Genomic DNA, 230686 nt, shown 5'->3' with positions numbered 1-230686 from the left:
ACAAAAAAGCCCAGGAAATCCTGACCTCCCTTGTGACCCGTCTGGCTTCAAAATACGAGATCAAAGAAGAAGATATTCTCATACTTTCATCTTAATTTTTTTGGAACCGACTTTTTAGGCTCCGGTCCCAGGAGCGTAAAGAGGAGAAATGAATGTTTCGCAAAATTACGAAAATAACCGCGATTTTGTTGGTGCTAGGGGTTACCGCCCTATTAACTCAAGGCTGCCATCATAAATGGATGTCTCATGAGAAAAGAGCCAATTATATCGTCAAAAAACTTAAGTCCGAATTGGATTTAACAGAGACACAGGCAGCAGCCCTTGATAAAATTAAAGAGGACGTGCTTGCAAAACGTAAAGAGCTAAAGTTGGGCGGACACTTTCTTCCTAAGGAAGCAGTAGAAGAACTTCGTGCAGATAAATTGAATCCTGAAAAGTGGAACAAACTGGGCGAAGAAAGAGAGAAAAAGATAGCAGCTCTTAGAGTATATTTCACCAAAAAGGCAGTGGAATTCCACGCAGTATTAACTCCCGAACAAAGAGGGAAACTGGCGGATCTAATCCTTAAGTTCCAGAGTAAATTCGATAAGGAAGACGAGGATTAATTTCCAAAGTCTTTCGGAGGTAAAATGGGAGAGGCAGAATTTTCCCGCTTCGTAGAAGAAACCAGGGAGATCGTCTTAGCGGCGATCTCCCGTTACTTGTATGAACGCTTTGCATATGCGATAGACGATGTCGCACAGGAAACATATCTTCGCGCTTATAAGGCATTACAAAAAGGTCAATTCAGAGGAGACTCAAAACTGACTACTTGGTTATATACGATCGCCAGGAATGAATCCATTCGTATGAATGAAAATCTGGTAAGAGAGGAAACCAAGGCGGAGAAGGCTGGAAAAAGATCGGAAGAAGATTCCAGAACTTTCGCTTTTGATAAAGAACTTCCAGAGGATAGAGAAGATCTTCCTACATGGGAAAAAGCAAAACTTTGGATCGGTAATCTACCGGAAGCGTATAGAAGTGTGATTCAATATTATCTTTCTGGATATTCTGAAAAAGAGATCGCCGAAGTCCTGGGAGTTCCAGCTGGAACAGTAAAGTCCAGGGCGGCTAGAGGAAAAGAAATGTTGCGAAGAATGCAGAACTCCGAAAAAAGAGAAGGAGGAGAAGTATGGGGAAAATATTAAAAGATTGTCTACCAATGAAGGAAGAGATCGAAAAAAGAAAATCAGATCCGAACTGGTCTAAAAATTTAGCTTCTTGTGTGATCGACAGATACATAAAAGAAGAAAGTTCTAAAAAACTAGTTCAGTTTCCGATCAGAAATGTATTAGCGGTAGCGGCCGCACTCCTCTTGGGCATTTCTATCGGCTGGTATTCTTTTGCCGGACAAATCAACACAGAAGATGAATATTATCTTGGTGTTTCTTCCATTTTAGAAGGCGAATCTTACCTCTCCACTCTGGAAGAATAGATAGATCGGCCTGAATTTTTGGGTCCGTTATTCTCTCCCTAAAACAAATCTCCCGGAATCAAAATTCCGGGAGATTTCCCGATGAATCCAAAAAAAATCACAAGCATAGTAAACATTCTACTACACGTAGCTCCTATATTCCCCCAGGAGGAGAATGTTTATGAAAAATCTATCACTTACAGTTCTGGATGGTTACCTAACTGCGGACCCGGACTTAAAGAAGACTCAGGCTGGAAAGTCTGTCACAAATTTTACAGTGGCAGTGAACCATAATTATAAAAGAACAGAAGGAGAAGAGTCCGAGGTCTCGTATGTCGACGTGGAAGTTTGGGAAAGGCTCGCTGAAAATTGTTCTGAGTATCTTAAAAAAGGAAAAAAGGTAACAGTAGTCGGACATTTAAAGCAGGATAGATGGAAAAATCAAGAAGGCCAGTCCCGTTCTAAGGTCAAAGTAATAGCAGACGAGGTCCGATTCGACAGCTTCGGAGATAGAAAAGAAAAAGAAGCGGCGTAATATCCTCAATGGGTCGAGGCCTTGAGAGGATTTCCAAGGTCTCACCTTTCTTGACGGTTTGGGTCGGTCCTTGGTTTATGTAGGAAAAGAATGCTTACTATTATTTGGGCCGGGGGGCAACCCGGAAAAATTTCGGAATTAAGAAGAATGACCCAAGAAGAATGGGAATATCTTCGCCAGGATCTTCCGACTAACGTCAAAACTTTTATAGACTGCGACGAAGATACAATCCTAATTTCTCATCCTGATTTTGCGGAAAAGGAATTGGTAGAGATCACCAATATTAACGGGCTAAAATTTTCAGACGGCCTGATACCAGTAATTACTAAAGATGAGAAAGGCCTCTTTTTGATGCAGGCATTCTCCAATCCCGAAAGTCTAGGACTCAGTCTTAAGGAATCCCTTGGAATTTATTTCAGCAGATCTAGGAACCAGCTTTGGAGAAAGGGAGATACTTCCGGACATATCCAAAAACTGAGAAGGATCTTAGCCCCTCAAGATGGAAGTTTTGTTGTGTACGAAGTGGAACAGGAAGGTGCAGCCTGTCACGAAGGGTATTACTCCTGTTTTTTCAGAGAGCAAGATAGAGCTGGGAATAAAAACTTAGTCCCGGAGATTCCTTTTTTAGGGAAGTAGAGGTTCCGTAAAAAGGAATTTTCGCCGATAGAAATACGAGGCAGATGCGGTTATGATTTTTAAAAATACATTTGTGAGAAGATCCATTGTTTTATTAGGCATACTTGTCCTTTTGGGAATTATAGCCTTCTTTGTTGTGGATGATATCAAAGGAGGAGCAGTAGGTGCTGGCCAAGTAAAAGTGGACATCATCGTAGAGCCAGGCGATTCTCCTTCCGAAGTTACTGAAAATCTTTCCAAGAACGGATTATTAAAATCTTCTAAATATTTTCTTTTTCTAATTAAGGCAACCAGGTCTGCAGGAAAGATTAAAGCAGGTCTTTATGAGATCAATGACGGGATGGATTCACGTAAGATCCTACAAGTGATCACCGAAGGAAAAGTAAAACTAGTCACTTTTACAGTTCCGGAAGGGTATAATAATCGGCAGATCGGTGACTTATTAGTTAAGAAAAACTTAATTAAGACCAGAGCCGAATTTTTGAATGCGGCTTCCGGAACAGAATTATTAAGAGAGTTCAAGATCCCTGCAAATAATGCAGAAGGTTATCTGTTCCCGGAGACCTACAGTGTTCCGGTGAACTTTCCAGTGGATAAGATCGCAAGAATGATGATCAAAAGATTTTATGTTAGATTGGAGAAGGTTCCGGGTGCAAAGGAATTAGACCCTAAAAAATTGCATGAGATCGTTGTGCTTGCTTCTGTAGTAGAAAGAGAAGCCAAAAAAAATGAAGAAAGACCTTTGATGGCCGGTGTATTCTTGAATCGCTTAAAGCAAGATATACCTTTGGAGTCTTGTGCTACGATACAGTATCTTTTTGATAAACCTCATCCGCGTATTTTTGAAAAAGATCTGAAGATAGTTTCTCCCTATAATACATATATGAATAAAGGATATCCGCCTGGTCCGATTTCTAATCCAGGACAACCTTCTTTAGAAGCGGCACTTATGCCTACTAAGACTGAGTATTTATTCTTCTTATTAAAACCGGACGGATTTCATTACTTCTCTAAAAGTTTTAAAGAACATGCCGAAGCTAAGAAAAAGTATATCGACGTTCTTTACGAATAGAGGAGTGCAATCATGAGTTCCCCCGTAGAAGAAATCGTTTCGGTAACAGAACAATTAAAAGAGGTCCAGAAAGCTCTGGATCTTTTTAAGGAAAAGCAGCAGAAAAGAGAATCTGCGAGTGATGCTGCAATTGAGTTCGTAGAAAAGGCGAGTTTGGTTTTGGATCGGGCAGAAAAAAAAGAGATCCTTCTGACTGATGACCAAAAGAGAAGGATCAGGAATAATTTATTAAAGATTAGATCCTCTTTGGTTCGTAATCAATAGTAGAATTAAATGCGTCTCTAATAATTTCCCTGCTTTTTTAGAACTTTACATTTAACTCATAACATTCAATTTTTCGCTATGAAAAATATATTTTTAGTGTTGTTGCTAACGGCTAACGTTGCATGCGCCACTGCCACTATCGTTACTGATACTGTAGACGGTAAAACTGATAAGGTAATCGAGCGAATTAATAGGGGCGAGAATTTGGAGTCCAATAACTGCGGAACTCCATTATATCACGCTGCAAAAGCTGGAAACAAGGAACTTGTTCAACTTCTCCTGCAAAAAGGAGCAAATCCAAATTCAAGATCTTCAGAATGTATCATGTCCAATGATTCAGGCGTGATTAAAAAAGTGGGAGATAGAACACCTTTAATTGGTGCGAATGGAAAAGAAATTGCGGATATATTATTAAAAGCCGGAGCGAACATAAATCAGGTCGCTTATTATATAGCGTCTAAAAACTCTCAAGATGAAGATTTGAGTTACGGACTTCCAATTTCTCCATTATTTTCTGCGATCCTTTCTGGTGACTATGGTTTAGCTGAATTTTACTTAAACAAGGGAGCAAAGGTAAATTTATATTTAATAGATGGCGAAAATTTATTTTTAAAATTTCTAAATGAATTATCCAAAACTGATCAAAGAGCAAAAGTTTTAAAGGATAAGTTAATTGCCAAAGGAGCTAAAAGTTTAGATATCTCTGCTGAAGCCCAAAAGAGGATCGAAAAGATAAAGTTATCCGGAACTTTTCATTTGATTGATAACTCTACGACCAAGTTCCCATTGAATATCATCGAAGGTCTTGATCGAGATCCTACTCAATTTGGTTTTTTGACCTACGATAGTGTGGACGGGATATCACATCACGCGGTGGAGTATAACGTTAGTGGAACCCAGCAGAATTTTCATGAATGGCAGATCATAAAAATGATCTCTTTTCGTAATAAAAAATAAAGATTAAGAAATATTCTTTAATTGCATGAAAATGCCGAAATACATTATGGTTTTCGTAATTTAGGTTTAAGAGGTTTTATGAATAAATTGAAATTTTGTATTCTACTGTTGATTACGGTAGGATGTTCGAGTTTTGCAGTTGTTGATCCAGCTAAGAATATTAATGAGCAAGTTCCTCAGGGCAAAACATTGTATTTCTTTAAAGCTAATTTCGATGTGACTCCTGCGAGTATCAATAGCGTGACCTTGAATAATTTCGATCTTACACATAGTCAGATTAGTGGTCATACGATCGAATTGGGAGCAGGTTCTGCAGAAAAGCCGGGGGTTATATCTGCGTGTTATCTGGTTGCCGGTGATGATGTTATTTACGCACTTAATTCAGCGGATATTAATGCTTCAAATGGAAATTTCTCAGTAAAACTTCAAGGTGAGACAATATTCAATCTTATGACAGGCGGTTCTAAAAATCCGATCTTTGGGGGAACTCTTTCTTACACAAATGGAAAATTATCCACATCCGATAATGGTTTCGAAGAATGTAAAAAAGAAATTTCTGCAAAATATCCGAGTTTAAGTGCTAATATTGCAAAATCTGAAGAACTTTCGAAAATTTTCAAAAAAATTAGAGAAGAAAATATTAAGAAGAGAAACGCTAAGAAATAAATCGATTTAAACGTAAAAAAGGAAAAGGCGGATGGAAGAATATTTTAGTTTTCCATTGCCTTCTTCCCTGATTCTGTCTCATTTCTTCCCGAGACTTGGGTTCAAAAACTTAAATGACAGGCCGAAACGGCCCCAGGTTATAGTATTTTGAGTAATATTTCCCAATATCGGTAGGCACAAATGATGGCAACGAAAGCTCCGACGGACTCTTCGGCGGCAAAACAGGCTTTAAGCAAGTCTTCAGCGATAATCGAACAAGTAACCAAGGCCTTAGCGGCTAAATGTAGTTCCAATGGAAAAGTTTCCGTTTCCAAAATGGACCAAAACCAATTCGTACAATACCAAATCGCTTGGTTGACCTCCGAACAAAAGATCGCAGAAAACTTTATTGATTATGCTTGGAACGATTCTCTTGGAACAGGCGAGCTTGAAAAATTGATGGCTCAGGTTTTCGCTGCAGAAGCTGTTTCTCATATCCGTAGTGAATTCAGTTCCAGAGCTTCCGAATACGGTATCTCTACCCAAGAACTAGTTTCGAAATTATTCGATGACGCAACTAACAAGTTTTTAGAAGAATCCAGTGCGATTGAAAATTATAATCATATCGCTGACCTGATCGCTTCTTCAGGAAGTTTCGGAGCTTATGGTCTAAGTGAAGACCACGAAATGTTCCGCCAAACATTCAAACAGTTCGCGGAAGAAGTGGTAGCTCCTAAAGCTGAACATGTTCACCGCCATGATGATATCGTTCCTGAAGAAATCATCCAAGGTTTAAGAGACATGGGATGTTTCGGTCTTTGTATTCCTGAAACTTACGGTGGATTACAACCGAACGATAAGCCGGACAATATCTCGATGCTTGTCGTAACAGAAGAACTTTCCAGAGGATCTTTAGGGATCGCAGGATCGTTGATCACTCGTCCAGAAATCCTTTCTAAAGCTTTATTAAAAGGTGGAACAGTCGCTCAAAAAGAGAAGTGGCTTCCACTGATCGCTTCCGGAGAGAAGATGGGCGGCATCATGGTAACTGAGCCTAATTACGGTTCAGACGTTGCCGGAGTTTCCGTAACCGCTAAAAAAGTGGACGGAGGCTGGTCTATTAACGGTGTAAAAACTTGGTGTACTTTTGCAGGATATGCAAACCTTCTTCTTATACTTGTAAGAACAGAAAGTGATCCTGAGTTGAAACACAAAGGTCTTTCCATCGTACTTGCGGAGAAACCAAGCTTCACAGGTCATGAGTTCGACTATAAACAAGACGGCGGTGGTAGAATTTCCGGTAAAGCGATCGGAACCATCGGATATCGCGGTATGCACTCTTTCGAAGTTTCTTTCGAGGACTATTTCGTCCCTGAAGAAAACCTGATCGGTGGAGAGGCTGGAAGAGGCAAAGGATTCTATTTCCAAATGGAAGGTTTCGCAGGTGGAAGGATCCAAACTGCAGCTCGTGCAAACGGAGTAATGCAAGCGGCTTTAGAGGCAGGTCTTCGTTACGCTCAAGAGAGACAAGTTTTCCAAAAACCTATCTTCGATTATAACCTAACTAAGTATAAGATCGCTCGTATGGCGATGATCGTTCAGGCTTCCCGCCAGTTTACTAATACTGTAGCAAAACTTTTGGATAACCACCAAGGCCAAATGGAAGCAACTTTGATCAAATTCTATGCTTCTAAAGTTGCTGAATGGGTAACAAGAGAAGCTATGCAGATTCACGGTGGAATGGGTTACGCGGAAGAGTATGCGGTTTCTCGTTACTTCGTAGATGCTCGAGTATTCTCCATCTTCGAAGGTGCGGAAGAAGTAATGGCACTTAGAGTAATTGCGAAATCTCTAATGGACCAATACTCAGCTTAAGTTTCTTCTCAAAATCTGAAGAATAAAAAAAAGGAAGTCGAAAGACTTCCTTTTTTTTATGAGCGGAACTTCTTCTTGTCCGCGGCCCGTCATAGCGATATCGAACAAACTTTTTTGAGTAGTTTAGCTAGCGAGCTGTTCTACGAAAGCCAGAATATCAGAATTATCCCTTTCTAAGAACTCAAGAGTTCTTTCGACTAGATGATCCAAATAATAGCTTGGATTATGATAATCTCTTAAGAATGATTTTACTTGTTCTATTTTTTCTTCAGGGATCCTATCTTCCAAAACGATTTGCGCTAATGCATAGATTCCAAAGGCTGATTTGAATGGATCGTTTAGAGAAGAAATGGAAATAATCTCATCAATATCAATTTCTTTGAATGTAGGGATTAGATCTCCTATGAGTTCCAGAGCGCCTGTCGGAATAGTCCTGTCCAAGGACTTTACGTAATTGATAAATAATCTATATGATTGAGAATCTCCAATCCGAGAAAGCATATGAAAGATCCCGGAAAGAAGTCTTTTATGAAATCCCCAGGATAATCTGCCCGAATCAGCCTCTCTGATTGCTTGGTATAAAAAGCTCCAAACCAGCTTGTCCCCAGACCTTGCTCTTTCGGACAATTGATCCAACCAAAGATCGAAGTTTGGGTTCTCTGATTCCTTTTTCAGGAAATCCATCAGTTCGGAGGGAGTTTGTACAGAAGGAAGTGTAAGGGCAATTTTCGACATAAGTAGAGGATACTCTCTTTTAAAATCGGTTTCCAGTCTTTTTATAAGACGTCAGTTTTTTATTTTTTTAAGTCCCTTACTAAGGGAATAGTTCTGTCTCATTAAAACCTGATAGGTTTTAATGAGACCAAGAATTTATTGATGTTCTACTTGGCTGACGTCTCTAACAGCCCCGGTATGTGCGGATGTTGTCATTGCAGCGTAAGCTCTAAGAGCAGTGGAAACTGTTCTTTTTCTGGACTTAGGTTTCCAAGCGTCCTTTCCTCTATCGTTCATTTTATCTCTACGATCTGAAAGTTCTGCGTCGCTCACTCTTAAATGAATGGATCTGTCAGGGATATCTATCTCTATGATATCACCTTCTTCTACAAGACCGATAATCCCGCCTGCTGCTGCTTCTGGAGAAACGTGGCCAATCGAAAGCCCGGAAGTTCCTCCGGAAAATCTTCCATCAGTTAGAAGTGCGCATGCTTTTCCTAAACCTTTAGATTTCAAATAAGAAGTAGGGTATAACATTTCCTGCATTCCTGGGCCACCTTTTGGACCTTCATAGCGGATCACAACTACGTCACCTTCTACAACTTCGTTGCCAAGGATTTTGGCCACAGCTTCTTCTTGGCTTTCCATGACTCTTGCTTTGCCTTTGAATTTCCAAATAGACTCGTCTACACCAGCTGTTTTAACAATACAACCTTCTGGAGCAATGTTTCCATAAAGAACTGCAAGTCCTCCATCTTGGGAGTATGCATGTTCTACATCTCGGATACATCCGTTTGCTCTATCTAAATCTAGTTCAGGCCAACGTTTGTCTTGGGAGAATGCTTCTGTTGTTGGAACTCCACCAGGTGCTGCTGAGAATAATGCATATGCTTTTGAGTTTGCATTCTGACGAACGATATCCCATTCTTCCAATGCTTTTCCTAAGGTAGCAGAATGAACAGTAGGCACATCTCTATGAATAAGACCTGCTCGATCCAATTCTGAAAGAATACCGATAACTCCACCGGCTCTATGAACATCTTCCATATGATATTTTTGAGTAGCAGGGGCAACCTTGCAAACACAAGGAACCCTTCTCGAAATTAGATCAATATCATGCATTTTAAAATTAATCCCAGCTTCGTGTGCAGCTGCGAGAATATGCAGAACTGTATTCGTGGATCCTCCCATCGCAACATCTAATGCCATTGCATTTTGAAACGCTTCGTGAGTTGCAATGTTTCTAGGAAGAACAGATTCATCATCTTGTTCATAATACCTTTTTGCAAGATCTACGATCAATCTTCCTGCGGTTAAGAATAGCTGTTTTCTGTCTGCATGTGTAGCTAACGTGGATCCGTTTCCAGGAAGAGAAAGTCCTAATGCTTCTGTAAGACAGTTCATTGAGTTTGCAGTGAACATTCCGGAACAAGATCCGCAGGTTGGACAAGCAGAACGTTCTATTTGCTCTACAAGTTCGTCGGAAACATTTTGGTTAGCTGCTTCTACCATTGCGTCCACTAAATCCAATTTACGAATGTCTCCATTCCAATTTACTTTTCCTGCTTCCATTGGTCCGCCGGACACGAAAACGGTTGGAATGTTTAAACGCAACGCTGCCATGAGCATGCCTGGTGTAATCTTATCACAATTAGATATACAAATAAGTGCATCCGCAGTATGAGCGTTGACCATGTATTCAACTGAGTCGGCGATCAGGTCGCGACTTGGCAAAGAATATAACATTCCGCCATGCCCCATGGCGATACCGTCATCCACTGCGATTGTATTAAATTCTTTTGCGACGGCCCCTGCCTTCTCCACTTCTCTTGCGACCATTTGTCCTAGGTCTTTTAAATGAACATGTCCAGGAACGAACTGAGTAAATGAGTTTGCAATTGCGATGATCGGTTTTCCGAAATCACCTTCTTTCATACCGGTGGCTCTCCAGAGTGCTCTGGCTCCGGCCATATTGCGTCCGTGGGTGGAAGTACGAGATCTTAACTGAGGCATATTGAATGCTCCCTGGTATAAGTTTAGACGTCGAGTTTTTTCCTAGAGAAGAAACGAACTTGGAATGGGTACACTTTTTGCTATTTAAGTCCAGAGATGGAATCAAAAGAAGAATTCAGTCGAACCCTGGGACCTTGGTTACTCTGGGGTTTAGGAGTCGGATACGTAATTTCAGGCATGTATTTCGGTTGGAACCTGGGTCTACCAGTGGGTGGAACCTTGGGTTTGGGAATTGCCACCTTACTGATCATTCTGCTATATGTTTGTTTTTCTTTTAGCTATACGGAACTCGCATGTATGATCCCCAAAGCGGGAGGAGCGTTCGACTATGGTAGAGAAGCTCTTGGAAATGCCTGGGCATACATCGTTGGCACAGCTCAGTTAATAGAATTTTTATTTGCACCTCCTGCAATTGCCGCAGCAATTGGAGCCTACTTCTCCCTGTTCTTGCCAGGAGTTGATCCGATTTGGATCGCAATAGTTGCCTACTTGCTCTTTACAAGTTTGAATATATTGGGAGTAAAATTTGCAGCTTCATTCGAGTTCGGAATTACTATATTAGCAGTTTTTGAATTACTTTTGTTTTCAGGACTTACGCTTCCTAGTTTTTCTTGGGAGAAGTTTTCCTCTAATCCATTGCCTAATGGTTGGACCGGCGCCCTATCTTCCTTACCATTTGCTGTTTGGTTTTTTCTGGCGATAGAAGGAGTTGCAAATGTCGCAGAAGAAACTAAAGATCCCCAAAAGAATATACTGATTGGATTCGGATCTGCATTAGCTACCTTAGTCTTACTTTGTGTGCTCGTATTTTTTTCCTCCATTGGAGTAGGCGGATGGGAGATGATCGTGTATCCGGAACCTGGTGCCTCTGCTTCTGATTATCCTTTGCCTCTTGCATTACGAAAATTATATGGAGAAAGCGGCTGGGCATTCCATCTTTTGATCACCATAGGATTATTCGGGCTGATCGCTTCTTTTCATGGAATTATTTTAGCAGGGGGAAGAGCCAGTTTTGAATTTGGAAGAGCGAACTTTCTTCCTAAATTTTTCGGCAAGATCCATCCAAAGTTTAAAACTCCTGCTAATGCATTGATTGCAAATACCGCATTCGGGATTGCAGCATTATGCACAGGAAAAACGTCAGAGCTGATCACATTATCCGCATTCGGAGCTTTGCTTTTATACTTTTGTTCTATGATCAGTTTTTTCGTGCTTCGAAAAAAACAGCCAGATCGAGAAAGGCCGTTTTTGGTTCCAGGTGGGAGAATTCTGCCGTCCATCGCTCTTGTACTATCTGCAATCGTTTTAGGAGTTTGCGCTTGGCAACATCCAATTTTATTCGGGATATTCGTTTTGATCCTAGGAAGCGGATTGGTCTGGGCCAGGACTTCTATTTTTGCAAAATAGAAAGGCAATTTTCTTGATTTGGCATTTTTCGGAATTAGAGTTAGTCGGATCAAAGATCCTGAATGAGATTTATAGGGAATCAATATGGGTTATAAAACCGTTCTTGGTAGGAAGTCCTATGTATTTCCTGACTTAAAAACTTTGATGGCAAAGGCGAGTCCGCTTCGCTCTGGAGATCAGTTAGCTGGGATTGCTGCTTCTACTCAGGAAGAAAGAGTGGCTGCCCAAATGGCTTTGGCAGATCTACATCTATCAGAATTTTTGAATATAGAATTGATCCCCGGAGAAAAAGACGAGGTCACTCGATTGATTTTCGATTCTCATAACAGGTCTGCATTTTCTAAAATTTCCTCCTTCACCGTAGGAGAATTTCGCGACTTTCTTTTAAGGGAAGATACCGACTCGGAACTGATCTCAGAGATACGGGACGGGCTTACTCCTGAAATGGCTGCTGCTGTTTCTAAATTAATGTCCAACCAGGATCTAATCTTGGTTTCTAAAAAATCTCCTGTGGTGACCAAGTTCCGGAACACGATCGGACTTCCGGGTCGATTGTCTGCACGCTTGCAGCCAAATCATCCTACAGATGACCCTAAAGGAATTGCGGCCAGTATATTGGATGGACTTCTATTGGGAAGTGGGGATGCAGTAATAGGGATTAATCCCGCGACGGATAATGTTCCTACAGTAATTGCACTTCTTCAGATGTTGGATTCTATCATCCAAAAATATTCTATTCCCACTCAATCTTGTATACTTTGCCATGTAACAACTTCTATGAAAGCAATGGAAGAAGGTGCTCCACTAGATTTAGTATTTCAATCCATCGGTGGGAGTGAGGCTTTGAATAAAAGTTTCGGTGTGAACTTAAGTATTTTAGAAGAATCCAGACAGATGGCTTTGGAGTTAAAAAGGGGAACTGTCGGAAATAATGTAATGTATTTCGAAACGGGGCAAGGCAGTGGATTGTCTGCAGGAGCTCATTACGGAGTGGATCAACAAACTTTGGAAGCAAGAGCTTATGCAGTGGCAAAAAAATTCGATCCGCTACTTGTGAATACAGTGGTTGGTTTTATTGGACCCGAATATCTATATAATGGAAAACAAATATTGAGAGCGGGATTGGAAGATCATTTTTGTGGAAAACTTTTGGGTCTTCCTATGGGCGTTGATGTATGTTATACAAATCATGCGGATGCAGATCAGGATGATATGGATACATTGCTTACATTGCTTGGAGCTGCAGGATGTAATTATATAATGGGAGTTCCTGGTGCAGATGATGTGATGCTGTCCTACCAAAGTACATCTTTCCATGATGCATTATATCTGCGTCAAATTTTTGGACTAAGACCCGCGCCCGAATTCGAGAGCTGGCTTTTGGAAAGAGGATTATTCGAATCTACAAAACAATTTCTACCTAAAGAAAATCAGAACAGAGCTTTACTCGAAGAAATTTTAGAGGAAAAGGCCAGATGAATCCAAAAGAGTTTTGGAAAAGTTTAACTTCTGCCAGGATAGGTATTGGAAGATCTGGAGGCTCCATCCCCACTTCAGAATTATTAAAATTTAGATTAGACCATGCAAGAGCAAGAGATGCAGTCTTAGTAGAGCCTGATTTTGATACGCTTAATACCGGACTCGAAAAAATTTTCCAACGATTAGGGATAGAAATTGTTGGAGTAGAAAGTTTGGCAAAAAGCAGAGAAGAATATTTACTGAGACCAGATTTGGGCCGTCGGATCTCGGAACCTTCTCGGTCTAGATTGGAATCTAAAAAAGGAAAGTATGATCTTGTATTAATCGGAGTAGACGGACTTTCTGCAAAGGCGATCGATTCTAATTTGGTACCATTCTTAAAAGTTTTGGTTCCTATCTTATCCGAACAAAAATATAAGATTGCACCTTTCGTTTTAGGAAAGTTAGGAAGGGTTGCAATCGGAGATGAGGTGGGCGAAATTTTAGGAGCAAAGGCAGTTGTATTGCTCATAGGAGAGCGGCCAGGACTTACATCTGCAGATAGTTTAGGGATGTATCTTACCTTTGATCCTAAGTTAGGCAAAACAGATGAGAGCCGAAATTGTATCTCGAATATACGTCCAGATGGCTTAGATTTCCATAAGGCATCCTTAAAAACCGCTTATTTACTTTCTGAATCTCTCAAACGGGGTATTTCTGGCGTGGATCTAAAAGATGAAATGACTCCGGACTTTTTAGAAAATTCGATAAATCTTTCGAATATTACAAATTCGGCTTGAATCCTTATCCTCAAAGGAATAGATTTTATGCAATGAACTAAGTCTTGGAGGATTTATATCCTTCTCGATAGGCGAAAAGGGAAAAGATGTATAAGAATAATATTGAATTCATCATTAATTCTACCAACAAAGACGAGCCAATCTACGGTATTCTTGCTTTGGTTAGTGATACTTTGGAATCCATGAAAGCAGATGTAGCTTCCCAAAGAGTGGATGAAGAACAGAAGAAAGCATTCCGTTCCGCTATGAAAGATATGATCTCTGGTTTGATTAAATTGAACGGGATCGTAGAAGGAATGGGGCAGAAGGTTAGATAAGCTTCTAACTGAGCTTCTTTTTAAAAATTATATTTTAGTTCTGCAAAATATTCAGTATTAGAAGCGGATATTCCCATCGCTCGAGTCTCATAAACTTGGCTATTTGGTTTTATTCTAAAATTAAAATGAACTTTGGATGAAAGTTTATCGTTATCACCAGAAAAGAAAATAGCATCTAATAAACTGACTGCCCAGAGTGCAGCTAATGCTCCCCAGATGTTTCCTCTTTCTATCTTAGCATCGTCCAAATTTTCTTTAGAATGATCTGCTTTCATAATATTATACAAAAATTGAGGCTCATCTAATCTGAATGGAATATAGGGATACGAATTGGCATTAAGTGTTCCCGTTATATATCTACTTTCCACTCTATTTTTATCCAACTGATAATCTCTTCTTTCTGTTCTGATTTGATCATCCTGGTAAATTCCTGCAGCGAGCAAAGAAACTCCTAGGGTAAGAAATGTTATTCCTTTATAAGATTCTTCAGCATAGATTTGTCCCCAACCCGGAAATACTAAACAGCGAGATGCTCTCGAATACCAACTTGTCTTTTTTGGGCTGAATCTTATTGGTTCTCCCGAATAAGTTCCTTCATTCCAAGACGAAGCCATTATACTGGAAGTAACTCCATCAGTTAAAAGTAAAAGTCCTAAAATAGCCTCCCCTAATATTGTATCTTGCGCATTTTGAGAAGAGCCGGTAGCATAAGTGTTTCCTTGGAAAGCGCCTCCATGTAAACCTTCTCTGGAAGAAAGAGAGATCAAATTTGCGGCAGCAGCTACCTCTAAAACTGTAAATGTTCCTGCTCCCCAATAATTTCCCGTTCTATATAGTCCTGAGTATCCTGGGATCAATCCTAAGAAAAAGTTAGATGTCGGAGAAATTTTATCTTCTTCTGCTCTGGGTGTGAATATATTTCCTTTTTCAGATAATTGTTCCACACGATTTCGCTCTTGGATCTCTTCTAAAACGTTAGGAACTCTTTTAGTCCATTGGACTTGTTGCACTTTTAGTAGCTTCCAGGTTCCCTTGGGTAAAAATATTGTCTTTCCATTCTCTAAACTTAGCTCTAGATACTCAGGGCCAATCTTTGCTTTTACGTTTTCTATTTTTTCTTCGGATTTTAAATAAACAGTATCTGCTTGTATGTTGGAATGAGCTGAAATATGGACTATTATGACGACTATGAATAAGTTCTTTATATTCATTAAATGAGCTAATCCTTACCTAAAAACAACCGGATCCCCTTAGCAATCGTCTGCAAGGTTCTCGCCATCAAACCTTCTAATTTGGTTTGAAGGAATAATTCCATAATCAATTTCCTGAGAGCCAGATCGAAAGGAAGATTAAATTCATTCCAGTCTACTCCGAAACGGAAAGGATAAGTTTCGGATTCTTCTTCTTCTCCTAAGCCGGTATGCAATAGGGTTCCTTCGAAGTCTGTATGATGCTCGTCAATGTGTCTAAATTCTAAAGTAAGGTGGACTTGCTTTTTGAATAACGGTAGGGGAATAATTTCGAGTCCGGCAAGTTCCCCCCAAGTAATTCCACTTAATGTAAGATAACCTCTGTCTCCACCTTTGAGTGTTCCTGTTCTGAGTAAACCTTCTCTGCCTAATCTACAAGAACCAATTCTGCTTCTAAAAAGAATTTCTAATGGAGAACCTGCGTCCAAGACTCCGTTTTCTATTTTGATGTCTCTGATCTGTATATTAAATACTGGAGTTAAGGTTTTGTCTTCTATGTCTATGCTGGAATGGGAAACCTTCTCCAATTTGAATTGGATCCTTCCTCTTTTGGGGAGGTATTCTATCTTCTTCCTGGATTCTACTCTGTTTGTGTAATCCATATGGAAGGAGCGTACGTTTACTCCTCTGAATATTAATTTTCCTTTAAATAGATTAGAGAATGAAATCCTAAAATGTACAAAACTTCCTTTTGCATGTATTATATCTGTTCCTAGTTCTCCTGGGAAGAACACTATAAAATGTCTGGCCCAGACCCAAAGACCTGGAAGTATAATTCCTGGGGTTAGCCAACGAAACTTGAATAGTCTAAAGGATATTATATTTACTAGAAGTTGCAGGAAAGGCCCACTAAGCAGGAACTGCAGGCCTATATAGCCGAATAATAGTAATAGGATCGGAAAAGGCATGAGAAGGAAAGCGACTAGAAGTTCACTCTTCGTCGCCGTCCGTATATTTATTATCTATGTTTTTCTTATCCATCGAAGAAATTTCCAGCTCCTTCGCCAGATCTTCTAAAAATTCTTTTTCTCTATCTGTGAATTTGCCATCGCTGGTCACAATGCATACAGCATCTTCATAGAAGTTTACTGCTAAGACAGGATTACCTTCCGCAAAGTCAGTGATCATTTTAACTGGTAGAGGAGATTCGAATACTTCGGATAATTCTTCTATGATCTCAGCTTTTTGATCTTGGTGATGATCGAAGATACAATCTTTATCGAACATAGCTTTTACCATCTGTCCGACTAGATTTCCTTCTTTTCTATGAAAGACTCCGTCTGCATGACAAGAATAAGACCAAAGACTGACTAGTACCTTGGCGTAATTCATCTTGAGTTGAAAAATCTCAGTTTCTCTATCCAGACTTTTCTGAAACTTTTCGTAAAACTCATGACCTGGTAGGACTTTGCTAGCCAAGGATGAAACCCTTTCCATTTTTAATGCCTTCCCTTTAAGGGTGTTCCCGTTTTTCCGATGTATTTTAACCCAACCTGCGGTTTTGCAATGAAAATCCATGTTGATTTTGGGGGAATTTTTCTCAACTTGACTATGTGAGTTCCGAATCAAAACGAAAGATCCTCGTTACTTCCGCTTTGCCTTACGCGAATGGTCCTATCCATTTAGGCCATGTTTTGGAAGCGATCCAGACTGATATTTATGTTCGTTATCAAAAATCTTTAGGCAACGAGTGTTATTTTTTCTGTGCGGACGATACGCACGGCACTCCCATCATGCTTGCCGCAAGAAAAGAAGGGATCACCCCAGAAGAATTGATAGACCGTGTAAGAACGGAACATTACCGGGATCTCTCCGGCTTTTTAGTAGAATACGATAATTATTATACCACTAACTCGGAAGAAAATCGAATCCTTTCCGAGGAAATTTATCTTTCTTTAAAAGGAAAAGGTCATATCGCAGAAAGAGAGATTGAACAGGCTTATTGTGATACTGATAAGATGTTCCTTCCTGATCGTTTTATTAAAGGAACTTGTCCGAATTGCGGAACCCAGGATCAGTATGGAGATAGCTGCGAGAATTGTGGAGCTACATATTCCCCTAAAGATCTAAAAGATTCTCATTGTTCCTTATGTGGTAATCCTCCCGTTAGTCGAAATTCTAAACATATTTTCTTCAAATTGGGAGATTTCGAGAAATATCTTTCCAAATGGGTCGAAAACGATTCACATGTTGCGGAAGGTGTTCGCAAAAAACTGAAAGAATGGTTCGAGGCAGGACTTCAGGATTGGGATATTTCTCGTGACGGACCTTATTTTGGTTTTAAGATCCCAGGTGAGACAGAAAAATATTTTTATGTCTGGCTGGATGCTCCTATCGGCTACATGGCTTCTACTTTAAATTATTTTAAAGGGGATCGTAACAAATTCGATTCCTTCTGGAAAGATGAGAAGACTGAGATTTCCCATTTTATCGGAAAAGATATATTATATTTTCATACTTTATTCTGGCCCGCTACTTTAGAAGGAGGCGGATATCGTTCTCCTACTCAAGTCCATGTTCACGGTTTTATCACTGTAAACGGTGAGAAGATGTCCAAGTCCAGGGATACCTTTATTAAAGCCGAAGGTTATCTCAAACATTTAGATCCGGAACATCTTCGCTTTTATTTAGCGGGAAAACTCGGACCAGGAATGGATGATCTTGACCTTTCTTTCGATGATTATTCCGCCAAAGTGAATTCTGATTTTGTGGGTAATTTCGTGAACCTGGTTTCCAGGGTTGCCACTTCTATATTAGATAAACTTGATAGAACTTTGGGATCTCTGGATACTGAAGGGAAGAAGGTTCTGGACGAACTAAGAAGTTCGGAATCTAAGATCCGAGAATGGTATGAAACCCGAAATTACACCAGAGTAATGAAAGAATGTTCTCGCTTGGGCGATATTGCGAACAAGTATGTGAACGATCTTGCTCCTTGGATCCAAATCAAATCGGATGCGGAGGCAGCTCGTAAAACCGTAACTGTTGCATTAAACGCTGCGAGAATTCTTTCTATTTATTTATATCCTGTGCTTCCTAAATCAGGGGAGAAGGTTTATAAAATTTTAGGCTTAAACAAAAAGCCTGAGTTCGCGGATCTTTCTTCCGATCTGGAAAAAACAAAAGTATCTGCTTATGAAATGATCACCAAACGTGTAGAGGAAAAATCGATTCAAACCATGTTAGAAGAAAACACTTTGGAAACTAAATCCGCTCAACCTGCAACTATTGCTGCTGCTCCTAAAACAGAAGGAGTTTTAGAAATTTCTATCGAGGATCTAACTAAAGTAGATCTTAGAGTTGGCAAAATTATAGAAGCAGGTCCTGTAGAAGGTGCCGACAAACTTGTCCAAGTAAAATTGGATCTGGGTCCTCTTGGAACTAAGAATGTTTTTGCAGGTATTAAAGCTTCTTATCAGCCTCAGGATCTTCTTGGATTGACTATTGTTGCAGTCGCTAACTTGAAACCAAGAAAGATGAAGTTCGGAGTTTCAGAAGCTATGCTTTTGGCTTCGGGAGAAGGCGAGAGTCTCAGCCTTTTTGTGCCTCATAGAGGTGCTAACCCTGGCGATAAATTGAAATAAACTCAGTCTAACTGCTAGTAGGAACTGACCTTGCCTTTAGAATTAGATATCTCCTATAGTTTTCAAAGGCTTTTGGAAAAAAGTAGGGCGGTCTCAGGCCGCTTGGTTGCTCGCCAGCTTACATTCATCATAGATTCTTTTTTAAGGACTAGGTTTGAAAAGTCGTCCGGTATTTTAAAAAAAGGGGAAGAGGTAACAGTAATTGCTTTAGGCGGTTACGGACGTATGGAAATGGCCCCTCATTCGGATGTGGATATATTATATTTACATAATGGAGTTCCGGATTCTAAACTTTCAGAGATCATTTCTTCCATTAATACTTATCTTTACGATTCCGGAAAAGAAGTAGGACATACTTGCAGAACTATTAAGGAATCATTTCGTTATTTGGATGATATGTCCAGCTTTCATGCTGTTCTAGATAGTCGATTCTTAACTGGTTCCAAGGAATTATTCAAAAAATACCAAGAAGAGTTTTTGGCAAAACTTCCTCCTAAGTTTGCAGCTAGATATAACCAAGCGAAAGAGGATCAGCTTTCGGAAAGGTTTCTAAGAGAAGGGCGACCTATTCTTCTTTCGGAACCGAATTTAAAAACAGATCTCTGCGGTTTAAGAGATATTCAGTATTTATATTGGACCGAAAAATCCAGGAGTCCAATCCGTTCTCTTGGAGGACTTGCGGTTCTTCCTGTTTTCCAAAGCGGAGAAGTCCAAGCATTAGAAGAAGCTTATGATTTTTTGATGCGAGTCAGAACTGCACTTCATATTCTTACAGGTAGAAAACATGATCGTTTGGATCTGAATCTGCAACCTGAAGTGGCGGAGTATCTTGGCTTTGGTAAAAAAGAAGAGATGCAAACCATAGAGAAGTTTATGAATACTCTCTATAGCCATCAAAAGAATATATTTTTTATAGTTCGTGTTTACTTGGATTCTTTATTGGCGGCTCAGAAAAAAGGAGAAGCCCAGAATTTCGACTACGAAGGTATTCGCTTCTTAAAGATAGGGAATACGATCTTTCCGCCGAGCGAGGGAAATCTTTTCGCGGATCCTCATACATTATACAAAGATATTTTGCTTATATTCAGAATGATCCAGGAAACGGGTTTCGAGGTTTCCGGTGGTTTGCTGAGCGAGATCAGATTTGCTTCTCACTTTTTGGATGATGACTTCAGATATTCTGCGGAAGTGAACGGTGGGTTTATCAGTATTCTGCAGAACAAAAAAGACAGAGGAAGAATACTGAAACTAATGCATGAATGCCAGGTCCTTGGTGAACTTCTTCCTGAGTTTGGCGCATGTACAAATTTTCCTTTGTTCAGTTATCATCATGAGTTCACTGTGGACGAGCATACTCTTCTTATTCTTCATGAATTGGATCGTTTGGACAAGGGAGAGTTCGAAGACAGAGAAATTTTAGAAGTTTATGGAGAATGTGAGAAGACCGAAATTTTGGCTTTAGCAATTCTTCTGCATGATGCTGGAAAAGTAAAAGAAGGGGACCATTCAGAATACGGTGCAGAACTTGCAGTTTCTGTAGGCTCTCGTTTGGGTTTATCTGAAGAAGATACTGATCTATTTCGTTTCTTAGTAGAAAAACATATTCTGATGTCGGAACTTTCTTCCAAAAGAGATATTTCGGATAAAAAACTTATACGTAATTTTGCAAGAACCGTTTCTAATCCGGAGAGATTGAAACTTTTATACATTCTAACTATCATTGATACCAAGTCGGTAGGCACAAATGTTCTTACGAATTGGAAAAAGGCCATCTTAAACGAACTTTATAAAAACTCTATAGACTTCTTCAGAAATAAAAGAACTGATGCGGAAGATCCTTATGGAGAAGAGGAAAGAATTTCTCTTTCTAAAGATCTTGTAACCTATTTGACCGAAAAAGAAGGGCAAGATCCTAAAATTTCTAAAACGATTGCTTCCTTTGCATATTCTGTTATCCCTGAAAGTTTTTTAAAAACCGTTTCAAACCGAAAAATATTAAAATATTTTAAATCGATTACTTCTCTTAGCCAAGATGCGAACTCAGTCCTTCTCTTGGATTCAGAACAAGATCCTGCTTTTGTAACGGTGGAAGTGGTAAGCCGTAATATACCTGAAATCTTATTAGACTTATGCTGTTCTGTTTCTTCAGAGGGTCTGAGTTTAGTCGGGATGCAAAGTTATACATTTGAAGAATTCCAGATCCACATTCTTCAAGTAACGGATCCACAAGGTAGTGGCAATATTTCTTCAGAAAAACTTTCCAGAATGGAAGGTAAACTTAGATTAATGGCCTCCGGAGAATTACAAAGAGATAGTATTGCTTTTGAAAGGACAGAATGGAATCCACGTAAGACGATACCGGAAAGTATCATCAATCGTTCTGTTCGTTTTTCAAACGAAGATATTACGGATACTACCATCATGGAAGTCAGAATGCCGGATATGGTTGGTTTAGTGTATAGGATCTTAAGAAAAGTATTCGATTTTGGTTTAAAAGTTTCTCATTTAAGGGTCTCAACTTCCGCAGATTATGCTTATGACTCATTCTATCTCCAGACTAAGGACGGGGAACAGGTCAAAGATGCAGAATTGTTAAAATCTCTGGAAGATAAGATCTTAAGAATACAGCCAGTGGAAAGGATGACAGGGGAACTCGTTTTTTGAAAATGGTCCCCAGTATGGATTCGGGTAGTCGTTCCACAGTCACTTCTAAAAGAAAAAAAGAAACCACGACATCGGCTCGGCTGAGTAAAAAGCCTAGCCAATCTCGCAAGACCAAAAAGGTAGATGCGGATTGGTGGAAGAACGCAGTTGTTTATCAGATCTATCCTAGAAGTTTTAACGATGCTAATGACGATGGCATCGGCGATCTAGAAGGTATCATCCAAAAGTTAGATTATCTGAATGATGGGACTCCAAATTCTCTCGGCATTGATGCCATCTGGCTTTCTCCTATTTATCCTTCTCCTATGTATGATTTCGGATACGATATTTCGGATTACGAAAGTATCGATCCTGTATTCGGAAATTTGGATACATTCAAACGTTTATTAAAAGAAGCTCATAAACGTAAGATCAGGATCATCATGGACCTGGTTGCAAATCATACCTCTCATCAACATCCTTGGTTTTTAGAATCTAAATCTTCCAAAGACAATCCTAAGCGAGATTGGTATATTTGGAAAGATCCTGTTAACGGAAAACCTCCGAATAATTGGATGGGAACGTTTGGCGGAAGAGCGTGGACCTTAGATAAAACTACAGATCAGTATTATTATCATTCTTTCTTAGTGGAACAACCTGACTTAAATTGGAGAAATCCGGAAGTTAAAAAAGCAATCTTCTCCATGGTCAAGAACTGGTTGGATCTTGGAGTGGATGGATTTCGTCTGGATGTTGTGAATCTTTTTGTCAAGGATTCAGAGTTAAGAAGTAATCCTCGTAAAAGATGGATCGCGAGACCTTTCGACCAACAAAATCATATCTATGATCGTGATCGTCCTGAGATGCACGATATCCTAAAGGACCTCAGAAAACTTTTGGATTCGTACGGAGATAGAATGTCCGTAGGTGAAGTGATGATGGAGCCTCCCGGTACAAGTGCACTTCCTGCTTCTTATTACGGTGCGAAAGGTGATGAACTTCATCTCGCATTTAACTTTGCTTTCTTTTATACTCCGTGGAAGGCCGAAAAATTCAGGGACGTAATCAAGGAATGGGAGAAGTATCTCCGAGACAAGGGCTGGCCGAATTATACATTAAGTAATCATGATTTCCGTAGACATATCACCAGATATTCTAAAGGAAAAGAGACGACAGCAAGAGCCAAAATCGCAGCCCTAATGCTCTTAACCCTAAGAGGAACTCCATTCTTATATTATGGAGAAGAGCTCGGGATGATGGACGAAAGAGTCCCCAAAAATCGCATCCAAGATCCGGTCGGAATTAGATATTGGCCGGTGTATCCAAGCAGAGACAATTGTAGACTTCCTATGTGTTGGTCCGGAGATGTGAACGGCGGATTCAGCAAAGGAGAACCTTGGCTTCCAGTTTTTTCCAGATACGAATCTGTAAACGTAGAGACTCAATCCAGATCTATTGAAAGTTTATTAAATTTTTATAAAAAACTAATATGGCTTAGAAAAGGTAATGATATCCTGAAAAAAGGAACTCTTGCCTTGGATTATGATTCTCCTCCAGGTGTTCTGCAATATACCAGAGAGTTCGAAAAGAAAAAATGTCTGATCATTTTGAACTTTGAGAATGAATCCAAAAAGATAGTAGCAAACGCGAATCGTACCGCTCAGATACTCATCTCTACTCATAGAAAACCTGAGAAGATGGAGATCCCAGTAGTATTCGAGATAGCACCTTATGAAGGATTGGTTTTAGAATATTAAGAAAAACCTGTTTTTCTGGTTCTATAACCTTTGCTATACTTTTTCTTCCAAACAAACGATGTTCGATGCATAGTGTTCTGAACTAAAAAGTTCTGGCGGTCGAGTTGTATTCGCTTATGATAGTGGTATTCAGGTCGCCGTTCTTTAAAAGGAAATATTATGAATCATCCATTACGTTTAGCCGAGAACCCAGGTTTATCTTCTTATGACTTAACCGGTTATAAAGGAAATAGGGGCAAAAACTTTTACGAAGAGGATAAGATCCTACAGAGAGTAATAGAACGATACTCTTCCGATTACAAACCGGACCATAAAAAAGCAATGTTGGCCCATCTCAGCGGTTACGGGGAATTGGTCGGCGGTATCTTAGACGAACTTACTGAAGCTTCTCATAAAGAAGGTAAATATGGAGACGTTATCAAATACGATAGAACCGGAAACCGTATAGATCATATTGCTTATTCTCACGAACAAAAACTTTCTAGAAAGATCTCTTATGATTATGGAATTGTTAATTTAGATTTTCATGATGAATGGAAGTTTCCTTTTACAGATCTTCACAGGCAGGCTTTAACTTATCTTGCCAACCAAAATGGAGAAGGTGGAGTAACCTGTCCTTTAGCAATGACAGAAGGTATGATCCGAGTTCTTCAGGGAATTGGAACGGATGAACAAAAAAAGAAATATCTTCCTTTAGTAGCAGGAAAGGGTTCCTTCTCTCATTTTATGGCGGGACAATATGTTACCGAAAGAGTGGGTGGAAGTAATGTCGGGGCAAATCGTACAGTAGCTCGTAAGGGCGAAGACGGAAAATGGATCTTAAATGGAGAAAAATGGTTCTGTTCCAATCCGGGGGATCTTTGGGTCACAACGGCTAAGATAGAAGATACAGAAACAGTAGGATTATTCCTGGTCCCTAGGATCAAAGACAATGGAGAATTGAACGGACACCATATCTTAAGAAAAAAAGATATTATAGGTTCAAAAGGAAAACTTACCGTAGAGATCGTATACGAAGACCTGGAAGCTGAGGCTTTAGGAAGACCAGCTCACGGGATCGCAAACCTGATTCGTTACGTGATCCGAACTTCACGAGTCCATGTGGGTCTTGCTGCATCTGGAATGTCCAGAAGAGCATTTATGGAAGCAAGAGAATATTCCAGATATCGAACAGCTTATGGAAAGAAGATCCAGGATTTTCCTGCATATTCCAGAGAACTCGCGGAGATGAGGATTTTGTATGCTGCTCTGGTGATGCCGATTTTCCGCGGGATTGATTGGACCCAAAAAGGGATTTTAGCAGAGCAAATCTCAACTCCTTTGATGAAATATAGATCTTCTTCGCTTTCTTCTCAGATCACTCATAGGGCGATCATGGCTTTGGGTGGTTCCGGAATTATCGGTGATTACACTTGTTTGCCTAGACTTCATAATGATTGTATTATCAATGAAACCTGGGAAGGAACTCATTTGATCATCACGGATCACGCACTTGGTGCTATGAATCGTGCTAAGATCAGAGATTCTTTCGTTTCAGAACTAAAGAAAAATTTTGACTCTGCTAAAAAATACCCTGAGTTAAAGGCTGCCGCAGAATTAGGAGAAAATCTTTTATTGGACTGGAATAAGAATATAGAAGAGAAACCTAGGGAATGGAAGGAAACATACAGAGTTGATCTTTCCGACCAGGCTTACGGTGCGCTTGTACTTTCTGAATTTTTGGAGCAGGCAGTTTTTGATAGAACATCAGGTTCTAAAAAATCTAAATTCGATTCTTTTGCTAAAGGATTTGGAGCCTTCTTATTTAGGACTCTTCCTAAAACCTTTGGGGATTATGATTCTTTCCGTTTGGATCAGGAAGAAGTAGACGAGATTGTGAATTGGTAATTGCGACAGTGATACGCAAGACGCGAAGCGGTCACGGCCGATCTATAATATATTAAGGATATTTAATTGGATATGCCGAGACCGAAGCGAACGCGTAGTCTGGAGTAGCACGGTCCGAGCGAAGCGAGTGAGTCGCCCCAAACGCTTGTCGGATCGTGTGTAAAAAGTTAAGCCAATTTAGGGGCAAAAACTTTCTCCATCTGTGCCTGTGGAATTGCTCCCACCACTTTCTCAGCGATCTCTCCGCCTTTGAATAACATCAGAGTCGGAATAGATTGAACTCCGTATTGTTGAGCCAATTCAGGTTTTTCATCTATATTGACTTTTACTACGGTGACTTGCCCAGGGTGAGCTTGTGCAAATTTTTCCAGCTCAGGGGCTACCATTTTACAAGGACCGCACCATTCGGCCCAGAAATCTACTAGGATGGGTTTATCATGTGTTTTGAGAAGTTCGTTGAATGAACCAGGCATTGTGTTTTCCATACAGAGATTAGACTCATTCTAAATTGGATGGGAAGCCGTTTTTAGAAGTTTGGAAAATTTTTCGAAAAACTTTTATAGTCCGCGAGCAATGCGACTATCCTAGTAAATTTCTAAGAGCAGCTTCTAGATTCGGATATCTGAATTTATAGCCCAGTTCTTGGAGCCTTTTTGGCACCACTCTTTGGCCATGAGTTGCCACGATGGCACCTTCGCCTAATGCAAGTGAGAGTGCAAAAGTAGGAACTCTTGCGAACGAAGGGCGTCCTAAAGTTTTTGCAAGAACCTTGGAGAACTGCTCATTGGAAAGAGGTTCAGGAGATACAAGATTGAATGCTCCTTTCGCTTCTTCTTTTCTGATCAGAAACATGATTGCTGAAAGTTGGTCTTCGATATGGATCCAAGACAGTATTTGGTTTCCACTTCCGATCGGGCCGCCTGCAAATAATTTAAATGCGGGAAGCATTGTTGCGAGTGCTCCACCTTCTGTGGTTAGAACAACTCCAGTTCTTAAGAGGACGGTTCGGATACCTGCTTTTTCTGCTTCGAGTGCTTCTTCTTCCCAGTCTTTGCATAGGCTGCCTAACTCATCGTCTGAAGCAGGACTATCTTCGTCGAATGGTGGAGTTCCTGCATCATAAGATCCATAGATCCCGATTGCAGAAGAGTTGAAGAATGTTTTGGGCGCGAACTCTCCCATGGATACAAGTCTTGCTACAAGGTCTCTCGTAAAGTCTACACGAGAAGAACGGATCCTTTGTTTATATTCTGGCGTCCATCGAACTCCTGCGATTGGTTCACCGGCTAAGTTAATTAGAACGTTTACTCCTTCCAAATCTGCTCGAGTGGGAAGTGAGCCTATCCTAACGTCCCATTCTGAAATTCTTTGGAGTCTGGGCGGCAATTTTCCACTTCTGCTGAAAATTCGGACTCTATGTCCTTCTGCCTTCAAGCGGATCGCCAACATGGATCCTATGAGTCCCGTGCCGCCGGTAATTCCAATAAGCATTTCGCGAACCGCCTTTTGAGAAATTTCTTTCCGGGATCATGATTCGAAATCGGTTTTCTTTCGACAAGAAGAAAGGAAATCCTTCTTGATTCCGGGTTAGGAAATCGACATACTTGAATGAGTGGATTTTTTAAAATTGAACGCCGTTTCAAAAATTTGGGCAGCAGTTTTCGTTGCCGGACTAGTTTTTTCCAATTATTATCTGTATTCTACCACGAATTCCAAGTTAGAATCCTATAAATCGGAACCTCCTTTTTTACGATTCGATTTCACAGATTCTTATCTAGTAGATCGTTCTTCTCAAGCGCCGTATTTAGCAGATGGAAATTTAGATACTGAGTGGAGAAAGTTAAAACCTTCTTCCATGAAAATGGATTTCGATCTGGAGTTAAGACTTTCACATCGCCTCAAGTCTGGGATTTATGTGCCTACAAATTGGAAAGGTCTGAAAGTGATCGCTTGTTCTAGGAATACTCCCCCTCTTTCTCTCAAAGTTTTAGACAGAGAAGCAATCAATGTGGATAAGGAATCTAGGCTTCCAGATGACACGGAATATAGTTCTATTGTTTTGGATTTTTCAGGATCTGAAATTGCTACGATCTATCTGAAGAAGGACGCGGGTCCTGTTCCCCAAAAGGAATATCCGAATGGAATTTGGATTTGGGCCGTGCAAGGTACTTTTGAAAAAATCGGGCCTGATTCTTGTATTAAAGATATCCAACTCTTCGAATAATTTTTTCAGCTATTTGAATGAATTTTTCTAAAACCGACAGAATTGATTTACCTGAATACAAAGCTGACGACCGGGAAAGTTTGTTTATTTTTCTTTCTATTGCGGTTTTCAGCGTTTCAGTTTTTGAAGAAGTTCGGGCCTTATTTGTAGTTCCTGTTCTGCTCTTTCTGTTTCTGCTTATCGGTTTTCAGTTTAAATGGAAATCCTTATTATATTTAAATATCCCGTTATTCGTATTAACTTTTATTAATATATTTCCTTATGCCAAAAACCTTTGGCCTGGGACATTGATTCTTGCCTTATTTTTCTACTTCTTCGCCTTTTTGAAAATTCGTAAAGCTGGGCTATTAAGATGGTGGGCAAAAGGTGAAATTTCTAAACAAGTTTTAGGACTTTCTGTTCTATTTATATTTTCTGCAAGTATTGCTTTGTTCCTTTGGTTTTATCTTTTGGATCCTGATATAAGTGATATCAAAGAGAATTTTCCAAAAGGAGATATTCCAGTCTTGATTGCGGCAGGTATAGGTTTTGCGATTATAAATGCTATTGCAGAAGAATTTTTATTTAGAGGGATCTTATTCGAGGCATTAATGACCGCGAGGTTTTCACTTTTTTGGGCCCTCGCTGTCCAGGCCCTAAGTTTTGGGATCTTACATTTGTATGGGTTCCCGAGAGGTTGGGTGGGTGTAGTACTCGCTGGGATTTACGGTTTAATGACTGGGCTTATTCGGATCTTGAGTAAGGGAATTTATTATCCGGTGTTAGTGCATTTCTTTGCGGATATCACAATAGCTGGGATTGTAATGTTTTTTGCAAAGTAGAACGTTAGTATGTGATATGTGATAAGGAATCTTGCCATTTAGAAATTTATTAGTTGCTAAAAGCAACTAATTGCAATAATATCCCGTTATGAAAGGTTATGTAGATTCTATTCGCGAATTCAATAGGTATTATACTAATGCATTAGGATTACTGAATAATCATTTTTTGGATAGCGAATACTCTTTAACCGAAGCGAGATTATTGTACGAGATCGGACATTCGAAAGAGACTACCGCAGTTCAATTGGTACGTTTACTAAATTTGGATAAAGGCTATTTAAGTCGAACTATTCAACAATTTGAAAAGAAGAAGATACTAAAGAGAACTCCTAATTCAGAGGATTCTCGTATCCTTCATTTGGAACTTACTAAAAAAGGAAAGGATGTCTTAAACAAATTGATTCTTGCTTCTAATTCACAAATTTCGGGTTTAATAGAAGATTGTTCAGATCTTGGTAAGAAAGAACTGGTTTCTTCTATGAATTCAGTAAGAAGAGTGCTCTCAAAAGCAATTTCTCCGGTGATCTATCGAGAAGCAAAGTTGGGAGATTTGGGTTACATGATCCATAGACAAGCAGTCTTGTACCGAGATGAATATAAGTTTAACGATTCATTCGAAGAATATTTGATATATGGAATGTCTGAATATTTAAAACGAAAAACTGAATTTGATAAGGTATGGATCGCAGAATCAAATGGAAAGATCGCGGGAGCGATTGCAATTGTTCATTCCGAAAAAAGACTTTCTCAGATTCGTTGGTTCTATACCGAACCTGAATTTAGAAATTTGGGAATTGGAAAAAAATTACTTACACTTGCAGTTGATTATGCAAAGTCCCAAAACGTTTCCATTTTTCTTTGGACTTTGAATAATTTGGATGCAGCGAGAAATTTATATAAACATTTCGGCTTTGTACTTTCCGAATCTAAGCAAAATCAAATTTGGAAAAAAGGTTTAATAGAAGAGAGATGGGATTTGAAGAGAAAACTGGGGTGAACGACGGGGCTTGCCGTTATGCAGTCTCGCGTCTGCTCGACTTGGCTCCACGGCATCTTTTGCACTTGCTTCGCCGTCCTGGCTCGCAGGGCGTTTACGACGCTCTCTAAGGATCGCTGCAAACGCTTTCGTGCAAAAGCTTCAAGCCAATAGTATTATATTAGTTGATTTTGTTGTTTGGGATTTGGAGAGAAAACTGGGGTGAACGACGGGGCTTGAACCCGCGACAGCCAGAACCACAATCTGGAGCTCTACCAACTGAGCTACGTCCACCATATTTGGTGACCCGAGAGGGATTCGAACCCCCGACCCACTGCTTAGAAGGCAGTTGCTCTATCCAACTGAGCTACCGAGTCTCTTTGAGAAAGAGGAATTCGGGATGACAGGATTTGAACCTGCGACCCTCTGTACCCAAAACAGATGCGCTACCACTGCGCTACATCCCGGATCGAAGTCCATGATTTCGCGGAAGGGCGAGGTGTCAAGTCGCTTGTCTATTTGTTTGAGATAGTTTTTTCAAGTGTTCTAAAATGATATCTTCGGTTGGAGCTTTGGTAATTGCTTTTTCGAAGGCTTTTCTGGCTTCTTCTGGTTTTCCCAATTTGGAAAGTAGAACTCCGAAAGAATCCAAATAGGCTGGATTATCCGGATCCAATTGTAATGCACGTTTGATGTTTTCCATCGCCAGTTTTAATTCTTCCGGATTCGGTTCTTTTCCCTCCAAAAGTAGATAGGCCACCGAATTTAGGCTGTTTTTTTGCTCCGGTCTTAGGCGTAAAATTCTTAGATGAGTTTCTATTGCGGCTTTCGTATCCCCTGATTTCTCTAAAGCGGAAGCTTTTAGCGAAAGGAGAATGATATCATCCAAAGAAAGTTTGAGACGTTCTTCTGTTTTAGCCAGAGCAGTTTTATAATCTCCAGTCCGGATTAGAGAATAGATCATCATTCTGAATGAGTTGTCTCTTTCTGAGAATTTTGGGAATTCTTCTAAAAGTTCTTCGATTACTGAAACGCACTTTTTGTGGTTTCCAGTTCTAGAACAACATATTGCAAAATTATAAAGTAATTCTGGATCTTTTCCAGTTTCGGAAATTTCCCGATCAATCAAGGTGAGCGCGATCGTATAATTCTCTTTTAGAATTTCAGTGAAAATTCTTCTTTTGGCTGGGATTTTTCTAGAAGTTTTCTTTTCCATTTACTTCGATTTAACCCGGATCTTTTTTCTAAATTCCTCCAATTCAATTGGAGAAGTTTGATCTAAACTTAAAGGTGTGATTGGTATTTTCCCACGGAAGAATATATCGAAATCAGTACCTTCTTCAGGAACATGTCCTAGGTCTGAGCCTCCTAAGAAAAAGTCTGAGATTCCTCCTATGATTGGCTTGGCCTCGTAAGTATCCACATAGGTCCTTCTGCCCAACTTTGCCACTTCAATAGAAGAAAGTGAGTTTTCGAATTTTTCGGGAATATTAATATTATAAACTATTCCGGAAATAAATTCATCTATCCATGAATTCAGAACCTCATGGACCAATTCTGCTTCTTTGATATAATCGTAATTCTTGTTCCAGTTCCCAGAACTGACCGCCACACTTTTTCTATTATGAATGGCGCCATGCCTTGCTGCTCCCACCGTTCCGGAGTAATGAACATCATGCCCCATATTGACTCCTCGGTTGATTCCAGAGAGCACCAAATCAATTTTAGGGAAGATGTTTCCGTGAAGTCCGATATTCACACAGTCCACTGGGAATCCATCTACTATATAATGGTTCTCATTCACTCTTTCCACTCTTAAGGAATCATGAATGCTCAGCGCCATCGAAGTTGCGGATCGTTCTTTTAGGGGAGCGATCAAATAAGTATTATGTTCTTTTCCTAGAACTTTTTCCAAAGCAAGGATCCCATTGGAAGAGATACCGTCGTCGTTGGTGATTAGAATATTCATATTATGTAATTTACGGAAGAGAAGGATTAAACGATGTGATCATCGAAGAATACATTGCCAAAGGAAGAAAGAATGTTACTATAAACGTGGTAATGTTGATGCGAATGGAATCCCTAAATTTCAGGTCATAAATATAAGAAGTTCCACGAATTAAAACCGCTATAAACAATCCGTAATGGATAGAATATAAAGTAATTACTCCGAAACCGCCTTTTACTCCTAACTGAGCTAGAAGAATGGCCCAGGCAGCGTTAGAAATGAAAAGAGAAAGAGAAAGATTTACAAATCTAAAAGTGATATTCGCGTTTCCCTTTTTTCCTCTGGACTGAGCAAGTCCGTCCACTATGAATGCAATTGCATAAGGCAAAAGCATGAAGAATAATAAATGAGTTAATGCTGCTATTAGGAATTGTCCGAAACTTCTGCCAGTAAATGGGGGAGTGATGAATACATAACCGGCCCCTGTACTTACTGCTGCAAGCCCCAGGACAAAACCGCCTACTAGTTTGAGCGGATAAGTTCCCCAAGAAGAAATTACATTCTCTACTCGAAATGGTTCGAATAGTACTGCATCTAAAAGATCTATAAATCTGTTGAATAATTCTTTCAACACAGGATTACCATGCCATCGAATGAGGATATAAAACTAAAACAGGAGAACGTTTGAGTTCTTGTAGGAATGCTTTTTCTCCGCTGAAAAATCCTCCTGACTTCGCTTGCATCAGTTGGAAAAATCTTTCCCAAGGATTTACTTCTTCTTCGAATAAAGGGAGAGTTCCATCGTAATTACAAAGTTTGGAAAGTTCTGCTAACGCTTCTCTTCTGCCACCGATATCATCTACCAGTTTGTTTCGGAATGCGTCTTGTCCGGAATAAATCCTTCCTTCTGCCAGAGCCTCTACAAATTTTACGGTTTGATTTCTTCCTTTGGCGACATCTTCTATGAATTCTTCGTAAGTATCGGAGAGCATTTTTTGGATCATTGCATCCTCTTCCGGAGTATTATCACGGAATAGAGAAAGAGAGTCCTTATACTTTCCTTCTTTGAAAGTGCGGACTTTTACTCCGTATCTTTCTAAAAGCCCTTTGATATTTGGTGCGATTGCGATCACTCCGATCGACCCAGTCAAAGTTCCACCCAACGCGAAAATTTTATCTGCAGCAGAGGCTATATAATATCCACCGGAAGCAGCGATATCCTTCATGGACACCACGACCTTCTTGTTCTTATCTTTTCTGAGATACATTAACTCTTTATAGATCTCTTGGGAAGCACCGACGGACCCACCTGGGGAGTTGATCTCTACTAAGATACCTACGATATTGGAATCATCTTCGATCGCTCTAAGTTGTTCCAAAATGGTTTGGGCTCCTGCAGAATCATAGCTGGAATGACCGGAGTGGATTTCTCCTTCTATCTTGATCAGAGCTGCTCCCAGCCTTTCGGTTCCGAATCCGGAACCAGCATCAACTCTAGTTAGTTTGGAAGAAGAAACGTTGGATACTAAATTAATAAGTCCTACGAATAAGGATAGAATGGTGACTACAAAGGTGACTGCTAATGCGATACGATTTCGGTCCACAATTAGAGTGGATCTTGGTACCGATCCGCTGTCAATGAAATAGCGAGCTTCGGTTTTACGAAGAGTAGTGGCTCGTTTCTCTTGACGAGGGGATAAGTTTAATATGTGTATTAATATAGGTATGGGAATGTGAATTTTTTCCGGATTTTAACATTAGTTTCGTTTTTTGTTTTAGCTCTACTTTCTGAGGGTTGTCTGACTTTCGGTTTCAGGTTTGGACAAGTAAATATTATTAAAGATGATATTAAGAATACTCATATCGTAAAAATGAAGCTAATGCTTAAATCAAAGGAGAATGTTTTAGATTATTTTGGAGCGTTATCTTCTTATCATTACTACTTTTATTTCGATTTTACCAGGGAACTTGGTCCAAACGATAAGATCCTTCTTACTTCTGTTAGATTTGTGTATCATGGAAGCCCGAGCGATCCGGCTATCGAAAAAACAGGTTTCTTGAAAATAGGAGAGAAGGTAGTCCCACTTGTGATCGGAAATTCTGCAAACCAGTTAGTTACAAATACTTCCGTTACTACTACAACATCTACCAACTTTGCAAATACTGGCTCCGACAACACAAATGCGATCATGAATGCGAAAGGTGGATTTGTTGATTTCACCAAAGTGCAACCTTCTGGTTCAGGAAGAGGAAATACTCAGACTAGAACTTCCATCAGTTCTCATACGAGTAAAGATCAGACTGGAATGTTTTTGCTAAGAAGAGAAGATGAACAAGCAATCTTGGAAGGAAAACCTTTTAGTATTCGTTTGTATTTGGGAGCTTATCCTTTGACATTCAGTTTCGATGAAGAAAATTCAAAACATCTTGAAAACTTTCTACTTGCTCGACCTGGAATGGAGAAGAAGAAATAAAGTTTACTTTTCGTTCAATAAAAATTTATTAAATCTATTATTGGAGAAACAATTGTTCAGAAAATTATCAATATTACTTTTATTCGCTATATTGGTTGGTTGTACTACTTACGGAAAAGTAATCATTATAAAGGATGATTTTAAAAAATCCCATATAGTCACAATGAAAATGAGACAGATCTCTGAAGAGGGGATCGGAGGTACTTGGGTAAAATACATTACTATTTTTGATTTTTCTAGGGAGATTGGTGAAGCAAAAACAAATTCAACAGTAGCAAGATTTACAGTTATCGCAGCTGAAGATAGTTACCCTTTGGAAAGGAGTGGCTTCTTTAGAATCGGATCTAAGGACTCGACCTTGGTTTTAGGAAACCTCGATGCACGTTCTGTGACAACTTATAATACTAATGTGACGACAACTACGACTACAAAGAATAATTCTTCTGGTCTTTCTAATTCTACTAGCTCTTTTGGAAGAGGTCAATCGGCAGAAACTAAGACTTCCACTAGTACTAGTAGTTCTACTCATAAGGAACTTACTGGTACATTTTTGTTAACGAAAGAACAAGAAGTGGAGTTGCTGGATTCTAAATACTTTGCAATTAGACTTTATTCAGGTGCTTTGCCCATCACTATTCCATTTATAGATAAAGACCTAGAGGCTCTAAAACAATTTCTGAGAGCAAAACCTGGAATTGAACAAGAATGATGTTTTTCTATATTACTAGTTCCGAATGAAGTGTAAATGTCAATATGCCGCTTAGGAAGTAACGTTATCCAAAATGAGAGAACGTACCTAATTCAATTTATTATCGTAATTTTCAAAAATACTCTCTTGACCTGTCGCAAATTTACAAGTGATTGGACTCTATATATAAATTGGAGAATCAACTTGTATAAGAGAATATCCATATTGTCCATTTTGTTATCCGTTATGACTGGATGTATGTTCGGTACGGTAAGGATTAAAAAAGACAATTTTAAAAATACTCATACTGTAAACTTGAAATTAAAACTTAAGGCAGAGGAATCATTCCCAGGTGTTCTGATCGATACATTTCTAACGAAATACATTGTTGAGTTTGATTTTACTCGCGAATTAGGTAAGGAAACATTAGTTCCGACCGTTACGAGAGTCAAGGTTCACGCAACGACTATGAATAATCCGATTGAGCGTAGTGGTTTTCTCAAAATCGGAGAAAAAACTTCTCCTTTAGCTTTTGGAAATGTTTCTGCACAAACAGTAACTACTGTTACATCTAGCACTTCTTCTTCGGCGAATAATACAGGTTTTTCTACCGGTAATACAGGTGCTTCTAGTGCCGGTGGAGCAAAAACCAGCGTGAGCACTCATGCGAGCACTGCAGTATTTCTTAACGCTACTTTTCTTATGAAAAAGGAAGATGAGGAAGCGATACTAAAATCCAACGGGTTCTCTATTCGTTTATACTCAGGCTCAGAACCTATCACCATCCCGATTGTAGAAGCCGACCTGGAAAAATTCAAAGAATATCTGAACGCAAAACCGGAAGCCGGAAATTAAACCTACCTAACGCGGGACGACATTATCAGTCGGTTCCGCATTCTCTTAATATTTTAAAGCACTTCGCTTATTAATTTCTTGCCTAAGAGCATTTTAATTCGTCTCCTAAGATATCTTTTAGGATGAAAGAGGCTTTTATGGAATTTACGATTCGGCCGATCGCAAAGGTCTCAAACTCAAGATCAGAGATCCAGGATGACTACTGGGCGGAAATTGTTTCAGAGATCGAGTTGGAAGATAATATTCCAGCTGAGTCTCTAGATGGGATCGATACATTCTCTCATTTGGAGATCATATATATTTTTCATAAAGCAGTAGGATCTGAACCTGTGTTGGGAAGTGAACATCCTAGAGAAAATAAAAGATGGCCTAAGGTTGGAATTTTTGCCCAAAGAAAGAAAAATCGCCCGAATCATATCGGTTCTACAATTGTAGAACTTTTGAGAAGGGATGGCAAAAAACTTTTGGTCAAATATTTAGATGCAATTGATGGAACTCCGGTGGTAGATATCAAGCCTGTAATGAGGGAATTCCTGCCTATGTCTGGGATCTCTCAACCGGATTGGTCCAAAGAGTTGATGATAAATTATTGGGAATGATTCCCTCGAATTCGATTGACTATACATTAATTTCTCTTAGGTTTTTCGGCCATGGTTTCCATTAGTCGAAAAACATTTTTAAAATACAGTATTAGTTTCGGTGTCTTTCTTTCAACTTCTCAAGTTTTGCAATATTGTAAGAGTTCTTCGAAGGAAAGATATGATTATGAAAGAAAGAATCCATTCGATCCTGAATTTCTTTCCGAAAGTGTTTCTCCGATTTTAAAGGCGATTCGTATTGGGATTACCGCTCCCAATCCTCATAATGTTCAACCCTGGAAATTCAAAATTATAAATGATCTTTCTGCATATTTGTATGTAGATGAGAAACGTTTATTAAAAGATACAGATCCGACCTTTCGGCAAATTCATATCGGCCAAGGCACTTTTCTGGAAAACTTAAGTTTAGGTACTCAGGTTCTTGGATATTCTGCAGAAGTTTCTCTTTTTCCAGACGGAAAATATACGATCGCAGACATAGGCAAGAAACCGATCGCTAAAATCGTTTTGAACAAACAGGATGATCTGATCAAAAATCCTTTATCAGAATTTATTTCTGAAAGAGTAACTCGAAGAAGTGTTTATGAAGGAGAAGATCTAACTCAGGAAGATTTTGAAAAGATCCACAGAGATTCTGCGGTTTTATATTCCGAATTAAAATTTGTTGAGAAAGTAGGTTCGGAGAATTTAAGAAAACAATTAGTAGCTGCGATGCAAATGGAAACAGATACTTATAATACATATGAAGAATCTAGGATCTGGTTCCGTTACAACGACGAAGAGATCGGAAAATTTAAAGACGGACTTTCTTTGAGAGCAAACGGGATTTCCGGTTTGAAATATTATTTTGCTCGAAATTTTTTCTTAAAACATGGTGCGGAAAGTTGGCATTCTTCTGAAAATAAAAAAGCGGGAATGGATATGTTTGCGTCTATGGTGGAAAGTTCAAAAGGATTTATTTTTTTGAAAACGGATCATAACAACGTTATCGATTGGGTCCAATCAGGAAGAGATTATCTACGTTTACATTTGGCTGCGACTAAAAACGGATTTTCTCTTCATCCGATGAGTCAGATATTACAAGAATATCCTGAAATGGATCTCATAAGGAGTGAATTTGAATCTTCCTTAAAACCGGGAGAAAAAATTCAGATGTTGGTTCGTTTGGGAAGAAGTGACTATCATTACTATAGCCCGAGAAGAGACCCGAAAGAGTTTGTCTTGTAATTCGATACAAATAATAACTAAACCCATCTTTGAATGAAAAAGTGGTCACCTTTTTATATTCATCTGAAAATTTGGAATATAATAACGCATTGGCTCTAAAGGAATTTTTGTCAAAATAAATGAATATACTCAAGAAAATTCTATTCTGGTTCGGAGACCTTCTATTTTTACTCATTCCGTTATGCATCATCCTTGCAGAATCGGGGACTTGCACTAAAGGTGACGACAGTATTTATCTTCTATTTACTCAGGCTTCTTTTATAGTTTCCGTATTTTGCCTTTTCTTAATATGGTTCGGGATTCCTGCTGGAGGTTTAGTAGGGCAGGCTCTCGTCGCTTTTCCATTTCTTATCTGTCTGTATTTTTATGTAGCTTATATCCCTGTTTATTTCGTATATTCTACATTACAAAATCAAGATTTATGCGTAGTGATTGATTCCGATCTTACTTTGTATAATACTACGGTTGTGGTCCAAAATGAGGCAATAAGTCTGTTTTCTCGATCCTACGCTATATTGATGTTATTGCCTGTTTTAAGCAGTTTTTTGCCAGTTTATAAATATTGGAAATCTGGGTCCTTATCTAAAAAAGAAAAGAAATAGCGGATTTTATTTCTCGGAAAGTTAACGAAATTTAGCCGGAATTTTTTCAAATTTCTCACGAAGAGAAGGAAGATTCCTTGTGTATTTTCTCGTCAAACAGTGATAACACTAATTTTCCTTTGGAGAAAAGAATGAATCGCAATCCCTTATGGGGCCTTCTAGCAAGTACGCTAGTCTCCAGCGCTATTTTCGCTCAAACTTCGCCGAGTACGACAACTGCTCCGAAATCTACCACACCTAAGACAGAAACTAGTAAGCCGTCCGGAACAGAAAGAGAATCGTCTTCCGGAGAAAAACCTGATTTATACATCAACTCTCAATCATCTTTCGAATTTAACTCTAAGGATGAAGGCTCCACTGTAGATTATATTGAATACAAGATCGGATCTGGAGATTATACTAAATATGTTTCTTCTATCACATTGGTTAGAGAAGGTCTGACTAAGATTACTTACAGAGCGGTGGATAAAGCGGGAAATAAAGAACCAGAAAAACATTTTAACGTTCTTGTGGATAATACACCTCCTTCTACCAAAATTACTCCAAATGCAGCACTTGTAGTTCACGAAAATACAAACTATGCAACTAAAGCTTTAACTTATTCTATTACTGCTCAAGATAATTTGGCCGGAGTTCAAGATATCAAGATTTCTATCAATGGTTCTGAATCTAAAGTGTACGATGGCAGGCCGATACAGTTAGAAAAAGCTGGAGTAAATACTATTAAGTTTTCTGCAACTGATAAGTCTGGAAATACTTCAACCGATTCGGTTTTGGCAGTAACTGTGGATCAAGAGAAGCCGTTGGTTGAACTTTTTGGTTCAGCACTTGTGACCGTAAAAGATAAAATTTTTGTAAAAAGTGGAAATGCATTCACTATTAAGGCCTCCGATACATTATCCGGAATTAAACAGATATTTTACAAATTAGATTCAGGCGAATGGAAATCCTATGCTGATCCTGTTTCTGTAGAAGCGCAAGGGAATCACACGATTGAGGCTAAATCGGTGGACTCAGTAGGTAACGAAAGTGAAGTGAAGCGGATCACTTTTATCGTAGATACCACTCCGCCTGAAACTAAGATCCAAAAAGTGGATAATAAACCAAGCGCTCCTGCTCCGGCGGCTAAACCTGCAAGTTCGGCTGCTACACCAAGCACAGAAAATTAGAATTCACCAGCAAAAAAGGGATCCGGTAATAATACGGGTCCCTCTGCTTTTCTTTTTTATCCGTACAAATGCGGATATTTATAATAATCTAATAAACTATTTTTCTTGAAATTCGGATCCTGTCTTTTGCCAATCCGGTTTTATCGCATTCACTTTAATCTTAAACTCTGCTTGGTTTCCAACTCTATCTGAAGTGTAAACCGTCAGCGTGTGAATTCCAGTATTGAATCCAATTGGAGAATGATAAGGTTGAATGGCACCATTTCCAATCTTGTACTCCAATTTGGAAAGTCCAGATCCCGTACCAGGATCTTCGCATCGAATTGAAATGAGTCCGTTTTCTTTTAGATAATAAATACCGTCTTCTCTGAGTTTGCCTTCTGTTGGAGCGAAAACGCATGCAGGATGTTTTGCATCTATCAACAACGGAATTTCTGATTGGATATAATTTCCTGCTTTGTCGTTTGCTTCCCAACGAAGAATAGAAAGCCCGTCAATACCTAAGGAAGAAATTTTAATGGGTTTTTTGGATTCCTCACCTGAAAGAGTAAGATTCACTTCCGCTCCGCTTCCATCTCTAGCTGCAAGATTGATTGTGATCTCTTCCATACCGGAACCTTCTTCAGTAACTTGTAATGTAAGTTCTGCTCCGGATTTAATCTCTATTAACCCAGATTGTCCTTTTTTTTCTCCAATCAAGCGAACTTGGGGAGCGGTTGTATCTTTAAGATACTTTGTCTTTTTAGGTACTTCTTTATTTCCTAAGATATCTTCTGAATAAAATTCCACCTCATTCCAGCCCTCTTGGGAAAGAGAAATGGAGCCATCATATCTCTGCCATTCTCCTCCATTCACTCTATAATATGTAGAGACAGGGACTTGTTTTTGAGAATTTGGGTATCCGGGGGAATTGGTAGAAGGTCCGTTAGTTTTAGGATCACCCAGTGAGATTCGCAATTCTTCTGAGGAAGCAACAACTGTGGAAGGTCTTTCTACTTTTACCTTGGGTGCTGCTGCAAATTTATCCGCTAAGGAAATTATGGGAGAAGAAACTCCTCGGCCTCCATCCATATTGATCCCGACTACACGGACAAAAAATTTAGAATCTTGCGAATTGAATTCATAACGGAAGTTTTTAGTCTTATAAAAATGGTGAACTCTTAGGAATTCCCTATCTTCTGAAAGTTCAATCAGATAAGATTCAGCGCCTTGGCTGGGTTTCCAGCGAAGGCTTACTCTTTGTTGTTCGGAAAATGCCTCTCCCGAAAGAAGAAGCAGAATAGTTAATAAAAATGAAAATTTATATTTTATAATATTCTGATGCAGAATTCTCACTCTAACTCAACCTTTTCGGGAAGTTTTTCCGGCTTAGAAGGAGCTTGCCCTTTTACCACAGTAGTTCCAAATCCTGCAGGGACCGCCACTGTTTTTCCTTCTGCAGAAACTTCTAATTCCCCTTTATAGCATCCCACTGTAGTGTTTTCAGGATCAGGAGCATTTACGTATAATTCGGTTCCTCTTACTCCCACTACTGCGGTAGGAGTTATTACTGTAAACTTACGAGTATCATCTCCCGGTTTTTTAGGAGGCACTTTGGCTTCTAGATATCCGGACTTAAGTTCTAGAATTCCTCCGTCTTTATTCAGTTTATATTCTGATATAGATTCAGGAGTTGTTTTTACGATCTTAGTTAAGGTTTTCTCTCTTAACTCTACTACCGTTCCGTTTTTGGTGAATATAATTTTTGAAGAAGATCCTTGCCCTGTTTGGACCCAATCATCCATATTCAATAATTGGTCTTTGGACAGTTTGGTCCAACTTGCAGGAAGTCCGGTTGGAGTAAAATCTCTCGAAAATTGAACCTGTCCTCTCTGGAAGTCAGCAACTGCTACAGGACCAGCGTTCGGTTTTATGATTTCTCCTGTTGCAGAGATAGTATCCTTTCTTAAAAAGCCGGGAATGAAAAGAGTAGTGCCTTCGCGAATCAAAGAAGGGTTTGGAATTTCATTATATTTTAATAATTCTTTCCAGTTTCTTGGGTCTTGTAAGAATTCTTTTGCGATCTTAGATAAGGTATCGTTCTTCTTAACCTTGTATTCGAAAACGTCTTCATGTACTCCTTTTTTAGGTTCAGCAAGAAGACCTATTAAAGAAACTGAAATGAGTAGGATTGCAAAAAATTGAAACAGTTTAGATCGGGAGATCGAAAAAGGGAAATTCTGAGAAGCCATGGTTTATCCTGGAAACTAGTTCTAACCTTGTATTAGAAGGGAATCTTAAGGGAATTCCAACAAAATACGGTGCTTAGGCGAAAAAGGATAAGAAAGAATTGGCCATAATTTCGAGGAAAATGATTGCCTTATTTTCTGAAATTCCAATGATTTGGGCCTCATTTTGAGATCGTAATGTCGGCCCATCTTCCACCACTTGTTCCAATAATTTTCGGTTCTACGGTATTTGCTATCTTGGGATATTTTTTCTCACTTGTCCTGGGTTCTAGAAAAAATTGGATCGGTTCTTCTTTGATCCTTTTGGCTTTAGCAGCATGGCTTACGCTACAAGGGGTATTAAGTGGAACTGGATTTTATCTGGTCACTGATTCTTTTCCGCCCAGATTTTTATGTATGGTGGTTCCTCCAATCTTGTTCTTAGTTACACTTTTTATTTTTCCTTCTAGTAGAGCATGGATAGATCAGATTCCTGCGGAAAATTTGACTTACTTACATCTGGCAAGGATACCAGTCGAGCTTGTTTTATACTGGCTGGCAATGTATGGATGGGTCCCAATCAACATGACATTTGCTGGTTGGAATTTTGACATTTTAATTGGTTTAACTGCTCCAATTGCTGCTTATTTTATTTTGAATAAACCGACTTCATCTAAAAATTGGATTTTGTTTTGGAATATAGCGGGCCTTTTATTTTTGTTGAATATAGTAATCTTGGGGATCTTATCAGCTTCCGGACCTTTCCAAAAATTATCTTTTGAAAGACCAAATATTGCAGTATTTCAATTTCCGTACGTATGGTTGCCTTCCTTTATAGTTCCTTCCGTCTTATTTGCTCATCTCGTTTCTATTCGAAGAAGGTTTATTGCAGATTGAATTTAGATTTTTCTTCCGAAACATCGTATTCTAAAATATTTATTTTATTTTTTTGCATATTTTTATTTTCTTTTTGTTTCCCGGACATGGTCCGCAAGAAAAAAACTGAAAATGATTGGTTTAAAATAGAAAAAGTATTTTATAAAACGGAACAGGGGAAGTTTGAGATCTTCCTTAAAGGGATAGTAAAAAATCAATTTTTAACTGGTCTGGAAGGATTTGAATTAACTGATAATTCTTCCGATATCTTATTGTTTCGGCAAGAGAAGTCACTTCAACCTGGTCCTATTCTATTAAAATTTAAGGCAGAAATTCTCAGTAACAAGGATTGGATCCGAAAGATCGGAACTACTCATAAATGGATTCGGATCGAATTAAGAAATGACAATGGGCAGGTTACTCACTTACAATCAGAAGTTTTAATTCATGAATCCGAAAAAAGACAACTTAGAAAAGATCTTTCGATAGAAGCAGAGGGAGAATCCATTCGTTTGGATGGAAGAGAATGGAAATTGGTCTCCGATGTGGATAGAATGGACCAAGTGTTATTACAATATGTTCCTAAGTCCGAGTCTTTAATATTTTGGAATGAAATGCTTTCTATTCATGTTTATAAGGTGAGAGCTTCTTCTCCTTCTGAAATTTATTTATTATTGGAATCAGGTAAGAAGAAGGAATGTCCAAATATTCTTTGGAATCTGGAGTCAGAGAAATCCGGGAAAATTACTTATTCATGGGAAGATTCCGGTTGTGGTAAACAGACCTCTTCTTCCCAAGTTGCTAAGTTATATAGGGGAGAATTCGGAATTTATAATATTCGATATGATAAAAGGAATAAGATAAGTTTTGAAGAGAAAAAACGTTGGTCTGAATTGCTGGACCTTCTTCCTTTGAAGTTAAATTGATTTTAAATTTTGTGTAGGAGTTCCTACATGGATTCGGGGCGGCCCCCGCCCTGCGTTGGGATTGGGGGGAGTGGCCCGTGGGAAAGCTCCCATTCCCTTATCATAAATTCGCATTTTTCACAAACATTTTTTACAGCACTATTTGTAGGAGCTCCTACAATTTACATCCTGCGGATTGTTCGGGGACCTTACTCTGCTTGCATTACGGTTATCTTCGATCCCTATGGGTCGTTCGCGAGGTCGCGGCCGAATTTAAACCTGGCGATTTCTGTTAAAATTCCAACAAGACGGGATACATTTTTTGCCTTGACTGAGTTTCGGAGAAGTCTAATTCCTGTAGTTACACATGTGTAATTACATATATGTAAATGCACAATATTCTCTTTGGAGATTCGTTATGGAATTGACGATTGATAAACCGGTGCTTTCCCCTCATAGTTTTGCAAGGATACGTTTCCAGGATTGTGATCCTTTCGGGCATTTGAACAATGCTAGATATATGGATTATTTTTTGGAGGCTCGTTCTGAGCAGTTGAGGGAAACTGCTAATTTTGATTTTTATGATTATGGTTCGAGTTCTGGTAAATCTTGGGTCGTGAGTAAGGTGGAGACTCAGTATCTGGAACCGGTCAAACAGAATGATGTAGTGAAAATCGTGACTCGTTTGATTAAGCTGACTCCGGCGACAATCCATAATGAATACTTACTTTTAGATAAGGAAGGATCTCGTTTGAAGGCCGTTTTGAGGGCTCAGTTTTCCTTTATCGATCTTCAAAAGGGACGTCCTGTTCGTCATGACCAAGAGATGATGTCCTTTTTAGGAAGTTTCGTGTTCAGTGAGCCAGGTCTTGATGATGGCTCATTCGAAGACCGGGTAAAACAGTTGCGAAAACAAGTATCGGAGGGAAAATATTCCCAAGACTGATGTCTTTTTGATCCTATGTCTAAGAAGTCTCAAAACACTATAGCTCGGAAGTCCGAAAAATTTCCGAGCAAAGCGGATATGCTTAGCGCTGGTTTAAGTTGTGTGAACTTTAATCTACGCAGGGCTTCCCGGGCAGTTACTCAATTTTATGATAGGGAATTGGAGAAGGCTGGTCTTACATCCCAAAGATTCAGTTTATTGCATACTCTTGGTGCGACGGACGGCCTTGGTCTTGCTGAATTAGCAGACCTTCTCGTCTTAGATAGAACTACTTTAATTCGCAACTTGACCCCCTTGGAAGAATTAGGCTATGTTGCTGATGTTCCTTCTGAAAATAAAAGGGCTCGAAAAGTTGTTTTAACTCAAAGAGGTTTGGAGGCTTTGAGGATCGCTTATCCTATTTGGGAAGAAGCCCAGGCTGCAGTGACAGAGGCGATGGGAGAAGACGATCTGAAAAGATTACTGAAAAGATTGAATTCGATCGTTCGTAAAAGAAATTTTAAAGAATATTCCAAATCCGAATCTTGAACCTAAAAATTCATTAGTTTATTTTTTCATAATATGAAATTTTAGTGTTTTTGATCAATTTCTTAAATCTATGAACAAAAACTTTTATCCTATCCTTCTGATCCCTGTTGTTCTATTTTTTGCATATTATTTTTTCTCTCCAAGCTGCGTTTCAGGCGATTGTAAAAATGGTGTTGGGACTAAGGTTCTGTCCGGATCCTATCGTTATGATGGCAGCTTCCAGAATGGTTTAGCTCATGGTAAAGGCACGCTTGTACTTGGTGGTGTAGAATCTTATGACGGCGATTGGAATCGAGGCAATAAAGAAGGTAAAGGTATTTATAAATACGCTGATGGTACTATTTATGAAGGAGAGTGGAAATTGAATAAGAGGAATGGCTATGGCAAATTAACTGACTCGGAAGGAAATCTAATTTTTGAAGGTCAGTGGAAGGATGATGGTCAGGTTTTGGTTAAAAATTTAAAATGAAATATATTATCTTTTTATTAATTGTATTCTCCATTTCCATTCATGCGGAAGAGCCAAAGATTCAGGTTTCAGAGATAAGAAAAAATATCTATGTGCACACTTCTTATAAACTTCTAAAAGAAGGTTACTTTCCTTCTAACGGGCTTGCAATCGATACGACAGAAGGTGTCATTCTAATAGACACTGCTTGGGGAGAAGAGCAAACTTCTCAGCTTTTGGATTGGGTTTCCAATAATCTGAAAAAGCCTGTGATTGCTGTTATTATCACTCATTTTCATGAGGACAGAGCCGGAGGAATAGAAGTATTGAAAAAACTAAATATTCCTTCTTATGCAGGTAAACGAACTATTTCTTTTTTAAAAGAAGAAGGTAAGTCTCTTCCTGAAAAATCCTTAAAAGATAAGGAACTTCTATTGTTTGGTAAAACTAAGATAGAGACTTTCTTCCTTGGAGCAGGTCATTCTAAAGACAATTTGGTTGTATGGCTTCCAGAATCTAAAATTTTATTCGGTGGTTGTTTGGTTAAAAGTATAGAATCAAATGAGATCGGCAACATTAAAGATGCGGATCTTATGGAGTGGCCTAAAACAATTCACAGATTAGAAAGAATATTTCCGAAAATTTCTATTTTAGTTCCGGGTCATCAATCCTGGGGAGGAAAAGAAAGTCTGCAACGGACTTTAGAATTGTTAAAAGTTTCTAAGTAATTTTTTCATTGCGGATCTTCGCTTAACGTTTAAATTCGTGAGATCTTAAATTGAAAGAGACTAAACATGAAGGTTTACGGTACTTCCGTTTCTGGGAATTGTTATAAAATTAAATTATTATTACATATTTTGAAAATTCCTTATGAATGGATTGAAACTGATACCAGGAAAGGTGAGACTAAAACAAAGGAATTTCTTCTTAAGAACCCAGTGGGTAAAGTCCCTCTTTTGGAGCTAGACTCTGGAGAATTTCTTTCGGAATCGAATGCCATCTTATATTTCTTAGCAAAAGAAACTAACTTCTTCCCGAACGACTTGTTGGACCAATCAAGGATTCTACAATGGATGTTTTTTGAACAGTATAGCCATGAGCCTTATATCGCAGTGAATCGTTGGCTGATACATTTTCAAAATAAAAAGGATGATCCTAAAATTCCAAGTAATCATACTAAGGGTCTTGATGCTCTTAAGATTATGGATGACCATCTTGCCAAAAATCGATTCTTCGGTTCTGAAAGACCCAGCATTGCTGATATCTCTCTCTTTGCATATACACATGTGGCGGAAGAAGGTCATTTTCCACTTTCAAATTTTCCAAACCTGAATTCTTGGTTGAGAAGGGTCAGAGAGATCCCAGGTTTTATTCCGATATACTGAGAGGCTTATATCAGAAGGAAATACATTCCGGATTGGAAGAAGCGTGTAAGCATGCTTTTCTAAATTCTCCTTGATTCCTTGCTTTTGGTTTTCATATTCTACCGTTAAGATTCGGCCGATCCGATCCCGGCGAAAAAAATGACGAAATATTCCATTTCCAAAATTTTACTAACGTGCGGTATTGCTGTTATACTTATTGTCTTTGGGATTTCTTTATATTTTTTCTCTCGGACTGGTTCTGAGGATCATGTCTTTACGGATCGTTTTGAATTTAAGGGTCTAACGCAAGCCCAGGCGGAAAAGTTCGGGATCCTGGGAATTCCCAACGGTGTATCAGATTACTTTATAAAACGGTGCGGATTTAGAGAATCTTGGATTGTTTTTTCAAAATACAAGATAGAAGGTTCCGAGTTTAGGAAAACGATTCTGGAAAGATTTAAAAATCATCCAGGTTTAAATCACAGATTCGATTCTTATCCGAGCGATTGGCCGGAAAATTTTGACCAGGGAAATTGTAAGCCGGACTGGTGGGAGCCTTGTTCTAAAGGTTTTTGGGCGGAAATTTCTAAGAATCCTTCTGTTGTAGCTCATAAAGACGGGTTCTATCTTTGCGAAAGTGGCAAAGAACTAAGATGGTTCGTTTTTCATTTTAGAAATACACTATAATTGCTTACAGATGAAGAGTATATTTGAAAAAATTAATATAGAAGAGAAACATTTGGCATATGCTAGTTTGAGCAGAAGAGTTTATGCTTTAATTTTAGATACTTTGATCCTATGTCCTATCTTGCTCCCTCAAATTATGGTTTTCTATTACCATAATAAGATGGTATATGAGCTGCTTCCTTTCTATACGGCCTTACATTCTTTACTTTATGTCGGGTATAGATTCGTAATGCATGCGTTATACGGCAGAACGATAGGAAAGGCATTTGCAGGGATCATCGTTACTGATGCTTCTAAAGGTCGCTTAGGCTGGATCAGATCTTTTGCCAGGACTATACCTGAGCTTACTTTGTCTTTAGTAACGATCATGAGTGCTGTATACGATTCCAGGATATTTATGGAACATCAGGCCGAGATGGAAGGTTTACCTTGGGCCGGCGTTCATAGGATCTTAAATAAATTGAATCCTTTGGATAATTTTACCTTCTGGGATTCTGTTTTATATTATGGGATTTCAGTGCTTTATATCTTCTTTTCTCACAAAAGGACCGCATTACACGATCTTTTTGCAGGGACCAGAGTGCTTCGTTTTAAAGAAGAATAAGCCTTTTTAATACTTTTAAGGAAATTAATTTCTAGCCACAATCTCTTGACTCATATTCCGTAAATGTTATACTACGGAGATGCGGATCTTCGACTGTCATTTTCATATCATAGATCCAAGATTTCCTTTGGTGCCCAATCATGGGTTTTTACCGGAGCCATTTACGGTTTCAGACTATAATAAGCAAGCGGATTGGCTTAGGATCAAAGGAGGTGCTGTTGTCTCCGGATCTTTTCAAGCGTTCGATCAAACTTACTTGCTGGATGCACTTTCCATATTAGGAAAAAATTATGTAGGTGTAACACAACTTCCGGCAAATACGAAAGATTCCGAAATACTTTCCCTTCACGAATCAGGAGTAAGAGCAGTTAGATTTAACGTAAGAAGAGGCGGCTCTGAGGAGATTTCCAAAATTAAGGAAATGGGGGCCAGGGTTTATGATTTAGCGGGTTGGCATACTGAATTGTACATAGATGCCAAGGAGATAGACGAATTTTTAGAAGAAGTGTTATTGTCTCTTCCTAAAGTTTCCATAGATCACTTAGGATTATCAAAAGAAGGTTTTTCCACTATCCTGAGATTAGTGAAGAAAGGAGTAAGAGTAAAAGCGACTGGATTCGGCAGGACAAATATTGATATACGATCTGCTTTGACGGAAATTGCGGATATCAATCCGGATGCATTGATGTTCGGAACAGATCTTCCATCTACACGCTCGCCTGCTCCATTTACTGAAGAAGATCTGCATCTAGTGACAGATACTTTCGAGGGCGAGTTATTGCATAAAATATTATATTCTAACGCTCTTGATTTTTACGGTGTAAACGTAAGGGTATAAATTACTCTTTTTTAAAGATCCGATCTGCTATTTTTTTTACGATCCAGGAAGGGAAAATTTTCGTAGAATAATAATGTGTCTTATTCATAAATCCCGGAACCGATCTTTTGGTTTCATTTTGGATTGCCTTGAATGCAACCTTTGCCACGTCTTTAGGATCCATTGCAATCGAGTAAGCGAGATTTCCTAAGCCACCTTTTTTGTTGTCTTTATGGATTCCTGCCACTGAAAGGAAATTTGTTTTAGTTGTTCCTGGATATAATATCCCAAGTTTAACTCCAAAGGGAGCAAGTTCTGCTGCTAATGCTTCCGAAAAACTGACCACATAAGCTTTGCTTGCAGCATAGGCTGCCATATAAGACAGAGGTTGCAGAGAAGCGGTAGATGCTACATTCAATATAAAACCATTTCTACGTTCTATCATTCTTTTAGAAAATTCATTGGAAAGTCTCGTAACCGCGTTTACATTGAGGTAAAGCATAGAATCCACTTTTTCGGGAGAAAGTTCCCACGACTTTCCCCAAAGGCCGAATCCTGCATTATTAACTAAGACATCAACTTCCAATTTAAGTTTGGAAATCCATTTTAGAATTTTAGGGATATTTTCTGTCTTAGTGAGATCAGCCTCTAAGGTTTCTAATTTTCCCGAAGATTTGATCTCTTTACATTCTTTATGAAGAAGTTTGAATTCTTCTTTGGAAACACTGACTACTAGTACGTTATAACCTTGTTTATATAATAAGATAGAAAGTTCTTTACCTATCCCGGAAGACCCTCCGGTGATTAAAACTGTCTTTGAGGAGTTATCGGTTTTCATTTAGCTTCCTTTTTGATTTCGCAATAGATCCATGAGGATCTGAAATCTGTCAAAGCCTTTCAAAACTTAAAAAATCTAGCTTGCTCCTTTGAAAAAGGAACTTAGTATTTCCGAAATGTCTCCCTTATTCCAACCATTGAAAACATATTTGGATGCGAAACTTTCTTTGATCGATAAGATCCCTAAGGAAAGAAAAGCCATACTTTCTTCATTAGCGGATTTTATTTTACAATCTTTCGAGGCCAAACAAAAAGCGAATTTAGTTTTTATATGTACTCACAATTCGAGAAGGAGCCAGATTGCTCAGGCATTTGCAGCTTGTATCCCTCACTATTTTGATTTTCCAGGAGTTAGATCTTTTTCTGGTGGAACTAGTGTCACCGAGTTACATCCAAATGCTGAAAAGGCTTTGGAGAATTGTGGATTTCGTTTGGAAAACCAAGGACCTCCTCGTAATCCTAAGTATTCAATTTGGTGGGCTGATGGAACCCCTGCATTGATCGCTTATTCCAAAAAATTCCAAGATGCTCCGAATCCTGCCTCTGAGTTTATTGCTGTTTTGGTTTGTTCTCAAGCAGATGAGTCTTGCCCTTATGTTCCTGGAGCAGAAGCAAGAATCTCTCTTCCGTTCGAAGATCCTAAATCTGCAGATGATTCAGAAAATCCTGTGGAGAAGTATTTACAGACCTGCGATCAGATTGCTTCTGAACTTCTTTATACTTTCCGGGAAGTGAAACAGAAACTTTAGATTCTTTCTATTCTCGTTGGAATTCCTATATTTATCGTTTGCCACCTAATTTCTCTCTGTAGAATTAATATATATGACGGTTCGTAATAAAGAAGATCTGGAAGCATTACAAAGGATTGGCAAGATCACTGCTGAAACTTTGGTTAAGATGAGAGAAGCTGCTAAACCAGGGATTAGCACTAGAGAATTGGATCGAATTGCGCATTCTTATTTTTCTAAGTTCGGGGCGAGAAGTGCTCCTCAGCTCATGTATAAATTTCCAGGATACACTTGTATCAGTTTGAATACTGAGATTGCGCACGGAATTCCAAGTGATCGTATCTTAAAAGAAGGCGATCTTCTGAACCTAGATGTTTCTTTAGAGTTAAACGGATATTTTGCGGATACAGGTTTTACCTTGATTGTAGGTAAGGATGATAAAGGATTAAGTAAACTTTTAGATGTTTCTTCCGAAGCATTAAAACTTGCTCTTTCAGGTGTAAAAACAGGAGAAAAACTGAATTCAATTGGTAGAACAATTGAGAACACAGCCAAGAAAAATGGATACAAAGTGATCCGAACCTTATGTGGACATGGAGTCGGAAAATCTCTCCACGAAGAACCATTCGATATTTGTAATTATTATGAACCAAGAGATAAGCGAATTTTAAAATCTGGACAGGTCATTGCAGTGGAAACTTTTGTTTCGACTGGAGCAGAAGACTTTGTGGAACAATCGGATGGATGGACTTTAAAAACTCCTGACGGTTCTTACACTGCTCAGTTCGAGCATTCTGTAGTAGTTACTGAGCTTGGACCGATTATTTTAACAGCGGCATAAAAACAAAGATGATCACTATTATTTTAAACTTACTACCGATCCTAATTTTCATTCTAGTATTTGTTGTTTCTTTATGGGACAGAAAACATAAGGAAACTTTTTCAAAAAAATATTTTGGCTCCTTCTTCCCTGCTATTTTATCTGGAGAATTAAAATCGGATATCAACTCTGCTTCTTCTCAATTTGAAAAAGCAGGATATGCAGTTCAAAAGGAAGGGGACAAACTTCTTTTCCAAAATGCCTCACAACTGGCAAAACATAGAAACTGGTTATGGTCTTTTGGCTACGCGAAGAAGACAGAGAACGGATCAATTCAGTATAAATTATTCATTAATATAGGCTCTGTGCTCACTGTTCCTGCCGCATTGCTCGTAGTAGCATTTTATGGGATGTTAGTACAGGGTAATATCCCTAAAGATCAAGTATCTATCGCGCCGTATTTTTTCCTTGGGTTTGCATTTTTCTTTGCGATTTCAAGTTTTATTTCTCAAACGATCAAAGAGAGAAGTTTTCTTAAAAAAAGTCTTTCTTAAAATTAGAAAATGTTAATACGGATCGTTCTCATTCTTCTTTCCCTTTCCTCTATGTATGGTTTGGGGTTGAGGATAGAAAAAAAGGAATTGGGCGCTTGGTCCAAGTTTATTCCGATCTTAGTATTCGCTTTCTTTTGGAATTTTGGGATACTGCCTATTTCGGTATTCTTTACAGGAAAACTTTTAGGAGTACCTGAACTTGCTTTTGCTGCAATTTTTCTTTGTGCTGCTTCTCCCGGGGGAGCCTCGGGAGGGTTATTTGTATTAAGAGCAAAAGGGAATCCTGCGTTAGGCGGAATGCTGATCGCATTATTGAATGGCGCGAATACAATTTTGACCCCTTTAATATTTTCAATCTACCAAGGCGGTTCAGGCTTTAATTTTGATCTTTTCTTAAAACTTTTTTTGATCGGCACCTTCTTGCAAGGTTTACCATTGCTACTTGGACTTCTTAGTAAATATTTCTTTCCTAAATTCTCTGATTCAATTGCTTCTTGGGTAGAGAAATTCAGCACAATTTGTTTGGTATTATCGATCTTACTTTTAATCGTTCAGTATGGAGAATATGCGCTGAGTTTAGGATGGATCGTTTGGATTGGCGCTGCTATTGCGGTGGGACTTTCTCTTCTTCCCGGAATCTTTTTGTTTAGTTCCACTCAGGAAGTTAGAGCTTCCTTATCTATGGTTTCAGGGATCAGAAGTTTGTCCTTAGCGCTACTTCTTGCAGAACTGCATCTCAAACAAAGTGAAACGTTGCTTACTGTTCTTATGTACGGGACAGTAATGTATTTAATTAGCGCCATGGCCGCAGAATTTTGGAACGGTAAGAAGAAGATCCAAACATGAATTTCTATTTGAATACATACTCTAAATCTAATTTCATAATAGATGTTTTAGTCATTTTCACATTTATATTATTCTTGCTCCTGTTTTCGGGAAACAAGAGGAAGTCGATCTTCTCAAACGAATGGGATCTTTCCTTTTATAAAAGAATTCTAATTCTTGTGTTAATCTATCTGATTCTTGCATCTACTATCCCATTCTTTTTGGATGTAAGTTCTTTTATTCGAGTTAGGATCGCCTGGACTGTTTTAACAGTTGCTCTTCCAATCTTTGGCATAGTTCATTTTGTATTTTCGAAAAGAATTATATTCTTGTTTGCTTCTATTTTTCTGGTTTGTATCAAATTTTACTCCGAGGTCTGGGAGCCGAACTATCTGGATGTAGAACGTATACAAATCAAATCTGATAAGATAGTTTCTCCGATTAAAATTGTACATATTTCTGATCTTCAAACGGATGATATTAGAAGTTTACACTTAGAAGTTAGAGAAGAGTCGAATCGTTTCCAACCGGATCTGATATTGTTCACTGGAGATGTAATGAATCATGTCTCCTTATATCCGATTGTAACTTCATACTTGAAAGAATTTAAATATAATAATGGATTCTATTTTGTTACCGGTGATGTGGATCATATATTACGTTATACTGATTTTTCTGCTAAGACTGGATCGATTCTTTGGGATCGAAAATCAAAGGTAATCCGGATAGGGGAAAATAAGATCGGTTTGATCGGACTCGGCTTACCTGATTACAGGAACAAAACTTTGATCTGGAGTTTGAGAAGGGAAATCCCAGAGGATATCTATTCTATCCTGATTAGCCATTACCCTGATTCTGTTATGCACCAACCGAATGAAAAAGTGGATTTGATCTTGGCAGGACATACTCATGGTGGACAGGTTCAGGTTCCTTTTCTGGGCCCAATCTTAACTCTTTCTAGAGTTCCTCGTCTTATTGCTGCCGGGGGATTGAACGCTTACGAAAATACTGATATAATAGTAAGTAGAGGTTTAGGGGCAGAAGGTCATGTGGCGCCTCGAATTCGATTCGGAGCAAGACCTCATTTGATTTTGTTGGAGCTACTGCCCGCGAATTCGACAAAAGAAACCGTAAAAAACGGGATCTAAAATTTAAGTAGAAAGGGTCCGATCGGATATGCGATTCACGTTAGTCTTTTTATTCTGCTTACTTTCAGTCTTTGTGACCTGCCAATCAGTAACGGTAGAATATCCTATGTACCCTCCTACAAAAGAGGGAAGAGACTTAAAACAATTCTTAAATGGTGTAAAGACAGTCGCATTCGTTCTGGAACCAATGAATTCAGAAATATGGAAACATGAAAGTAATCGATCTTTCGTATTACTAGCGCCTGCAAAAATTTATGAAAGTTTTTCTCAAGATTCTTACTTTAAAATTTTGGATCTGAAAGATAGAGCAGATGTTCTTGAAACAAAAGATCTTTCTTTAGAAGGGATACAAAAGAACAGAAAGAAGATTGGAGAAATACTAGATGCAGACGCAGTTTTATACGTTTCCGTTAAACAACCAGAGTCTCAATGTTATGTAGAACCTAAAATGGATTATCTTGCTCTTGGGGTGGCAGTGCTCAAAGTAGTTGCTGCTGGGAAGGATCGGAATAGGCAGTATAGTAAAGCGGCGTCTTCTCTTGTAAGTGATCCGATTGTAAAGCCGACGGGCGTTCGAAAAGTTTATATTCCTATAGAAGCAAATTTGATCCGGATAGATTCTGGAGAAATGATGAAGGCCGTTTTAAGTAAGCCCTCTATCATTTATAATGGAGTAGGGGACGTTAGTTGTCCTAGTATGCTCCCTTCTCTTTCCACCGCATTAGATGAGTCCATCTCTGAAATACAAAGAAGACTTTCTCCTAAAGTTGAATCAGAAGATATTTCTATTTTTACGGAAGATGAAAATCCAGAAGTAGAAGCTCTCCTTTTAGAAGGATACGAAGAAGTCACTGGAGAAAATCCGAATTTTAACAGAGCTAAAATTTCCTGGGAGAAGGCGGATCTAAAAGCGAAGGGGAAATCTTGGGCGGCTAAAGCAAATTTAGCCACTTATTATTTTTCAGAAGGTGATTACCAAAAAGCGATCGAGTTTTATGATGAAGCAATCCGTTTAGGCGGCCCAGAAGATGATTATTTGAAAGAGCTCAAGGAATTGATGGCGCCTCCTCCGGTAGAAGAAGAGGCATCTCAAGAAAAGTAAATTAACCTCTCCCTTTTTCACTCCTTCTTAAGAAAGCCGGAATATCGTAATCCTCTTTCATATTCCCAGAAGGATTTTTGGATTTGAGGGCTCTGTATGCTTCCGGGTCATTGCTAATTCTTTCCGGTTCCGTTTTGAAAGTATGACGAGGTTCTTCCATTTCTGGAAGTCCCACCACTTTTCTTTGGGGTTGGGATTGTAATTTAGGAACAGATCCGATACCTGCGGATCTTTTGTTAAATCCGGTTGCAATCACAGTGATACGGATTCTTTTTTCCAAATCTGCATCTTCAGTTAAACCAATGATGATGTTTGCGTTAGGATCTACTTGAGAAGTAATAATTTGAGATACTTCGTTCCAATCTGAAATAGTAAGATCAGTTCCGCCAGTAACATTAATCAAAAGAGAAGTGGCTCCTGCAATAGAACGAGAATCCAATAGAGCATTATCGATCGCAAAGTTTACAGCTTCGGAGACTTTGTTTTCTCCGTAACCTTCTCCAACTCCCATGACTGCGTCACCGGTATCTCTCATGATCGCTTTTACATCTGCGAAATCCACATTGATGATACCAGGATTGTTTACGATATCGCTTATCCCTCTGACTGCATTCAAAAGAATATCATCGATTACTCTGAAAGCTTGGTCGATCGGAGTATCCCTTTCTACAACTTGGAAGATGGATTCATTATTAACTAAAATTAATGTATCAACATAAGAACGAAGTTGTTCTATACCTCTTTTAGCGAGCTCCATTCTTCTTTTTCCTTCAAAAGAGAATGGAATAGTGACCACTCCGACTACTAAACATTTCTGTTCTTTAGCAATCTTAGCTACGATAGGCGCAGCGCCTGTTCCGGTTCCGCCACCCATACCCGCAGTTACGAAGACCATATCTGCACCATGAATGACGGATGCGATTTTCTCTCTGTCTTCTTCTGCTGCTCTTGCGCCTAATTCAGGATCTCCTCCAGCACCCATTCCTCTGGTAGTTTTGGAACCTAATGCAATTTTACTTTCTATCTCGGAACGTTTTAATACCTGCTCATCGGTATTCATAATAACGTATTCCACACCTCTTAGGCTGGAATTCGCCATTCTTGCGACTGCGTTCATTCCGCCGCCGCCGATCCCTAAAACTTTAATAATAGCAGGGTTTGATTTTTCTTCTTCTTCGAATCGTAACATGATCACTCCCTTAGAGGTTTTCCTCTATCCATCTCCGAATTTTTTTGCCCCAGGTTTCGCTTCTGTCCTGGGATTTTCTTTCCATGTCCCCTAATCTGGAGGCGTATTTGATAAGCCCAACTGCGGTAGCGAATTCAGGAGAAGATACTCTATCCGAAAGCCCGGAGAGTCCTGCAGGTCTTGCACGAGTTACCGTTAGACGAAATACATCTTCTGCCAGACTTTCGATTCCTTCTAAAAGGCTTCCTCCTCCTGTAAGGATGACCCCCCCAGCTAAGAAGGATTTTTTTCCAGATTTGATAAGTTCTGCGTCCACCATTTCGAAAATTTCCCTCATACGAGGTTCGATCACATGAACTAGTTCTTCTCTAAGAACAGTTCTGGAAGGTCTTCCGCTGATTGGTGGGATCTCAACGGTCTCAGTGGGATCTATTTCTTCTAATGAACAATGGCCGAATCTTTTTTTAACAAGTTCCGCAGTTTCAATAGTAGTCTTTAAACCGATGGAAAGATCGGAAGTAACATTATAACCGCCGAATGGGATCACGGAAGAATAAGCAATCCCTCCGTCCACATAAACGATCAGATCACAAATTCCTGCACCTATGTCCAGAACTGCTGTGCCTAGATCTTTTTCTCCGGAAGTTAATACTGCATCTGAAGATGCGAGACTTGAAAGAACTCTTGTCTCTTCTGCCAAACCAGCTGCTTCAATACATTTTTCTAAATTATGAAGTGCTGTTAGACCTGCCGTAACTATATGAACTTCTGCTTCTAGACGAACTCCCGTCATCCCTATCGGATCTTTGATAGAAGTTTGATCGTCTACGGAGAATTCTTTAGAAAGAACATGTAAAATTTCTTGGTCAGCAGGGACTCGAACTGCTTGTGCGGCTTCTATTACTCTAACTATATCAGGTTCGGTTACTACTCTATCTCTATTCGTGATAGCAACAACTCCTTTGGAATTGTCTGCACGAACAGATTTGCCGGTTACATTCACCACAACATAACCGATCTCTTGGCCGCACATGAGTTCTGCCTCGCTCACAGCTTCTATGATGGAACGAGTGGTAGCTTCTATATTGATAATGGATCCGTTTTTGATCCCTGAAGAAGGAAACATTCCTGTTCCGATAATTTCAGTTTCGTATTCGGAGATAGGACGACCTACCACCACCTTTGTAAGTGCTGATCCGAGATCCAGAGAGACTATGATTCTTTCAGAAGATTCCATATTCTTAATGGTAGACCGCGTCTTCTCCTCGTATGTCCACGAGTTTCGGGCGGACTTTTTCTTTTTCAAGATATGCTAATACAGCATATAACTTTCTGACCTGTTCCGTTTGGAATAAGGTCCCAACTTGGATGCGAACTGGTAGAGGAGTGTCAGCGTAGACAAAAATTTCTCCGTCTTCATGCAAGGACACTTCGGAGATTCGGGTCTTTAATGCTGGATAGGAACGAAATGCATTCTCCACGGAAGTATGAAGATCTTTGAATGCAGCGCCGACTACTTCTCCTTTTTCTCTTGGAAAAGTTCCAGAAAGAACCGTAAGTCCTTTGCTCCTAACATCATCCATAGAAATTATTTTAAGCTCAGGATCTATTTCGAAAAGGTGGCCGTCGGAGTTCACAAGATAATTCGGTTTTCTTTCGGTGATCTCTACCAGCAACTGGTCGTCCGTTTTCTTTTCCAAATGAGCGGATTTGATTCTGGGATGTGAGGTTAGTCGGTGTTCCATTTGGCCGAGGTCGTAATTTTCGAAAGAGGTTCCCGGTTGGATACCCATGATCTGAACTATTTCTTCCGTTCTAAGAGTTTCGTGTCCTGTCAGTATGAGTTTATTCAACTCCTGGGGAAGGGTCCCTTTCCTATATCCCCAGCCTAGAGTGCTTGCCAATAGAAAGAGGAAGGCCAGAAGCCACCAACTCGTTCTTTTTTGAACGGATTCTTTCAAAAAGTCAATTATATTATGTCTCATAGGCGTTTTGAGCAGGTTTTTTCTTCCTTTCCCTTAGAATTATCGGGAAATTCTCTAAAATTTCGCCCATCTATTTTTGATTTAGAAGGATTTAGTTGATCCGAATCCGGAGCCGAAGTTTCTAATAGAAGAAAGTATGAAATTTCCGATCCCTTCTCCCATACATATAGGTTTCGTTTTCTTTTGTGCTTTTTTCGTACTCTTATACCAAGCAGTGATAGAACGATCAGGTTCCGAAGAAGATTATCCTTATACTTTAAAAATTTATTATCCAAAGTCTCAAGGTATACGCCCGGGAACTCCAGTCAGTATTTTAGGATTGGAGAGAGGGATCGTTAGAGATGTAGATGTGGTCGGGATAGAAGAAGTTCCTGACAAAAGATTTTTGGATAAGAACAGGACAAAGGCAGTAGAGATAACCATACGCCTTGCAGAACCTATCACATTGTATTCAAACTATGATATTAGTTTTAGGACAGCAACTGTTCTTTCTGGAAGGACCATAGATATTAATCCCGGGAGTGCGGAAGAAGATTCCAAGCAGGCATTCTTCAAACCAACATATAAGGAAGAAGAGGACTTTCGTCCAGACTTTGCTCCTTCTGCCAGATACTATGATGACTTTTTTGCGGCATCAACCGGTGTGATCCGAGAGAATAAAGAAGATATCAATCTGATGTTCGCGAACATGGAAGAGATCTCATACAAACTTAAAAGTAGTAATGGTTCTATTCCTAGGTTCATAAACGATCCGGATACCTATGATAATTTGGCTGAGACTTTGACCGATATGAGAATTTTAGGAGATGATGCCAGAAGATACGTCGAAGGATACCGCAAGATAGAAAGAAGCGCTCCCATTCCTTTCTCTATCAATTTGTATCGTAGGACTACCATCATCGGTGGGATTTCCAGCGATTTCTATCTGAACAAACTATAAGTCCGGCAGAACCGCTTCGAAAAGGCGGGGACAAACTAAGCTACCCTGCCGATCCTAGTACCTATGAAAGTCGCAGTGATCCATGATTGGCTGAATGGAATGAGGGGAGGAGAGATTGTACTCGATTCTATCCTAAAAGTATTTCCAGATGCAGATCTATTTACCCTTTTTTATGAAAAAGGAAAGTTAAACGAAAGAATAGAAAATAGAAAGATCGTAACCGCTTTCACTGATAATCTTCCTTTCAAATCCAAATATCGCTGGTATCTTCCATTATTTCCAACTGCGATAGAGTCTTTGGATCTAAGAGGATATGATCTGATCCTATCTTCTTCTCATTGTGTTGCAAAAGGTGTGATCCCTGATCCTGACGCCATCCATATCAGTTATGTACATTCTCCCATGAGATATGTTTGGGACTTGTATTATGATTATTTTCCTGCGAGAAGCGGTTTAAAATTTTTCGCATTCGAACTTGTTTCTAATTATCTTCGTACTTGGGATTCTGTTTCTTCCAATAGAGTGGACTCATTCTTATGCAACTCGGAGTTCGTTGCGAGAAGGATCCAAAAGTTTTATAGAAGGGATTCCAAGGTAGTTTATCCCCCTTGTTTGCCTAAAGGTTTTAAGGTCAAAGCGGGAAAGAAAGAAAACTTCGATCTGATCGTGTCCGCATTCGCTCCTTATAAACGGATCGACTTGGCAATAGAAGCTTACCGAAAGAATGGGAGGCCGCTTAAAATTTTAGGAAGCGGCCAAGAATATAAGAAACTTATAAAAGATCTTCCCCCGAATGTGGAGATCTTACCTCATAGGCCAAGAAATGAAGTGCAAGAGTATATGGCCAAGGCAAAGACATTCATTTTTCCTGGGATGGAAGATTTCGGGATCGCACCCGTTGAGGCCCAGGGGTATTGTACTCCTGTTCTGGCTTATGCGAAAGGTGGAGCCTTGGAAACAGTGGTCTCCGGAAAGACTGGGCTATTCTTCAGAGAGCAAACAGTAGAGGCGTTGAACTCAGCAATCGAGGAATCCGACCGGAAAGAATGGAAACCTAAGGACTTTCAGGCCTCGGTAAACCGTTTTACAGAGGAAAAATTCATCATCCAAATCCAAAAGACGGTCGAGACTATAAACAAGAACTCTGGAAAAAGGAGGGGCGTGTGATTACTTTACATAGATTAAAAGGAAATGAATTCGTTCTGAACGCCTCTCATATTGAATGTATCGAAGCTAATCCGGATACTACGATCACTTTGTCTAATGATAGAAAATATGTGGTCCTGGAAAGTATACCCGAAGTGATCGAGAAAATTTTGGAGTTCAAAAAACGAGTGCTGGTGTTTCCTTTGGGTTCCGCGCCGGATCAATTTAAGAGGGCAGATTAAACTACAATGGATATAGCTACAATCATAGGCTTCGGCGCCGCGATAACCGTATTTATTTTCGGGATTCTCTCTGCCGGTTTGAATCCGATCGATATCGTGGACATTCCTTCGATCCTAATTACATTCGGAGGGGCAACTGCTTGTACGGTTATGGCTGTACCTTGGCAAAATACTTTGGAATTAGGCAAGGTAACTCGTAAGGCTTTTAGAGAAGAAAAAAGCGATTTGATCGGACTCATTAAAACATTAGTTTCCTTCTCCGAAAAAGCAAGGAGAGAAGGTCTACTCGCATTAGAAGATGATGTGAACGAACTTCCTGAAGAATTTTTAAGAAAGGGAATTACCCTTGTAGTGGATGGAACCGATCCTGAACTCGTTCGGAATATTATGGAAACCGAAATGAGTAATATTGCCTCGAGACACGGTGCTGGAAAAGCCTGGTGGGAAAACTGGGGAGCGCTTGCACCTGCATTCGGGATGATCGGAACTCTTATCGGACTCGTTCAGATGTTAAAGAACCTTGGATCCGGAGACGCGAGTGCGATCGGAACAGGGATGGCGGCTGCTTTGATCACCACATTGTACGGATCTATGGGGGCGAATATGGTCGCGATCCCCATCATGAAAAAACTCATACGTAAATCCGAAGACGAATTATTAGTAAGACAGATCATGATAGAAGGTACACTCTCCATTCAGTCAGGAGATAACCCACGTATCGTGAAAGATAAGCTCGCAAGTTATCTGCCACCTGGCGAACGCGGCGTATTAAAAGACGAAAACGATTAAGATTTATTTCGGAAGAAGAATATGGCAAAACAGAAATGTCCAGAATGTATCCAGAATATTCCAGAGTACATGCTTACTTATGGAGACATGGTTACACTTCTTCTTTGCTTCTTCATTATGTTATACCGTACAGGTAAGACAAACGCGATCGAGATGCAGATCATTCTATCCGCGTTCAAGACCACTACAGGATTTTTTGACGGCGGCCAAACTCTTTCCAAAGGAAAATTGGAAGAGATGGGTATGAATATAGAAAGTCTTCCTTCCATGACTACTGGAAAGGCGCTTTCTAAATCTAAGAAGACCGCTACAGAATTATTCAAACCTGAGATAGAAGCAGGAAAAGTACGAGTAACGGAAGATGAAAGAGGTCTTGTGATCAGTTTAGTAGGAGCTGATTATTTTAATCCAGGCTCCGCAATCTTACAGGAACCGATTAAAAATACGCTCAAAAAAGCCAGCGGACTCATCAAGGGATTAGAAAGATTCGTAAGGGTAGAAGGTCACTGTGACGCAGACGCAGTATTGCCCGGCGCTAATCCGAGCAGGGAAGAAAGAACTTATTTAAACAACTGGGATCTCGCAGGAGCGAGAGCAATAAACTCCACTGACTATATAGTTGGAGTTGGAAAGTTGGATCCGAGTTGGTTCCAAGCTGTGAGTTTCGGATCTTATAGACCTTTGGTTGTCGAGAACCAAGGAAGTCCAGAAGCAAAAGCATTCAATAGAAGAATTGATATCGTAATCTTAACGGAAAAATCCACCAAACGAAGTGAATACGAATCTAACTTTGGCCTGCCTAAGAGCCGAGTTCCTGGTTCGGAAACTTCTACCGAAAGTGGATTATAGTAGAGTAAAAGGAGAATACCCATGGGCGATCCCGAAATAGACGAGGAAGAAGGCGGTTTACCCGCGGCGGATGCCGGCGCCGGCTCGTCTCCGCTCATCAAATGGCTGATCTATATTGCCGGTGCTGTATTTGGAATTATCATAGTTGTACTTGTTTCCATGTTTGTTGCGAAACAGGCTGCGACTAGCACTTTCCGTGAAATGAAAAACGTGGCCTTAGTAAAACCACCTCCGCCATTAATGACCTTCCAATTCCAGGAAGAGTTCAGAATTAACACTGCGGATAAAGGTGAAACTCACTTCGTAAAGATGAAATTATCTTTTGGAGTTGCGAGAGACGATGCTAAGATCACTGCAGAACTTGCGGAAAGGATCGCTCAGATGAGAGACTTGGTAAACCTAATTATAGGAAGAAAGACCAAGGATGACCTGATCGATGTAGAGGATCAATTGGATTTGAGAGAAGAGATCAAGGCTCAGATCAATCATATTCTCTCTGACGGAAAGATCCAAGAAGTTTACTTCACAGAATTTATCGTCAACTGATGACAAAACCGAAAATCCTCGGGGTCATACCCGCAAGATACGGAAGTTCCCGATTTCCTGGCAAACCATTAGCCAAGATCGGGGACCTTCCTATGATCGCCTGGACATATAAGAATTCTCTAAAGTCTTCTCTTTTACATGATGTAGTAGTCGCTACCGACGACGAAAGGATCTTACAGATTGTATCGGATAATGGTGGTAAGGCGGTAATGACATCTCCAGATCACCCTTCAGGAACAGATAGGATCAGAGAAGTTGCACTTAAATATCCTGACTCAGGCATTATCATCAATATACAAGGCGACGAACCTGGAATAGAATCGGAACTCATAGACGGAGTTGCAAAACTCAAACTGGAAAGACCGGATTGGGCGATGAGCACTTCAGCTGTTCTATTAGAAGAAAATGAGATCCAAGATCCGAACAGGGTCAAAGTAGTAATTGATAAGAATAGAAAGGCGCTCTACTTCTCCCGTTCCGCAATCCCTAGCCAATTTAAAAAAACTGTGCCTGCTTATAGACATCTGGGGATCTATGGATACGATCGGGACTTCTTACTTGGATATCCTGATCTTCCCCCAAGCGCGTTAGAGGAATCAGAATCACTCGAACAATTAAGAGCAATGGAAGCAGGACATTCTATCGGAGTGTATATAGCAAGCCGCGCAGCATTGAGCGTGGACACGCCCGAAGATTTGGAACTAGTAGTAGAGGATTTTAAGAAGAAGGGACTGATCCCTTAACTAAGAGCTTCTTGCAGAGTGTTGTGGATTAAGACGAAATCCGTAAGACCGACTATATCCATTACTTTTCTGAAATGATCGTTTAAACCGGCAAATTCAATTTTGGAAGAAGATTCACTTGCTTTGGTTATCAAACTGATCAATGTCGCAAGTCCCGCCGAATTGATGTAAGACGTTCCATGGAAATTCAAAATCACCCTGGTCCTACGTTGTTCGGGAATGGATTGGTATTTTCCTAAAATTTCGTCATCCGCCTCGGAGGTAATTTCTCCAGAGATATGGATTACCGGGACATTAGGTTCAAGATCCACGTTTATTTTGAATTCGTCAGACATCTGCCTTATTTAGCACAAAAGACCTTTCCTCTCGAAGACAGTCAATCCCGTTTCCTGGGAAAAACCGACCGCCTACTGAAAGTAATCCGTTAAACGTAGTGCTCTAGTTCCTCCGGAGAAAGTCTGTCGAAAATCTGGCCGCATTGGGAACATTGAAAAGAAACAGTAGTAGGTTTGGAAGAAATCCCGAAAAGGATCAAAAACCAGGCCCAGTTACCATAAGTTTTCACCTCTCTCGAAAGAGGGGATTTTCTGTCCGTTCCGCAACTGTCGCAATGTGGTAAAGAAGAGGATTGGCTCACAATGCTAGGTTGAAATGGGGGTGGAAAACTTCCAGAAGAAAAGTGAGAAAAAATCAAGATGGGAGCCCTTTTGGACTCCCGAAGAATTTGAATTAATTTTGGTTTAGGTAGATTACGTACTTAGAAATCTTTTTAAGTTTTTCGTCACCTAAGAACTTGTAGGAAGTCATCACAGGGTTGCTTGGAATTCCGTTATTCAAAGTTTTCAGAATTCCCGCTTCTGTAGGACCATTTTTCCACTCGTTAGCAGGTGCTTTGTAATTTCTAGGTTTTGGATTTAAGCTAGCCGCAGCTGCTCCGTCTCCAGCACCGGTATCTCCGTGACATGCGTTACATCCGTTCTCAAGAAAAAGTTTTTTACCTTCTTCTACTTCTGGACTTAAAGTTGCTGCGCTTGCTACAGGTGCAGCTTCTTCTTTCGGCTTTTCTTTATCTCCGCAGTTCAATAGGAAGATGAGGGAGAGAATGGAAACAAAAAGGGAAATCAGGATTGCCCGAGTCTTCATGGATTACTCCTTTATATTGGTTCCAAGTTTCTTTTTTAGAAAGAGAAAGCAAAGAACTTTTTGTCACGGTATTGTCGGAGCGATATCTGCAAAGGATTCGAGTAATATGAAGAAGGATCCGAAAATTGACTTTTGTCAAAATATCGGGAGATGATTCTTAATATCGATTTCTAAGAATGGAAAAGAATCGGACTTATTGGTTTTTTGTAAAACAAAAGCGGGGTAAGTCCCACCCCGCTTTCCTTTTTAGATCATGCGGGTTTAAAAATAAATCCCGTAGAAGTTTCCGTTCTATCGAAAAGAACCGGCATATCTATCGCAATAGATTCGGTGACAGGTTTCCCTTGGTATTCTCCTTCGATAATACTCATGGTTTTTGCACCTTCTTCCAGTTCGATGACTGCAAGAACGTAAGGCGCTCTTGGAGCCAAATGACCGAAACCAACGTGAACCACAGTGTAAGTGTAAACTTTTCCTTTTCCTGAAAAAGTCTTAGCTTCTACATCTTCCGATCCGCAGCTTGTGCAGGAAACTACAGGATCAGTAGCTTCAAATCCACAAGATTTACATTTTTTTCCGGTTAAAGAATGAGCTTCCATAATCTCCGCCATTATTCCCCCCTCTGCAGAATATGCACTATACTAACTGCACCTGGGCCACCAAGTACGTGAGTTAATGCGGTGCGAGCATTGGCAACTTGTCGTTTTTCGGATTGATCTCTGAGTTGGTAGGTCATTTCTACAACTTGGCCAACGCCTGTAGCTCCAACGGGATGACCTTTTGCTTTTAAACCGCCGGAAGTGTTTACTGGAAGTTTTCCACCTAATCGAGTGTGGCCATCTTTAGTGAACTGGCCACCTTTTCCTTTTTCCACGAATCCGAGATCTTCTATATTGATGATCTCAGTGATTGTGAAGCAGTCATGGCATTCCAGAACATCGATGTCCTTTCTTTCCACACCTGCCATTTTAAATGCCTCAGTGGCTGCTTGCACAGATGCGGGGAAGCTAACGGAATCTTTCTTAAGAGCTACATTGAAGTAGTCTCCACCAATTCCGGAACCCTTTACTAAAACATAGTCTTTACGAACGGATTTTGCTTTTTCTTTCGTAGTGATCACAACTGCTGCAGAAGCGTCCGTAACCAAGGAAACATCATGAAAACCGAATGGAGTTGTTACCATTCTTGCTCTCATAATATTATTGAAAGAAATTTCTTTTTGTTTATGAGCGAATGGATTCAAACTACCGTGAAAGTAATTTTTTTCTGCAACGGTCGCGAGCATTTCTTTCGTAGTTCCGAACTCATGCATGTGACGGATTGCGTTTAATGCAAAACCAGAAGGTCCTGAAATACAATATCCGCCTTCTACATCTTGGTCTTGACCTCTTGCTACGATTTCCATCGTAGTTTCCGGATCTAAACCATTCATTTTTTCCACGCCCAGAACTAATACTGTGTCATATAGGCCGGATGCAACAGCAAGAACACCTTGTCTCATTGCGATTCCGCCAGAAGCACAAGCTCCTTCCGTCCTGATCGCAGGACGATCACCTAATCCAAGTAAGTTGGCCGCATAAGAACCCATTGTATTTTGAGCGTTAAACTCATTACCTGCATAGTTCCCAACATAAACAGCTTGGATTTCCTTTCTGTCTATGCCTGAATCTTTGATTGCTCCATTACCCGCTTCAGTAACTAAATCTCTAAGAGTTCTGTCTTTATGATTACCGTGGACCGTTTCATAGGCCCCGATGATTGCTACTTCTCTCATGATTGACTCCTTACATTCCGATACCGGCGCCACCGTCTACACGGAGGAAAACACCAGTGATATAGGATGCTTTATCGGAAAGGAAGAATTCTACAGCGTTAGCGATCTCTTGTTGAGTACCAGGTCTCTTTAGAGGAATGAACATAGGATCGGTAAGTTTTTTCTGAACTTCTTCAGGAAGAGAAGCAGTCATATCCGTTTGTACGTAACCAGGGCAAACCGCATTTACTAGAACGTTTCTACCAGAAAATTCTCTCGCAGCAACTTTAGTAAGAGCGATCACAGCAGCTTTTGAAGAAGAATAGTTCGCTTGACCAGGTTGGCCAGAAAGACCTGAAAGAGAAGAGATGTTCACAATTCTACCGGAAGGAGCTTTTAAAAGAAGTTTAGAAGCATACTTAGTCATTAAGAATACACCTTTTGCGTTCACATCCATTACGAAATCATACTCTTGTTCGCTCATTCTGATAAAAAGATTATCTTTCAGAACGCCTGCGTTGTTTACTAAGAAGTCCAGTTTACCGAATTTTTCTTTAACAGCGTTGATAGCAGCGTCGCAATCTTCAGGCTTAGTAACGTTTACTGGAATACCTAATGTTTTAACGCCGAATTCTTTAGCGATATCCGCAGCAGCTTGCTCGATATGCTCCTTATTCAAGTCTACTACGACTACATCTCCACCATCTCTTGCGATAGTATTAGCGATAGCGCGACCTAAACCTCTGGGAGATGCGGCTCCCGTAACTAATGCAACTTTACCTTCGAATTGTTTTGCCATTTGGATCCCTCTGATGTCCTCGGATAACGAATTTTTGAACTTGCGGATCAACAGATAGAATTCTATCCGTTTGAAGTAGAACGATTGTTCTGGTAAAAGATGGATTGTACGGGGATTCCCGACAAGAAAAATTCATCGGAATAAAAGTCTTTGAAACAGTGTTCGTTTTTGTTGAACATTTGTTCGCAAGCTGTGGGGGCGGCAAGGTTCAGGCTGCAAGAAAGCGGTGGGTGTGGATATGTCTCATTTTAAGAGATAAGTTTTATACTCAATCGAAATGGTGGGACGAGTAAGTATTATGAATATTTAATATAAAATTGTGAGAGAAGTGTTTTGGTGGAAGGGGGTATGTGGGTTGAATTTTTTATAATAAAATCGATCTTTATATGATGAAAGTATGTAAGTTCATTTCTGAATTCTGAGCAAAATATCCGTTACCCTAAATGGAGTTCGAATCGCTGCTCTAAATGAAGATGGAGTCACCGAGTATTTCTTAACTGACCAAGTAGATTCTGTCGCTCACGTATTAGATGAGGGTGCTCATACTCTCTCGAGGATGCAGTACGAGCCATACGGAGAGACTCTTGTCCAAAGAGGAACTCTTGACTTTGCTCCTAAGTATAACTCTCAGGAGTTAGATAGAGAGACGAATTTCTATTTTTATAATGCGAGATATTATGATCCGCAGATCGCAAGGTTTACGAGTGGGGATAGTGTAATAGATGGGGCGAGGAGTACGCAAGGTTGGAATAGATTCTCGTATGTTGCTGGGAATCCGATTCGTTATAAGGATCCTACTGGGCACCTTATAAATAATATGCCAGATCTAATCTTGAAAGGGATTGAGACTGGTTCGAAGGCTGTTCAGGGAGTTGCTGCGGAGGCGGCAAAAGCTGTCGAAGGAGCGGCAACGCAAGCTTCTAAGGCGCTTCCGAAAGTCGCTTCTAATACATTAAAAGTCCTCGGAACGCTCGGAACCCTTGTAACGCCAAGTGGCCCAATTGGGGATGCAAGTGATGAAATAACTGGCCCTCGGGTGTTTGAATATGAAAAAAATAAAGTTAAAAACCGAGAGGAGGGTTGGGCATCTGTTAAATTTCAGCTCCAGCAAGGTAAAAATGATTATTTTTGGGATACGGTTCGAGTTAATCCAGAACGACCTGGAGTATTAAAAAGACAAGGATTCAATGCGTTAGATCAATTGGAATATGATGTTAAAAATAAGCATAACCTCCACAAGCCTCTTCCAAAGGGATTTCATAAATCAGAAAAATTCAAGCAAGCTATTGAGAAAATGCGTGGTAAGATTAGTAGAAGCCCGATGCCGAAGAGTGTAAATAAGACAAATCTCCAAGAGACATTTGATTTTAAAGGCAAGGAATATCGTATTGACGTTGAAAATCTATCTGGTCAAAATAATTTCGTGAACTATTAAGTATGCGTTATACTATTGAAACATTTAAATTACACTATCGAAAGTCATCTGTAGACGAAAAATATATCCACTTGGAAAGGATAACACTTTATGTTGAGCTTTGGGCTTGGAAAATGCATAATATACAAGCAACTATTTATCCGTCTCTGTATAATACAGAATATTCGGAAATAATAAAGACTCAATCCGATTTCGATGAATTAGTCGATTTCTTTTATAAAGAATGTCTTACGGAGGAAAATGATGCTTTACAAAGTAGGCAATTGTTGCTTCTGAGAAAGACATTGTCTGACGAGATTGGAAAGAGATTATATGTTGATTTCGGAGAAAAATTTTATTCAAAATTGTTACTTATCCAGCAGTTTCTCTTTGTAATGGAAAATATGGAAATTAAATTTGAAAAAGACTTTTTGGGGTTCTTCCGACATGCATTGGATGAAATGGTTGAAACCGTTTCATTTATGAAGGAAGAATAATTTGTACAGAGATAGTATTCACCTTACACTTCTCCTGAACGCTTGTTCTAATTTTCCATTTGGTCGACCTCCAATTCTTTTGTCTTAATGCCCTCGATGAAGACTTGGAATGGAGTTCTTCCATTCATGTTTCTTCCTTGGTAAGCTCTCTTGTAATTGTATTCTTCAAAAAAGATTTCCAAATCGATCTGCATCTATTCGATCGATTCGTAGAATTTAGTTTTACCTGCGATCCTGAAATGTACATAGAGTAAAGTTCTGTGAATACGTTCAACATATCCGTTACTTTGAGGTCTCCGAACTTTAGTAATGTAAGGGAGTAATTAACCGAATGTATAAGAATTGCAGTTAGTCATTTGAGTAGAATGGAAATTCGGTTCCGTCTGGGCTTGTAAGGTAAATTCCCACCCTTCTGGGTGGGGGATGGTGGCGGATTCTAGTAGTTGTTCAAAGAAAATCCTCTATCACAAATTTCTAATTTTACAATCAATTTTTCTAATACTCCTCATGTAGGAGCTCCTACAAGTGAAGAGGTTTGTTATTTGTGGGCGGCTTTGCGAATCTTCGCCCATGCACGCGTAACTACTTTCTTCTACCCTTTCTGTGAACTCGGTGATATTCGTATGAAGCCTAAAAAATTACACAGAGAAATATATAGTGATAAGTTCTCCGTGCATTCGCGACTCTGCGTGAGAATAAAAAAAACTGAATTATAACGAATCCGGTCCGGGGTTCGGAGACTGCGGATTCCCGGAGATATCGAATTAATCCAAGTACAGCTTGTTTCATTAAACATTTGACTTCACTTCGTTCAGTCACCCTTCGGGAATCTTGCTCCCTATGGGTCGCTCGCTTGGGTAAAGAAAGACGCGTGCAACGCGGCTGGAGCGAGGGGGAGACATCCCCCAAAACTGTCTTGAGTCTGCTGGACCCAGAAGTATTCTGAGGCTCGCAAAAATAAAAGTTACGGATGATTTTCGTTAACTTGAAAGACAGATCATACTAAGGTTTCTAAGTTGATGGCACCTGAGTTCGGAGAACAAACTATGAGCGAACTCATAAATGGACCAACGGAAAACTATTTACGTCTATTAAGTATCGCCTCAATATGCTTAAATGCGTTTCGAATGGGATGTTGAAAAGGAAAGGATTAATATCCAAAAACATAACCTTTCCTTTGGAGAAGCCTCTTTAGTTTTTGCTGACCCTAAAGCAATCTATTTGCCGGATCCGGATCATTCAGTAGAAGAATTGAGAGAAATTGCTTTAGGAAAAATTGAAAATATTACGATCGCAGTCGTTATTTTTGTTGATAGATCGAAAAACGGGGAAGAGATTATAAGAATAGTATCTGCGAGAAAAGCAACTAAATCAGAAGAAATTCAATATTATTCAAACGATATTAACTGATATGAGAGACGAATACGATTTTTCAAAAGGCAAACGTGGGACTTATTCACGAGATCTTAAGGACCTTCATTTTCCGATTTATTTGGATCCTCAATTAGAAGAGTATTATAAAAAAATAGCTCTTAAAAAGAGCAAAGACCTTAGTTCAATTATTAATACAATTTTACAGAAAGAAATGGAACTTCATAATTCTTTAATATAATGGTTTTATATATTACTTATGGCTGAATCTCACAAAAGTTACAACCACTAAATGAATTCCAAATAAACTCAAACAGCAATCATCCTCCGGGCCTTTGTGTGAGAATAAAGTAATAGACCCTAACCTTTCTCCACCTATTCTTTCCAAAAGTAATTTCATTCGGACTATTACATGCTCTCGTTCTTCTCTTTTGTTTTATTTCTTATTCTCGCATTTTTATTTTACTATTATCTTGAGGTGTTAGAAAAACCTGTTCTTCGGTTCAGTGAAGGCGAGTTTGTGAGAAGGGTAATTGCAAATTGTCCTCGTTTAACTAGGAAATATTTTCCTACGTTCTGGTGTTTTAATAATCATCTAATGCTGGCTCTCTTACTTTTTAGAGAATATCGTTCCGACTTTTTTCGCTACGATAAGTTGGAATATCTTAAAATGAAGGATGGTGGAGTCACTGGACTTGCCTGGTCCAATATTGATGGAAAGAAAAAAACGGATTCCGACCCAATTGCGATTGTCTTTCATACAATCAGCGGGGATGAGCAAGACGTTAAGTCTATTGTAAAAGGAATCGGAACTCAATTGGGATGGGCTTCTGTGGTTTGTATTAGGAGAGGACATGGGAATCTTCCTCTTCCTAAGCCGCAGATAAACACAATGGGTTCTAGTTCGGATTTAAAAGAACAACTCTTGTACATTAAGAAAAAATTTCCGAATAGTCCTTTGTTTGGTGTGGGGATTTCTGCTGGCTCCGGATTGCTCGCTAGATACTTGGGAGAATCCGGAAAGAAAAGTTTATTGGATGCAGCAGTAGCAATTTCTCCCGCATATGATATCGAAAAAGCATTTCATAGGGTTCATCCGGTTTATAGTAAGATCATGGGCCAAAGACTCATTAATTATTTTTTGAAACGCCATTATGAAACTTTATCTTCCGTAGGAGGATTTCAGAAGGTGATGGAATCCAAAACTTTGGGCGAATTCCAGGATCGTTTACACAGTCTCTCCGGTTTTGACGATAAGGAAGAATATTACAGGCATTCGAACCCTGCGGTTGTAATGAAAAATATCCGAACTCCGATTATGATTTTAAATGCAAAGGATGATCCCATCTGCGTAAATCAGAATGTTTTAGAAAATTTGCATTGGTTGGAAAACCTTCCGAATTCGATCCATGTTTATACAAAAAGGGGAAGCCATATCGCATATTTTGAAGGATGGAAAGCGATATCTTGGTCGGATCATCTTGTCTGCGAATATTTTAAAGCAGTTCAAGACCAATTGCCTAAAGTTAAGAAGAAGCCAAAACGTAAGATTGCAAAAAAGCGTTAGTTGTTTTTGGGTCTTTTTATGAGCTGCAGCTTCCCCACTTTTTAAATTCTTTTTCGAATCGATATTCTGAGCCTGGTGCGCAATCTAACTCTTTTGGTGATGCTTCTCGGGTTAGAGTTCCAGCAAGCAGGAGTTGGGGTCTTGCAGTAATGCTGGCTTTACGGACCTTCGCCCATGCGGCACGAGATCAAAAAAATACTTTCATATTTCACTAAGAAGAAATCAGTTTAAAATTATAAGGAAATCAACGGAAACTATGGTGGGAAAAAAAACATTAACAGTATTCATGCTTTGTGGCAGCTCCATGCTATTCAATTGTGTAACGGCAATGACGAGAACTAATACTGTGAATACAAACGCTCCTTTGAAGGGGAATTATTCGATTCAATATCAAAGTACTGATCCACAACAGGGTATAATTGCAAAAATGTTATCGGTAAAACTGAAAAAGATCGGGCTTATTGAAAATAAGGAAAATGCAGATTATCACTTTAACATGACTGCATCAATAACGCTTAAAGGAAGTGTGAAACACGGTTTGGCAAATGCAGTCGGCACAAATATGGCAACAGTGCATGTTTCGTCGGTTCCTCTTTATAGTAAATCATTGAGTATAACGATTAATGATAAAAAACAGAGTGTCCTTTGGACTGGAAATGTTCAACAAGAAGCCGATCAATGCAGTATTCTAGGAGTGACGATGCCGGAATTGATTACTGCTATGTTTGAAAATTATCCATCAGACTTAATGAACAGACCGCGCAAATTTTATCTTGGAAATTCTGAAGTAGGCGAAATAAAGGAACAGTTTCCGAATATGGACTGGTCTTGTTATTGATCTATAAGATCTTTATTGATAAAAACTTCAGTGTTAATCTAATACTGAAGTTTCATCCAATATAATCTAAATAAAGATGGCTTACTTTCTATATTAAAAAACGCGCTTTTACAAGCTCGAAACTGGAAAGATTGCCCGATTATAGATCCTCACTTCGTCAATACCTCCCTCAAAAAGTTGAGAAGAAAGATCGGATCGGCCTAATTGAAAAGTGCTATTTGTAGCCCAGGGACGATTTACTCCGAAGGTTCCGGAGCCGACTAAGACGTTATTCACGTACAAAGAACCGGTGAGTGTTCGGATATCCCAAGTAAAGACCATATGATACCAAAGATTTTCCGGATATATTCCGCAATCAGTACCTACATCTACATCTCCTGAGCCTCCATTGTTTGTGAAAGCCCTGATTCTCCCGTTGCAAGAACTTGGCGAAAAAGCATATAACTGGAGACCTAACCCGGCTCCTTGGCTTAAGAAGATAAATTCGCTGCCGTTATTCCCGGGAGGAAATTTTCCCTTTACCCAAGCGCTTACAGTAAATGAGGAAACTGTTCCATCAAAGAAAAGAGGACCTTGAGCTATGGATTCGTGATAGCCTCCGCCTCCATCATAATAATAAGCTCTTCCCGGAATTCCAAATCGATCTGCAGTAATTATTGGAGTCGTCCCGCCGACAGCGGTCAGATCTAAGCCTCCTACTTTGTCTTTCAGGTCTCCGTCTAACGGCCAATAATGGACGAGCCCAATGGAAGAATCGAGTAATGTCAGTGTAACGAAATTTTGGAACGCTGTTTGATCATTCTCTGCTTGGTTTTCTAAGAGAAGATAGGTCCCACAGTTTGTGTTAGAGATAAGGAGTAATAGGCTAAGAATTAACGTTCGCATTTAGGTTATTTTAATAAACCGGTCAGATATTTCACTTGGGTCAGTGGATTTCGAAAGTTTGAGAAAGGAAAACTCTTTTTGGAGCTTCTGATTGGAATTTCTAAGGCAAAATAGGCCAAATCTTACTGTTCCCCTTAGAAAACTAAGGGTCTATTCTCGGTCGATTTGAGGTAAGTTAAGCTCTATTTCTCTTCCTATCGTGCATATCCCGCTTAGGGTAATCTATATTCCAATTGAGATATAGCATACATTATTTATTTATAAATTACTTAGATTTTTAATAATTTCATGGAATATTTTGTCCTTATTAGTTTCGGCATAGTTACCTTTGTTAACGGTCTTCTTCGAAATGGGATAGAGCGTATAACGTAAGCAAAAGAGGAAAATTGATGAAAAAACTTATTATATTAGGGTTCGTATCTATCTTGTCGTTCTCAAACTGTTTGGCAATGGATTCTTTAGGTTTATCCGATAGTGTTAAAGGTTCTGAAGCAAGGTCTCAGATCAAAGAAGCCGCTCTGACTTCCGATATTTTATTCTACGGATCAGTAGATCCTGCTAATGCGGGGGCAATCACCGTTCTGGATCTATTTCTGACAGATCTATATTTAAAGATAGATGATAATAAATATTATAAAAAAGCAGATGTGGACAAATGTGTAAAAGACGTTCAAGTTATAGGACTTTTAATCACAGATCCTAGTACAACTGTAGCTACTAGTAATAATTGTAAAGGATTGCAGGCGAACGGAGAGATTATCTAATCTATTTGTAGAGGACCTTCTCCTTTTGAAGGTCCTCCTTTAAACCCAAAATCAATTCTAGCGGAAAACCTGTTAGAGCTCGATTGTATTCTAATTATAACATTGCCAATTCGTTTAGGTTTCCTTACAAGGAAATCATGTATGATATCCCACTCGTCCAAATAGGTCCCGTTAAAGCTGCCCGCATTCCAGGTGATCCACAAGGTGCTTATGTTATTTTTCTACATGGTTACGGAGCGAATGCGTTCGACCTTCTTCCTTTGTATTCGTATATGGACGTTCCTGAGGGTACGAATTTCATCTTTCCGGATGGGATTTTAGAAGTTCCGATTGCGCCGGGTTATAACGGTAAAGCCTGGTTCCCTATTGATATGGAAGCTTTACAAAGAGCAATGGTCGCCGGAGGTTCTAGAGAACTTTTTGAACGTTATCCAGCCGGTCTGGCAGAGGCAAAACAAAAGATAGAAGAAATGATCCAGGCATTAGATGTACCAATGGATCGAATTATCTTAGGAGGTTTTTCACAAGGTTCAATGCTTGCTACGGAGATTACTCTTAAGGCTGAGAAAAAACCCAAAGGTCTTGTCATTCTGTCGGGGACTTTGCTGGACGAGACTCATTGGACACAGTACGCAAAACAAACTCCGGGCTATAAATTTTTTCAAAGTCATGGTAGAATGGACCCTGTGCTCGGTTATCCTGCTGCGAAAAGATTAGAATCAGTCTTAAAAGACGCAGGATGGGTAGGTGAGTTGCTGGCATTTCCGGGTGGACATGAAATCCCGGAGATAGTATTACACGGTATGAACCGCTATTTGCGAGAACTGTTCGAATGACCTATCTAATAGAAAAATACGTAGCCCTTAAAAACAAATACCGCAACTACGATACTAAAGAAGCTTTGAGAAGAATGCAGGCTTGCCGCATTGCCTTAAAGGAATTAGAAGATAAAGGTTTTCGTACAGGCGTTGAAATTTTAGGTTCGATCAATTTTGGTATCGTAGAACCTTCTTCCGACATCGATTGTATTCTATTACATTATTGCGATTTACATAAAGACCAAGAATGTCCGGAATATTGTCCTAATTTTTTATACGAGTCCGAAGAGATCAAGGCGAGTCTTCGCAGAAGATTGAAAAATGAAAATCTAAAAATAGAATTTTTGGACTGTATCAATCTTAGGATGGTGGAAAGAGCACTCGAAACAGGTAATTGGAAGGATCACGAAGTACTTCGCAGGCTTTTATTTTATAGGACTATTGGCCGTCCAGTGAATAGACCTCTTTTTATTCCTTATGCGGAGAAGTTAGAAGAAAACGAAGAATATATCCGAGACATTTTAGAATGGGGCTCCGAAGCTTTGAGTGTTTATCTTGGAACTTCTAGGCATAGATTCTCTTTTAGTAAATACAACGAAAGGATAGAAAGTTCAGGACTCCAACTTCCTCACGGCCTAAAAGAAGAATTAGAAAGTTATTTAGAACAGGGAGAAGGTTTCGAATCCAATAATGGTGCAGAGTCTTCTCGCTTTAAGGATCCGGTTTAAGATTTTTATGTGTACCGAGCGGGTTTCTTTATTCTTTGTGATCTGCCTTTCGGTTTTTTTGCTCGCCTGCGCTATTAAATCCGAAAATTCCGGGGACCCAAACACGAAAGAATATTACGAAAATGCAATTATCAGCTGTCTAATTAACGGGTGTGATAAGGAGCTTATTATTACTGGAGGAAATTCTTTGCCAGAGGGAGGATCCTTGGTTTTGTCTATTTCCCTGGCGCATAAGCCGGATTCGTCTTCCGTAACTTATAATTTTTCAACAAGCAATTCTACAATCGCTCCTATTTCCCCAGGCTTGATGATGTTTACTCCTTCTGATTATAATGTTCCTCAAACTTTGACTATCACTGGTGTGTCGGACGATTCTGATTCTACCAATAATTCTATCGTAATCTCCATTCTTACTCCTGATTCGGAGACCATTCCCTATCCGATATTACAAAAAGATAATGATAAATTCGTATTTTCTACACCCGTTTCTTATGCAGGAAATTTCGGCTCCGGCGGTTTTGCGGACTTTGTTTGTCAGAATGAGGCGAATAACTTATTTGGGATTGGACTTCCTTCGGGAACTTATAAAACTTTTGCGGTGGCTGGAACCTGGAGAAGAGCAATGCCTTCTAAGATCGACTGGGTCTTAAAACCCAACAAAGATTATATAGATTTTGCTGGCGGCGCTTTTGTGAAAGCTTTTTCAACGGACGCAAATGCTTTGTTTGCATTCGGAACTGGAAATGGGATAAGTGCAACTGCCGCAGGATACTGGACTGGATTGCAAACTGATTGGTCTACCGCAAATACTTGCCAAGGTTGGACTTCCAATTTGAATACGGATCAGGGCAATTTCGGAGGTAATTCCGATCCGAATGTTGGTGGAATATCTACAGGAACACCCGACTTTTGTAACGTGACAAAGTCTTTAGTTTGCGTTCAGCAATAATTCTATTTTTATAATATAGATTAAGAAATTTTTGTTTTTTCGGTTACCTGGACTGGGTCGGAAAGATGGCGTATGTCCATTCCTGTATTTAAGCGAACTAACTCTTCTGCGATATTCACCGCATAGTCTCCCGCTCTTTCAATTCCTAAGATAATTCTGTATAAATCTGCAAATTGATTTTTATCCAGTCTTGGGTCCAATACGAACTTTAAGAATGCTGCATGGCATAGATTGTTTAGTTCTTCCTCTACAGTGTGCACTGAACCGTAAAATCTGTTTTTTTCTTCCACCAAAGATTCTACAGCCATTCCAACAAGAGTGACTACTCTAGAGAGCATCTTGTCTAAAATTTCCTCTTGTCTGAAAAATCCTTTTGGTAGGAGTCCTCTTCTATAGCAGGTGGCGCAGTTTACGATCTGGTCTCCCATTCTTTCTAAACTTCTGTTGATACGAATGGAAGAAAGTGCAAATCGAAGCGGATCTTTTTTGAGTACAACTTCTCCATCAATTTGGTCCATGCCGAGTAAGTTTCGGTTTGCGATAGCTTCTAAGATTGCATTTTGGGAGAGGTTATCGTTTTGTTTCTCTAAACTATCGATCAGATCGTCCCTTTCGATCACTTGTTTTGCAAGGTCAGGATTTTCTTGTTCGATAGCGTCATCCAAGATCAGGATTTGCTCTAAACATAGCTCCGCCATCGCATATAGATTTTTACGGAGATAATCGAATTTGGAAGCCATGTATCCCCGAAGGTTAACCTCGAATGTACACAACGGTCAAGAGGTTTTTTATTTACACATCGCTATCGTGTTATACCGGGAAGTCTCCTTCCCGGTATATTTTAGATTAAAGAATGGAACGTACTAATATCACTAACATTGCAGTGAAACAAATATATTGGATGATAAATCCTGTAAATCTTACATTCACGTTCCAGACGCCACCACCACTTAAATGAGCACTTGTTTGTAGGATTCTTGCTCCGAATACAATCCAAGCAAGAAGATCAAAAGTATCATTTTGATAACCTGAAAGTATAAAGGTCAAAACCAGAACTGCAAATACGGGAAGACCTTCTACACAATTTAAGTGAGCGCGGTGGATCCTCCAATATAGATCAGAACCGTGTTGTATCCATGCAGGGAACTCGTTGGATTTTTTGGAGCCGGCTAATACCTGCACTGTTCTAAAAGATACAACGATGAGTACCAGTAGAATGGTCCAAGCAGTAAAAGCGATTAATGGAAATAGAGAACTAAACATAGTCCGATAGAGAAAAGTCTAACGGAAAGATTGGCAAGACAAATTTGGTAAATTAAGAGAGAATACTAATATATATCGTTTTTATCTCAAACAATACATATTAGTATTTTATAAAAGGATCAGTCCCCGTCGTTGGAAGAAGGAAGATTAGGAACTCCTAGAACTGAGAACGCATCAATGGTCATTAGGTTCTTTAAAATTTTTGCCTGATCCCAGATTGGTTTTACATTCGCAATGACACTTGTTCCATTCATAGTGGTGCCATCTGCATCAATCTCCGCGTATAAGTCTGCAGTAGCACTGATTTTTGCATCGATCATATTCTTAAAGTTTATGATTTCAGCCTGGATATCATCATCTAAAGAAGAGTTTTGTGCTCTTACTAATTTTGACATAGAGCTGATCTTAGGATCGGCAGGATCCCCTAAATAAGCGAATTCAATTCCTAATAGGTTATCTCTCAGATCTTTATACGCAACTCTGGAATAGATCGCTTCCAAGAAAACTGAATCTGGCTCTTGTCTTTTTCCTGCTCCGGAGCAAGAGACACTTAAACAAGCGGCGTTTCCGAGTTTATTGTCCTGGATCTGGTTTACTAAATTTCCGAGAGATTGGATATAGGTATCGAAAGCTTCTCCCTGAGAACGGAATTGGATCCCTGTTCCTGTAGTGTATTCCCTTAAGAAGTTTCCTCCACTCGGGAGCCATTTATTATATAAATCTAATGCATCTTGATTGATTACCTGAGCAAGAGCTAAGATATAATCTGTTCTTTTAGTGTTGCCAGTGTTTGCAGTATTGATGCTCGCATTTGAATCAATTGTAGTTCTGCTTAGATCCGCGTCAAAAAGTAGAATTTCAAGAGATTCAATACCTTTGTATTTAGGTGGGCAAACGGTTAGGTTTGTTTTGTTTACAGTGGTATTCACAGCAGTGCAAACAGGGGTAGTGCCAGATATAATCTGATTTACAAAGTTGGCACTTGGTCTTGCTCCGGATTTGATAAATCCGTCCATTTTAGTATAATACTCAGTCGGATTAGTAGCTGGTCCGAAATAATACGGTTCTACTTTCTTTAAAGAAACTCTTACTTGGTCCCAAGCAGTTTGCAAGGCAGCAAGATTTGTAACATTCGTGCTGCCGGAAGTAGTGTAAGTAATTGCTGCTGCTTCTAAGGCTGCTGTATCCGTAGTCAATTGTTCCAAACTTGGGATGATTACGAAATTACCAGTATGTTCTAAAAATGCAGAACTTCCTGGTCCGGCTGCCAATAGGAACAAAGGATCTTTCCCGCCACCGCCGCCGCAGGAAACAAAGGAAGATATTAAAATAAAGTATAATGTTTTTCTAAATAAAGAATTAGATAATATGGATCTCATCGCCGATTCTCCTATAAAGATTCCAAAAATTTGATCAGCTTTTGCCTGTCTGTGAGAGATAGATTTTGGAAACCGTTCCTTGCGGTGTCCGCCTCTCCTCCATGCCATAGGATTGCTTCTTCGATCCCATTAGCTCTTCCATCATGCATAAGTCTTAAATGTCCATTTACTTCTTGGATCAGACCGAGTCCCCAAAGAGGAGGCGTTCTCCATTCTTGTCCGTCTGCATCAAAGTCCGGTCTTCCATCGGCAAGGTCAGGACCCATATCATGAAGAAGTAGATCTGTATAAGGTTTGATATATTGGAAAGAAAGTTCAGGAAGTCCTGGGACATTCCCTGTGAGAACAAATGGTTTATGACATGCATCACACTTGATAGAAGAGAATATTGCCTTTCCATCAATTACATCTTGGTCAGATAAGTTTCTTCTGGCAGGAACAGCGACTAATCTGGTATAAAAATTCACAGAATCGGCAATGGATGCAGTGATCTCAGGATCGGCAGTTCCGGATGCAGCAGCTAAACATTGGGTCTGAGTGCTTGGGCAATTGTCTGTCGAAAATAATGGACTTGTGATTCCTATATCTCCTAAAAAAGCACCTTGGTTTTGTTGGAATAAACTTGGCTCGTTTGCTTTCCAACCGAAACGCCCCATAACTTTTTTATGATTTTTGGCGTCCCAAACCATATTCACTTTTCCTGATATTCCATCACCATCGGAATCGGTTGGATCTGCCCAGCCTAAGATTGTGGATTCAGGAATTGCTTCTAATAAACCTAAACCTGGGATCATAGGAGCAGTTCTCGGAGAAAGATTAAAGGAAGAAGGTGCTCCTCCGAAGTTCACATTCCAACTAATCGAATATACTGGAGTGTTTAAGGTTACTGTTCCACCTGAAGTGTAATTTCTTACAACAGGCGTACCTGTATAAGATACTGAAGCTGTACCTTCTGGTGGAGTAAAATTCGCACCAGTTGTACCGTTACAGTCGAAATTGGAATCGTAAGTGAATGGACTAGTGCATCCAATTCCTTTATGATTCAATTGAAGTCCGAAAGAATCTAAACCTACAGGTCCACCGGTAGTAGGATCTGAAACTCCAACCTTAGAAAGTCGTATCAAAATCCCAACGGAGCTAAATAAGGTCCCTCCGCCACTAGGTGGGGCTCCTCTTCCATCACTTGCATGGCAGTTTTGGCAAGAACTTGTATTAAAGGTTGGCCCTAAGCCAGAGGAGGCACTATTGCCTTCTGCTACCCAAGCTCTATTGAAAAAGTTATTCCCTGTATTAAATTTAATTCCATCGGAACTCAAGTTTACAAAAGGAGTATCGAAAGAAGTTGGGTTGGAGATAAATCGCGTGCCATATCCTCCGGAGAAAGCTTCTCCCGGGTCCGGTGCAATACTTGTTTGGTTCGCGATTATTGCAGCTATTCCAAGAGGATCTGTTCCTTCTTTTCCACCGCAGTAAAAAAAGTTTAGAAGAATAGATACTAAGATCGGGATCGTTTTGTTGAAACGTCTCCGAGATGGATTCGGTTCCGGAGTTTTTCCCGAACCGAAGTTTAAGTTTTTATCACAGTTCATATTTTTATATTTTTCGGAGGTTTTCACAGGAACCGAACCTGCTAATTCATTTTAAAGACCTTTCATTCCGGAACTACCGAGAACCCGATAGCCGCAGCAGCTGCTACGAAATCCCTATTCAATGTTGACCCGATCAATCTTTGCACATTCACTAAAATTCCATGTTGGCTATCTGCAGAAGAAATTGCTTGGTCGAACCTATGAGTTAAACTTCCTGCAGGGCAACTGGTCCTAAAGTTAGGATCTTGGGACTCTGTGTCAGCAAGATTGATGCAGAAAAGATTTCTAGATTTTTCGATCTCAGCTTGGATGGAACCTTGTTGCTTAAAGCTTAATATAGCAGAGAGCCCAGGCCCTGTGCTAACATTCACACCTTTTTGGATGCTATAATTTCCAGTCCAGATATTCAATACGCCTTGTGCATCATAGTAGAAGTCTGCTTTAGTTGTATCACTGAAACAAGAATGTTCTTCTTCTTGGGTTTCGCCGATCACTCCGGTAAGACGTTCTCCACCCCATTCTCCCGCCATGAAGGAACCTAATCCTTGGAAAATATTTCCAACGGATGTATTTACATTTGCGGAATCTAAGAAAGTTTCTCTAAAGTTTCCAGTATTAGCAGGATCCCAATGGTCTTTTATCAAACCAAGGTGAACAACTAATCTGTCAGTAATAGTTTTTAAATAATGTCTGCGTCTTGCACCGTTTCCAGTTGCATCAGCAAAATAGCTGGAAAGTCTATCTCCTGCGCCCGTATTGCTTGTATCTTTTCCCCATAGTAAGTATTCAATAGGATGATATCCAGTTAATACGATCTTATCTTCTTGAGGTTCTGCTTCTCCACCTAAGTTAGTATCTCCGATTTCGCCATAGATCGAAGAGAAAGTGGTAACACTATTCCCACCGTTATTGATGTAAGCATCTACTGCGTCCTCATCTAATGGCCATGCATTTAGAAGACCTTCACAATCGTGAGGTTGTGATGCGGTTCCAGTAGGTTCACAATCAAGCACAGTATCAGTATCGATTGGACCGCCGCTGAAACGGAATCCTTCAGTGATCAAATAACTCGCTCGAGCTTTGACCCAAAGATTTCGAAGGTTGGTCAGATCGGAAGCGCTAGGTGTTGCAGTAGAATCAAAAGTAGCAACTGCGGCTGCTAAGTTTGACGCGTCCAATTCTGCTTGGGTATAGGACTCGAAAGCAAGTTCCGCATATCGGTTTAAAAATTGAGGCTTACTTGCGCTAGCAGGAATATCCAAACCTAAAAGCGCTGCTGCGGCACTATTATCACTGCTCGGGCCCTCACAAGAAATCAGGGAACCAAATAGAGTAACGCTGAATAGAATTGAAAAAATTTTTGTTTGGATGTTCCGCATGGAAATCTCCTTAAAATTTGGGAAAAATCCCCGGTCCGGATAAAATCCGGCCGGGGCCAGAGATGAACTGTGGGGATGACTCCCTCCGGCTCCTGGGACAGGGACCGGCTTGATTTTGCAAGTGAGAATAAGTCTCAAGAGAAGTCAATAAGGATTTTTCCTCACACTGCAATCCATCTCAGGCCACCTCGGGAAATTTTTATCTAAAATCCCGTTTCGCTTCAATATATCTGAAAGAGGTAATCCCTTTGGATTAAAAGAAACTGAGGCTGACTCTCAAAATTTTCTACAATGGGAACCTGGTCAATCCGAAAAAGGTCTGGAATAAAAGATTGTTAAATTTCCGTCAATAAGCCATGAGAAGTATCTTCAGTAAGTATTTCGAATGCTGCACTTCTGGCAGATCTCAAACGAAGTGGGGAAGTTTCTCCTTTTCTTTGGACCAGAACCTCTGCTCGAGCTATCTTGCTATTCAGGCAAAATTTCCAACCGCCCGGAGGATTTGCATAACGTAGGCAGGCGAAGTCTTTTTTATCTGCGTGAATTCTTCCTTCTATTCTAATCTCAGGAGAAGTAGCATGAAATTTCCAATCGAAATACTGATAGCTTGCTCTTCCGAATGAGGAAAACAATTTGTTCAGATTATATTCTTGTCCGTGCAAACGTAAAACAATTGGAGTGATTGCTGGAGTCCAGAAGGGACCAATTTTGATCTTTGCAGTTGCCAATTCAAGGAAGGAACCTTCTTCCCCGTCAAAACCTGCAACTTGACCCCATGCATATTGATCTGTATGTTTTGAACCCCAGTTATGATTCTGGCTTCCTCTCCAATCCTTCAGATCTATTTTATCATTTTCTAATTTTACAAATCCATTAAGTAGTAGAGAAGGCTTTCCGACGAGGACTTTTGCCTTCGGAAAACCGCCCGAATATAGATTTTTAGGGAATAAAAAAAGAGGGTTGTCTCCTCCGGAAAAGTTTAGGTCCCATTCAATATTTGTAGAACCTTGCTTATTTCCTGAATTTCCCTTAAGTCCTTTATGATCTTGGATAGAAGAGCCGATTCGAACTTTAAATGGATCTCCAGAAAATTCACATTCTGAGATAGGATATTCAGATTTGGAAACATAATGTTTGCCATTTTCTCCGTCGAAATAGATTGCCCATAATTCTCCTATAGAATCTTGGGGTGAATTTTTCGGCGAAAAAATAGTATAACGAATCCAGATTGCGAGTGGACGAGAGGGATGATTTCCTCTTACGAACCAACTTTCATAATGACCTGCATTCGAGTCGGAACGGAATCTGGGAAAATCATAATCTTCGTCAATATTCATGGAGGAAATATTTGATCTTTCTCAACAAGGAGCAACTATAATCTGCAATCGAGCTAAGATCCTGCTTAAATTTCTTCTTAAAAAATAACCCGAAAAGATTTATAGTGTCGACGAGTTTGGAGAGAGTAAGAAAGATTTGAATATGGAAATTCCATCCTATTCACCTTCCACTTGGAGAGACACAGTTGCCAAGTATGCTGAGGAAATTCTTCGCATTGGTCACGATAAGTCCCCGTTTTGGATCGCTCTTCGCACATTTATTTCTGCAGCATGCGAGACCGACGATCCGGAACCTTTCTATGATGATCTTGACTCAGGTTTCAAAAGGGAGTTAACAGAAGAGGATGAGGCACGTTTGGACGAGGCGTTGTCTTCTTTTTGGGACCAAGCAACTGCAGTGCTGATTGCAATTTCAGAAGCTTATAGCGAAGAAGACGAGGATCGAAGTGAAGAAATCACTGACGAGGCGATTTCAGGCCTATTATCCGGATTGAACGATGCCGGTGTTAAAACAATGTCAGATGCAGAACTTCTGGAAATAGCAGTTCTGGTCCTGAACAGTAGATTAAATTTTCATAATGTTCCTGTTGAGGCGAATTTTTCTATCAAAAGTTTGAATTCTATTCCGGATTTGGAGGAGAGAAGGATCTTAGAACCTTTTGTTACCTTCTTGATCGAAGATTTCAAATCGGTAGAAGATAGAGAAGAAAGGTTCGCACTTCTTATGCAGATCTTATTTGATACTTTATGGGCTTTGTTTTATCTTAGTCTAGAAGAAGACGAAGAATAGATCATTCTCCGGTCTTTTCTCCCACTCTTAGTTTTTCCTTTCTAAAAGAAATAATTGCGATCCCTAAACTTAGGATCGCAAGAAAGGAACTCACTATAAATGGTGCTCCAGGGAAGTACGGTTGTATACCTTCTCTCGTAAAATAAGAAAAAACAAAACTCATAAGTAATGGGCCTAAAATAGAACTTAGGCTCATCATACTTCCCATAATTCCTTGGAACTCTCCTTGTTGCGTGGGAGAAACGTGATTGGAAATATAACCTTGGATTGCGGGAGTTGCAATAAAACAAAACGAGAAGGGCACAAGCAGTGCATAAAGCATCCATTCCTCCCAAGCGAAAGCGAATAACGCACTCATAACCACTCTTGCAAATATCCCCAAATAAGCAGAATTTTTTTGTCCTAACTTAGGAATAATAATCCTAAGTAATCCTCCTTGAACAACTGCAAGAGATGCACCCACTACAGCAAGAGAGAAGCCGATCTTAGTAGCGGTCCATTGGAATTTGTTCATCGTGAAGTAAGACCAACTAGTTTCCATACAATGGTTCGCTACGAATATTAGAAATAATGAAAGTACTAAACCGCTCAAAGGTCCGGGGTAGCGGAAAAAGGCTACAACTGATCCGAATGGATTTGCCATAACCCAATTGAATTTTCTTCTGTTCTCTTCTATAAGAGTTTCGGGTAATACAAAATATCCATATACCCAATTCAAAAGGGAAAGAGAAGAGGCCACCCAGAATGGAGCTCTCGGACCGAATTCTGAAAATAAACCTCCGATGATTGGGCCTATGATGAATCCCATACCAAAAGCCATTCCTACTAAACCTAAGTTTTGAGATCTTTTTTCAGGAGGACTTATATCTGCGATGATTGCACCTGCGACCCCATAGCTCGCTCCTGTGATCCCTGCGATAATCCTTCCTACAAATAACCAAAATACATTCGGTGCTAAAGCTAAGAACGCGTAATCAATTCCTAATCCAAATAAGGAAGCGAGCAATACCGGTCTTCTTCCGAATCGATCACTTAAGCCGCCGATGATAGGAGCGCAGAAAAATTGAGTAATCGCATATGTAAAGGACAGGAGTCCTCCGTAAACTGCTGCAGTGCTTAAGTTTCCCTGCAGCATATCTTTTAGAAGATTAGGAACCACCGGGATAATGATCCCGAATCCAATAAAATCGATGAGTAATGTAAAAAGTAAAAATTGAAGCGCGGATTTTTTTGGGACTGTCATATTGAGTGTTACGAAAAGTTGATTTAGACCCGTTCTATAGCGATTAAACTGATATCATCTTGCGGTTGGGAATATCCCAGCCATTTATCTAAATCTTTCATTACCATATCAGGGATATTTTCGATCGGTTCTTCTGAAAGTTCGGAGATCCTCTTTCTGAGCCTGGATTCTCCCCAGGCTTCTCTTTTTGAATTGAATTGTTCGAATACTCCGTCTGAAAAAAGGAACATCCTATCCCCATTTAAAAAATCCAATTCCTGGTTCTCATAACTTTTTTTGTGTTTTAATCCTATGATGGCACCTGTCCTTCTTAAATTCATAAGATGAGAAGAATGTACTAAGATCTGATCTGGATGGCCCGCAGATGCATAAACTAATCTGTTTTCTCTCGCGTAAATATCTACGATGATAGAAGAGAATATTGTCCCTAAAGAAGAGAATTTTCTCTGGAACTTATCATCCAATAAATCCAAACAGAATCCTGGATCTTTTGCTCCGAATTTGATCCCTTCATATTCTGCCTTGATCGCCATAGTGACTAACGCAGCTTGGACTCCGTGACCAGTTGCATCTGCAAGAAAGATTCGGTACACTCCGGGGGAAATTTCGAAAATATCGTAAAAGTCTCCACCGACTTCATCTCTTGGAAGATATTTAACTGCGTATTTTAATTCTTTGTAAGATTCCACATTTTCAGGAAAAAGTTTTTTCTGAATTCTTTGAGCAACAAGTAGATCTTTCCGTATTCTTTCTAAAGAGTGATTTAATTCGGAAGTTTTTTCGAGGACAAGAACTTCTAAATTATCTTTTAAGATGTTCAATGCGCTATTTGTGATCCTTAAATTTTCGCTGAGTATTTCAGATTTTCTAAATGCTCTTGCGATTCTTCTGGAAAGCACTAAGGATTGAGAGAGAGTAAATACTAAAAGTCCATAAGGAGAAAGATTTATCCCTCTCAAATTCAATTTGTCCCAAAGTAGATCTATTCCTACTGTAATGCCGAATGCAAAAAATCCTGTGAGAAATAGGAGAGAATCTTCCCTTTTTTTCCAAACTCCTAAACAGACTGTGAATAGAACATATAGTAAGCCGATTCCAGTTACTATCTGAAATGGCCCTACGATATTTGTAAAAAATCCGATCGGAAATAATAGAGTTATATCATAAGCGATGGCTAACACCCAAGCAACCGCCGGCACCCAAGAGAATGTATCCTCAGGAAACAAGGAACGATGGAACATCAAAAAGATCGGAACTGCAGTATAGAAGGAGAAAAATTCTAATCTAAAAACAGATTCCCAAGGAAAGTCTGGAAAAATTTCCAGGACTAGCCTATTACCGATCAAGGCAACTCTCAAAGTTAATAAAAACGTAAATAACGCAAAATAGAATGCGGACTTTTCCTTTCTTCTGAACAGAAAAAGGCCTGTGTGATAAAGACCGATAAGAAGAAGTCCACCAAATAGAAAAGATTCTCTGGATTGAGTGATTAACTTTTCTCTATAAATTGCTTCCAAGGTTCCTAATTTTGGGACCTGCCAAAATCCGCCGAAATTATTGATCCAGTTGGATCCCTGTATTAAAATTTCAGTATTCGTTTTTTCTACTCTTAAAGGCAGATATACGGATTTGATCTTAGGAATTTCAGAAGAAGGTTCCAAACTAGGAGTGCCGGAAGAATAGACTAATCTTCCGTTATAATATAATTTATAGGCGGATGCAAAATCAGGCATCATGAGCCCAATTTCTTTTTTCAGATCTTCTTCGGAGAAGATGATGGATAAACGAAAACTTGCGGCTCCTTCTCTTGGAAGTACTTGATCTCCTTTTTTAGTGTCCTGCCAAGAATGAGGAACAGATAACATGTCCCATTGAGCAGCTTTGCTTTTTTCAGGAGAAACAAATTCTCCGTATAAAAATTGCCAATTCCCATTTAATGGAATGAGCTCGGAGTGTTCGGCAAGATCCTGAGAGGAAATTTGCAACACTCCGTCTTGGATCGGTGATGCTTCTAAAGAGAAACAAAACCAGAATATAGAAAGAAGTATAAGAGACCGCTTCACTTACCGTTAGGATAAGCAGAAGTAAAAGCGTGTCTAATGTTTTTTGAGAACAGAATTCAATCGATCTGGATAATCTGTAATAATTCCATCTACGCCTGTTTTAATTAATCTTTCCATTTCCCCTATATCATTTACGGTCCAAGGAATCACTTTAATTCCTAAAGAATGAGCCTTGGAAACAAATTCATCAGTTACGTACAAGAAATAAGGAGAAATAATATCCGCCTTTAACTCTTTTGTTTGATTTAAAACAAGTTCTCTTCTGAAATTACCGAGCCCGAATTTCATTGCAGCCCCTTGGGGATAGGTGAGTGAGAATAACGCAGAAGTTTTGATCTTAGGGTTTTTTTTCTTAACGAGCGAGAGTGCAGGAAGATAGAAAGATTGGATAGTAGTTCGATCTGTAACCTTAGCAGTTTCGATTGCTTTGATTAAAAGACTTACATGAGTTTCGAAAATTTCATTGGAAACCTGTGACTCAGAGTCATTTGGGAATTTTGTTTCTATATTAAACTTAGGAACAACTTTTCTTTTTCCTGTTCTTTCCCAAGTTTGAACTTTTTCAAAAAATTCTTGGATAGTCAAAAGTTCTGTTCCTGGAACAGAAACCTGTTCTGGAAATTTAGGATTTTTTTTGGTCCCACAATCCAGTTCTTTTAATTCTGCAAGAGTCAGTTCATAGATGGATTTAGAAATAATTTCTGATCCATCTTTCTTAGAACATAGTGCTGGATTCGACTCAGAATCGTGATGTATTATAATTTTCTGATCTTTAGTCAGGACGGTATCAAGTTCAATCGTTGTCATTCCTTGAGAAAGCGCTTCTTCGAATGCTGGCCAAGTGTTTTCCGGCTTTAGACCTCTGGCTCCTCTATGGCCTTGTAGATCTAAATTTCCTTCAATAGGAGTATTTCGAATTTGTTCTCCGCTGCAAGATACATATAGCAGAAAGAATAATAAGAATGTTTGTTTGATACTGAATGATTTCATGCTTCCGATCATAATATAATTTTTAAAAATATTCCAGCAAATGCTCCGCCGACTAAAGGTGCAAGGATTGGAAGCCATGCATATTTCCAGCCGGAGTTCCCTTTGTTCGCAATCGGAAGAATATAATGTGCCAACCTTGGTCCTAAATCTCTTGCAGGATTGATCGCATATCCTGTGGTCCCTCCCATAGAAAGTCCGATCACCCAGACAAGAAGACCCACATATCCAACTCCAATGGGAGTTGTTACATCTGCGATCTGAGGGGAGAATATGGAATAGATCCCTAAGATCAATAAAAAGGTACCTAAGAATTCGCTAATAAAATTAGAAGGAGGATTAGAGATCGCAGGATCTGTAGAGAACACTGCTAAAATTTTTCCAGAATCCTTTGTTTCTTTCCAATGGGGAAGATAATGTAGATAGACCGCGACGGCTCCTAAAAATGCTCCCAATAATTGTGCAGGAAGGTATATTGGAATTTTTGAATATTCTCCCGATTGGACAGCAAATGCTAAAGTGACTGCAGGGTTTAAATGAGCATCCGTACTTCCGAATGCCTTTGCCGTAAAAACCCCCAGTATTACAGCGAATGCCCAAGCAGCAGTGATCACGATCCAGCCGGAATCTTTTGCTTTAGATTTTTCTAATAAAACTCCGGCTACTACTCCGTCTCCTAAAAGTATGAGCACAAATGTACCTAAGAATTCTCCAAAAAAAGGGGACGTCATCTATATATTACCTCATTTTTCCCATTAATTTAACTGTAGCTTTTCTTCCGATCAGCTTAGAAACTTTTACTAAAACTTTATTCGGAAGTCCTGAAACAACGGTAGGGGAACTTCTTTTTTTCAAAGCCGCCAAAGCGTATTCAACTAAGGTTTCTGCAGATTGAGCGATAGCTTTTGGAAAATCTTTTGGATCTCCTCCAGCCCTTTCAAAAAAGTTAGAAACTGTCACACCAGGACAAAGTCCCATAACATAGACTCCTCTCTTTCTCTGCTCATACCATAAAGACTCGCTGAAAGAAGTTACGAACGCCTTAGTCGCAGAATAAACCCCGGAAGAAGGCATAGGTACCAGACCCAATGTAGAGGAGATATTCATTAGAGAATCCCCAGACTGAGATTTTTTTAAGAAAGAGTAAGATAAAGAAACAAGAGAATCTATATTAAGACGGGTCATCGCCTGTAGTCTGGAAAGATCTGCCTTAGCAAACGGTCCATATACTCCGAACCCAGCATTATTTATTAATAAATCATAATGATTCTCTTCTAATTCTTTTTGGATCTTTGCTGTTGATTTTGGATCTGATAAGTCTGCGACAATAAATGTGTGGCCTTTGCCAAGTTCATCTACCAGTTGTTTGAGTCTTACTTCGTTTCTTGCTACTGCAGTGATCTTATAACCTTTTGCTGCAAGTTGTTTGGCGAATTCTCTTCCGATACCTTCGCTTGCTCCGGTGACTAAAGCTTTCATCCTTTCCTCCCCTAAACATTCCGAAAAAGTCCAGAATTCATTTAGTTCTAAAAGTTTTCGCAGAATTGTTCCGCAAGATCGGCTAGTTGAGCAAGCTTAAAAATGTAAACAAATGGTAGAATCCTTCTAAAAGAATTATGAATTCGGTCGGTTCTGCAGAAGTTTTTCTCTTTCTTCTTCCATAACCCGAATCGATTTACGGGTAAAATCCAAAATGATCTTTAATTCTTCGGCGGTATAACCAGACAGTTGTTCCCAAACTGATTTTGCCAAACCTTCGAATAAGCTTCCTATTTTCTGCATAGCTGCCATATCTTGGGTCAGAAAAATTCTCACCTTTCTTCTATCATTTGGATCATTCTTACGTTCAACCAATCCCTTTTTCTCTAAACGATCAATGAGAGAAGTTACAGCACCGGTGCTTAGGCCCATATTTTTAGAAATTTCTCCAGCAGTTTGGGGGCCTTGTGTGAATAAAAAGTCCACACATTTGTGATCGGTAATATGTAGCCCGAGTCGATCTGCGATGGTTTGGTGAAACAAAATGGATACTGTGCTCAGGTTCTTGGAATCGGCCATAATGGATTCCATCAATTCGGGCTTAGTTTTTGGGATTTTTTTGTCTTGCAATTATCTTGACCATCAAATATCTCGATAATTAAGATAATTAATCATCGAGTTAATTCGATTTAAGGAGAACAAACATGGTAGAAAATAGCAAGAACGAAATTCCGGATTACCCTTGGTATTCTTGGGGATCTCCAATCGGTTTAGGAATTTGGATGGTTTCCGCTTCTAGTTCCTTCTCGGTTTTCGTATATTTTTTAGCTCAGGCTTATACAGTAGTGAAGGCAAGTTTTGGCAGTTGAACAAAAGAAGAAGGTCCAGTAAAAACCGGACCTTCTGTTTATTCCCTGCTTGGAAGCCGGGAGACTCGAATATTAATAAACTTTATTAGAGTTTATTAATAAGATTTTTTCCAGAGTTGATTGCTAGTATTTTTGAATTCCCATTGGCTCACTAAAGATCCACTGGAAGTTCCATTTGCATCAACCGCATACAATGAGTTGATTCTATTTCGGATACTATCTCCCACAAAATCGAATCTCATATTGTTCATGTCCTTACAATCCCAGAGAGCGATCTTTCCTCCGTTACGGGCTTCGCCACCGTTATCCATACATTTATTTGGATTCAATTTACTTCTGAGGAAGCTGTTTCCGGCATCGTAATACCATTTTTGAGCGTCTGTACCGTTACAATTGTAAACCTGGATCCTTGCTCCATTATCAGTGCTGCTCTTATTTACATCTAAGCAAAGATTAGAAGCCTGGTTGACCAGAGCAAAGTAAGGAGTTTCATAATTTTTCTCCCAACGTTGGTTGTTTCCACCATGCCAAGTCCATTGACTTACTAAAGAACCACTTGTAGAACCGTTTGCATCCACAGCGATAGATTCGTTTTGTCTAACTCTCATAGAATCGTCGTAAAAATCGAATCTCATATTATCTATATTGTCTCTACAATCCCAGAGGACTATCTTTCCTCCGTTCCAATTCTCCGCGCCATTATCCAAACATTTATCATTATTCAGTTTGCTTCTTAGATGACTTGTTGAATGTTCATAGAACCATTTTTGCGCGTTAGTGTTATTACAGTTCCAAACTTGGACACGAGTACCATTATCGGTTCCGCTATTGCTTACATCTAAACATAGATTGGATTGTTTACTTTTTAAAGTGAAGTATCTTGGTTCAAGATCATTCACATCCATACATGCTTCGAATGCATATTGAGAGAAACGAGGTCCCGCAAAGTCTACCATAGCAATATTGATACGTTGTCCTGATTTTTTAGCTTCTCTATCTAAGTCGTAAACAAAACTTGCATGATCCAATTTATCATTAGTAAGATCTTCGATACTTCCCCAATAAGGCGGAAAGATAATCTGAGCAGCATTTGGAGTTAGGATCATTTGAGCTACGTAAAATCTACCTTCTCTATTGTCCTTGATGCGAGCTCTAAGTGCGTTAATCAAATCTCCTTCGCTTCCTGTGTTTTGCCAGTCGCTCTTCATTGTCTGGCCTTGGTTCCAATAAAGTTGAGATAAGTCTGCGTAATTTCCACCACCCCAGATCAGGATTACGTTTTTGTCCAGATCCCAAAGTTGACCGAAATTTACAGAGTTCCCTAAATTGCGAGGGGCCATTCTAGAACCTAAATAAGGAAGAACCAATTGGTCTTTCAGCTCGTAATGTTCTGCATCGCTCATGCTGTCCACATTCTGGATATGAACGAATACGATCTCTTTTTTACGATTGTTCACGAAGCTGGAGATATGTTGGAACACTTCCTGAGCTGAAACAGAGACACTGGATCCATGGTGGATCTTAAATTGACCGTCTATCTTTTTGATCCTTAGATCGAAGTAGCGATATCCAAGAGACAATTGTTCTCCCACGGTGTATTCTTGAGTTTGGGAAATATTTTCGTCGATTCCCTGGATTCCATAAGTTCCAGAGTCATGTGTTCCCGGAATACAAATGTTTCTAAGCTGAGTATTGGATCTGGATTGAAATCCGCTGCTCATCCAAGATTGCGGGTCTATCTGTAATTTAGGGGCATAAACAGGAATTGGACTTCTTCCGTTTTTACCCTTAGTTCCACCTCCTTCGAACGGGATCCCGCTTGGTTGATCCAGAGGAGAAGGAGCCAGATATTCTGCTTTATAATTTATGTCTGCGCCGAGAGAACCACCGGATTTGCCGTTGGATTGCACTAAAAATAACAAAGAATCGTAGTTTGAGGAGGAATCTTTGCATCCGGCTCCAATCAGGGACAAAGCGCAAATAAATGCGGCACCCACGATTCGGGAGGAAAACACCTTGGAACTTTTCATTTTTTCACCATTCGGGATCTATTTTTCTGCATTATAAAAATTTAATGCTTATCTCCGGTAGACGGAGTAGAAAAAGAAATACTGGGAAGTTTTTCCCTGTCAACGTCCTTTCAAATATTTTTAAAAAGTTAACATAACGATCGTTTTCTAAAGAATAAAAAGGTTCTAGATTTGTTATCTTAATATAACCGGAATATAAGTGGAGGTTTTAGGGAATGAGTAGAGAGGAAATCGCCTTGCATGCAAGAGTTCTGATTCCACTCTGACAGCAAAGAATCCATTATGAAATTATTTACTAGCGATAAAAAAGAATCTCTATCTTCTTGGTGGTTACGTTTTCGTTTGAACCATTGGCCTTGTTTATGGTGCACAGGTGGAAAAATAGAATTCATCTCTTCTGATCTGAGAGAGCTTCATGTAAGTCTAAAGAAAAATCTTCGCACATTGAATCGAGTAGGTACAATTTACGGAGGAAGTATCTATAGTTCCGTGGATCCGTATTATATGTTAATGATGATGTGGATATTAGGACCTGACTATGTGGTCTGGGACAAAGCAGCAAAAGTGAAATTTGTTCGACCGATCCTCGACAAAGTTAAAATCAGATTTTTAATTACAGAAGAATTGATCGAAAAAACAAAACAAAATATATTAGAAAAAGGTGAAATCGTTTTCGATCTTCCTGCAAAATACGAAGACGAAGAAGGTGCGGTATATGCGACCTTCGAAAAAACAATCTATGCTGCTTCTAAAGAGTTTTATGAAAAGAAATTGGCCGCTAAAAACATGACTTCTTCATTTAAACCGAGTAAACGAAGCTAAAAACGAATTTCATATGTTTATTATTTAATAGCGATCCATCCACCCACGTGGAGAGATCTGAATTTTTGAGAACTTACTGAAAATCCAGCTTCTTTCAAGAGTTCAGTGTATCTTGTTCCTGGAATACGATGCAGTTCGAATACCCTTTTTAGATAGATTTCGACTGCTTCTTTTTCCCAGCCTTGGAAGTTAATTAAATAGGATTTTATATTTTTAAATAAGATCTCCGGTCCATTAGGTTCGGAATCGAATAGATCAAAAAGGATCAAACTTCCTCCTTTTTTTAACCTTGTGTAAATCTCTTTCAAGATAGAAAGTTTGTCTCCTGTATCCGGAAGAAAATGTAAAACAAAAAGTAAGGTGGCAGAATCGTATTCTTCCTCATTGGGAAGTTCTCCGACTGTTCCGCAGATAAATTTCAATTGAGGAAATTTTTTCTGAGCCTGTTCGATCATTTCAGGAGAAGGATCTAAACCGGTAATTGAAAACCGATCCGGAGAGATTTTTAGTAATTTAGAAAAGTCAGCGCCGGTTCCACAACCAACGGAAAGTATCTTTCCATTTTCAGGAGTGTTCTCTAAAAGATAGGTTGCTACTAATTCCATGATCCCTGAATAGAACGGGATCATTTTACCTATCCTTCTCTCGTATACTTGTGCTCTTTCGCCTTCGAACTTTTCTACGTGGGCCATTTAATTTCCTGTTTGGACTTTTTGCAGAAGAATATCGTATGTAGAACCGTCTTCGGGATACATTGCGACTCCTAAGGATACAGTGATTTTCACTTCTCCCCAAGAGCCCTTGGAACTGGATTCCGAAAATAATCTTTTGATCTTCTCCGCTCTTTCCAAAACAATATTCTTGTGAGCTCCAGGAAGAAGAAGCAGGAATTTTTCCCCTCCGATCCGTGAAGAGATATCGCTCCTTCTGGAATTTTCCAAAAGTATCCTTCCCATTTCTTTGAGAAGAAGGTCTCCTGCGCTATTCCCGAATAATTCGTTGATCTCTGTTAAACCATCTATATGCAGATAAACCACACCAATCGTGGTTCCACCTCTTTCCGCTCTGTAAAGTTCTGCCTGAAAGGATTCGATCGTGTATTCTCTATTGAAAAGTCCTGTGAGTTTATCACGGATCTCCAATTCTTTAATTTTGTTTTCCCTTCTTCTGAAGAGTGTTTCGTATCTTCTCGCCTTTGCTTCAGTAAAAGTTTTTTCAGTAATGTCTCTAAAATAGAATGCTTTTGCAGGTTCTTTTTCATCTAGTAAGATTGGAATCGTCCTGCAAATGAATCTTTTTTTGCCTGAGGAGAGATGTAGTGTTATATGAGAATGATCTTTTGAATCTGCTTTTGAAAGTTCGGAATACCAAGTAGAATGTTTTATATCATTCTTTTCGGGAACGAGTCCAAGCTCTTTTGCTTGTGAATTCGAATCCAAAAGTTTTCCTTTATTGTCAGAAATGAGAATAGCATCTTCTTGGTTTTCCAGGAAGTGCAGGTTTCGGATCCAATAGTTTTTAGGAGAAGACGGCATGAGTTCTATTCGAAAAATTATCTCGAATCTGACGGGAAAATCAATCTTCTTCTGACTATTTAAAAATTCGATCTATAAGAAGTTTTTATTCGTAAATTTTTAGGATTTGTTTGGCCTTATGTCGAATTGCTTCTTGCAACTCCAGGGGTTCTAAAACGAAAACAGAATCACAATATTGGAGCATACTGCCTAACGCCCATTCTTTGGTTTCCATATCGATTACCATTTCAGTAAAACCTTTTGCCATCGGTTTTTCGCTTAGGCATTTCATATAGGGGATACTTTTGATATGTTCTGCAGTGGCGTCAGTGACCTTAACTTTGATCAAATATTTAGGAACTCGCGATTTGAATTCTTTGATCCATTCTTCCCAATATTTGCTGAGATCGAATTTTTTAGGTCTTTCAAATCTTTCTGTAGTCATCTCAGCTTCTTTAATCCGTGAGATACGATATACTCTCATTTCTTTTCCACGTTTGGCAACTACGTACCAGATAGTGTCCTTTGCTACAAGTCCATAGGGTTCAATCGTTCTTGGTTCAGGCTTTCCACCTTCTCTTTCATAGATGATTTTTACTTTTTTCTCTTCCCAAACTGCATCTTGCAATATCGGAAGAAGTGGAAGTTCTCTGATCGCTCGGCCCCAACCAAGTCCATCTATATGAATTCTTTGTCTGGCAGTTTCTGCATCCTTTCTATATGCAGGAGGAAGCGAGGCCATAAGTTTTACGAAAGCAGAATCGAAGTCCTTCTTCTTTCCCAAATCCTCCAAGACCCGAGAAGAATGAACCAATAAGAGTGAGATGACTTCTTCTTTTTTAAAACCGGTAAGGTTTGTCCTATAACCTTCGCTTAAGCTCCAACCTCCGCCAATCCCTCTCTCTGCGTAGATTGGAATTCCTGCAGAGGATAGAGCTTCCATATCCCTATGAACTGTTCGCTCAGAAATTTCTAACTTTTTGGAAAGTTCCTTAGCGGTTGTCCTTCCTTTTGCCTGTAAATGTAGAAGAATATTTAGAAGCCTATCAGCTCTCATAAATTTAGTATAAACTTCTAAATATGACAGAACTTGTCATGTATATTCTACTATACTTGTTTTTATGATTACTTTAGCAACTTCCGTTTTTGGCATTGTTCTTTGTAAAGGTGAAATTATTAAAACCTCCGTCCATGGTCCTACTGGAAAAATTTCCTATAAAGACGAGGGATTCGGTGGGATGCCAGTCGTATTCATCCATTCTTTCGGTGGGAATGTTTCTCATTGGGAAGAGATTAAGGAGACTCTCGTTCCGAACAGAAGAGTAGTTCGGATAGAGCTAAGAGGGCACGGTGATTCAGAATTTCCTAAAGATGGAGATTATAGAATCTCTTCCATGGCTCAGGATCTAGCCACAGTTGTAAATCTTTTGGGACTTCAAAGATTTGTTCTAGTGGGGCATAGTATGGGGGGAAGTGTAGCATTACAATATGCAGGAGAGAATCCAAGTAGAGTTGCAGGACTCGTCCTCGTAGATTCAAATGGAGATCCTAAAAAATTGCCTGAGTCTGTTCGGGACCAAATCAAGAGGGCATTGCTCTCAGATATGTATGTGCAAACATCTGAGGCGTATTGGGAGCAGTTATTGGCGAATTCTAAACCGGAAGTAAAAGAAAGACTGATGGAAGAATTAACTAGAGTTCCGAAAGATACGGTGATCAAGATCACTTCTGAGTTATTGGATTATGATCCGAACCATTCTTTAAAAAGATATGTGGGCCCAAAACTTGCAATAGTCACGCCTGAGAACGACGACCAATTTGCATTGCATAGACTACATTTAGGATTTCCTCATACTGTAGTTGCAAATGCGGGTCATTGGTTGCAATTGGACCAGCCGGAAGAATTTCGTAATATCCTGGAAACCTTCTTACAAAAATTCTAAAATACAAAACTCCCGGGGCTTTATCCGGGAGAACTCAAATGATTTTCATCGAACGAAAGTTATAGATTCTTATTTGGAAAAATTTTTCAAAAATCCCTTGGAATTTCTAAATTTCTGATTTAATTGATTTCGGAATTTTATTAGTATTGCTCCCGCTTTCCGTAGAAGGCCGGGAAATTCATCTTCCGATCCGAGGAAAACAGGGGCGTTATTCGTCCAATTTCAAATCGATATCACATGAAATCTCTTAAAGTTTTTCCACTCATATTGGTTCTGGTCCTGACGTTATTCTCCTGTCGAAACAAAACTTCCCCTAAAATTTCTCCCCTTGCAGAAAATGGGGTTTTGGATCTAAGAGATTGGAACTTTGGGGAAGATGGGATCGTAAAATTAGATGGTGAGTGGAAATTCCAATGGATGAAGTTGGCGGTAAGCAGACCGGATCTTGGACATAAAGATGCTCAAACTCATATAGTCAATATTCCCGGTAACTGGAACCAAATTCCCAAGCTGGAAGGTATGAATCCTTTAATGGCTTTTGGATACGGGACTTATACTTTAAAAATTATTCCTGGTCAAAATCAGGGAAGGTTAATGATGCATTTCCAAGGAGCAGGAACTGCAGCTTCTATCTATTTGGATGGGAAGAAGATCATGGGGAATGGTGTTGTAGGTCCAGATGCAAACTCATCTCGTCCTCAGTATCTTCCTCTATATGTTTCGATTGGACAACCAAACAAAGAAATGTTACTCCAAGTAGAGATTTCGAACTTTGATCATTATAAGGGGGGACTTTGGGAATCTCTTAGGATGGGCACGGAAGCTGATCTTCTGAACTTCAGGGATAATAGCTCCTTCAGTGAGATGTTCTTGTTTGGAAGTATCATCATCATGGCTTTATACCATTTCGGTTTGTATTCTTTAAGAAGAAGGGACATGACCGGTTTGTTTTTCGGAGCATTTTGCGCGAGTATCTGTTTGCGCATATTTGTGACCGGAGAAAGATTCCTGATTTTAAAATTTCCCCATCTACCTTGGGAATTTTTTAATAAGTTGGAATATATTTCCTTCTACTTGGCCGTTCCTTTCTTCGTTTATTATCTTGATGCATTGTATCCTAATTCATTCTCTGCTAAGTTAAGAAAATTCTTCATCGGATTTAACCTGGTAGTATCTGCTATTGTGGTGGTTACTCCCGCAAGTATTTATACTCATACTCTAATTCCATTCCAAGTATGTTTAATTTTCGTAATATTATGGATCTTCTTCGTATTAGTCCGTTTGGTTAGAAACAAGGCAGAAGGATCATTAATGGCGTTAGGAGGAGTAATCGCCCTAACTGCGGCTGCTATTAATGATAGTTTATACTCTCAAGCCGTGATCAATACAGGATATTATCTTCCATTAGGATTATTCGTTTTCATATTTGTACAGTCTTACCTGCTCTCTTTCCGCTTTTCCCAGGCATTCTTATACATAGAACGTTTATCAGATAACTTGTTAGAAGTGAACAAGGCCTATAGTAGATTTGTTCCATTAGCATTCTTGAAATTTTTGAATAAGAGTGATATCACAGAGATCGGTTTGGGAGATCAGGTCCAAAGAGAAATGACAATCCTATTTTCAGATATCAGATCCTTTACTAAACTTTCAGAGAAGATGACTCCTAAAGACAATTTCGACTTCTTGAATTCTTATATGAGAAAAATGGGGCCTATTATCCGAAAACACGGCGGTTTCATAGATAAGTATTTAGGAGACGGGATCATGGCGCTCTTTCCAAGTTTGCCAGATCATGCTTTGGACGCTGCAATGGAAATGCTCCGAGAGCTAGAAAGTTTAAACCAATCCAGAGCGGATCGACATTATGAACCGATACAGATAGGTATCGGACTGCATACTGGAACATTGATGCTTGGGACGATCGGAGAAGAAGAAAGAATGGACGGGACAGTCATCTCTGATGCGGTCAATCTTGCTTCTAGGATCGAAGGATTGACTAAAGAGTTTCATGCGAACCTTCTACTTAGCGAAAATACATACCGCAAGTTGAAGAATCGCAGAAAGTATTCCTTTAAAAAATTAGGCAAAGTCAAAGTAAAAGGAAAATCCAAGTCCAGCGAAGTATACGAGGTCTTGGGCTGATCTTACTTTTTAGGGAACTTCTGTTTATAAAAATCTAATGCTCTGAGGATTAGCTCTTTTGCTACCTCGGGGCCTTCCGGTTCTTCTACTCTAACTTCTTTTTTTTCTAATTGTTTATATACGGAGAAGAAGTGGGTCAGCTCTGCTCTAAAGGAGTTAGGAAGCTGCGAGACATGTTCTATCCCGTCAAAACTTCTATCTCCAGAGGCGACAGCCAGGATCTTCTCGTCTCCTTCCCCTCTATCTATCATTCTCATGACCCCGACCACTCTTGCGGGCACCAAACAAAGTGGAGGAACTTCCTCAGAACAGAGAACTAAAATATCCAAAGGATCCTTATCATCTCCCAAGGTCTGAGGTATAAAACCATAATGAGCAGGATAATGAGCGGAAGCGAAAAGCACTCGGTCCAGTTTGATGAGTCCAGATTCCTTATCCACTTCGAATTTTGCCTTACTTCCGGAAGGAATTTCTACAAGTGCATGAATTTCGTGAGGAGGATTTGGGCCAGGGCTGGCCTCGTGCCAAGGATGTTGTATCATGGGCCATATTTTTGGCTGAAGCCGGGCCCGAGCAAGGAGTTTCGTAGGATAAGATGGAAGTAGAAAATCTGATTCATACTTTAAAAATATGTTGACCGGTCTATTTTTATTTGATCTAAAGGTTTTATGGGTCAGAAGGGAGAAATTGCTAAGGAAAAGATGGTTCGTGCCATGGCAGAACGATTGGAAATCGGGGGATATGCGGGAACTGGGCTAAACGATATCGTAGAAGACGCAAAAGCCCCCAAAGGATCCATTTATTTCCATTTTCCAGGCGGGAAGGAAGAATTGGCTTCCTTAGCTCTTCTGGTATCTGGCAACGAATTGGCCAAGGAATTGAAGGCGGTTTTGGATTCTGCCAAATCTGTTCCGGCCGGGATCCAAAGGATATTTTCTGCCTTGGAATATAGGCTCGTATCTTCCGGTTTTTCCAAGGGTTGCCCGATCATGACAACTGCTTCCGAGACAGCCTCGGAACCTTCTTTAGTTAACTCTACTTGCGCTGCTGTTTTCCAAGATTGGATCTCCATATTGGATTCGTTTTTCCGGAAGAACGGATTCGAGGAGAGCAAGTCTTCAGAACTCGCAATAGGCATCCTTTCCTTATTGGAAGGTGCCATTTTGATCTCTAGGACAAGCCGAAATACGAATGCGATACGATCTGCTTCTAAAACGGCAAAACTTCTCGTTTCGGAGAAATAATTATGAAACTTAAAATTACATTTTTGGCGATATTCGCTCTTTTACTTTTAGTATTTTGTACTGCATTAGGAATTCCTAAATTAGCAGTTTCAGAAATTCCTGAGTTGGAAAAAATATCCAAGGATACTCGACTAGAAAACCCTTCCAGTTTGACCAAACTCAAATTTACGATCTTTAAAACTGGGGAGAAGAAGGCGTCTTCTGCATTCATATTCGAGGGCGGTCCTTTATTTCACAGAAAACAGATCTATCATAGTGTTGTTCTTGTGGAGCATCCAAAAGGTACTTTTTTATTCGATTCGGGTCTCGGAACTCAAATCCAAGAACAATATAAGGACCATAGATTTTATGTAAAACCTATGGTGACTTATCAAAATCCGAATCCTTTAGTCTCACAGTTAAAGGCAAATGGAATCAATGCAGAGAAGATCGGAGACATCATTCTTTCACATCTCCATTGGGACCATGCAGGTGGAGTCGAAGATTTTCCCAAAGCAAGGATCTGGTCCACGGAAGATGGTAGAAAACATCTGCAAGAATTTGGGGTGGAGAAGGGATACTTACCCAAACAATTAGATTCGGAAAATATAATATGGAAAAATCTGGGTTTTTCCTCTAAAGCGTATGAGAACTATTCTAAAAGTTTAGATTGGTTCGATGATGGATCGGTTGTTTTCGTTCCGATGGAAGGTCATACTGCCGGAGATGTAGGGATGTTCTTGAACTTGCCATCCGGAAAACGATTCTTTTTTACGGGCGATATTACCTGGGCAAAAGAAGGCTTTGAAATTCCTTCTCATCGGACCAGATTGCTTAGATCTATTGTCGATAGAGACCAAGAGCTAGTTGGAAAGGAAATATATAGAGTGCATTCTCTTTTGAAAGCCTATCCGAATCTGGAAGTCGTTCCTGCTCACGATGGAGAAGTCATAGATCGTTTGGGATTATATCCACACTGGACTGAATAAACTTTTTCATACAAAATCGAATCTATTCTTTAAAATTTAAGAATGGATTCGTATATGTTTTAAAGCAGGAATTTTCTTACGGACCTTCTGCACTTCTTCTAGATCTATTTCTGTTAAAAGGATTTTCTCTCCTTCTCCCGCATCTCCAAGGATCTGGCCCCATGGATCTACTACAAGAGAATGCCCATAAGTTTCTCTTCCTTTTAAGTGAATTCCGGTTTGAGCAGGCGCAAATATAAAACATTGGTTCTCGATTGCTCTTGCCCTTAACAAAATTTCCCAATGAGCCTGTCCGGTGATCTTAGTAAATGCAGAAGGAACAAAGATTATATCCGCATCCTTCTTCACAATTTCCCGAAATAATTCTGGAAAGCGTAGGTCGTAGCAGATTACTGAAGATATATTTCCAAGCTCCGGACTTTTGTATGTCTCCGGAACAACGTGACCGGATTCAACGGTTCTGGATTCTCTATATTCAATCCCGTCTCCAGGATCAGTATCGAATAAATGGATTTTATGATATTCGAATTTTTCCTTTCCGTCTGGTCCGAATATGATAGAAGTATTAAAAACCTTTCCGTTCGGAGCGGGATTTGGGAACCCGCCTGCAAGGATCGTTATATTCAATTTATTTGATATATCAGAAAGAAGATTAACCGTTTTAGTTTTGATCTCTTCTGCTCTTTCTAACTTCTCCTTTTCAGATCCTAAGAAGGGAAAATTTTCAGGAAGGCCGATCAGCTTTGCACCTTCGGACGCAGCTTCACGAATAAAGGTTTCGCATTTTCGTAGATTTAAGTCTACGTCGGTTCCACTGTTTAATTGGATCAGACCTAAAAGAAAACGGTGCATAGACTCAGTATTTCAGATCCTTGGACAAAATGCAAAATGATATTCTTTACATTCTGCTTGTCTAAGCGACTTCCCGGCAAAATTTAGGAGAAGTATGGCATTCGCCCTGAAAGAATTCAAATCTATCCAAAACTTCTACTCCGGAAAAAAACATAAAGAGAATGTTTGGGCCCTCGTTTATTTGCTGCTCAGATATTTAAGCAGCGGAGAAGGGGCCATCCAAGCAGTCCAAACTTCCTGGCTACAAGGCCTTCCGGAAAATCTGTCGGAAGAAGACAAAAAAGAAGCTTCTGAAAAAGTTTTGGAACTTGCGGACCTTCTTCTGGAAGCATTACGTTCTTGGAGAGATTTAGCAGATGAAGAAGGTTCCGAGTCAGTAATGGAAGATGTCTTGGAGCTTGGGCAATCGGTTTTGATCGAAACCAAAGAAATGGGAGAATTTTCGGAACTGGTCCGAGAAGAATCCTTGGATATTATTTCGGACTTATGTTTGGTATGCGGAGTAGAGATCCCAAAAGCGGGTTATAAAAAAATAGATCTTTCTGCATTCGATGATTCCGATATCGCAGAAGAAGTAGAAGAATGGATGATCGCACTTTCTTCTTTTGAAAAAGCAGAAGAAGCTTCCGACTTAGAGGATGGATTTCTTGTACTTTTCGTGAAGGTATTTTTATTTTATATTTTCTTTAAGTAGAATGTTCCAAGGGTAGTTGAAATCTTCCTTCTAAAATTCCTTGAACAGTTAGGTCTTCGTCCAAGCTTTCCCACCGGAGAGCACGTCCTTTTAATTCTAATTTAACTTCTTGGAGTTGGGAGTCGGAGGCAGCTTTGAGCAGTTTGAATCTGTCAGCAGGAAATCCTAAAATTCTGCCATCGTTCAATTCTAAATAGATCATACGATTTTCTACCCAGACCTTGATAGCAGGCACATTTGAAACTAGATTATTTCCAGTTGTGGAACTCATGGTAGGCCTCTAAAAATCGTTCTCTATATTCGAATACAAGCCTTTCGACCTCTCGAACTTCGTGGTTTCGAAATCCTTTGTTCTCTGCTAATAATACAGTATTTAACCAGAATTTGCATTCCGAATTTTCTTTTCGGCAATGAATATGTGGAGGTTCATTGCCTTCATTCGAATAGAAATGAAAACGATATCCGAATATTTTTAAAACTGTCGGCATCGGGTTTCGCCATTAGTTTTAAAAACTTTGGCAAAACCAATTGAATAATAGAATGAAAGCCGGAATATTGATTCCGGACGATTTCTCGAACTTTTACAGATTTGTAAAAATATCTTTTATTGCAGTAACAACATCTTCAATATCTGCATCGGTCATTCCTGCAAATAGAGGAAGAGAAAGAGTTCTCTTATACATCGCGTCTGCATTCGGATAATCCTTTCTTTCGTATCCGAATCTTTGGTAAAAAGGATGCTCATACAAAGGAATAAAATGAAGGCTGGAGCCTATATTTCGTTTTTGTAATTCAGAACATAGAATATCTCTGTTGATCTTTCCTGGAACAGTATCTACTTCTACCCTGAATAGATGCCAAGAATGTTCTCCCTCAATCGCAGGTAGAGGAACATGTAAGAAAGGTAGGTCTGCAAATTCGGAACGGTAGATTTCAGCGATTTGAATTCTTCTTTTCCAGAGATCCTCTGCCTCTGCAAGCTGCACAAGTCCAATCGCTGCAGCGATATCATTCATATTATATTTAAAACCTGGAGAGACTACTTCGTAATACCAGCCAGGACGTCCGTAAGTTTCTCTGTTAATTCCGTGAAGTCTCATCAGTTTCATTCTTTCAGCGAAGTGAGCATGACGAGTGGTGACCATTCCACCTTCTCCGGTAGTGATCCCTTTAGTAGCATAAAAACTGAATACTGTAAAATCGCCGTGGGTTCCGATCTTCTCTCCCTTATGAACCGCAGGGAAGGCATGAGCGGAATCTTCAATTACATAAAGATGATATTCTTTTGCGAGTGAATTGATTGAATCCATATCGCAGACTGCACCCGCAAGATGTACAGGCATTACCGCACGCACGGTTTTTCCTGTCTTTTTATGAACCAGATTACCTTTGGAGAATACACATTCTTTTTGGATAGTTTCCTTTAAGGTAGCCTCAGTCATCAGATTGAAGATTGGGTCAACGTCGGTAAGAATTGGCTCTGCTCCAAAATAACAAACTGTCTCTGCCGTTGCGGTAAATGTTACTGCAGGAACAAGTACAGCATCTTCGGAACAAAGTCCGATGGATTCAAGAGCAAGGTGAAGTCCAGCGGTCGCCGAATTCATTGCCAGGGCAAATTCTGCTCCCGTGTATTTTGCAAACTCTTCTTCGAATTCTTTTACCTTCGGACCTTGGGTGATCCAGCCGGAGCGTAGTACCGCCGCCACTTCTTCGATTGCTCTTTCGGAAATCGAGGGGAGTGCGAAAGGTAAAAACGTTTTTCTTGCTGTGATCATGAGACAAAATCCTCCGGCGCTTCTTTTAGGATCGGAAGATTTCCGGAAAAGATAAGGGGAAAACCTTCAGAATCTTTTTCTGAATTGAAATCCGACGGGGTTTTACTTACCCTGCTCCCGTGGGCGTGACCTTCTCAGAAATTTTGGAAAGAATCCGGATCTTAGACCGGGATGTCTCCGAATTGAACCGTCTGAAGAGCCGACTCCCAGCCGACAGGCCTTATTCTTCTTCTCTCCAAATTTCTTTCGACAAACAGATCAATAATCTACTGAACGAAAGGATCCGACTTCTAGATCTGGAAATTTCAGATCCACCTCGTTGGCTTTTAGGAGATACAGACGCTTACGATTCAGGCCAAAGAACAGCTTCTGCATTTTTAGAACCTGCTGATCTTTCTTCCAAAAAATTACAAGATCAGGATGTTATCAACCTGATCAGAGAATTACCTAAGACGGAGATCCATCTTCACTTGGAAGCCTGCGTCAATAAGGACACCATGAAAAAACTCATGGTCAAAAACGGGATACAACTCAGCGACGAAGAGTTCGAAGCTAAGTTTAATTTTAAAGACCTAAACGGTTTTATCCAAGTATTCTTCTTTATCCAGAGTTTGGTGAAAGAACCTGCCGACCTTTATTATTTTGTGGGAAGTCTCGCAGAATATATGAGAGCAAACAGGATCCTTTACACCGAAGTTTTCTTTGCTCCTTCTAAATTTATACAAAACGGTTTGGACTTCGACGAAATGGTAAGCCAACTTGTGGAAGGTATTAGAGAAGAGAAGGAGAAGGATGGACTTGAGATCCGACTTCTTGTCGATGTTTCCAGATCATTTGGTCCTGAAAATGCGATGAACAACTTAAATAGAGTTCTAAAGCTCAAACATAAGGAAGTTATCGGGATCGGTTTGGGTGGTGCAGAGCTTATGGGGCCTGCTCGAGATTACGCAGAAGTATTCAAAAAAGCTAAAGAAGCAGGACTCAGAACAGTTGCTCACTCTGGGGAAGATGATGGTCCTTGGGCAATTTGGGAAGCAGTAGAACTTTGTAAGGCGGAGCGTATCGGCCACGGAACTTCTGCCATTCAAGATCCTGAGCTGGTAAATTATCTAAGAGAAAACAAGATCCCTATAGAGATTTGTGTTACGTCTAACGTGTTTACTGGGAAATATGTTCGTAAGGAACAGAACCACCCGGTTCGTTACTATTACGATCAAGGTCTTCCGCTTTGTATCAATACCGATGACCCCGAAATATTTAATGTCAATCTAACTTACGAATATTTCAAACTTTGGAGATTTTTAGACTTCTCCTTGGATGAGATCGTAGATTTGATCCGACAAGGTGTATATGCCACCTTCCATCCTCAAAAAGAAACACTTTGGAAGGATATGGAAGCCCAAATTAAGAAAGTAAAAGAGAAATACGGTCTTTTAGAGCCTAGCCTGAAATAGATCTTACTTTCTTGCCTTTAATCAAGTCCATGCGGACTTAATTCGATTAAATCTTTCTTGAAATCATCAAAGTATTTGGTTTAGAATTCCCTTCCGGAGTTTATAATGAAGTTGAAAGTTTTTTTAGGCGTTATTCTTGCCTTAATTATTTCTGGGATCGGTTATTTTTACTATCTAGGTGCATTCGATACCGTTCTGGTAAAGGAAGAAACATTAGGACCGTTCTATGTTCTTTCGCATGATAGAATGGGAAATTATAGGAATGTAGGAGAAACTTACGAGGTTATCCAAAAAGAATTTCCGGAGAAGGGACTCAAAAATTACAAACTATTTGGGATCTATAAGGATAATCCGAATACGGTTCCCGAAGAAAAATTAAGATGTGAAGTAGGGGCTTTGTTTTCGGAGCCAATTACGGAAGTTCCTTTGGGGTTTTCTTTACCTTTAAAATATAAGGTGATCGAAAAGAAAAGATACTTAACTGCTGACTTTCCGCTGAAAAGTTTCGTTTCTATCTTTCTTGGGATTTTCAAAGTTTATCCGGAACTCACAAAAGCCTGTATTGAAAAAGGTTGTGACATGAATGGAAAAGTGTCGATCGAGATTTATGAGCCGATCGACGTTAAAAAAACGAAATATATGTTCCCATTGGATTAATGCCGGAGCGATTCGAAAGATGGGATTTTATTCTAAACTCAAAGAAATCTTAAAAGTTTCGATCCCGATAGATCGTAAAAGATTTTTTATATTAGGAACTATACTTTTCTTCATTAAATACGGAATAGACCGATCCTTATCCTATTTCGTATTTAACAGAGAATGGTGGGCGCTCGATTATATTAAAAATCCGACAGCGTTGTTCACTTTGGATCCTTCTTCGGAGGATTTTGTTTTCTATATTACCTTAATAGGATTTTCTCTTCCGTTCCTATATTTGGGGACGGTTCTTTGTTTGAAAAGACTGAGAAGCATCGGCTTAAGTCCTTTTTGGGTGATTTTGTTTTTCGTACCGGCTTTAAACTTTCTCATGTTCTTCCTACTAAGTCTGCTGCCGGAAAACTTGTACAACTTAAGCGGATCGGAGTCTTCCGCAGAATTCGTCCCGAAATCCAAACTTATCGTTTCCATATGGTCGATCCTCATCACCGCGAGTATCACTCTTCTTTTCAGTCTTTTTTCAACGGACATATTAAAGACATATGGAGCTAGTTTATTCATCGGTGGACCGTTTATTATCGGATTCACTTCCGTGGCGTTGTATTCCAGAACGGAATTCGTAAATTTTAAACAGGCATTATTGATCTCAGCAAGTTCTATTTCTCTGGCTGGGTTTTTGACATTTATAATCGCGATGGAAGGGGTCATCTGTCTTATGATGGCTGCGCCATTGGCTTACTTTTTAGGATTTATAGGAGGAGGTATCGCTTATCTCCTACAGGCAAAATCCAAATTTGTATCCTCCATTTTACCGTTCTTATTTTTAATCTTGCCTTCTGTCGCTTATCTAGAAGCGAATATGGATCAAGGATCGGACTGGTACATGGTGGAAACCACTTTAAAAATTTCCGCATCCAAAGAAAAGGTCTGGAGAGGTTTATTTGAATTTTCTGATATACCGGAACCGAAAGAACTCATCTTTAACGCAGGAGTTTCTTATCCAGTCCGAGCTAGGGTAGAAGGAAAAGGGATTGGGGCTATTCGATACTGCGAGTTTAATAACGGCGTATTTATAGAAGAGATCACTAAGTGGGACGAGAACAATTCATTGGAGTTCGACGTGGTTCGCCAACCGGATGCAATGAAAGAGTTAAGTCCTTATAAGAATATCAGACCTACACATCTGGACGGATACTTTGCTTCCAAAAAAGGAAGTTTCCAACTGGTTCCATTGAGTAAGAACGAGACACTTTTAATCGGCAGGACCTGGTTCTCAAATAAATTTGCTCCCACTACGTATTGGAATGTTTGGATCCATTGGATTTTGCATAAGATCCATTATAGGGTTTTGGATCATATCCGAAAAACCGTCGAAGTCTCTTCTTAGAATACCGAATGTTCGCCGTTTTAGAATTTTGCTACATCGGATAAATAAGTATTTCCAACTACGGAAAATCCCGACGAAATAGTCGCCTATGAGCGTTTTCAAAACCTTGTTCGAATATTGCCGGGTGCCGGAAAGGATCTGGAAAAAATTATTATCGATCGGAGTAGAAGACGCACCCGGAGCCAGATATATAGTCGCTACTAATGCAGTGGTATTGATCACTGCAATATTTACATTAGTTTACTATATTGTATTCACTTCTTTTGGATTAGTGTTTCCGATCTGGCTATATTTACTTTGGACTGTAAATGTATTTGGATATGCATTCGTATTATTCTTTAATTTTATACGTTCCCATAAGGCAGCGCGACTATTACTCGCAGCTGTAGGGACAATGCAGCTTTTGATGATCTCCAGGATCTTGCCGCAAGAAGCAGGATTAGATCTTTATATTATCGCAAGTTTTGCATTTCCATTTTATATCTTCCCTCCTGAAGAAAAAAAATATATCTATATGATGGAAACAGCACTTGCGCTGCTGTTTGTTGCAGTTCATATCATACCATATTTTTTCGATCCTATACTTAGCTTAGAACCTAAATATAGAAGTTACTTTTACTTCACTAGCTTGATCTTAGTTGTTGCATGGTTTTCCTTTATAGGCAAAGAATTGGCACAAGCAGCTTGGGATGCGGATCGCTCTCTCAAAGAAGAAAAAGCGAAAACAGAATTACTTTTATTAAATATACTTCCTAGGGAGACAGCAGAAGAACTCAAGAAGACTGGAAGCTCCGAACCAAGGCTGATCTCTCAGGCCACGGTCCTATTCACAGACTTTTACGGATTCACCTCCATCGCAGAAAAACTCACCCCAAATGATCTTGTAAAAGAATTAGATTTTTGTTTTAGGCATTTTGACTCAGTGACCGAAACACATAGATTAGAAAAATTGAAAACGATCGGGGACGCCTACATGTGTGTGGCAGGTGTTCCTTCTTACAGATCTTCTCACGCAGTAGATAGTTTACTCGCTGCGTTAGAAATGCTCGAACGTCTAGAAGAATTATCTAAATTAAAAAAAGGTCCCAACTGGAAGGCAAGGATAGGTATCCACTCTGGACCCTTGGTTGCAGGAGTTATAGGCGCACGAAAATTCTCCTATGATGTCTGGGGAGACACGGTCAATCTTGCAAGCCGAATGGAATCCAATAGCGAACCCGGTAAAGTAAACGTGACTCAATCTATTGTCGATTTAACAGATGAGTATTTCCAGTTCAAGTCACGCGGAAAACTTCCAGTGAAAAATAAAGAAAAGACCGCGATGTATTTTTTATTAGGATTAAAACCGGAATTCAGAGATCGAAAAAATCCTCGAAACCCAAACGGAAAATTTTGGGAAGAATACGGCAAACAATTCGGAAGAAGAGAACCAATCGTTTCTTTTTAAAGATATTTTGGCCGCGTCCTGCGGACCGAGCTCTCACCTCCGGTCAAAAAATCGCATTCGCGATTTTTCTGACCCCGGCTCGATCTCTCGCGGGTTCTAAGAAGTGAAGATCGCTCCTTACGTAGGTAAATTAATTCATGTTGGAATTCCAACATGAATTAGAGATCGCCCCCACCCTGCATTGGGATTGGGGGGAGTGGCTTGTGGGAGAGCTGCCATTCGCATATCAGAAAATTTTAATTCTGGCAAACAAATTTTTCATCTCTTGTAGGAGCTCCTACATTAAGATTTTACTTGAACTTTATATTCTTGTTTTAGTAACAGCGGCAGCGATGCGAAGATCTTTAGTCCGGACACATTGTGTCCGGATGAGCGTAAGCGAAATCGAAGCAGCGCGACCCGAAGGGGGCCGCCCAAATCTTTCCCGCCAGTTATCTTATTCTTTGGAAGATTTTAAGCTTTTTCAGCTTCCAGTTTTCTCCAAGTAGTATAAGAAACAGCAACCAAAACTAAGAAAATAAATGGAGTCGCATAATTTGGATCTTTTGCAAGAAGATGAGAAAGTCCAGCACCTAACACGTTAAAGGTGACTCCTGCGTAAGCCCACTCTTTCAGCCTTGGAAATTTAGGATAAAGAAGTGCAATCGCGCTTAAGCCCTTTGCAGGCCCTAAAATTAACGCTAAGTATCCAGGATATCCTAGATGAGCGAGTCCTTCTAAAACCTGCGGGCTTTGACTTGTGTATGCATAAGCTCCAAATAAATTTCCAACAGCGATAAGACCTGTGGTCGCCCAATATAAAACTTTAATAACTGTTTTGTTCATATAGATCCTCTGAATTCGAGATTCGATATAGTTATAAATTCATGCTGAGTTGTAAATATAAATCAAAGTGGTACGGCTGATTGGTCATCGATTGTAGGAACTCCTATACTGCATGCTAATACTACTAAGATTTTCGAGATAGAATATTACTGCCAAAATGACATTTATTAATGTAAACTAAAATGCAATAAAATAGTTTACTGTTCAAACACGTTTCGTCCTAGTAATATCAGGACAAGGTTATGAAAATTTCTCTTCCATTTGCTCGTTGGATCCTTCAATTCAAGGACAGACCTAAACTTCTTGTTTGGGGCTTTCTCCCTATATTCTTACTTCTTATACTTTTTGTTTGGAAGGGTCGGAATTCCGACAAGGATGTTTCAGAAATTATCCAAGGCTCTATTATAGAATCAGTATACGGTCTTGCGACAGTAAGTTCCTCGGAAGTTTATCATCTAAGGGTTGCGATACCTTCTGCCATTCGAAGGATTTATGTAGAAGAAGGGGACCAGGTCCAAGAAGGAACCCCTCTAGTAGAGTTTGATAGTTTTGGTACCATGCGGTCCCCTTTTTCTGGAGTGGTGACTAACGTTGCGTATGAAACCAAAGAAACTGTCGTTCCTCAGACTCCGGTTGTGACTGTAATGGATCTTAAGAAAAGATACCTAATAGTATCTTTGGAAGAGAAGGGTGCAGTAAGAGTCAAAAAAGGACAGAAGGTTCGGGTCCGCTTTGAAGCATTAGGGGATAAAAACTTTGAAGGAGAAGTAAAGTCTGTATATCCCGCTGACGGACAGTTCCAAGTACATATTACTCCGATCGGAATTCCTTCCGAGATACTTCCTGGGATGACTGCCGATGTCGCGATAGAGACTTCGAGTAAAGAAAACGTTATTTTAGTTCCGATCAAAGGGATCCAATCTGGAAAAATTAAAGTATTAGAAAATGGTAAAGTTCTCGTTAGAAAGATAGAAACTGGTCTTACGAATGGGGAATATGCCGAACTTGTTTCCGGAGATGTGCGTTTAGGAGATAAGGTGCTTGTCCAGGAGGATAAATAAATGTTGTTTATCGCTCTTAGGCAGATGTCCGCCCGTAAAAAACAAACTATCCTTACTTTACTCGGGATTATTTTAGGAGCGACTGCTTATATAGTGATCTCAGGGATCATGTTGGGCTTAAGAGAATATCTAATCGACCAACTTGTGAATAATGATGCTCATATTAGGATCTCTTCTCAGGTGAAAATTATCGGAGAGAAGGATTTAGATCAGGTGCTTTTTCATTCTAAGGAAATTCCTTTTTGGTCAGTTCCTCCTTCTGGAAGAAGGGACACTGAACAGATTGAGAACCAAGCAGGATGGCAAAAGAAGGTTTCTTCAGATCCAGAAGTAGAAGCAAGTTCTTCACAACTTCAGATAAAAGTAATATATAGAAGAGGAAAGATTGCAGAGGCAGGACGACTCATCGGGGTGAAGCCGGAGTTTCAAGCCAAAGTCGCTAGGATTAATGAAAATATCATTCAAGGTGATTTTTTAGAAATTAAAGAAAGCGGCAATAAATTAGTGATCGGTGAAGGTTTGAGGCTGTTATTGGGCGCTAGGATATCCGACACCATTTATATTAGTACAGGAAAGTCGGAGCCGATTCCTTTTAAGATAGCAGCCTCTTTTCAAATGGGAAATAAGGCAATCGATGAGACTACTGCATTCGCAAATTTAGGAGATGTCCAAAGTTTAAACCAGACTCCGAATCGTATCAGCGATATTGCGGTTCGTCTTAAGGATGTCTCTAAGGCTACTCTTAAGGCGAGAGAATGGGCAGAATCTGGCGACGTAAAAGTGCAAAGCTGGGAAGATGTAAATGCCACATTTATTTCCTTATTTAAAATGCAAGATGCGATCCGTTACGCCTTAGTAGGAACAATATTACTCGTAGCAGGATTCGGAATTTATAATATTCTAAACATTGTGATCGGGCAAAAGCGAAGAGAGATCGCGATTCTTAGATCCATAGGATACGAAGCAAATGACATTCTGAAAATATTCCTGATCCAAGGTTTAATACTAGGAGTGGCCGGAGGAGTTTTAGGAATGTTTCTCGGCAATCTAATCTGTAGAAGACTGGAGCATGTATCTTTTTCTAATCCTCTTATGCAGACCAAATCTGGAATGATGATGGTTTCATTTGCTCCTTCTATCTATTTTCAAGCATTCTTACTCGCATTTATTGCAACTTTGATTGCGAGTATTTTTCCGGCAAGATCTGCCAGTAAACTTTCTCCAATAGAGATCATTCGGGGGGAATAATGGGAATCATATTAGAAAACGTTAAAAAGAGTTTTGGAAAACCTCCTACGGATATCATTAAAGGGATTAGCCTGGAGATAAAAGAAAATGAATTCGTTTCTTTAACTGGAAAATCGGGATCTGGAAAAAGTACACTTTTATATTTGATTAGTAGCTTAGATGATCCTTCCGAGGGAAAGATAAGTATAGATGGAAGGGTTATCGACTCTTTGCCCCAGGCCGATCTGCATTCATTCAGAAATGTTCATATGGGATTTGTATTCCAATTTCACTATCTTCTTCCTGAGTTTACTGCTCTTGAAAATGTTCTTATGCCTGCTCTAAAAGCGGGAAAACTGAAAGAAAAGAAAGAAGATGCGATTCGTCTTTTGAAACGATTCGATCTGGGGGACAAGTTGGATCATATTCCTTCTAAACTTTCTGGAGGACAGATGCAAAGGGTTTCCATTGCAAGAGCACTGGTAATGAAACCCAGATATCTTTTTGCAGATGAGCCCACGGGCGCATTAGATTCAGCGAATGCAAAGATTGTTATGGATATCTTTAAAGATATCAACAAAACTGAAGGAACTACGGTGATTATGGTCACCCACGACCCTGATTTTGCAAAATCCGCCAAAAGGCAGATCAAACTTGTAGATGGTATGATTTCAAATGGGAAGGAGGAGAAATGATAGATAGAATTTTGGAAAGAACCTTTCTTCTTTTTTTATCCTCCGGTTTTGCCAAAACGAATACAGATCAAATCGCAAAACATATAGGTATCAGCAAAAGAACATTATATAAATATTATGATACCAAGGATAAGCTAATCGATTCTGTTTTCGAATTAATGAGATCGAAGGTCCAGGCAAAGTTCGATAAAGTTTTGCAGGATAAGGCAAAAGATCCAATCGATCGTCTGAAGGAGATCTTATTCTTCATTTCGGATTTAGGATCTAAGATGTCCAAAACATTTGCTAAAGATATAGAGATGGTTCGTCCTGATTTGTTTATTACTATGAGGGATTTTCGGAAGCAAAGGATATTGAGTTTAGCGGACCTTCTCCGGGAAGGACAAAAAGCAGGACAGATACGCAAAGATGTTACACCGGAGTTGACGATCGATATTTTATTAGCTGCAGTGGATGGGATCTTAAATCCGACATACCTATTTCAAAGTCCATATTCTAATACGATGGCATTCGATGCAATCGTTACCATCTTCTTAGAAGGAGTTCAGGAGAAATATTAAAGAGTCTTTAAGTAAGCCATGATGAACGGTTCTATATCTCCGTCCATGACTGCCTGCACGTTTCCAGTTTCCTGATCTGTACGGTGATCTTTCACCATATTATAAGGATGGAATACGTAAGAGCGGATTTGACTTCCCCAAGAGATGTCTTTTTTCTCTCCGGATTTTTTTTCTAAATCGTCTTTTAATCTTTCTTGTTCCAATTCATAAAGTCTTGCTTTTAACATTTTAAAAGCAGTGTCTCTATTTTTGATCTGGGATCTTTCGTTTTGGCAAGCAACAACGATCCCACTTGGAATATGAGTGATACGAACTGCAGAGTCGGTGGTGTTAACGTGCTGTCCACCCGCTCCGGAAGAACGGTATACATCCACTCGGATATCTTTATCTTCTATCTTGATATCAATATCGTCGTCCAACTCTGGGCTTACGTGAACGGAAACGAAAGATGTATGTCTACGTTTGTTTGCATCAAACGGAGAGATTCTCACCAAACGATGCACTCCATTTTCACATTTCATAAATCCATAAGCAAAATCGCCGATCACATGTATGGTGGCGTTTTTGATACCGGCACCGTCTCCTTCTTGGAAGTCTACAACGCTGTACTGGTATCCTTTTTTATCGAAATATTTTAGATACATCCTGAAAAGCATCTCTGCCCAGTCTTGGCTTTCTGTTCCACCAGCACCCGGATGGATATTCAAGAATGCAGGCTTCATATCTTCTGGTTCGTTTAGAGCGCCTAAAAGTTCCAGTCTTTCGAATTCAGATTTTAGTCTTTGGTACTCAGAGCTGAGTTCATCGACTCCATCCTCTCCCTTTTCGTCGAAAGTGAGTTCGACTAAATCAGGAAAATCTAATATATCTCGGCGTATATTGACCCAAGGTTCCAGCTTTCTTTCTAATTCAGTCTTTCTTTGGCTGATCGATTTTGCTTGGTCAGGGTTATCCCAGAAAGTGGGCTCCGCAATACGATCATTATATGATTTGAGCTGGTCTTGGTCCTTATCCAGATTCAAAAGTTTCCAGCGATTTAAAAAGTTCTCTTGAAGTTCTTTAGAAAGGCGCTTCAGTTCCTTGGCGTTCTTAACTTCCATTTCGGTCCAATAAAATATATAATATTAATCTGTTGCAAATTTACGGCTGCAGTCGAGATCCTAGTGTAAAGGAGAGAGAGTATTTATCGGAAGAGGAAATCTTCGCTTTCTTCTCTGGCTTCTTCCCAGCTAAATACTGTATCTCTGAGTTGAGGAGTGTTTCCTTCGACTGTTGAGACAAGCTGGTATTCTTCCTTTCTGCCAAATTCTTCCGGGAGGCGTTTTAGGACAAGTTTTCCGGAGCGGATCAGATCTAAAACATGCAGAAGAAATGGGTCTCTTTCGGAACGTTGTAGTTCTTTCATGGAAGAATAAAAAGGCATAATCCCTTTATAGAACCAATCCACGGTCTCGTTTTTGCCTGGAGCCCAAAGTTGGTCCAGTCGGATGGATTCCTCTTGGACTAAACTTTTACCTTGGAAAGGTTTTTGCAGATGTCTGCACTGAAAATATAGTTCGTGATTTATCTCGCGAGGGAAGGTTCTGCCATAACCTGCACCGATCCATTCTAACCATGCTTTCTTCTCTTTGCTTGGAAGTGCAGGTATCAATGCAAATAGGTAGTTTTGATTTCGGAACACTCTAGATTGTGCTAAAAAATCCAAAACTTCGTATGGGATCATATAATGACCAGCCTGCCATTCAATTACGACAGGAACATTTTCCACATCCAAATACTCGTCAGGAGTTTCCTTTTGGACTACGTCACCGAATTGAGTGAGTATATAAATAAAAGATAATAGTTCTCTTCTTGTCATGGAGCGGATAAGAGTATCCGAATCTAGTTTTTGTTTTAAAGAAGCGCGAATTAGATTATATTGTTCTAATGGATACTGATGAGGGGATAGAATAATCCCTAAATGTTTTTCTAATTTGCGAAGGTTCGTCCTTTCGACTAAATCGATATTTCCGGAAACTAGAAAAGGCATAAAATTAAAGAGCTTTACTCGCGATATCTTTACGGAAGAAGGTTTTGGAAATTTTGAAACCGCTTAAATAAGAATAAACCTTATCTACAGATTCTTTTAGATCCTTACCGTAAGAAGAGATTCCTAGAATTCTTCCACCTGTCGATATTAAGTTTCCATCCTTTTTTGAAGTGCCCGCATGAAAAACTACAAGATCTTTACTATTTGTTTCAGGTAAATTTAAAGGAATATTCTTTTCATAAGAATCGGGGTAACCTTCCGCGGCCAAAACGACTACGGTGGATGCTCCGGGTTTCAAACCTATTTTTACATCTCCAAGTGCCCCTTTGGCAGACGCTTGGAAGATTTCGAGTAAGTCACCTTCTAACATCGGTAACACACATTGTGTCTCAGGGTCACCAAATCTACAATTGAACTCTACAACTCTCGGATTTCCTTTGCCATCTATCATTAACCCGGCATACAAAAGGCCTTTATACGGATTTCCTTTCTTGCGGAAGATCTCGAATACAGGTTGGAAGACGAGTGTATTCACTTTTTCTAATGTTTCTTTAGTGACGATCGGGGCAGGACAGTATGCGCCCATGCCGCCTGTATTAGGGCCTTGATCCCCATCATACGCTCTTTTATGATCTTGAGCAGCAGGAAGAGTGAAATATGTATTTCCATCGCTGATTGCAAAGATAGAGGCTTCTTGTCCGTCCATGAACTCTTCTATAACAACTTTAGATCCGCTTTTTCCGAATTTATTATCTAAAAAGATCTCTTTTAGCGCATGTGTCGCTTGAGAGAGCTCAGTGCAGACTGTTACACCTTTACCTGCAGCAAGACCATCAGCCTTGATTACAATAGGTGCTCCTTCTTTTTGAACATACGAATATGCAGATTCATAATTTTCGAAAGAAGCATACTTAGCAGTAGGGACTCCGGCTTCTATCATTAATGCTTTTGCAAATTCTTTAGAGCCTTCTATCTGGGCACAATAGGCAGAAGGTCCGAAAACTGGGACTCCTATCTCTGCTAACCAGTCTCCGATCCCATCTACTAATGGATCTTCTGGACCAATTACTACTAAATCATATTCATTTTTTTGAATGAAGCTTTGAACGGACGATTTACTTTTCAGATCGAAAGAATTTGGGGCTAAAATCTCAGAATCAGGAAAGCCTCCGTTTCCCGGAAAAACATGTAATTGGCTTAGCTTAGGGGACTGGCGAAGTTTATAAGCAATAGCGCTCTCACGACCCCCGGAGCCGATTAAAAGGATTTTAGACATAATATTTCACCACGATTTAGTCTGAAAAATTAACCTAGTTTTTCCAAACCTTTTTGGAGAACTTCTTTTTTATCACGGACAGTTTTGAGTTTTTCTTTTTCTTTTTCGATCACATCCGGATTCGCTTTTGCGATGAAGTTCTCATTTCCTAATTTAGAAGCGAGTTTCTCTTCTTCTTGGATCAATTTCTGCAATTCTTTGTCTATACGTGCTCTTTCTTTTTCGAAGTCTATCATTCCTGCCAAAGGAAGAATTACTTCTCCGAAACGGAACGCGCCAACTGAGTCCGTTTTTTCTCCAGTATAGTTCGCATTCACTTCTATACTTTCTAAACGAGCTAATTGTAAGATAGAGAACTCAAAGTCTTTTACTGCAGAAGCGACCAAAGGTTCCGAAGACTTTAAGATCACCTTACATTTTTTATCTAATGGAACACCATTTTCCGCTCTTTGAACACGGATCTGGGTGACTACATCTTGTAGAATAATTGTTTTCTGAACGCCTTCATCACCGGCGGAAACATTATAAGAAGTCGGGAAAGGAGTTTGGATTAAAAAATCTCCCTCACTAAATACTTCGTAAATCTCTTCCGTTAAGAATGGCATAAAAGGATGAAGAAGTCCTAACGCCTTAATTAGAATACTTGCAAGTACTTGTTTTGCGATCTCTTGGGATTCTTCTCCCAGCTTTCCGTAAATTCGCGGTTTAACTAACTCGATATACCAGTCGCAGAAGTCTCCCCAAACAAAATCATAGATCTGAGAAGCCATTTCGAAAAACAGAAATTTGGAATATGCTTTTTCATAATTGGCAAGAGTTTCGTTGAACTTATGAAGTATCCATTTGTCCATCGGTTCTAATTTCGAACCGTACTTTGATTCAAGATCTTCTAATTTCCAATCTGCATCTAAGTTCATTAGGATGAAACGGCTGGAGTTCCAGATCTTATTGCAGAAAGAACGATAGCCGTCTAATCTGCTTTCATCAAAAAGAACGTCTTTTGCTTCAGGTAAAGTAGCAGCTAAGAAGAAACGGAAAGAATCGGTTCCGTACTTATTCATCATGTCCAAAGGATCGATAACGTTTCCTATAGACTTGGAGAACTTCTTACCTTCTTTATCTCTTACTAATCCGTGAATGATCACTTTTTGAAAAGGAGCCTTTCCTAAGAACTTCTTTCCCATCATGATCATTCTAGCTACCCAGAAGAATATGATATCGAATCCGGTAACAAGCACCGAAGTAGGATAGAATTTTTTAAGATCTTCGGTATTCTCGGGCCAGCCCAGAGTAGAGAACGGCCAAAGTTGAGAAGAGAACCAAGTATCTAAAACATCTGTGTCTTGTTCCACTTCTGTGGAATTACATTTAGGACAATTAATAATATTTGTTTCGGAAACTTCTATATGTTTACAATTTTTGCAATGATATGCAGGGATACGATGTCCCCACCATAATTGTCGGGAGATACACCAATCTCTAATATTGTTCATCCACTCGTAGAAAGTTTTTTCCCAAAGTTTAGGAACAAATTCAGTTTCTCCCGATTGAACTGCTTGGACCGCAAGTTCAGCCAAAGGTTTCATTTTGCAGAACCACTGAGTAGATAAGTAAGGTTCTATTATTTCTCCGCCTCTGGAGTTATGACCAATAGAATGAGTGTGTTCTTCTATCTTTTCTACTAGGCCGAGAGCTTGTAGATCATCGATTACTTTTTTACGAGCTACGAATCTTTCTAATCCAGCGTATTTACCTGCATTCTCATTTAGAGTCGCATTAGGATTCATCACTAGTAAAGGTTTAAGTCCTAATCTTTGTCCTGCTTCAAAGTCATTCGGATCATGAGCAGGAGTGATCTTCACTAAACCGGATCCGAATTCTTTATCTACGAAAGAATCGAATAAAAGTGGGATCTTTCTATCAGTAAGTGGGAGTTCCAACTCCGCACCTTTTAAAGATTTATATCTTTCGTCATCAGGATGAGCTGCAACTGCAACGTCCCCAAACATAGTTTCAGGTCTTGTAGTCGCAACGATCAGATATTTACCCGGTTGTCCAACAATCGGATAACGTAAATGGTAGAGTTTACCTTTCACTTCCCTATGTTCTACTTCCAGATCTGAAATAGCTGTTAGAGTTTTGGGACACCAGTTGATGATCCTTTCGCCTCTGTATATTAAACCTTCGTCATATAATGTTTTGAAAACTTTGAAGACCGCTTTGGACAATCCTTCGTCCATAGTAAATCTGGAACGGGACCAATCTACGGATTCTCCCAAAAGCCTTTGTTGGTTTTGGATCATTCCACCTGAGTGTTCTTTCCATTCCCAAACTTTCTTTTCGAATTCTTCTCTAGTGAAGTCCGTTCTTTTTTTGCCTTCTTTAGCGAGTTCTCTTTCTACAACTACTTGAGTTGCGATCCCTGCATGGTCTGTGCCCGGAACCCAAAGAGCAGATTTCCCTTTTTTGCGTTCAATACGAGTTAAAATATCTTGGATAGTATGATTGAGTGCGTGGCCGATATGAAGGCTTCCGGTCACGTTAGGAGGAGGAAGAACGATGGTAAAAGATTCCCTTGCTTTGAGGTTGGGCTCAAAACTTTTTTCTTTCTCCCAGAGAGAGATCCATTTCGGTTCTACGCTGGTAGGTTCGTAGCGATCGCTGATTTGTTTCTTCATAGCCTTCGTTCGGATAGAATTTTCCGTCGGAGGGTGAGGTCAAGTCGTACTAACCTTGTAATTAAGTGGGAATATTATAAAAAAAGCCCCAGAGTGTTATTCCGGGGCCTTAAGAACTAAAGATCTGTTTATAACGAGATAATTAGAGAGATATCTTTCCTTATTGTAAGGTCTTTTTGAGCAAAGTTTTGAGATAAGAAGAAGGGAACTTCTCCTTATCCTTAATCAATATGCAGTTCTTGCCATTTTCCGATTTTGGAAACTTAGCACGAAATGCCCTCACAAAAGACTCTTCGCAGAAATAAATAGAAAGATGGCTTTTATGGTTCGAGAATGCGACCCATCGCCCATTCCTTTCGAAAGTAGGCATACCATATTTCAGGCTTTCTCTAAGATCGGAAAATTCTTCCCGAATCGAATCCACCAAATCCTGTAATTTTTCACTCCTAACGGAAGGAGTTCTTTCTAAATAGTCCTCCACATCTGGATTTGAATTTGAATCCAATCTAGGGAGTGTGGGAACTAATGCATAAAGTAGCATATATTTGTCCTAGGGGCAGGACCCTGTTCACTTAACCTGCGTTCGCAACCAATGGTAAAGGTTCCAAGCTTGGAGTAGAAACCGCACCACCTTTGAAAAGTTGAGCGAGCTCGCTCCAATCTTCTCTGCTAAAATAATCTAATCCGCCATCTGGGCAGCCGAGAAGATCTTCTATCGTTTTGTGATAAGAAAGCATCAAGTCGTATAGATCGGCCTCGGATTCTTTACTTCTTCCTAAAAGATAGAAAGCAACTTTTTCACCCAAAGCATCACTTAGGTCAAAAATTATGGAAGTCAGGTGGTCTGCTCTCAATTCACTCTTGAGTGACGCGTCCTGCTGGCCTTCTACTATCAAAGAAGCAAATAACGGAAAACTTAAATCTACCGATTTGCGTCGTATCTTATCTCTCAATTGAAGATTGCTGGCTGAGAAAAGGGATTCTAGAAGGAAGCGAACTTCTTCTGATTTACCTTTTTTCCAATTTCTTGCAACAATGAGTGCTCTGCGGAGTTTATCCAGGCCGGTGCCTTCTGATCCCAAATCTCCAATCTCTACTTGCATGGCCGCATGTGCTTCTTTTGCGAATTGCACTGCGATCTCTTCTAAAAGTTCTTCTTTGGATTGAAAATGGTGGTAAAAGGTTCCTTTAGCTATATCTAAAGCGGATAGAATATCCTGAATGGATGTGGTTTCGTACCCTTTTTCGAAGAATAGCCTTCTGGATTCGTTGAGAATTCTTTCTTTTGTGGAGATTTTCGCTGGGATCATGGTGGTTCCTCCTGCTAAACCGACGGTCGGTATAGACCGTTAGTCGGTTTTGACAATACATCCGACTATGCGTCGGTCAAACATATTTCAAAACAACGGGCAAAAAAATCAACAAAGGAAACAAATAAAATGAAAAATGTTTCCTGACTTTCTGGCGGAAAATCCGACGGTCGGTCGAGTCGGTGTTGGAACGTGGGTTTGTGTAGGCGGAATGTGGAATCCAAATTCCGCACTGTCTCAAAATATAATGCCGCCCTGGTACGGGCACGTTAGTTGCCTCTGCGGCTCCGCGTCTCTGCGTGGTAATTTTTTATTTTTTAATTTCACGCAGAGGCGCAAAGTCGCGGAGGTTTTTTGGTTTTTATAAAGAATCTATTTTATCGAGAAGAAGTTTATATCCATCCTCACCGATTGACTTTATCCCTAAGGAAAACTCTGTCTCTCCGTTTAAGTCTGTGAATGGAATTTTATATTTTTCTAAAATAGAAGAAAGTTCTCTATGAATAGGCGAAATAGAGAACGTTACAGAAGGTATTTTTAAATATAAGGCCTCGAATACACTTTGGCCGAAGTATCCTAGAAAGGTTTCAGAAGACCTGAGTGTTTGCAGATACTGAACTCGCGAAAGTCTAGGAAAATATTCTATCCCATTCGTATTAGGAACAGTTCCTCCGATCCTAATTCTTTTTTTAGAAGAATTTTGGATCAGGAATCTATCTAGATTTTCGGATTCTTCTTTTCCTAAGTTTCCAGCGTAACAAAAAATTCCGTATTCTTTATCCGGATTTTTTTCTTCACTCATTGCAGAAGAAATTAGATTTGGTGGAATTAAGATTTGGCTCCAATCAAAGTTCGGATCATTTTGTGGATGAGGAAGAAGATCCCAAAAATCGTATTTCTTTTTGTCATCACCGAAATGATCTAGGAGTAGGACTTTTGTTTTTTGGTAAGTGATCGGAATATCGATATCTCTATAATCTATTAGAAGAATATCATATTCTCCATCTTTTGGAAATGTAGAAAGCCATTCTGGTTCCCAACCTCTAAAGGGTAAAAAAGAATACAAAAGTGAAGTTCTGGAAAAATGTCCGGAACCGAATTCTTTTGCGGGCGCGACCAATACGCCAATCTTTCCTTTGATCGTTTGGTTTGGAGAAGGTAGATTAAATTTTACCTGAGGGACATCCAAATTTTTTTGGAATAGAGAAGGTTCTTTCTTCTCCCATTCTAAAAATTCTTTTGTATTAAAATTGCCGATCGACTCGAATGATTTTTGGGTCAGTAGATTAGAGATCGTTTCAAAATCTTCCGTTGTGTCCACGGTCAGTCTGAAATTTGCTAATCTGGAACCTTCTTCTTTTGTTAGCAGACTTGGGATTGCGGTGATTTTGTATTTTGTAGGATCTTCTTTAATATGAATGCTTACATGTTCTCTATGTCTTTCCTCCTGTTCTGAGTCAGAAAGATTTTGAAGTGCAGAAGTTCTGAAAACCTCTCCTCCTGTTCCAAGAGGTAACCCTTTAAAATAAGCTAAATCCGAATCGGATTCTATAAATGTTTGGAGAAGTAGATCCAAATGAGTTGTATCGTAAAAAGGATTGTCTCCAGTTAATCTAAGAATTGCATCCGCGCCGAATTTTTTTGCAGCAAGAATATATCTTAGGCGAACATCTTCCAATGGTCCAGAGAAGTGATTCATTCCTTTCTTTTCCAAAAAAGATTCTAGTTCAGTATCTCCATCTGGGATCAGATAAATGATCCTGGAATTCGGTAGGATCTTTAAGATTCGAGAATGAATATGATCTAAGATCGTTTTATCCGAATGAGAAGGGATCGGACGGATTACTTTTTTAGGGAATCTTGTAGATCCGGTCCTCGCCTGAATAAAAGCGAATAGAGAGCGGATCTTAGGTTTAGGCGTTAAAAGTATACCACTCATCGCAGGAAAGGCAAGGGGCAGGGATGGATTCGTGTGCTCCTTTCGCGGAAGAAGTGAAGAATGGATTTCCTTTTGCCCAAATTTGCTCTAAGGAATCCTGATTTAGATTTCCTAAAGAATGTTTTTTAGAGCCAGGAGTTTGTTTGCAAATAGAAACTTCTCCGGTGGCATTCAAATAAATATCTCTAGAAATATGCCAACAAAAATCGCGACCTAAAGGTGTAAGATCTGAGGCTCTACGCTGAGGAAGAGTATCCGAATAAGAATTATATTTTTGTAAAATGATTTCATACCCTTCTTTTTGGGCTTGTTCATACCAGGAATCTAATTCCGCATCCACCTCTTGGATTTTCAGGAATTGAAGATGGATCGAAGACTTAGGTAAAACATTAGAAACTGCTGCCAGATTTTGTAATACTTGATCTAGATTGTCTTTTCCATAAAGTCGAGAATACGATTTTTTATCTCTGGTGGTCAGGTTTACGATCAAGCTGACCTTCTTCTTTTCTTCTTCTTTTAAGGAGGAAAGTAATTTGATAAAACCAGAAAGGTCGCCGTATAAGGCGGACTCTATAAATAATTCCTTTAGATTGAAAGAAGCTAAAGTTTTTTGAACAAGCTCAGGAAACTTTGGATGAAGTGTTGGTTCTCCTAATCCGCCAAAACATACACTATAAGGAAGTCCCTGGTCTTCTGCTTGAGATAAAAGTTTATCTAAAACCTGGGGGTCTAAGGCAAGATTATCTTCTTCTGGTTTTAGATTTTGTCTTGGGCAGAAATTGCATTCGTATTCGCAACCTCTGTATAATTCCACTTCGTAGTAGCTAGGAGCTGAACGAAATATTTCAGGGCGGGAAATCAGGAAAGATTGGATCTCGTCATACTTCCAGTTTTCCTTTTCTTTTAAAAAAGAAGATAATAATCTGAAAGATCTTGGATTATTCGCTGAGAAGTCTAATCTCCATTGTCTGAGATCAGGAGAAGTATAAAAAATTTCAGTATCGAATTGATTGATGTTTTTCGCTAGAAAGTCTTGGGTTCCACCTGTATATCCCGCAGGCAAACTTCTCACAAATTCTCTGGAAAGAATCCTAGGAACAATTCCCGCAGGAAGATTTTCAGAATAAGAATACTGGGCCAGATACTTTTCGTGACGAAGGATCAATTCTTGCGTAAGATTGGGATCCAATATAGGTGCAAACCCATCAAAAACTAAAAAGCAAGTCTCGTCCCATTCTGCATCTCCTGTTCTGGAAGAGGGAAGTGAGTCACATATCTCAGAAAAAAATCCTGCTTCTGTATTGGATTGGATCATTATAAAATCAGAATATCCTAATTGATTGATTATCTTTTTGGATTCTTCTCCTGATCCGAGCTTACGATTGGAATAAACTGGAATTCCTTTTAATACAGAAGATAATTTTTTAAGAGTAAATTCTAAATAATGAAGCTGACTTTCCTGATCTATATTTCCTTTTACAGATATAAGATCTTCTTTTAGATAAAATACGATAGCTTGGGGGGGAAATTTCATATTCAAATGGATCTGTTTAGCTGGAGATTTCCGAACTTAATCCAGGGTAAATGTTTCTTGTTGGTCCGGGATCTTGTTCTCTTTTTTATAAATGTCGTCGAAGATCTGTATCGGCACAGTGGTCCTGGATTCTCTTACCCATTTTATAAAATTTTCGTCTTCTTTTTCGCGACTTAGAAGATTTACAATACCTTGGCGAACGTTTTCTAAAGGAGTGGGTCTTTTCCCTTCTACCTTAACGATACAATAACGTTTTCTTTCATCTCTGAATACTTCTGATACTGAGCCAACGGGTATAGTAGATAATGCCACTGCAACTGAGCGATTTGTTTTATATAATTCGAAAGAAGAGACCCAATCCATAAGTCCTTTTCTGGCTCTTAAGTTTGCGTCTGTGTTTCTAGGAGAAGCAGCGATTAAACCAAAGGACGCAGGATCAGATAGAACATTTTTTTTGATCTCGCTCGCCTCTTTATGGATCCTAGATTCTTCTGTGATAGAATCATTATTAGGAGAGATGGCAATCTGTCTGTATTGGACTTCGAATCCTACCTTCTCTCTATTCTGAGCATACCATGCACGAATATCTTTATCAGAGGGTGGGTGGTTCGGCACCTTGTATTGCATAAGCTGAGTCTTTTTGATTTGATATGGAAGTTCCGTATACCAGAGTTCGTAAGACATTCCGGAGCTGGATTCGACTGCTTTTTCGAATTGTTTACGAGAAGTAACTCCCATAAACTCCATTCTCTTTTCGATCTCGCTTTCTAACCTTTTTTCATTCACTTGGATGGATTCATCTTCCGCTATAGAATCCACAACGGCTCTATCTATCAAAAAGTCTATGATACGAGTCCGAAGAGATTTTCTCATGTCCTCGTTTTTGAGATATTTGGTAAGTTTCTGGTACTTATCTTGAGCATCGTCGAAATCCAATTCACTGATGGATTGATTTCCCACGGTTGCGATAATCCTATTTAAGGATTCAGCAGGTCGGATCTCCGAAGTGAGTACACTTAGAGAAACTATACCTGTGAATAAGGCGAGTTTGCGCGAAAATGAAGCTGAGGATCCGGGAAAAATTCCTAACACAGGGAAAAGGATGCTCCCGATCCTCTCTTGTTCAACCGTTTTTCGAAAGCCCGAAGGTCTCGTGGATCTTGTTTACGGCAGTTTCTGCATGAATTCTTGGGATCACACAGGAGATTTTGATCTCTGAAGTGGAGATCATTTCGATATTGATCTCTTTTTCCGCCAAAGCTTTGAACATTTGAGCGGCCACGCCCACATGGGATTTCATTCCAATCCCTACTGCAGAAACAATAGAGATCTCTTCATTGATCTCAGGCTTTTTAGCTCCTTGAGAATTACAGAAGGATTCCAAAATAGGAAGAGCCTGAACCAGGTCTTTTTTAGGTATTGTGAAGGAGATTGTATTTCTTCCATTATAAGGAGAAGATTGAACGATCACATCAACAAGAATATCCTTGGAACTTAAGTCTCCAAAAAGAACTGCTGCAAGCCCTGGTTTGTCCGGAACATCTGCGATTGTAATTCTGACTTGGTCGTTCTTTGCGGTAACACCGCTTACTTTCAATTTTTCCATAATTTTGTCCTCGTTTACAACCAGAGTCCCCGGATTATTATTAAAGCTGGAACGTACATGGATCACCACATCGTAGTTCATTCCTAACTCAACACTTCTGGAATGAAGAACGCCTGCACCTAGGCTCGCGAGCTCCAACATTTCTTCGTAAGTGATCTGGGAATGTTTAGTGGCTTGGGGAACCACTCTTGGGTCCGCTGTATACACCCCGTCCACATCAGTATAAATTTCACATTCTTTTGCGCCAAGCACGGCAGCTAACGCTACCGCAGAAGTATCCGATCCACCTCTGCCTAACGTAGTGATGTTTTCATCTAGGTCTATTCCTTGAAATCCTGCTACGATCACAACGTTTCCTGAATTTAACGCTGCATCAATTCTGGAACGATCCACTCCTTGGATCTTTGCATTGGAGAAGTTCCCGTCAGTGATCATTTTGATCTGAGAACCTGTGAATGATTTTGCAGGAACTCCTACATCCCAAAGAGCCATCGCGAGAAGAGAAATTGAAACTTGTTCTCCTGTGGACAATAGCATATCCATCTCTCTCTTAGGAGGATTTTTAGTGATCTTATCAGCAAGATCCACCAGCTCATCCGTCGTATGGCCCATTGCTGAAACGACTACGACAACATGGTTGCCTTCTTCATGATAACGTTTGATTCTACCGGCTACATTCCGGATGCGATCGGGAGATCCTACTGAAGTTCCCCCGTACTTTTGGACGATTATGTTTGCCATCGCTGCCTACCATCTTTTTGGGCTCGGAGAGGGGATCAAGATAAATCAAATCTGGAAGTCGGGAAAGAATCCTTGTTTTCAAGGAAAGTCGGCCGATCTTTATGGAGAGTTCTCCCTGCTTTGGGAGAAGGGGGCCCCCATTTTTTCTCCTATCGATTGGTATCTAATCTTAGCTTATATCATTTTCGCTTTTTCGGTCGGGGTTCTTCTTTCCTCTAAGGCTGGAGAAAGTTTGAGTTCCTACTTTGTGGCGGATAGAAAACTTCCTTGGTGGTGGCTCGGAACTTCTATGGTTGCGACTACATTTGCCGCGGACACTCCCTTAGTTATCACAGGAATGGTTGCCTTGGATGGGGTAAGTGGAAACTGGCTTTGGTGGAGCTGGGCAATCGGTTATCTGATCATTACAGTTTTCTTTGCAGCTTCTTGGAGAAAGGCAGAAGTTCTTACTGATGTAGAATTTGTAGAATTACGATACTCCGGAACAGGCGCAGTAATCCTAAGAGCGGCAAAAGCGTTTTTCTTAAGTATTTTATTTAACTCCATCATATTGGGCTGGGTTTTCAAGGCAATGTCCAAGATCACTGCTCCATTCTTAGATTGGAATGTATTGCTTGGCGCAGAAGTATTTAGATCCATCTCTGATGCTTGGCCAAGCTTCTTAATATTAGGAGATTTGAATACTACCCTTACTGTTCTTATTCTTTTCTCCGTTGTAGTTTTTTACAGTAGTATGGGCGGGATCCAAGGTGTGATCCTAACTGATTTATTCCAGTTTGCTTTGGGGATAGGTGGTGCAATCTTATTTGCGATTTTTGCAATCCAATACGTAGGTGGTTTAGAAGGCCTTTATTCTAAATTAGAGACACTGTATCCGGGCAAATCAGAATCCATCGTTTCTTTTTGGCCAAGGATAGGAGAAGAAGAGCATGGGCTTCCTCTTCAAGTTTTCCTAATATTCATAGGAGTTCAATGGTGGATTCAATACCATTCAGATGGATCTGGATATTTAGCACAACGATTACATACTGCAAAAACTCCTAAGGATGCGGAACTCGGGTCTCTTTGGTTCAATATTGCTAATTTTATTTTACGCACATGGCCTTGGGTTTTAACGGGACTTGTATGCTTAGTAGTGTTCCCTTTACATGATGCTGACTTATTTCAACCTGCAGGCGTAGTCGTTCAGTCTGATAGAGAGATCGCGTACCCAATGCTAATGAAGATCGTTTTGCCTGCTGGGTGTTTGGGATTCGTATTCGTAAGTTTAATGGCAGCATTCATGTCTACTGCAGACACTCATATCAACTGGGGTGCCAGTTATCTAGTGAATGATCTATATCTGAGATTTATAAAACCAGATGCTAAAAATAAAGAAACAGTCATCGCAGGAAGGATAGCTGTAGTTGTGATGGCGGGCATTGCGATCTTGGTTGCAACCCAGATGAATTCGATCGCATCCGCTTGGAAATTTTTCTTAGCAATGGCATCTGGTTTAGGTCTACCTCAAATATTAAGATGGATTTGGTGGAGAACAAATGCTTGGACGGAATTATCCGGGATGGGAACTGCTTTAGTTCTTTCACTCATTTTATATAAAGTATATCCGGATGTAAATGCAGATTATCTTTTATTCTTCACAGCTTTAGGAAGTGTGATCGTTTCCATTATAGTAACCTTTATGACCGCTCCCGTTCCGGACAAAGTATTAGATGCATTTGCAGCCAAGTTGCAACCTTTCGGCTTCTGGGGAAAATGGGGAGGAGTTTCCGCTCGCAAAAAATTCTATTCCAGAATTCGGATCTGGTTATTGGCGATATTCTCCTTATATGCGTGGCTCTTCGGAATAGGATATATTCTACAATTGAAATATACATTAGGTTTTATCTTCCTTGTGTTTGCGATACTTTCAGGGCTTATAGTTTTGAAGTTATGGGAAAAGAAGGATTCAGTTTCCTAATATAAATTGTTTTTTTGACAATAGCAATTTTCTGGCCACTCGGATCTAAAATTTCTATAAAATAGATCCGGGTCGTTTTCCTTTTGTTTTTGCATTCTTCTTTGATCGCATTTATGTCCTCAGAAGAGATTTCTATTTCTGATATCAGGTCTTGGTTGCTTGCTTTTAGAAAATCGATCTCTGCTTTTGTATCTAATACAAGATATTCAGGACCTAAATTTTCAGAAAGTGAGAATACGTATAGAGGGTCTACAAATGCGTAGATTGCCCCGCCGAAATGAAGCCCATTATAACCTTTGGTTTTATTATTAAAAGGAAATCTGACTTTTAGTTTTAAAAGATCTCTAGATGCAAATTCGAATCTTGGACCAAGCCTATGATAAACAGGCCAATTTTTTTGGATCATTCTGTTAAATCTAAGTAGTTTCCATTTTTCTAATGCTCTTTGTAAAAATTCGGATTCCAAAACGGAGAATGATAATGTGTACATTCTTTCCTCCATGTGTGAGAATGTCCTTTTCTTAATTGATTTAGTTTTATGTCAAACTAATGCAAGTTGTTTGGATTCAGAACTTTCTGGACTATAAAAATGGTGGATTGGGTTCTTTTGACGATTCGATGAAAAATATAGGTTTTTTGGATTAGAAACTCGTTCGGACCCGGGAGAAAAAAAGCTTTTCACATCAGGGCTTTCCGGTCAGTAAGATACGTTTTCGGAAAGAAAATCCGAGATTCTTCTCGGAGATAAAAATAATAAAACAGGTGTTATGTTAAGGAGAGAATCATGCAATTAGGTGCAGTCGAAAAAGGACTACTTCCGGCTCTTTTGGCAATCGTAATGCTCGGAATGGGTTTCGGGCTGGCAATCGGGGACTTCAAAAGGATTTTTACAACTCCTCTCCAAACCTTGGTCGGTACCTTGGGCCATTTCGTGATCATGCCTTTGGCTGCTTACGCAGTTGTATTGATCTTAGGTTTGGAATACGAACTCGCGTTAGGCGTCATTCTTGTGGGATCTTGTCCAAGCGGGACCACATCAAATTTGATCAATTATTTAGCAAAGGGTGATGTTGCCCTTGCAGTTGTTATCACTGCTCTTTCTACACTTCTTTGTCCGCTGCTTACTCCTGTGATTGTTACTTTTTTCGGTTCTTTATTGGATCCAACTGGTTCAAGTGTGATGCAGATTTCATTTTTCGAAATGTTGAAAACTGTGATCGCGATCATAGTAGTTCCGATTTCTATAGGAATGGCAGTAAAACATAAATTTCCAAACTTTGCTAAAAAGATAGAAAGTCCTTATAAAATTTTCTCCATTGCGTTTTTGGTTTTTGTGGTTGCATTCGTGACTTACAAAAACAGAGAGAATTTTATAGATATGGTCCTTTTAGTTGGACTTGCTGTTATTCTTCATAATACTTTCGGATTTGTAGCCGGATATTTTGTTCCGAAACTTCTAGGAATTGCAGAAAGACAAAGCAGAACTATCTCTATCGAAGTTGCGATCCAGAACACTACTCTGGGTATGACTCTTGCTATCCAATTTTTTGGACCTAAGGTGGCTTTACCTTCTGCGATCTTTAGTATTTGGATGTACATTGCAGGAATTGCTATGGCTCTTTTCTGGGGTTATGTAGTTCCATTGAAAGAAGAAAAAGTGGCTTAACATTAGAATGAAAAAAGAAGGCGGTGAATTCCACCGCCTTCCCCGAGAGATCATAGTAGAAGATTAACTAACGCGAACCAGAAATTCGTTACGTTTGCATCATTAGGATTCACACTTTCAAAGAAACTTCTGAAAGTGGAGCTTCCAAGTAGATAATCATTAATGAAGGTACCGAGTGTAATTCCGGTGTTTTCTATTTCTGTTCCAGTAAATTCCACAATAGAAGTGCAATGACTTTCATTTATACTTCTGTAATACGGAATAAAGTATTCCAGATTTGGATATCTATCGTATTGAGCCTTCAAATTCTCAATGTCCTGAGCCCAAAGAGTGGAAATGATGTATTCCTTATCCGCAGGATTGTTCTCGTCCAATCCATAGAATCTTGCATAAGAATACATAGAATAATTAGCATCCCTTCTGAATAGAGTGATTGCTAATTTGTCGTTCGGATATTTTTGAGCCAATGCTTCGCTGATCTTTCCATAATCCGCACGAATATCTACGGAAGGAAAGTCAGGTTGTGCCTTGCTGATAAAATACTCTGTGTTCCAAGCATCTTTAATCTTTTGGTGCAAAGGCCATTGGTTCCCAAATCCGGGAGCGGGAAAGATAGGTCCTGAATCATTCAATAGATAACTTTTAGAAGGACTTAAAGCTTTTCTAATGAAATGATAATTGATCAAAGAGCCAGCTCCACCTGCACTACATCCGGAAACGAGCATCTCTTTCGGCTTATTGAAATTATTCTTCAGCCAATTGATGACCAGTTCCATATTTTTGGCGCCTACGTGACGATAAGTAATCGGAGGATTTTGTCCGGTTGGATCCGAATAAGTTACGACCTTATTTCCTGCATACACATCTCCAGTGCAATAAGGAAGGAAAACTTTATTCCAATTAGAAGTTTTAACGTTTTGTCCAGTAGGATGGTTTTTTAATATAATCGGTGAGATTACAGCGTTTGGACTTCCTCCAGGAACATTTGGATCTATAAACGCTCCAAAGTTCATATGATTGTCAGGAACACCATTCGGATTCGCAGCTCCTCTAATGCCTGTTTGTCCAGTACAACTTTCGTAATCCCAGCAAGCTCCTCCCGGCTCCATATAAACCAGAAGTCTACTCGAATATCCTAAAATCCAATCCAAGATCCCGTCTGCACGATCCACGAATATTTTGTAAGGTGTTCCGTTACTGCAAACTGCACCAGGAATATACACCACATCGTAAGATCCATAGACAACGCTCGTTAGATCGTCCAAAATATTTTGGGCCTTTGGATCCGTGTTATCTAATCCTGCCAGATTACCTGCTCCTTTTTCGGAAGTTTCTAAAAGTCCTCCTAATAAAGCTAGGTCCTGCGTATTGTTCGTATTTTGGTCAGGGCTACAGAAAAATGACGTTACGGATAACGCTAGTACTATTCCCCCAAGCCAAATTCTCTTCACATCTTTCATTTTAATTTGCCTCCAGTTCTTAACTCCCTATTTCGCTTTTGATTGCGGAAATTCTAATATCACCTGGGCTCCTCCGAGGGTTTCTGAGTTACCTAAGCGGATACGAATTCCCATTCTATCCAATAGTTTCTTAGCCAATGCGAGTCCGATCCCACTAGAGGATTCAGAGCCGGTTGGTTTTGCGGAAAGAATGGAGAATTCCCTAAACATGTCTTTTTCGTCTTCGGGTTGGAATCCTGGTCCTGAATCTTCTATTTTGATAATTAGAATTTTCTCATATGTTTCCGAGATGAGTTGGCTTTTGAGAGAAATCTCTGAATTTTCAGGAGAGAATTTGGCGGCGTTACTTAATAAATTATCGAATACTCTATATAAAATCTGCGGATTCGCCTGGAAGTAGAAATTATACTCTGAGAGTCTATCTTCTACCCTTATGTTCTTCGAGGAGAATAAGAAGTTGAGGTTGCAGGCAACTGATTTTAGAAGTAGTTCTGGATTTAATTTTTGGGTTTGGTTATCGATCGTTTCTGCATCTCCGGAACTTGCGAGGTATAAAATGTCTTCGATAGATTCTAAAATTTTTCGGGATGTTCTATCTATATGATCCAAAATTTCAGGAGGATCTGCATAAGAAGAATCTATCCGATTTGTAGAAATATGACTTGGTTCTCTTGTATAAAGTCCTACTAAACTTAAGATCCCTGTGACAGGGCTTTTAAGATCATGGATTGCTATCCTTAAAATTTCAGATTTTTTTATAGATTCCATTACCAGTTTTCGGTTCAGATCACGGATGGATTGTTCTTTATGAAAAGAATTCACCTTGGTTAAAAAACTGATCAGATCTAATAGAATGGTCATGACCATAGTGAAGAAAAAATTTTGGATCAAAAATGATGAGTTCTTTCCCAACCAGAACATGGCCGCGAAGAATACTGCGTAATTTGTGAAATAGATAACCTTCTTCGTTTTATCAGGATAACGGAGAAGAACTGCGATCCCAAGTTGGGTAAATGCAAATAAAGAGATATCAGTTCCGAATTGGAAGATAAGCAGGTTCATCGCTGTACCCGCAGAAGTAAGGAATAATGTTCCGGCTATAGTGATCCATCTTCTGCTTTTTTCGCTTTTAAGGATTGGAAAATTCAGTAAAGCCGTAAAAAGAAAACAACCTGGAATAAAAATAGAATTATAAATTAAGAGCGGAAAGTATCCAGAGTTTTTAAGAAAGTCAGTCCAGTCGAGAACTGCGAATGGAATATAAACTACAAATAAAAAAGGAAAAAGATATCTGAGTATCAAATATACTTCGAAGTAAGCAGATCGAATGAATTCTTCGTTTCTTCTGACTTCGTTTAAGATCTGAAAATGTTTCTTTATAGATAATATAAAGTTTTTAGTTCTAAATCGAATGGCAACGTAGAAATGTTTCACGGCAGACCTAAAACCTTATGATTTGAATTTTTGAATAATGACAGAAGCTTGCTTCCCTGAGATCGACTAACAGGAATGTTATGATCTGTATGAAGTAGAAGTCTATAAGTAGTGGGTGTTTTGAATAAGATCTTTTTGACTTCTTCCAAGCGGACCAGATAACTTCTGTGCGCCCTGAAAAATCCGTGGGCTTCCAGATCTTTCTGGAGTTGATCTAAAGTTTTTCTGACTTTCTCCACATTTCCGTCTTTGGTAAATAGTCTGGCATAATTTCTTTCAGATCTTGCGAAGATTATATTCTCAGGTTCGATCAGATTGACCCCTTCTTCTTTTTTGAGAGGAATTACTTTTGGAGAAAATAAATTTGGATGAGAGGAAAGATATCTTTGGATGGAAATTCCGAATCTTTCCCTTGTGATTGGTTTCGGTAGGAAATCCAACACCGAAAATTCGAAAGCTTTTACTGCATTGTCTCTTTCAGAAGATACAATAATCGTTTGAAAGAAACTTCTGCTTTCGATTTCCAAAAGTTTAAAGCCGGTTTCTCCTTTTAGATTTATATCTAAGAATAGTAAATCCAAGGAATTTTTTCGTATAAATTCCGCTGCAGATTCCGGATCGGAAACTGTATGGATACTTTGTATCTTTTCATCCAAAAATTCTTTCGCTAAAATTTCTAAACAGCGAGAGGACAATACATCATCTTCTACGATTAGGATTCGCATACGCGGGAGTTTACTCCAGGTTTTGAAACTAGTCAATTTATTAGGGACAAAGAGATCGCATCTGGGGACGAATGGATTGTTTTATGTAAAACGAATGTTATTAATAACGCTTGAGTTTTTTGTACAAATTTGAGCTACAAGTTGTTATACGTTATGCGAAACATGAGTGAATCAGAGAAGGTTGAGAATTTGATTTGCAAGTAGAAAATATGTTGGAATTCCAACATAGATCGGAGTGAAGAAATCGTTTGATTTTTATTTAAGATTATGATACGGGCATTGAATATGCACGGGATTAAGGGTACCACCAGACCGGCCCCCACCCAAAGCAGGGTGGGGCGATCTTTTTTCATAAAAGGGTCCTCTTACACGGTAAATCTTTTTCTTAGAATTCGCGGCAGCGATGCGCAGGGCTTTAATCCGGGTTTCCTCGGAGGAGAATTTTTGTGTTTTGTGTTGATGAAAGCAATAGTGTCCGATGAAGATTTTCCTGGGGAAATTTAAGAATTTATAATATTCTTTTAATTTTTACTGACTTTAGTTCGGCAGGGATTTAGGAACTTTTGTTAGGTCGGTGGGCTTGGAGTCCGTAGGAGGAAATCGGTTTCGGGCTTGTATTTCTTCGCGAAATAAGGGAGGCCAAAAAGGATAGACAGACTGGAAAAATCGGGTTTTGTTGAAAAAGTGGGACCGGTTTTGGCCGATTTTCCTACTTCTGATCTTTATATATTTTTTAAACCGATCTATTCTTAAATATAAGGGGATATCTGATGTCCGGGCATAGTAAGTGGGCAACGATTAAACGCAAAAAAGACGCTATCGATTCTAAAAGAGGGGCGATTTTCACTAAGGTGGTCAAGGAGATCACCGTTGCGGCGCGTATGGGCGGAGGAGATATTAACACTAATCCAAGACTTCGACTCGCAGTATTGAAGGCTAAAGCCAGCAACATGCCTAAAGATAATATCGATAGGGCCATAAAAAAGGGAACTGGAGAACTGGAAGGCGTTGTATATGAAGAATGCCTTTATGAATGTTTTGGGCCTGGCGGAACAGCAATCATGGTGGAAGCTGTAACGGATAAAAAAACAAGAACTACTCCTGAGATTAAAAGTATCCTGACTAAGTTGGGTGGTTCTTTAGCTACGACAGGTAGCGTTAGCCGTCTTTTTGAAAGAAAGGGTATTATCGTAATTCCTTCTGACCAAATTTCTGAAGAAGAATTATTTGAATTAGCAGTTGGCGCTGGTGCAGAGGATGTTCAGAATGAGGGAGAGGTTTTCAGAGTAGTAACTTCTCCGGATGATTATGAATCAGTTCAAACTGCTTTGAATGATAAAGGGATTAAATCAGAAGAATCTGAAATTAAATTCGTTGCCTTAGTGGGTGCAGAAGTTTCCGACAAAGAAATTGCAGAAAAAGTAATGAAGCTTATCGACAATTTAGAAGGACACGATGACGTTCAAGGTGTGAACTCCAACTTCGAACTTTCTCCTGAATTAGAAAAAGAATTCGGCTAAGACTTTTAGAAGTAGTAAGAATTTTTCTTCGGCTTCTTCTTTTCTAAAATCTGTGATCTCCTGAGTTTTGTTGGAATTCCAACAAGATTTCGAGAGCGGAAATGGGGTTGTCAGTTTAAAGGATTTATGATAGAGGGGAATGTGCTCTCCCACGGGCCACTCCCCCCACCCGAAGCCGGGCGGGGGCGCCCCTTTGCTCATGTAGGAACTCCTACAATAAGATTTAATTATTAACTCAAGGAGTCTTTTTGGTGAAAATTTTAGGAATAGACCCTGGTTCCCATCGTCTCGGTTATTCCGTTCTTCAAAAAGATAAGTCTGTAATTCACGTTCTCACTTACGGAACGATAGAAGTTCCAAGTGGAACAAAAAGTCCTGTCAATTTGATTGCTATTCGTAGGCAGTTGGATGCGATCTTGGATGAGTATCATCCGGATCTTGCTTCTGTGGAAGAATTATTTTTCGCTAAGAATAGAACGACTGCTGCAAGAGTTTATGAGGCAAGAGGTGTTGTTCTTCTAACATTAGGAGAACATAATGTTCCCTTAGTCGAGCCGACCGCTTCTCAGATCAAAAAGGGGACCACAGGCAGTGGAACAGCGGATAAAAAGGATATTAAAGCGGCCTTAAAACTTCTCTTAGGCCTGGAAAATTTGACTGGGCATGACGATTCTTGGGATGCTATTGCGTCTGCTTATGTAGGTTTCGCGATGAGCGGCTCTTTTAGAAATAAATGATATATTGGAGAATCTATGGATCGAAAAATTTACCTCTATCTGACTTTGGCTATTTTGCCTCTGTTTGCTTTCTGCTCTAAAAAAATGCAGTTAACTGCTTTCGAAGAAAATGGCGTCTATGGTTATAAGGATCAAAACGGAAAAGTCCAGATATCTCCTCAGTATTCCATCTCTTATGATTTTAATGAGAATGGGGTAGGCTTTGCTTTTGGCAAGGAAGGGTGGGTTTGTTTAGATCTTCAAAACAAGATTTTATTAAATGTTTTTGCTTTCGATAACGGCCCGGATGAATTTTCAGAAGGTTTAGCTCGATTCGTAGAAAATTCTAAATTTGGATTTTTTGATTCTTCTTGTAAGAAGGTTATTGAGGCAAATTACGATTTCGCTTTTCAGATTCAGCAAGGTTTTTCCAAAGTTTGTAACGATTGTAAGTCCGTTAGTGATGGAGAGCATTCACGTATCGAAGGTGGGAAGTATGGTCTGATCGATAGGACAGGTAAAATTGTGGTGCCGATTGAATATGATTCTCTTTCTGAGATCGATCCGGAAACTAAAACCTTAAAGGGTTCTAAAGGTGGTATTAAAAAAGAGATCCGCCTACCTTAAGAGAAATCTTTTTACTTACTCAAGTAGATACCTAAAAGCACGGCAGTTATACATACTGTCGTGCTTAACAATATGTATGCAAAAAAACTAAAATAGTTCCCTGATTGGAGTAGTTTTAGGTTTTCTAAAGCGAAAGTGGAGAAGGTTGTGAATCCTCCGCAGAAACCCACTGTTGCGAACAGCCGCACTTCTTCCGAAATTTTTCCCTGAGATAATCCGTAAAATATTCCAATTAGCAGAGAGCCTAGTATATTTACTGTAAATGTGGAAAGAGGAAATGGGCCGGATTCTTTCGGGATCGTTTGAGATATCATATATCTACAAATTGATCCTAAAAATCCTCCTAACCCTACGATCAAAAAATTCATTTAGCATTATCTTCGTATAATATTTGTAGTCCTCTTAAAGTAAGCAGAGGTTCTATCTTATCGAAAATTTTAGGATTTGCTGCGTGGATCGTAGTCACAAGTCCGCCGGTACCGATCACTCTATAATCGTTTCCGTGAGCCGCTCTAACTTCTTTGATAATACCTTCTAAAAGACCTATCCATCCGAAAAAGAATCCTGCCTGAATGGATTCTATAGTAGAATCTCCTAATATTTTAGAAGGAGCTTGGAATACGATCGGAGGAAGTTGTGCGGTATTTCTAGTCAAAGCATCCATGGAACCTTTAAGCCCTGGAGCGATCACTCCTCCCAAATAATCAGGAGTATCATCTACTACGCAGAATGTGGTGGCTGTTCCCAAATCAATGATGATCGATTTTCCCGGATGATCCTTTACTGCGGCAGCAGCGTTCACCAATCTGTCTGCGCCTATCTCGAAAGGACGAGGATACTTGATCCCGAATGGCAGCTTCATCTGATACTGAACTCTGATCGGTTCAATCTGGAACCAATCATGGATCATTCTTTCTATGATCGGATTCAACTGAGGAACCACGGAAGAATAGATCCCGCCGACAATTTGGCTGCTGTCTATTTCGAATTCTCGGAGGAAACCTTTGAGATAAAGTCCCATTTCGTCGGAAGTTCTATCTCTTCGAGTAACTGTTCTTCTATGGAAAATCGGCTCTTTGGAACCGTTCTTATAAATACCGAAGACCGTGTTGGTATTCCCAACGTCGATTACTAGGATCATTCTATCCCAAGGACCTAAAATCCTCGGGGCTGTCAATGAATTCGACCATGTTTCCGACCGAGGTCCGGGCTAATAATTTTCCTTCTTCATTTACTCCCAATAGAGTTGCGGTTTTTTGTTCTCCACTTTCCGTCCAGGCAATGGTTTCTCCCTTCCAGAGAAGTTTTTCATTGATGAATTCTATCCTTTTTTCTCCATCCGAGATCGCTAATACTGCATCGTTCAGAAGAGGAAGTAATGTTTCTAAAAATCGGTTCCTTCTTCCTTTTTCGTTTTGATCATCAGTAACGAACCCTGCATCACTCAGATATTCCGGAATTTCAGTGCCGTAAAGATTGGCCCCGATCCCAAGGATCCAGTCCCAAACTTCTCCTTCTTTTTCCGTTTCGATCAGTATACCGCAGACTTTTTTTCCGTTTAAATAGATATCGTTCGGCCATTTAATCCTAAGATCTTTTTTACTGGCAGAAGGATATACGGACAAAATCGCCTTTGCTACTGCGACCCCGACATATAAGGAGAACAGCCCCGGAGAGGATAGGTTAGAATTAGAGGAAAATTTACCCGAAAAAATAAAAGGCTCTTCTCCCAATATACTCCAGGTTTTGCCCTTTCTTCCCCTTCCGGAAGATTGAAAATCCGCTAGGATCCAGGACCCTGGTGGGAATTCCTTTCCTTTTAAGATGGTATTCGTGGAACCTGCTTCTGAGAGAAATATTCCTTTTTCGGGATCCAATAATTGAAACGACATGAGTTCTGTTTAGTACACTTTTCCGGTCCTTCGGACAAGAAAAAATCTGGCACTTGCCCGAAAAAGGCAGGTCCTATAACTAAACAAAAATCCCTCCCTACAAATATAGATAGAAAGAGGTTCCTTTGAAGCTTTCCGAGGTTTCTATTCGCAATCCAATTTTCGCATGGATGATGATGGCTGCTATCATCCTGCTGGGAAGTATCGGCTTCTCCCGTATGGGTCTTTCTCAGATGCCAGACGTGGACTTCCCGATCGTGAACGTTACTCTCAACTTGACCGGAGCAAACGCTCAAGTTATGGAGACTGACGTAGTCGATCCTATCGAAGAAGTTCTAATGACTGTCCAAGGTGTGGTAGAAGTCCGTTCCGTTTCCACCGACGGTTCCGCTACGATCACTGTGGAATTGGAGCTCAAACGGGACGTGGACGTCGCGGTACAAGAGATCCAAACTAAGATCGCTCAGGTAAGTAATAAACTTCCGGATGATCTGGATCCTGCGATCATCATGAAATCCAATCCGGATGACCAACCGATTATCTGGGTCGCATTAACCGCTCCGAATAGAACCGATCAGGAGAAGATGGTTTTCGTTAAGACCAGGCTCAAAGATAAGTTCCAGGAAATTCCAGGAGTAGGTGAGATCATACTCGGCGGTTATGTAGATCGCACGATCAACGTCTTCTTGGATCCGATCCGACTTTTGAGAGCGGAACTTACGGTAAATGATATCATCAATACATTAACGGAACAGAATATAGAAGTTCCTTCCGGAAGAGTACAAAATAAACTTTCCGAAGTTTCTTTAAGAGCAGTGGGAGACGTTCCAACTGTAGAACAATTTTCTAATATATATATCAACTCCAGAAGTGGTGCCGCGATGTTCCGTCCGGTACGCTTGAGAGAAGTTTCTAAGATAGAAGATGGACTGGATGAGATCAGAAGGATTTCCAGATTTAACGGAGTTTCTGCCGTTGGTCTCGGGATCAAAAAGATCAAAGGTGCAAACGCCGTAGAAGTAGGAGACTTGGTAAAGGAGAAGTTAGAAGATCTGAGACCCACTCTTCCTCCCGGATTCGAACTGAATGTCTCCAATGATAATACTACTTTTATCAGGGATTCGGTCCATGAATTAGTTTTTACTCTAATCCTTTCTGCGGTGCTTACGGGAATCGTATGTAGATTGTTCTTAGGGAATTGGAGCAGCACTTGGAACGTTCTTCTTGCGATCCCTACTTCCGTTATGGGAACTTTTTTGATCCTGTACTTTGCCGGATTTACATTAAATACATTCACTTTGCTTGGTCTTTCTTTAGCGACTGGTATAGTCGTGGATGATGCGATCATGGTGCTGGAGAATATCAGCAGGCATAGAGAATCCGGTAAAACCTGGTTCCAAGCTTCGTTGGATGGAGCGTCAGAGATCAGATTTGCTGCGTTAGCCGCGACACTCGCGATTATTGCGATCTTTCTTCCGGTTGCATTTATGTCCGGGATCATCGGCCGTTACTTTTTGGAATTCGGAGTTACCGTTTCAGTAGCGGTCGCACTTTCTCTTTTTGAAGCATTAAGTTTTACTCCAATGAGAGCTTCTCGTTATCGAGAAAGCAAAGAAGCTCAGAAAAAACAAAAATCTAAATCCCCCTTTACCTTACCTGCAGATACGTTCTTTTCTAAACTTAAGAATGCCGCAGATCGTTTTTCTTTTTTCAAAAGAATGGATCCTGTCATAGAGAATTTTCTGCAATTCTCGGAACGAGTGTATGGAAAAGTCTTGGAATTCGTAATTCGTAAACCTGGAACTGTGATTGTTTCTTCTGTTCTGTTTTTTGCATTTTCACTTATTTTTTTGTTCTTACTGAAGAAGGAGTTCATTCCTCCTCAGGACATGGGAAGATTTATCGTTCGAGCAAAAATGCCCATCGGTTCTTCTATCATCCGCACTGATGAAGCAATGAAGAAGGTAGAGAATTATCTCAGCTCTCGTCCTATCGTAGAAAAATATATGAGCAATATCGGGGGAATGGGTGGTACTGAATCCAATACAGGTATGTTCTTCGTTACGATGAAGGAAATGGGAAATCGTCCTAAGAGTAAAAAAACAGGAAGAGAGATCACTCAATCGGAAGTCTTCATGGAATTCAGAAAAGATCTGAAAGAACTTGTGCCTGAAGCAAAATTTTCCGTCCAAGATCTTTCTCAAAGAGGTTTCAGTGCGGGAAGAGGTTATCCTGTTGAACTAGTTCTGACCGGACCTGATTGGGCTACACTCGCGAAACTTTCTGACTCTATCAGAGAAAAATTAGATTCTTCTAAAACGATTTTGGATATAGATACTGACTACGTTTCCGGACAACCGGAAGTTAAAATTCTACCAAACAGAGAAGCTGCTGCAGTTCGCGGTGTGAGTATGGCGAATATTGGAAATACAATCGGACCTTTGATGGGAGGACGTAACGTAAGTCGTTTTACGGAGAATGGTAGAAGTTTTGACGTTAGAGTTAAGATAGACAAAGACAAAGGTGAAAGCACTGATATCATTCCAAATATTGGTGTTCGAAATACTTATGGGGAGATTGTTCGTTTAAAAGATGTTTTGGTTCTTCAAGCCACAAACACTCTTAAAAATATCACAAGAGTGAATCGTGATAGATCGATTAAAATTTTTGGAAATCCTCCTAAGGAAAAAGGTCAGACCTGGGCTACTAACGAAGCAATTCGTATCGCAAGAGAGATGCTTCCTGAAGGTTATCATGTAGAAGTTACCGGTTCTGCAAAAACCGCTTCTGAGTCACAGTCCAGTTTGTCGGGGGCTTTGATCTTGGGGATCATAATGTCTTTTATGATATTAGCGAGCCAGTTCAATAGTTTAAAGCAGCCCTTCTACATTCTTCTTTCCATGCCTTTTAGTTTTTCTGGTGCGTTAATCGCTCTTTTTATCGCAGGACAATCCTTCAATATGTATAGCTTTATAGGATTAATTCTACTCTTAGGACTTGTGAAGAAGAACTCAATACTTCTGGTGGAATTTGTAAATCATGTCAGAAGTGAAGGGAAGAATATTGCAGATGCAATCCGGATCGGCTGCCCCGTTCGTTTAAGGCCGGTGCTTATGACAACATTCTCTTCGATTGCGGCCGCAATTCCTCCTGCTTTGGCCTTGGGGCCGGGGGCGGAAACTAGGATCCCGATGGCGATTACCATCTTAGGCGGTTTGATCGTTTCCACATTGATCACTTTGGTGGTTGTCCCTGCCGCTTATTATCTTATGGAAAATGAGAAAGATGAAGTACGTAGATACTCTTAATAATTATAAAAAAATAATATTCTCTCTCCTTGCTTGTTCCATTCTTTGGGAGTGCGCTTCCAGTCCGGAAGTAAAAGTTGCAGATGGAGTTGTAGAGGAAAGTTTAAAGAATATTACCGGGATCACAACTCAGGATGTGGAGAAGACGGTCGCGAAAGATACATTTGGTTTGGACGATCTTTATATTCTCGCGGTAGAAAGAACGGAAAGGATTGCGTTAAAGAATGAGGCAACAGAGCAGGCATTAGCACAAAAGGACAAAGCATTCGCAGGTTTTATGCCTACTCTTTCTTATGTGTTCAACAAATTCTATTCAGTTCCCGGTCATACACAACAACCTTCGATCGTAGATAATTATAAAACATATAAGGCAATCCAAAGTGGAGATCCACTTTCTTTATTACCTTCTTCCAGTTCTGGCAGTAATCTTCCTCCTACAGTGGGAGCGGGTTCTCGTTTATTGCTAAGTATTCCTATATCTGCTGGGCTTGCTTCTTACCAAGATTACAGAGCCTCTAAAAGTTTGGCGGAACAAAGAAGGCTGGAAGCTAAACATGAAGCAGGCAGAATGTATTTGGAGATCGCACAGGCTTACTTCAACTTTTTACAATTAGAGGAAAGTGTTAAAATTTCTCAGGAAGCTTACGAATTGAACCAAGACTCTTTGCAGGAAAGAAAAAGAATGTATTCAGTCGGAAGGATCATGAGATCCGACCTTCTGAATTCAGAAACAAGTCTTTCCAATGCGGAAGCGGTTCTTGCAGATGCAAAATTCCAATTGGAGCAGGTGCGCATTACATTGGCGACCATGGTGGGTTATGAAAAGCCTATCTCCGTAGCAGGGTTCAAACTAGAATTGGAACCGATCCCTACAGGTATGGAACCGGAAGAATATTTAGCTAAAAGGTATGATGTTCTTTCTGCATTCCAAAGTGTTAAGGTGGCGGAAGCACAAAAAGACAAGGCTTGGGTGGGTTTTGCTCCAACCATTGCATTAAATAATTATTATTCTTTTCCTTATCCTGGGCAAACTCATTCTAAAGATGTCACTGCTCAATTGCAGATCACTATGCCTTTGACCCCATTCTCTCAAATGGCGGATTTAAAAGCAGCAGACTCCGCAAAAAAACAAGCAAAGCTTACTGCTTCTCAAACTAGAAGAACTGCTACTCAAGAAATTAGAAATGCTTTCGAAAGTTTCAAAAATTCTCAAAAGATATTGGCCATTTACCAGAAGGCATTTGTATCCGCTCAAGAAACTTCTCAAAGCCAGGCAAGCGGTTATCGTTCCGGTAGAAATTCTAGGATAGAAGCCATAGCCTCCAGGATCGGGATGTTAAATGCGGAGATTACGTATCGTAAGATGTTGCATCAACATTCTTTGAATCGTATTGCTCTTGGAGTTGCGATCGGAGAGATTCCTCATCTCCCTGGAGAAAAAAAGGAAGAATAAGGGCGAGGCCCTTGAAGCCCGAAATTGTGCGCCAATAGATAACCTAAGTTTTGGGACGGACTATAAAAAAACGGCCGACGATTGCCGGCCGTTTGGACTTTTAAACTGCTGCAGCTTGTCTGTTTGCTCTTTCTAAACGTAATAGATTTCCTTCTGCAATTGCTAAAGAATCTATATTATAATCCTGTGAATGTTTAGATCTCTCTTTTTTCAGATCGCTATTCACTTGGCCTAAAGATTTTTCTAAAAGCATTCCAGCTACAAATCTTGCCGCAATCTCTACAGTTTCGAATGCGAGTTCGTCTTTTGTAAAACTATCTCCTATCGATTTGTAAGAATGAACTGCTTGTTCTAATTTTTCCCAAAGAGATCTGAGGTCTGTAGAAGGAGAAAATTTGGACATTTCTTCTTCTACGTACGCTCTTAGATGCCCGCTAGCCGCCATTCCGGAAACCACTCCTCCGATTGCTGCCACGATCTGCAATTGGGTAGTACCTTCATAGATTGTAGTGATCCTACTGTCTCTATAGATCCTTGCTACATCATAATCTTCGGTGTATCCACTTCCTCCGTGGATTTGGATCGCGTCAGATGCAAGAGCAACACAACCTTCGGAAGCGTAATATTTACTCATAGGAGTGAATAAGTCTGCGAGTTTTTCCCAACGACGGATTGTTTCGTCTTGGTTTACATCTCTCTCGCTTTTACCTTCTTCTTTAAGCATTCTTTCTTTTCTCCAATGATAGAGATCGATCGCCCTTCCTGTTTCTGAAACAAGGCATCTTGTGGCTAAAATTTCTCTTTCCATCTTGTCCAAAATTTTCCGGACTGCAGGGATCTTCTCTATTGGTTTGCCGAATTGTATTCTTTCGGAAGCATATTTTTTTGCTTCAAAATATGCGGCGGTTCCAATTCCTAAAGATTGAGTTGCGATTGTAAGTCTTGCCGCATTCATCATCCCCATAGAATATTTCACGAGGCCATAACCAGTTTTTCCGATCAAAATTCCTGGAGAATTTTCAAAAACAACTTCACAGGTAGGGGAACAATGTAATCCCATTTTATGTTCTATTCCTGCAACATGAACATCTTTACCTTGTACCAAGAAGAAGGAAAGGCCTCTCGCTCCACTTTCAGGACTTCCTGTTCTAGCTAACGTAAGAATTACAGAAGGAGAATCCACATAACCGCAGGCATGAGTAATAAAACGTTTAGCTCCATTGATTTTCCAAGTTCCATCGGGGGCTTGAGTCGCTTTAGTCTGCACGTTAGGTAGATCGGAGCCGTAGTTAGGTTCTGTTAATGCCATGGCTGCACTAAATTTTCCTGCAGCGATCTGAGGTAACCATTCATTGCACATTTCTTCGGAAGCGAATCTTTCCATGATCTCGACTATATTAATATTTCCGTATGCTAGACAGAATGCTGCATCTGCCCTGGCGGCTATTTCGCACATCATGGATTGAACAGTCGCTGGTAAGCCTAGACCTCCATATTGTCTGGAGATAGAGATGGGCATCAGTCCTGCATCCCTTAAGGTTTTGTAACATTCTTCTTGTGCCTTTGGGAAAGTAACTTTGCCGTTCTCATATTTTAAACCGGTTTGGTCCATTTCCTTGCTACGGGGAGCCACGAAGTCCCCCATAATTTCTCCCAAGGAATCCACAGTGGATTTATAATAATCTATCGCTTCCTGCAATGTAGAAGGTGCATATGCAAATCTATCATCATTAGTCTGCTTGTATTTTGCCGCATCATGGAAATCGCCTTCGTATGCTGCTACGATCTCCTTCCAATCTATAAGATTATCAAAATGAGTTTGTAAGTCTGTATTATCCTGGAAATAGTTTCCTTGAATCATTTGTATGCTCCCTGTCGCTTAAGGCTTTTAGGTGTACTGCTTTATTAAGCTTGTGTCAAGTATTACCTACACTAAGGTTTTAGAATGATAACTTTGGTTTGTAATACGAACAAAGAAGAAGGAACCGAACAGGTGTTTGGAAGAATGTTTGAGCTTTACAATCCGAACAACACAATAGTAAACTCGAAAAGACCACGGTTTAAAAGTAACCTTTTCGGGTAGAAACCGAAGTATCCGGCGAGGAATAAAACCATGAATAAAATCGGGCTAGTTATCGGTTTTGTATATTTATTAGGAATCGTTTTGTCAGGATGTTCCGAATCTATAGGAGCTCCAAAAGAAAAGAAAGGAGGTAAGATGAAATACGAAGTCCAGAAGTCAGAAGAAGAATGGAAAAAAGTCCTAAGTTCCGACCAATACCGGATCATTAGAGAGAAGGGAACCGAAAGAGCATTTACCGGTGAATATTATTATAATAAGGAAAAAGGAAAATACCTTTGCGCTGCTTGTGGTGCTGAGTTATTCAGCTCGGATACTAAATATGAATCCGGAAGCGGCTGGCCTTCTTTTTATAAACCTGCAGCAGAAAAGTCCGTTCAATCGGAAACAGATACAAGTCATGGAATGACCCGCACAGAAGTTCTATGTGCAAGATGCGGAGGACATTTAGGACATGTATTCCCTGATGGACCTGAACCTACCGGGCTTAGATATTGTATCAATTCAGCTTCTTTAAAATTTAAAAAAGATTAATATTCAAAGGAAAGAATGACTTCTGCGCAAAATAGATTAGGCGAAATATTCCGAAATCTACATTCTAAAGATATCTTTGTGATGCCTAATGCGTGGGATGCGGGAAGCGCTCGTATGTTGGCAGGTGCCGGATATTCTGCGATTGGAACTACGAGTGCTGGTATTGCTTTTGCAGCTGGGCTGCCGGATCACCAGATCATGAGTAAAGAAGATATGCTTTCCGAAATAAAATCTATCGTGGATTCCGTAGGAATTCCAATTAGCGCCGATCTGGAAGGTGGCTACGGAATCCAACCTTCTCAAGTTGCAGAAACCGTAAAACAAGCGATTGGGATCGGAGTAGTTGGTTGTAATATAGAAGATCTGAGTGGAGATCCTTCTTCTCCTTTATTAGATATCAAACTCGCTACCGAAAGAATACATGCAATCAGAAAGATGGCGGATCAAAGTGGTATTCCATTTACACTTACTGCAAGAACGGACGCATTCTTAACAAATCATCCGAATGCAATGGAAGAAGCAATTACCCGTTGCAATTCTTATAAAGAGGCAGGAGCGGATTGTCTTTTTATACCTGGGATCGGAGATCCTAAAACGATAGGAACATTAGTAAATTCTATCAATGGTCCGTTAAATGTGGTCATGGGTTTAAGTCATAACCAACTTACTGTTGAAGAGTTAAGATCGCTTGGGGTCCGAAGAATTAGTATTGGCGGAAGTCTTGCTAGAGCTTGTTTTCATTTGATCCGACAAGCGGCGTTCGAAATAAAAAACTCGGGTACGTTTACCTACGCGGATCATCAGTATTCTCATAAAGAATTATGCGATTTTTTTGCAGAATATGAGGCCAAAACAAAATGACATTCTTCTATATCTTGAAGAGTAGAAGGGCATAAAATTCTGTTTGCGCCTCGGGGCTGAGAATGGATTCTACCGTAGGGCGGGATATTCGCCCGCGGCAGAAACCGAATGAAGAGAGACCATCTTACTTACCTTCCCGAAAAAGGGAATATCCGTCCTGTAATCGTACAACATCTAGCTGAGATCTATCACCATATATATTATTTTTTCTGTCATATCTTGGGGATCTTTATAGAACTTCCGGATCATACTGAGGGATATAAACGCCCTATCGTATGCGTTTCCGGATTTTTAGGAAGAGGTCTGACTTGGACTGCGATGCGCAAACATCTGATCTCTCTTGGACATCCTGTATATGTAGTTCCGCTTGGATTCCAAACCGGGAATATTCGTAAAAAAAGTAAGATACTTGAGAATTTCCTAATAGAGAAGAATATCAAAGACTGCTATCTGATTTGTCACTCCATGGGAGGGCTTATCGCCGCAGGTTTAAGTTATAAAGGAAGAGACAGGGTCCGAAAAATTTTCGTGGTAGGATCTCCTATGCACGGAACTTATATGGCTTATCTTGCTCCAATCTTTCCTTGTACTTGGCAAATGATGCCGGGATCTAAATTAGTGAAGGAAGTTGTAGAAACTTATTCAAAATTTCATAATGTACAAGCAGTATTTACAAAGGGAGAAGGTATCGTTCGCCCATGGGAAAGCGCAACTCTAGGACATTTTGATGATGTCGAGATCCCAGAATACGGACATTTAAATTTATACCTAGGACCACTAGGAATAGAATGTCTTGGCTCTTTAGTAACTTCTGAAGAGAAGAAGGATCCACTTCCAATTAAACAAAAACCTGTTGTTAAAGAAGAAGCGAAGAAGGAGACGGTTGTTTCTGCTCCTTCCAAAAAAGTTTCTTCTAAAACAGCTGCTACTAAGAAAGTAAGCACTAAAAAGAAAACGGCTAAGCCTGCGCCTAAAAAAGCAAAACCTAAGAAGAAACGTTAAACTAAGCTTGGTCTTCGGACAAAACGATCAAAGAGTCGGATTCGTGTAAGGTAAAATATTCCAGCTTATCTGGGATTAAATATACGCCGTAACCTTTGGATTCATCCGTTTCTTCTGAAACGATCCTAACTCCAAAGCAAGTTTCCTTCCTTTGTTGTGCAGCTAACATGCAGTCAGCAAAATTTACACGTTTTGGAAAATCTTCGAAATACAGGAATGCTGGTTTAAGATAGATCTCGCTTCCATTCGGATCAAATAAGCTGTCATAAACTCTCATTACATCAGGTTCTTGAGAAACTTGAGCCATCATTTTAGAAACAAATTGATTCGAGATCAAAAAGTCTTTCACTCCCGTTTCTAAAACCAATTCCGTATTTTCTGAATTCATAATTTCTGTGATCAGTTGGGTCTCTGCCTTTTTGCCGCCTGCCTGTCGTTTTTTCTTAAAGTATTGGCGGAATCTTAATAAAAGAGAAATGGTTCTTGCATCTACTTCTTCAATATTCTCCTTCTCCTCGGCTAAGAATATTACGGAATCATACTGTTCTGGTGAAAGTTTTTCCAAAATACCTTCTTGGGAAAGATTTGCAATCAAGGATCTAAGTTTGATCTGAGGATATTTTGACTTAAGTTTTGCGAGAGCAGTTTTGATCTCTTCATTAGATTCATTTATCAAAAGGTCAATTTGAGAATCAGGAGATGAGAATTTTGCATACTCATCTACAATGATCTTGCTTTTGGAATTCCAGCCAATGATCAATTGTTTGTCGATCGGTCTTGATAGAGTCGTATTAGGATAAGAAAGTGCGGCGTTCACAATTACTGGTTTCTCATCGAATTTTATCTTAGAATCATCCTCTGCAAGAATGATTGCATCTTCTTCATTTTCAGGTGAATACTCAGGGTCCGGATTTAAAATAATCTCTCCGTTAATTTTTCTGAAACCTAATGGGACTGATTCCTTGAATCTAAATGAAATTTCTGAATAATTTAAACCTCTCCAGCCATTCTTAGGTTTATAAAAATAGATCTCATTTCCTTCAAATCCAACCAGATTAGAATACACGATCGCAAGACCGGAAGTCCTAGAGGTTTGTACAAGTAATTTAGAAAGAATACTTCTTTCATCCATGACTTGAACTGATTCGGAAAGATCCGAGGCAATATTTCGATTTTCGAATCCATGAAGTTCAGCAACAATAGGAGGAAGTCCAGATTCTCCATTTAATGCAACAAGTGCCATGATGGACTTTAAAACTTTTGCATCTCCAATTGATTTACCTTCTTCTGATTCTTCAGAACTGGAAGGATTGAGTATAATGATACTTCTTGCCTTGGAAGCATTTACTTTTTTTAGAGAATTAAGATGAGAAGGTAACCCTGACCTTGTGATAATTTTTGTGGTCTTAGTATCTTCCAGATTTTCGGAAAGAAAATCATCCATTTCTTCCTTATCTTGGTCTGCAAGTATAACAACCGCTTTTCCTGATTCAGAAGAGTTTGCTTCTATCAATTCCCTTAATATTTCTATCGTGCGAATCCCAAATCCTAAGATCAATGAATGCTCAGATTCTAAAACTTCGCTCTTTCCCTTTCTGAGTTCTTGGATTTTTTGATCAAATTGATTCGTAATAAATGCTACTAAGCTGGAGAATAAAACTAAACCTGAAAAGACGCTTAAGATACCAATTACTTTATTAAACCAGTTGGATTCTCCATCTTCTGCAACTGCTCCCGCGTCAGAGATTTGCAAAAAAACTCTCCATAAAAAATCACCCGATTCCTTAATGGATTCATCCGGAAAGATGAATGTCCCAAGTATCCGCACTAGTGATAAGAATAAAAAGGCTCCTAAGAATAGGGTCATTAGTGCTGCGAATACCGAACCTCCTCCCCTAGACATAAAATTATCAAAATGGTAACGGAGCTTTTTAAAAATGCCAGGTTTATCTTTCATGCGGGGAGAAGATTAGTTATAGAATCCTTTAGTTCAAATCTAAAATCCTTAAGTAGGAAATTTATTTTTGAACAATCATCCGATCTCTGGATCCAAGAGTTCGGAATACTTTTATAATCAATCTAAATCTGAATATTTATAGAACTGGATCTAAGATTTTGACCGACAGAATTCGAGGAATATGAAATACTCGCTCGATTACATATGGCTCGCACTTCATTATTTTTTCTTAGCAGTTTATTCATTCTATTCTCCTGCAATTCTCCCCAAGTGACTGCCTACCAGGAGCATAGTGATCACCACGAATTTATCGGAAGTTGTTTGGATTTTTTAGCAGGAAGCGATTCTTTTGTTCCTTTAACGGATGCAGTTGCTTTGGACGAACTAAGACATTCAGCCGAGGAACATGCATCCAATAGTGTGATCATCGGAGAGTTGTATTACGATTTGAACCAGAAAGAAGGAAAACATTTCTATCTAGAGAATGATGACTCTATTATATATCATCGTCCCAAATCGGTAGTGCTTGGGGGCTGGGAAATGATCCAACATCTATGCGCTCGTCACATCCGACACGAAATAGAAAGGGGATTTGCTAGGTCTTCTTCCGTAGCAAGAAAGGGCCAGGCTTCTATTAGAGAGGCCGAATCTCTTGCTGAAAAAAATCTGATCATCTATTTGAAATTTGCTGAGGCTACTAAAGGGAAACCCAGCCATATCAGAAATTTTCTTTTTATTCCTGTTTCGAGATTTTTGAAGAAGGGAGGAGCGATTTATTTTCCTTCCTGCAATTTGATGGAAAAGATGAAAGATCCTATTCTTTCTGGATTACAGAGTGCAAAAAGAAGTCCGGAAACGATGACCGCTTGGACTCAAATGATGTTAGCAGTTACAAATTTTTCCGCAACTCATACACAGGATTGTAAGGTTAATGCAGAAAGTCCTTTAAAACTTTTACATGTCGAAAAAACAGAATTAAAAGATGTAATAGAGGAGCCTCAAAAAATTAAATCGGCCTCTAAGATTAAATTCGGGACTAAGACTCGGAGGTGATCCGATTTACTTAGCAGTATATTCGTCGAAGATCTCTCTAAGGCTATCTTCCATTTCTCGAATATAGCGTAGATCTTTAGTCATTCTCCAAAGTGTGATGGAACCGTGATATGCCATCAACACTCTTCTTGATACATATTGGATATCCATTGTTCTTGAAAATTGGCCGGAAGCAACTGCTCTACTAAGATAATCTCGGATCATCTTAGTCCACTTCTCCGCGATACCTTTTAGAAATTCTGTATACTCCGGATCGGCATCCATGACTTGATTTGCAAAACCCGCAAATGGATCTCCGAAAAATTCATGATGACGAATCTGTCTTTCTTTCAAGATGACCCAAGCTCTTAGAAATTCTTGGACCTCTGGATATCTTTCCATAAGAGACGCAAGATCCGAAAGAGTCTTTTCTTCCTGACGGGCGAGGTAAGCGATTCCAAGTTCTTTTTTAGAAGGAAAATGATCGTAAAGACTAGCAGCAACTGAACCGGATTCTTGGATAATCTGTCTCATTCCGGTATTGGAAAATCCCTGTTTATAGAAAAGATCAGTCGCAGTATCTAGAATTCTTTCTCGGACACTGGCCCCGGAATCTCTTTTTTTTCTCTGAGCGGTCATGTGCTTAAATACGTTATTTTTTCAGTATTGCCCTAAAAACCTCGTTTCGTCAATAGAATTTGGGTTTAGCGTATAAAAAACCAGAACGAACGTTCTGTATTTTTTTATTGCTCCGATTTCCCAGGGGTCTAAGCTAGTGTCAGGACGGTTCAAAATGTCTGTAACGGAAAAAGAACAAGTCAGAACCAGATTTTCGGATCTAGATACACAAAGACATACCACTAGCAGGACATACGAAGACTCTTGTCTAGGGGATAGATATCGTATCTTAGAAGAAGCGGGCTATTCTTGGAAAAGAATGATCGAAGAATCGGTTCGATTACAAACCGTCGGGGCAGATATACGATTTCTTGCCCAACAAATGGAAAACACAGATTTATCCGTACGCACTAATTATCGCTCCGGTCAAGACGGCCTATTGACCTTCTCTCAAGAAGTTTTGGATCCAAACGGAAAAGTTGCCGCTGAGATCAGAACATTAGCAAGAACAGAGAAGGATGGAAAACCTTTTCAGCTTATCGCAGCTCAAGATCCTTCCGAAGAATTAGTTTCTTCATTCGAATCTATTCCTTCTTTTTCGGGATCTTGTGAGCGCACACTTGCAGCAAGAGATCTATTTTTTTGTGAAAGAAATCCATTCGGAGACTACAATCCTTCTCATTATTGGAGACTATTGGAAGAAGGTCGCTGGAATTTCACTGCTGAATGTGGACTTAGTCTGGAAGATCTGGTCGCGATGGATACCACACTTTTTTATATGGGTGGAAAGATCCGTTATCATAAGCCTCTTGCTGCGGGAAGAAGAGCAAAGATACAAACTTGGATTCATAGTTTTGATAAAATTTGGAGCCGTATGAGACAAGAGGTCAGCGACTCTGAGACTGGAGAAATCCTGGCAGAATCCATGGATGATCTACTTGTAGTATCAGTAAGTAAATCTAGACCTAAAAAACCTGGAGAGGATCTACTGAAAGTATTTGCAAGGGTCACCGAATTCCCTGAGGGGGCCTCCAAATGAAATATTATCTTATTCTAATGAACGTACCAAATAAAAGGTCTGGAGAAAGACAATGAAACTCGATCAAAAATTGGCGATTTGTACGCCAAGAAGAACTCCCTTCGCTCAAATTGCGAAAGCTTTAGGACCCTATCCTGGCCATCACCTAGGTCGTATAGTGGCTGAAGACATTATCGCAAAGAGTGGAGTTAAAAAAGATCAAATCGACGGAATCGTAGTTGGAGAAGGTTTCTCTAACGCTCCGAACTCCGCGAGAGTGATCGCTAACCTAATCGGACTCAGAGACGAAGTTCCTTCGATCACTGTTTCTAATAACTGTGTATCCGGAATCGAAGCTCTTTCCGAAGCAGCTCGCCGAATTATTCTTGGAGAAGGTGAACTTTTCCTAGTAATCGGAGAAGAATCCCAAACTTCTATGCCTTTCGTTGTTAAAAACGCAAGATTGAACAAGAAAGCAGGATCTTTGGATAAACTGAAAAAACTTCTTCCTGACAATCTTCCAGAAGGTGTTGAACTTAGAGACACTCTTGAGGACGGACTTGGTGACGGAGAAACTTCTTACGGAATGCAAGTAACTGCTGAGATCCTTGCTCAGAACTACGAACTTTCTCGCGAGATCACTGACAAATTAGCTTTCGAATCTTTCAAAAGAGCATTAGAAGCTTCTAAAGCAGGAAAATACGCTCCATTCATTATCCCTATGAAAGACGAAGACGGAACTGAACTTACAATCGATGAGGCAGTTGGACTTCGTGAAGGACTTGTTGAAAACCCAAGCCGTATGGGAAGAGCAATGCTTCTTTTCGATAACCCTCAAATGAAATTTGATGAGTTCAAAACTAAGTATTCCAAATATCTTAAAAAATCTCACGGACCAACCGTTTCTATCTTTAACGCGAGCCCTCGTTCTGATGGAGCAGCTGGTGTTATCTTAACTACTGTTGAAAAAGCAAAAGCTCTTGGATTAAAAATCGAAGCAGTTCTTTCCGGATGGAAAATGTATGGTGTAGATCCTAACTTAATGGGGATCGGACAAGCTTATGCTACCGAATCACTTCTTAAAGACACCGGAGTTAAGATCGAAGACGTAGACTACGTTGAGATCCACGAAGCATTTGCAGCTACTGCAGTTGCAGCTCTTGTTCAAATCGAGAAAGATACCGGTTGGAAATGGGAGCAAAAATTCGACGAGAAGAAGATCAACCCTAACGGTGGATCTATCGCAATCGGTCACCCATTCGGAGCTACTGGTATCCGTTTGGTGAACAACGCGATCATGGACCTTCAAGAAGACCCTAAGGCTAAAAAAGTAGTTCTTACTGCTTGTGCTCACGGTGGAATTGCAGGAGCAATGCTCATCGAAAGATTCGAAGGTTAATTCTTAACTTCTCGAATTGAATAAGACCCTGGGGAAGGAAACTTCTTCAGGGTTTTTTATACCTTCTTCTTTATCTGTTTTTAGCTTTCTTGTTTTGAATCATTCTTTTTGAGGCAGTTGAAATATTTTGCTTTTAATGTTCTCAATTTCGTGGTCTAAATAGTGTATATGCACCAATGAAAAAATTTCGAAACTGAATCGGGAGAAAAACGATGAAACTCGAAACTAAACTAGCAATTTGCACACCACTTAGAACTCCGTTCGCACAGATCGCAAAAGGATTAGGAGCTTATCCGGCTCATCATTTAGGAAAGATCGTTGCAGAGAGTATTATCCAAAAGAGTGGGATAAACAAAGAAGATATAGACGGTATCGTAGTTGGAGAAGGTTTCCCAAGTTCTCCAAATCCAGCTCGTGTAATCGCAAATCTAATAGGGCTTAGAGACAAAATTCCTTCGATAACTTTATCCAATAACTGCGTATCTGGGATCGAAGCGATCTCAGAAGCAGCAAGAAGGATTATATTGGGAGAAGGAGAAGTATTCCTTGTAATCGGAGAAGAATCTCAAACCGACATGCCTTTTATCGTAAAAAATGCCCGCTTGAATAAAAAAACAGGATCATTAGAAAAACTGAATAAACTTCTTCCTGATAATCTTCCGGAAGGAGTCGAGCTTAGGGATACTCTTGAAGACGGTTTAGATGATGGGGAAAATTCTTACGGAATGCAGGTGACTGCGGAGATTCTTGCTCAGAATTACGAATTGTCTCGTGAAATCACTGACAAGGTAGCATTCGAATCATTTAAACGAACTTACGATGCTTCAATGGAAGGAAGATACGAACCATTTATCATTCCTGTAAAAGACCAAGAAGGCAATTTGCTGAAAATTGACGAGGCAGTTGAACTCAGAAAAGGTCTCGTGGAAAATCCAAGTCGAATGGGGAGAGCCATGCTTCTTTTTGAGAATCCTCAAAGTAAGTTTGAAGATTTTAAGAAAAAATACGGCAAGGATCTTAAGAAGACGCATGGACCTACTGTTTCCATCTTCAACGCAAGCCCTCGTTCAGACGGAGCCGCCGGCGTGATCATCACCACTGTAGAGAAGGCAAATGCTCTGGGCTTAAAGATAGAAGGGTTACTTTCCGGATGGAGAATGAAAGGAGTTCATCCTAATCTGATGGGACTTGGACAAGCAGTTGCCACTGAAGGTCTGTTGGAAGATCTACAGTTGAAATTAGAAGATATGGATTACGTTGAGATCCATGAAGCGTATGCTTCAACAGCGGTTGCAGCAATGGAACAGTTGAGAATGGATACCGGCTGGGATTGGGAGAAAAAATTCGATGAGAAGAAGATCAATCCAAATGGAGGCTCCATTGCGATCGGTCACCCATTTGGAGCTACAGGGGTTCGCTTGGTGAATAATGCTATCATGGATCTGCAAGAAGATCCAAAAGCAAATAGAGTATTACTCACAGCATGTGCTCATGGAGGAATTGCAGGTTCCATGTTGATCGAAAGATATAAAGCTTAATTCCAAAGGTTCGTTTTACAAACGAACCTAAGAATAAATCGATATTTAGTATTCTTTTTCGGTTTGATATAAGAGGAACGAAATTTCTAACTATGTATATGACAGAGAAATTCGACGTTTTATCCATACCATTCAACGTACATATCCAGCTTTCCAGGCCTAAACAAGGAGAGGATGCTCTCTTGGTCATGGAAGATAAACCAATCTATAAAAATCATGTAGGCTCCGGACATGCTGCGGCGTTATTCGCTCTTGCGGAGGGAAGTGGAGGAGAGTATTTGCTGTCCAGAGTTGCTTCTCTTCCTTTTGAAATTATTCCTGTAGTGCGTAAGTCCGAAGTAAAATACAAGAAACCTGCACAAGGAAGAGTAGTGTCCAAGGGAGTGATCGACGAGCAGGAATGGTCTGCATTTATGGCCCAACTCGAAAAGAAAGGGAGAGCGGGGCTTACTGTTGGAGTAGAACTTTTTGACGAGACACAAGCGAATGTAGCAAGTTTTAGTTTTGATTGGTTCATTGCTAAAAAATAAAATTCATTATAATAAAATCTAAAAGGCAGCCCGAGCATGGAATACGAAAGAATATTTCTGCTTGGGCCTTTTTATAACAAACCAGCCAATCTCGCATCCTCACTTACATTAACGTACCGATCACTTATATTTTAATTATAAAATTATCCAGTGAGTGGTACAAATACGTTCGAAATAAATTAAGAACTTATAATGTTTTTTTCGAACGTAAGTGCATACTTACATTTGCTTTAAAAATCGTTTGACCTTTCTTGAATTTCGGTTAACCCACTTCGTGAACTGTGGAGGCAAGGAAATGAAAAACATATATTCGAAATTTTTTACCTTGGCATTGGCTTTGATCTTCAGCTTAACAGGTTGTGATCAGAAATCAGACGACGATAAACTATTGGAACTGGCCGTTTCTTCTAATGGAGTAAAAGAATCCGGCTCTAATCCCATTCTCAACACTCTTGCGTTACCTACATCTACACCTGCGGACGTGTTTTTGGTAGGGGCTGGAAAGGTCGATATTACTGGGCCCTTTGTGCAATCGAGTACCGGATATAATAGTCCAGGTGACGAGATGTCAGGTCTGGCCATGAGGCTTTATTCTAGAGCATTCGTGATCGAACGTCCTGGTGGAGCTAAGGTAGCGATCGTTACCAACGATATGATCCACATGTATCAAAGCGTAAAGATAGGTGTCGTTAAAAAGTTACAAGCCGACGGTTATGGATCTGCGTTTAATAATGATAATGTGCTTCTGTTTGCGACCCATACACATTCTGCTCCTTCTAATATTTCTTGGTACACATTATTCAATCTATTCAACGGAGTGATCGGTTTTGATAAGGTTCATTATAATATAGTGGTGAACGGTATCGCAGATTCTATTAAGGCAGCTTATAATAATAGAAGAGAAGCAAGGATCAAATTTGTAGCAGGGAATCTTTCCAATTTTGCAAATAACAGATCTTCTGCTGCTTATGCTTGGAACTTGGACAAATCAAATTATTCATCTAATGTAAACGAAACAATGAGTCTGCTTCGTTTTGAAGGCACTGACGGTTCTCCGATAGGATTGCTGAACTGGTTTGCTGTCCACGGAACTTCTCTCGGAATTACAAATCGTAGGGCGCACGGAGACAATAAAGGATACGCTTCTTACCTTGTGGAAAACACTTTTGGTGGGAATTTTGTGGCAGCATTTCCTCAGGGTCCAATGGGGGATGTTAGTCCGAATACTCCCGATCCTACAGATATAACAAAACCTTTCTTAAGACCGAATGATATAGATCCTAGTCTGGATGCTTTGGAAAATCCTATTGTTCATGGAACGAAGCAAGGAAGTAAAGCATTAGAATTATATAATGCAGCAACTACAACTCTTACTGGAAATATCGGTTATAGACATTCTCATGTAGTTTGGAATAATAAAGTTTCGGTAGATCCCTCGTATATAGGTGCATTTACTATGCCATGGGATACTGGCACTGGAAATACAACATGTGTTGCCACAATCGGTGGCGGGTTTTTGGCAGGTGATGAAGAAGGTGCTCCTGTAGAATTTGCGAAGGAAGGAGAGATCCGTAACAATTTTGTATTCGAGAACGGTGCCTGGGTTAAAAAGAATTATTCTTTAACGAACTTGAGCGGTGCCGCTCAGATTCTTGGATATCTTTGGCCTCTCGCTCAATTAGCTTTGAGTTCCACAAAGTATGAGGCATGTGATAAAGAAAAATTCACTCTTCTTCCAGTGGGAGAAGTGGATAGTTTCTGGTTCCCAAATCCTCAGGTGCCATTCGTTCCTGTAGTTCTTCCTTTGCAAGTGATCACTATAGGTAATACTGCGATTGTAGCTTCTCCTTTTGAAGTGACTACGAATGCAGGAAGAAGATTGAAAGCAAAGTTGACTACAACTCTTGCTCCGGTAGGAATCTCCAACGTGGTTGTGGGGGCGATGGCAAACGCTTATGCTCAATATCTAACTACTCGTGAGGAATATTCAGCCCAAAACTTCGAAGGTGGATTTACCGCTTATGGCCCTTGGGCAAACGCAGCATTGATACAGGAATTCGATAGGATCGCTAAGGATATAGTAGCGAATCGTTCTACAACTGCAGGTCCAAATCCTCCAGATCTTTCTAACCAACAGTTTATACAAACTTGGTTATCCCAAAACGGTATAGTGAACGATGGAGGAGATTTCGGAAAAGTTCTAACTGATTCGAATTCTTCCTATAATAGGACCAAAGATACTGTGATGGTAAAATTCCAGGGATCACATCCGAGAGTGGTTCAGGATAAAAAACTGGATGGATCTCTTTCTTCTTATTATGATCCGAATACATATACGTATTTGGAGATCCAGAAGAAAAACGGAAGTTCTTGGACTACTGGTGCCAACGATAATAATCCGTATACGGCTTATGATTGGGCTAGAACAGGTGGGGATCTTTCGGCTACATCCGAAGTTACGATCACTTGGTTGATACGGAACCAACAAGCTGGTACGTATAGAGTTGTATACAACGGTTTGGCGAAACAGTTCTGGGGAATTTTCTGGACTTACAAAAAATTCACCGGAACTTCCAAGGAGTTCGTTTTGCAATAAAACGATCTTTACTTAAAAAACCTGTTTAAGATCGAAAGAATATCCCGGAAACGGATGGACCTGTTTCCGGGATTCGGATATGATTCCACTATGGCTCTCAAATCTGTTTTGATCTTTCTTTCCTTAATGATTGTTTCCTCTTCTTTATTCGCAGCTCCAAAAGCGGTTTATGATTTTACTGTAAAGGATATCAAAGGAAAGGATATAGCACTTTCTAAATACAAAGGAAAAACATTACTTATCGTAAACGTTGCTTCTAAATGTGGATATACCTACCAATACGAAAACTTGGAAAAGGTTTATAAAAAATATAAGGAGAAGGGCTTCGAGATCGTCGGTTTTCCCGCGAATAATTTTCTCTCCCAAGAACCTGGTAGCGATGCAGAGATAGAACAATTCTGTAGAGTGAAAAAAGGCGCTACGTTTGATATGATGTCCAAGATCTCAGTCAAGGGAGAAGATCAACATCCTCTCTATACCTATCTAACTTCTTCATCTCCGGACCCAGGTGATGTGAAATGGAATTTCGAAAAGTTCTTAATCTCTCCTGCTGGCAAGATCGTAGCAAGATTTCGTTCTGGAACAGAACCGGATAGCAAAGAAGTTACAGACCAAATTGAGAAAAATTTGAAATAAGGGCGTGTGTAGGAGTTCCAACATCGATTTTAGATTGTAGTGTAGGAATTCCAACATCCGTTTTAAAATTTTAAATCTATAATGTAGGAGTTCGAACGAACAGAGCTCCTACAGATATTCTTTCAAAAAAGCTAATGTGATTGCCCAAGCCTGAGCGGCAGAAGTTTTATGGTAGGCAGCTCTTGCATCACAGAAGAATCCATGCTCTGCTTCCGAAAAAACCAACTCCACATAATTTTTTCCCGAACTCTTTAGTAATTCAGAGATCGCAGCTATATGAGTTTGTTTTACACTTCTATCCTTACCTGCCCAAACCAAGAGTAAAGGTGCGTTTTGTTTGGGAGAATATTCTTCCGAGGTTTGGACTATTCTGGATCCATAATACGAAATCGCTGCCTTGAATGTATAAAGTGAGTTTGCCAAAAAGGAAACCCACCCACCCAAACAATAACCTATACTTGCGATCCGATCGGGAATACTTTTAGGATTTATTTTTATCCAATCTAATACCGCATTCAAATCCGATTGTAAATTCTCAGGAGTCAATTGGCTAAAATGAGGTTTTAACGCCATGAAGTCTTCGTAACTTCCCGCAAATCCAGGAGGTGCAGTTCTATAATAAAGTTCAGGAGCAACTGCAAGATAACCTTCTTTTGCGAATCGGATCGCAACATCTTTGATATGATCGTTTACTCCAAAAGCTTCTTGTAATACTAAAATACAGGGAGAAGGAGAAGAATCCGGATAAGCCACGAACGTTTGCATTTCCCCATGAGCTGTTTTGATAGTAACAGTTTCAGTATTCATCTTCACCTCTTCAAAAGTGGTAGAATGATCCGACCATCCAGATCTTTGTCGATAGATTTACAACCTTCTAATGCCTATTTAAGTTCTTTTCTTTTTTCTTTCGATTTCCAAACTAAGTTTCATGCTGGTTCGTATTATTCTGCTCCTTCTTTTCCCTTCTTTCTTATTCTCCCAAACTTTTAAACCTGAAGTTTATGATTCAAAAAGTAAATCCAAGGTAGAAATTTCATCTATCATCGAGAAGGCGAAAGATACGGATGTTATTATTTTTGGGGAAGAACATAATGATAAGGTGGGACATGTTTGGAAATTGGAGGCTTTAAAAAAATTGGCATCTGCATATCCGACACTTCTTTCCTTGGAGATGTTGGAGAAGGATCAGCAAAGATCAGTGGACGAATTCTGCAAAGGAGAAATTACCGAAAAAGGTTTTCTGAATTCAGGAAAATTTTGGCCAAATTACCAAACGGATTATCATCCTATGGTTTCTTTTGCAAAAGAAAATAATCTTCCAGTTCTTGCGGCTAACGCTCCTCGAAAATATGTAAACCTTGTATCTCACCAAGGTTTGGATTCTTTATATAAGATCAGATCTCCCTTTCTTCCTCCTCGATATACATATAATTTATTCAGACAAAAAGAATATGAAGAACTTCTGTCCGCGATGATCGCGGAACATTCTCCTACAGGGTTTTCTCCTGATAAACAAAAGTTTATAGACGCTCAATATGTTTGGGATGCTTCCATGGCGGATTCTATTGCAGAGGCATTCTTTTTATTAAAAAGAAAAGTAGTTCATGTGAACGGGAGATTCCATTCTGATCGAAGTTTAGGACTGACATATAGGCTCAGACAGATGGGACTGAATGTCTTGACAGTCAGCATTTTTCCTTCGGAAGAAGGTAAAAGTTTTCAAGAAGAAGATTGGAAATTGGCAGATTTCCTAGTAATCACCGAAAGAAAACCAGTGCCATAAACACTTTCTTGCTTGTAGGGTTAGCGGATCTCTCCGACATTAATAGAGATGTTGGAAACTAAGGTCCGCACTCTTACAGAATCAAAGTTTGAATGCCTTTCTTGCGGAACCATTTCCAGGCTGCCGGAAGGAGTTCCGACTGGGACTGTTTTTAAACTTACCTGTTATCGCTGCGGCCAGAAGGCATTGGTCAAGTATGTATCTTCTCCAAATGAAACTCTAGAGGAAAAGCCATCTCTCAAAGAGGAGATTCCAGCACAGACACCACCTGTTGGAACTCCAACATATCATCAAGAGAAAGAAAGACCTGTTATTCGTCCTATTCCAAAAGAAGTCCCCAAAGAATCTCCGATCACGGTTCTCCTAGAAAGTTTACAGACCAAATGGGAGAATTGGAAAGAGTCCTGGTCTAAAAATTCTTCCGAAGACCGTCCCTGGTTTCAAAAAGTTAGAACCGAAACCGAATCACCTACGGCTTTTCATCGTCCGATCAAAACTTTGTCGGAAAGATTATTGGAGAAGGGAAGAAAATTCCAGTTTCCAAAATTCCGACCGAATATCTGGCTCGTTCTGATCCCTTTACCTTTGGTATTAGTGTTCTTGATATTTTTCTGGATGGGAGTTATCCAAAGAGAAGCAGAAGTCCCAGGTCTATTAAGTATTTTTTATATTCATCAGCCCACTGTTATCTATGATAGAGATGGTAGAAAGGTCTCTGAAATTTTTGGCAAGAAGACAAGCAATTTAGAATGGGAAGCATATCCTGAAAATCTAAAAAGAATGGTGCTTCTTGTAGAAGACCGCAGTTTCTTTACTCATGGAGGAATTCATTATTCTTCTGTTTTGCGTGCGTTCTTCGTAAACGTAATCAGTTTTAGATTTAAGCAGGGTGCTTCTACAATTACTCAGCAATTGGCTCGTATCCTTCTGAATGATCGTGAAAAAAGTTTAGGGAGAAAGTTAAAAGAAGCTCAACTTGCTTATGCCTTGGAATCTTCCTTAGATAAAGAAAAGATCCTATTACATTATATGAATAATGTGTATTTGGGTCATGGTGCTTTTGGTTTTGCAAGTGCTTCTGAGTTCTATTTTGGGAAAAAGCCTAAAGACTTGAATGTATCTGAGATGATCGTCCTTGCCTCTTTGGCTTCTGCTCCTAATCGTTTTTCTCCATTAAAAAATCCTGATCTATCTTCCGGAAGAGTAGAGGCAATTTTGCGATCTCTGGAAAATGACGGCGCATTAAAAGAAGATTTAAGACCTGCGATCCAAGACATCTATCAAACATTTAATACACGTTCCCCAGGAGAGACAGTGTATGGAAATCGTAAGGATGATTCTCCTTATGTAACCGAACATGTTAGAAAATTCCTCCAGACAATGTATCCGGACACAAATATATATGAAAGCGGAGGATTTTCCGTTTATACCACAATCTCTCAACCGGTTCAGGCGGAATTGCAGAAGGTGGTCAAAACTCATGTAGAGAATCTTTTGAAGGGAGGACAAGTTAGGCGAAATCGTCTTACGGAGAATGGTAAAAATTCTGATGTTACTCCATTCCGAAATTTAGTCGCTGAACTTTCTCCTGCATTGGAATTATTTATAGATACGGACAGGTTCGTAACTGGTGGAGACAGCGGATTACAAGCTGCAGTTGTAGCAGTAGATCCTCAAACAGGAGATGTTCTTCTTTTACACGGAGGAACTGAATTCAAATCGGATAATCAATTTCCAAGGGCCACCGGAATGTATAGACAAACAGGATCTACTATCAAGCCGATCCTGTATTCGGAAGCGATCGATTCTGGGATCGCAAATCCAGCGACACATATCTTAGATGCACCTCTGATCTATAAAAATTCTGTCTCGAATTGGATGCCCGAAAATATAGGGAACCAATACGACGGAGATATTTCTTTAAGAGTTGCGCTTGCAAAATCTAAAAACACTGCAGCAGTCCAGATCGCCGAAAAACTCGGGTTAGGCGAGATTTCCGCTGCTTTCGAAAGATTTTTCTTTCCTGAAGAAAAAGTTTTGAAAAATAGATTTAGACGAGATCTTTCTTTGGCATTAGGATCTTTAGAACTTTCTCCTTTAGAGATGGCTTCTGCCTACTCTGCATTTGCAAACGATGGGAATATAGTTAGACCTCATCTGATCGAAAAAGTGGTAGATAGAGCGGGTAACGTTGTTTACCAAAGAAAAGACCAGGACGAATTTAATTTGAAATGGCCTCAGACCAGAAAAGCGATCTCACCTCCAACTGCTGAGATTATGGTGGACCTGCTACATGGAAGTGCAAACCATGCGGGAGTTCGAAATACAGGTTATCGTGGAGAAGTCGCCGGGAAAACGGGAACTACGAATGATCATAGAGATGCTTGGTTCGTAGGAGTAAGACCGGGAATTTCTATGGCTGTTTGGTTGGGTTACGATTCTCCTAGCTTTGGAATGGGAAGTTCTGCGTTAGGCGGAACAATTGCCGCTCCTTTATGGGGAACCATCGCTAAACTATTTGATTCTGCAGAATCAGGCGATAAGGAAGAAAGAAAAAAATACCAATATTCCCAAAGAGCGGTAACTATGGAAATCTGTCCTGAATCCGGAAAACTTCCTGGGCCGGATTGTCCGAAAAAGACTAGTGAAATATTTCATCCATCTCATCTTCCTACGGAAACCTGTCCTCTGACCCATAAGTCGGATGCAAAACAGGAGTTATTGAAGAATGTTTTCTAAAAGAAAGATTCCGATTCTTTTATTTTTCGCATTTTCTTTTTTCCCCAATTTAAGTTTTGCTGTTTCTTATGAAGAAGCTTACGAATTGGAAAAACTTTCTCCAATATTTGCAATCCCATTATACGAAGAGGTTGTTCGTTCCTCTGGAACGGGAGACTTTAAAAAAACTGCATCTTCTCGGCTCTACTTTTTATACGAAAAATTTAATAAATACATTCCAGCTATCCAATACCAAACAAAAGTCGGAAGTTTAAAAAATAAAAAGGGAGAATGGTCCTCTCTCGTAAAAACGCTTTCCGATGGATTGGGAGTTACACCATTTTCTTTATTAGCCGTTATAAATTCTTGCTCTAAAGAAACTCCCGTTTGGGAACCTCCTGAGCCAACTGTTCATCCAGAAACAGGAGAATTGATACAACCTTCTCCTCCAGATCCTTACAGAGTATTGTCTAAAAAAGAAAATCATTCCTTGATCCGTCTTTGTTATTCTCTCAAAATGAAACAAAGAGATTTCGAGGGATGGGATAATGTATTCTTTTATCTTTTCTCCAAGGATGTTCTTACAAAAGACGAAGCTCTTCCACTTTGGGTGGGATCTTCCATACAATCAGGAAAGGGAACTCCATACAAAAGAGTATTCCTTTCTGGAAGATTCAAAGAACTGAGCAATGAATCAAAATCGGATCTTTTGTTCTTATACGCTAAGTTTCTCAGGCATAACGGAAAATTTGAATCCAGTACCAGATATTTTCTGGCAAGTAGTACTTATGCTTCTTCTAAAAGAGGAAAATGGGAGACTGCAAAAAACCTGCTGATCATGGATAGAAAGAAAGAAGCCTGCACAATGATAGGAGATTCTTTCAACGCAGGTGACGAATCTGAAATTCTGATGAAGAAGATTTGCCAATCTGGGAATTGGGATTGGATACAGACCTATTTACCTGCTCTTAAAATTTTGATGAGAGAAAATCCAGATCCAGTATTTGCTTATGCACTCGAAGGTGGAGGCAGAGAAGCGATAGATCTATTTATAAAACAAGTAGGATCTAAGACTACAGACAAAGACGATGATTCTGAAGAAGATTCTGAATCAGCAGACATCCTAAATAAACTTATTCCTCCGGATGGCAGAAATAAATTTCCTTTTTGGGATGCGCGAGACAAAGAAGCGGACCTTGTAGTTCCAGACAGAGCAAAATATTTATGTAAGGTAATACGTAGGCCATTTTTCGGAACTCCATCCATCCAACCTCAATTCTGCAAAGAAGTTTCTCCGGGAAGTTTGGAAACATTACTTTCCATAGTAGCGGAAGAAGAGGAAGAGGCGAGTTTTGCATTTGCCGATCCTGCTTATCTTCCTCTTTCCATAAAATGGATTTGGAAAAACGGATCAGAATCCGAATCAAATGGAGAGCCGGCACCTACGAAAGTTTTGGGTCCTTCTTCCGAGCCCGGTCCTTGGAATTTGGAATTTATAGTATATCGTAAAATTCTAAATCGCGCTTATGCAGAGATCCGTATGAAGGATAAATACTTTGTTGTTTCAGTAAAACCTTCTTACGTGGTTTGGAGTAAGAATTAAGAGTTCTGCTATAATCATTGTTGAACTCCTGCGCGCCAAACTGTACGAATAGATAAGGTATCCGAAATATTTTGAAGTGGATCTCCATCCACTAAAAATAAGTCTGCTCTCGCTCCCGGAAAAATCCTACCACGATCGTTTAAATTAAATCTTCGCGCAGGAACAGAGGTAGCAGCACGTAAAGCCTCAATAGGTTTGAATCCAGCAGCTACTAATAATTGCAATTCGTGATGAAGGCTCGCGCCGTGAACAAGTCCTCCAAGATCTGCAATAGGCTCAGATACATCACTTCCTGCTAATATATCTACTCCGGCTCTATGAAGGGACATTACACTTTCGAAAGCATCTTCTAATTTTCCTTTGGGATAAACATTCATAGTTTTAGAAAGAGCCTCTAACCATTCTTTACTCAACTTCGAACTAACACGTTTATCTGAGATTAATACATGCGGACTATTTCCAAAAGCTGTGGAGAGTGTAGTCAATGTGGGTACAATGAAAGCTCCCGAAGACTTAATTTTCGCTATTAGTTCTTTGTCAGGTTTTTCATCAAAGAACATATGAGCCAATCCATCAACGCCTGCAGAAATTGCTCTGCGTCCTCCTGCAACAGAAGTAACATGTGCGATTGCCATCTTGTCCCGACGATGAGATGCCTTCACAGAGGCAACTAGAGTCGCCTCATCAATTACAGGAAGTCCCGGTGTGCCTACTGTGTCTCCATCTTCAATAATGATCTTAATGAAGTCGGAACCTGCTTCCACTTGTTTGTCTACGAACTTGATTGCCTCTTCTGGAGTGGAAACAAATGGATAACGATAGAATGTTTTTAAGAACCAGTTGCTACTCAACTGCATGTATTGTGTAGGATGTCCACCAGGAGGAGTGATCCCCATACCTGCGGAACGCATGTCGGCAATATCATTTCGATAGGAAAGTTGCCAGCGTTCCCAAAACATCCATTGGCCAGTCATCTCGAGTTCTGTGGTCACTCCGAATAGAAGCGCATCACGCAAACCATCTATATCTGTATGAACATGTGAATCTATTAAGCCTGGCAGCAACGTCCCACCATTTGCATCTATAATCGTTGCGTCTGCGGGAATATCTCCTCCTATGGAATGAATATGATTCCCTTTGATGATTAAAGTATGATCTTTAATCAGTTCTTCTCCATCGAAAATTTTTGCATTGATGATCGCAGTTGTTCGATCTTCCAGAGCTGCAAATTTTTTGCAGTCAATCAAAAAGCAAATCGCTGCTACAACAAACAATATAATGTTTATCTTTAGAATATAAAAATTAGAAGTTATAATCGATCTGTTAAAGTTCATATCTCAACTCACTTCAAAATTAATTCTTTTTTGAGTTTCATGAATAGCTCTCTTGTTCTTCATGAGACCTTGATTGGTGTGTAGGTTCCATTAATTACGATTTGGGCGACTCTCTCGCTTCGCGCGAGAGCGCGCTGCTTCGGGTTCGCGCATTCGCGCTCATCCGGGCAAACCCGGACTAAAGCCCTGCGCATCGCTGTCGCGGTGTTGGTGGAGATTGAGGGATTTCCGGTAAATATCATTTCTATTGAATAGAAAAATGAAAAATCATAAGAGCAAAATGTTGTTTTTTCAAAAAAATGATAAATATTTAATCAAATGAAAGATTTCTTTTCTGTTTTTTTAGAAAGATTTAAACATCCCATCTTGTATTCAGTCGTAACGGCTCTTGTACTTTGGAATTTTGATTACATCTATCTTTTAATTGTTTCAGCATTCTATTACCCGGAAATGAATCCTGAAAAATTAATGATGAGCTTTGTTGAAACACTTCGTAGCTACAGGTGCGAAAGAGTTTGGTTTCCAATAATAAAGGGAACACTCGTGGGATTATTTATTCCCCCATTAATAGATATAGTATATTCAACTGTGGTTGCATTAGCTATGAGTATCAAAGAGAAGGGAATTAATTTTGGAGATAGATTTTCTTGGTCATTTAAAATTCGTGATGCCAGAGATATAAGCTTAAGCTTAGCTAAAAATTGGGAAGACATACAATACTGGAGTAGCACAGGAAGATTAAACTTACATTCTCGGATTCTTATATTTAAAGCAGCTTCGTACATTGAAAAAAATCGCGTTGTTATGTATAATTCGAAGACTAACCAGTTAGAATACCCATCTGATAAAAATGATAAAATATTAGGGGTCGTATACGATTTATTTCCTTATAATTTGGCTTTGGTTGTAACTGGCGGATCAATTTTGGATGATTCTATTTCCACCCATTTCGTCGGACCCGAGGCAGGAGATTGGTTGTTAAAGTTAACCGAAGAAGGAAAACTCGTGGTAATGGAAGAAAGTGAAAAAAATGCGAATATTCCGGCATATGCTTCTATTCGCAGCGCAGGTGGAGATTTTAGTAAGCAGAATCGAATTTTTATAATTCTGAATTCAAGTAATGATTCTAAGGCTTTAAATCTTTCCCTTAGTTATAGATTATTTGGGGAAGATTGATTAATAAATTATATATCAGAAAAAGGATTCGCCTCTACGCAGTCTCACTTCGTGTTCGACTGGGCTCCGAGGCGTCTTTCTCGCGCTCTTCGCCATCCATGGCTCGAGTCGCATTCATTTACGCTCCCTACGGGTCGCTATGAATGCTTTCACTCGAAAGCTTCGAATCCTTCCAAGGATTTTTCAGTATATTAGGATTTTGTTTTAAGGGGAAAGGAAGAAACTTTTGGGCAGGGAAGGATTCGAACCTTCGAAGGCTGGGCCAGCAGATTTACAGTCTGCCCTCGTTGACCGCTTGAGTACCTACCCGTTGTTGAAAGCCATTATTTTTGCTTAGGGTGGCTGGTCAATCTTATTCGGAAAATGAACGAGCTGCCTATAGGAATCGAACCCACAACCGTCTGATTACAAATCAGATGCTCTACCAATTGAGCTAAGGCAGCGTTCAAGAGACAGTTTTCGAAATCATTTTGTCGGGTCAATCGATTAAAAAGGATTTTCTCCTAGTTTCAAATATTGTCTTTTGGACAGATGTCTCTTTTTCTGATCAATACTGGAATGACTCTCTCAATCCTATTTTTTTATACAGGGTATTGGTTTCGTTTTCGGAATAACCGATTACATAGGATCTTTAACTTAGGAGGGATCCTTTTTAATTTGAGCACAGCGGTTTATTTGCTCGGCTTAAAATATTTGGGGCCAGGGATAGAGCAGTCAGGACTAATCGCCACTGTCGATAAACTGTATATAGACATTCATAGAGCGATTGCTGCTATTACACTTATTCTGATGTTACTCATGGGTTGGTCAGGGCTGACTAGAAAAAAAGAATTCCATAGGAAGCTTCATTTTATTTTTCTACCATTATACACACTCGTTTATCTATCGGGACTGTTTTTGTTCCGCTCGAATTAATACCGGAGCGCCTACGTGGAAGACACCAAAGAAATCAAAATATTCGCTAATAATATCCGCAAAAACGTGATCAAAATGGTTACTGCGGCTAAATCCGGTCACCCGGGCGGCCCGCTCGGATTAGCAGATATCTACGCAGTATTATACAAAAAGGTCTTAAATCATAAACCTTCTGATCCAGATTGGGAAGATAGAGATAGGCTTATCCTTTCCAACGGTCACGTATGCGCAGTACGTTATGCTGCTATGGCTCAGGCAGGATTTTTCCCAGAGTCCGAACTTCTTACTTTTAGGAACATAAACTCTAAATTACAAGGGCATCCTTCTACCCGTTATTTAAAAGGAATCGAAAGTTCTTCCGGATCTTTAGGCCAAGGACTTTCTGTTGCAGTAGGAATCGCTTTAGGTGCAAGACTTTCTAAAAAAGACTACAAAGTATATGCATGTATCTCTGACGGAGAATGTGGAGAAGGTATGACTTGGGAAGCAGCACAATCCGCTGCTCACTATAAGACCGACAATCTGATTGCGTTTATGGATAAAAACGGGATCCAGATCGACGGATTCACCAAAGATGTGATGAATCTGGAACCTCTTAACAAAAAGTTTGCTGCATTCGGATGGAATGTATTAGAAGCAGATGGTCATAATGTTGAATCCATTATCTCCGCTTTCGAAAAGGCAAAAGCTCATAAAGGTTCCCCTACAATTATTCTTTTCGAAACTGTTCTTGGAAAAGGTGTCTCCTTCATGGAAAATAACCCAGGTTGGCATGGAACTCCTCCAAATGCAGAGCAAGAAAAGAAAGCACTCGAAGAATTAGAACAAGTAATCGCTTAATCCCCTAGGGTTAGAGAAAGAAATTTTTCTAACCCAAATATTTTTCTTAACATAACAAAAGTCTCATTCATCTTTTCCGATCGCTTGAACAAGTGTGTTCGAAAAAGATGGAAGACATAGTTATCTTATTGTACTCATCCTTTTTTTGTTCATATCTTTCAGATCCGAATTGACTTTCGTTTTTGAAATCAGATTTTATATATATGCAATTTTCCGATTCTTTCTTCGGCACAGTTCCTTTTCCCCCGGACAAGATCGAGGACAAGTTTTATCAGTTGGAGTTTTCTTCTCTTCAAGATAAATCTAGGATCATAAAAGAGATCGCTAGCATGATCCCTTGGCAAGTTAGAGTTCAGGAGATTGCAGACGAACTAAAAGATCCGACTCTTAGAGTTTTTGCACGTTCAGTGAGTGCAGAAGTTCATTCAGAAAGAATCAGCTATCGTTATTCTATCTTAGCAGAAAAGGGCCATCCAAATCATTACGATGATCTGGAAGAAGGTGTATTTCTTCTTTCATCCGTGATTGATTCAGATCTTTCTTATTTGGAGTTCAGAACTTATCTGGACAAGATTGCAATTCGTGTCGAGGAACTCGTGGACTTGAACGAAGACCTCGCGTCAGACGAAGTCAAAGTGCATTTTTTAACTCGAGTTCTTTCTCAGGAAGAGGGTTTTGGCGGAAACCACGACCAATACGAGGACCCGAATAATTCCTACCTGCATAAGGTATTCTCTTCTAAAAAGGGAATACCTATCTCACTTTCCGTTATCTATCTCTTAGTGGCTCATAGATTGCAACTCCCCTTATATGGGGTGAATATGCCTTTGCACTTTCTATTACATTTTGAATCTTCTGAATTCCAGACTTACATCGATTCTTATCATGGCGGCGTAATGTTGGATCGTTCTACCTGCATTCGTTTTCTAAAAGCCAACGGATTTCAAGCCCATGAAAGATACTTCACTCATGCGAGCAGCTTGACAATTCTCAAAAGAATGTTCAGAAATCTAATTCATATCTATCGTAAAAAAGAGGACAGAGATATGGAAAAGGTCCTTTCTCGTCATCTTCTCGCCTTGGACAATAAGTGGAAACCTTGACCAGAAATTGGTTAGGAACTTCACTCCTTTCGCCCTTTACTGCTTGAGCCGAAAATTCATTTCTAAATACTGTCGTAACAGGAAACCCGCGTGAAAGCAAAAGGATTGAAAGATCTCTTAGTCCGTAAGTTCGATAAAAAACTAAAAGATATCATAGACGAAGATCTGCGCATTCTGGCCGAGATCAAAGAATATACGATTCGGTCGGGTGGAAAAAGAATACGTCCTATTCTGCATTATTGCCTTTGTAAGATCCTTGGCTATAAGGGAGATAAATATTCCGACGTTGGTGCTATCGCGGAACTCATCCATGCTGCTAGCCTTCTTCATGATGATGTAGTAGATGAGGCCCAGACCAGAAGAGGAATGCCAAGTGTTCCTTCTAAATTCGGAAACAAAACTTCTATCTTAGCAGGGGATTATCTTCTTGCATGCGGAATAGACCATCTAAACAGTTTGGGTTCTCCGGATTTGATGGATCTTTTTACAACTGTGATCAAAGATCTTTCCGTGAGCGAACTTATTCAAATGGAATGGGAGAAAAATCCCAAAATTACATTAGATATCTATAATAAAGTGGTCTACGGAAAAACTGCATCCCTATTCGGAGCTGTATCAGAAGCAGCAGGTATATTAACAGAAGTTCCTAAGAAAACCAGAAAAAAATTACATGAGTTCGGGATCCGCTTGGGTTCTTTATTTCAGAAACAGGATGATGCGATCGATTATTTCCAAGCAGGAGATCAAACTGGAAAGATCCCTCTAAAAGATTTCCGTAATGGTTTGTATACCTATCCGGTCTTAAAGCTATTAGAAGTTGCAGATAAAAACGATAAAAAGTTAGCTCATTCTTTGTTTGCTAAGGAAGAAAGAAATTCAGATGACGATCTTGTCATTCTATCCTTATTGAACCGATATAATATTCGGAAAAGTTTAAACAAAGAATTTGTCGCCGACGTAGAGGGATTATTAACCTTCTTAAAATCGTATCCGGAATCTAACGAGGGTAATCTTGTTAAAGAACAATTCCGCAAATTGATGGAAGTCTGATTCTTTGAATGGGAGAGAAGGAAGGCGAAAGAATTTCTCTCGCCTTCTGTAGCACGTAAATAGTTATTTTTTGCCTGGAACTTTTACTTGCACTTTGGAAACTTCTTCCAAGAACTTTTTGATATTCGCTCTTGCTGAATTTTCATTTGCTAGTCTTAATCTTCTTACTCCAAATATAGCATCGCCAATAGTTGCTTCGCCGGATTCGTCGACTAAAAGTTCAGAAATTACCTGAGTTCCTTTGGATAATGTGTATTTGATCTTCGTTTTTACTGTAAAAGTGGTTCCGAAGTAAGGTCGATCCACATCTACGATCTCGATTTTAAGGTGCCAATTGTTCCCGAATTGTTCTTCGAGAGTTTCGAAAAGGCCTGCTGCTGCTACGGATTCTTTTACTGCTGCAGTGAATTCTTCGTCAGAAATTTTGGAAATCCAAAATGGCAAAGTAATACTTCCGCCCACAGATTCGTTGATATAGATCTTATCTCCGACTTTTTTGGGAGCTTTAAAGTCTGTAACTCTCATTCCTTCTCTCGTAGAAGGGAAAGCACAGTTGAACATTACTAACGCAGAAGCGATCAGGAAAATAGTCTTACGATTCATTTTTGTCCTTTTGGGATTGATTTAGAGTAGTATGATTTTCTAAAGTGCGTAACGGTCAAATATTTTAGATACAAGGGAGAATCACTTTATAATAATATGAATATTCCTCTATCCCAAATGAGGTACCTAAAGTAAGGGATGGGCATAAAAAAAGCCGCGGATGAACCCACGGCTTTTTAGCTATTTAATCTAAATGTTTATTACTGGCTGGTTGTCGATGAACCGGAAGGGATCGCGTTACTTGTACAGTTAATATCACCCTTGATGGAAACAGTAGGACCGCTTGCGGTATTCGTATTATAACATTTTAAACCATCTTGCGTATAACACATACTGGAAGAAGTAGCAGAAGTACAGTTGATAAAGTCTGTAGTATAACATTGGGTCAAGGCGAGACCTGCAGATCCTGTTGTTACTTTATTTCCCACTAAATCCAAAGTAACTGTTAGATAGGAGAGCGCTTGTGTGCTAGAAGTTCCAGTGTCCACAGGTACTCCACTTCCGCCCCAGAAAATTTTTCCGTAGTTTGCTACCACAGGTGAAACTCCTAATGCAGGGAGGCCGGAGAAGGAAAACCCTTGCTGAGCATCAACTGTTCCTTGGTTTTGAGTCGCATCGTAAACGAATTTTAAAGTCACGAATGCACCTGTAGTAAAATACATCCTGGAATTGATTGTAAATAAATTCGTAGTGGATCCTGTTCCTCCGGTCGTCGTTCCTGTGGTTGTTCCACCGCTGGAGCTAGAGTAAGGAGTAGCTGTTCCACAGTTGGAAGTTTTATCCTTATCAACTTCTCCCTGGATAGGGAAGGTGGAACCATCCGTTCCAGTTACAGTAAGATCTACTTTATTAGTATCACCAGTATTGCAAGACACGAGCACCGCGGCCGTGGCGATTAGGCCGATAAATGCAGGGAATAATTTGGAAATAAACGATTTGGAGAACGCCATAATTCTAATATCTATCTTCGGAAAATCATGGTCAAGAATGAAATCTTGGGAACGAAAACTCGACCTGTTGGGCCTTAGACCCGGAAAACTCCTAGAAAGGTTCCGCCATTGAGTTGACTTGCCTTCTATTTTAGTTTCCGATCGTCCTCCTGATGACTGTAAGGGCCGAATCTTATTCAGATTATAAACCAGGTGTTTTGGAAAAATGGGGGATTAAAATTCTCCGGAATTATGTCGATGCGGAGAAGGAGGAAGAAAAAGGTCTTGGACCAAGCACTGACTTCTTCCCCAAAAGTACTTGGATAATACGTTGGGCATCTTTCTTAGGATTGCAGATCGGATTTTGGACCACTTATTTTATTATCTTAGTAGAAAAACTTTTTCCTGAATCACCAGAAACATTTTCTCCCGCTTTTATCGAAAAATGGAGTTATGCAGGAGCGGCTCTCGCAATCGGAACCATAGTGGAATTTTATCTGCTTTATAAATTAGGATTATGGGCCGCATATAAACTCACAAAACTTTCAGGAATCCGGTTGGAAGAAGATCCAGACCTTGTCACCGGAAACGCAAATTTACTCTCCAGAATGGCATTGGAAATTCCCGATCCTGATCTAAAACTTTTAGGGATAGATCCATTAAGACTCACTGACAAAAGAAGTTTACTCATCAGAACATTCTTCTATAAGACAAAAGTTTTACTTTCTAATTTGATCGCAAAGATCTTTCTCCGAAAAATTTTAGCAAGAAACTCATTGAGAGTGTATGCTGATTATGTGGCCGCTCCTATTACTGCGATCTGGGACGGAGTGGTCATGTATCTGATTTTAAAAGAACTTAGGATCAGATTATTGTCCAGGATCATAGCTAGAGAAGTTACGGACGAAATATTACAAAATAAGGATAAACTCAGCAAAGAGGGACAGATTGCATTCTTGGCTGCCGTAGGGAACTCAGTAGTATTCACGCAAATATTCCATCCTAATTTAGAATATATGCTGATCAAAATGCATAAAGGATTTGGTTTAAATTCACACGATGGCTCTTTGGACGACCTAGATACATTCGGAAGTTTGGTTTCCCAATTATCTAAGGAAGAAAAGAAAGCTTGTTTGAAATTATTATGTATCGCGTGCTCCTTCGATGGGAAACTATCAGCGTTCGAAACAAAACATATTAAACGAATTCTGGGAGAAGACGCAAAAGAGAATTTAGACTCAATTAGAATTCTTTCTGAGTATATCCGAAAAGGAAATTTAGAAGCTTGCAGAGAAAGGAGTCGCTTATTTTCCTAGAAGACGTGCTAGGTAGATTGACTTAGTAAAGGGAGAATTCGAGTTTGAAAATATATCACTATGACTCAATTCCAGATGTAAAAGAAATCGGGGACGGAATTTTTAAAACGGAGATCCCTCAGCCGTTTTATGCTCCCAATAATATTTATATTCTTCCAGACGGAGAACCTGCACTGATTGATTCGGGTTATCTTGCAAATTTGGGAATGCTCCAAAGAGCACTTCGAAAGATCGGACTTAGTTTAGGTAAGATCAAACATATCTTTTATACTCATAATCATTTGGATCATCTAAGTGCCGTTCTTACTATTCGTTATTATACAGATGCGAAACTATATGCAATGAAGGGAATGGCATCTGGTATCGGGAATTATCTGGAGCATGTAGAAATGTTTAACAGAGCTTCCAAACGATTGGTGTATAAAGGCCATAGAGTTCCGGAAGATCGTAAAAGGGAATTATCAAGGATAGAAGAAGGAAATCTAAACTTAAGAAATACATTAAGTAGAGGAACTCGAATTGATCCTATCTTAAAATTTGATATAGAATTAGAAGAAGGAGATGTGATCCATGCCGGCGGAAGAGATATCGGATTTTTACACACCCCTGGTCATAATCTTTGGCATCTCACTCCTTATATCTTAGAAGAGAATATATTTTTCACAGGAGACCTGGTCTTACAAAATATCTCTTCTATTTACGCAGAGATAGACGGTAATCTAGAGGATTATTATCGCTCTTTAGAAAGGATTTCTAAGATGAGCATTCGTAGATTATTGCCTGCTCATGGGCCAGAACCTGAATCTCCTCAAAAGGCGATCAAACTTCTTCATAAAACATTGCAGATCTTGGAAAGAGGCGTGATCCGCAGGCTTAAGGAAAAGGAATACGACCTTTCTTCCTTAACTTTGGAAGCAATGGGAGAGAAGGTCGCTAATTCGGGATATTATAATACAGCGATGGCAATATTACATTCTATGGTCCGTAAGTTTATAGACAAGGGCTGGGTGGAAATAATCGAAACGGAACCGCCTTACGAAACTTATCGTTGGATCGCTGAACCGGAGCCGCAGAGTTAGGAGAGGCGCGGGATTTGGCACGCAGAGGCGCTAAGACGCAGAGAGTTTTTAAAAACGATTTATAAGAACTTCTCTCAGCGACTCTGCGTCTCGGCGTGAGAAATAAAACGCTGTGGCTCTGCTCCCTCTGCGCCTCAAACCTCGGGGATGACTTCTCCGAAAAATCGTGTCTCTTTGATCTTCAAGTTGTAGGCTTTAATAAACAAAAGTTCTAGGTTGACTACATCTTCTTTATTATATTTTAAAAGAAGATCTAATGCGTCTTGGTCATCGTACTGAACATATTGCCACCATAATCGAACAGCATCTGCACCATTGACTTCGTAAGGAAGATCTCTTTTAATACCTAAGGCTTTCTCACATCCTTTCAGGCCACCCTTGATCCCAAGGCTGCGAAGAATATACATTAGATCTAAATGACGGTTCTTGAATTTTTTACCGAATTCTCTTTCTAAGAAAGGAACATCGAACGCAGCGCCATTATAAGTCACAAAAACATGAGAAGATAAAAGTTCTTCCGGAAAATCGTCCATATTCCTTCCTCTCAGATACGTTTTGAAATCTTTACCGTCGTATGTTCCAACAACAGTTACAAAGTCGCCACTTCCTAGGCCGGAAGTTTCAATATCTAAGTAGAGAAGATTTTCTCTGATAATTGGAAATAGTCTCCATTTTTGTTGGTTGGGAAGAGCGAAGAAAAAATAATCCCAGTTCTTTCTATTCATTTCCTTTCTGGAAAAATCCAGAGAGTCCAAAAGTAATCTGGAATGCATATCGGAAGGGGACTTTACTTTTTCTTTTAACACTTCTCTGAGTTCTTCCCAATGAAGAATGCCTTGGTCCCAGAGTTTTCCCTCTTCGATCACGTCGATGCCAGGGAGATGGCAGAATGTATGCTCTAACAAAGATCCCCCTTGGAGTTAACCCTTAGTTTTGGAAAACGTCTTTTTTCCTACAAGAAAGAATAACGTGAATATCAGGATTGTATAAAGATAAAAAGGAAAATTTCCCCATTTGGAATAGAATGTATTTCCACCCTCTTTCAATTTTGTAGCAGGGAGTAAAAATGATCTGGTGTTTTGTTCTCCATATCTTGTCGGATGAATTAAACTTCTACCATACGGATCCACAGCGAGTGAAATTCCTGTGACTGCTGGACGCACTAATGTAAGACCGAATTCTATTGCTCTAAATCGAACTGCTCCCGCATGCTGCCATGCTTCTACTTCTGAAGAAAACCAAGAGTCGTTTGTTGGATTTACGAAAAACGTATATGTATCCTTGGATGCGAATTTTACTGAGTCTCTAACAAGATAAGAGAACATTGCCTCGTAACATATCAATGGTAAGATTTGGTAGGAAACATTTTCTTCTTTGCCGGAGTTAGTTAAAATTGGACGGAAATGATCTGGATTTTGGATCAAAGGAGTTTCTTCTTCCGTAGGTAGAGAAGGAACTCTTTCTCTTCTAAGCGATCGATTTCCGATAAGAGGTTTAGGATCTCCTCCAGTGATATAAAAGGACGTTTCTTTAAACAGCTTTCTCAGAAAAGGAAATGTAGATTCGAAAGGAATATATTCCCCGAAAGCGAGTAATCTTCTTTTGTCGTAACGTTCTACTTCTCCATTAGAAGAAGAAAGAAGTGTAACCTGGTTTTTTAAACCTTCTGGGAATCGGTTTAACTCGTTATATAAAATGTCCGCGCCTGATTTATACGTTAGATACATTAGGGCGCCATGGAAAGTGGATGAATACGCTCCTTGTCCCGGATTTTCATTTGGGATAGTTCCATGAAACGGAACAGCGGACTCAGGCAAAAATAAAAGATCAGGGGGTGGTGAAGTTTCCAAAGAAGAACGAAGACCTAACTCTAAGCTTGTGCTGATTGTTTGTCCAACAAATTCTGGGTTTTCAGCCAGTTCTCTTTTGCCAGGAGAAGTATTTGGTTGTATTAGAACTCCTGAAAGTTTTAAAATCCCATCTTCAATCGCAGGAGTGGAACTTGGCACAGTATAGTCAGGAGCGGAATAAAGTCTGAAACCTCCCAAGGTCCAAACGATTCCGAAAATTAGGACCCCAGCAATCCCATATCTTTTTACGGAAGGGTTCCTGATTAAAACTAACGAAGAGCTTCCTAAAAGTAGAAAAAATCCTACTCCAAATATACCAGTGCAGGATGCAATTTGGGAAAAGGAAAGATTCCCTTCCGCTAAATTTCCCCAGTACCAAGGAAACAGCTGGGGCATAATCAGATCGGATAATACTCCCCAAACAGGAAAGATCAACCAACCAAATAGAAGGGCTCTCTCTGGAGATTTAATGTATTTATTATATAAGAATAAACTGAAATTCCATCCTAAGTAAAAGATGATTAGTTTACAATGTGAGAAGACACCATATACCAGAAATAGAGCCCAGGAAATGCTCGCACCTGCTCCTGAAATTGCGGAAATGGAAGAGGGGATCCAAAAAAACACGATAAGATTAATGATCTGAGAAAGCCCCAGAAGCCAGAAAATCGCAGATCTAAGTTTCCATTCTCTCAACTCTAAGAATAGAATATATGCGCATAACGCGGAAAGCCCTCCCGCAGGAAAAAACTCAAAGGGCTCCATTCCGAAGAGGATTCCGGACGCAATTCCGATCAGGCATAAAAATGGTCGGATCGGATTTCTGGAAAACCGGATCATTTGCCTTGCAAACGTCTTTGGTCTTCTTCTAAGGCTTTTCTTCTAGCATAAGCCTCTGCTTCTTCTTGGCCTAAAATTTTAACTCTGATCTCGCTTAGGGCCTTTTCTTTTTCTTCAGGTCTTGCAGTTGGATGGCTTTTTAGCCAATTCTGTTCTTCTTGTGCGGTTTGCTCTTCCTTCTTCTTTTCCGCATCAATTTCTTTTAAGACTTTTTCAATCCGATCAGCTCCGTCTTTGCCGAAATATTTTTCTCGGATTGCACGAACCTGAGGATCTTTTTCTGCAGCAGATAATTTGTTAAGGTCTGCTTCTTTAAAAAACAGTTCAGTTTCGTATTTATTGAACTTAGGCTCTCTTTTGTTAATCGTATTATAATAATTTCCGTAAACTCCCTTACGATATTCTTCATATCTTGCGAGTTTTTTATCCCCAGGAAGATTTTTAACCTCGCTTAAGAATTGATCATATCCGAATTGAAAGTCCTTCTCGGCTTCTTCTAATCCGAAAATCAGTTTAGCATCTTGATCGGAAAAAAGTTCTCTTCTCTTCTTCTTTATGATTTCGTAAATTTCTTCCTGGCTTTTGCCTTTAGGCTGCTCAAATTCTCTTAATACGATCTCATAAGAAAGATATTTTCGGAAAAGACCAACGAGTCTTTCTCCATCCGCTCCAGGATATTGTTCTAGGATGAACGCTTTTACTATTTCGTTACATTGTTCCGGAGTATAATCTGCCGGACATTTTCTTCTTAATTCCCAAAGAGAAGATACAAGATCCAATTCTCCATTCGCTGCATATTTTAGGATCTCGTCATAGCTTAACCATTGACCGTCTTTATATAGCTCGCGAGAAGTTGCCATGATCTCTGGATTGATGATCCATTCTCCGTTCTCGTTTTGGGTTACAGTAAAGCCGGAAGAATCCTCCCCATCAAAACCGAAGTCTCTGCCGGTAGAACCAGGCTCCCAGAAAAGGAATACAATCAATACTATAAGGATTAAAAAACCAGAGGCAAAAAGCCAGATTTTTTGGGGGATTTCTTTTAAACGTTCTAACATTTGAAATATTTACCGGTTGGAAAGCATTGAAGGTATTGATTGGGTGCTAGAAGGCAAGAGTTTTTACGGAAAATAAATTGGCGATTCAGGTCCTTTTTTAAAAGATTCCTTCATGTCTCTTCCTATTCTTTTTTATCCGGAAGGAACCGTAGGTGCCTCGGAAATTTTTTCCCATTTCCGCAACTTAGATGTCAGATCTTATCCGGCCAAATCTCCGGAAGAAGTCGAAAAATTTAAACCTACAATATTAATTGCAAACACTAGACTCAAGGTGAATCAAGAGTCCTGTCGGACGTTTCCTAGTGTTAAAATTTTTGCGACAGTGAGCTCGGGAACAGACCATGTGAATTTTTCGGATCTAAAAAAAGAATCTCGCGTATTCATCAATTCTCCGGGAAGTAATGCAGGTTCTGTTGCTGAATATTGTTGGGTTTCACTTCTTCATTTTTTTTCGGAAGAAGAATTGAGAAAGAAGAATGTAGGCATCATAGGTTTCGGAAATACAGGTAAGAAATTTGCTAAAATTTTAGAAGAGAAGAAGATTTCCTATATCTATAACGACCCCTTTATCAAGGATCGATCTGTTCCCTTAGATGAAATTCTAAAATGTTCCATAGTCAGTCTTCATGTTCCTCTTACCTCTACTGGTCCTTATCCTACCGTAAATTTGCTCGACAAAGGTAAAATTTCTAAATTGAAAGAAGGAACACTTCTTCTGAATACGAGCAGAGGAGAAGTTTGGTCCGAAGAAACCTTCCAAATTATTTTAGAAAGAGAAGATCTATACAAAGTCATCGATGTGTTCTCTCCGGAACCTCCTAATGGAAAGATTGCAGAACAAATGGCAAGTTTAGAAAAGTCTATATTTACTCCTCATATTGCGGGTTATAGCCAGCTAGGAAGATTACTCGGAACTTACAGACTTGCGGAGAAGTTATGTATTTTGTATAAAGAAAATAAACTTCCTCCACTTTCTGAATTTATAAAACCAAATCAGCCAATCTCCACAGAAACTTTCTTAAAAGAAGAAGACCAGAAGTTAAGAGAATCTTGGAAGAATGCAGACTGGGAATATTTTGAAAGAAGAAGGAATTCTTATCCGGCCAGAAAAGATCTAGGGCTTGCGGATCTTAATTAAAAGATATATTAAGTCTATCGGGGGAAGCTTCACAAGAGTGCGAATTATTTTACTAAGGCCTTCTCACCAGGAAACAAAAGGTATTTAGGTCTTGCCTTTGCAAGAATATCATCAATTACGAAAACTTCTCTCGTACCTCTTTTTCTTTCGAATGGCGCCTCGTATAAAAATCCCAAGAATACAAGTTCTGAATTTTTATGAGTCACCAGATCGTCTTGTCTTACTTTGCGAGTGATGTCTAAGGATAAGACCTTCCAACCTGAAAAATTAAAATGTGTGAGTAATAATTTCTTTTGATCTAAACTGGAATCTCTCACTAAAACAAAAAGAGAACCACCTCCATCGTTTGCATACACATGAAACTTGAACTCTTTTACAAATTCTTTGGAGGACCATGGTTTTTTGAATAAGATCTGGAAGGATTGATTTTTTTCTGCACTTAGTTCAACATATAAAGATTTTTCAGATTCTCTTTCTGGAGTTCTAAACACAGTAGAGATCCTTACCTCAGGACTGAAATCAGGTCCAAGTTTTGCTTTTACGTTTTCTTCTCCAAAAACTTCGGTTTCAAAATCTTGGACCACGTATTCTTTATAAATTCCAGAAAGATCCTTGGGTAAGATTTCGCCTGATAAAATGAAAATCACTGCGAGGATGGAAAAAAATTTCAGTGAATAGATCCTAGATTTTTTCGATCCCATGGTTTTTATTTCGGCCAGATTCTTAAAAATAACTAGCATCTAGTTTATTTTCCTTAGATCCTTTTCTCTAAAAACTTGATGGTGTATCTGCCTTTTCAAGAATCAGTAATATGGATTCTTCAGAAGATCCTTATTTACCAACTCAGTTAGGATTCGGGGAGGCATTTCGTTCTGCTTTTCATGAGTTTTTCGGAGATGAGAAAGATTTACAATACGAATTGTACGATCTAAAGTCTGAAGGCTCAGGGCCTAAAGCAAAATGGTCTACCTTCTCTATTCGGAATCCATTGGGAGGCCGATCCATCGTATTTAGATTCGATCCTGATTCTGGGACATTCTACGCTATGTTAAAAGTGCAAGTGATTCCTGGGGAAGAAGATTGGAGTTTAGATTCTTTTTTTCAGAAAAATGGGTTTTCTGAAATCGATTCTGCAGAAGTACAAAACAATGCTGGAGAATGGCTTTTTCATTCTTTAGCCAGGCATTATCTGGGAACCATTTTCAGTCATTGCCCCCGTCTTTTAGAGCCTGATTATAAGTTGGAACCCTAAATTAATCTGGAACAAATTCTACAAAATTTGACATAACTGAACGATCGATATCCCAAAAAAGATGGGAAAGATTCGAGGGAAATTTGTTATTAAGTAAAAGGCCCTACCATGAAGCGTATTGTTTTATTATTAAGTATCTTTCAAATTCTATATTGCAACCAAGCCAAAGAAGTGAATATAGACGCTTCCCAATCCTTAGTGGGTCTTGGCTTAGATCTGTCATTATCCAACCAATTTTCGCCTACTGAAAATGGGGTCGAGTTTGTAGCGGTAGGTGTAGCTTGCTCCTTATGGACGAGTATAGATGGGGTTGCATGGACTGCGAGTTCGGGTTCTTCTACTTTTCCGGATTGCACTGGAGGAGGCTTATACTCAGTCACTTATGGAAATGGTCTATTTGTCGCAGTAGGAACGATCACTAGTGATTTTACTAGCAGAACAAATAACTGTGGGCTTTGGACTAGTCCTGATGCAGTGACCTGGACTAGGGTCTCATGTCCTAATTTTTCAGCTTATCCTGCGATCGGAAATCTACCATTACGTACTATCTCTTATGGTTCCATTGGCGGGGTGGCAAAATTTATCGCAACGGGTTCCAAATTTGCTTACGGTGATGGGGAAAAGTTATATGCGATCCAAAGTTTGGACGGAGTTACCTGGACCGCAATTGAAAATCTGGCAGGACCAGATTATGGAACCGTTGATGCTTCTTGTATAAGCTCAATTTATAATAATACAATGTATTGTTCTATGGAAGTGGGGTCCTACACCGCTATAATAAAATATAATCCTGCAGCTTCCATTAATGTTCGGGAATCATTTCCTCCAGGAGGAAGCTCTTTGGAATCGGTGGTATGGAATCCTCCTACGGCCTCTCCTTATGAGATGACTACATTTCAGTTTTTCCGATCCCGTTCAAATGATTTCTATTTAGTTGGAACTAGATCGAGTGATTCTGTAGCTGTGAGTTCCAAAATGAACTCGAACGGAACATGGCCTGCTACTGTAGCCACAGGTTTCGGAACGAATAGTAGACCGAATGGATTTGCAAGTGATAAGTCCGGCAATATTTATACATTTGGACCAAATTGTAAATGGGCTTATTCTTCTAACCAAGGAGCGTCCTGGACTTCTTTCACTACTCTGGATACTTGCGGAGGTAGCAGTGGATACAATGATTGGATGTCTGCGGCCTATAGCTCAAAACTGAATCGAATTGTGGCAGTTGGGGATTCAGGTTCTATTGGAACCACAGGAATTTCACCAACACTAAGTACGGATTGGACATACGTGCATGTTGCAGGTGTCAATCTTGAGATGACTTCAGTAACTAGCAAAAACAAGTAAGATTTACAAAACCTAGATCTAAAATAAATTTGGGAAGAACATGGACCCAATTTTAATTATAGTGATCGTATCCGGATTTTTTGTCGGGATTTTGTACGGACTCTGGATCAAAAAAAGACATAAAGAATTAAAATAATCTAATTCTTTAGTCGCTGTCCCTCACTCAAGGGAATATGAAAAATTTTCTAAAAATGTAAGTCTGAGATTCTTCGTTTGTTCTCTAATATATAGAGATGAAGAATCAAAAATATAAATTGAGACTGTGGAAGTTTTATCGGATCGTTAGACCACTCATGGCGATCCTGATTTCTTTAGCGTTCTTGTTAGTGAGTATTTATCTTCCGATCAAGGTTTGAACAATCTAACCCGCGCCCAAAAGTAAGACATTTGTTAAAAGTATCGTTATAATAATCGAAACGCCACAGCCAATATAAAGTAGAATGCCAGCAAAGTATTTGAAGAAAAATGTTTGGAATTCAGTATTCATTTTTTTCGAAATAAAAAATTTATATATAAGAGTAATTATTATAGATGAATAAAATATATTTCGAAAGGAGCCCATTGCATCGAAAAATACTGCCGAAAGTGCAACGGAAATTGCAGATATATTTGAAATAGAGAACAGGCAAGCTGAGAACCAATAGTCGACTTTATTTAAGTATACTCCTTCTAATGTAAGCTTTTTTGCTTCGAAAGACACAAAAGATAAGATGATTGCTGCTAAAAGAATATTGATGACCCCTACTAATTCTACTTTGTTTGCGAGAATCGACTTCCATAGTGAAAAAAAGATCACTAACGTAATGAAGAAAAGTGGTGCGAAGAACAACCAGAAAAGAAGTTTAATTTGAGACCTTTCGATTTCAATCTTCGTTTGAATTAATACATCAAGAAAGATAAAAAATATAAAAATAGTTAAGTACAAAATCATCAGTTTTTTCTAAATATTAAATCTCACAGCCATCCTGAGGAAGGAATAGCATAGATTTAAAAAAGACTTTGAGTACTTCTCGACCTTTGGTTTGCAATGCCCTTTTATCCGAAATATCAGATTGGATCTGTAAACCATCAAAAAGTGCAAGTAGAGTCCTTGCAGAAAGTTCTGGAGAAAGATCCGCTTTGATCTTGCCACTTTCCTGAGATTCCTTAATCGCCTTAGCGAAAAGTTTTTCTAAAGAATCATAAAAACTTAATATTTCTTTTTCCATTGCTCCGCAAGCAGTCGCTTCCGCAAATAAACGAGGGCTACAATTTCCCTCTACTGCCAGTCGATTCGCAAGTCTTTCTAAATATTCTACCAAGCGCAGGTGAGGAGGGAGAGCTTTTACTTCAGGCTCTTCGAACCCGAATCTTTCCCAGGATAAAAAATTCTGTATGAGAGTGTCTCTGATCTCTTCTTTACTTTCAAAATGAAAATAGATTCCACCTTTTGTCAGTCCTGCAGCGTCAGCTATGTCCTGGACTGAGGTTCTTTCAAAACCTTTGCTAAAGAAACATTGCATAGCCGCCTGAAGAATGGATTCCTTTCGGACTTCTTCAGGCATTTTTTTCCAACCGGGTTTAGCTTTGCTCAGTTTCATTCCTGCCCTCTGTTTCTATATTTTTCTTTGGCCCGTCAAACGAATTCTCTCGTTTTTCTAAAAATAAATACCAACCGGTAGGAATTTTAATTGACCGGGTAAGTCCAATAAATACCGAATGGTAGGAAATAACTTGAGTGAGAATTTTATGATCCAGGCATTATCAAAGGAAGGAATTTCATCCGAGCTAAAACTTCCAAACGGCCAAATACTCAAAAACAGAATAGTAAAAGCATCTATGGAAGAAGGTCTTTCGGATAAGGAATTTCTTCCTAGTAAAAGTTTATTCAAACTTTATGAAAGATGGTCTCAATCAGGTGCTGGACTTCTTCTTACCGGAAACGTAATGGTGGACGTGAATGGACTCACTGGTCCGGGCAATGTAATCTTGAGAAAAGATATGGATCTTGCTCCGCTCAAAAAATGGGCAGAGATAGGGCAATCTGGCGGTTCCAAAATTTGGATGCAGATCAATCATCCAGGAAGACAAACATTCGGTTTTATTAATAAAACGCCTGTGGCTCCTTCTCCAATAAAAGTACATATACCAGGAAGAATGTTTGCAAAGGTTTTTGGAGAACCAAGGGCTTTAAGCGGAGAAGAGATCAAAGTCCTCATCCAGAAGTTCATAGATGCTGCAGTTTTAGCCGAAAAAGCGGGATTCAATGGGGTAGAAGTTCACTCCGCTCATGGATACTTATTAAACCAATTTCTTTCTCCTATTACCAATATTAGAAAAGATGAATGGGGTGGTTCTTTGGAAAATAGAGCCAGATTCCTTTTAGAAGTTTTGAAAGGTATCAAAGCATCGGTAAGATCGGATTTCGGAATTGGAGTTAAATTGAATTCAGCCGACTTCCAAGGAGGAGGTTTCCAAGAAGAAGATTCTATCCAAGTGATCAAAATGCTTGAGCCAATCGGTTTGGATCTTTTAGAAATTTCAGGAGGAAATTATGAATCTCCTGCAATGCAAGGAACAGGGACAGGTAGGAGAGAAGCTTACTTTTTAGATTTTGCAAAAAAAGCAAAAGAGATTACTAAGATACCTTTATTAGTTACCGGTGGGTTCAGAACTAGATCCGTAATGGAAGAAGCTATTCTTTCTAAAGAAGCAGATTTAATTGGGATTGCCGCACCATTTGCATTTCATCCTACATTCGTGAATGGATTACTTTCTGGAAAAATAGAAAAGGTCTCAGTAGAAATACCTAAACTTTCAAACCCTGCATTAAACTCACTATCTAAGATGTCAGCGATCCGTCTTCAGTTCAGAAGAATGGGAGAAGGAAAAGAACCAAGACTGCCAGGTTCTTTGGTTTGGAATATGATCAGAGACCAAATCAGAGGAAGGCGTAACGCTAAAAATTATGTAAAATTTTTGGAACTAATTTCTTCAAAACGGATCACATCTGAAACGACTTAATCCATTGAATAGCAAACCTTAAACCGTCCGTCGGAGTAATTCCGACGGACCTTTTTTTATTTATTTTCTGGAGAGAGAATTCTCCTGAACTTTTGCTCCAAGCATTAACGGAGATTCTTTAAGCAAGAAAGAAAGAACCAAGTTCAAAACTCCAAGACCTATGAATATTTTTAAGAATAGATCTATTCCTAAAAAGTTTAGTCCTAAGATAAAAAATATCCCAGAGATCTGACCAATCCAAAGTAAAAGTCCTTGGGAAGAAGATTCAGGTGCAGGAGAAGTAATCTCTGCACAATATTGGAATCCGATCGGTGCGCCGATCCCAAGTAAGAAGAATCCAATTAAGAATGCTCCTATTAAAACTAATGTATAATCGTTCGCTAAGGAGAATAATAGCATTCCCGGTAAAAATCCGGCCATGGCGATCACTAAGAAAGGTTGCCTTTTTCCGACTTTATCAGAGATCAATGGAACAAAGATACCAGCGATAATTCCAGACATTAACATCATTCCAGCAATTTCGCCAGACTGTGTCATGTTCAGTTGTTTTGTTTCACAGATCTGATCTATACAAGTGCTGACTGCATTAAATACTCCGAGTCCAATCAGGAAAAGGAGTAGAGATTTTCTCATATCTTTTTGGCTTAAGATATGTTTTAAACCTTCGAATACTTTAAATTTAGATTCTTGCAGATTTGCTTTATCCGGAGCAGTTGGAGGTTTCTCCTTGAAGAAAGCGAGGAAGACAACCGCTCCTGTTACAGCAACTATTCCGTAATTTAAAAGAATTCCAGGAATCTCTTGAGGATTCGGATTCACTTCTCCTAACATTCTAGGAGTGATTGCCATTACTAAAATAATACCTATAAATTGCGCTAATGTTCCAATTGCTACTGCTGTAGCTCTTTCTGTAATCGGGAACCATTGAACACTTACTTTTGTGACTGCGTTTAATATGAAAGGTTGGGCGATTGCTAAACCGATTTGAGATGCAACTACTATGCTAAAATTGTCTGCATAAACTCCTTTACTTAAGGAGAAAATTCCAGTAAGAGCGGCTCCTACTCCTACTCCGATCTTAATCCCATATGTATCAATGATATAAGAAGCGGGGATTGCCATTAACACAAAAACTCCCATAAAGATTAGGGAGAGAAGATCTATTTGAAGACTTGATACTTCGTAAAATAATTTAGCTTCTCTGGCTATAGGCGCAAAAGTCAGCCACTGGATTTGAATAATCGCCGTAATTAGTGCGTATAGACCAAGAATCACCCATCTGTAGCCGTATACCTTTACTTGGTTTTCACGCATAGAAAGCCCCGTTTTTATTTAAATAATGAAAGAGATAAAAATTCGCATCACTTAGGTCCGAGGGAGTCATTACTATACGCTCGGAAGTAACAATGACAGTATAAGAGGTGTATGTTCTAGTTCCAAGCAAATTATAATTTTGGAATGAGAAGTACCTGTGATTTTAGATTCTAATTATAACAATCTCAATATTATGCGAATAAGTGATTTTGTAAAATGTAAGACGCATATAAGTGCAAGGTAATTCGATCCTATAATCCCGTTCTTTTTCACTTGAATACAAGTTACCATTGCTTACTAGTACTTTATGAAATAAGAAAGTTGTAAGTTTCGATTTTTGATAAAGGACCGACTTCTTAAATTCGGACGTTCGACTTAAACAATGCGGACGACCATTTTCTTTTTTGCCTTATGATATAAGGCAGTGGAGAAAATTTTATGTTAAAAAAATGGACAATTGCCTTTGCATTGGTTTCTACCATTGTAAAATGCGAAACAGGAAATTTAGAAGATAGGACAACGTTACCGAAGTATCCCAGCACATCTTTAGAAAAAGTGATCCAGTTGGATCGTCCTCCTGGCAATATAAGCGCGTCTGCATCCGGAAGAATCTTCTTCTCCTTCTTTCCACAAGGATCTCCTCCGATCAAAGTTGCAGAGTTAAAGAATGGCCAGGTCCTTCCTTTCCCGAACCAAAACTTTCAGAAAAATTTTAATACTGTCCTTTCCGTAAGAGTGGATGATAAAAATAGGCTCTGGACCTTGGATTATGGCAATTTAGGACTAACAAGACCAAAGGTTTATGCATTTGATATAGAGACTGGAGCTACCATCCACGAGTATGAATTTCCAGTTGCTATAGCTCCTAAGGATTCTTTGTTCAATGATATGCAGATCGATACCATAACGGAGACAATCTTTATTACAGATACAAGCCCTCTGATACCTGATCCAGGGCTCGTGGTATATGATATTACAAATAAAAAAGCAAGGCGTCTCTTAAAAGATCATGCTTCCGTAGTTGGCGAAAGAAACGAGATCGTGGTGAATGGATCTCCTTTCCAAGTAGCTGGAGTTTCTATTATATTTAATGCGGATTCCATCGCGTTGGATCAAAATAGAGAATGGTTATACTTTGCTCCTTTTACTTCCGGGGAACTATATCGTGCTAAAACCAGCGTTTTAAGGGATTCTACATTAACGGCGGCTCAGCTCGCGGCGCAGGTGGAACAATATTCCTTAAAATCGATGAGTGATGGGATCAGTATTGATAAGAATGGAAACATTTATGTAAGCGACGCAGAGCATTCTGCAGTGAACCTGATCGACGCAGATAAAAAGATCACTACTTTATTTAAGGATCCAAGTTTCCGTTGGCCCGATGGATTCAGCTATGCACCTGATGGATATATGTATCTGACTTGTAGCGCGCTAAACGAAGTATTCCTGCAAACAGACAGCACTATCTTAAGCAAAGGACCTTATTATATCTACCGATTCAAACCGGAAGCAGAAGGGATCATAGGTAGATAAATTTTAGCCCTGCATCGCTGTCGAGGTTGGTTCTGCGATTCAATTGACACGAAACAATAATCTCATATAACCGCCTTCTCATTTCGGAAAAGTGATTGCCCTTTTTAAGGGGTTTTCCAATCTCCTGATGAGTGAGCGCTCACTCATCTAGTTGTTTACAACTGGGTCTCGGAGGATTTTACTGCATGAAATCAAAAGTCTATGTTTTGGCTTACGATATAGGAACTACCGGGACCAAAACTTGCCTGTTTGAAATAGGTGATAGGCTTACTCTTGTAAATTCTGCGACCCAAGAATATGGACTCACACTTTTAGAAGGCGGAGGAGTGGAGCAAGATCCTGAAGATTGGTGGAATTCTATGAGAGATACCACTGCTCAAGTCTTAAAAGAAAGCAAATTAGATCCCTCAGAGATCCGTGGAATCTCTTTCTGTTCTCAAATGCAAGGTCTCGTTCTCGTAGATAAAGATCTGAAACCGGTTCGTCCAGCAATGAGCTATATGGACCAAAGAGCCCGTGAACAAATGAAAAAAGGAATAGAGCATGGGATCAAGATAGAAGGTCTGAATGCTTATAAACTTCTTCGTTCCTTACAGATCACGGGTGCTGTTGCAGGAAGTGTAAAAGATCCATTATGGAAATATAAATGGGTCGAATCAAAAGAAGCGGAAAAATTCGCGAGAGTTCACAAGTGGTTGGATGTGAAAGATTATCTGACTACTAGATGTACTGGCAGAGCTACCATGACATTGGATTCTGCATTTGCAACTTTCCTATACGATTCTCGTCCAGGCAAAAGCCGTTGGCATAAAGGACTCTGTAAAATGTTCGGAGTTCGTTTCGAACATCTTCCTGATCTAATACAATCCACAGACTTAATTGGTGGTTTGACTGAAATATCTGCAAAAGAACTAGGCTTAAAAGAAGGCACTGCGGTTTTTGGTGGAGGGGGAGACGCTACTCTGATAGGTATCGGAGCAGGTGCAGTACAAGAGGGAGACACTCATATTTATGCAGGAACTTCCGGCTGGGTATCAACAGTCACCAAAAGAAGAACTGTAGACATCAATTCGAGGATCGCATCCATTGTAGGTGCCAGAGCAGGATATTATAATTATTTCGGAGAACAGGAAACTTCCGGTAAATGTCTGCAATGGGTCAAGGACCATCTTGCCCTAGACGAGATCGATGTTTATTTAGAAAAAAAGAATGTAACCGAGAGCGAAGATGCGGTTCATGAAAGTCTTTTCGCATACTTATTCGAATCTATCAAGGACACTCCTGCAGGAAGTGATGGGGTCATCTTCACCCCTTGGTTGCATGGGAACCGCTGTCCTTTCGAAGATCCTGCAGCAAGAGGAATGTTCTTCAATATTGGTTTGGATACAGGAAAAAGAAAACTCATCCGATCAGTGATCGAGGGCATTTCTTTTCATAAACGTTGGATTTTAGAATTATCTCATGCAAAAATTCCTGCATCTTCCACAATCAGATTCGTGGGTGGAGTGGCACGTTCTCCTATCATTTGTCAGATTTTGGCGGATATTACAGGTAGAACGATAGAAACGATAGATCATCCTCAAAATGTAGGAGCAACTGGGGCCGCGGCAATTGCTGCATTAGGATTAGGTAAAATTCATTCTTTCGATGAGATCAAAAATCTAATTCCGAGTAAAGAAAGATGGAATCCGAATCCGGCGAATAAATTAATATATGATCGGAATTTTTCCGTATTCAAAAAATTATATGAGGCTAACAAAGCGCATTACGCAATTTTAAATACATATAAATAAAAAGAATCGAGCTTATCCCATAAGGGACTCCTTATGCAAAATGTATAAACTCGGTTCTCGCAGGGTGTCAACAGATGAAGAGAATAGAACAGTCCAATCGAGTTCGGGCTAAAATTTTAGAAGTATCCCGAAAACTTTTCGTAAGCGAAGGCTATGAGAAGGCAACCATACGTAGGATCATCGAGGAGGCAGAGATCACTACCGGAAGTCTTTATCATTTTTTCAAGAATAAGGAAGAAATACTACTCGCGATAGCTGGAGAAGTATTTAACGAAGCGGGTGAGACCGCCGAACGCCTGGTAGGTGAAATGGATCCTCCTTTGGTATTTGCCATGGAAGTGGGATTACAATTCTATCTTTGCCAAAAAAAGCTTACCATAGCGGAAACATACTTAGCGGCATATAAGACCCACGGTGTGACTGATATGATAGGAAATCGCGGCTCTCATAGAAGCAAGATTCTATTCGAAAAATATAATCCTGATTTTGACGAGCAGGAATACCTTATACGTACTTTGGCCTTCAGAGGAGTATTCCAAAGCCTTTTGGAAGAAATGGTGTATTCCGGAAAAATAGACAGGCTCCGAATGATGACTACGGTCATCCAATTGGGACTGACTACATTCGGAGTTCCCAAAGAAGAAATGGAAATCGCATTGCAAAAAACTTTCAGGCTTCTGAAAGAAAGAGCCTCTGAGATAGAAGCACTGTCAGAAGGATTACTGGAAATTTTCGTAAACGGAAGATAAACGAATTTTTTTTGCAGGAAAAACAAAGCAGAAGGATTGTTGGAAAAGAGAATGAAATCTTTTTTAACGATCCTTTGTTTAATCTGTATCTCCTTTTCCTATACCCACTCCGAACCTTGTAAAAAATTCCAAGAATATACTATCATTCCTACGGACGAATCCTCTAAGAACAAAAGTTTTTCGGAATTCAAAAAGGAGTTAGATAAGGCATTAGGATCTAAGGATTTCAAATTTTTGAATAAGATAGTAGATCCGGAGATTAAATTCAGCTTTGGCGCTGATTCTGGCAAAAAAGGTTTTTGGAAAGAATGGGGATTGGATAAAAACCCGGAAAAGTCAGAGATCTGGGCAACTCTCCAAAATACATTACGTTTGGGTATTGTTCAATCAGATCCCGAACAGTTTACTTCTCCTACGATCTATTCTAAGTTTCCTGAAAAGCTGGATGCATTCGAATATTCTTGGATCAGTGGGAAGAATGTAAATATCAGAGAAAGTGCAGATATAAACTCTAAGGTGCTCGATAATCTAAGCTACCAAATTGTGAAATTGGATCCCGAAGATGCTATCGAGTCTAAATCCTGCGCTTGGAAGAAGATATGCCTATCTTCCGGAAAAAGCGGTTATGTATGCGATACTTATTTAAGAAGTTCCGTGGATTATAGAGCGTTCTTCTCTTTCAAAAAAGATCGGTGGAAACTAACTATCTTTGTTGCGGGCGACTAAATAGGAATTATCGCAAAATTTTTCTCACGCCCGCGTTGATCAAAAGGTAGCGAAGTTACTTGGTCAGCTGAATGAAACCTTCAAAGGAATCGGATCTTGCTTTTTACAAAGCAAAGATATACATCCAATCGCAAAAATGATTAAAATTTTACTTAATTTAATTTGATATTTTATCATACTCTCGAAAGTCTTTCTTCCATTCCTTCTGCAACCTTACGGACATCTTTCTTATTGATGACCACTTCGTAAGCAGCATACATGATAGGAACTTCATTCGGATCTATCTTCATTAGGTTCGGCATTACTTTTAATCCATAGAATCCATTAGACATCTTTTCAGAAGGATGACCATTTGCTATATCGTAACCTGTTTTTCTGTCTTTTGCATCTGTTCCGAAACAAGATAACATAAAGTCAGTGAGTCCTGATAAACCTTGGAATGTTTCCGGTTTTCCCCCCATACGAACTCCCACATTCACCATTTCGTTGAAGAAACGATTGGAGAGATGGAATAGAGAATTGTCTACATTCCCACCGAGGGTTTGCTGGAAATAACCTTCTACAATTCCCATTACAAGAGCATAAATTGTTTTGAGTGCCCCGCCTAACTGTACACCTTTTACGTCCGTAGGAATGATCGCAGATCTTGGGAAAATATAACCTGTAGTTAATAATTTTTGAATACGAGGGATTAGGCTTTCATTCACTGCAGCAATCTCGAATCCGGAAATTTTTCTCTCCATTATCTGGTCAGGATAGCAAGCTCCTGAGATTACTCCGATCCTATCATCTTCAATTCCTAATCCATGTTGCAGATCGTCCAGGATCAAACCAGCGCTCGTAAATCCTTTAATAATATTGAAGAATGGAGCCTTGTTCTTAGAAAGATAAGCTTGCAGATCAGGATAAACCGTATGTAACTCCCAAGGATTAGTCCCTTGGATAAACAATGTAGCAGTCTTTAATTCTTCCGGATCAGAAGTGAATATTAAGTTCGGTGGAAGTTTATATAAAGAATAGGTTCTAAGATCTCTTCTTTCTGCATTCGACTGAGAAGTGTATTCTTTGTCCGGATGATAGACTAGAACATTAACATCTTTATTTGCAAGTACGGTTGCGATTGCAATTCCCATACTGCTATTTCCGATCACTACGACCTTCTCTTTAGGTTCTTTAGGAACCTTGATGAGTTTGTTTTCGTCCCTAGCATCCGCACTGTACAAATTCCTGTAAATACCGTGCTGGTGTTTGTTCAGATTTTGTCCTACAAGCAGAGCCAGGTTATCGATCAGGAATTGTTTTTTGTCTCCATGTTCAGGGAATGGAAGATGTTCGATATCTTTAGGGAAATGAGCCATTTCCTTTTTAGATAATTCTCCAACTAACACGGGTTTGCCGATCGTTAATTTTCCTGCTACTTGATTGAAGAGTAAACTTGTAGTAGGTAGGATTTTGTCAGTTTTCTCTAATGAAATTGGAAGAATGACTTTATTTGCAACATAGTGATAGACTGTGTCCACAAAAGGCATAAGTCTTCCGTCTCTGGATCTGGTCCCTTCTGGGAAGATTGCAGCGATCTTTCCTTCTTGTTGTAGTTTTTGAGAATGTCGGAACGCCCTCATATTAATTTTGGTCATCACATCCGAAAGACTTGGGTTATCCGCCATGTCTCTCTTAGAGCAGACCAGAAGGGTTCCGAACATATATAGGCCAAGTCTTGTAAAATCAGGCTCATAAGCCAAACGTCCGGCGATGAACACTAGTTGTTCCGCTACTTCTCTACCTTCTGGAGAAGCATGATATAAAAGTTGGAAGATTGCAGGAGCATCCAAATGGCTGAGGTGATTGGAAATCAAGGTAACCGGGTATTTCCCGATCAGTGGTTTAACTGCGCTTAAGTTTTCGATACCTTCTACCGTAAAAAATTTCATGATGGGAGAAAGGAACTCGATCATGAATTCCCTGGCCTTCTTTTCAGGAGGGGTATACACACCGATCCTTTCCAGAGAAGATGGATCTTTAAAAACATCCATGACCGGAGGCATTGGAGTTACTGAACAAAGATAAAGAAATTTCTGAAGTATCTTTTTAGCTTCTTCTTCGCTCATTCCTGATCTTTTGAATAGGTGAATGTTCTCGAAGAATTCCTTCTGCCATCTTCCGACGGATTGTTCTTTTTCTGCCATGCTACGTCTCTATTTAAGGTCTTGCGGTTAATCTGGTTTCGGTGCTTAGAGCTCGAACTTTAAGGTTGGATACGCGATTTCCGGAGAATACTTTCTATCCTTGGAAGGCTTATTGTCATTCTATTTTTTGGGAAAAACGATTTGAATTCTACCCTAGCCAAAAGGAACTGTTCTTTGGGGCTTTTCGTAAAGAACAGATGACACATAATCCTCCAGAGTTTAGCGAGAAAAAATGGATCCCGGACGGATTTCATTTTTTTGGACCGAACGAGAGTTCGGAAAGAAGGGAACTTCTAAATTCCCTCAGTTCCAAGCTCAAAGAATTCAAATACTCTGAGGTATTTTTACCTTCTTTTGATTATTCTTCTTCTTTTTTGCTTACCATGTCAGCAGAAGACTCCTCTGCATTATATAGATTCAGGGATTCTGATGGAAATGAGATCTCTCCTAGCGCTGATTTGACTGTCCAGGCTGTAAAAGGTATGGCTGGTTTTGCGCACCGCAAAGAAAACCAACGTATCTTTTATCAGGGAAAAATTTTCAGAGACTATGGTAGAAAGAGCGGATCTAGAAAAGAAATCCTGCAAGTAGGTGCGGAACATATAGGTGGCTCGGGTGCCCCCGCTATTTTAGGAATTTTGAAAGAGATTTCTGGATTATTCTCCGGAATTAAACTGCGTTCGCCTTTAACTGTGGTGCTCGGTAACGTAGGAGTCTTTCACTCTGTTCTGGAATCCTTAAAACTTTCCAGATCCGAAAAAAGGCAATTGTCGTTTTTATTATATAGGAAGAATCTTCCTGAGATCCGCCGCTTTCTAGAAAGTCGAAACGCTTCCAGGATTTTTCCGGTATTAGAATCTTTATGTTTGGGATTTGTTTCCCATAAGGAAGATCTAGGTAAGAAGTTCGCTTCTTTAGGACTTTCTGATTCTTTCCAGAAGATCATCTCCGAAACGGGTGAAATTATAGGTTCACTTGGCAAAACTCCTGGTGTGGAATTTTGTTCGGATTATACTCTTATTCCAGATTTGGAATATTATACTGGATTCGTTTTCCAAGGATATGTGTCAGGAAGTTCAGAACCAGTTCTAACCGGAGGAGCTTATGATCATCTGTATGAATTATTCTCCGGAACTCCAAAAGATGCCTGCGGATTCGCGATCAACGTAGATGCGCTGGAAGCGGTATTGGGATAAACATGAAATTATATAAATTAATCGGTCAGATACAAAAGAAACAGGAATTAAGGAATAATCCATGCCCGCAACATTAGTGGTCGGAACCCAATGGGGTGACGAAGGGAAAGCAAAAGTAATCGATTACCTTTCCAAAGATACGGATATTATAGTACGTTATCAGGGCGGAGCCAATGCTGGGCATACAGTGGTGGTTCATGGCAAAAAATACGTTTTTCATTTGGTGCCATCCGGGATCATCTACGACCAAACAGTTTGTGTGATCGGAAATGGTGTCGTTTTAGATCCTACATTCTTCATTGAAGAATGTGATAAACTACAAGCAGAAGGATTTCCAGTATATGATAAACTTCTGATCAGTGATGCATGCCATCTTCTTTTCCCATTCCATGGACTCATCGATTCCGCTAGAGAAAGTTCCTGTACTCCTGATCGTAAGATCGGAACCACTAAAAAAGGGATCGGTATCTGTTACGCAGATAAAATGATGAGAATCGGTCTTCGTGTAGGAGATCTTAGAGAGAGCGATTTCGAAACCAGGCTACAACATCTGGTAGATGAAAAGAATAGAGAACTCGTCAAACTTTATGATGGAGAGGAACTCTCCGCCAAAGATATTTTAGAGAATGTAAAAAAATTCTACTCTAAGATCCAAAAGAATATTATCAATACTCCTTATTACTTGGAATCCCAATTAAAAGCGGGCAAAAAGATACTATTAGAAGGTGCACAAGGAACAGGACTAGATGTTGATTTTGGTACTTATCCTTATGTAACTAGCTCCAATCCTACTACAGGTGGAGCATTCATTGGATCCGGAATTGCATTCCATCATCTCAAAAGTGTGATCGGAATTACAAAGGCATATACCACTAGAGTGGGAGAAGGTCCTTTTCCTACAGAACTTCACGGGGAAGAAGGCGAAAGACTCAGAACCCTAGGTGCGGAATACGGCGCTACTACCGGTAGACCTAGACGTTGTGGTTGGTTCGATACAGAAGTTCTAAGACATGCAGTTCGTATCAATGGACTTACATCTATTGCACTTACTAAGATAGATGTTTTATCTGCTTATGATAAAATTCCTGTCGCAGTAGCTTACGAAAGGAATGGCAAAAAACTAGATTGTTTCCCATCTCAGGGCTTAGACCAAGTAAAAGTGATCTACGAAGAATTCCCTGGTTGGAAAACAGACATCACCGGCATCGGAGAATTCGACAAACTTCCTTCTGCGTGTAAGGATTATATCCGTGCTTTGGAAAAACTCATAGGTGTTCGTATTGATCTGATCTCTACAGGACCGGATAGAAAGGACACGATCGCTTCCGGATTCTAATTCGGAGGAAAGTTTTTTGTAGATTTTTTGCGTTTGGAAACTTCTCCAAACTAGTAAAAAACTATATGAAATTCGTTTGACCAGAGAGGGCCGAAAAATATCGTGTTCTTACGTTCGAGTCGTTAGCTCAGCTGGTAGAGCATCTCACTTTTAATGAGAGGGTCTTGGGTTCGAATCCCAAACGACTCACGCTGAGTTAAATAAAACGCCGCCATCGTCTAGTGGTTAGGACACCAGGTTTTCATCCTGGTAACCGGAGTTCAATTCTCCGTGGCGGTACCACTTACTTCTTCTTTTTCCCATAAATCTTACAAACCTCTTTCAGATCGCAAGATTCACATAGCTCAGCTATGTAGACAGTTTTACATTTACGCAAGATCCCGAGTCTGCAAAGTGCAAAGTCCATTCTTAATGGATCTTCCGGATAAAACTTTTGGAAATAATCTGTGACCTCTCGGGACTTTTTGAAATCAGAAGTCCTTCTTTCCGTAATTCCTAGAATATTAGAAAGACGATTGATATGAGTATCTAAAGGAAATAATAATTCAGAAGTTTGGATCCGTTTATATAATCCCAGATCAGGTTCTTCTTTGCGAACCATCCATCTTAAAAACATACAATAACGTTTATGTGCCGACTTAGGATTTCCAAGCCCGATCAGAAAACCAAGTCCGTAGGACTTCCAACCTGGATCCAAGTCGTTTAAAATTTCAGAAAGTCTGGATTGAAAACCAGAGATCCTTTTTTCTAAACCAGTTTCTTTAGGATGGATCGGACTAAACCAAGATTCTAAAAACTTCTCTCCTGATTTTTCAATTTCTAGATAGGCCAATCGGATTGCTTGTAAGAACAATAGAATGTCTTTCTCTTTTTGAAAACGGTAAGGCCCCAATTTATTTTTCCAAATCTTGGTCCCGTGATTGAGTATGTATTGTTTAGGATGTTTGCCCATTGGCTCCAAGAGCCTTGCGAGAAAACCTCGGATCGCAGTCACATTCCCGTAGGCGAATAACGCGGATAGAAGTCCTACAAATTCTCTATCTTCCGGAGAATCATATAGATAACATAAAAATAATGGATCCGAATCTAAAAATTCAGGTTTAGTATAATTCCTATATAAAAGATCAAAACTCTTTTTCAGGTTTTTCTCTTTGGATATGGTAGAAGGAGCCATACTTTGCTCTTAGAGTCTTCTACTTAAGAAGCCGCTTTTGCTTTTAACGCGATATAGGAACGAGACGCTAATTTTCTCTGTAAGATCCCTTCCATAAATGCAGAAGCTTCTAATAATTTAGAAAGATCTATCCCGGTTTGGATCCCTGACTTATGGAAGAAGTAAACCAAATCTTCTGTTGCCAAATTTCCGGAAGCTCCTTTTGCATAAGGACAACCGCCTAATCCACCTGAAGAAGAATCGAAGGAGCGAATGCCTAACTCATAGGATTTTTGCACATTCGAGATTGCCATTCCATATGTATCATGAAAGTGTCCTGCTAGTTTATCTGCAGGTATTTCTTTCAAAAGAGTATTGAGTAAATTTTCCACTTCTGCAGGAACTGCTGTGCCGATGGTCTCTCCTAAGGAGATTTCATAAGCGCCTTGATCCAAAAGTATTTTAGAAACTTCTAAAACCTTTTTCGGATCAATTTTTCCTTCATAAGGACAATCAATTACTGTGGAAACATAACCTCTAACTAATACTCCATCTTTCTTTGCTTCAGCAAAAATTTCTTTAAATCCGTCTATGGATTCTTGGATTGTACGATTGATATTCTTTTTTGTGAATGATTCAGAGGCTGCGGTGAACACTGCTACTTCTTTAAATCCGGAAGAGATTGCAGCTTGGTATCCTTTTAAGTTCGGGGTGAGTGCACTAAAATGCACATCTCCCTTTAGATCTAAGGAGGCAGAAAGTTCTTTTGCATCTCCTAATTGCGGAATATTTTCTTTTCTTACGAATGAAGTTGCTTCTATATGTTTTAGGCCAGCCGCGACCAGCTTCTGGATATAAATTAATTTATCCTGTGTAGGGACCTCTGACTTTTCATTTTGGAGTCCGTCTCTTGGTCCTACTTCTGTAATTTTCAAACTCATGTCTTTAAGGGATTGGTTGTCAGAATTCTAAGCAAGCACTAAACCGGTATCCGTGTCCGAGAAAAAAGAAACTATCATCATAATGGACGAAGTATCCCTATCTTCTTCCGAAAGGACTTACTTGTCCGGGGTTAACCTACAAGTCGAAGCAGGAGAATTTCTCGGAATTTTAGGCCGTTCTGGATCAGGAAAGTCCACACTCTTGCGACTATTATTAGACCTTCCGATACCTTCTTCTTGGAAAAAAACAGGAAGCATTCGAATTTTTGGAAAATCCAAAAAAGAAATTCCTGCCAGATGGATCCAACCTGTTTTCCAAGATCCTGTCTTAGGTTTTAATCCAATTTGGACCCTTGAGAAAAGTTTAAGAGAGCCTCTTCAATTATTTAAAGAAGAAAATTCATATGAGTCTTTATTAGAAAAATGGATCCCGATCTTGGGTTTAGAAGGTAAGGATAGAAATCGTCTTCCTTCTTTCTTTTCAGGAGGAGAACTCCAAAGATTTTCTCTTCTTCGTGCTCTTCTTTGTAGTCCTAAAATTTTATGTTTAGATGAAGCGACTTCTGCTTTAGATCCTATTTTGAACCATCAGGTTTTGCAAGCTCTCTCAGATCTGAATAAGAAAGAAGGGACTACAATTCTTTGGGTAACTCATAATATTAAATCTGCAAATAAGTTCTGCTCTCGTATCGTAGAGATGGAAGAGTTAAATAGAACTCCGATAGACTCTCATTAAAAGTAACTGGAATCCGAAAAAAAATTGAATTATCTTGTCGGTAACCTAAAAATCTGAGGTTTATTTGTTATAACCATTGTCTGGATCTAATTAGAGGGAAATAAATGTATGGACTTTATATATCCTGAGAACCCACTCCATGTTCCGAAAGATTTAACAATTCCTACTGGAAATCTGAAAAGAAATCTCTGGTTGGTCGTAGCCGGGCTAATCGGATTCGCAATAATTTATATTACAATTGCTGCTTGGTTTACATGGGCCACTTTCTATTTGATTGCAGCTGGTTTTGAATCTCCGCACTCCAATCTATATACTATTATTTCTGCAATGGCCTCGGGCATAATTTCGTTTTTTATGATCAAGGCATTGTTCTTTGTAAAGAAAGGTGAAATTTCTCAAGAATACGAGGTCACAGAAAAGAGCGAACCTAAACTATTTAAATTCTTGTATAGATTAGCGGATGAGACAGGAGCGCCTAGACCGCATAGGGTGTTTCTTTCCTCCAGAGTGAATGCTTGCGTATTCTATGATTTATCGATCCTGAATTTCTTCTTTCCATCCAAGAAAAATCTAGAGATAGGCCTTGGACTCGTGAACGTACTTACAATCAGCGAATTAAAAGCGGTATTGGCGCATGAGTTTGGACATTTCGCCCAAAAAAGTATGGCTGTCGGGAATTGGGTTTATATCGCTCAACAAATTGCAGCTCATATTATTGCAAGAAGGGATGCATTGGATGATTTTCTAAAAAGTTGGTCGTATACCGATCCTCGATTGGCATGGATATTCTGGATTTTGCGTCTTGCAATTTGGTCTTTAAGAGCATCCTTAGAATCTATTTTTAATTTAGTTCTCATCGCCCAACATGCTCTTTCCCGGGAAATGGAATTTCAGGCTGATTTGGTATCGGTTTCCGTAACTGGAAGTGACGCATTGGTGCATGCATTACATAAATTGCAAGCAGCAGATTCTACTTGGGATAGTGCACAGAATTTCTTTTACAGGCAAGCTCAAGAGCATAAGGCTACAGCAAGTATTTTTAAACTTCATTTACGCACGATAGATCATATGGGAAGAATTCTAAACGATCCTGACTTTTGTAGAGTTGCAGTTCTTCCGGAAACGAATCCTGGCGAGCATAGAGTTTTTACTTCTGAGATCGCGCAACCTCCTCGTATGTGGGCTACACATCCTTATAATCACGAGCGAGAGAATAATGCCAAAAGAAGTTACGTCACTGCAAAATTAGATAACCGAGAGAGCTGGGTAATTTTTGACGATCCTGAAGAACTTAAAGCAAAATTTACGAAACAACTTCTCATAAATTTGCCAGAAGAAGTTACGACTAATGAAGAGCTGATTTCAAAATTAGACGAGGAATACCAGCAAGAATATTTGAATAGTAAATATCGAGGTGCTTATCTTGGGAGATCCTTTGTTAGATACGCGGAGAAGCCGGAGAGTTTTTTTGAGCATAAGATCGAATCTATTTCAAAAACTTTGGGAGAGTTATATCCTCCTACATTATCAGAAGATCTAGAAAAGTTAAAAAATTTAGAAAGAGAATTGAGCTTACTCTCTGCCTTGAGAGATGGATTTTTAGTTCCACCTGATGGTATCATACGCTTTCGAGGAAATGAAATCAAGAAGAGAGAATTGCCAAAAGCAATCGAAACGATCCGGCAGGAATATGAACAGTCTTTGCAGCAGGTATTTGAACATGATAGACTTTGTCATTCCGCACATTTTCAGGCGGCAAAAGTTTTAGGAAAAGGTTGGCCCGAATATTTATCAGGCTTATTGGAAGTACTACATTATGCGGATCATTCTCGTACGGATGTAGAAGATGCCCAAGGATTTTTTAATAACGCTTACATTGTAGTGACTGCGGATAGAGATGTCAGCTCCAGCGAATTGGACCGACTGGTAGCAGCGGGAACAGAACTTTTTAATTCGCTGGAGATTGTTTTCAGACATGCGGAAAAGATAGAGTTAGATCCAATTCTTTTAAAACGATTAGGGATAGATTCCTGGGCTTCTGGATTAGGAAAATTTGAATTTGTTCCTCCGACTCGAGAAAACATGAATGAATGGCTAAAGGTAGTGGACTCTTGGATTAACCTTACTTATAGTTCTCTATCACATTTACATTATGCAGCCTTGGAAGAATTACTTATTGTGGAGACCAAAATTTCAAATTGGACTATAGGCAAGAAGTCCAAAATAGAATCAGCTCCTGAAGCTTCTAGAGTAGTGAAAGATTATCCTAAAATGACCCCTGGTAAAGAACGAGAATTACAAAAAAGACTAGGACTCTGGGATAGATTTCAAACGGCAGACGGACTTATTCCGGGCATCCTTAGGTTTTCTGCATCGTCAGCAATCATTGGTGGGATTTTATATTTAACGATCTACTGGATTATGGTATTGTAATAGGATCTGAAAATAAAAAACCCCAAGGTTTTATTTCCTCGGGGTTTTAACAAAACTAGTTCGAAAAGAATCTTTTAGAATTCTATATGATACAAGTTTTTGCGGTCTTTTTTGTCCTTATACAAAGCTAATAGAATGTCTATCCGGTAAATGGAAGAACGAAGACTTGCTTCTAACAATCTGAGAGCTTTGATCTGGTTTTCGAGAGACATCTCGTTGAGTCTGGTCACTTCTGTTTTTTCAAAAACTTCGTGAGTGACCTCGCTCGATTTTAAATCTGTCGGTCTGAAGACTATTTTTTTATTCTCGAACATCACCTCGTAGTAGATCCTTTTACTTTCGGATGCTAAAGTGATATCGGATACCTTTCCGCCATTGAACTGGAAGGTAATATACTTAAGCAAATTGCTTTCGTAACCGTCCTGAACTTGGAAAGGAATGTCTTCCGTGACAATGGTTTGGCGTTTCTCATACTTCGGCATCAGAACCACGAGGATATCGTGTTTGCGCTCCAAGTCTTTTAATCTCTCGTTTATAGTCGTTTCTAGACTTACGATGATTTTTTTAAGGGACTTGGTGTACTCGCTAGTTTCGTCCTGAAATACGTCCGACTCGTTGACCTTTTGTTTTTGTTGGGCCAATAGTGGAACGAAGAAGAAGAGGGTCGCCAAAGCGAAAAGCCTGGTTTGGTTTTTCATTGGATCCTCCGTCAGTAAGATTGGACGGATTATTTTGATTTGCCAACTCTTTTTCGAGTTTGGGTTATTGCCCTTCTTTCTCCGCTTCCTCGTCTGCGGCCTTGATCTCAGCGAATCTTTTTGCCAGGTCCCTTCTTCTTTCTATAATTTTAAGTGAGAATTCAGTAAAGAAAGGGTCATTGGGGAATTTTAGCAACTCCTCATATTCTTTTGCAGCCGTGACATAATCGCCGATCTTACTCGCTGTCTCTGCGAAATAAAAATGAAATTTTTTATTATAAGGTCTCTTCTTCCCTTGGTCATCATATAGATCCGTGTTCCTGAATATCTTATAAGCATAGTAATCTCGGCCACCCATAATCTCCAGACGTGCTAGTCCAAGCTTTGCATCCGGGCTATTCTGGTCTATGGTTAATGCTTTTTTAATATAAATCTGGGCTCTATTCTTGAGATCCGTTCTGATATAATGTTCTGCAAGAAGTACCAGCGCCTCTGTTTGGAACTGATTCAGCTCAACCGCTTTTTTGTAATATATAACTGCCTGTATTTGTTCGTTCAGAAGTTCGTAAAGAACTCCTAAGTGCATATAAGTTCTATAATATTTAGGAACTTCTGCGATTGCATATTCGTATTGAAAGATTGCCTTCTGGTATTTTTTTTCTATCTGATAAGCTCTTCCTAGGTTGTATCTAAAAGCAAAAAAAGATGGATCGAATCTCATGCCAGCTTCCAACATAGAGATTGCTTTTTCTCTTTTTTTAGGATCTGCGGACTGTAATAATCCTACAGCTTCGTTATTAAAGATCCCGCAGTTTGTGATCTGTTTTCCTTCATATTCAAAACTTGCTTTGGATGGGGGAGGAGCACCTTTCCAATGTCTTCCTGCCGCTACTATAAAATCCTGCTCTGATCTGGCCAGGCTTCCGTCTTGGTAAAACTCAGGATCTAAAAAATCATTCTCTCCCCAGAGGATACCTGCGTATTCCGAGTCTCCTATTTTGAATTGAGCAAATAGAAAATTGGGAAAGATCAATAATGAGATTATGCAGAGTGACTTGGCAAAATTTAAGCCTTGTAAATACTCTTTTAAAAGGGAAATTGTCCTCATTGGTCCCATTACAAACATCGATTCCAGTATTGGAATGTTCTAACCTATCGTACAATATCGGACGAAAATCGGTTTTAAAGAACGTTTCCTTTTCCGTTTTTCCGAACGAAGTTTTATTTGTGAGAGGAATGAACGGCTCCGGAAAGACTACATTACTCAAGTCGATTCTGCAACACGATAAATTCAAGGACCAGATCAAATTCCCTTCTTCCAAATCCGCTAAACTTTCTTACCTAGGTCATGATCTGGGTTTATATACTACTCTAAGTTTAGAGGAAAATCTGGAATATTTCAGAGGAATCGCAGGAGATTGCCGACCGGAAGATCAGATTATTTCCTGGCTCAAGGATTTTCGTCTTTGGCAAAGAAGAAAAGATCCTGTTTCTTCTTTTTCTCGTGGAATGAAACAGAAGGCTGCCTTAGTGCGTGCTCTTTTGCCTAACGTAGATATTTATCTTTTGGATGAACCATTGACTGCATTAGACAGCGAAGGCGAATCAAAGGCGAGGTCGGTCCTGGAGAATGTTCTGGAAACTTCTTCCATTATCATGGTGACTCATGATCCTAATTTTGCTTTAAATGCAAAGTCCAGACTTTTGGAATTGGGAGAAAATTCCAAATGAAGGCCATTATATCACTGGTGCGAAAAGAGTTTCGGCTTTTAGGAAAAGCAAGTAATGGAATTTTATCGTTACTCGTTTTAGTTTCTGCTATGGTCTTTTTATTTCATTATGCTTTGGAAAGGAACGGAAAAATTGACCTGGTCGCTCTTATTGGATTAAAATGGGCCATTCTATTTGTAGCCTCATTTGTTTTAGTTGGTCAGTTCACCTGGGAAGAAAGAGAAGCGGGCGGCGGAACTGCAAGTAGGTTATTCATTTCTCCTTGGGTTTTATATTTTTCTAAATCGATTTTGGTATTTATTGCATTGTCTGCGGCCGCAATTTATTTGATGGGACTTTTTGCTCTGATGTTTTCCGCATTTCCAGCAGACATAAATGAATTCGGAAGACAGATCGTATTCTTTTTTCCCGGTTTATTATGCCTTTCCTTTTTAGGAGTTTGCCTTTCTCATATCAGTTTATCTTCTCGTTTGAAAGAAATACTTCTGCCATTACTTCTTGTACCTCTTTCTATTCCGGTGTTTTTATATGGAATGGAAGCTGAGAGAAAATTTATCTCACAACCTTTTTCCGCCTTGGCAGGTTCGTTTGTTCTAATTTTGGCATTTGCTTTTTTTTACGGTTCCATGGGTGCACTTCTTGTAGAAATGACTTCCGACGAATAGGATTCTTGTTGATACAATTTGCGGATAACTGCACACTTCCAAGCGTATGAATATTCGCCTCCTGCATCCCGCCTGGGACTGGATACTCTCTCTTTTGTTTTTATCGATTTTTCCGTTTGCAGTGCTTTTGGGTTTATATTATCCAAATGTGATCTTAGAGCAGGGGATCTCTCACAGGATTTTTTATTTTCATGTTCCCGTTGCCTGGGTGGCTCTGTATGGTCCGGGGATTTCTTCTATTTGTGCAGTTGCTTATCTGGTAACTAAGAACAAAACCTGGGATACACTTTCACTTTCTGCAAATAAGATCTCTTTATTGTTTGCGATTGGAGTTTTATTTTCAGGACCGATCTGGGCATACTTAGCCTGGGGAACTCCTTGGGATTCCACTGATGCTCGTTTGAATTCTTTTTTCGTTTTGGTGCTTAGTCTTGTGGCGTATTTTCTGCTACGATTTTTGGTTCTGGACCAAACTAAAAAGTATATTTTTTCCGCTTTTTTAAGTTTATTCTGTAGTGTTAATGCTCTCTTAACCTGGGGAGCAATTCGATGGATGGATAATCCAGGAAATCACCCTTCTTCCGTGTTAGGAAAAAAGGGAATGGATCCTGATATGAGGATTTCTTTTTGGTTAGGAATTTTGGCCTATCACCTACTTTTTTTGATCTTATACAGAATCGTTTATCGTTTGGATAAGATCAAAGCGGTGAGAGAAGAATTGTTGGATTGAAAAATTCATTCAATTTTATAAAATACGAATTTTGTAATGATAGGGACGGATCGTGGATAGAGAGAAGCAAGAGAGCCAATTGAATTATTCCGACTATTCTATCCTTGCGGTGGATGATTCGGATATCAATCTCAAACTTTTAGTTCATACTTTAAAACCTTTGGGCTTCCAGGTTTTAACTGCAATGAATACAGAAGAGGCACGCACACTTCTTGCGACAAACCAAGTAGATGTACTTCTTTTAGATGTGAGTATGCCCGGCCAAGACGGATTTTCTTTTTGTAAAGAGCTCAGGGAGATAGATAGATTCAATCTTCTTCCTATCTTATTCATCACCGCTTATAATAGAGAGTTGGGTTTTGACGAAGCGATTACCCACGGCGGAGATGACTTTCTTCATAAACCTTTCCAACCAAAAGAGTTGGTCGCAAAGATCAGAGCATTTATTCGGATCAAAAATCTCCAGGACGAACTTCTACACCAAAAGAAAAAATATGAAAAAGAATTGGTGATGGCTAGAAGGGTGCAACAAGAGCTTGTGCCTGAGAAACAATTAGAATGGAACGGTTTTCGAGTGAATTCAGTTTTCCATCCTTTGATGCAGATCGGTGGGGACTTTATAGATGCTTGGATAGAAGAAGATAAACTTCATGTCTTTATCGCAGATTGTTCCGGTCATGGACCTTCTGCAGCTCTTCTCTCTGCAATGGTAAAGATGCAGGTCTCTAATTTAGGAAGAAGTAATACTCTTGTTGAAAAAGTAAAAACTTTACGCCAACAATTGGAGAAGATATTACCCGAAGATTTTTCCATCACATTCTTCTACGGTATCCTGGATAAAAAAGGTAAATTTGAATATGCGAACGGAGGCCATCCACCTCCGCTATTATACAATAACGGAAATGTTGAAGAGTTGCCTGGTATGGGACCTCTAATCATTCCTATTGAACTCGGGACAGAAGACGAGTTCAGATCTGTAGTCTTGGAAAAAGGAGTTTCTCTATTACTTTACACGGATGGGGCCACTGAAATAACGGATGAGAACTATAATATTTTGGGCGAAGAAAGTCTGAAGAAGATCCTGAAAGAAGCCGTTGAATCTAAGGAAGATATCCTGAATTTCTCCTTGGAAAAGATACTGGCACATTCTGGAAACATGACCCACGACGATGATATCGCTCTCATGGTTATCCAAGGATGAGTGAACTCCCAAAACCTTCTTATATTGGCAAAGTCAGAGATGTATACGATTTAGGGAATTCCCTGATATTATCTTCTACGGATAGAGTCTCGGCATTCGATGTGGTATTCCGCCAAATCGTTCCTGGCAAAGGAAAAGTTTTAAATAAGATCTCCGCAGAATGGTTCTCTTACTTTAAGGACATTCCTAATCATATCATAGAGACCGATGTTTCTAAATTCCCTTCTCCATTTAAGGATCATCCGGATTTAAAGGATCGTTCTGTTCTTGTTAAAAAATGCAAACGGATCGACTTTGAATGTGTGGTCCGTGGTTATCTTTCCGGTTCCGGTTGGAAAGAATATAAACAAGATGGCACTCTTGCTTTTAAAAAACTTCCTCCAGGTTTGAAAGAATCCGAAAAGCTGCCTGAGCCTGCATTTACTCCTGCAATCAAAAACGATACAGGCCATGACGAGAACATCTCCGAAGAAAGAATGAAAAACGAGATTGGATCCGAACTCTTCTCTATTTTGAAGGAAAAATCGATTTCCCTTTATACCAGGGCCGCTGAACTGGTAGCAGGGGCAGGGATTTTGCTCTGCGATACCAAATTCGAATTCGGAATTTCGGAGGATAAGGTCATCTTGATCGACGAGATTTTGACTCCGGATTCTTCTCGGTATTGGGCGAAAGAGTCCTATGTTATCGGGACCACTCCGCCCAGCATGGACAAACAGATCTTAAGGAACTATCTGGAAAAATCCGGATGGAATAAGGTTCCCCCAGCTCCGGATCTTCCGGAAAGTCTGATTGTGAAATTGCAAGCGGCATATAAGGAAATACAGGACCAACTATTAAAATGTTTATCGCAAGAATCAACGTAACTCTAAAAGAATCAGTTCTAGATCCACAAGGGAACACTGTAAAATCCACTCTACAAGAACTTGGAGAAGGATCGGTCCGAGACGTTCGAGTCGGAAAGTATATCGAGGTCAAACTGGATTCTCCAGATCTCGAAACTGCAAAGAAGACGGTTGCAAATCTCTGCGAAAAACTTTTAGTAAATCATGTGATTGAAACTTATCGTTCGGAGATCGTAACTGAATGAAAGCCGCAGTAGTCACTTTTCCAGGTTCTAATTGTGATAATGATATCGTAAGAGTTCTTTCAGAATTCTATTCCGCGAAAGTAGACAAGGTCTGGCATAAAGACCAATTCTCTGAAAAATACGATCTGGTTATTCTTCCTGGTGGATTCTCCTACGGAGATTATCTAAGATCGGGAGCAATGGCTCCTTTTTCTCCAGTAATGAAATCAGTAAAAGAGCATACTGATCGTGGAGGAAAACTATTCGGAATTTGTAATGGATTCCAAATTTTAGCAGAAGCAGGTTATCTTCCTGGTGCATTAATACGTAATCGAAACCTAAAATACGTATGTAGGACTATAGGTCTTAAAAAAGCTTCTAACTCAAATAAGATCAGCGGTAGTTTAGCCGATGATAAGATCCTAAGAGTTCCAGTGGCTCATGGAGACGGATGTTATTTTGCATCTGCTGAAATTCGTAAGCAGCTAAAAGACGAAGGTCGCATTTTATTCCTTTATGCGGGAGACAATCCGAACGGAAGTCTGGATGATATTGCTGGGATCTGTTCTCCTGATTTTAAAGTGGCAGGTATGATGCCTCACCCAGAAAGAGCGATGAATCCGATCACTGGAGAGATGGACGGTAAAACCGTTTTAGATCTTCTTATTGCTTCTTAAAGCTCGCAACCGTTTTCGGTATAAGAATGGTCTTTTATAGATTATTCATCTAATGCCGATTAGTCGTAAATTTTTTCTCGGATAAAAACTCAGCTAAGACGGTGCTTTGTAATAAAAGAAAACAAATAATTTGCCATAATATAGGAAAAGAATAAGAAAAAAACGGGAATTTTCCAAGCTTTAGTCTTCATTCCTAACTCAGTTTCAGGGAAATATGCTTGTGTGTATACTTCAACTGGATTCTAGTAGTGAGGGAATCTGCATGCTCGCCGAATACGAGTCTCAACAAATTCTCTCTCTGGGAGAAGGTTATTATACCCCTCATTACCAGCCGATTTTAGACGTCGGTAATCGTAATATTATAGGTTACGAGGTTTTGGGCAGAGTATTTTCTCCTGAATCGAATCAATATCATTCTCTAGGCTATCATTTTCATAATCCGGACACGGATACTGTTCGTTTAGTTCATATTGATCGTATTATTCGTGAAAAAGCGATCAAACATGTGAAGGAAACAGGTCTTAAGACTAAAATTTTCCTGAACATGATGCCCAATTTTCTCTCTATGGTCTACACCGGAGAAGTGTTGGATATCAAACGTCTTCATATTCTTCATCTCATAGATAAATACGATATTAATCCGAACGATCTAGTTTTAGAGATCACAGAGGATAAGTTCGAAGGAAATATTGAAAAACTTTTATATATAGTCAGCCTTTTTAGAGAAAGAGGGATTAAGATCGCAGTGGACGATCTTGGAGTCGGTTTTTCCAATTTGGAAAGGATCGGTTATATTCATCCTGATATTATGAAAGTGGACATAAAAATTATGAGAGAGAGTTTGAATAGACGCTCTTTCAAGAATGTTCTTTCCGCAATCTCTGAAATGTCCCAAAGACTTGGTTCTCAACTTCTATTCGAAGGTGTAGAAAACGAAGAAGAATTATACCTCGCTCTATCCATGGGAGCGAATCTTCTACAAGGTTTTTATTTCTCTCGTCCTGCCTTGGATTTTCAGGACAAAAAACGTTTTAATAAAACTCTTAAAACCTCTCTGGAAAAATTCTCAGGTCTTAGATTTTTGGAGATCCTCGAAAATCTAAGAAAAGAACAAGCCTTCTTAGATCAGTTTGTGAACTTATTCAAAGATTTGGAGACTTCTTCCGAAGAAAAGATGACGGATGCATTGAGTTCTATCCTGGACAGACTTCCTTTAGAGACAACTTCAGTTTTAGTCACAGATATGCACGGCTATCAGGTTACTCCAACTTTCAAAAGAGAAGCATACGACCTTCCTTGGACAAGATTACTCACCGAGGTAGGAAATAACTACGCTTGGAAACCATTCTTCATCCGTCATAAGGCAGAAACCTATCATTCTAGCAGAGTTTCCGGATTTACTGAACCTTTCCATGATATAGAAACCAAACGTCAATATGTCTTATTCACCCTGAATCTGGGCGAGAATCATGTTCTCATTCTACGCCTGGATTGGGAATCCTACTGAAGTCTCGGCTTCCAAACATCTTTCCTATTGATCTCCGCCTCAGGAATAAAAACATAGTCCTAGGCAGGGGTCCTATACGTGGCGGAACTACTCAAAATTTTAAATCTTCGCGCCGGAGTGGAAACCGAATCCGGTGAAGTTCAGGAAATCCTAAAAGGAGTCGACCTCACCATCGGCGAGGGAGAAGTCCATGCCATCATGGGTCCTAATGGATCCGGAAAAAGTACATTATCAAATGTCATTATGGGTCACCCTAAATATAAGGTGATCTCTGGGGATATACTTTTCAGAGGGGAGTCCCTTCTCGAAAAACCAACGGACGAAAGAGCGAGGGCCGGCATCTTTCTATGTTTCCAATACCCAACCAGCATCCCAGGCGTAACGATCGGTAATTTTTTACGTACCATCTTAAAATCGGTCCGAGGCAAGGATCTACCCGTAAAAGAATTCCGCAAAGAGCTTAAAGAAGCCACTGCCTTATTAGAAGTTCCTGATACTTGGATCGGAAGATACGTGAACGACGGATTTTCAGGTGGAGAGAAAAAAAGAAATGAGATCCTTCAGATGACTCTTCTTAAACCGAAACTTTCAGTTCTAGATGAAACTGATTCAGGTTTAGATATAGACGCACTTAGAATTATCAGCGAAGGGATCACTAAAAATAAGTCAGCGGAAAGATCCATACTGCTAATCACACATTACCAAAGAATGTTAAATTACGTGACTCCTGATTTTGTTCACGTATTCGCACAAGGTAAGATCCTCAAAACTGGTGGAAGAGAGCTTGCTCTGGAATTAGAAGAAAAAGGATACGATTGGATCCTGAACGGAGCGAAATAAAGGGATGCTTTTGGCGGGATCTATTTCGGAATATATAAAAGATAAGAAGGAGCCATCCATTCTTACCGAATTCCGTACGAACGCCGAAAAACTGCTGAACTCTGCTATATTTCCCGATTCTTCTTTGGAATCTTGGAGAAAGATCAGTCTTTCTAATTTTAAAATTTCAGAATATACTAAAGTTTGCCCTGATTCTTCTGTGACTGTTTCTGGAAACGCTAAAGTCACAAAATTGCAAGATCTTCCCCCTGAAAAACTTTCAGAAGTTTTAAAAAAAGCAGGTTCTGCAGTTTCATTTTATTCTAAAGAATGGTTTCCTCTTTTTGTTTTTTCCAGGTTCACTCACGCGTATTATGTGCAGCTTGGTCCAGATCCTTCTTCTTTTCCTGAGATTAAAATTGAATGTAAGGATGGAAATATCATTCTTCCACTTTTGATCGTAGATGCTGTTCCGGGAGCTAAATCCAATTTTCTGGAAAGATGGGAATCTCCTTCTCAGAAAGATTTGGTGCTCATGAGTGGAGTCACTATTCTTCTCACTCCTCCTAACGGAGATTTTCAGTATTCTAGTTTGGAAAATTTGGGAGATTCTACTTTTCATTTTAGAGCTACCTATGGAGTTCAAGAGAAGGATTCCAAGTTTCATGCAAGTATTGCTTCTTGGGGTGGATACAAAGGTAAATCGTTCTACGATACGAATGTTGCTGGAAAAGGATGCTGGACACGTTATGTGGGGTTTTCTCCGTTAAAAGCGAGAGAGTTTCAGGACACTGAAATTCGAATTCTTCATTCCGAAAGTCACGCTCAAAGTTCTATCTTATATCGTACTGTTGTAAGAGAGAAGGCTCATCATGTTTTTACAGGGAACCTTCATATACCTTCTCATTGCAAGGATGTGGGTGCGATTCAGATTAATAACAATCTACTCCTCGACAGAACTGCAAGAGCAGAATCTATTCCTAAATTGGAAGTATTTGCCGATAGCGTGAAATGTGAGCACGGTGCAACAGTCGGAGAAATAGACGAAGAGCAATTATTCTACTTAGCTTCTCGAGGCATCTCAGAAGAAGAAGCCCGCAAAATGATCGTAGAAGGATTCTTGACCGAAGTAGTTAGAGAATTTCCTTCTGAAACTATTCGCGAAGAATTATCCTCTATGATAGAATCTAGGATGTTGGGCGAGTAATGGGCGAATTTCAGAAACTAGCTAAACTTTCCGATTTGAAAGAAGGCGAGGTATTCGTAGCAGAGACCCGTTACCATAGGGTGGGGTTGACTAGACTGGGGGACGAAGTCTGTGCATTCGCAGATCTTTGTACTCATGACGGTGAGGATATATCGACAGGAGAATTGGAAGGGGACGTAATCGTTTGTCCAAGACATTCTGCAAAGTTTAATATTCGCACGGGAAAGGTACTTTGTATGCCTGCGGTGGAAGATTTGCCAGTCTATAAGACTAGAATCGTAGGTGACGAAGTCGAAGTGGAGTTAGAGGATTGACATGGGGAACCGAGGAGAGCAGAGGCTTTGAGTTTTGATCTCGAAAAGATACGCGGAGATTTTCCGATTCTATCTACAAAGATGAACGGGAAGCCCTTGGTGTTTCTGGACAGTGCCGCCAGTTCTCAAAAACCTAAATCTGTTATAGATACTATCCGTAAATATTATGAAGCGGAGAATGCGAACATTCACCGTGGAGTGTATTATCTTTCTCAAAAGGCTACCGAAAAATATGAGATGGCTCGTATCAGAACTTCTCGTTTTATTGGAGCTGCCTGCGCTAAGGTTGTTATATTTACTCGCAATACTACTGAATCCATCAACTTAGTCGCCCAATCTTGGGGACGTACTAATATCCACGAAGGCGACGAGATTGTGCTCACCGAGTTAGAGCATCATTCTAATTTAGTTCCTTGGCAAATGTTGGCCCAGGAAAAACAAGCAGTATTGAAATTTATACCTCTCAATCAAGATTCCACTTTGGATCTGACTAATCTGGATGAGATCATTACTGAAAGAGTGAAGTTAGTCGCTCTTGCTCAGATGTCCAATGTGACCGGTACCATTCACGATCTTTCTGCGATTATCCGTAGAGCAAGAGAGGTTGGAGCGAAAGTGTTGATCGACGGAGCCCAAGGGATCTGTCACCTTCCAACAAACGTTCAAAAAGAAGACTATGATTTTTACGCATTTTCCGCGCATAAGATGCTTGGACCAACTGGTGTAGGAATTCTCTACGCTAAGGAAGAGATCTTAGATACAATGCCTCCTTGGATGGGAGGAGGGGACATGATCTCCAAAGTCTGGAAAGACAAATCCACTTATGCAGATCTTCCTGCAAGATTAGAAGCTGGGACTCCAAATATTTCCGGAGTTATCGGGTTCGGTGCTGCACTTGAATATTTAGAATCAGTGGGAATGCAAGAGATCAGAAACCATGAGTTGGAACTCCTACAATATGCTTTGGATCGATTAGAAGATTTCGGCGGTTTGGAACTGTACGGAACAAACGATCTAAGCAAAAGAGGCGGAGTGATCTCCTTCAATTTTCCAGGAGTACATCCTCACGATGTAGGTTCTATTCTGGACGAAGAAGGGATTGCAATCCGAGTGGGACATCATTGCGCTCAGCCTTTCATGGACTTCAAAGGAATCGCAGGCACCTGCCGTGCTTCTTTCTATCTTTATAATACCAAAGAAGACGTAGATTCTCTTTTGGTAGGTCTAAAGAAAGTGAAGGAGATTTTTGGCCGTGTCCTTAAGCGATAGTCTTTACCAAGAAGTACTACTCGATCATTACCAAAACCCAAGACATCATGGAAAGATGGAACACTTCCATCTTCATCAAGAAGGAGTTAATCCTCTCTGTGGTGATGAAGTAGAACTCTTCTTAAAACTGAACGGAGAGATTATTTCCGAGATCAGTTTTGTAGGGAGGGGCTGTTCTATCTCCCAAGCATCCGCTTCTATGTTAACCGATTGTCTTTACGGCAAAACAATTTCCGAAGCAAAATCACTTTTGCAAGAGTTTAAGGGAATGCTTTTAGAAGACAAGGTCCCGAATTTTTCCGAAGAATATGAAGACCTAGAATCTATGGAAGCGGTAAAGAAAATTCCGGCACGTATCAAATGCGCTACGCTCGCTTGGAACACTCTGGAAAAGGCGATTGGAAAGTAAGGATTTTGCCTAAAATGGGTTGACGAAGTGGCCCTGGTAGCTACAATTTTAGGTATGAGAGCGGTCGGGATTAAAGATCTTAAAAATAATCTAAGTAGTTTTCTAGATTTTGTACGTGGTGGGGAGACTGTCCTAATTTTGGACAGAAATCATCCTATTGCAGAGATCAAAAAATTCGACGAAAAATCAGATCTCACTAAACGGTATCTGGAAGAAGCAGTGACTTCTAATTCTATTACCCCTGCTAAAAATCCAAAAGGAATCAATATTCCAAAGTCCTTATTATTAAATGCTGGAACCAAAACAAAAGTCTCTGCAGCTTGGAAGGAGGCTTACAGAGAGGACAGGGATTAAATGGTCTTATATATCGATACTAGTCTTCTATTAAATATTCTTTATGCAGAAGCCGGTTACGAAGACCATTTGGATTATTTCAACAAATCTAATCTCAAGTTCGCTTCTATCTTGCTTGAGATAGAAAGTTTCAGAAGTTTATATTTCACCTATTCTAAAGAAGGCAAACATCTGCCTAAAAATTGGTTTAAAGACGCGGAAGGTTTTCTGGGAGAATTTATTTCTCAAATCAATTTAAAAAATCTAGATGATGATATTCGAACAGAGATTCGCAAGAACAAAGAAGTTTTAGAACTTAAATCCTTGGATGCTGCTCACTTGGCCACTGCATTGCATATCAGAAAGTCAATCTCGGACGATTTGATCCTATGTTCTATGGATGAAAAATTCAGATCAGTGGCTAAAAAACTTGGTTTTAAATTATATCCAAAAAAGTAAAAAAAATTTTCAAATCGCAAGAACTATCAAGCACGAGTAAAAGTTTAAGCTTAGGATATTGGAAACAGTACCAAGGACTGCAATGGATTTTGTTCAAAAGGCTCTCTGGTTTATCGAAGGTCATTCTAAAGAGGATATCTCTTTAGAAGATGTAGCTAAAAATGCAGGGGTTTCTCCCTTTCATTTGACACGCACTTTCTCTTTGACCATGGGAATTTCTTTGATGAGATATCTGAGAGGGCGACGCCTAAGCGAGGCAGCTAAAACTTTGGCGGAAAAAGAAGCTAATATTTTAGATCTTGCTTTGGATATAGGTTACGGATCTCATGAAGCATTTACTAGAGCTTTCAGAGATCAGTTTTCTATCACTCCAGAACAAGTAAAAGCTCAGGGTCATCTTGGTAATGTGAACTTAGTGGAGGCTATCACCTTGAACGCAGAACCAATTCCTAAAATCGATCCACCCAGATTTGAAACGATCCCGCCTAGAATATTTGCAGGTATCGTGCAACATTACGATTGTCAAATGCCAGCGGGAATTCCAAATCAATGGCAAATTTTCGGAGCCTATCTCGGAAATATTCCTTCTCAAGTCGGAGATGCTGCTTACGGAGTTTGTTACAATTTCGATGCAGAAGGTAATTTCGATTATATGTGCGGAGTAGAAGTTTCCAATTCTTCCGGATTACCTAAAGAGTTTCAGGTTTTAAAGATTCCTGCTCAAAAGTATGCGGTGTTCACTCATAAGGGTCATATCGCTGGGATCAGAGCTACATTTGCTGCAGCAGGCAAATGGTTTCCTGAATCCGGAGTTAAACCTTTTGAAGGTGCAAACTTAGAAAGATATGGTAAAGAATTCAATCCAGTCACAGGGATGGGTGGATTAGAAATTTGGATCCCGATAGAGGATTAAATTTTCCGAAAGGTCTTGCGGAGTCGACACGCAGGACCTAAATAGTGTTTTCGGATGAAAGAAGTATTTTTCACTTTTTTAAAGCTTGGTCTGATCTCTTTCGGCGGACCCACTGCGCACTTAGCATACTTCTATCAAGAATTTGTAATTCGAAAAAAATGGATCTCAGAAGAAGTTTATAAAGAATTATTAGCGATCTGCCAATTTCTCCCAGGTCCTGCAAGCAGCCAGCTTGGAATATGTATTGGTACTCTTCGTTCGGGCTGGAAAGCAGGATGTATCGCTTGGATTGGATTCACTCTTCCTTCTATCTTATTGATGGTTGGTTTTGGAATTTTACTAAAATCAAATATAATTCCCGATCTGAAATGGGTTCACGGTTTAAAATTGGTCGCTGCTTCAGTTGTAGCGCATGCAATTTTGACCATGTGGAAAAATTCTAAAAATCATCCTTATAAAATCTATATAGTTCTCGGCTCTGCAATTATTACCTTAGTGTTTTCAGGTGCATTTACTCAGTTAATTGTAATTTTACTTGGAGCTGGGATCGGATTCTTTTTATTTAAAGAAGAGTCTGACCTTCCAGATGTTTCTGTTTCCTTCTCTATTCCGAAAAAGATCGCATTTGGGGCATTAGGATTTTTTTTCCTTCTTCTTTTCTTATTACCTTTATTAAGATCATTCTCCGGTTTGTTACCTTTAGCGATCTCTGATTCATTTTATAGATCAGGTGCATTGGTCTTTGGTGGAGGACATGTTGTACTTCCTTTATTGGAAAACGAAGTGGTAAGGCAAGGTTGGATAGGAAAAGAAGAATTTTTAGCAGGTTATGGGGCCGCTCAAGCGATGCCTGGTCCATTGTTTACATTTGCTTCTTATTTAGGCTATATGATCTCCGGTTTGAGTGGAGCAGTTCTATCAACCGTGTTTATATTTCTTCCTTCTTTTCTTTTGGTGTTCGGGTTTTTTCCTCTTTGGGAAAAGATCCGAAAATATCCTAAGATGAGGACTGTGATAGATGCGATCCAGTTCTCTGCTTTGGGGATTTTATTGTCCGCGTTCTATACTCCAGTATTCACTTCTTCTGTTTATTCAATTTATGATCTTTTTGTATTTGGCTCATTGTTCGCTTTAATGGTTTTTCTAAAAGTTCCAAACTGGTTGATCTTGATCATTGGCTTAAGTTCTCCATTCTTAAATCCGTTCTGATGGAAAAGAAAATCTACCTTAAAATTCTTTACACGAAGTCGCTGTTCAGATAGACTAATTGTTAGATGCAATTATTAGAACAACCAACTCAAGAGATCGAAAAAAGGGTCTATGCTGAGATCCATCGGGTAGAAGATCCTGAAATAGGGATTTCCGTAGCTGAGTTAGGTCTGATCTATAAGATCCAGGTAGAAGGTGATAAGGCTAGGATCGAAATGACTTATACTTCTATGGCTTGTCCCGCCGGTCCTCAAATGAAAAAGGATATTGAAGACAACGCGCTTAGAGTAGAAGGTATTAACTCTGTAGATGTGGAAATTGTTTGGACCCCCAAATGGGATCCTCGAGCAATGGCTTCTGAAGAAGCTAAAATGGATCTTGGAATTTTCGATTATTAAGAACGATTACTGATTATCTTTCCGTCTTCCATATAAAGAGCAGAAGTCCCAAAATATTCCAAGTCTTTCGGATCGTGCGAGATCAAAAGTATTGGCATACTGATCTTCTTCCTCAAACTTTTTAATTCTTCTCTCATTTTCTGTCTTAGATCCGTATGAAGTGCTGCAAATGGTTCATCTAAAAGTAAAATTTTAGGGTCTCTTGCAAGCGCTCTTGCTATAGCCGCTCTTTGCTTTTGTCCTCCCGAAAGATGTTTCGGGTAACTTTCAGAAGTTTCCTGTATCTCGAATAAATTCATTAGATATGAAACTTTTTCTTTGTCTTTTTTATTCGTAATACGAAAGAATCTATTTAAGCTGAATTCAATATTCTTTCTGACTGTAAGATGAGGAAATAATCCATAACTCTGAGGAACATACCCTAGGTTTCTTTTTTGTGGTAGAATATATTTTTTGGAAGAAGAATCAAAATAGACTGTGTTTGCAAAAGAAATCCTTCCAGAATCAGGCTTTAATAGACCAGCTAATGCGCGTAATGTAAGACTTTTTCCTGCCCCGGAAGGGCCGTATAATACCTGAAATTCTCCTGAAAAATCAAACTGAACATCCAGCTCGAATTTTCGATTTCCATCGGACAGTTTTTTTCGGATATCTACGAATAATGACATTAAGGAAGTATAAACTTATATTTTAGAAATGTTTCTTTGGCTTCCTGAGATTTTTTTAGGAATTCCAAGAAAGACTTTGCTTCTTCTGAATTTTTGGTTCCGGTTACTAAAATTCCAGGATATAAAATTGGTTTGTGTCCGCTTAAGATAAGTGCAATTTTAACTTTAGATTCTGCGATTGCTGCGTCTGTGACGTAAACAAATCCAGCTTCCACTTCTTCTCTTCCTACATAATCCAAAACTTGCCTGACATTTTCAGCAGGAATAAATTTTTCTTTTAAGGAATTATTAAGATTGTTCTTAGTAAGAACCTCTTCTGCGTATTTTCCTGCAGGAACAGAGTTCGGATTCCCGATAGCAATCTTTTTGATCTCTGGGAGTTGTAGATCTTCTAACTTTTTGATCTTTAATTCGCTCGTTTTAGGCTGGATTAGAACTAATGTGTTTTTTAGTAAGATCGTTTTTGTAGGAGATTCTAAAACTTCTGCTTTGATCCCTTTATCCACTATGTCTTGATCTGCCGAGATGAAAACATCCACAGGGGCGCCTTTTTCGATCTGTTGGTATAAACTTCCCGAAGATCCGAAATTGAATACTGCTTTGATCCCGGTCTTTTGTTTGAATGTTGTTCCAAGTTCTTTTAATACATCGGTCAAACTAGATGCGGCTGAGATCGTAATCTCTTTTTCCTTTTCTTGGGCATAAGATGAAGGTTGGATAAGCAGAAGTAGAACAGGAAGTACGATATGTAATCTTTTTATCATTCGTTTAATAATTCCTTACCAATGAGATTTTTTAAGTAAGATCCCGGAAACTGTCAATACCAATACGCAAGTAATTGATGCCACGAACACAAGTATCAACGAGAACTCATCTTTGCCTGATTGAACTGAATCGTAAATTGCAAGCGCGATCGTTTGTGTCTTTTCAGGAATATTTCCTGCGATCATTAATGTGGCACCAAATTCTCCCATTCCTCTCGCATAGGCCATCATAGATCCTGCTAAAATTCCTCTCCAAGAGAGTGGGAGTAATACCATTAAAAAAGTTTCCCATTTGGACTTTCCTAAGGTGAGGGCGATCTCTTCGTATTCTGGATCCAAATCTTCGAAGGCCGCTTTTGCGGATCTATAGACCAAAGGGAAAGAAACGATTGTAGAAGCTAAAACTGCTCCATGCAAATTGAATAATATAGAATATTGGAATTGTTCGGCAAGAAAATGGCCTAGTAATCCTTTTTTACCGAATATCACCAATAGATAATATCCTAGCACTGTAGGAGGGAGAACCATCGGCAAGGTTAAGACTGCATCCACGAATGCCCTGCCAAAAAATCTAAGTTTGGACATCCAGTAGGCGAAAAATATTCCGAGTAAGGCAGCAAAGAATGTAGAAAAAAAAGTTACCTTAAGTGTGAGGTATAGAGGAGATCTGATGGAGTCCCAATTGAAAGTATCCATCAGGTTAAGTTAAAGTTTAGAATTCCATAATGTTAGGGAGGAAATTGTAGTTAACGCCCAAAGTGAACAGAATGCGTAAAAGTTGAAATTATAATAATAATCCTGGTCTCTAATAAAACTTACGAAGAATACATCAGGCAATAATATCCCGAGAAGTAGTAGTATGCCTGAGAATCCTTGGAGTAGAACGATTGTTTTTCCAATCCACTCACTTCTCCAGAAACCACCAAAGAAGAATGTCAAAAAGCAAAGTATGATGAAAAATATATTAGAAGCAGTTCTTACGTTCACTTCTTCTAAACCACTGCGACTAGGCTCTATTCCAAAAAAGCTGCCCAGTTTGGAAATGAGATCCTGCCCGGATTCAACACCTAAATTGATAGAGTAATTGATCCAACTTCCTAGGCTAAAGAATAATTGAAGTAATGCTAATACGAAGATTAACTTTTCCTTCCCACTTTTCTCGGAATAGAATTCTATAAATCTTCCTAAAAGTTGGGAAAGAAATCTTTTCCATCCGTTTAAAACAACAGATGTTGCAGGAAGGGCCAGGCTTAGATCTCTGAGAAGGTTTTTGATCATCCTAAAGAAACCGTCATTTCTACTTCTACTGGAGCACCTAATGGAAGAGCGGAATTTCCTACTGCAAAACGAGCATGACGTCCTGCTTCTCCAAAAATACTTAAAAGTAGATTGGATGCGTGATTTGCGACTAGATGTTGTTCAACGAAATCAGGGCTGGAAGAAACGAATACTCCGATCTTTACAATACTTTTGATCTTATCCAAATCCCCGATCACACCTGCAATTGCAGCAAGCCCATTTAGCGCAGCTTGTTCTGTGGCAGCTTTCACATCGTCAATCGAGAGTCCTGCTCCTAGAGTTCCTGTAAGCATGAGCTTACCATCTTTCAAAGGTAATTGGCCGGAGGTGAATACGAGATTTCCTGTTTGTATGGCAGGTATATAAGCTGCAATCGCCTTAGGCGCAGGTGGGAGTTCCAACCCAAGGGATTTGATTTTTTCGAGTATGCTCATTCTAAGAGGGTGTCCTTTTCCCGTTTCTCTTCTATTCCTGGATGGTTTCTCCTTTTTTCAAGCACGTATTTCGTTCCAGGCCCGGGGATTTTCCTTTACGTAGGGAAGACTTTGTGACAAGCTTCTTGTAGGCAAGCATGTCCTCAATACTTGAATTGGAACCTCATCCAGATTATCCGGAAGCCTATATGGTATGCCGTCGCACGGGGGTCCATTTCTATAAATTGGCAAAGGAAAGGGATTACGAAGATTCCTATTTTCAGGAAGAATACAAGAATCAGTACAAAAAGACCTACTATGAGGATGAACCTCAGCTTAGAAATTTAGCCAAGGCGCGTTTAGAAATGATGAGCGCATTCCAAGATCCGAAAGGTAAAACTCTTTTCGAAATAGGATCTGCCGCTGGCTTCTTCTTATCCGAAGCGGAGAAGAAGGGATACAAAGTTAAAGGTCTGGAGCTTTCTTCCACAGAAGCGGAGTATTCCAAAGATAAATTAGGTTTGGATGTTGTTTCCGGTTCTTTCTTGGATGATTCCATTTTTCCCCAAGAAACTTTCGATGCGGTCTGTGCGTTTTTTGTAATAGAACATTTTCCGAATGCGGAACTTGTTTTTGAGAGGATTAATAAATTGTTAAAGCCGGGTGGGCTATTATTCTTAGGTCTTCCTTCATTGAATGGACCTTCTTTTCAAACCAATCCTGAAGAATGGTTTCGCACTCATCCGTCGGACCATTTTTGGGATTACTCACCCGATTCTCTTAAAAAAATGTTGAAAATGTACGGTCTCGTCACGGTATATAAGAAACCAATGTCATACCACCCTAGTAGAGATAAGGGATGGAAAGGCAAATACCTGACACATCGGCTCTTTGTTCGCTTCGCAAACCTCTCCTGCTACGCCGACACATTCCACTCAATCGCGATTAAAAAAATATGAAATTCGAAGAATTAAATCTAGAGCCTAACCTGCAAAAAGCAATCCAAGAAGCAGGATTTACCGAGCTCACTCCTATACAAGAAAAAGCAATCCCGCCCGGAATAGAAGGTAGGGATGTTACCGGTTTAGCACAAACAGGAACCGGTAAAACTGTGGCATTCTTGGTGCCAACCATTCACTCCATCTTGACAAGAGGAATACAAGGGGTCAGTACTTTGATCCTTGCTCCTACTAGAGAGTTAGTGATCCAAATTTCGGAAGAAGCCGAAAAGTTACTGAAACATACAGACTATAGAGTTGTCCCAATTATCGGTGGAACAGATTACAAAGTTCAGAATAGAGATCTGAACGGACTGAATGGTCTTATCGTTGCAACTCCAGGAAGATTGATCGATCTAGCAAGAAGCGGAAGCGCCGATCTAGAAAAGGTCGAGTTTTTCATTTTGGATGAAGCAGATCGTATGTTGGACATGGGTTTCATCTACGATATACGTTGGCTTCTTCATAAATGTAAGAACAGAAAGCAAACATTACTTTTCTCCGCAACTCTTTCGGTCGAAGTTATGCGCCTTGCATATCGTTTTATGAACGAGCCTGTGGAGATACAGATCAATCCTGATAAACTGATCACTGAAAGAATAGATCAGAAACTGGTTCACTTGGGAAGAGAGGAGAAGTTACCTTATATGGTGAACTCCATTCTTGCCGAAGAATTGGAAGGACAAGGAATTATATTCACAAATTTTAAAGCGAATATTCCTAAAATAGTCTATTCTCTCAGAAAATATGGAATTCCTATCACTGGGATTTCTTCTGACTTAGATCAGAAAAAAAGACTTAGACTGATGAGGGATTTTAAATCCGGAAAATTCAAGTTCATGGTAGCGACTGATGTCGCAAGCCGTGGTATCGATGTGGAAAACATCGAAGTAGTTTTCAATTTCGATCTTCCTCAGGATACGGAAAATTATGTGCATAGGATTGGAAGAACTGCAAGAGCTGGAAGAGTAGGTAAATCCATTAGCTTCTGCTCTGAATCCGATTATGTTGAATTGGAAAAGATAGAAAAATATCTGAAACAAAAGATTGATGTTCTACCTGTTCACGAAGAAGCACTTACATTCCCTGCCGGTGAGTTCCAAGTTTTTGTAGGCGGAGATGCATTCGATAATGCTCCTGTCGAAAGAAATGGAAATAGAAACCAAGGAAGAGACAGAGGCCCTAAAAAACAAAGAGGCGATTTCCAACGTAACGGTAACGGCGGGAATCAAAGAGGCGAGAAGAACTGGAATAAAGAATCTGGAGATCGCAAAAAAGATTTCAACAAAGATTCGAGACCGGGTAAGCAGAGCGGAGGTCATAAAAAAAGACCGGAAGCTGCTATCCAAGAGGCCCAAGAGTTTTTACAAAAAGCGGACAGTGTATTCGGTTCCAATGGTGCTCGTAAAGATAGAAACCAGAAAAACCAGAACCAGAAGAAAGGAAAACAACGTTCCGATTTCCAAAAACAACCTTCTCACAATCATCAAAATCATGAGAATAAAAAACAAAAATCGAATTACGATAAGAGCAAGCGTAACTTATTCGATATAAACGATTCTAAAAGATCTTCTGATAAGAAGAAGGGTTCAATTTGGACAAGGATCAAATCCTTCTTTGGGGGTTAGGATTCTTTCTACTCTTTAGCGCACCTGTTTTTGCCGAGTCCAGGATACAAACCATCGGCAAGAACGGATACGTGTCCTTCGAAGAGATCCATAAAAAGATCCCAGGACTACAATCCAAATTCGAGTCAACTACGTTAGTTGGCTCTATCTCTCACGCTTCCGGCGAGATCCGATTTCGGATCGGAGCTTCCTTTTATGCAATCAATGGTAGTTTGGAAAAAACAAATTTACCTGTTGTATACAAAGACAAGGACTTTCTACTTCCTCCCGATCTTGTAGAAGCAATATTTGTTCGTTTATTGCCGGGGGACGTAAGTTACGAATTTAAAGAAGACGAACTCATATTCGATCTATTACCTAAAGCGGAAAGATTAAAACTTTCTGCCATCATAGTGGATGCAGGGCATGGAGGAAAAGATCCGGGGACTTCTTCCGATAAAGGGACCCAGGAAAAATTGGTTTCTCTTCAGGTGGCCCGCTTCTTGAAAAAATTTCTGAATAAGGTTTATCCCGAAGTTCGAGTAATCCTGACCAGGTCCAATGATTCATTTATAGAATTGGAGAGAAGGTCTGAGATCGCAAATAAAGAGGTCCAAAAGGGCGGATCTGTCTTATTCGTAAGTTTGCATTGTAATGCCTCTATTTCATCCGATGTAAATGGTTTCGAAGTATATTATTTATCCCAGACACCAAGCACAGAAACAGCTAGAGAAGTGTCCTTATTCGAAAATGGGATTTCTGGGAAGAAAGGTGGGACCTCCTACGGGAAAATCCAGGCTGGAATGATGTCCTCCATGATCCAAAGAAGAAGCCGTCTTCTTGCCAGAAGTGTTGAATCCGAGATGAAAAAAAACCTTGGTCCAAAGATATTGTCTAGAGGAGTGAAGAAAGCGGACTTTTCCGTGCTAAGGGGAAGTTTGATGCCTGCAATCCTAGTTGAAATGGGTTACCTCACCCATAATAAAGAATCAGAGGTATTGGCTGATAAAACTCACCAAGTGAAATTGGCCAAAAGTATATTAGAAGGTGTGAGAGCGTATGAACTTGCAAAAGATTAAGGAAATTTGGAATCGCTTCCTCACTCATTTGGATACCTTTTATACCTGGGTTTTCGAATTGGCGACCAGAGCCGCCGATTCTAAAGAATCCAAAAGGATCTTATTCTTAACTTATTCCTGGATAATTGTTTTATTATTCCTAACTGGTTTTATCCTCGCTGGAAAAAATCCATTAAAGCTGCTTGTTCCATTTACATTATACGATCTACCGAACTTCGATCCTAGAAAAGAAATCGTAATATATGGTTCGGACGGAGAAGGTCAGGTATTCCCTGTAAAAAGAAAAGTACTCTTAACTGGAGAAGACTTTCGACATGATGTTTTGACCTTAGTAGGCGAAGCAGGAGAATCCAGTTATTTCGATCCTACTGTGCCGAATGCTTCTGCACAATATAGAAATTTGAAAAAACTTCCTAACTTACAAGACTCGGTGATCTCTATCTGGAAAAGAGGAGATGTATTGATCTTGGATTTGAGAAAGTCCACATTGGAAAGTTTACTTTCGGATATGAAATTCCGGATCGATTATACGTATGCAAGTCAGATGACAGAAGAGCAAAAATCTGCAGAGATAGAACGAAAAAAATTGGGTTTATTATCTTCCGCATTCTTAGCCACTGAAAAAACCTTATTCGAAAACTATCCTGATCTAAATCGGATCGAATACAAGTTAGGCGGAGAAGTGGGAGATCTGTCCGGTTTAAGCTATTTGCTATCTTCTTCCCATACTAGACAGCCTTAAGAGCCTGTCGGCTCTTGAAGCCCGAAACTTTGTATAATTCTATTGCCTAAGTTTTACGACGGACTATAAGATTTATCCCTGTATTTGGGAGTTTCTCTCTAAATTAACTGGATGAAAGGGTTGTTTTGACCCTTTTTAAAGCCGATAGTATTAAGGATATGTCCGGATCCAAACGTACAACCTTAGTCGTTTTCATTCTTTTGATCGCTGGGGTCATATTATCTGCAGCTCCGGACCTGCAAAATTCTCCCGATGTAACAAACATTAACGATTTCCGCACAGATCGTGTTGCATTTCATTATATTCAATTGGTAGATAAGGAAGGTAAGGCCCTTCCGGAAAGAAATCTTAATCGAGATACTTCGGAATCCACGTTACTCATCATTGATAGAGGGCAACTTACTCTTCTGAAGGACGGATTTGATGATCCAGCCCAAGTGAAGGAAAAGGAAAAGGACTACTTAAATAAAATTTATAAATTCACCAGACTCAAAGATCTGGAACAGGAATATTATAAATTACCTGAATCAGAAAGAACCAAACCTTCTTCTAAAACAGAACCAAGCCAGGCGGAAACAGGCAAAGCGAATGCACCTACGGGAACTTCTGCAGAGCCAGAAGAGAAAAATAAAGAGTTCGATCTTCTATTAAAATATGATGATGAACTTTTGAAGTCATATGCAGCAGAGAAGGTAGCATATGCGGAATATTCAAGAACTGAACGTATTTATGGAAAAGATTCTCCAAAGACAAGTTCGCTCAGAGCTAGATTCGAAGAGTTGAAGTCAAAAACCCAAGAGAGGAAAAAATTCTTATTAGGTTTTTTGCATAATACTTCTGTAGATTCCAATCCGTATCCTGGTGATCGAAAAGAACAAGTATTCTATATGAATCATTCTAACGGACTCCCGGACTTTTATCTACATTCTACCACCCCAAGAGAGGTAGACGGTCTTATGAAAGGAGAAGAAGAAGTAGGTAAAAAATACGGACAACTTTTCAAAACTGCAGTGGATCGACTGATCGATTCTCAGATCGATAAATTGTATTATTATATTTGGAACCGGGACATGACGAATACTCGGATCAAAGTGGATCGTTTTTTAAAAGGTAAAAAGGTCACAGTAGTTACCGGAGATTCTACAGTTTACACTATGATAGATAAGGAAGGAGATGGGATCACCGAATCCTTCTTTGTGGACTCGCCTGGTTTAAAATTTTCTTGGGGTAAAGAAGTCCCAAATATTATCTCCATCTCCAATTGTACGGATCAAACGATCTTAGCTAAGATCAAAGCACTCGGAGATGATGTATCTTCTGGAAGAATTCCTAAAAAGGTAGATAAACTGGATTTAGCTATTCCAGAAGAACAGATACTTATGGAATTAAAACCATTATTAAAGAATTTATAATCCGGTCCTAAGACCAAGATTATAAAATACACTCACTAAGAGCGGGTCAACTTATTAGCGCCCTTTAAATACTGGCTTTCTTTTTTCTGCAATAGATTTGATAGTTTCTCTAAAATCCTGAGAAAGGAAGTTTAGAGCCTGAGATTCTGCTTCTTTGCGCAAAGCAGCATTTAATTTTTCACGATCATATATATTCTTCTTTAATTCGCTAAGTGCCATAGGAGCACTCTCGCTCAGAGAAATTGCAATCTCAGTAGCTCTTTGTAAAACTTCTCCTTTTGGAACTGAATCATAACAGATCCCTAAAGAAAGAGCTTCTTTGCCGCTTACAGTTTCTGCTAAGAATAAGAGGCGATTTGCGGTTTCCATTCCGAATAATTCTTTTGCAAGATAGCTGGATCCCATTCCTGGATGGATTCCTAATTTTACAAAATTGAATTGGTATTTTCCTTCATCAGCAAAAACTCTTAAGTCGCAAGCAAGAGTGATGGAAAGACCTGCACCGATTGCGTGGCCATTTGCTGCACAGATCACAGGAACATTTAGATCTCTAACGCTTAAGAACAAATTATAAAATTCGAACATTTCTTTTTTGTTTTGTTCGAAAGACTTCTCTGCAAAAGATTTTAATAATTCGAAATTTCCACCTGCAGAGAATATATCATTCTTGCCGGTAATTACAACCGCTCTAGGTGGATTCTTTTTTAGGTTTTCAATATGAGCTTTAAACTCCAGACCCATGGGAACGGTCATGGAGTTCTTGGTCTCTGGGTTGTTCAGATAGAGAATTTCTATTCTAGATTCGGAAGAAAGTTCTACTGTTTCTGAATCAACTAATGCCATTAAACAGCTTCCTGTTTTAATTCAAAACTTTCATACCAAACTCTATCAGAAACAGAAAGAGGTCTTTCTCCGATTCCCATTTGGTCATAATAATCTAAAAGAATTTCTAAATGAACATTCTCTTCATCTTCTAATGTCCAGAAGGAGCTATCGATGGACTTAGAAACAAGGGCTTGGCCTCTTACGGAGTCTACAAAATAATCAGGTTTATCTGAGAATATGAGATGAGCAGAGATAAGATCAAAACGAATAGTGTCCACGATCTTGGAAAATTCAGAATCGGCTTTGTCAAAATAACGGGAGGCAATCTCAGTCTGGAAATAATCACCCCAAGTAAGGATGTCCGGCTCAACTCCAGTGCGCTCTTTGATTTCTTGGAGTTTTTCTTCTTCCAAAAACGGTTTGGAAGCGAATTTATCTACAAGTTCTCTAAGTGAAATCAAATTGAGGATTTTATTCGCGGAAAGTTGTCCACGACGCATCATATCGAAAAGTTCTGGATTCAGTTCGGACTTATTCTCTGCCATGATTTATTTTTCGGCAGAAGGATAAAAATCCCCCGAACAATTTCCTTCCGGAAAATACTTGTATATGTCTCATTTAAGAAAAAAAGAAGAATGCACCGATTTCCGAATGATCGCACTGGATTCCTAAAGTCCCGAAGTCGAAAATAAAGATACGGGAGAATTTTACCTGGATTGCCATGGCTGTAGGACGATCGGATACACTTCAGGAGCTAATTACTATTTTAGAAACGATGTTTGGAGAAACGATCATCGGTTCGGATATAAATCTAGTAAAACATCTATTCTATAGTTTAAAAGCCGACCAACGAGAATTCCCATTCGATTATGAAGGGGAGAAGCTTACATCCGTCGTAGAGGAAGTTAGTGAAGATACTCTCGTTCTATACGTTCCCTATCTCCAGCCAAAAGGGATATTAAGAGCAAAGATCAGTTTCGAAATTCTGAATATACTTTACCAATTCGAAGTAGTCCTTCTTGATTTTTGGGAAGACCATGTTCGAGTTAAAATCCCTTCCGAATTACAAGCTGCTGCATTTCGTAAAAACCTAAGGGTCGCAGTAGACGATCTTTTTATGAATTACGTAATCCTCTATCGTTCCTTGAGCGGTGGTGAAAGGGAGCTAGGAAAAAATCTAAGTGTAGAACAAAGATTTTTTCATTTGATGAAAGAGATCAAAAAGGATAATCCAAGCCTAAAATTGATCAACTTAATGGTTACTGAATATATTCTGGGGATCTCAAAAGATTACGAGATCGTATTTTTCGGACCTGGAAAAGACGGAGGATTTTTCGGTGACTTCATTAAAAAGTATAATCGTTCTGTATATATTCCGGATTGTTCCTTAATTAAAAGTTATATAGGTGAAGATAAGGATCCATACCTGGATAATTTTAGAGATGAATACTTAAGTTTGATCCAAACTCGAGGACAAGCAAAAGGGGATGAGTTCTTTAGAGAGCTTCAAAAAGAAGAAGTTCGTAACTTCTTAATTTCATACATAGTTACTCCGATCCGTTTATTCAACGATCCGATCGGTTATATAAGGGTATTCTCTACTGCGATGGATAAATTCTCTATTGTACAACAGCAAGCATTGTATATAGAAGAATTAGGAGACATTCTTACTTACGCTTTGACAAAGGTGTATATACGTCAGGAAAACTTTAGGAATGAAGAAGCAGTAACTCGCATTTTAGATATAAGTATGAACGGTCTTCTGTTCGAAATAGAAGATCAGAGAACTTTTAATTATTTAAAACAACATAATATTATTAAAATGTTTATCCCTATCTCTGAGAGAAATTTGGTTCTCAGAGGGGAGGTGGTCCGATTCTTAGAGATAGGAAACGGAAAGTACCAATTAGGTGTAAACTTTTTCGATTCGAATCCGGATGATATGGTTTTCTTACAGCATTATATTTTCAGTAAGAAGATGCGGATCTTGTTTGAGTAGAGATCTTTTCCTTCGAATCGCAACCGCTCCGTTCCCGGGCGTTTTCCTTCTCGAAGAAAAGGCATCCTCACTCATACAAGATCCTTCACCTTCTCCTACTAAAATATCCAACCCAAACACATTAGCATTCTTAATGAAGCTAAACTCATTCAGATATAACTGAGAGTATTCCGGCTTGATGTAACCGTAAGAAGCAAAAGCAGTTTTTAGAACTCTATGATTGCCTTCTGCTACTTGGTTGTGGACTCCATTCTTACTCCAACGATTGCGAGCAAATCTGAACCTATTGTCCTTTGATCTCGCAGAATGATTTACGGACCTGTGGTTTCTATATACTCCCCAAAGCCACGGATAGCCTTGGTCTGTAAAAAGTGGAGTGCTGGTTGGGAGATGCTCTTTAATTAAAGGTCCTAATGTTTCTGCTTTCTGATTTGGGACTGAAGTAAAGAATACAGGTCCTTGTTTCACTGCTATAGTCTGGACTAGGGTTCCAATCTTTTTTCCTCCTAGTTTCTCTGAAAGGTAGATAGAAGATGTTTGCCCTCTGTGGCTGTAACGTTTCCTACCTTGGCTTGCTCTCTCACCTGCTGAATACAATACAGCAGTGTCTACGCATATGTAGGGCCTGTTTCTCATCTTAGAGGATATATCTTTATTTTCATTAGGAGGAAGAAGGAAGTCC

At 39.6% G+C, this 230686-nt stretch carries 231 protein-coding genes, 7 tRNA genes and 2 pseudogenes (2 of these 240 only partly in view); 144 read left to right on the top strand and 96 right to left on the bottom strand.

Going from position 1 to position 230686, the window contains the following annotated elements; all coding sequences use genetic code 11:
* The 11 genes from B1C82_RS08875 to B1C82_RS08825 all read left to right on the top strand — a co-directional run.
* Window positions 1-95 carry the final stretch of a response regulator gene (locus B1C82_RS08875; RefSeq protein ID WP_086447244.1) on the top strand. The gene continues 577 nt to the left of window position 1, outside the view, so 95 of the gene's 672 nt are visible here — the last part of the coding sequence; the start codon falls outside the window, past its left edge; it ends in the stop codon at window positions 93-95.
* 57 nt (window positions 96-152) lie between these two features.
* Window positions 153-605: a Spy/CpxP family protein refolding chaperone gene (locus B1C82_RS08870; RefSeq protein WP_199775743.1), complete on the top strand. Its 453-nt coding sequence runs from the start codon at window positions 153-155 to the stop codon at window positions 603-605.
* A 24-nt stretch (window positions 606-629) separates the two neighbouring features.
* Complete coding sequence (locus B1C82_RS08865; RefSeq protein ID WP_086447243.1) at window positions 630-1187, top strand: RNA polymerase sigma factor; 558 nt, start codon at window positions 630-632, stop codon at window positions 1185-1187.
* Window positions 1172-1474, top strand: coding sequence for a hypothetical protein (locus B1C82_RS08860; protein ID WP_086447242.1), 303 nt, complete (start codon window positions 1172-1174; stop codon window positions 1472-1474). Before B1C82_RS08865 ends, B1C82_RS08860 begins: the two co-directional genes overlap by 16 nt.
* A gap of 160 nt (window positions 1475-1634) precedes the next feature.
* Complete coding sequence (locus B1C82_RS08855; protein ID WP_086447241.1) at window positions 1635-1988, top strand: single-stranded DNA-binding protein; 354 nt, start codon at window positions 1635-1637, stop codon at window positions 1986-1988.
* 90 nt (window positions 1989-2078) lie between these two features.
* A complete protein-coding gene (locus B1C82_RS08850; RefSeq protein ID WP_086447240.1) occupies window positions 2079-2624 on the top strand; it encodes a phosphoribosyl-AMP cyclohydrolase in 546 nt (181 codons plus the stop codon).
* Window positions 2625-2676: 52 nt separating this feature from the next.
* On the top strand, window positions 2677-3696 hold the full coding sequence (gene mltG / locus B1C82_RS08845) for an endolytic transglycosylase MltG (RefSeq protein ID WP_086447239.1): 1020 nt from the start codon (window positions 2677-2679) through the stop codon (window positions 3694-3696).
* Window positions 3697-3708: 12 nt separating this feature from the next.
* Window positions 3709-3960 (top strand): hypothetical protein, encoded by a 252-nt coding sequence (locus B1C82_RS08840; protein ID WP_086447238.1) that lies wholly within the window; start codon window positions 3709-3711, stop codon window positions 3958-3960.
* A 78-nt stretch (window positions 3961-4038) separates the two neighbouring features.
* Complete coding sequence (locus B1C82_RS08835; protein ID WP_086447237.1) at window positions 4039-4917, top strand: ankyrin repeat domain-containing protein; 879 nt, start codon at window positions 4039-4041, stop codon at window positions 4915-4917.
* 78 nt (window positions 4918-4995) lie between these two features.
* On the top strand, window positions 4996-5583 hold the full coding sequence (locus tag B1C82_RS08830; protein WP_157894119.1) for a hypothetical protein: 588 nt from the start codon (window positions 4996-4998) through the stop codon (window positions 5581-5583).
* 183 nt (window positions 5584-5766) lie between these two features.
* Complete coding sequence (locus tag B1C82_RS08825; protein WP_086448531.1) at window positions 5767-7437, top strand: acyl-CoA dehydrogenase family protein; 1671 nt, start codon at window positions 5767-5769, stop codon at window positions 7435-7437.
* Window positions 7438-7560: 123 nt separating this feature from the next.
* On the opposite strand, the gene B1C82_RS08820 is transcribed toward B1C82_RS08825, so the two are convergent.
* Both B1C82_RS08820 and ilvD read right to left on the bottom strand, forming a co-directional pair.
* Window positions 7561-8172 carry a hypothetical protein gene (locus B1C82_RS08820; protein WP_167373754.1) on the bottom strand — a complete coding sequence of 204 codons (612 nt, stop codon included), beginning with the start codon at window positions 8170-8172 and terminating at the stop codon, window positions 7561-7563.
* A 135-nt stretch (window positions 8173-8307) separates the two neighbouring features.
* The gene (gene ilvD / locus B1C82_RS08815; RefSeq protein WP_086447235.1) at window positions 8308-10164 is read right to left on the bottom strand and encodes a dihydroxy-acid dehydratase; all 1857 of its coding nucleotides are present in this window, start codon (window positions 10162-10164) and stop codon (window positions 8308-8310) included.
* Between the two features lie 96 nt (window positions 10165-10260).
* On the opposite strand from ilvD, the gene eat reads away from it, so the two are divergent.
* The 4 genes from eat to B1C82_RS08795 all read left to right on the top strand — a co-directional run bounded on the left by eat (window position 10261) and on the right by B1C82_RS08795 (window position 14146).
* Window positions 10261-11571, top strand: a complete 1311-nt coding sequence (gene eat, locus B1C82_RS08810) for an ethanolamine permease (RefSeq protein ID WP_086447234.1) — start codon at window positions 10261-10263, stop codon at window positions 11569-11571.
* 84 nt (window positions 11572-11655) lie between these two features.
* Window positions 11656-13050 carry an ethanolamine ammonia-lyase subunit EutB gene (locus B1C82_RS08805; RefSeq protein ID WP_086447233.1) on the top strand — a complete coding sequence of 465 codons (1395 nt, stop codon included), beginning with the start codon at window positions 11656-11658 and terminating at the stop codon, window positions 13048-13050.
* On the top strand, window positions 13047-13829 hold the full coding sequence (eutC, locus tag B1C82_RS08800) for an ethanolamine ammonia-lyase subunit EutC (RefSeq protein ID WP_086447232.1): 783 nt from the start codon (window positions 13047-13049) through the stop codon (window positions 13827-13829). Before B1C82_RS08805 ends, eutC begins: the two co-directional genes overlap by 4 nt.
* An 86-nt stretch (window positions 13830-13915) precedes the next feature.
* Window positions 13916-14146 carry a hypothetical protein gene (locus tag B1C82_RS08795; protein ID WP_086447231.1) on the top strand — a complete coding sequence of 77 codons (231 nt, stop codon included), beginning with the start codon at window positions 13916-13918 and terminating at the stop codon, window positions 14144-14146.
* 20 nt (window positions 14147-14166) lie between these two features.
* Here the strand turns inward: B1C82_RS08795 and B1C82_RS08790 are convergent, their stop codons facing one another.
* Genes B1C82_RS08790 through B1C82_RS08780 form a run of 3 tightly spaced genes read right to left on the bottom strand, consistent with a single transcriptional unit; the run spans window position 14167 to window position 16833 of the window.
* Window positions 14167-15357 (bottom strand): DUF5683 domain-containing protein, encoded by a 1191-nt coding sequence (locus B1C82_RS08790; protein ID WP_086447230.1) that lies wholly within the window; start codon window positions 15355-15357, stop codon window positions 14167-14169.
* A gap of 8 nt (window positions 15358-15365) precedes the next feature.
* Window positions 15366-16304 (bottom strand): hypothetical protein, encoded by a 939-nt coding sequence (locus B1C82_RS08785; RefSeq protein ID WP_086447229.1) that lies wholly within the window; start codon window positions 16302-16304, stop codon window positions 15366-15368.
* Window positions 16305-16326: 22 nt separating this feature from the next.
* Window positions 16327-16833 (bottom strand): tellurite resistance TerB family protein, encoded by a 507-nt coding sequence (locus B1C82_RS08780; RefSeq protein WP_086448529.1) that lies wholly within the window; start codon window positions 16831-16833, stop codon window positions 16327-16329.
* A 116-nt stretch (window positions 16834-16949) separates the two neighbouring features.
* Here B1C82_RS08780 and metG point away from each other — a divergent pair, with 116 nt between their 5' ends.
* The 4 genes from metG to B1C82_RS08760 all read left to right on the top strand — a co-directional run bounded on the left by metG (window position 16950) and on the right by B1C82_RS08760 (window position 25267).
* Window positions 16950-18980 carry a methionine--tRNA ligase gene (gene metG, locus B1C82_RS08775; RefSeq protein ID WP_086447228.1) on the top strand — a complete coding sequence of 677 codons (2031 nt, stop codon included), beginning with the start codon at window positions 16950-16952 and terminating at the stop codon, window positions 18978-18980.
* A gap of 30 nt (window positions 18981-19010) precedes the next feature.
* Entirely contained in the window at window positions 19011-21644 is a 2634-nt protein-coding gene (locus B1C82_RS08770; RefSeq protein WP_086447227.1) for a bifunctional uridylyltransferase/uridylyl-removing protein GlnD, read from the top strand.
* Window positions 21645-21658: 14 nt separating this feature from the next.
* Complete coding sequence (locus B1C82_RS08765; protein WP_086448528.1) at window positions 21659-23380, top strand: alpha-glucosidase; 1722 nt, start codon at window positions 21659-21661, stop codon at window positions 23378-23380.
* A gap of 159 nt (window positions 23381-23539) precedes the next feature.
* Entirely contained in the window at window positions 23540-25267 is a 1728-nt protein-coding gene (locus B1C82_RS08760; protein ID WP_086447226.1) for an acyl-CoA dehydrogenase family protein, read from the top strand.
* Window positions 25268-25434: 167 nt separating this feature from the next.
* Here B1C82_RS08760 and trxA read toward each other — a convergent pair whose 3' ends face one another.
* A complete protein-coding gene (gene trxA, locus B1C82_RS08755; protein WP_086447225.1) occupies window positions 25435-25740 on the bottom strand; it encodes a thioredoxin in 306 nt (101 codons plus the stop codon).
* Between the two features lie 106 nt (window positions 25741-25846).
* Window positions 25847-26758, bottom strand: a complete 912-nt coding sequence (locus B1C82_RS08750) for a TIGR01777 family oxidoreductase (protein ID WP_086447224.1) — start codon at window positions 26756-26758, stop codon at window positions 25847-25849.
* A gap of 136 nt (window positions 26759-26894) precedes the next feature.
* Between B1C82_RS08750 and B1C82_RS08745 the strand changes: the two genes are divergently transcribed.
* The 3 genes from B1C82_RS08745 (at window position 26895) to B1C82_RS08735 (ending at window position 29309) form a co-directional block, all read left to right on the top strand.
* Window positions 26895-27491, top strand: a complete 597-nt coding sequence (locus tag B1C82_RS08745) for a hypothetical protein (RefSeq protein WP_234008247.1) — start codon at window positions 26895-26897, stop codon at window positions 27489-27491.
* A gap of 17 nt (window positions 27492-27508) precedes the next feature.
* A complete protein-coding gene (locus B1C82_RS08740) occupies window positions 27509-28312 on the top strand; it encodes a CPBP family intramembrane glutamic endopeptidase (protein ID WP_086447222.1) in 804 nt (267 codons plus the stop codon).
* An 88-nt stretch (window positions 28313-28400) separates the two neighbouring features.
* The gene (locus tag B1C82_RS08735; protein WP_086447221.1) at window positions 28401-29309 is read left to right on the top strand and encodes a bifunctional helix-turn-helix transcriptional regulator/GNAT family N-acetyltransferase; all 909 of its coding nucleotides are present in this window, start codon (window positions 28401-28403) and stop codon (window positions 29307-29309) included.
* A gap of 197 nt (window positions 29310-29506) precedes the next feature.
* On the opposite strand, the gene B1C82_RS08730 is transcribed toward B1C82_RS08735, so the two are convergent.
* The 7 genes from B1C82_RS08730 to sppA form a co-directional block, all read right to left on the bottom strand.
* Window positions 29507-29582 (bottom strand) — tRNA-His (locus B1C82_RS08730).
* Window positions 29583-29588: 6 nt separating this feature from the next.
* Window positions 29589-29665, bottom strand: a tRNA-Arg gene (locus B1C82_RS08725).
* Between the two features lie 18 nt (window positions 29666-29683).
* Window positions 29684-29755, bottom strand: a tRNA-Pro gene (locus tag B1C82_RS08720).
* 35 nt (window positions 29756-29790) lie between these two features.
* Window positions 29791-30504: a tetratricopeptide repeat protein gene (locus B1C82_RS08715; RefSeq protein ID WP_086447220.1), complete on the bottom strand. Its 714-nt coding sequence runs from the start codon at window positions 30502-30504 to the stop codon at window positions 29791-29793.
* On the bottom strand, window positions 30505-31257 hold the full coding sequence (gene surE, locus B1C82_RS08710; RefSeq protein WP_086447219.1) for a 5'/3'-nucleotidase SurE: 753 nt from the start codon (window positions 31255-31257) through the stop codon (window positions 30505-30507).
* 10 nt (window positions 31258-31267) lie between these two features.
* Window positions 31268-31870: a hypothetical protein gene (locus tag B1C82_RS08705; RefSeq protein ID WP_086447218.1), complete on the bottom strand. Its 603-nt coding sequence runs from the start codon at window positions 31868-31870 to the stop codon at window positions 31268-31270.
* 4 nt (window positions 31871-31874) lie between these two features.
* On the bottom strand, window positions 31875-32840 hold the full coding sequence (gene sppA / locus B1C82_RS08700; protein ID WP_086447217.1) for a signal peptide peptidase SppA: 966 nt from the start codon (window positions 32838-32840) through the stop codon (window positions 31875-31877).
* Window positions 32841-32969: 129 nt separating this feature from the next.
* On the opposite strand from sppA, the gene B1C82_RS08695 reads away from it, so the two are divergent.
* The 7 genes from B1C82_RS08695 (at window position 32970) to ompL47 (ending at window position 38850) form a co-directional block, all read left to right on the top strand.
* Entirely contained in the window at window positions 32970-33710 is a 741-nt protein-coding gene (locus B1C82_RS08695) for a hypothetical protein (RefSeq protein ID WP_086447216.1), read from the top strand.
* 52 nt (window positions 33711-33762) lie between these two features.
* Window positions 33763-34419 carry a hypothetical protein gene (locus B1C82_RS08690; RefSeq protein WP_157894118.1) on the top strand — a complete coding sequence of 219 codons (657 nt, stop codon included), beginning with the start codon at window positions 33763-33765 and terminating at the stop codon, window positions 34417-34419.
* Between the two features lie 237 nt (window positions 34420-34656).
* Window positions 34657-35253 (top strand): hypothetical protein, encoded by a 597-nt coding sequence (locus B1C82_RS08685; protein ID WP_234008246.1) that lies wholly within the window; start codon window positions 34657-34659, stop codon window positions 35251-35253.
* A 137-nt stretch (window positions 35254-35390) separates the two neighbouring features.
* A complete protein-coding gene (locus B1C82_RS08680) occupies window positions 35391-35852 on the top strand; it encodes an SAM-dependent methyltransferase (protein ID WP_086448527.1) in 462 nt (153 codons plus the stop codon).
* Between the two features lie 51 nt (window positions 35853-35903).
* The gene (locus B1C82_RS08675; RefSeq protein WP_086447213.1) at window positions 35904-37079 is read left to right on the top strand and encodes an Acg family FMN-binding oxidoreductase; all 1176 of its coding nucleotides are present in this window, start codon (window positions 35904-35906) and stop codon (window positions 37077-37079) included.
* Window positions 37080-37198: 119 nt separating this feature from the next.
* Window positions 37199-37681, top strand: a complete 483-nt coding sequence (locus tag B1C82_RS08670) for a hypothetical protein (RefSeq protein ID WP_086447212.1) — start codon at window positions 37199-37201, stop codon at window positions 37679-37681.
* A gap of 131 nt (window positions 37682-37812) precedes the next feature.
* A complete protein-coding gene (ompL47, locus tag B1C82_RS08665; protein ID WP_086447211.1) occupies window positions 37813-38850 on the top strand; it encodes a multi-beta-barrel domain surface protein OmpL47 in 1038 nt (345 codons plus the stop codon).
* Between the two features lie 96 nt (window positions 38851-38946).
* Here the strand turns inward: ompL47 and B1C82_RS08660 are convergent, their stop codons facing one another.
* Both B1C82_RS08660 and B1C82_RS08655 read right to left on the bottom strand, forming a co-directional pair.
* Window positions 38947-40185: a hypothetical protein gene (locus B1C82_RS08660; protein WP_086447210.1), complete on the bottom strand. Its 1239-nt coding sequence runs from the start codon at window positions 40183-40185 to the stop codon at window positions 38947-38949.
* Window positions 40182-41081 (bottom strand): FecR family protein, encoded by a 900-nt coding sequence (locus tag B1C82_RS08655; RefSeq protein WP_086447209.1) that lies wholly within the window; start codon window positions 41079-41081, stop codon window positions 40182-40184. Before B1C82_RS08655 ends, B1C82_RS08660 begins: the two co-directional genes overlap by 4 nt.
* Window positions 41082-41255: 174 nt before the next feature.
* Here B1C82_RS08655 and B1C82_RS08650 point away from each other — a divergent pair, with 174 nt between their 5' ends.
* The 10 genes from B1C82_RS08650 (at window position 41256) to B1C82_RS08605 (ending at window position 48253) form a co-directional block, all read left to right on the top strand.
* Window positions 41256-41954, top strand: a complete 699-nt coding sequence (locus tag B1C82_RS08650) for a hypothetical protein (RefSeq protein WP_086447208.1) — start codon at window positions 41256-41258, stop codon at window positions 41952-41954.
* 86 nt (window positions 41955-42040) lie between these two features.
* On the top strand, window positions 42041-42859 hold the full coding sequence (locus B1C82_RS08645) for a hypothetical protein (RefSeq protein ID WP_234008245.1): 819 nt from the start codon (window positions 42041-42043) through the stop codon (window positions 42857-42859).
* Between the two features lie 397 nt (window positions 42860-43256).
* Window positions 43257-43784, top strand: coding sequence for an acyl-CoA thioesterase (locus B1C82_RS08640; RefSeq protein ID WP_086447206.1), 528 nt, complete (start codon window positions 43257-43259; stop codon window positions 43782-43784).
* A gap of 15 nt (window positions 43785-43799) precedes the next feature.
* Window positions 43800-44312: a MarR family winged helix-turn-helix transcriptional regulator gene (locus tag B1C82_RS08635; protein ID WP_086447205.1), complete on the top strand. Its 513-nt coding sequence runs from the start codon at window positions 43800-43802 to the stop codon at window positions 44310-44312.
* Between the two features lie 70 nt (window positions 44313-44382).
* Entirely contained in the window at window positions 44383-44781 is a 399-nt protein-coding gene (locus B1C82_RS08630) for an MORN repeat-containing protein (RefSeq protein ID WP_086447204.1), read from the top strand.
* Entirely contained in the window at window positions 44778-45488 is a 711-nt protein-coding gene (bla, locus tag B1C82_RS08625) for a subclass B1 metallo-beta-lactamase (protein ID WP_086447203.1), read from the top strand. Before B1C82_RS08630 ends, bla begins: the two co-directional genes overlap by 4 nt.
* Before the next feature lie 66 nt (window positions 45489-45554).
* Entirely contained in the window at window positions 45555-46145 is a 591-nt protein-coding gene (locus tag B1C82_RS08620) for a glutathione S-transferase family protein (protein ID WP_086447202.1), read from the top strand.
* 138 nt (window positions 46146-46283) lie between these two features.
* Window positions 46284-46811, top strand: a complete 528-nt coding sequence (locus B1C82_RS08615) for a hypothetical protein (protein ID WP_086447201.1) — start codon at window positions 46284-46286, stop codon at window positions 46809-46811.
* Window positions 46812-46821: 10 nt separating this feature from the next.
* Window positions 46822-47415, top strand: a complete 594-nt coding sequence (locus tag B1C82_RS08610; RefSeq protein ID WP_086447200.1) for an RDD family protein — start codon at window positions 46822-46824, stop codon at window positions 47413-47415.
* Between the two features lie 79 nt (window positions 47416-47494).
* A complete protein-coding gene (locus tag B1C82_RS08605; protein ID WP_086447199.1) occupies window positions 47495-48253 on the top strand; it encodes an amidohydrolase family protein in 759 nt (252 codons plus the stop codon).
* Window position 48254: 1 nt separating this feature from the next.
* Here B1C82_RS08605 and B1C82_RS08600 read toward each other — a convergent pair whose 3' ends face one another.
* On the bottom strand, window positions 48255-49070 hold the full coding sequence (locus B1C82_RS08600) for an SDR family NAD(P)-dependent oxidoreductase (protein WP_086447198.1): 816 nt from the start codon (window positions 49068-49070) through the stop codon (window positions 48255-48257).
* Between the two features lie 115 nt (window positions 49071-49185).
* On the opposite strand from B1C82_RS08600, the gene B1C82_RS08595 reads away from it, so the two are divergent.
* The 6 genes from B1C82_RS08595 to B1C82_RS08570 all read left to right on the top strand — a co-directional run bounded on the left by B1C82_RS08595 (window position 49186) and on the right by B1C82_RS08570 (window position 54246).
* A complete protein-coding gene (locus B1C82_RS08595; protein WP_086447197.1) occupies window positions 49186-49818 on the top strand; it encodes a low molecular weight phosphatase family protein in 633 nt (210 codons plus the stop codon).
* A 73-nt stretch (window positions 49819-49891) separates the two neighbouring features.
* A complete protein-coding gene (map, locus tag B1C82_RS08590) occupies window positions 49892-50638 on the top strand; it encodes a type I methionyl aminopeptidase (protein ID WP_086447196.1) in 747 nt (248 codons plus the stop codon).
* Window positions 50639-50646: 8 nt separating this feature from the next.
* On the top strand, window positions 50647-51171 hold the full coding sequence (locus B1C82_RS08585) for a hypothetical protein (protein ID WP_086447195.1): 525 nt from the start codon (window positions 50647-50649) through the stop codon (window positions 51169-51171).
* 9 nt (window positions 51172-51180) lie between these two features.
* Window positions 51181-52017, top strand: a complete 837-nt coding sequence (locus B1C82_RS08580; RefSeq protein WP_086447194.1) for a bile acid:sodium symporter — start codon at window positions 51181-51183, stop codon at window positions 52015-52017.
* Entirely contained in the window at window positions 52014-53144 is a 1131-nt protein-coding gene (locus B1C82_RS08575; RefSeq protein WP_086447193.1) for a metallophosphoesterase, read from the top strand. Before B1C82_RS08580 ends, B1C82_RS08575 begins: the two co-directional genes overlap by 4 nt.
* 28 nt (window positions 53145-53172) lie before the next feature.
* Window positions 53173-54246 carry a lipoprotein LipL41 gene (locus B1C82_RS08570; protein WP_086447192.1) on the top strand — a complete coding sequence of 358 codons (1074 nt, stop codon included), beginning with the start codon at window positions 53173-53175 and terminating at the stop codon, window positions 54244-54246.
* 1 nt (window position 54247) lies between these two features.
* Here the strand turns inward: B1C82_RS08570 and ftsZ are convergent, their stop codons facing one another.
* Genes ftsZ through B1C82_RS08555 form a run of 3 tightly spaced genes read right to left on the bottom strand, consistent with a single transcriptional unit; the run spans window position 54248 to window position 57420 of the window.
* Entirely contained in the window at window positions 54248-55435 is a 1188-nt protein-coding gene (ftsZ, locus tag B1C82_RS08565; protein ID WP_086447191.1) for a cell division protein FtsZ, read from the bottom strand.
* 10 nt (window positions 55436-55445) lie between these two features.
* Complete coding sequence (ftsA, locus tag B1C82_RS08560) at window positions 55446-56672, bottom strand: cell division protein FtsA (RefSeq protein ID WP_086447190.1); 1227 nt, start codon at window positions 56670-56672, stop codon at window positions 55446-55448.
* 4 nt (window positions 56673-56676) lie between these two features.
* Window positions 56677-57420, bottom strand: coding sequence for a cell division protein FtsQ/DivIB (locus B1C82_RS08555; RefSeq protein ID WP_086447189.1), 744 nt, complete (start codon window positions 57418-57420; stop codon window positions 56677-56679).
* A gap of 136 nt (window positions 57421-57556) precedes the next feature.
* Between B1C82_RS08555 and B1C82_RS08550 the strand changes: the two genes are divergently transcribed.
* From B1C82_RS08550 to kdsB, 7 genes are all read left to right on the top strand, one after another.
* A complete protein-coding gene (locus B1C82_RS08550) occupies window positions 57557-58360 on the top strand; it encodes an MlaD family protein (RefSeq protein WP_086447188.1) in 804 nt (267 codons plus the stop codon).
* A gap of 63 nt (window positions 58361-58423) precedes the next feature.
* Window positions 58424-59527 carry a glycosyltransferase gene (locus B1C82_RS08545; RefSeq protein ID WP_162494892.1) on the top strand — a complete coding sequence of 368 codons (1104 nt, stop codon included), beginning with the start codon at window positions 58424-58426 and terminating at the stop codon, window positions 59525-59527.
* Window positions 59524-59748, top strand: coding sequence for a flagellar FlbD family protein (locus B1C82_RS08540; protein WP_086447186.1), 225 nt, complete (start codon window positions 59524-59526; stop codon window positions 59746-59748). Before B1C82_RS08545 ends, B1C82_RS08540 begins: the two co-directional genes overlap by 4 nt.
* A 6-nt stretch (window positions 59749-59754) precedes the next feature.
* On the top strand, window positions 59755-60537 hold the full coding sequence (locus tag B1C82_RS08535; RefSeq protein ID WP_008589686.1) for a motility protein A: 783 nt from the start codon (window positions 59755-59757) through the stop codon (window positions 60535-60537).
* 21 nt (window positions 60538-60558) lie between these two features.
* Complete coding sequence (gene motB, locus B1C82_RS08530) at window positions 60559-61386, top strand: flagellar motor protein MotB (protein ID WP_086447185.1); 828 nt, start codon at window positions 60559-60561, stop codon at window positions 61384-61386.
* Window positions 61387-61407: 21 nt separating this feature from the next.
* Window positions 61408-61932: a flagellar basal body-associated FliL family protein gene (locus tag B1C82_RS08525; protein WP_008591739.1), complete on the top strand. Its 525-nt coding sequence runs from the start codon at window positions 61408-61410 to the stop codon at window positions 61930-61932.
* Entirely contained in the window at window positions 61932-62675 is a 744-nt protein-coding gene (gene kdsB, locus B1C82_RS08520; RefSeq protein ID WP_086447184.1) for a 3-deoxy-manno-octulosonate cytidylyltransferase, read from the top strand. The genes B1C82_RS08525 and kdsB overlap by 1 nt, the downstream gene beginning before the upstream one ends.
* On the opposite strand, the gene B1C82_RS08515 is transcribed toward kdsB, so the two are convergent.
* From B1C82_RS08515 to B1C82_RS08485, 6 genes are all read right to left on the bottom strand, one after another.
* Window positions 62672-63010 (bottom strand): STAS domain-containing protein, encoded by a 339-nt coding sequence (locus tag B1C82_RS08515; protein ID WP_020769614.1) that lies wholly within the window; start codon window positions 63008-63010, stop codon window positions 62672-62674. The two genes, kdsB and B1C82_RS08515, sit on opposite strands and share 4 nt — an antisense overlap.
* 89 nt (window positions 63011-63099) lie before the next feature.
* A complete protein-coding gene (locus B1C82_RS08510; protein ID WP_086447183.1) occupies window positions 63100-63312 on the bottom strand; it encodes a hypothetical protein in 213 nt (70 codons plus the stop codon).
* A 92-nt stretch (window positions 63313-63404) separates the two neighbouring features.
* Window positions 63405-63818 (bottom strand): c-type cytochrome, encoded by a 414-nt coding sequence (locus tag B1C82_RS08505; protein WP_086447182.1) that lies wholly within the window; start codon window positions 63816-63818, stop codon window positions 63405-63407.
* 251 nt (window positions 63819-64069) lie between these two features.
* Window positions 64070-64429, bottom strand: coding sequence for a Zn-ribbon domain-containing OB-fold protein (locus B1C82_RS08495; RefSeq protein WP_086447181.1), 360 nt, complete (start codon window positions 64427-64429; stop codon window positions 64070-64072).
* The gene (locus tag B1C82_RS08490) at window positions 64429-65592 is read right to left on the bottom strand and encodes a thiolase domain-containing protein (protein WP_086447180.1); all 1164 of its coding nucleotides are present in this window, start codon (window positions 65590-65592) and stop codon (window positions 64429-64431) included. The genes B1C82_RS08495 and B1C82_RS08490 overlap by 1 nt, the downstream gene beginning before the upstream one ends.
* Before the next feature lie 10 nt (window positions 65593-65602).
* Window positions 65603-66370, bottom strand: coding sequence for a glucose 1-dehydrogenase (locus B1C82_RS08485; protein ID WP_086448525.1), 768 nt, complete (start codon window positions 66368-66370; stop codon window positions 65603-65605).
* Window positions 66371-66785: 415 nt separating this feature from the next.
* On the opposite strand from B1C82_RS08485, the pseudogene B1C82_RS08480 reads away from it, so the two are divergent.
* From B1C82_RS08480 to B1C82_RS08475, 3 genes and pseudogenes are all read left to right on the top strand, one after another.
* A pseudogene (locus B1C82_RS08480) lies at window positions 66786-67185 on the top strand (RHS repeat-associated core domain-containing protein); the annotation flags it as partial.
* A 2-nt stretch (window positions 67186-67187) separates the two neighbouring features.
* A complete protein-coding gene (locus B1C82_RS20570; RefSeq protein WP_157894117.1) occupies window positions 67188-67805 on the top strand; it encodes a hypothetical protein in 618 nt (205 codons plus the stop codon).
* Between the two features lie 71 nt (window positions 67806-67876).
* Window positions 67877-68281, top strand: coding sequence for a hypothetical protein (locus B1C82_RS08475; protein WP_157894116.1), 405 nt, complete (start codon window positions 67877-67879; stop codon window positions 68279-68281).
* 47 nt (window positions 68282-68328) lie between these two features.
* Here the strand turns inward: B1C82_RS08475 and B1C82_RS20815 are convergent.
* Window positions 68329-68589, bottom strand: a pseudogene (locus B1C82_RS20815) (integrase core domain-containing protein); the annotation flags it as partial.
* Window positions 68590-69397: 808 nt separating this feature from the next.
* Between B1C82_RS20815 and B1C82_RS08465 the strand changes: the two are divergent.
* From B1C82_RS08465 to B1C82_RS08450, 4 genes are all read left to right on the top strand, one after another.
* Window positions 69398-69691: a BrnT family toxin gene (locus B1C82_RS08465; protein ID WP_086447178.1), complete on the top strand. Its 294-nt coding sequence runs from the start codon at window positions 69398-69400 to the stop codon at window positions 69689-69691.
* Between the two features lies 1 nt (window position 69692).
* Window positions 69693-69893: a toxin-antitoxin system, antitoxin component gene (locus B1C82_RS08460; protein WP_086447177.1), complete on the top strand. Its 201-nt coding sequence runs from the start codon at window positions 69693-69695 to the stop codon at window positions 69891-69893.
* 171 nt (window positions 69894-70064) lie between these two features.
* Window positions 70065-71219 carry a YheT family hydrolase gene (locus tag B1C82_RS08455; RefSeq protein ID WP_086447176.1) on the top strand — a complete coding sequence of 385 codons (1155 nt, stop codon included), beginning with the start codon at window positions 70065-70067 and terminating at the stop codon, window positions 71217-71219.
* Window positions 71220-71475: 256 nt separating this feature from the next.
* Entirely contained in the window at window positions 71476-72057 is a 582-nt protein-coding gene (locus B1C82_RS08450; RefSeq protein ID WP_086447175.1) for a DUF4136 domain-containing protein, read from the top strand.
* Between the two features lie 108 nt (window positions 72058-72165).
* Here B1C82_RS08450 and B1C82_RS08445 read toward each other — a convergent pair whose 3' ends face one another.
* Entirely contained in the window at window positions 72166-72942 is a 777-nt protein-coding gene (locus B1C82_RS08445; protein ID WP_086447174.1) for a LamG domain-containing protein, read from the bottom strand.
* A gap of 389 nt (window positions 72943-73331) precedes the next feature.
* Between B1C82_RS08445 and B1C82_RS08440 the strand changes: the two genes are divergently transcribed.
* From B1C82_RS08440 to B1C82_RS08425, 4 genes are all read left to right on the top strand, one after another.
* Window positions 73332-73706 (top strand): TIGR04452 family lipoprotein, encoded by a 375-nt coding sequence (locus B1C82_RS08440; protein ID WP_086447173.1) that lies wholly within the window; start codon window positions 73332-73334, stop codon window positions 73704-73706.
* 137 nt (window positions 73707-73843) lie between these two features.
* Window positions 73844-74542, top strand: a complete 699-nt coding sequence (locus B1C82_RS08435) for an alpha/beta hydrolase (protein ID WP_162494891.1) — start codon at window positions 73844-73846, stop codon at window positions 74540-74542.
* Complete coding sequence (locus B1C82_RS08430) at window positions 74539-75252, top strand: hypothetical protein (RefSeq protein WP_086447171.1); 714 nt, start codon at window positions 74539-74541, stop codon at window positions 75250-75252. Before B1C82_RS08435 ends, B1C82_RS08430 begins: the two co-directional genes overlap by 4 nt.
* A gap of 211 nt (window positions 75253-75463) precedes the next feature.
* Complete coding sequence (locus B1C82_RS08425) at window positions 75464-76201, top strand: DUF1554 domain-containing protein (RefSeq protein WP_234008244.1); 738 nt, start codon at window positions 75464-75466, stop codon at window positions 76199-76201.
* A 20-nt stretch (window positions 76202-76221) separates the two neighbouring features.
* Here the strand turns inward: B1C82_RS08425 and B1C82_RS08420 are convergent, their stop codons facing one another.
* From B1C82_RS08420 to B1C82_RS08395, 6 genes are all read right to left on the bottom strand, one after another.
* A complete protein-coding gene (locus B1C82_RS08420) occupies window positions 76222-76941 on the bottom strand; it encodes a phosphate signaling complex PhoU family protein (protein WP_086447169.1) in 720 nt (239 codons plus the stop codon).
* A 106-nt stretch (window positions 76942-77047) separates the two neighbouring features.
* Window positions 77048-77464 (bottom strand): MAPEG family protein, encoded by a 417-nt coding sequence (locus tag B1C82_RS08415; protein WP_086447168.1) that lies wholly within the window; start codon window positions 77462-77464, stop codon window positions 77048-77050.
* Window positions 77465-77583: 119 nt separating this feature from the next.
* Window positions 77584-78843, bottom strand: coding sequence for an imelysin family protein (locus tag B1C82_RS08410; RefSeq protein ID WP_086447167.1), 1260 nt, complete (start codon window positions 78841-78843; stop codon window positions 77584-77586).
* A gap of 11 nt (window positions 78844-78854) precedes the next feature.
* Complete coding sequence (locus B1C82_RS08405; RefSeq protein WP_086447166.1) at window positions 78855-80432, bottom strand: di-heme oxidoreductase family protein; 1578 nt, start codon at window positions 80430-80432, stop codon at window positions 78855-78857.
* A 62-nt stretch (window positions 80433-80494) separates the two neighbouring features.
* A complete protein-coding gene (locus B1C82_RS08400; protein ID WP_086448524.1) occupies window positions 80495-81811 on the bottom strand; it encodes an imelysin family protein in 1317 nt (438 codons plus the stop codon).
* A 335-nt stretch (window positions 81812-82146) separates the two neighbouring features.
* On the bottom strand, window positions 82147-83148 hold the full coding sequence (locus B1C82_RS08395) for a hypothetical protein (protein WP_086447165.1): 1002 nt from the start codon (window positions 83146-83148) through the stop codon (window positions 82147-82149).
* 142 nt (window positions 83149-83290) lie between these two features.
* Here B1C82_RS08395 and B1C82_RS08390 point away from each other — a divergent pair, with 142 nt between their 5' ends.
* The gene (locus B1C82_RS08390; RefSeq protein ID WP_086447164.1) at window positions 83291-83938 is read left to right on the top strand and encodes a hypothetical protein; all 648 of its coding nucleotides are present in this window, start codon (window positions 83291-83293) and stop codon (window positions 83936-83938) included.
* Window position 83939: 1 nt separating this feature from the next.
* On the opposite strand, the gene B1C82_RS08385 is transcribed toward B1C82_RS08390, so the two are convergent.
* The 6 genes from B1C82_RS08385 to B1C82_RS08360 all read right to left on the bottom strand — a co-directional run bounded on the left by B1C82_RS08385 (window position 83940) and on the right by B1C82_RS08360 (window position 90289).
* Window positions 83940-85181, bottom strand: coding sequence for a TCR/Tet family MFS transporter (locus B1C82_RS08385; protein WP_086447163.1), 1242 nt, complete (start codon window positions 85179-85181; stop codon window positions 83940-83942).
* A 23-nt stretch (window positions 85182-85204) separates the two neighbouring features.
* Window positions 85205-87244: a PP2C family protein-serine/threonine phosphatase gene (locus tag B1C82_RS08380; protein ID WP_086447162.1), complete on the bottom strand. Its 2040-nt coding sequence runs from the start codon at window positions 87242-87244 to the stop codon at window positions 85205-85207.
* A gap of 33 nt (window positions 87245-87277) precedes the next feature.
* Entirely contained in the window at window positions 87278-88234 is a 957-nt protein-coding gene (locus tag B1C82_RS08375) for a glycerophosphodiester phosphodiesterase (protein ID WP_086448523.1), read from the bottom strand.
* Between the two features lie 8 nt (window positions 88235-88242).
* The gene (locus tag B1C82_RS08370) at window positions 88243-88962 is read right to left on the bottom strand and encodes an MIP/aquaporin family protein (protein WP_086447161.1); all 720 of its coding nucleotides are present in this window, start codon (window positions 88960-88962) and stop codon (window positions 88243-88245) included.
* Between the two features lie 7 nt (window positions 88963-88969).
* Window positions 88970-89710, bottom strand: a complete 741-nt coding sequence (locus tag B1C82_RS08365) for an SDR family NAD(P)-dependent oxidoreductase (protein ID WP_086447160.1) — start codon at window positions 89708-89710, stop codon at window positions 88970-88972.
* Between the two features lie 135 nt (window positions 89711-89845).
* Entirely contained in the window at window positions 89846-90289 is a 444-nt protein-coding gene (locus tag B1C82_RS08360) for a MarR family transcriptional regulator (RefSeq protein ID WP_234008242.1), read from the bottom strand.
* Window positions 90290-90414: 125 nt separating this feature from the next.
* Here B1C82_RS08360 and B1C82_RS20660 point away from each other — a divergent pair, with 125 nt between their 5' ends.
* Window positions 90415-90579, top strand: coding sequence for a hypothetical protein (locus tag B1C82_RS20660; protein ID WP_167373753.1), 165 nt, complete (start codon window positions 90415-90417; stop codon window positions 90577-90579).
* Between the two features lie 95 nt (window positions 90580-90674).
* On the opposite strand, the gene B1C82_RS08355 is transcribed toward B1C82_RS20660, so the two are convergent.
* Window positions 90675-92609, bottom strand: a complete 1935-nt coding sequence (locus B1C82_RS08355) for a ricin-type beta-trefoil lectin domain protein (protein ID WP_086447158.1) — start codon at window positions 92607-92609, stop codon at window positions 90675-90677.
* A 282-nt stretch (window positions 92610-92891) separates the two neighbouring features.
* Between B1C82_RS08355 and B1C82_RS08350 the strand changes: the two genes are divergently transcribed.
* Window positions 92892-93431: a DUF4442 domain-containing protein gene (locus B1C82_RS08350; protein ID WP_086447157.1), complete on the top strand. Its 540-nt coding sequence runs from the start codon at window positions 92892-92894 to the stop codon at window positions 93429-93431.
* Between the two features lie 20 nt (window positions 93432-93451).
* On the opposite strand, the gene B1C82_RS08345 is transcribed toward B1C82_RS08350, so the two are convergent.
* The 3 genes from B1C82_RS08345 to B1C82_RS08335 form a co-directional block, all read right to left on the bottom strand.
* Window positions 93452-94123, bottom strand: a complete 672-nt coding sequence (locus tag B1C82_RS08345) for a class I SAM-dependent methyltransferase (RefSeq protein WP_086447156.1) — start codon at window positions 94121-94123, stop codon at window positions 93452-93454.
* Complete coding sequence (locus B1C82_RS08340) at window positions 94124-94966, bottom strand: GGDEF domain-containing protein (RefSeq protein WP_086447155.1); 843 nt, start codon at window positions 94964-94966, stop codon at window positions 94124-94126. It lies immediately after the preceding gene.
* An 85-nt stretch (window positions 94967-95051) separates the two neighbouring features.
* Window positions 95052-96002, bottom strand: coding sequence for a helix-turn-helix transcriptional regulator (locus B1C82_RS08335; protein ID WP_086447154.1), 951 nt, complete (start codon window positions 96000-96002; stop codon window positions 95052-95054).
* 64 nt (window positions 96003-96066) lie between these two features.
* On the opposite strand from B1C82_RS08335, the gene B1C82_RS08330 reads away from it, so the two are divergent.
* On the top strand, window positions 96067-96888 hold the full coding sequence (locus tag B1C82_RS08330; RefSeq protein ID WP_086447153.1) for an alpha/beta fold hydrolase: 822 nt from the start codon (window positions 96067-96069) through the stop codon (window positions 96886-96888).
* 237 nt (window positions 96889-97125) lie between these two features.
* Window positions 97126-99033, top strand: a complete 1908-nt coding sequence (locus B1C82_RS08325) for an adenylate/guanylate cyclase domain-containing protein (RefSeq protein ID WP_086447152.1) — start codon at window positions 97126-97128, stop codon at window positions 99031-99033.
* Between the two features lie 2 nt (window positions 99034-99035).
* On the opposite strand, the gene B1C82_RS08320 is transcribed toward B1C82_RS08325, so the two are convergent.
* Window positions 99036-99572, bottom strand: coding sequence for an inorganic diphosphatase (locus tag B1C82_RS08320; RefSeq protein ID WP_199775765.1), 537 nt, complete (start codon window positions 99570-99572; stop codon window positions 99036-99038).
* 174 nt (window positions 99573-99746) lie between these two features.
* On the opposite strand from B1C82_RS08320, the gene B1C82_RS08315 reads away from it, so the two are divergent.
* Complete coding sequence (locus B1C82_RS08315) at window positions 99747-100277, top strand: TetR/AcrR family transcriptional regulator (protein ID WP_234008241.1); 531 nt, start codon at window positions 99747-99749, stop codon at window positions 100275-100277.
* Between the two features lie 2 nt (window positions 100278-100279).
* The gene (locus B1C82_RS08310; RefSeq protein WP_086447149.1) at window positions 100280-101245 is read left to right on the top strand and encodes an MBL fold metallo-hydrolase; all 966 of its coding nucleotides are present in this window, start codon (window positions 100280-100282) and stop codon (window positions 101243-101245) included.
* A gap of 36 nt (window positions 101246-101281) precedes the next feature.
* Here the strand turns inward: B1C82_RS08310 and B1C82_RS08305 are convergent, their stop codons facing one another.
* Window positions 101282-102097 (bottom strand): carbon-nitrogen hydrolase family protein, encoded by an 816-nt coding sequence (locus B1C82_RS08305; RefSeq protein WP_086447148.1) that lies wholly within the window; start codon window positions 102095-102097, stop codon window positions 101282-101284.
* Between the two features lie 94 nt (window positions 102098-102191).
* Between B1C82_RS08305 and B1C82_RS08300 the strand changes: the two genes are divergently transcribed.
* Window positions 102192-102791 carry a hypothetical protein gene (locus tag B1C82_RS08300; RefSeq protein WP_086447147.1) on the top strand — a complete coding sequence of 200 codons (600 nt, stop codon included), beginning with the start codon at window positions 102192-102194 and terminating at the stop codon, window positions 102789-102791.
* Here the strand turns inward: B1C82_RS08300 and B1C82_RS08295 are convergent.
* From B1C82_RS08295 to B1C82_RS08285, 3 genes are all read right to left on the bottom strand, one after another.
* Entirely contained in the window at window positions 102784-103062 is a 279-nt protein-coding gene (locus tag B1C82_RS08295) for a DUF2442 domain-containing protein (RefSeq protein WP_086447146.1), read from the bottom strand. The genes B1C82_RS08300 and B1C82_RS08295 overlap by 8 nt on opposite strands.
* Window positions 103040-103279, bottom strand: a complete 240-nt coding sequence (locus B1C82_RS08290) for a DUF4160 domain-containing protein (protein ID WP_086447145.1) — start codon at window positions 103277-103279, stop codon at window positions 103040-103042. Before B1C82_RS08290 ends, B1C82_RS08295 begins: the two co-directional genes overlap by 23 nt.
* A gap of 93 nt (window positions 103280-103372) precedes the next feature.
* Window positions 103373-104569 (bottom strand): DegT/DnrJ/EryC1/StrS family aminotransferase, encoded by a 1197-nt coding sequence (locus tag B1C82_RS08285; protein WP_086447144.1) that lies wholly within the window; start codon window positions 104567-104569, stop codon window positions 103373-103375.
* 119 nt (window positions 104570-104688) lie between these two features.
* Between B1C82_RS08285 and add the strand changes: the two genes are divergently transcribed.
* The 4 genes from add to B1C82_RS08265 all read left to right on the top strand — a co-directional run bounded on the left by add (window position 104689) and on the right by B1C82_RS08265 (window position 109514).
* Window positions 104689-106023: an adenosine deaminase gene (add, locus tag B1C82_RS08280; RefSeq protein WP_086447143.1), complete on the top strand. Its 1335-nt coding sequence runs from the start codon at window positions 104689-104691 to the stop codon at window positions 106021-106023.
* Between the two features lie 111 nt (window positions 106024-106134).
* Window positions 106135-106680, top strand: a complete 546-nt coding sequence (locus tag B1C82_RS08275; protein WP_167373766.1) for a GyrI-like domain-containing protein — start codon at window positions 106135-106137, stop codon at window positions 106678-106680.
* 19 nt (window positions 106681-106699) lie between these two features.
* Complete coding sequence (locus tag B1C82_RS08270; RefSeq protein ID WP_086447141.1) at window positions 106700-108067, top strand: SRPBCC family protein; 1368 nt, start codon at window positions 106700-106702, stop codon at window positions 108065-108067.
* An 88-nt stretch (window positions 108068-108155) separates the two neighbouring features.
* The gene (locus B1C82_RS08265) at window positions 108156-109514 is read left to right on the top strand and encodes an adenylate/guanylate cyclase domain-containing protein (protein WP_086447140.1); all 1359 of its coding nucleotides are present in this window, start codon (window positions 108156-108158) and stop codon (window positions 109512-109514) included.
* Between the two features lie 453 nt (window positions 109515-109967).
* Here the strand turns inward: B1C82_RS08265 and B1C82_RS08255 are convergent, their stop codons facing one another.
* Window positions 109968-110339: a DoxX family protein gene (locus B1C82_RS08255; protein ID WP_086447138.1), complete on the bottom strand. Its 372-nt coding sequence runs from the start codon at window positions 110337-110339 to the stop codon at window positions 109968-109970.
* A 242-nt stretch (window positions 110340-110581) separates the two neighbouring features.
* Here B1C82_RS08255 and B1C82_RS08250 point away from each other — a divergent pair, with 242 nt between their 5' ends.
* From B1C82_RS08250 to B1C82_RS08235, 4 genes are read left to right on the top strand one after another with little or no spacing between them, the layout of a single operon-like run.
* Window positions 110582-111400: an efflux RND transporter periplasmic adaptor subunit gene (locus B1C82_RS08250; RefSeq protein ID WP_086447137.1), complete on the top strand. Its 819-nt coding sequence runs from the start codon at window positions 110582-110584 to the stop codon at window positions 111398-111400.
* A complete protein-coding gene (locus B1C82_RS08245; protein WP_086447136.1) occupies window positions 111401-112648 on the top strand; it encodes an ABC transporter permease in 1248 nt (415 codons plus the stop codon). It begins immediately after the preceding gene.
* The gene (locus B1C82_RS08240) at window positions 112648-113322 is read left to right on the top strand and encodes an ABC transporter ATP-binding protein (RefSeq protein ID WP_086447135.1); all 675 of its coding nucleotides are present in this window, start codon (window positions 112648-112650) and stop codon (window positions 113320-113322) included. Before B1C82_RS08245 ends, B1C82_RS08240 begins: the two co-directional genes overlap by 1 nt.
* Window positions 113319-113882: a TetR/AcrR family transcriptional regulator gene (locus B1C82_RS08235; protein WP_086447134.1), complete on the top strand. Its 564-nt coding sequence runs from the start codon at window positions 113319-113321 to the stop codon at window positions 113880-113882. The genes B1C82_RS08240 and B1C82_RS08235 overlap by 4 nt, the downstream gene beginning before the upstream one ends.
* On the opposite strand, the gene prfB is transcribed toward B1C82_RS08235, so the two are convergent.
* The 10 genes from prfB to B1C82_RS08180 form a co-directional block, all read right to left on the bottom strand.
* Window positions 113879-114982, bottom strand: a complete 1104-nt coding sequence (prfB, locus tag B1C82_RS08230; RefSeq protein WP_086447133.1) for a peptide chain release factor 2 — start codon at window positions 114980-114982, stop codon at window positions 113879-113881. The genes B1C82_RS08235 and prfB overlap by 4 nt on opposite strands.
* 83 nt (window positions 114983-115065) lie before the next feature.
* Complete coding sequence (locus tag B1C82_RS08225; RefSeq protein WP_086447132.1) at window positions 115066-115911, bottom strand: hypothetical protein; 846 nt, start codon at window positions 115909-115911, stop codon at window positions 115066-115068.
* Between the two features lie 4 nt (window positions 115912-115915).
* Window positions 115916-117187, bottom strand: coding sequence for a phosphoribosylamine--glycine ligase (gene purD, locus B1C82_RS08220; protein WP_086447131.1), 1272 nt, complete (start codon window positions 117185-117187; stop codon window positions 115916-115918).
* 29 nt (window positions 117188-117216) lie between these two features.
* Entirely contained in the window at window positions 117217-119865 is a 2649-nt protein-coding gene (locus B1C82_RS08215) for a valine--tRNA ligase (protein WP_086447130.1), read from the bottom strand.
* A 160-nt stretch (window positions 119866-120025) separates the two neighbouring features.
* A complete protein-coding gene (locus tag B1C82_RS08210; RefSeq protein ID WP_086447129.1) occupies window positions 120026-120406 on the bottom strand; it encodes an iron chaperone in 381 nt (126 codons plus the stop codon).
* A gap of 31 nt (window positions 120407-120437) precedes the next feature.
* On the bottom strand, window positions 120438-121175 hold the full coding sequence (locus tag B1C82_RS08205; protein ID WP_086447128.1) for a TetR/AcrR family transcriptional regulator: 738 nt from the start codon (window positions 121173-121175) through the stop codon (window positions 120438-120440).
* A 361-nt stretch (window positions 121176-121536) separates the two neighbouring features.
* Complete coding sequence (locus B1C82_RS08195; protein WP_086447126.1) at window positions 121537-123114, bottom strand: cytidylyltransferase domain-containing protein; 1578 nt, start codon at window positions 123112-123114, stop codon at window positions 121537-121539.
* Window positions 123089-124648, bottom strand: coding sequence for a spiro-SPASM protein (locus B1C82_RS08190; protein ID WP_086447125.1), 1560 nt, complete (start codon window positions 124646-124648; stop codon window positions 123089-123091). The genes B1C82_RS08195 and B1C82_RS08190 overlap by 26 nt, the downstream gene beginning before the upstream one ends.
* Before the next feature lie 36 nt (window positions 124649-124684).
* Window positions 124685-125740 (bottom strand): putative peptidyl-prolyl cis-trans isomerase, encoded by a 1056-nt coding sequence (locus tag B1C82_RS08185; protein ID WP_086447124.1) that lies wholly within the window; start codon window positions 125738-125740, stop codon window positions 124685-124687.
* A gap of 31 nt (window positions 125741-125771) precedes the next feature.
* Window positions 125772-126995, bottom strand: a complete 1224-nt coding sequence (locus B1C82_RS08180; protein WP_086447123.1) for an aspartate kinase — start codon at window positions 126993-126995, stop codon at window positions 125772-125774.
* Window positions 126996-127134: 139 nt separating this feature from the next.
* Between B1C82_RS08180 and B1C82_RS08175 the strand changes: the two genes are divergently transcribed.
* Window positions 127135-128955 carry a sodium:solute symporter family protein gene (locus B1C82_RS08175; RefSeq protein WP_199775764.1) on the top strand — a complete coding sequence of 607 codons (1821 nt, stop codon included), beginning with the start codon at window positions 127135-127137 and terminating at the stop codon, window positions 128953-128955.
* Here the strand turns inward: B1C82_RS08175 and B1C82_RS08170 are convergent.
* Window positions 128912-129445, bottom strand: coding sequence for a PaaI family thioesterase (locus B1C82_RS08170; RefSeq protein ID WP_086447121.1), 534 nt, complete (start codon window positions 129443-129445; stop codon window positions 128912-128914). The genes B1C82_RS08175 and B1C82_RS08170 overlap by 44 nt on opposite strands.
* Before the next feature lie 294 nt (window positions 129446-129739).
* Between B1C82_RS08170 and B1C82_RS08165 the strand changes: the two genes are divergently transcribed.
* On the top strand, window positions 129740-130621 hold the full coding sequence (locus B1C82_RS08165; protein WP_086447120.1) for a bile acid:sodium symporter family protein: 882 nt from the start codon (window positions 129740-129742) through the stop codon (window positions 130619-130621).
* Window positions 130622-130671: 50 nt separating this feature from the next.
* Here B1C82_RS08165 and B1C82_RS08160 read toward each other — a convergent pair whose 3' ends face one another.
* From B1C82_RS08160 to B1C82_RS08150, 3 genes are read right to left on the bottom strand one after another with little or no spacing between them, the layout of a single operon-like run.
* Entirely contained in the window at window positions 130672-132081 is a 1410-nt protein-coding gene (locus tag B1C82_RS08160) for a pectin acetylesterase-family hydrolase (RefSeq protein WP_086447119.1), read from the bottom strand.
* 27 nt (window positions 132082-132108) lie between these two features.
* Window positions 132109-133515 (bottom strand): sensor histidine kinase, encoded by a 1407-nt coding sequence (locus B1C82_RS08155; protein WP_086447118.1) that lies wholly within the window; start codon window positions 133513-133515, stop codon window positions 132109-132111.
* Entirely contained in the window at window positions 133512-134240 is a 729-nt protein-coding gene (locus B1C82_RS08150) for a LytR/AlgR family response regulator transcription factor (protein WP_086447117.1), read from the bottom strand. The genes B1C82_RS08155 and B1C82_RS08150 overlap by 4 nt, the downstream gene beginning before the upstream one ends.
* 770 nt (window positions 134241-135010) lie before the next feature.
* Here B1C82_RS08150 and B1C82_RS08140 point away from each other — a divergent pair.
* From B1C82_RS08140 to B1C82_RS08125, 3 genes are all read left to right on the top strand, one after another.
* Window positions 135011-135760, top strand: coding sequence for a YebC/PmpR family DNA-binding transcriptional regulator (locus B1C82_RS08140; RefSeq protein WP_086447115.1), 750 nt, complete (start codon window positions 135011-135013; stop codon window positions 135758-135760).
* A gap of 251 nt (window positions 135761-136011) precedes the next feature.
* A complete protein-coding gene (locus tag B1C82_RS08130) occupies window positions 136012-136497 on the top strand; it encodes a crossover junction endodeoxyribonuclease RuvC (RefSeq protein ID WP_086448522.1) in 486 nt (161 codons plus the stop codon).
* A gap of 15 nt (window positions 136498-136512) precedes the next feature.
* Window positions 136513-137103 carry a WG repeat-containing protein gene (locus B1C82_RS08125; protein ID WP_086447113.1) on the top strand — a complete coding sequence of 197 codons (591 nt, stop codon included), beginning with the start codon at window positions 136513-136515 and terminating at the stop codon, window positions 137101-137103.
* Window positions 137104-137114: 11 nt separating this feature from the next.
* Here B1C82_RS08125 and crcB read toward each other — a convergent pair whose 3' ends face one another.
* The 3 genes from crcB to B1C82_RS08110 are packed head-to-tail and all read right to left on the bottom strand — an operon-like array spanning window position 137115 to window position 138995.
* Complete coding sequence (gene crcB / locus B1C82_RS08120; RefSeq protein WP_086447112.1) at window positions 137115-137471, bottom strand: fluoride efflux transporter CrcB; 357 nt, start codon at window positions 137469-137471, stop codon at window positions 137115-137117.
* Window positions 137468-138244 carry a type III pantothenate kinase gene (locus B1C82_RS08115; RefSeq protein ID WP_086447111.1) on the bottom strand — a complete coding sequence of 259 codons (777 nt, stop codon included), beginning with the start codon at window positions 138242-138244 and terminating at the stop codon, window positions 137468-137470. The genes crcB and B1C82_RS08115 overlap by 4 nt, the downstream gene beginning before the upstream one ends.
* Window position 138245: 1 nt before the next feature.
* Entirely contained in the window at window positions 138246-138995 is a 750-nt protein-coding gene (locus B1C82_RS08110) for a biotin--[acetyl-CoA-carboxylase] ligase (protein ID WP_086447110.1), read from the bottom strand.
* A 170-nt stretch (window positions 138996-139165) separates the two neighbouring features.
* Between B1C82_RS08110 and B1C82_RS08105 the strand changes: the two genes are divergently transcribed.
* Together B1C82_RS08105 and B1C82_RS08100 are read left to right on the top strand one after the other, a co-directional pair.
* Window positions 139166-142303, top strand: coding sequence for an efflux RND transporter permease subunit (locus B1C82_RS08105; protein WP_234008303.1), 3138 nt, complete (start codon window positions 139166-139168; stop codon window positions 142301-142303).
* Complete coding sequence (locus B1C82_RS08100) at window positions 142281-143756, top strand: TolC family protein (protein WP_086448521.1); 1476 nt, start codon at window positions 142281-142283, stop codon at window positions 143754-143756. The genes B1C82_RS08105 and B1C82_RS08100 overlap by 23 nt, the downstream gene beginning before the upstream one ends.
* A gap of 100 nt (window positions 143757-143856) precedes the next feature.
* Here B1C82_RS08100 and B1C82_RS08095 read toward each other — a convergent pair whose 3' ends face one another.
* Window positions 143857-145617: an acyl-CoA dehydrogenase family protein gene (locus tag B1C82_RS08095; protein WP_086447108.1), complete on the bottom strand. Its 1761-nt coding sequence runs from the start codon at window positions 145615-145617 to the stop codon at window positions 143857-143859.
* A gap of 357 nt (window positions 145618-145974) precedes the next feature.
* On the opposite strand from B1C82_RS08095, the gene msrB reads away from it, so the two are divergent.
* The 3 genes from msrB to B1C82_RS08080 all read left to right on the top strand — a co-directional run bounded on the left by msrB (window position 145975) and on the right by B1C82_RS08080 (window position 148233).
* Window positions 145975-146370 (top strand): peptide-methionine (R)-S-oxide reductase MsrB, encoded by a 396-nt coding sequence (gene msrB / locus B1C82_RS08090; RefSeq protein ID WP_199775763.1) that lies wholly within the window; start codon window positions 145975-145977, stop codon window positions 146368-146370.
* 15 nt (window positions 146371-146385) lie between these two features.
* A complete protein-coding gene (locus B1C82_RS08085) occupies window positions 146386-147231 on the top strand; it encodes an isocitrate lyase/PEP mutase family protein (protein WP_086447106.1) in 846 nt (281 codons plus the stop codon).
* A gap of 108 nt (window positions 147232-147339) precedes the next feature.
* Entirely contained in the window at window positions 147340-148233 is an 894-nt protein-coding gene (locus B1C82_RS08080; protein WP_086447105.1) for an esterase/lipase family protein, read from the top strand.
* Between the two features lies 1 nt (window position 148234).
* Here B1C82_RS08080 and B1C82_RS08075 read toward each other — a convergent pair whose 3' ends face one another.
* Window positions 148235-150136 (bottom strand): CASTOR/POLLUX-related putative ion channel, encoded by a 1902-nt coding sequence (locus B1C82_RS08075; RefSeq protein ID WP_199775741.1) that lies wholly within the window; start codon window positions 150134-150136, stop codon window positions 148235-148237.
* A 258-nt stretch (window positions 150137-150394) separates the two neighbouring features.
* Here B1C82_RS08075 and B1C82_RS08070 point away from each other — a divergent pair, with 258 nt between their 5' ends.
* A complete protein-coding gene (locus B1C82_RS08070; protein ID WP_086447103.1) occupies window positions 150395-151243 on the top strand; it encodes a hypothetical protein in 849 nt (282 codons plus the stop codon).
* Between the two features lie 6 nt (window positions 151244-151249).
* Here B1C82_RS08070 and B1C82_RS08065 read toward each other — a convergent pair whose 3' ends face one another.
* A complete protein-coding gene (locus B1C82_RS08065; RefSeq protein ID WP_086447102.1) occupies window positions 151250-151861 on the bottom strand; it encodes a TetR/AcrR family transcriptional regulator in 612 nt (203 codons plus the stop codon).
* Window positions 151862-152015: 154 nt separating this feature from the next.
* Between B1C82_RS08065 and B1C82_RS08060 the strand changes: the two genes are divergently transcribed.
* The 6 genes from B1C82_RS08060 (at window position 152016) to B1C82_RS08035 (ending at window position 159557) form a co-directional block, all read left to right on the top strand.
* Complete coding sequence (locus tag B1C82_RS08060; protein WP_086447101.1) at window positions 152016-152879, top strand: thioesterase family protein; 864 nt, start codon at window positions 152016-152018, stop codon at window positions 152877-152879.
* 52 nt (window positions 152880-152931) lie between these two features.
* The gene (locus B1C82_RS08055) at window positions 152932-154257 is read left to right on the top strand and encodes a thiolase family protein (protein ID WP_086447100.1); all 1326 of its coding nucleotides are present in this window, start codon (window positions 152932-152934) and stop codon (window positions 154255-154257) included.
* A gap of 212 nt (window positions 154258-154469) precedes the next feature.
* The gene (locus B1C82_RS08050) at window positions 154470-155795 is read left to right on the top strand and encodes a thiolase family protein (protein ID WP_086447099.1); all 1326 of its coding nucleotides are present in this window, start codon (window positions 154470-154472) and stop codon (window positions 155793-155795) included.
* Between the two features lie 98 nt (window positions 155796-155893).
* A complete protein-coding gene (locus B1C82_RS08045) occupies window positions 155894-156325 on the top strand; it encodes a YiiD C-terminal domain-containing protein (protein ID WP_086447098.1) in 432 nt (143 codons plus the stop codon).
* A 295-nt stretch (window positions 156326-156620) separates the two neighbouring features.
* Window positions 156621-158921, top strand: a complete 2301-nt coding sequence (locus tag B1C82_RS08040) for a neutral/alkaline non-lysosomal ceramidase N-terminal domain-containing protein (protein WP_086447097.1) — start codon at window positions 156621-156623, stop codon at window positions 158919-158921.
* Between the two features lie 126 nt (window positions 158922-159047).
* Window positions 159048-159557: a glutathione peroxidase gene (locus B1C82_RS08035; protein ID WP_234008302.1), complete on the top strand. Its 510-nt coding sequence runs from the start codon at window positions 159048-159050 to the stop codon at window positions 159555-159557.
* A 108-nt stretch (window positions 159558-159665) separates the two neighbouring features.
* Here the strand turns inward: B1C82_RS08035 and B1C82_RS08030 are convergent, their stop codons facing one another.
* Window positions 159666-160364 carry a dienelactone hydrolase family protein gene (locus B1C82_RS08030; protein WP_086447096.1) on the bottom strand — a complete coding sequence of 233 codons (699 nt, stop codon included), beginning with the start codon at window positions 160362-160364 and terminating at the stop codon, window positions 159666-159668.
* Between the two features lie 121 nt (window positions 160365-160485).
* On the opposite strand from B1C82_RS08030, the gene B1C82_RS08025 reads away from it, so the two are divergent.
* From B1C82_RS08025 to B1C82_RS08015, 3 genes are read left to right on the top strand one after another with little or no spacing between them, the layout of a single operon-like run.
* Window positions 160486-161340, top strand: coding sequence for a ChaN family lipoprotein (locus tag B1C82_RS08025; protein ID WP_086447095.1), 855 nt, complete (start codon window positions 160486-160488; stop codon window positions 161338-161340).
* A 48-nt stretch (window positions 161341-161388) separates the two neighbouring features.
* Entirely contained in the window at window positions 161389-164079 is a 2691-nt protein-coding gene (locus B1C82_RS08020; protein ID WP_086447094.1) for a transglycosylase domain-containing protein, read from the top strand.
* Complete coding sequence (locus tag B1C82_RS08015; protein ID WP_086447093.1) at window positions 164069-165661, top strand: hypothetical protein; 1593 nt, start codon at window positions 164069-164071, stop codon at window positions 165659-165661. Before B1C82_RS08020 ends, B1C82_RS08015 begins: the two co-directional genes overlap by 11 nt.
* Before the next feature lie 14 nt (window positions 165662-165675).
* On the opposite strand, the gene B1C82_RS08010 is transcribed toward B1C82_RS08015, so the two are convergent.
* On the bottom strand, window positions 165676-166995 hold the full coding sequence (locus B1C82_RS08010) for an amidohydrolase family protein (protein ID WP_086447092.1): 1320 nt from the start codon (window positions 166993-166995) through the stop codon (window positions 165676-165678).
* Between the two features lie 366 nt (window positions 166996-167361).
* Between B1C82_RS08010 and B1C82_RS08005 the strand changes: the two genes are divergently transcribed.
* A complete protein-coding gene (locus tag B1C82_RS08005; RefSeq protein WP_157894115.1) occupies window positions 167362-168171 on the top strand; it encodes a hypothetical protein in 810 nt (269 codons plus the stop codon).
* 227 nt (window positions 168172-168398) lie between these two features.
* Here B1C82_RS08005 and B1C82_RS08000 read toward each other — a convergent pair.
* Together B1C82_RS08000 and B1C82_RS07995 are read right to left on the bottom strand one after the other, a co-directional pair.
* Window positions 168399-168480 (bottom strand) — tRNA-Tyr (locus B1C82_RS08000).
* A 61-nt stretch (window positions 168481-168541) separates the two neighbouring features.
* Window positions 168542-168614: transfer RNA gene (locus tag B1C82_RS07995), tRNA-Thr, on the bottom strand.
* Window positions 168615-168702: 88 nt separating this feature from the next.
* Here B1C82_RS07995 and B1C82_RS07990 point away from each other — a divergent pair.
* The 4 genes from B1C82_RS07990 to B1C82_RS07975 all read left to right on the top strand — a co-directional run bounded on the left by B1C82_RS07990 (window position 168703) and on the right by B1C82_RS07975 (window position 172079).
* Complete coding sequence (locus B1C82_RS07990; RefSeq protein ID WP_086447090.1) at window positions 168703-169086, top strand: hypothetical protein; 384 nt, start codon at window positions 168703-168705, stop codon at window positions 169084-169086.
* Window positions 169087-169101: 15 nt separating this feature from the next.
* A complete protein-coding gene (locus tag B1C82_RS07985; RefSeq protein WP_086447089.1) occupies window positions 169102-169926 on the top strand; it encodes a transketolase in 825 nt (274 codons plus the stop codon).
* A 203-nt stretch (window positions 169927-170129) separates the two neighbouring features.
* A complete protein-coding gene (locus B1C82_RS07980; RefSeq protein WP_167373752.1) occupies window positions 170130-171029 on the top strand; it encodes a transglutaminase-like domain-containing protein in 900 nt (299 codons plus the stop codon).
* Between the two features lie 90 nt (window positions 171030-171119).
* Complete coding sequence (locus B1C82_RS07975) at window positions 171120-172079, top strand: polyprenyl synthetase family protein (protein ID WP_086447087.1); 960 nt, start codon at window positions 171120-171122, stop codon at window positions 172077-172079.
* 63 nt (window positions 172080-172142) lie between these two features.
* Here the strand turns inward: B1C82_RS07975 and B1C82_RS07970 are convergent, their stop codons facing one another.
* A complete protein-coding gene (locus B1C82_RS07970; protein ID WP_086447086.1) occupies window positions 172143-172682 on the bottom strand; it encodes a hypothetical protein in 540 nt (179 codons plus the stop codon).
* Window positions 172683-172882: 200 nt separating this feature from the next.
* Window positions 172883-173632, bottom strand: coding sequence for an LIC10920 family plasminogen-binding lipoprotein (locus tag B1C82_RS07965; protein ID WP_086447085.1), 750 nt, complete (start codon window positions 173630-173632; stop codon window positions 172883-172885).
* A 152-nt stretch (window positions 173633-173784) separates the two neighbouring features.
* Here B1C82_RS07965 and B1C82_RS07960 point away from each other — a divergent pair, with 152 nt between their 5' ends.
* Window positions 173785-174927 (top strand): LBF_2804 family protein, encoded by a 1143-nt coding sequence (locus B1C82_RS07960; protein ID WP_086447084.1) that lies wholly within the window; start codon window positions 173785-173787, stop codon window positions 174925-174927.
* Window positions 174928-174971: 44 nt separating this feature from the next.
* Window positions 174972-176006 (top strand): MBL fold metallo-hydrolase, encoded by a 1035-nt coding sequence (locus B1C82_RS07955; RefSeq protein WP_086447083.1) that lies wholly within the window; start codon window positions 174972-174974, stop codon window positions 176004-176006.
* 134 nt (window positions 176007-176140) lie between these two features.
* Here the strand turns inward: B1C82_RS07955 and B1C82_RS07950 are convergent, their stop codons facing one another.
* Genes B1C82_RS07950 through B1C82_RS07940 form a run of 3 tightly spaced genes read right to left on the bottom strand, consistent with a single transcriptional unit; the run spans window position 176141 to window position 179754 of the window.
* Window positions 176141-176911 carry a ribonuclease H-like domain-containing protein gene (locus tag B1C82_RS07950; RefSeq protein ID WP_086447082.1) on the bottom strand — a complete coding sequence of 257 codons (771 nt, stop codon included), beginning with the start codon at window positions 176909-176911 and terminating at the stop codon, window positions 176141-176143.
* Window positions 176912-176926: 15 nt separating this feature from the next.
* Window positions 176927-178696: an apolipoprotein N-acyltransferase gene (locus tag B1C82_RS07945; RefSeq protein ID WP_086447081.1), complete on the bottom strand. Its 1770-nt coding sequence runs from the start codon at window positions 178694-178696 to the stop codon at window positions 176927-176929.
* A complete protein-coding gene (locus B1C82_RS07940; RefSeq protein WP_086447080.1) occupies window positions 178693-179754 on the bottom strand; it encodes a lipase secretion chaperone in 1062 nt (353 codons plus the stop codon). Before B1C82_RS07940 ends, B1C82_RS07945 begins: the two co-directional genes overlap by 4 nt.
* A gap of 112 nt (window positions 179755-179866) precedes the next feature.
* Here B1C82_RS07940 and B1C82_RS07935 point away from each other — a divergent pair, with 112 nt between their 5' ends.
* Window positions 179867-180892 (top strand): NAD(P)-dependent oxidoreductase, encoded by a 1026-nt coding sequence (locus B1C82_RS07935; RefSeq protein WP_086447079.1) that lies wholly within the window; start codon window positions 179867-179869, stop codon window positions 180890-180892.
* A gap of 44 nt (window positions 180893-180936) precedes the next feature.
* Here the strand turns inward: B1C82_RS07935 and B1C82_RS07930 are convergent, their stop codons facing one another.
* On the bottom strand, window positions 180937-181593 hold the full coding sequence (locus B1C82_RS07930) for a flagellar assembly protein FlaA (RefSeq protein ID WP_411550315.1): 657 nt from the start codon (window positions 181591-181593) through the stop codon (window positions 180937-180939).
* 110 nt (window positions 181594-181703) lie between these two features.
* On the opposite strand from B1C82_RS07930, the gene B1C82_RS07925 reads away from it, so the two are divergent.
* Both B1C82_RS07925 and B1C82_RS07920 read left to right on the top strand, forming a co-directional pair.
* Window positions 181704-182144, top strand: coding sequence for a hypothetical protein (locus B1C82_RS07925; RefSeq protein ID WP_086447077.1), 441 nt, complete (start codon window positions 181704-181706; stop codon window positions 182142-182144).
* A gap of 108 nt (window positions 182145-182252) precedes the next feature.
* Window positions 182253-183491 carry a hypothetical protein gene (locus B1C82_RS07920; protein ID WP_086447076.1) on the top strand — a complete coding sequence of 413 codons (1239 nt, stop codon included), beginning with the start codon at window positions 182253-182255 and terminating at the stop codon, window positions 183489-183491.
* 361 nt (window positions 183492-183852) lie between these two features.
* Here B1C82_RS07920 and B1C82_RS07915 read toward each other — a convergent pair whose 3' ends face one another.
* The gene (locus tag B1C82_RS07915; protein ID WP_086447075.1) at window positions 183853-184422 is read right to left on the bottom strand and encodes a hypothetical protein; all 570 of its coding nucleotides are present in this window, start codon (window positions 184420-184422) and stop codon (window positions 183853-183855) included.
* 16 nt (window positions 184423-184438) lie between these two features.
* Window positions 184439-185071, bottom strand: a complete 633-nt coding sequence (locus B1C82_RS07910; RefSeq protein ID WP_086447074.1) for a TetR/AcrR family transcriptional regulator — start codon at window positions 185069-185071, stop codon at window positions 184439-184441.
* Between the two features lie 133 nt (window positions 185072-185204).
* On the opposite strand from B1C82_RS07910, the gene B1C82_RS07905 reads away from it, so the two are divergent.
* Window positions 185205-186494 (top strand): NADH:flavin oxidoreductase/NADH oxidase family protein, encoded by a 1290-nt coding sequence (locus B1C82_RS07905; protein WP_086448519.1) that lies wholly within the window; start codon window positions 185205-185207, stop codon window positions 186492-186494.
* A 60-nt stretch (window positions 186495-186554) separates the two neighbouring features.
* On the opposite strand, the gene B1C82_RS07900 is transcribed toward B1C82_RS07905, so the two are convergent.
* Window positions 186555-187808 (bottom strand): MFS transporter, encoded by a 1254-nt coding sequence (locus B1C82_RS07900; RefSeq protein ID WP_086447073.1) that lies wholly within the window; start codon window positions 187806-187808, stop codon window positions 186555-186557.
* A 438-nt stretch (window positions 187809-188246) separates the two neighbouring features.
* Between B1C82_RS07900 and B1C82_RS07895 the strand changes: the two genes are divergently transcribed.
* The 4 genes from B1C82_RS07895 (at window position 188247) to B1C82_RS07880 (ending at window position 192609) form a co-directional block, all read left to right on the top strand.
* On the top strand, window positions 188247-189341 hold the full coding sequence (locus B1C82_RS07895; protein ID WP_086447072.1) for an L-dopachrome tautomerase-related protein: 1095 nt from the start codon (window positions 188247-188249) through the stop codon (window positions 189339-189341).
* Between the two features lie 185 nt (window positions 189342-189526).
* Window positions 189527-191134, top strand: a complete 1608-nt coding sequence (locus B1C82_RS07890; RefSeq protein WP_086447071.1) for a xylulokinase — start codon at window positions 189527-189529, stop codon at window positions 191132-191134.
* A gap of 74 nt (window positions 191135-191208) precedes the next feature.
* Window positions 191209-191883 (top strand): TetR/AcrR family transcriptional regulator, encoded by a 675-nt coding sequence (locus B1C82_RS07885; protein ID WP_086447070.1) that lies wholly within the window; start codon window positions 191209-191211, stop codon window positions 191881-191883.
* A gap of 51 nt (window positions 191884-191934) precedes the next feature.
* Window positions 191935-192609, top strand: coding sequence for an SH3 domain-containing protein (locus B1C82_RS07880; protein ID WP_086447069.1), 675 nt, complete (start codon window positions 191935-191937; stop codon window positions 192607-192609).
* Window positions 192610-192782: 173 nt separating this feature from the next.
* Here the strand turns inward: B1C82_RS07880 and B1C82_RS07875 are convergent, their stop codons facing one another.
* On the bottom strand, window positions 192783-194795 hold the full coding sequence (locus tag B1C82_RS07875) for a 1-acyl-sn-glycerol-3-phosphate acyltransferase (RefSeq protein WP_086447068.1): 2013 nt from the start codon (window positions 194793-194795) through the stop codon (window positions 192783-192785).
* 197 nt (window positions 194796-194992) lie between these two features.
* On the opposite strand from B1C82_RS07875, the gene B1C82_RS07870 reads away from it, so the two are divergent.
* The 4 genes from B1C82_RS07870 to B1C82_RS07855 all read left to right on the top strand — a co-directional run bounded on the left by B1C82_RS07870 (window position 194993) and on the right by B1C82_RS07855 (window position 197609).
* Entirely contained in the window at window positions 194993-195991 is a 999-nt protein-coding gene (locus tag B1C82_RS07870) for an ATP phosphoribosyltransferase regulatory subunit (RefSeq protein WP_199775740.1), read from the top strand.
* A 61-nt stretch (window positions 195992-196052) separates the two neighbouring features.
* Entirely contained in the window at window positions 196053-197327 is a 1275-nt protein-coding gene (locus tag B1C82_RS07865) for an adenylosuccinate synthase (RefSeq protein ID WP_086447066.1), read from the top strand.
* A 116-nt stretch (window positions 197328-197443) separates the two neighbouring features.
* Window positions 197444-197516 (top strand) — tRNA-Lys (locus B1C82_RS07860).
* Window positions 197517-197534: 18 nt separating this feature from the next.
* Window positions 197535-197609: transfer RNA gene (locus tag B1C82_RS07855), tRNA-Glu, on the top strand.
* Window position 197610: 1 nt separating this feature from the next.
* Here the strand turns inward: B1C82_RS07855 and B1C82_RS07850 are convergent.
* Together B1C82_RS07850 and B1C82_RS07845 are read right to left on the bottom strand one after the other, a co-directional pair.
* Window positions 197611-198501, bottom strand: coding sequence for a TIGR02757 family protein (locus B1C82_RS07850; RefSeq protein ID WP_086447065.1), 891 nt, complete (start codon window positions 198499-198501; stop codon window positions 197611-197613).
* Window positions 198502-198524: 23 nt separating this feature from the next.
* The gene (locus B1C82_RS07845; protein ID WP_199775739.1) at window positions 198525-199421 is read right to left on the bottom strand and encodes a hydroxymethylglutaryl-CoA lyase; all 897 of its coding nucleotides are present in this window, start codon (window positions 199419-199421) and stop codon (window positions 198525-198527) included.
* Window positions 199422-199503: 82 nt separating this feature from the next.
* Between B1C82_RS07845 and B1C82_RS07840 the strand changes: the two genes are divergently transcribed.
* Both B1C82_RS07840 and B1C82_RS07835 read left to right on the top strand, forming a co-directional pair.
* The gene (locus tag B1C82_RS07840; RefSeq protein WP_234008240.1) at window positions 199504-200157 is read left to right on the top strand and encodes an ATP-binding cassette domain-containing protein; all 654 of its coding nucleotides are present in this window, start codon (window positions 199504-199506) and stop codon (window positions 200155-200157) included.
* Window positions 200158-200265: 108 nt separating this feature from the next.
* Entirely contained in the window at window positions 200266-202590 is a 2325-nt protein-coding gene (locus tag B1C82_RS07835) for a M48 family metallopeptidase (RefSeq protein ID WP_086447063.1), read from the top strand.
* Between the two features lie 74 nt (window positions 202591-202664).
* On the opposite strand, the gene B1C82_RS07830 is transcribed toward B1C82_RS07835, so the two are convergent.
* Both B1C82_RS07830 and B1C82_RS07825 read right to left on the bottom strand, forming a co-directional pair.
* Entirely contained in the window at window positions 202665-203288 is a 624-nt protein-coding gene (locus tag B1C82_RS07830) for a hypothetical protein (RefSeq protein WP_086447062.1), read from the bottom strand.
* 64 nt (window positions 203289-203352) lie between these two features.
* On the bottom strand, window positions 203353-204396 hold the full coding sequence (locus B1C82_RS07825; RefSeq protein ID WP_086447061.1) for a tetratricopeptide repeat protein: 1044 nt from the start codon (window positions 204394-204396) through the stop codon (window positions 203353-203355).
* Here B1C82_RS07825 and B1C82_RS07820 point away from each other — a divergent pair.
* From B1C82_RS07820 to B1C82_RS07735, 18 genes are all read left to right on the top strand, one after another.
* Window positions 204324-205019: an ABC transporter ATP-binding protein gene (locus tag B1C82_RS07820; protein ID WP_411550314.1), complete on the top strand. Its 696-nt coding sequence runs from the start codon at window positions 204324-204326 to the stop codon at window positions 205017-205019. The two genes, B1C82_RS07825 and B1C82_RS07820, sit on opposite strands and share 73 nt — an antisense overlap.
* Complete coding sequence (locus B1C82_RS07815) at window positions 205016-205684, top strand: heme exporter protein CcmB (RefSeq protein ID WP_086447059.1); 669 nt, start codon at window positions 205016-205018, stop codon at window positions 205682-205684. The genes B1C82_RS07820 and B1C82_RS07815 overlap by 4 nt, the downstream gene beginning before the upstream one ends.
* Window positions 205685-205730: 46 nt before the next feature.
* A complete protein-coding gene (gene ccsA / locus B1C82_RS07810; RefSeq protein ID WP_086447058.1) occupies window positions 205731-206414 on the top strand; it encodes a cytochrome c biogenesis protein CcsA in 684 nt (227 codons plus the stop codon).
* A gap of 52 nt (window positions 206415-206466) precedes the next feature.
* Entirely contained in the window at window positions 206467-207615 is a 1149-nt protein-coding gene (locus tag B1C82_RS07805) for a PP2C family protein-serine/threonine phosphatase (protein WP_086447057.1), read from the top strand.
* Window positions 207612-208481, top strand: coding sequence for a phosphoribosylaminoimidazolesuccinocarboxamide synthase (locus B1C82_RS07800; RefSeq protein WP_086447056.1), 870 nt, complete (start codon window positions 207612-207614; stop codon window positions 208479-208481). Before B1C82_RS07805 ends, B1C82_RS07800 begins: the two co-directional genes overlap by 4 nt.
* Complete coding sequence (gene purS, locus B1C82_RS07795) at window positions 208457-208705, top strand: phosphoribosylformylglycinamidine synthase subunit PurS (protein ID WP_086447055.1); 249 nt, start codon at window positions 208457-208459, stop codon at window positions 208703-208705. The genes B1C82_RS07800 and purS overlap by 25 nt, the downstream gene beginning before the upstream one ends.
* Window positions 208702-209361, top strand: coding sequence for a phosphoribosylformylglycinamidine synthase subunit PurQ (gene purQ, locus B1C82_RS07790; RefSeq protein ID WP_086447054.1), 660 nt, complete (start codon window positions 208702-208704; stop codon window positions 209359-209361). Before purS ends, purQ begins: the two co-directional genes overlap by 4 nt.
* A 262-nt stretch (window positions 209362-209623) precedes the next feature.
* Window positions 209624-210868 (top strand): EAL domain-containing protein, encoded by a 1245-nt coding sequence (locus tag B1C82_RS07785; protein WP_086447053.1) that lies wholly within the window; start codon window positions 209624-209626, stop codon window positions 210866-210868.
* A 78-nt stretch (window positions 210869-210946) separates the two neighbouring features.
* Window positions 210947-211708, top strand: coding sequence for a Fe-S cluster assembly ATPase SufC (sufC, locus tag B1C82_RS07780; RefSeq protein WP_086447052.1), 762 nt, complete (start codon window positions 210947-210949; stop codon window positions 211706-211708).
* 4 nt (window positions 211709-211712) lie between these two features.
* A complete protein-coding gene (locus B1C82_RS07775) occupies window positions 211713-212894 on the top strand; it encodes a SufD family Fe-S cluster assembly protein (protein ID WP_086447051.1) in 1182 nt (393 codons plus the stop codon).
* Window positions 212894-213208 (top strand): non-heme iron oxygenase ferredoxin subunit, encoded by a 315-nt coding sequence (locus tag B1C82_RS07770; RefSeq protein WP_086447050.1) that lies wholly within the window; start codon window positions 212894-212896, stop codon window positions 213206-213208. The genes B1C82_RS07775 and B1C82_RS07770 overlap by 1 nt, the downstream gene beginning before the upstream one ends.
* Window positions 213209-213235: 27 nt before the next feature.
* Window positions 213236-214477 (top strand): cysteine desulfurase, encoded by a 1242-nt coding sequence (locus B1C82_RS07765; RefSeq protein WP_086447049.1) that lies wholly within the window; start codon window positions 213236-213238, stop codon window positions 214475-214477.
* Window positions 214461-214886, top strand: a complete 426-nt coding sequence (sufU, locus tag B1C82_RS07760) for a Fe-S cluster assembly sulfur transfer protein SufU (RefSeq protein ID WP_086447048.1) — start codon at window positions 214461-214463, stop codon at window positions 214884-214886. The genes B1C82_RS07765 and sufU overlap by 17 nt, the downstream gene beginning before the upstream one ends.
* Before the next feature lie 27 nt (window positions 214887-214913).
* On the top strand, window positions 214914-215240 hold the full coding sequence (locus B1C82_RS07755; RefSeq protein WP_234008239.1) for a type II toxin-antitoxin system Phd/YefM family antitoxin: 327 nt from the start codon (window positions 214914-214916) through the stop codon (window positions 215238-215240).
* The gene (locus B1C82_RS07750) at window positions 215241-215678 is read left to right on the top strand and encodes a PIN domain-containing protein (RefSeq protein WP_086447046.1); all 438 of its coding nucleotides are present in this window, start codon (window positions 215241-215243) and stop codon (window positions 215676-215678) included.
* 58 nt (window positions 215679-215736) lie between these two features.
* Window positions 215737-216591 (top strand): AraC family transcriptional regulator, encoded by an 855-nt coding sequence (locus B1C82_RS07745; RefSeq protein WP_234008238.1) that lies wholly within the window; start codon window positions 215737-215739, stop codon window positions 216589-216591.
* Window positions 216592-216645: 54 nt separating this feature from the next.
* Window positions 216646-217800 (top strand): chromate efflux transporter, encoded by a 1155-nt coding sequence (gene chrA / locus B1C82_RS07740; protein ID WP_086447044.1) that lies wholly within the window; start codon window positions 216646-216648, stop codon window positions 217798-217800.
* A gap of 65 nt (window positions 217801-217865) precedes the next feature.
* Window positions 217866-218198 (top strand): metal-sulfur cluster assembly factor, encoded by a 333-nt coding sequence (locus B1C82_RS07735; RefSeq protein ID WP_086447043.1) that lies wholly within the window; start codon window positions 217866-217868, stop codon window positions 218196-218198.
* Here B1C82_RS07735 and B1C82_RS07730 read toward each other — a convergent pair.
* Genes B1C82_RS07730 through B1C82_RS07710 form a run of 5 tightly spaced genes read right to left on the bottom strand, consistent with a single transcriptional unit; the run spans window position 218195 to window position 221363 of the window.
* Complete coding sequence (locus B1C82_RS07730) at window positions 218195-218866, bottom strand: ATP-binding cassette domain-containing protein (RefSeq protein ID WP_086447042.1); 672 nt, start codon at window positions 218864-218866, stop codon at window positions 218195-218197. The genes B1C82_RS07735 and B1C82_RS07730 overlap by 4 nt on opposite strands.
* A complete protein-coding gene (modA, locus tag B1C82_RS07725) occupies window positions 218866-219630 on the bottom strand; it encodes a molybdate ABC transporter substrate-binding protein (RefSeq protein WP_086447041.1) in 765 nt (254 codons plus the stop codon). Before modA ends, B1C82_RS07730 begins: the two co-directional genes overlap by 1 nt.
* A gap of 15 nt (window positions 219631-219645) precedes the next feature.
* A complete protein-coding gene (modB, locus tag B1C82_RS07720) occupies window positions 219646-220326 on the bottom strand; it encodes a molybdate ABC transporter permease subunit (protein ID WP_086447040.1) in 681 nt (226 codons plus the stop codon).
* A gap of 9 nt (window positions 220327-220335) precedes the next feature.
* Window positions 220336-220908, bottom strand: coding sequence for a hypothetical protein (locus B1C82_RS07715; protein WP_086447039.1), 573 nt, complete (start codon window positions 220906-220908; stop codon window positions 220336-220338).
* Window positions 220905-221363, bottom strand: coding sequence for a RidA family protein (locus tag B1C82_RS07710; protein WP_086447038.1), 459 nt, complete (start codon window positions 221361-221363; stop codon window positions 220905-220907). The genes B1C82_RS07715 and B1C82_RS07710 overlap by 4 nt, the downstream gene beginning before the upstream one ends.
* A gap of 137 nt (window positions 221364-221500) precedes the next feature.
* Between B1C82_RS07710 and B1C82_RS07705 the strand changes: the two genes are divergently transcribed.
* The 5 genes from B1C82_RS07705 (at window position 221501) to B1C82_RS07685 (ending at window position 227180) form a co-directional block, all read left to right on the top strand.
* On the top strand, window positions 221501-222301 hold the full coding sequence (locus tag B1C82_RS07705; RefSeq protein WP_086447037.1) for a class I SAM-dependent methyltransferase: 801 nt from the start codon (window positions 221501-221503) through the stop codon (window positions 222299-222301).
* Entirely contained in the window at window positions 222298-223968 is a 1671-nt protein-coding gene (locus B1C82_RS07700; RefSeq protein ID WP_086447036.1) for a DEAD/DEAH box helicase, read from the top strand. The genes B1C82_RS07705 and B1C82_RS07700 overlap by 4 nt, the downstream gene beginning before the upstream one ends.
* Window positions 223935-225026 (top strand): N-acetylmuramoyl-L-alanine amidase family protein, encoded by a 1092-nt coding sequence (locus B1C82_RS07695; RefSeq protein WP_086447035.1) that lies wholly within the window; start codon window positions 223935-223937, stop codon window positions 225024-225026. Before B1C82_RS07700 ends, B1C82_RS07695 begins: the two co-directional genes overlap by 34 nt.
* Window positions 225007-225768, top strand: coding sequence for an LIC_10740 family protein (locus B1C82_RS07690; protein ID WP_086447034.1), 762 nt, complete (start codon window positions 225007-225009; stop codon window positions 225766-225768). Before B1C82_RS07695 ends, B1C82_RS07690 begins: the two co-directional genes overlap by 20 nt.
* A gap of 158 nt (window positions 225769-225926) precedes the next feature.
* A complete protein-coding gene (locus B1C82_RS07685; protein ID WP_086447033.1) occupies window positions 225927-227180 on the top strand; it encodes a hypothetical protein in 1254 nt (417 codons plus the stop codon).
* 54 nt (window positions 227181-227234) lie between these two features.
* Here B1C82_RS07685 and B1C82_RS07680 read toward each other — a convergent pair whose 3' ends face one another.
* Window positions 227235-228023, bottom strand: coding sequence for an enoyl-CoA hydratase/isomerase family protein (locus tag B1C82_RS07680; RefSeq protein ID WP_086447032.1), 789 nt, complete (start codon window positions 228021-228023; stop codon window positions 227235-227237).
* Window positions 228023-228550 (bottom strand): hypothetical protein, encoded by a 528-nt coding sequence (locus tag B1C82_RS07675; RefSeq protein ID WP_086447031.1) that lies wholly within the window; start codon window positions 228548-228550, stop codon window positions 228023-228025. The genes B1C82_RS07680 and B1C82_RS07675 overlap by 1 nt, the downstream gene beginning before the upstream one ends.
* A 176-nt stretch (window positions 228551-228726) precedes the next feature.
* Between B1C82_RS07675 and B1C82_RS07670 the strand changes: the two genes are divergently transcribed.
* Window positions 228727-230004, top strand: coding sequence for a PilZ domain-containing protein (locus tag B1C82_RS07670; protein ID WP_086447030.1), 1278 nt, complete (start codon window positions 228727-228729; stop codon window positions 230002-230004).
* Here B1C82_RS07670 and B1C82_RS20810 read toward each other — a convergent pair.
* On the bottom strand, window positions 229957-230686 hold the 3' portion of the coding sequence (locus B1C82_RS20810) for a transposase (protein ID WP_411550313.1). Its footprint extends 608 nt past the window's final position; the window shows 730 of its 1338 coding nt (coding positions 609-1338); its start codon lies off the right edge, out of view; its stop codon occupies window positions 229957-229959. The genes B1C82_RS07670 and B1C82_RS20810 overlap by 48 nt on opposite strands.

Origin of the sequence: Leptospira venezuelensis, from assembly GCF_002150035.1 — a bacterium.
GTDB classification, from domain to species: domain Bacteria; phylum Spirochaetota; class Leptospiria; order Leptospirales; family Leptospiraceae; genus Leptospira_B; species Leptospira_B venezuelensis.
The sequence above is the reverse complement of the archived record's forward strand: the minus strand, read 5'-3'. Positions and strand labels throughout refer to the sequence as shown.

What these genes read in the sequence shown, in the direction of transcription:
- B1C82_RS08215 (WP_086447130.1), bottom strand. Translation starts at nt 119,865, where the DNA reads ATGAAGAAACAAATCAGCGATCGCTACGAACCTACCAGCGTAGAACCG.
- B1C82_RS07820 (WP_411550314.1), top strand. Translation starts at nt 204,324, where the DNA reads ATGAGATTATGCAGAGTGACTTGGCAAAATTTAAGCCTTGTAAATACT.
- B1C82_RS08820 (WP_167373754.1), bottom strand. Translation starts at nt 8,172, where the DNA reads ATGTCGAAAATTGCCCTTACACTTCCTTCTGTACAAACTCCCTCCGAA.
- B1C82_RS08030 (WP_086447096.1), bottom strand. Translation starts at nt 160,364, where the DNA reads ATGAATACTGAAACTGTTACTATCAAAACAGCTCATGGGGAAATGCAA.
- B1C82_RS07895 (WP_086447072.1), top strand. Translation starts at nt 188,247, where the DNA reads ATGTTAAAAAAATGGACAATTGCCTTTGCATTGGTTTCTACCATTGTA.
- B1C82_RS07945 (WP_086447081.1), bottom strand. Translation starts at nt 178,696, where the DNA reads ATGATCCGGTTTTCCAGAAATCCGATCCGACCATTTTTATGCCTGATC.
- modB (WP_086447040.1), bottom strand. Translation starts at nt 220,326, where the DNA reads ATGGATACTTTCAATTGGGACTCCATCAGATCTCCTCTATACCTCACA.
- B1C82_RS08610 (WP_086447200.1), top strand. Translation starts at nt 46,822, where the DNA reads ATGAAGAGTATATTTGAAAAAATTAATATAGAAGAGAAACATTTGGCA.
- B1C82_RS08140 (WP_086447115.1), top strand. Translation starts at nt 135,011, where the DNA reads ATGTCCGGGCATAGTAAGTGGGCAACGATTAAACGCAAAAAAGACGCT.
- purD (WP_086447131.1), bottom strand. Translation starts at nt 117,187, where the DNA reads ATGTCTAAAATCCTTTTAATCGGCTCCGGGGGTCGTGAGAGCGCTATT.
- B1C82_RS08055 (WP_086447100.1), top strand. Translation starts at nt 152,932, where the DNA reads ATGAAACTCGATCAAAAATTGGCGATTTGTACGCCAAGAAGAACTCCC.
- B1C82_RS08300 (WP_086447147.1), top strand. Translation starts at nt 102,192, where the DNA reads ATGGCATTCGCCCTGAAAGAATTCAAATCTATCCAAAACTTCTACTCC.
- B1C82_RS07750 (WP_086447046.1), top strand. Translation starts at nt 215,241, where the DNA reads ATGGTCTTATATATCGATACTAGTCTTCTATTAAATATTCTTTATGCA.
- B1C82_RS07690 (WP_086447034.1), top strand. Translation starts at nt 225,007, where the DNA reads ATGAACTTGCAAAAGATTAAGGAAATTTGGAATCGCTTCCTCACTCAT.
- B1C82_RS08715 (WP_086447220.1), bottom strand. Translation starts at nt 30,504, where the DNA reads ATGGAAAAGAAAACTTCTAGAAAAATCCCAGCCAAAAGAAGAATTTTC.
- B1C82_RS08850 (WP_086447240.1), top strand. Translation starts at nt 2,079, where the DNA reads ATGCTTACTATTATTTGGGCCGGGGGGCAACCCGGAAAAATTTCGGAA.
- B1C82_RS07675 (WP_086447031.1), bottom strand. Translation starts at nt 228,550, where the DNA reads ATGGCAGAGAATAAGTCCGAACTGAATCCAGAACTTTTCGATATGATG.
- B1C82_RS07875 (WP_086447068.1), bottom strand. Translation starts at nt 194,795, where the DNA reads ATGGCAGAAAAAGAACAATCCGTCGGAAGATGGCAGAAGGAATTCTTC.
- B1C82_RS07785 (WP_086447053.1), top strand. Translation starts at nt 209,624, where the DNA reads ATGCTCGCCGAATACGAGTCTCAACAAATTCTCTCTCTGGGAGAAGGT.
- B1C82_RS08780 (WP_086448529.1), bottom strand. Translation starts at nt 16,833, where the DNA reads ATGGAAAGGGTTTCATCCTTGGCTAGCAAAGTCCTACCAGGTCATGAG.
- B1C82_RS07670 (WP_086447030.1), top strand. Translation starts at nt 228,727, where the DNA reads ATGGCTGTAGGACGATCGGATACACTTCAGGAGCTAATTACTATTTTA.
- B1C82_RS07925 (WP_086447077.1), top strand. Translation starts at nt 181,704, where the DNA reads ATGGATTCTTCAGAAGATCCTTATTTACCAACTCAGTTAGGATTCGGG.
- B1C82_RS07870 (WP_199775740.1), top strand. Translation starts at nt 194,993, where the DNA reads ATGACACATAATCCTCCAGAGTTTAGCGAGAAAAAATGGATCCCGGAC.
- B1C82_RS08400 (WP_086448524.1), bottom strand. Translation starts at nt 81,811, where the DNA reads ATGCGGAACATCCAAACAAAAATTTTTTCAATTCTATTCAGCGTTACT.
- B1C82_RS08765 (WP_086448528.1), top strand. Translation starts at nt 21,659, where the DNA reads ATGGATTCGGGTAGTCGTTCCACAGTCACTTCTAAAAGAAAAAAAGAA.
- B1C82_RS08865 (WP_086447243.1), top strand. Translation starts at nt 630, where the DNA reads ATGGGAGAGGCAGAATTTTCCCGCTTCGTAGAAGAAACCAGGGAGATC.
- B1C82_RS08195 (WP_086447126.1), bottom strand. Translation starts at nt 123,114, where the DNA reads ATGAGTGGTATACTTTTAACGCCTAAACCTAAGATCCGCTCTCTATTC.
- ompL47 (WP_086447211.1), top strand. Translation starts at nt 37,813, where the DNA reads ATGAATCGCAATCCCTTATGGGGCCTTCTAGCAAGTACGCTAGTCTCC.
- B1C82_RS08840 (WP_086447238.1), top strand. Translation starts at nt 3,709, where the DNA reads ATGAGTTCCCCCGTAGAAGAAATCGTTTCGGTAACAGAACAATTAAAA.
- B1C82_RS08595 (WP_086447197.1), top strand. Translation starts at nt 49,186, where the DNA reads ATGTCTCCCTTATTCCAACCATTGAAAACATATTTGGATGCGAAACTT.
- B1C82_RS08535 (WP_008589686.1), top strand. Translation starts at nt 59,755, where the DNA reads ATGGATATAGCTACAATCATAGGCTTCGGCGCCGCGATAACCGTATTT.
- B1C82_RS08305 (WP_086447148.1), bottom strand. Translation starts at nt 102,097, where the DNA reads ATGCACCGTTTTCTTTTAGGTCTGATCCAATTAAACAGTGGAACCGAC.
- B1C82_RS08040 (WP_086447097.1), top strand. Translation starts at nt 156,621, where the DNA reads ATGAAAAACATATATTCGAAATTTTTTACCTTGGCATTGGCTTTGATC.
- B1C82_RS08860 (WP_086447242.1), top strand. Translation starts at nt 1,172, where the DNA reads ATGGGGAAAATATTAAAAGATTGTCTACCAATGAAGGAAGAGATCGAA.
- B1C82_RS07845 (WP_199775739.1), bottom strand. Translation starts at nt 199,421, where the DNA reads ATGAGTTTGAAAATTACAGAAGTAGGACCAAGAGACGGACTCCAAAAT.
- B1C82_RS08855 (WP_086447241.1), top strand. Translation starts at nt 1,635, where the DNA reads ATGAAAAATCTATCACTTACAGTTCTGGATGGTTACCTAACTGCGGAC.
- B1C82_RS07775 (WP_086447051.1), top strand. Translation starts at nt 211,713, where the DNA reads ATGCTTTTGGCGGGATCTATTTCGGAATATATAAAAGATAAGAAGGAG.
- B1C82_RS08405 (WP_086447166.1), bottom strand. Translation starts at nt 80,432, where the DNA reads ATGAACTGTGATAAAAACTTAAACTTCGGTTCGGGAAAAACTCCGGAA.
- B1C82_RS08165 (WP_086447120.1), top strand. Translation starts at nt 129,740, where the DNA reads ATGCAATTAGGTGCAGTCGAAAAAGGACTACTTCCGGCTCTTTTGGCA.
- B1C82_RS08805 (WP_086447233.1), top strand. Translation starts at nt 11,656, where the DNA reads ATGGGTTATAAAACCGTTCTTGGTAGGAAGTCCTATGTATTTCCTGAC.
- B1C82_RS08160 (WP_086447119.1), bottom strand. Translation starts at nt 132,081, where the DNA reads ATGAAAGATGTGAAGAGAATTTGGCTTGGGGGAATAGTACTAGCGTTA.
- B1C82_RS08680 (WP_086448527.1), top strand. Translation starts at nt 35,391, where the DNA reads ATGGAATTTACGATTCGGCCGATCGCAAAGGTCTCAAACTCAAGATCA.
- B1C82_RS08025 (WP_086447095.1), top strand. Translation starts at nt 160,486, where the DNA reads ATGCTGGTTCGTATTATTCTGCTCCTTCTTTTCCCTTCTTTCTTATTC.
- B1C82_RS08495 (WP_086447181.1), bottom strand. Translation starts at nt 64,429, where the DNA reads ATGGCGGAGATTATGGAAGCTCATTCTTTAACCGGAAAAAAATGTAAA.
- B1C82_RS08325 (WP_086447152.1), top strand. Translation starts at nt 97,126, where the DNA reads ATGAAATCTCTTAAAGTTTTTCCACTCATATTGGTTCTGGTCCTGACG.
- B1C82_RS08255 (WP_086447138.1), bottom strand. Translation starts at nt 110,339, where the DNA reads ATGAACAAAACAGTTATTAAAGTTTTATATTGGGCGACCACAGGTCTT.
- B1C82_RS08180 (WP_086447123.1), bottom strand. Translation starts at nt 126,995, where the DNA reads ATGGCAAACATAATCGTCCAAAAGTACGGGGGAACTTCAGTAGGATCT.
- B1C82_RS07815 (WP_086447059.1), top strand. Translation starts at nt 205,016, where the DNA reads ATGAAGGCCATTATATCACTGGTGCGAAAAGAGTTTCGGCTTTTAGGA.
- B1C82_RS08410 (WP_086447167.1), bottom strand. Translation starts at nt 78,843, where the DNA reads ATGAGATCCATATTATCTAATTCTTTATTTAGAAAAACATTATACTTT.
- B1C82_RS08490 (WP_086447180.1), bottom strand. Translation starts at nt 65,592, where the DNA reads ATGAGAGAAGTAGCAATCATCGGGGCCTATGAAACGGTCCACGGTAAT.
- mltG (WP_086447239.1), top strand. Translation starts at nt 2,677, where the DNA reads ATGATTTTTAAAAATACATTTGTGAGAAGATCCATTGTTTTATTAGGC.
- B1C82_RS08795 (WP_086447231.1), top strand. Translation starts at nt 13,916, where the DNA reads ATGTATAAGAATAATATTGAATTCATCATTAATTCTACCAACAAAGAC.
- B1C82_RS08645 (WP_234008245.1), top strand. Translation starts at nt 42,041, where the DNA reads ATGGTCCGCAAGAAAAAAACTGAAAATGATTGGTTTAAAATAGAAAAA.
- B1C82_RS08750 (WP_086447224.1), bottom strand. Translation starts at nt 26,758, where the DNA reads ATGCTTATTGGAATTACCGGCGGCACGGGACTCATAGGATCCATGTTG.
- modA (WP_086447041.1), bottom strand. Translation starts at nt 219,630, where the DNA reads ATGATAAAAAGATTACATATCGTACTTCCTGTTCTACTTCTGCTTATC.
- B1C82_RS08310 (WP_086447149.1), top strand. Translation starts at nt 100,280, where the DNA reads ATGAAACTTAAAATTACATTTTTGGCGATATTCGCTCTTTTACTTTTA.
- B1C82_RS08615 (WP_086447201.1), top strand. Translation starts at nt 46,284, where the DNA reads ATGACGAAATATTCCATTTCCAAAATTTTACTAACGTGCGGTATTGCT.
- B1C82_RS08735 (WP_086447221.1), top strand. Translation starts at nt 28,401, where the DNA reads ATGAAAGGTTATGTAGATTCTATTCGCGAATTCAATAGGTATTATACT.
- B1C82_RS08150 (WP_086447117.1), bottom strand. Translation starts at nt 134,240, where the DNA reads ATGCGAATCCTAATCGTAGAAGATGATGTATTGTCCTCTCGCTGTTTA.
- B1C82_RS08315 (WP_234008241.1), top strand. Translation starts at nt 99,747, where the DNA reads ATGGCAGAACGATTGGAAATCGGGGGATATGCGGGAACTGGGCTAAAC.
- B1C82_RS08045 (WP_086447098.1), top strand. Translation starts at nt 155,894, where the DNA reads ATGACAGAGAAATTCGACGTTTTATCCATACCATTCAACGTACATATC.
- B1C82_RS08100 (WP_086448521.1), top strand. Translation starts at nt 142,281, where the DNA reads ATGAAGTACGTAGATACTCTTAATAATTATAAAAAAATAATATTCTCT.
- B1C82_RS08080 (WP_086447105.1), top strand. Translation starts at nt 147,340, where the DNA reads ATGAAGAGAGACCATCTTACTTACCTTCCCGAAAAAGGGAATATCCGT.
- B1C82_RS07920 (WP_086447076.1), top strand. Translation starts at nt 182,253, where the DNA reads ATGAAGCGTATTGTTTTATTATTAAGTATCTTTCAAATTCTATATTGC.
- B1C82_RS07910 (WP_086447074.1), bottom strand. Translation starts at nt 185,071, where the DNA reads ATGAAACTGAGCAAAGCTAAACCCGGTTGGAAAAAAATGCCTGAAGAA.
- B1C82_RS07885 (WP_086447070.1), top strand. Translation starts at nt 191,209, where the DNA reads ATGAAGAGAATAGAACAGTCCAATCGAGTTCGGGCTAAAATTTTAGAA.
- B1C82_RS07930 (WP_411550315.1), bottom strand. Translation starts at nt 181,593, where the DNA reads ATGGGATCGAAAAAATCTAGGATCTATTCACTGAAATTTTTTTCCATC.
- B1C82_RS07835 (WP_086447063.1), top strand. Translation starts at nt 200,266, where the DNA reads ATGGACTTTATATATCCTGAGAACCCACTCCATGTTCCGAAAGATTTA.
- B1C82_RS08515 (WP_020769614.1), bottom strand. Translation starts at nt 63,010, where the DNA reads ATGTCTGACGAATTCAAAATAAACGTGGATCTTGAACCTAATGTCCCG.
- B1C82_RS08065 (WP_086447102.1), bottom strand. Translation starts at nt 151,861, where the DNA reads ATGACCGCTCAGAGAAAAAAAAGAGATTCCGGGGCCAGTGTCCGAGAA.
- B1C82_RS08060 (WP_086447101.1), top strand. Translation starts at nt 152,016, where the DNA reads ATGTCTGTAACGGAAAAAGAACAAGTCAGAACCAGATTTTCGGATCTA.
- B1C82_RS08390 (WP_086447164.1), top strand. Translation starts at nt 83,291, where the DNA reads ATGGAAATTCCATCCTATTCACCTTCCACTTGGAGAGACACAGTTGCC.
- B1C82_RS08125 (WP_086447113.1), top strand. Translation starts at nt 136,513, where the DNA reads ATGGATCGAAAAATTTACCTCTATCTGACTTTGGCTATTTTGCCTCTG.
- B1C82_RS07730 (WP_086447042.1), bottom strand. Translation starts at nt 218,866, where the DNA reads ATGTCATTATTCGTAGATATCCGAAAAAAACTGTCCGATGGAAATCGA.
- B1C82_RS08245 (WP_086447136.1), top strand. Translation starts at nt 111,401, where the DNA reads ATGTTGTTTATCGCTCTTAGGCAGATGTCCGCCCGTAAAAAACAAACT.
- B1C82_RS08465 (WP_086447178.1), top strand. Translation starts at nt 69,398, where the DNA reads ATGCGTTTCGAATGGGATGTTGAAAAGGAAAGGATTAATATCCAAAAA.
- B1C82_RS08505 (WP_086447182.1), bottom strand. Translation starts at nt 63,818, where the DNA reads ATGAAGACTCGGGCAATCCTGATTTCCCTTTTTGTTTCCATTCTCTCC.
- B1C82_RS07935 (WP_086447079.1), top strand. Translation starts at nt 179,867, where the DNA reads ATGTCTCTTCCTATTCTTTTTTATCCGGAAGGAACCGTAGGTGCCTCG.
- B1C82_RS08785 (WP_086447229.1), bottom strand. Translation starts at nt 16,304, where the DNA reads ATGCCTTTTCCGATCCTATTACTATTATTCGGCTATATAGGCCTGCAG.
- B1C82_RS08360 (WP_234008242.1), bottom strand. Translation starts at nt 90,289, where the DNA reads ATGGCCGATTCCAAGAACCTGAGCACAGTATCCATTTTGTTTCACCAA.
- B1C82_RS08015 (WP_086447093.1), top strand. Translation starts at nt 164,069, where the DNA reads ATGTTTTCTAAAAGAAAGATTCCGATTCTTTTATTTTTCGCATTTTCT.
- B1C82_RS07715 (WP_086447039.1), bottom strand. Translation starts at nt 220,908, where the DNA reads ATGATCAAAAACCTTCTCAGAGATCTAAGCCTGGCCCTTCCTGCAACA.
- B1C82_RS08685 (WP_234008246.1), top strand. Translation starts at nt 34,657, where the DNA reads ATGTTCGGTACGGTAAGGATTAAAAAAGACAATTTTAAAAATACTCAT.
- B1C82_RS08550 (WP_086447188.1), top strand. Translation starts at nt 57,557, where the DNA reads ATGAAATTTCCGATCCCTTCTCCCATACATATAGGTTTCGTTTTCTTT.
- B1C82_RS08670 (WP_086447212.1), top strand. Translation starts at nt 37,199, where the DNA reads ATGAATATACTCAAGAAAATTCTATTCTGGTTCGGAGACCTTCTATTT.
- B1C82_RS07710 (WP_086447038.1), bottom strand. Translation starts at nt 221,363, where the DNA reads ATGAGCATACTCGAAAAAATCAAATCCCTTGGGTTGGAACTCCCACCT.
- B1C82_RS07705 (WP_086447037.1), top strand. Translation starts at nt 221,501, where the DNA reads ATGTCCTCAATACTTGAATTGGAACCTCATCCAGATTATCCGGAAGCC.
- B1C82_RS07735 (WP_086447043.1), top strand. Translation starts at nt 217,866, where the DNA reads ATGCAATTATTAGAACAACCAACTCAAGAGATCGAAAAAAGGGTCTAT.
- kdsB (WP_086447184.1), top strand. Translation starts at nt 61,932, where the DNA reads ATGACAAAACCGAAAATCCTCGGGGTCATACCCGCAAGATACGGAAGT.
- B1C82_RS08370 (WP_086447161.1), bottom strand. Translation starts at nt 88,962, where the DNA reads ATGACGTCCCCTTTTTTTGGAGAATTCTTAGGTACATTTGTGCTCATA.
- B1C82_RS08420 (WP_086447169.1), bottom strand. Translation starts at nt 76,941, where the DNA reads ATGGCTTCCAAATTCGATTATCTCCGTAAAAATCTATATGCGATGGCG.
- B1C82_RS08050 (WP_086447099.1), top strand. Translation starts at nt 154,470, where the DNA reads ATGAAACTCGAAACTAAACTAGCAATTTGCACACCACTTAGAACTCCG.
- B1C82_RS08600 (WP_086447198.1), bottom strand. Translation starts at nt 49,070, where the DNA reads ATGAAAACCGATAACTCCTCAAAGACAGTTTTAATCACCGGAGGGTCT.
- B1C82_RS08585 (WP_086447195.1), top strand. Translation starts at nt 50,647, where the DNA reads ATGATCACTATTATTTTAAACTTACTACCGATCCTAATTTTCATTCTA.
- B1C82_RS07965 (WP_086447085.1), bottom strand. Translation starts at nt 173,632, where the DNA reads ATGGCGTTCTCCAAATCGTTTATTTCCAAATTATTCCCTGCATTTATC.
- B1C82_RS07980 (WP_167373752.1), top strand. Translation starts at nt 170,130, where the DNA reads ATGCAATTTTCCGATTCTTTCTTCGGCACAGTTCCTTTTCCCCCGGAC.
- B1C82_RS08825 (WP_086448531.1), top strand. Translation starts at nt 5,767, where the DNA reads ATGGCAACGAAAGCTCCGACGGACTCTTCGGCGGCAAAACAGGCTTTA.
- eutC (WP_086447232.1), top strand. Translation starts at nt 13,047, where the DNA reads ATGAATCCAAAAGAGTTTTGGAAAAGTTTAACTTCTGCCAGGATAGGT.
- B1C82_RS08210 (WP_086447129.1), bottom strand. Translation starts at nt 120,406, where the DNA reads ATGCTACTTTATGCATTAGTTCCCACACTCCCTAGATTGGATTCAAAT.
- B1C82_RS08445 (WP_086447174.1), bottom strand. Translation starts at nt 72,942, where the DNA reads ATGCGAACGTTAATTCTTAGCCTATTACTCCTTATCTCTAACACAAAC.
- B1C82_RS08225 (WP_086447132.1), bottom strand. Translation starts at nt 115,911, where the DNA reads ATGCCTTTTCTAGTTTCCGGAAATATCGATTTAGTCGAAAGGACGAAC.
- B1C82_RS07990 (WP_086447090.1), top strand. Translation starts at nt 168,703, where the DNA reads ATGTCTCTTTTTCTGATCAATACTGGAATGACTCTCTCAATCCTATTT.
- B1C82_RS07915 (WP_086447075.1), bottom strand. Translation starts at nt 184,422, where the DNA reads ATGATTTTGTACTTAACTATTTTTATATTTTTTATCTTTCTTGATGTA.
- B1C82_RS07970 (WP_086447086.1), bottom strand. Translation starts at nt 172,682, where the DNA reads ATGAATCGTAAGACTATTTTCCTGATCGCTTCTGCGTTAGTAATGTTC.
- B1C82_RS08790 (WP_086447230.1), bottom strand. Translation starts at nt 15,357, where the DNA reads ATGAATATAAAGAACTTATTCATAGTCGTCATAATAGTCCATATTTCA.
- B1C82_RS08170 (WP_086447121.1), bottom strand. Translation starts at nt 129,445, where the DNA reads ATGTACACATTATCATTCTCCGTTTTGGAATCCGAATTTTTACAAAGA.
- B1C82_RS08270 (WP_086447141.1), top strand. Translation starts at nt 106,700, where the DNA reads ATGGGATTTTATTCTAAACTCAAAGAAATCTTAAAAGTTTCGATCCCG.
- B1C82_RS08010 (WP_086447092.1), bottom strand. Translation starts at nt 166,995, where the DNA reads ATGAACTTTAACAGATCGATTATAACTTCTAATTTTTATATTCTAAAG.
- B1C82_RS08485 (WP_086448525.1), bottom strand. Translation starts at nt 66,370, where the DNA reads ATGGCAAAACAATTCGAAGGTAAAGTTGCATTAGTTACGGGAGCCGCA.
- B1C82_RS08675 (WP_086447213.1), top strand. Translation starts at nt 35,904, where the DNA reads ATGGTTTCCATTAGTCGAAAAACATTTTTAAAATACAGTATTAGTTTC.
- B1C82_RS08075 (WP_199775741.1), bottom strand. Translation starts at nt 150,136, where the DNA reads ATGTCTAGGGGAGGAGGTTCGGTATTCGCAGCACTAATGACCCTATTC.
- B1C82_RS08580 (WP_086447194.1), top strand. Translation starts at nt 51,181, where the DNA reads ATGTTAATACGGATCGTTCTCATTCTTCTTTCCCTTTCCTCTATGTAT.
- trxA (WP_086447225.1), bottom strand. Translation starts at nt 25,740, where the DNA reads ATGCCTGGTTCATTCAACGAACTTCTCAAAACACATGATAAACCCATC.
- ccsA (WP_086447058.1), top strand. Translation starts at nt 205,731, where the DNA reads ATGAATATTCGCCTCCTGCATCCCGCCTGGGACTGGATACTCTCTCTT.
- B1C82_RS08375 (WP_086448523.1), bottom strand. Translation starts at nt 88,234, where the DNA reads ATGAAATCATTCAGTATCAAACAAACATTCTTATTATTCTTTCTGCTA.
- motB (WP_086447185.1), top strand. Translation starts at nt 60,559, where the DNA reads ATGGCAAAACAGAAATGTCCAGAATGTATCCAGAATATTCCAGAGTAC.
- purQ (WP_086447054.1), top strand. Translation starts at nt 208,702, where the DNA reads ATGAAAGCCGCAGTAGTCACTTTTCCAGGTTCTAATTGTGATAATGAT.
- bla (WP_086447203.1), top strand. Translation starts at nt 44,778, where the DNA reads ATGAAATATATTATCTTTTTATTAATTGTATTCTCCATTTCCATTCAT.
- B1C82_RS08555 (WP_086447189.1), bottom strand. Translation starts at nt 57,420, where the DNA reads ATGAGACATAATATAATTGACTTTTTGAAAGAATCCGTTCAAAAAAGA.
- B1C82_RS08285 (WP_086447144.1), bottom strand. Translation starts at nt 104,569, where the DNA reads ATGATCACAGCAAGAAAAACGTTTTTACCTTTCGCACTCCCCTCGATT.
- B1C82_RS08760 (WP_086447226.1), top strand. Translation starts at nt 23,540, where the DNA reads ATGAATCATCCATTACGTTTAGCCGAGAACCCAGGTTTATCTTCTTAT.
- B1C82_RS08635 (WP_086447205.1), top strand. Translation starts at nt 43,800, where the DNA reads ATGTCTAAGAAGTCTCAAAACACTATAGCTCGGAAGTCCGAAAAATTT.
- B1C82_RS08095 (WP_086447108.1), bottom strand. Translation starts at nt 145,617, where the DNA reads ATGATTCAAGGAAACTATTTCCAGGATAATACAGACTTACAAACTCAT.
- B1C82_RS08070 (WP_086447103.1), top strand. Translation starts at nt 150,395, where the DNA reads ATGGCTCGCACTTCATTATTTTTTCTTAGCAGTTTATTCATTCTATTC.
- prfB (WP_086447133.1), bottom strand. Translation starts at nt 114,982, where the DNA reads ATGGAAGTTAAGAACGCCAAGGAACTGAAGCGCCTTTCTAAAGAACTT.
- B1C82_RS08365 (WP_086447160.1), bottom strand. Translation starts at nt 89,710, where the DNA reads ATGAAAGCTTTAGTCACCGGAGCAAGCGAAGGTATCGGAAGAGAATTC.
- B1C82_RS08440 (WP_086447173.1), top strand. Translation starts at nt 73,332, where the DNA reads ATGAAAAAACTTATTATATTAGGGTTCGTATCTATCTTGTCGTTCTCA.
- B1C82_RS08115 (WP_086447111.1), bottom strand. Translation starts at nt 138,244, where the DNA reads ATGATCCTAGTAATCGACGTTGGGAATACCAACACGGTCTTCGGTATT.
- B1C82_RS08655 (WP_086447209.1), bottom strand. Translation starts at nt 41,081, where the DNA reads ATGGCTTCTCAGAATTTCCCTTTTTCGATCTCCCGATCTAAACTGTTT.
- B1C82_RS08240 (WP_086447135.1), top strand. Translation starts at nt 112,648, where the DNA reads ATGGGAATCATATTAGAAAACGTTAAAAAGAGTTTTGGAAAACCTCCT.
- B1C82_RS07865 (WP_086447066.1), top strand. Translation starts at nt 196,053, where the DNA reads ATGCCCGCAACATTAGTGGTCGGAACCCAATGGGGTGACGAAGGGAAA.
- B1C82_RS08650 (WP_086447208.1), top strand. Translation starts at nt 41,256, where the DNA reads ATGTCGGCCCATCTTCCACCACTTGTTCCAATAATTTTCGGTTCTACG.
- B1C82_RS08630 (WP_086447204.1), top strand. Translation starts at nt 44,383, where the DNA reads ATGAACAAAAACTTTTATCCTATCCTTCTGATCCCTGTTGTTCTATTT.
- B1C82_RS08830 (WP_157894119.1), top strand. Translation starts at nt 4,996, where the DNA reads ATGAATAAATTGAAATTTTGTATTCTACTGTTGATTACGGTAGGATGT.
- ftsA (WP_086447190.1), bottom strand. Translation starts at nt 56,672, where the DNA reads ATGGAATCTTCTGAAAGAATCATAGTCTCTCTGGATCTCGGATCAGCA.
- B1C82_RS07830 (WP_086447062.1), bottom strand. Translation starts at nt 203,288, where the DNA reads ATGAAAAACCAAACCAGGCTTTTCGCTTTGGCGACCCTCTTCTTCTTC.
- B1C82_RS08110 (WP_086447110.1), bottom strand. Translation starts at nt 138,995, where the DNA reads ATGTCGTTTCAATTATTGGATCCCGAAAAAGGAATATTTCTCTCAGAA.
- B1C82_RS08290 (WP_086447145.1), bottom strand. Translation starts at nt 103,279, where the DNA reads ATGCCGACAGTTTTAAAAATATTCGGATATCGTTTTCATTTCTATTCG.
- B1C82_RS20570 (WP_157894117.1), top strand. Translation starts at nt 67,188, where the DNA reads ATGCCAGATCTAATCTTGAAAGGGATTGAGACTGGTTCGAAGGCTGTT.
- B1C82_RS08350 (WP_086447157.1), top strand. Translation starts at nt 92,892, where the DNA reads ATGAAATTATTTACTAGCGATAAAAAAGAATCTCTATCTTCTTGGTGG.
- B1C82_RS07940 (WP_086447080.1), bottom strand. Translation starts at nt 179,754, where the DNA reads ATGTTAGAACGTTTAAAAGAAATCCCCCAAAAAATCTGGCTTTTTGCC.
- B1C82_RS08355 (WP_086447158.1), bottom strand. Translation starts at nt 92,609, where the DNA reads ATGAAAAGTTCCAAGGTGTTTTCCTCCCGAATCGTGGGTGCCGCATTT.
- msrB (WP_199775763.1), top strand. Translation starts at nt 145,975, where the DNA reads ATGAAATACGAAGTCCAGAAGTCAGAAGAAGAATGGAAAAAAGTCCTA.
- eat (WP_086447234.1), top strand. Translation starts at nt 10,261, where the DNA reads ATGGAATCAAAAGAAGAATTCAGTCGAACCCTGGGACCTTGGTTACTC.
- B1C82_RS07850 (WP_086447065.1), bottom strand. Translation starts at nt 198,501, where the DNA reads ATGGCTCCTTCTACCATATCCAAAGAGAAAAACCTGAAAAAGAGTTTT.
- B1C82_RS08335 (WP_086447154.1), bottom strand. Translation starts at nt 96,002, where the DNA reads ATGAGAGCTGATAGGCTTCTAAATATTCTTCTACATTTACAGGCAAAA.
- B1C82_RS07800 (WP_086447056.1), top strand. Translation starts at nt 207,612, where the DNA reads ATGAGTGAACTCCCAAAACCTTCTTATATTGGCAAAGTCAGAGATGTA.
- B1C82_RS07770 (WP_086447050.1), top strand. Translation starts at nt 212,894, where the DNA reads ATGGGCGAATTTCAGAAACTAGCTAAACTTTCCGATTTGAAAGAAGGC.
- B1C82_RS08455 (WP_086447176.1), top strand. Translation starts at nt 70,065, where the DNA reads ATGCTCTCGTTCTTCTCTTTTGTTTTATTTCTTATTCTCGCATTTTTA.
- B1C82_RS08575 (WP_086447193.1), top strand. Translation starts at nt 52,014, where the DNA reads ATGAATTTCTATTTGAATACATACTCTAAATCTAATTTCATAATAGAT.
- B1C82_RS07960 (WP_086447084.1), top strand. Translation starts at nt 173,785, where the DNA reads ATGACTGTAAGGGCCGAATCTTATTCAGATTATAAACCAGGTGTTTTG.
- surE (WP_086447219.1), bottom strand. Translation starts at nt 31,257, where the DNA reads ATGAATATTCTAATCACCAACGACGACGGTATCTCTTCCAATGGGATC.
- ftsZ (WP_086447191.1), bottom strand. Translation starts at nt 55,435, where the DNA reads ATGTTACGATTCGAAGAAGAAGAAAAATCAAACCCTGCTATTATTAAA.
- B1C82_RS07680 (WP_086447032.1), bottom strand. Translation starts at nt 228,023, where the DNA reads ATGGCATTAGTTGATTCAGAAACAGTAGAACTTTCTTCCGAATCTAGA.
- B1C82_RS08235 (WP_086447134.1), top strand. Translation starts at nt 113,319, where the DNA reads ATGATAGATAGAATTTTGGAAAGAACCTTTCTTCTTTTTTTATCCTCC.
- B1C82_RS08415 (WP_086447168.1), bottom strand. Translation starts at nt 77,464, where the DNA reads ATGTTTAGTTCTCTATTTCCATTAATCGCTTTTACTGCTTGGACCATT.
- B1C82_RS08640 (WP_086447206.1), top strand. Translation starts at nt 43,257, where the DNA reads ATGGAATTGACGATTGATAAACCGGTGCTTTCCCCTCATAGTTTTGCA.
- ilvD (WP_086447235.1), bottom strand. Translation starts at nt 10,164, where the DNA reads ATGCCTCAGTTAAGATCTCGTACTTCCACCCACGGACGCAATATGGCC.
- B1C82_RS07825 (WP_086447061.1), bottom strand. Translation starts at nt 204,396, where the DNA reads ATGAGGACAATTTCCCTTTTAAAAGAGTATTTACAAGGCTTAAATTTT.
- B1C82_RS08605 (WP_086447199.1), top strand. Translation starts at nt 47,495, where the DNA reads ATGCGGATCTTCGACTGTCATTTTCATATCATAGATCCAAGATTTCCT.
- B1C82_RS08570 (WP_086447192.1), top strand. Translation starts at nt 53,173, where the DNA reads ATGCGATTCACGTTAGTCTTTTTATTCTGCTTACTTTCAGTCTTTGTG.
- B1C82_RS08035 (WP_234008302.1), top strand. Translation starts at nt 159,048, where the DNA reads ATGATTGTTTCCTCTTCTTTATTCGCAGCTCCAAAAGCGGTTTATGAT.
- B1C82_RS07685 (WP_086447033.1), top strand. Translation starts at nt 225,927, where the DNA reads ATGTCCGGATCCAAACGTACAACCTTAGTCGTTTTCATTCTTTTGATC.
- B1C82_RS08870 (WP_199775743.1), top strand. Translation starts at nt 153, where the DNA reads ATGTTTCGCAAAATTACGAAAATAACCGCGATTTTGTTGGTGCTAGGG.
- map (WP_086447196.1), top strand. Translation starts at nt 49,892, where the DNA reads ATGACGGTTCGTAATAAAGAAGATCTGGAAGCATTACAAAGGATTGGC.
- B1C82_RS08450 (WP_086447175.1), top strand. Translation starts at nt 71,476, where the DNA reads ATGGTGGGAAAAAAAACATTAACAGTATTCATGCTTTGTGGCAGCTCC.
- B1C82_RS07890 (WP_086447071.1), top strand. Translation starts at nt 189,527, where the DNA reads ATGAAATCAAAAGTCTATGTTTTGGCTTACGATATAGGAACTACCGGG.
- B1C82_RS08395 (WP_086447165.1), bottom strand. Translation starts at nt 83,148, where the DNA reads ATGAATATTGACGAAGATTATGATTTTCCCAGATTCCGTTCCGACTCG.
- B1C82_RS08340 (WP_086447155.1), bottom strand. Translation starts at nt 94,966, where the DNA reads ATGCCGTCTTCTCCTAAAAACTATTGGATCCGAAACCTGCACTTCCTG.
- B1C82_RS08430 (WP_086447171.1), top strand. Translation starts at nt 74,539, where the DNA reads ATGACCTATCTAATAGAAAAATACGTAGCCCTTAAAAACAAATACCGC.
- B1C82_RS07900 (WP_086447073.1), bottom strand. Translation starts at nt 187,808, where the DNA reads ATGCGTGAAAACCAAGTAAAGGTATACGGCTACAGATGGGTGATTCTT.
- B1C82_RS07840 (WP_234008240.1), top strand. Translation starts at nt 199,504, where the DNA reads ATGGACGAAGTATCCCTATCTTCTTCCGAAAGGACTTACTTGTCCGGG.
- B1C82_RS08835 (WP_086447237.1), top strand. Translation starts at nt 4,039, where the DNA reads ATGAAAAATATATTTTTAGTGTTGTTGCTAACGGCTAACGTTGCATGC.
- B1C82_RS20660 (WP_167373753.1), top strand. Translation starts at nt 90,415, where the DNA reads ATGGTAGAAAATAGCAAGAACGAAATTCCGGATTACCCTTGGTATTCT.
- B1C82_RS08265 (WP_086447140.1), top strand. Translation starts at nt 108,156, where the DNA reads ATGAGCGTTTTCAAAACCTTGTTCGAATATTGCCGGGTGCCGGAAAGG.
- B1C82_RS08435 (WP_162494891.1), top strand. Translation starts at nt 73,844, where the DNA reads ATGTATGATATCCCACTCGTCCAAATAGGTCCCGTTAAAGCTGCCCGC.
- B1C82_RS08250 (WP_086447137.1), top strand. Translation starts at nt 110,582, where the DNA reads ATGAAAATTTCTCTTCCATTTGCTCGTTGGATCCTTCAATTCAAGGAC.
- B1C82_RS08085 (WP_086447106.1), top strand. Translation starts at nt 146,386, where the DNA reads ATGACTTCTGCGCAAAATAGATTAGGCGAAATATTCCGAAATCTACAT.
- B1C82_RS08620 (WP_086447202.1), top strand. Translation starts at nt 45,555, where the DNA reads ATGAAGGTTTACGGTACTTCCGTTTCTGGGAATTGTTATAAAATTAAA.
- chrA (WP_086447044.1), top strand. Translation starts at nt 216,646, where the DNA reads ATGAAAGAAGTATTTTTCACTTTTTTAAAGCTTGGTCTGATCTCTTTC.
- B1C82_RS08545 (WP_162494892.1), top strand. Translation starts at nt 58,424, where the DNA reads ATGAAAGTCGCAGTGATCCATGATTGGCTGAATGGAATGAGGGGAGGA.
- purS (WP_086447055.1), top strand. Translation starts at nt 208,457, where the DNA reads ATGTTTATCGCAAGAATCAACGTAACTCTAAAAGAATCAGTTCTAGAT.
- B1C82_RS08020 (WP_086447094.1), top strand. Translation starts at nt 161,389, where the DNA reads ATGTTGGAAACTAAGGTCCGCACTCTTACAGAATCAAAGTTTGAATGC.
- B1C82_RS08460 (WP_086447177.1), top strand. Translation starts at nt 69,693, where the DNA reads ATGAGAGACGAATACGATTTTTCAAAAGGCAAACGTGGGACTTATTCA.
- B1C82_RS08205 (WP_086447128.1), bottom strand. Translation starts at nt 121,175, where the DNA reads ATGATCCCAGCGAAAATCTCCACAAAAGAAAGAATTCTCAACGAATCC.
- B1C82_RS08385 (WP_086447163.1), bottom strand. Translation starts at nt 85,181, where the DNA reads ATGACAGTCCCAAAAAAATCCGCGCTTCAATTTTTACTTTTTACATTA.
- B1C82_RS08525 (WP_008591739.1), top strand. Translation starts at nt 61,408, where the DNA reads ATGGGCGATCCCGAAATAGACGAGGAAGAAGGCGGTTTACCCGCGGCG.
- B1C82_RS07880 (WP_086447069.1), top strand. Translation starts at nt 191,935, where the DNA reads ATGAAATCTTTTTTAACGATCCTTTGTTTAATCTGTATCTCCTTTTCC.
- B1C82_RS08295 (WP_086447146.1), bottom strand. Translation starts at nt 103,062, where the DNA reads ATGAGTTCCACAACTGGAAATAATCTAGTTTCAAATGTGCCTGCTATC.
- B1C82_RS08330 (WP_086447153.1), top strand. Translation starts at nt 96,067, where the DNA reads ATGATTACTTTAGCAACTTCCGTTTTTGGCATTGTTCTTTGTAAAGGT.
- B1C82_RS08345 (WP_086447156.1), bottom strand. Translation starts at nt 94,123, where the DNA reads ATGGCCCACGTAGAAAAGTTCGAAGGCGAAAGAGCACAAGTATACGAG.
- B1C82_RS08740 (WP_086447222.1), top strand. Translation starts at nt 27,509, where the DNA reads ATGAATTTTTCTAAAACCGACAGAATTGATTTACCTGAATACAAAGCT.
- crcB (WP_086447112.1), bottom strand. Translation starts at nt 137,471, where the DNA reads ATGAATTTTTTGATCGTAGGGTTAGGAGGATTTTTAGGATCAATTTGT.
- B1C82_RS08190 (WP_086447125.1), bottom strand. Translation starts at nt 124,648, where the DNA reads ATGAAATTTCCCCCCCAAGCTATCGTATTTTATCTAAAAGAAGATCTT.
- B1C82_RS07700 (WP_086447036.1), top strand. Translation starts at nt 222,298, where the DNA reads ATGAAATTCGAAGAATTAAATCTAGAGCCTAACCTGCAAAAAGCAATC.
- B1C82_RS08105 (WP_234008303.1), top strand. Translation starts at nt 139,166, where the DNA reads ATGATGATGGCTGCTATCATCCTGCTGGGAAGTATCGGCTTCTCCCGT.